195 protein-coding genes, 4 tRNA genes, 5 pseudogenes and 1 riboswitch (1 of these 205 cut by a window edge) are annotated in these 225,100 nt (G+C 71.8%); of the genes and pseudogenes, 74 read left to right on the forward strand and 130 right to left on the reverse strand.

All coding sequences use genetic code 11. The annotated features are described in order from the left end of the window. The 18 genes from IE318_RS08745 to IE318_RS08830 form a co-directional block, all read right to left on the reverse strand. On the reverse strand, positions 1-89 hold the 5' portion of the coding sequence (locus IE318_RS08745) for a response regulator (protein WP_189898304.1). It extends 586 nt beyond the left edge of the window; 89 of the gene's 675 nt are visible here — the first part of the coding sequence; it begins with the start codon at positions 87-89; its stop codon lies off the left edge, out of view. Next, entirely contained in the window at positions 86-1,576 is a 1,491-nt protein-coding gene (locus IE318_RS08750) for a sensor histidine kinase (protein WP_189898637.1), read from the reverse strand. Before IE318_RS08750 ends, IE318_RS08745 begins: the two co-directional genes overlap by 4 nt. Then, positions 1,576-2,781 carry an acyltransferase family protein gene (locus IE318_RS08755; protein ID WP_229903407.1) on the reverse strand — a complete coding sequence of 402 codons (1,206 nt, stop codon included), beginning with the start codon at positions 2,779-2,781 and terminating at the stop codon, positions 1,576-1,578. Before IE318_RS08755 ends, IE318_RS08750 begins: the two co-directional genes overlap by 1 nt. Further along, positions 2,774-3,901: an alpha/beta hydrolase gene (locus IE318_RS08760; RefSeq protein ID WP_229903408.1), complete on the reverse strand. Its 1,128-nt coding sequence runs from the start codon at positions 3,899-3,901 to the stop codon at positions 2,774-2,776. The genes IE318_RS08755 and IE318_RS08760 overlap by 8 nt, the downstream gene beginning before the upstream one ends. A gap of 149 nt (positions 3,902-4,050) precedes the next feature. Then, positions 4,051-4,932, reverse strand: a complete 882-nt coding sequence (locus IE318_RS08765; protein WP_189898307.1) for an alpha/beta hydrolase — start codon at positions 4,930-4,932, stop codon at positions 4,051-4,053. A gap of 174 nt (positions 4,933-5,106) precedes the next feature. Then, positions 5,107-6,297 (reverse strand): kynureninase, encoded by a 1,191-nt coding sequence (gene kynU, locus IE318_RS08770; RefSeq protein WP_030182534.1) that lies wholly within the window; start codon positions 6,295-6,297, stop codon positions 5,107-5,109. Then, positions 6,290-7,147, reverse strand: a complete 858-nt coding sequence (locus IE318_RS08775; protein WP_189898309.1) for a tryptophan 2,3-dioxygenase family protein — start codon at positions 7,145-7,147, stop codon at positions 6,290-6,292. Before IE318_RS08775 ends, kynU begins: the two co-directional genes overlap by 8 nt. A gap of 254 nt (positions 7,148-7,401) precedes the next feature. Then, entirely contained in the window at positions 7,402-7,815 is a 414-nt protein-coding gene (locus IE318_RS08780; protein ID WP_030182530.1) for a DUF3151 domain-containing protein, read from the reverse strand. Between the two features lie 57 nt (positions 7,816-7,872). Then, positions 7,873-9,375 carry an MFS transporter gene (locus tag IE318_RS08785; RefSeq protein WP_189898311.1) on the reverse strand — a complete coding sequence of 501 codons (1,503 nt, stop codon included), beginning with the start codon at positions 9,373-9,375 and terminating at the stop codon, positions 7,873-7,875. 137 nt (positions 9,376-9,512) lie between these two features. Continuing rightward, entirely contained in the window at positions 9,513-10,544 is a 1,032-nt protein-coding gene (gene fbaA, locus IE318_RS08790) for a class II fructose-bisphosphate aldolase (protein WP_189898313.1), read from the reverse strand. Between the two features lie 184 nt (positions 10,545-10,728). Beyond that, entirely contained in the window at positions 10,729-11,277 is a 549-nt protein-coding gene (gene pyrE, locus IE318_RS08795; RefSeq protein ID WP_189898315.1) for an orotate phosphoribosyltransferase, read from the reverse strand. 10 nt (positions 11,278-11,287) lie between these two features. Next, positions 11,288-12,085: an aldose epimerase family protein gene (locus IE318_RS08800; RefSeq protein WP_189898318.1), complete on the reverse strand. Its 798-nt coding sequence runs from the start codon at positions 12,083-12,085 to the stop codon at positions 11,288-11,290. Between the two features lie 74 nt (positions 12,086-12,159). Next, positions 12,160-13,218: an SRPBCC domain-containing protein gene (locus IE318_RS08805; protein ID WP_189898320.1), complete on the reverse strand. Its 1,059-nt coding sequence runs from the start codon at positions 13,216-13,218 to the stop codon at positions 12,160-12,162. Between the two features lie 131 nt (positions 13,219-13,349). Continuing rightward, entirely contained in the window at positions 13,350-14,027 is a 678-nt protein-coding gene (locus tag IE318_RS08810) for a response regulator (RefSeq protein ID WP_189898322.1), read from the reverse strand. Continuing rightward, complete coding sequence (locus IE318_RS08815) at positions 14,024-15,220, reverse strand: sensor histidine kinase (protein WP_189898325.1); 1,197 nt, start codon at positions 15,218-15,220, stop codon at positions 14,024-14,026. Before IE318_RS08815 ends, IE318_RS08810 begins: the two co-directional genes overlap by 4 nt. A gap of 360 nt (positions 15,221-15,580) precedes the next feature. After that, entirely contained in the window at positions 15,581-17,236 is a 1,656-nt protein-coding gene (locus IE318_RS08820; protein ID WP_189898327.1) for a polyamine aminopropyltransferase, read from the reverse strand. A 238-nt stretch (positions 17,237-17,474) separates the two neighbouring features. Then, positions 17,475-18,002, reverse strand: coding sequence for a DUF2617 family protein (locus tag IE318_RS08825; RefSeq protein WP_030182518.1), 528 nt, complete (start codon positions 18,000-18,002; stop codon positions 17,475-17,477). A gap of 926 nt (positions 18,003-18,928) precedes the next feature. Next, entirely contained in the window at positions 18,929-19,492 is a 564-nt protein-coding gene (locus tag IE318_RS08830) for an SMI1/KNR4 family protein (RefSeq protein WP_189898330.1), read from the reverse strand. A 369-nt stretch (positions 19,493-19,861) separates the two neighbouring features. Here IE318_RS08830 and IE318_RS08835 point away from each other — a divergent pair, with 369 nt between their 5' ends. Together IE318_RS08835 and IE318_RS08840 are read left to right on the forward strand one after the other, a co-directional pair. Continuing rightward, positions 19,862-21,064, forward strand: coding sequence for a pyridoxal phosphate-dependent aminotransferase (locus IE318_RS08835; RefSeq protein ID WP_189898332.1), 1,203 nt, complete (start codon positions 19,862-19,864; stop codon positions 21,062-21,064). 70 nt (positions 21,065-21,134) lie between these two features. Next, complete coding sequence (locus tag IE318_RS08840; RefSeq protein ID WP_373311108.1) at positions 21,135-22,355, forward strand: putative hexosyltransferase; 1,221 nt, start codon at positions 21,135-21,137, stop codon at positions 22,353-22,355. Positions 22,356-22,371: 16 nt separating this feature from the next. On the opposite strand, the gene IE318_RS08845 is transcribed toward IE318_RS08840, so the two are convergent. Further along, complete coding sequence (locus IE318_RS08845; protein ID WP_030173905.1) at positions 22,372-22,902, reverse strand: YbjN domain-containing protein; 531 nt, start codon at positions 22,900-22,902, stop codon at positions 22,372-22,374. Between the two features lie 138 nt (positions 22,903-23,040). Between IE318_RS08845 and IE318_RS08850 the strand changes: the two genes are divergently transcribed. Continuing rightward, complete coding sequence (locus tag IE318_RS08850; RefSeq protein ID WP_189898334.1) at positions 23,041-23,565, forward strand: hypothetical protein; 525 nt, start codon at positions 23,041-23,043, stop codon at positions 23,563-23,565. Positions 23,566-23,628: 63 nt separating this feature from the next. On the opposite strand, the gene clpB is transcribed toward IE318_RS08850, so the two are convergent. Next, a complete protein-coding gene (gene clpB, locus IE318_RS08855) occupies positions 23,629-26,226 on the reverse strand; it encodes an ATP-dependent chaperone ClpB (RefSeq protein WP_189898336.1) in 2,598 nt (865 codons plus the stop codon). 190 nt (positions 26,227-26,416) lie between these two features. Here clpB and IE318_RS08860 point away from each other — a divergent pair, with 190 nt between their 5' ends. Continuing rightward, positions 26,417-26,836, forward strand: a complete 420-nt coding sequence (locus IE318_RS08860; protein WP_189898339.1) for a pyridoxamine 5'-phosphate oxidase family protein — start codon at positions 26,417-26,419, stop codon at positions 26,834-26,836. 194 nt (positions 26,837-27,030) lie between these two features. Here the strand turns inward: IE318_RS08860 and IE318_RS08865 are convergent, their stop codons facing one another. Further along, positions 27,031-27,366: a Rieske (2Fe-2S) protein gene (locus IE318_RS08865; protein WP_030173891.1), complete on the reverse strand. Its 336-nt coding sequence runs from the start codon at positions 27,364-27,366 to the stop codon at positions 27,031-27,033. Between the two features lie 297 nt (positions 27,367-27,663). Here IE318_RS08865 and IE318_RS08870 point away from each other — a divergent pair, with 297 nt between their 5' ends. Continuing rightward, positions 27,664-28,677 (forward strand): helix-turn-helix domain-containing protein, encoded by a 1,014-nt coding sequence (locus tag IE318_RS08870; RefSeq protein WP_078917172.1) that lies wholly within the window; start codon positions 27,664-27,666, stop codon positions 28,675-28,677. A 92-nt stretch (positions 28,678-28,769) separates the two neighbouring features. Next, positions 28,770-29,720, forward strand: a complete 951-nt coding sequence (locus tag IE318_RS08875) for a helix-turn-helix transcriptional regulator (protein ID WP_189898645.1) — start codon at positions 28,770-28,772, stop codon at positions 29,718-29,720. On the opposite strand, the gene IE318_RS08880 is transcribed toward IE318_RS08875, so the two are convergent. The 7 genes from IE318_RS08880 to IE318_RS08910 form a co-directional block, all read right to left on the reverse strand. After that, positions 29,683-30,726 (reverse strand): helix-turn-helix transcriptional regulator, encoded by a 1,044-nt coding sequence (locus IE318_RS08880; protein WP_189898341.1) that lies wholly within the window; start codon positions 30,724-30,726, stop codon positions 29,683-29,685. The genes IE318_RS08875 and IE318_RS08880 overlap by 38 nt on opposite strands. A 183-nt stretch (positions 30,727-30,909) precedes the next feature. Then, positions 30,910-32,016: a sugar ABC transporter substrate-binding protein gene (locus IE318_RS08885; RefSeq protein WP_189898648.1), complete on the reverse strand. Its 1,107-nt coding sequence runs from the start codon at positions 32,014-32,016 to the stop codon at positions 30,910-30,912. A 439-nt stretch (positions 32,017-32,455) separates the two neighbouring features. Further along, positions 32,456-32,905, reverse strand: coding sequence for a heat shock protein transcriptional repressor HspR (locus IE318_RS08890; RefSeq protein ID WP_030173883.1), 450 nt, complete (start codon positions 32,903-32,905; stop codon positions 32,456-32,458). 5 nt (positions 32,906-32,910) lie between these two features. Continuing rightward, complete coding sequence (gene dnaJ / locus IE318_RS08895) at positions 32,911-34,083, reverse strand: molecular chaperone DnaJ (protein ID WP_030173881.1); 1,173 nt, start codon at positions 34,081-34,083, stop codon at positions 32,911-32,913. A gap of 93 nt (positions 34,084-34,176) precedes the next feature. Next, positions 34,177-34,869, reverse strand: coding sequence for a nucleotide exchange factor GrpE (gene grpE / locus IE318_RS08900; protein WP_030173879.1), 693 nt, complete (start codon positions 34,867-34,869; stop codon positions 34,177-34,179). Next, positions 34,866-36,713, reverse strand: coding sequence for a molecular chaperone DnaK (gene dnaK / locus IE318_RS08905; RefSeq protein WP_189898348.1), 1,848 nt, complete (start codon positions 36,711-36,713; stop codon positions 34,866-34,868). Before dnaK ends, grpE begins: the two co-directional genes overlap by 4 nt. Positions 36,714-36,807: 94 nt before the next feature. Continuing rightward, entirely contained in the window at positions 36,808-38,292 is a 1,485-nt protein-coding gene (locus IE318_RS08910; RefSeq protein WP_189898350.1) for an MraY family glycosyltransferase, read from the reverse strand. 205 nt (positions 38,293-38,497) lie between these two features. Between IE318_RS08910 and IE318_RS08915 the strand changes: the two genes are divergently transcribed. After that, a complete protein-coding gene (locus IE318_RS08915; protein WP_189898352.1) occupies positions 38,498-40,780 on the forward strand; it encodes a (Fe-S)-binding protein in 2,283 nt (760 codons plus the stop codon). A 102-nt stretch (positions 40,781-40,882) separates the two neighbouring features. Here IE318_RS08915 and IE318_RS08920 read toward each other — a convergent pair whose 3' ends face one another. Next, on the reverse strand, positions 40,883-41,212 hold the full coding sequence (locus tag IE318_RS08920) for an antibiotic biosynthesis monooxygenase family protein (RefSeq protein ID WP_189898353.1): 330 nt from the start codon (positions 41,210-41,212) through the stop codon (positions 40,883-40,885). A gap of 157 nt (positions 41,213-41,369) precedes the next feature. Between IE318_RS08920 and IE318_RS08925 the strand changes: the two genes are divergently transcribed. Together IE318_RS08925 and IE318_RS08930 are read left to right on the forward strand one after the other, a co-directional pair. Beyond that, a complete protein-coding gene (locus IE318_RS08925) occupies positions 41,370-42,374 on the forward strand; it encodes a Yip1 family protein (RefSeq protein WP_189898355.1) in 1,005 nt (334 codons plus the stop codon). A 227-nt stretch (positions 42,375-42,601) separates the two neighbouring features. Further along, positions 42,602-44,035 (forward strand): recombinase family protein, encoded by a 1,434-nt coding sequence (locus IE318_RS08930; RefSeq protein WP_189898357.1) that lies wholly within the window; start codon positions 42,602-42,604, stop codon positions 44,033-44,035. Between the two features lie 142 nt (positions 44,036-44,177). On the opposite strand, the gene repSA is transcribed toward IE318_RS08930, so the two are convergent. From repSA to IE318_RS08980, 10 genes are all read right to left on the reverse strand, one after another. Next, positions 44,178-45,566, reverse strand: coding sequence for a replication initiator protein RepSA (gene repSA / locus IE318_RS08935; RefSeq protein ID WP_189898359.1), 1,389 nt, complete (start codon positions 45,564-45,566; stop codon positions 44,178-44,180). Continuing rightward, complete coding sequence (locus tag IE318_RS08940) at positions 45,563-46,228, reverse strand: class I SAM-dependent methyltransferase (protein WP_189898361.1); 666 nt, start codon at positions 46,226-46,228, stop codon at positions 45,563-45,565. Before IE318_RS08940 ends, repSA begins: the two co-directional genes overlap by 4 nt. Beyond that, positions 46,225-46,404: a hypothetical protein gene (locus tag IE318_RS08945; protein ID WP_189898668.1), complete on the reverse strand. Its 180-nt coding sequence runs from the start codon at positions 46,402-46,404 to the stop codon at positions 46,225-46,227. Before IE318_RS08945 ends, IE318_RS08940 begins: the two co-directional genes overlap by 4 nt. After that, positions 46,401-46,583: a hypothetical protein gene (locus IE318_RS08950; protein WP_189898363.1), complete on the reverse strand. Its 183-nt coding sequence runs from the start codon at positions 46,581-46,583 to the stop codon at positions 46,401-46,403. The genes IE318_RS08945 and IE318_RS08950 overlap by 4 nt, the downstream gene beginning before the upstream one ends. Positions 46,584-46,674: 91 nt before the next feature. Then, complete coding sequence (locus tag IE318_RS08955; RefSeq protein ID WP_189898366.1) at positions 46,675-46,980, reverse strand: SpdD protein; 306 nt, start codon at positions 46,978-46,980, stop codon at positions 46,675-46,677. Positions 46,981-46,996: 16 nt separating this feature from the next. Then, the gene (locus IE318_RS08960; protein WP_189898368.1) at positions 46,997-47,182 is read right to left on the reverse strand and encodes a mobile element transfer protein; all 186 of its coding nucleotides are present in this window, start codon (positions 47,180-47,182) and stop codon (positions 46,997-46,999) included. Between the two features lie 20 nt (positions 47,183-47,202). Continuing rightward, complete coding sequence (locus IE318_RS08965) at positions 47,203-47,865, reverse strand: DUF2637 domain-containing protein (protein ID WP_189898370.1); 663 nt, start codon at positions 47,863-47,865, stop codon at positions 47,203-47,205. A 5-nt stretch (positions 47,866-47,870) separates the two neighbouring features. Then, the gene (locus tag IE318_RS08970; RefSeq protein ID WP_189898372.1) at positions 47,871-48,044 is read right to left on the reverse strand and encodes a hypothetical protein; all 174 of its coding nucleotides are present in this window, start codon (positions 48,042-48,044) and stop codon (positions 47,871-47,873) included. Positions 48,045-48,058: 14 nt separating this feature from the next. Next, positions 48,059-49,399 carry an FtsK/SpoIIIE domain-containing protein gene (locus tag IE318_RS08975; RefSeq protein ID WP_189898374.1) on the reverse strand — a complete coding sequence of 447 codons (1,341 nt, stop codon included), beginning with the start codon at positions 49,397-49,399 and terminating at the stop codon, positions 48,059-48,061. Between the two features lie 2 nt (positions 49,400-49,401). Further along, positions 49,402-49,731 carry an SCO3933 family regulatory protein gene (locus tag IE318_RS08980; protein ID WP_189898376.1) on the reverse strand — a complete coding sequence of 110 codons (330 nt, stop codon included), beginning with the start codon at positions 49,729-49,731 and terminating at the stop codon, positions 49,402-49,404. Between the two features lie 192 nt (positions 49,732-49,923). On the opposite strand from IE318_RS08980, the gene IE318_RS08985 reads away from it, so the two are divergent. The 3 genes from IE318_RS08985 to IE318_RS08995 all read left to right on the forward strand — a co-directional run bounded on the left by IE318_RS08985 (position 49,924) and on the right by IE318_RS08995 (position 53,206). Further along, positions 49,924-50,244 (forward strand): putative quinol monooxygenase, encoded by a 321-nt coding sequence (locus IE318_RS08985; protein WP_189898378.1) that lies wholly within the window; start codon positions 49,924-49,926, stop codon positions 50,242-50,244. After that, positions 50,241-51,476 (forward strand): helix-turn-helix domain-containing protein, encoded by a 1,236-nt coding sequence (locus tag IE318_RS08990; RefSeq protein ID WP_229903409.1) that lies wholly within the window; start codon positions 50,241-50,243, stop codon positions 51,474-51,476. The genes IE318_RS08985 and IE318_RS08990 overlap by 4 nt, the downstream gene beginning before the upstream one ends. A 917-nt stretch (positions 51,477-52,393) precedes the next feature. Continuing rightward, a complete protein-coding gene (locus IE318_RS08995; protein ID WP_229903417.1) occupies positions 52,394-53,206 on the forward strand; it encodes a phage antirepressor KilAC domain-containing protein in 813 nt (270 codons plus the stop codon). Between the two features lie 100 nt (positions 53,207-53,306). Here IE318_RS08995 and IE318_RS09000 read toward each other — a convergent pair whose 3' ends face one another. Continuing rightward, complete coding sequence (locus IE318_RS09000) at positions 53,307-53,543, reverse strand: hypothetical protein (RefSeq protein WP_189898382.1); 237 nt, start codon at positions 53,541-53,543, stop codon at positions 53,307-53,309. A gap of 456 nt (positions 53,544-53,999) precedes the next feature. On the opposite strand from IE318_RS09000, the gene IE318_RS09005 reads away from it, so the two are divergent. Further along, positions 54,000-54,371 carry a hypothetical protein gene (locus IE318_RS09005; RefSeq protein WP_189898384.1) on the forward strand — a complete coding sequence of 124 codons (372 nt, stop codon included), beginning with the start codon at positions 54,000-54,002 and terminating at the stop codon, positions 54,369-54,371. A gap of 792 nt (positions 54,372-55,163) precedes the next feature. Here IE318_RS09005 and IE318_RS09010 read toward each other — a convergent pair. Next, entirely contained in the window at positions 55,164-55,673 is a 510-nt protein-coding gene (locus IE318_RS09010) for a phosphoribosyltransferase (RefSeq protein ID WP_189898386.1), read from the reverse strand. A gap of 17 nt (positions 55,674-55,690) precedes the next feature. Continuing rightward, positions 55,691-56,266, reverse strand: coding sequence for a dCTP deaminase (gene dcd / locus IE318_RS09015; protein ID WP_189898388.1), 576 nt, complete (start codon positions 56,264-56,266; stop codon positions 55,691-55,693). Between the two features lie 519 nt (positions 56,267-56,785). On the opposite strand from dcd, the gene IE318_RS09020 reads away from it, so the two are divergent. Then, a tRNA-Gly gene (locus tag IE318_RS09020) sits at positions 56,786-56,859 on the forward strand. Positions 56,860-57,049: 190 nt separating this feature from the next. On the opposite strand, the gene IE318_RS09025 is transcribed toward IE318_RS09020, so the two are convergent. The 4 genes from IE318_RS09025 to IE318_RS09040 form a co-directional block, all read right to left on the reverse strand. Continuing rightward, the gene (locus tag IE318_RS09025) at positions 57,050-57,643 is read right to left on the reverse strand and encodes an SRPBCC family protein (RefSeq protein WP_189898393.1); all 594 of its coding nucleotides are present in this window, start codon (positions 57,641-57,643) and stop codon (positions 57,050-57,052) included. Positions 57,644-57,767: 124 nt separating this feature from the next. After that, on the reverse strand, positions 57,768-57,938 hold the full coding sequence (locus IE318_RS09030) for an SRPBCC family protein (protein WP_189898394.1): 171 nt from the start codon (positions 57,936-57,938) through the stop codon (positions 57,768-57,770). Positions 57,939-57,967: 29 nt separating this feature from the next. Next, positions 57,968-58,141 carry a hypothetical protein gene (locus IE318_RS09035; protein ID WP_189898397.1) on the reverse strand — a complete coding sequence of 58 codons (174 nt, stop codon included), beginning with the start codon at positions 58,139-58,141 and terminating at the stop codon, positions 57,968-57,970. 219 nt (positions 58,142-58,360) lie between these two features. Then, a complete protein-coding gene (locus IE318_RS09040; protein ID WP_189898399.1) occupies positions 58,361-59,392 on the reverse strand; it encodes a medium chain dehydrogenase/reductase family protein in 1,032 nt (343 codons plus the stop codon). A 177-nt stretch (positions 59,393-59,569) separates the two neighbouring features. Between IE318_RS09040 and IE318_RS09045 the strand changes: the two genes are divergently transcribed. Continuing rightward, the gene (locus IE318_RS09045; protein WP_189898401.1) at positions 59,570-60,223 is read left to right on the forward strand and encodes a TetR/AcrR family transcriptional regulator; all 654 of its coding nucleotides are present in this window, start codon (positions 59,570-59,572) and stop codon (positions 60,221-60,223) included. 308 nt (positions 60,224-60,531) lie between these two features. Here the strand turns inward: IE318_RS09045 and IE318_RS09050 are convergent, their stop codons facing one another. From IE318_RS09050 to IE318_RS09070, 5 genes are all read right to left on the reverse strand, one after another. After that, positions 60,532-61,905, reverse strand: a complete 1,374-nt coding sequence (locus IE318_RS09050; protein ID WP_189898403.1) for a cryptochrome/photolyase family protein — start codon at positions 61,903-61,905, stop codon at positions 60,532-60,534. 16 nt (positions 61,906-61,921) lie between these two features. Continuing rightward, positions 61,922-63,433, reverse strand: a complete 1,512-nt coding sequence (locus tag IE318_RS09055) for an SDR family oxidoreductase (RefSeq protein ID WP_189898406.1) — start codon at positions 63,431-63,433, stop codon at positions 61,922-61,924. A 359-nt stretch (positions 63,434-63,792) separates the two neighbouring features. Further along, positions 63,793-64,710 carry a LysR family transcriptional regulator gene (locus IE318_RS09060; protein ID WP_189898408.1) on the reverse strand — a complete coding sequence of 306 codons (918 nt, stop codon included), beginning with the start codon at positions 64,708-64,710 and terminating at the stop codon, positions 63,793-63,795. A gap of 306 nt (positions 64,711-65,016) precedes the next feature. Then, the gene (locus IE318_RS09065) at positions 65,017-65,214 is read right to left on the reverse strand and encodes a tautomerase family protein (protein ID WP_189898410.1); all 198 of its coding nucleotides are present in this window, start codon (positions 65,212-65,214) and stop codon (positions 65,017-65,019) included. Positions 65,215-65,557: 343 nt separating this feature from the next. Next, positions 65,558-66,097, reverse strand: coding sequence for a hypothetical protein (locus tag IE318_RS09070; RefSeq protein WP_189898412.1), 540 nt, complete (start codon positions 66,095-66,097; stop codon positions 65,558-65,560). 266 nt (positions 66,098-66,363) lie between these two features. On the opposite strand from IE318_RS09070, the gene IE318_RS09075 reads away from it, so the two are divergent. Beyond that, the gene (locus IE318_RS09075) at positions 66,364-68,085 is read left to right on the forward strand and encodes an FG-GAP repeat domain-containing protein (RefSeq protein WP_189898414.1); all 1,722 of its coding nucleotides are present in this window, start codon (positions 66,364-66,366) and stop codon (positions 68,083-68,085) included. Positions 68,086-68,520: 435 nt separating this feature from the next. Beyond that, positions 68,521-71,751 carry an FG-GAP-like repeat-containing protein gene (locus IE318_RS09080; RefSeq protein ID WP_229903410.1) on the forward strand — a complete coding sequence of 1,077 codons (3,231 nt, stop codon included), beginning with the start codon at positions 68,521-68,523 and terminating at the stop codon, positions 71,749-71,751. A gap of 214 nt (positions 71,752-71,965) precedes the next feature. Here the strand turns inward: IE318_RS09080 and IE318_RS09085 are convergent, their stop codons facing one another. The 7 genes from IE318_RS09085 to IE318_RS09115 form a co-directional block, all read right to left on the reverse strand. Further along, a complete protein-coding gene (locus tag IE318_RS09085) occupies positions 71,966-73,318 on the reverse strand; it encodes a hypothetical protein (RefSeq protein WP_189898416.1) in 1,353 nt (450 codons plus the stop codon). Positions 73,319-73,493: 175 nt separating this feature from the next. After that, complete coding sequence (locus IE318_RS09090) at positions 73,494-77,216, reverse strand: trypsin-like peptidase domain-containing protein (protein ID WP_189898418.1); 3,723 nt, start codon at positions 77,214-77,216, stop codon at positions 73,494-73,496. Positions 77,217-77,229: 13 nt separating this feature from the next. Beyond that, on the reverse strand, positions 77,230-77,553 hold the full coding sequence (locus tag IE318_RS09095; RefSeq protein ID WP_030173762.1) for a trypco2 family protein: 324 nt from the start codon (positions 77,551-77,553) through the stop codon (positions 77,230-77,232). A gap of 389 nt (positions 77,554-77,942) precedes the next feature. Continuing rightward, entirely contained in the window at positions 77,943-79,169 is a 1,227-nt protein-coding gene (locus tag IE318_RS09100) for an NAD(P)/FAD-dependent oxidoreductase (RefSeq protein WP_189898421.1), read from the reverse strand. A 90-nt stretch (positions 79,170-79,259) separates the two neighbouring features. Beyond that, the gene (locus tag IE318_RS09105; protein ID WP_189898424.1) at positions 79,260-80,207 is read right to left on the reverse strand and encodes an RNA polymerase sigma-70 factor; all 948 of its coding nucleotides are present in this window, start codon (positions 80,205-80,207) and stop codon (positions 79,260-79,262) included. Between the two features lie 90 nt (positions 80,208-80,297). Continuing rightward, on the reverse strand, positions 80,298-80,684 hold the full coding sequence (locus IE318_RS09110) for a DUF2267 domain-containing protein (RefSeq protein WP_189898427.1): 387 nt from the start codon (positions 80,682-80,684) through the stop codon (positions 80,298-80,300). Positions 80,685-80,864: 180 nt separating this feature from the next. Further along, on the reverse strand, positions 80,865-81,242 hold the full coding sequence (locus tag IE318_RS09115; protein ID WP_308438559.1) for a hypothetical protein: 378 nt from the start codon (positions 81,240-81,242) through the stop codon (positions 80,865-80,867). A 310-nt stretch (positions 81,243-81,552) separates the two neighbouring features. Between IE318_RS09115 and IE318_RS09120 the strand changes: the two genes are divergently transcribed. Together IE318_RS09120 and IE318_RS09125 are read left to right on the forward strand one after the other, a co-directional pair. Further along, positions 81,553-82,185: an RNA polymerase sigma factor gene (locus IE318_RS09120; protein ID WP_189898429.1), complete on the forward strand. Its 633-nt coding sequence runs from the start codon at positions 81,553-81,555 to the stop codon at positions 82,183-82,185. A 112-nt stretch (positions 82,186-82,297) separates the two neighbouring features. Continuing rightward, entirely contained in the window at positions 82,298-83,197 is a 900-nt protein-coding gene (locus tag IE318_RS09125) for a hypothetical protein (protein ID WP_189898431.1), read from the forward strand. 7 nt (positions 83,198-83,204) lie between these two features. Here IE318_RS09125 and IE318_RS09130 read toward each other — a convergent pair whose 3' ends face one another. The 4 genes from IE318_RS09130 to IE318_RS09145 form a co-directional block, all read right to left on the reverse strand. After that, a complete protein-coding gene (locus IE318_RS09130; RefSeq protein ID WP_189898433.1) occupies positions 83,205-83,996 on the reverse strand; it encodes an Fpg/Nei family DNA glycosylase in 792 nt (263 codons plus the stop codon). Continuing rightward, the gene (locus IE318_RS09135; RefSeq protein WP_189898435.1) at positions 83,989-84,201 is read right to left on the reverse strand and encodes a hypothetical protein; all 213 of its coding nucleotides are present in this window, start codon (positions 84,199-84,201) and stop codon (positions 83,989-83,991) included. The genes IE318_RS09130 and IE318_RS09135 overlap by 8 nt, the downstream gene beginning before the upstream one ends. 188 nt (positions 84,202-84,389) lie before the next feature. After that, on the reverse strand, positions 84,390-84,878 hold the full coding sequence (locus IE318_RS09140) for a MarR family winged helix-turn-helix transcriptional regulator (RefSeq protein ID WP_229903411.1): 489 nt from the start codon (positions 84,876-84,878) through the stop codon (positions 84,390-84,392). A 77-nt stretch (positions 84,879-84,955) separates the two neighbouring features. Then, positions 84,956-85,468 (reverse strand): PadR family transcriptional regulator, encoded by a 513-nt coding sequence (locus IE318_RS09145; RefSeq protein WP_189898446.1) that lies wholly within the window; start codon positions 85,466-85,468, stop codon positions 84,956-84,958. A gap of 100 nt (positions 85,469-85,568) precedes the next feature. Here IE318_RS09145 and IE318_RS09150 point away from each other — a divergent pair, with 100 nt between their 5' ends. The 3 genes from IE318_RS09150 (at position 85,569) to IE318_RS09160 (ending at position 87,570) form a co-directional block, all read left to right on the forward strand. After that, on the forward strand, positions 85,569-86,129 hold the full coding sequence (locus IE318_RS09150) for a hypothetical protein (protein WP_030173734.1): 561 nt from the start codon (positions 85,569-85,571) through the stop codon (positions 86,127-86,129). Between the two features lie 46 nt (positions 86,130-86,175). After that, a complete protein-coding gene (locus tag IE318_RS09155; RefSeq protein WP_189898449.1) occupies positions 86,176-86,715 on the forward strand; it encodes an SAM-dependent methyltransferase in 540 nt (179 codons plus the stop codon). Between the two features lie 225 nt (positions 86,716-86,940). Continuing rightward, positions 86,941-87,570: a phosphatase PAP2 family protein gene (locus tag IE318_RS09160; protein ID WP_030173728.1), complete on the forward strand. Its 630-nt coding sequence runs from the start codon at positions 86,941-86,943 to the stop codon at positions 87,568-87,570. A 193-nt stretch (positions 87,571-87,763) separates the two neighbouring features. Here IE318_RS09160 and IE318_RS09165 read toward each other — a convergent pair whose 3' ends face one another. From IE318_RS09165 to IE318_RS09190, 6 genes are all read right to left on the reverse strand, one after another. Further along, positions 87,764-92,731: a DNA repair ATPase gene (locus IE318_RS09165; RefSeq protein ID WP_189898451.1), complete on the reverse strand. Its 4,968-nt coding sequence runs from the start codon at positions 92,729-92,731 to the stop codon at positions 87,764-87,766. 78 nt (positions 92,732-92,809) lie between these two features. Beyond that, positions 92,810-94,885, reverse strand: a complete 2,076-nt coding sequence (locus IE318_RS09170) for an SPFH domain-containing protein (protein WP_189898453.1) — start codon at positions 94,883-94,885, stop codon at positions 92,810-92,812. Between the two features lie 470 nt (positions 94,886-95,355). Beyond that, positions 95,356-96,054 carry an Rv1733c family protein gene (locus tag IE318_RS09175; RefSeq protein ID WP_373311111.1) on the reverse strand — a complete coding sequence of 233 codons (699 nt, stop codon included), beginning with the start codon at positions 96,052-96,054 and terminating at the stop codon, positions 95,356-95,358. Then, positions 95,975-96,805, reverse strand: coding sequence for a rod shape-determining protein (locus IE318_RS09180; RefSeq protein WP_030173715.1), 831 nt, complete (start codon positions 96,803-96,805; stop codon positions 95,975-95,977). Before IE318_RS09180 ends, IE318_RS09175 begins: the two co-directional genes overlap by 80 nt. Continuing rightward, positions 96,802-97,191, reverse strand: a complete 390-nt coding sequence (locus IE318_RS09185) for a TraR/DksA family transcriptional regulator (RefSeq protein WP_189898456.1) — start codon at positions 97,189-97,191, stop codon at positions 96,802-96,804. Before IE318_RS09185 ends, IE318_RS09180 begins: the two co-directional genes overlap by 4 nt. 76 nt (positions 97,192-97,267) lie before the next feature. After that, on the reverse strand, positions 97,268-97,594 hold the full coding sequence (locus IE318_RS09190) for a TraR/DksA C4-type zinc finger protein (RefSeq protein WP_189898458.1): 327 nt from the start codon (positions 97,592-97,594) through the stop codon (positions 97,268-97,270). Positions 97,595-97,887: 293 nt separating this feature from the next. On the opposite strand from IE318_RS09190, the gene IE318_RS09195 reads away from it, so the two are divergent. The 10 genes and pseudogenes from IE318_RS09195 (at position 97,888) to IE318_RS09240 (ending at position 105,514) form a co-directional block, all read left to right on the forward strand. Next, positions 97,888-98,913, forward strand: a complete 1,026-nt coding sequence (locus tag IE318_RS09195) for a HAMP domain-containing sensor histidine kinase (RefSeq protein WP_189898460.1) — start codon at positions 97,888-97,890, stop codon at positions 98,911-98,913. A gap of 2 nt (positions 98,914-98,915) precedes the next feature. After that, positions 98,916-99,581 carry a response regulator gene (locus IE318_RS09200; protein WP_189898463.1) on the forward strand — a complete coding sequence of 222 codons (666 nt, stop codon included), beginning with the start codon at positions 98,916-98,918 and terminating at the stop codon, positions 99,579-99,581. 256 nt (positions 99,582-99,837) lie between these two features. Next, positions 99,838-100,278 carry a hypothetical protein gene (locus IE318_RS09205; protein WP_189898465.1) on the forward strand — a complete coding sequence of 147 codons (441 nt, stop codon included), beginning with the start codon at positions 99,838-99,840 and terminating at the stop codon, positions 100,276-100,278. A 37-nt stretch (positions 100,279-100,315) separates the two neighbouring features. After that, positions 100,316-102,640 carry a protein translocase subunit SecD gene (gene secD, locus IE318_RS09210; protein ID WP_189898467.1) on the forward strand — a complete coding sequence of 775 codons (2,325 nt, stop codon included), beginning with the start codon at positions 100,316-100,318 and terminating at the stop codon, positions 102,638-102,640. A gap of 265 nt (positions 102,641-102,905) precedes the next feature. After that, positions 102,906-103,163: pseudogene (locus IE318_RS09215) on the forward strand (hypothetical protein); the annotation flags it as partial. A gap of 5 nt (positions 103,164-103,168) precedes the next feature. Beyond that, a complete protein-coding gene (locus IE318_RS09220; protein WP_189898470.1) occupies positions 103,169-103,471 on the forward strand; it encodes a hypothetical protein in 303 nt (100 codons plus the stop codon). Beyond that, complete coding sequence (narJ, locus tag IE318_RS09225) at positions 103,471-103,989, forward strand: nitrate reductase molybdenum cofactor assembly chaperone (RefSeq protein ID WP_189898472.1); 519 nt, start codon at positions 103,471-103,473, stop codon at positions 103,987-103,989. The genes IE318_RS09220 and narJ overlap by 1 nt, the downstream gene beginning before the upstream one ends. 38 nt (positions 103,990-104,027) lie before the next feature. Continuing rightward, positions 104,028-104,237, forward strand: a pseudogene (locus IE318_RS09230) (respiratory nitrate reductase subunit gamma); the annotation flags it as partial. 153 nt (positions 104,238-104,390) lie between these two features. Then, positions 104,391-105,152, forward strand: coding sequence for a hypothetical protein (locus tag IE318_RS09235; protein ID WP_189898656.1), 762 nt, complete (start codon positions 104,391-104,393; stop codon positions 105,150-105,152). After that, positions 105,149-105,514 carry a hypothetical protein gene (locus IE318_RS09240; RefSeq protein WP_030184574.1) on the forward strand — a complete coding sequence of 122 codons (366 nt, stop codon included), beginning with the start codon at positions 105,149-105,151 and terminating at the stop codon, positions 105,512-105,514. Before IE318_RS09235 ends, IE318_RS09240 begins: the two co-directional genes overlap by 4 nt. Here IE318_RS09240 and IE318_RS09245 read toward each other — a convergent pair. Continuing rightward, the gene (locus IE318_RS09245; protein ID WP_373311114.1) at positions 105,466-106,689 is read right to left on the reverse strand and encodes a hypothetical protein; all 1,224 of its coding nucleotides are present in this window, start codon (positions 106,687-106,689) and stop codon (positions 105,466-105,468) included. The genes IE318_RS09240 and IE318_RS09245 overlap by 49 nt on opposite strands. Before the next feature lie 206 nt (positions 106,690-106,895). Here IE318_RS09245 and IE318_RS09250 point away from each other — a divergent pair, with 206 nt between their 5' ends. After that, positions 106,896-107,924 carry an SCO2400 family protein gene (locus IE318_RS09250; protein ID WP_189898474.1) on the forward strand — a complete coding sequence of 343 codons (1,029 nt, stop codon included), beginning with the start codon at positions 106,896-106,898 and terminating at the stop codon, positions 107,922-107,924. A 10-nt stretch (positions 107,925-107,934) separates the two neighbouring features. Here IE318_RS09250 and IE318_RS09255 read toward each other — a convergent pair. Further along, positions 107,935-108,879 (reverse strand): annotated as a pseudogene (locus tag IE318_RS09255) (NAD(P)-dependent oxidoreductase); the annotation flags it as partial. 57 nt (positions 108,880-108,936) lie between these two features. After that, a complete protein-coding gene (locus tag IE318_RS09260) occupies positions 108,937-109,629 on the reverse strand; it encodes a DUF6445 family protein (protein WP_189898476.1) in 693 nt (230 codons plus the stop codon). A gap of 226 nt (positions 109,630-109,855) precedes the next feature. Here IE318_RS09260 and IE318_RS09265 point away from each other — a divergent pair, with 226 nt between their 5' ends. Together IE318_RS09265 and IE318_RS09270 are read left to right on the forward strand one after the other, a co-directional pair. After that, positions 109,856-111,847 (forward strand): APC family permease, encoded by a 1,992-nt coding sequence (locus IE318_RS09265; RefSeq protein ID WP_189898658.1) that lies wholly within the window; start codon positions 109,856-109,858, stop codon positions 111,845-111,847. A 144-nt stretch (positions 111,848-111,991) separates the two neighbouring features. Further along, on the forward strand, positions 111,992-112,720 hold the full coding sequence (locus tag IE318_RS09270) for a DUF4142 domain-containing protein (protein ID WP_189898660.1): 729 nt from the start codon (positions 111,992-111,994) through the stop codon (positions 112,718-112,720). Positions 112,721-112,726: 6 nt separating this feature from the next. Here the strand turns inward: IE318_RS09270 and IE318_RS09275 are convergent, their stop codons facing one another. Together IE318_RS09275 and IE318_RS09280 are read right to left on the reverse strand one after the other, a co-directional pair. Continuing rightward, positions 112,727-114,424 (reverse strand): glycoside hydrolase family 13 protein, encoded by a 1,698-nt coding sequence (locus tag IE318_RS09275; protein ID WP_189898478.1) that lies wholly within the window; start codon positions 114,422-114,424, stop codon positions 112,727-112,729. A 119-nt stretch (positions 114,425-114,543) separates the two neighbouring features. Beyond that, a complete protein-coding gene (locus IE318_RS09280) occupies positions 114,544-114,903 on the reverse strand; it encodes a metalloregulator ArsR/SmtB family transcription factor (protein ID WP_030184556.1) in 360 nt (119 codons plus the stop codon). Positions 114,904-114,982: 79 nt separating this feature from the next. Continuing rightward, positions 114,983-115,171: riboswitch (cobalamin riboswitch) on the forward strand. A gap of 31 nt (positions 115,172-115,202) precedes the next feature. On the opposite strand from IE318_RS09280, the gene nicT reads away from it, so the two are divergent. Further along, a complete protein-coding gene (gene nicT / locus IE318_RS09285; protein ID WP_051845160.1) occupies positions 115,203-116,309 on the forward strand; it encodes a Nickel transporter NicT in 1,107 nt (368 codons plus the stop codon). Here nicT and IE318_RS09290 read toward each other — a convergent pair. Both IE318_RS09290 and thrS read right to left on the reverse strand, forming a co-directional pair. Next, positions 116,306-117,307, reverse strand: coding sequence for a nucleoside hydrolase (locus IE318_RS09290; RefSeq protein ID WP_189898480.1), 1,002 nt, complete (start codon positions 117,305-117,307; stop codon positions 116,306-116,308). The genes nicT and IE318_RS09290 overlap by 4 nt on opposite strands. Positions 117,308-117,358: 51 nt before the next feature. Continuing rightward, entirely contained in the window at positions 117,359-118,684 is a 1,326-nt protein-coding gene (thrS, locus tag IE318_RS09295; protein WP_373311112.1) for a threonine--tRNA ligase, read from the reverse strand. A 325-nt stretch (positions 118,685-119,009) separates the two neighbouring features. Here thrS and IE318_RS09300 point away from each other — a divergent pair, with 325 nt between their 5' ends. Further along, positions 119,010-119,843, forward strand: a complete 834-nt coding sequence (locus tag IE318_RS09300; protein ID WP_189898485.1) for a hypothetical protein — start codon at positions 119,010-119,012, stop codon at positions 119,841-119,843. Positions 119,844-119,885: 42 nt separating this feature from the next. Here IE318_RS09300 and IE318_RS09305 read toward each other — a convergent pair whose 3' ends face one another. The 6 genes and pseudogenes from IE318_RS09305 to IE318_RS09330 form a co-directional block, all read right to left on the reverse strand. After that, positions 119,886-121,229: a helix-turn-helix domain-containing protein gene (locus IE318_RS09305; protein ID WP_030184547.1), complete on the reverse strand. Its 1,344-nt coding sequence runs from the start codon at positions 121,227-121,229 to the stop codon at positions 119,886-119,888. Positions 121,230-121,703: 474 nt separating this feature from the next. Beyond that, the gene (locus IE318_RS09310) at positions 121,704-123,089 is read right to left on the reverse strand and encodes an extracellular solute-binding protein (RefSeq protein WP_189898492.1); all 1,386 of its coding nucleotides are present in this window, start codon (positions 123,087-123,089) and stop codon (positions 121,704-121,706) included. Positions 123,090-123,133: 44 nt separating this feature from the next. Further along, positions 123,134-124,864 (reverse strand): substrate-binding domain-containing protein, encoded by a 1,731-nt coding sequence (locus IE318_RS09315; protein WP_229903419.1) that lies wholly within the window; start codon positions 124,862-124,864, stop codon positions 123,134-123,136. A gap of 1,248 nt (positions 124,865-126,112) precedes the next feature. Beyond that, positions 126,113-126,754, reverse strand: a pseudogene (locus IE318_RS09320) (caspase family protein); the annotation flags it as partial. A gap of 3 nt (positions 126,755-126,757) precedes the next feature. Beyond that, positions 126,758-127,120: an effector-associated constant component EACC1 gene (locus IE318_RS09325; protein WP_037869065.1), complete on the reverse strand. Its 363-nt coding sequence runs from the start codon at positions 127,118-127,120 to the stop codon at positions 126,758-126,760. Positions 127,121-127,188: 68 nt separating this feature from the next. Beyond that, the gene (locus IE318_RS09330; RefSeq protein ID WP_189898494.1) at positions 127,189-128,283 is read right to left on the reverse strand and encodes a hypothetical protein; all 1,095 of its coding nucleotides are present in this window, start codon (positions 128,281-128,283) and stop codon (positions 127,189-127,191) included. Positions 128,284-128,441: 158 nt separating this feature from the next. Between IE318_RS09330 and IE318_RS09335 the strand changes: the two genes are divergently transcribed. From IE318_RS09335 to IE318_RS09360, 6 genes are all read left to right on the forward strand, one after another. After that, on the forward strand, positions 128,442-128,894 hold the full coding sequence (locus IE318_RS09335) for a hypothetical protein (RefSeq protein ID WP_189898496.1): 453 nt from the start codon (positions 128,442-128,444) through the stop codon (positions 128,892-128,894). A 129-nt stretch (positions 128,895-129,023) separates the two neighbouring features. Continuing rightward, positions 129,024-130,010: a hypothetical protein gene (locus tag IE318_RS09340; RefSeq protein ID WP_189898498.1), complete on the forward strand. Its 987-nt coding sequence runs from the start codon at positions 129,024-129,026 to the stop codon at positions 130,008-130,010. A gap of 42 nt (positions 130,011-130,052) precedes the next feature. Then, a complete protein-coding gene (locus IE318_RS09345) occupies positions 130,053-131,069 on the forward strand; it encodes an endonuclease/exonuclease/phosphatase family protein (RefSeq protein WP_189898500.1) in 1,017 nt (338 codons plus the stop codon). A 116-nt stretch (positions 131,070-131,185) separates the two neighbouring features. Further along, the gene (locus tag IE318_RS09350) at positions 131,186-132,595 is read left to right on the forward strand and encodes a VWA domain-containing protein (RefSeq protein ID WP_189898502.1); all 1,410 of its coding nucleotides are present in this window, start codon (positions 131,186-131,188) and stop codon (positions 132,593-132,595) included. A gap of 106 nt (positions 132,596-132,701) precedes the next feature. After that, positions 132,702-134,318 carry a methionine--tRNA ligase gene (gene metG, locus IE318_RS09355; protein WP_030177534.1) on the forward strand — a complete coding sequence of 539 codons (1,617 nt, stop codon included), beginning with the start codon at positions 132,702-132,704 and terminating at the stop codon, positions 134,316-134,318. A gap of 121 nt (positions 134,319-134,439) precedes the next feature. Continuing rightward, positions 134,440-134,805, forward strand: a complete 366-nt coding sequence (locus IE318_RS09360) for a PH domain-containing protein (RefSeq protein WP_189898505.1) — start codon at positions 134,440-134,442, stop codon at positions 134,803-134,805. Between the two features lie 88 nt (positions 134,806-134,893). Here the strand turns inward: IE318_RS09360 and aspS are convergent, their stop codons facing one another. Further along, on the reverse strand, positions 134,894-136,657 hold the full coding sequence (gene aspS, locus IE318_RS09365) for an aspartate--tRNA ligase (protein WP_189898507.1): 1,764 nt from the start codon (positions 136,655-136,657) through the stop codon (positions 134,894-134,896). Positions 136,658-136,871: 214 nt separating this feature from the next. On the opposite strand from aspS, the gene IE318_RS09370 reads away from it, so the two are divergent. Beyond that, positions 136,872-139,034 carry a SpoIIE family protein phosphatase gene (locus IE318_RS09370; protein ID WP_189898509.1) on the forward strand — a complete coding sequence of 721 codons (2,163 nt, stop codon included), beginning with the start codon at positions 136,872-136,874 and terminating at the stop codon, positions 139,032-139,034. 51 nt (positions 139,035-139,085) lie between these two features. Here IE318_RS09370 and IE318_RS09375 read toward each other — a convergent pair whose 3' ends face one another. From IE318_RS09375 to IE318_RS09385, 3 genes are all read right to left on the reverse strand, one after another. Next, entirely contained in the window at positions 139,086-140,111 is a 1,026-nt protein-coding gene (locus IE318_RS09375; protein WP_189898511.1) for an AI-2E family transporter, read from the reverse strand. Positions 140,112-140,312: 201 nt separating this feature from the next. Continuing rightward, positions 140,313-141,107, reverse strand: coding sequence for a pirin family protein (locus IE318_RS09380; RefSeq protein ID WP_189898514.1), 795 nt, complete (start codon positions 141,105-141,107; stop codon positions 140,313-140,315). Between the two features lie 183 nt (positions 141,108-141,290). Next, positions 141,291-141,773, reverse strand: coding sequence for an SseB family protein (locus IE318_RS09385; RefSeq protein ID WP_030177540.1), 483 nt, complete (start codon positions 141,771-141,773; stop codon positions 141,291-141,293). A gap of 220 nt (positions 141,774-141,993) precedes the next feature. Between IE318_RS09385 and IE318_RS09390 the strand changes: the two genes are divergently transcribed. The 3 genes from IE318_RS09390 (at position 141,994) to IE318_RS09400 (ending at position 145,589) form a co-directional block, all read left to right on the forward strand. Then, positions 141,994-143,820 carry an acyl-CoA dehydrogenase gene (locus IE318_RS09390; protein ID WP_189898516.1) on the forward strand — a complete coding sequence of 609 codons (1,827 nt, stop codon included), beginning with the start codon at positions 141,994-141,996 and terminating at the stop codon, positions 143,818-143,820. 79 nt (positions 143,821-143,899) lie between these two features. After that, on the forward strand, positions 143,900-145,204 hold the full coding sequence (locus tag IE318_RS09395; protein ID WP_189898519.1) for a M18 family aminopeptidase: 1,305 nt from the start codon (positions 143,900-143,902) through the stop codon (positions 145,202-145,204). 133 nt (positions 145,205-145,337) lie between these two features. Continuing rightward, positions 145,338-145,589 carry a DUF6458 family protein gene (locus tag IE318_RS09400; RefSeq protein ID WP_030177544.1) on the forward strand — a complete coding sequence of 84 codons (252 nt, stop codon included), beginning with the start codon at positions 145,338-145,340 and terminating at the stop codon, positions 145,587-145,589. Positions 145,590-145,601: 12 nt separating this feature from the next. Here the strand turns inward: IE318_RS09400 and IE318_RS09405 are convergent, their stop codons facing one another. Further along, the gene (locus IE318_RS09405; protein ID WP_189898521.1) at positions 145,602-147,431 is read right to left on the reverse strand and encodes a thioredoxin-like domain-containing protein; all 1,830 of its coding nucleotides are present in this window, start codon (positions 147,429-147,431) and stop codon (positions 145,602-145,604) included. A gap of 108 nt (positions 147,432-147,539) precedes the next feature. Between IE318_RS09405 and IE318_RS09410 the strand changes: the two genes are divergently transcribed. Further along, positions 147,540-148,052, forward strand: a complete 513-nt coding sequence (locus tag IE318_RS09410; protein ID WP_189898523.1) for an LURP-one-related/scramblase family protein — start codon at positions 147,540-147,542, stop codon at positions 148,050-148,052. Positions 148,053-148,073: 21 nt separating this feature from the next. On the opposite strand, the gene IE318_RS09415 is transcribed toward IE318_RS09410, so the two are convergent. Next, positions 148,074-148,871, reverse strand: coding sequence for a carbon-nitrogen family hydrolase (locus IE318_RS09415; protein WP_189898526.1), 798 nt, complete (start codon positions 148,869-148,871; stop codon positions 148,074-148,076). A 226-nt stretch (positions 148,872-149,097) separates the two neighbouring features. Between IE318_RS09415 and IE318_RS09420 the strand changes: the two genes are divergently transcribed. After that, positions 149,098-149,922 (forward strand): maleylpyruvate isomerase family mycothiol-dependent enzyme, encoded by an 825-nt coding sequence (locus tag IE318_RS09420; protein ID WP_030177549.1) that lies wholly within the window; start codon positions 149,098-149,100, stop codon positions 149,920-149,922. Positions 149,923-150,112: 190 nt separating this feature from the next. Here IE318_RS09420 and IE318_RS09425 read toward each other — a convergent pair whose 3' ends face one another. Further along, positions 150,113-151,453 carry an MFS transporter gene (locus tag IE318_RS09425; RefSeq protein WP_189898528.1) on the reverse strand — a complete coding sequence of 447 codons (1,341 nt, stop codon included), beginning with the start codon at positions 151,451-151,453 and terminating at the stop codon, positions 150,113-150,115. Continuing rightward, positions 151,450-152,100: a GntR family transcriptional regulator gene (locus tag IE318_RS09430; RefSeq protein WP_189898530.1), complete on the reverse strand. Its 651-nt coding sequence runs from the start codon at positions 152,098-152,100 to the stop codon at positions 151,450-151,452. The genes IE318_RS09425 and IE318_RS09430 overlap by 4 nt, the downstream gene beginning before the upstream one ends. A gap of 208 nt (positions 152,101-152,308) precedes the next feature. On the opposite strand from IE318_RS09430, the gene IE318_RS09435 reads away from it, so the two are divergent. Beyond that, complete coding sequence (locus tag IE318_RS09435) at positions 152,309-153,211, forward strand: D-alanyl-D-alanine carboxypeptidase family protein (protein ID WP_189898532.1); 903 nt, start codon at positions 152,309-152,311, stop codon at positions 153,209-153,211. Positions 153,212-153,295: 84 nt separating this feature from the next. Here the strand turns inward: IE318_RS09435 and IE318_RS09440 are convergent, their stop codons facing one another. Genes IE318_RS09440 through pdhA (IE318_RS09450) form a run of 3 tightly spaced genes read right to left on the reverse strand, consistent with a single transcriptional unit; the run spans position 153,296 to position 156,905 of the window. Beyond that, positions 153,296-154,723: a dihydrolipoamide acetyltransferase family protein gene (locus IE318_RS09440; RefSeq protein WP_189898535.1), complete on the reverse strand. Its 1,428-nt coding sequence runs from the start codon at positions 154,721-154,723 to the stop codon at positions 153,296-153,298. An 11-nt stretch (positions 154,724-154,734) separates the two neighbouring features. Beyond that, positions 154,735-155,715 carry an alpha-ketoacid dehydrogenase subunit beta gene (locus IE318_RS09445; RefSeq protein WP_189898537.1) on the reverse strand — a complete coding sequence of 327 codons (981 nt, stop codon included), beginning with the start codon at positions 155,713-155,715 and terminating at the stop codon, positions 154,735-154,737. 2 nt (positions 155,716-155,717) lie between these two features. After that, entirely contained in the window at positions 155,718-156,905 is a 1,188-nt protein-coding gene (pdhA, locus tag IE318_RS09450) for a pyruvate dehydrogenase (acetyl-transferring) E1 component subunit alpha (protein ID WP_189898539.1), read from the reverse strand. 502 nt (positions 156,906-157,407) lie between these two features. Here pdhA (IE318_RS09450) and IE318_RS09455 point away from each other — a divergent pair. After that, positions 157,408-158,451 (forward strand): phosphotransferase, encoded by a 1,044-nt coding sequence (locus IE318_RS09455; RefSeq protein ID WP_030177559.1) that lies wholly within the window; start codon positions 157,408-157,410, stop codon positions 158,449-158,451. Between the two features lie 78 nt (positions 158,452-158,529). Here the strand turns inward: IE318_RS09455 and IE318_RS09460 are convergent, their stop codons facing one another. After that, positions 158,530-160,185 carry a protein kinase domain-containing protein gene (locus IE318_RS09460; RefSeq protein WP_189898541.1) on the reverse strand — a complete coding sequence of 552 codons (1,656 nt, stop codon included), beginning with the start codon at positions 160,183-160,185 and terminating at the stop codon, positions 158,530-158,532. A gap of 416 nt (positions 160,186-160,601) precedes the next feature. Here IE318_RS09460 and IE318_RS09465 point away from each other — a divergent pair, with 416 nt between their 5' ends. Further along, positions 160,602-162,263 (forward strand): Stk1 family PASTA domain-containing Ser/Thr kinase, encoded by a 1,662-nt coding sequence (locus IE318_RS09465; RefSeq protein WP_189898544.1) that lies wholly within the window; start codon positions 160,602-160,604, stop codon positions 162,261-162,263. A 167-nt stretch (positions 162,264-162,430) separates the two neighbouring features. Here IE318_RS09465 and IE318_RS09470 read toward each other — a convergent pair whose 3' ends face one another. Then, a complete protein-coding gene (locus IE318_RS09470) occupies positions 162,431-162,964 on the reverse strand; it encodes a bacterial proteasome activator family protein (protein WP_030177563.1) in 534 nt (177 codons plus the stop codon). A gap of 28 nt (positions 162,965-162,992) precedes the next feature. After that, a complete protein-coding gene (locus IE318_RS09475) occupies positions 162,993-163,607 on the reverse strand; it encodes a PadR family transcriptional regulator (protein WP_189898547.1) in 615 nt (204 codons plus the stop codon). Between the two features lie 761 nt (positions 163,608-164,368). Between IE318_RS09475 and IE318_RS09480 the strand changes: the two genes are divergently transcribed. Next, complete coding sequence (locus IE318_RS09480; RefSeq protein ID WP_189898549.1) at positions 164,369-164,584, forward strand: hypothetical protein; 216 nt, start codon at positions 164,369-164,371, stop codon at positions 164,582-164,584. Positions 164,585-164,614: 30 nt separating this feature from the next. Here IE318_RS09480 and IE318_RS09485 read toward each other — a convergent pair whose 3' ends face one another. From IE318_RS09485 to pdhA (IE318_RS09515), 7 genes are all read right to left on the reverse strand, one after another. Then, complete coding sequence (locus IE318_RS09485) at positions 164,615-165,595, reverse strand: NAD(P)H-quinone oxidoreductase (RefSeq protein ID WP_189898551.1); 981 nt, start codon at positions 165,593-165,595, stop codon at positions 164,615-164,617. 26 nt (positions 165,596-165,621) lie between these two features. After that, positions 165,622-166,719, reverse strand: coding sequence for a potassium channel family protein (locus tag IE318_RS09490; protein WP_189898554.1), 1,098 nt, complete (start codon positions 166,717-166,719; stop codon positions 165,622-165,624). Continuing rightward, positions 166,716-168,161: a molybdopterin molybdotransferase MoeA gene (locus tag IE318_RS09495; RefSeq protein WP_189898556.1), complete on the reverse strand. Its 1,446-nt coding sequence runs from the start codon at positions 168,159-168,161 to the stop codon at positions 166,716-166,718. Before IE318_RS09495 ends, IE318_RS09490 begins: the two co-directional genes overlap by 4 nt. Beyond that, the gene (locus IE318_RS09500) at positions 168,158-169,093 is read right to left on the reverse strand and encodes an NTP transferase domain-containing protein (RefSeq protein ID WP_189898558.1); all 936 of its coding nucleotides are present in this window, start codon (positions 169,091-169,093) and stop codon (positions 168,158-168,160) included. The genes IE318_RS09495 and IE318_RS09500 overlap by 4 nt, the downstream gene beginning before the upstream one ends. 105 nt (positions 169,094-169,198) lie before the next feature. After that, complete coding sequence (locus tag IE318_RS09505; protein ID WP_189898560.1) at positions 169,199-170,596, reverse strand: dihydrolipoamide acetyltransferase family protein; 1,398 nt, start codon at positions 170,594-170,596, stop codon at positions 169,199-169,201. Further along, a complete protein-coding gene (locus IE318_RS09510) occupies positions 170,596-171,600 on the reverse strand; it encodes an alpha-ketoacid dehydrogenase subunit beta (protein ID WP_189898562.1) in 1,005 nt (334 codons plus the stop codon). The genes IE318_RS09505 and IE318_RS09510 overlap by 1 nt, the downstream gene beginning before the upstream one ends. Further along, the gene (pdhA, locus tag IE318_RS09515) at positions 171,597-172,736 is read right to left on the reverse strand and encodes a pyruvate dehydrogenase (acetyl-transferring) E1 component subunit alpha (RefSeq protein ID WP_189898565.1); all 1,140 of its coding nucleotides are present in this window, start codon (positions 172,734-172,736) and stop codon (positions 171,597-171,599) included. The genes IE318_RS09510 and pdhA (IE318_RS09515) overlap by 4 nt, the downstream gene beginning before the upstream one ends. Positions 172,737-172,925: 189 nt before the next feature. Between pdhA (IE318_RS09515) and IE318_RS09520 the strand changes: the two genes are divergently transcribed. Then, a complete protein-coding gene (locus IE318_RS09520) occupies positions 172,926-173,408 on the forward strand; it encodes an Lrp/AsnC family transcriptional regulator (RefSeq protein WP_030177575.1) in 483 nt (160 codons plus the stop codon). Positions 173,409-173,420: 12 nt separating this feature from the next. Here the strand turns inward: IE318_RS09520 and IE318_RS09525 are convergent, their stop codons facing one another. Together IE318_RS09525 and IE318_RS09530 are read right to left on the reverse strand one after the other, a co-directional pair. Then, a complete protein-coding gene (locus IE318_RS09525; RefSeq protein ID WP_189898567.1) occupies positions 173,421-174,011 on the reverse strand; it encodes a TetR/AcrR family transcriptional regulator in 591 nt (196 codons plus the stop codon). Continuing rightward, entirely contained in the window at positions 174,008-175,522 is a 1,515-nt protein-coding gene (locus IE318_RS09530) for a 3-hydroxyacyl-CoA dehydrogenase (RefSeq protein ID WP_189898569.1), read from the reverse strand. Before IE318_RS09530 ends, IE318_RS09525 begins: the two co-directional genes overlap by 4 nt. A 193-nt stretch (positions 175,523-175,715) precedes the next feature. Between IE318_RS09530 and paaN the strand changes: the two genes are divergently transcribed. After that, positions 175,716-177,407 carry a phenylacetic acid degradation protein PaaN gene (gene paaN / locus IE318_RS09535; protein WP_189898571.1) on the forward strand — a complete coding sequence of 564 codons (1,692 nt, stop codon included), beginning with the start codon at positions 175,716-175,718 and terminating at the stop codon, positions 177,405-177,407. A gap of 31 nt (positions 177,408-177,438) precedes the next feature. Here the strand turns inward: paaN and IE318_RS09540 are convergent, their stop codons facing one another. From IE318_RS09540 to IE318_RS09550, 3 genes are read right to left on the reverse strand one after another with little or no spacing between them, the layout of a single operon-like run. Further along, positions 177,439-178,206 (reverse strand): TrmH family RNA methyltransferase, encoded by a 768-nt coding sequence (locus tag IE318_RS09540; RefSeq protein ID WP_189898573.1) that lies wholly within the window; start codon positions 178,204-178,206, stop codon positions 177,439-177,441. Then, entirely contained in the window at positions 178,203-179,417 is a 1,215-nt protein-coding gene (locus IE318_RS09545; protein WP_030177581.1) for an HTTM domain-containing protein, read from the reverse strand. Before IE318_RS09545 ends, IE318_RS09540 begins: the two co-directional genes overlap by 4 nt. Further along, positions 179,414-180,331 carry a DUF5819 family protein gene (locus tag IE318_RS09550; RefSeq protein WP_189898575.1) on the reverse strand — a complete coding sequence of 306 codons (918 nt, stop codon included), beginning with the start codon at positions 180,329-180,331 and terminating at the stop codon, positions 179,414-179,416. Before IE318_RS09550 ends, IE318_RS09545 begins: the two co-directional genes overlap by 4 nt. A gap of 466 nt (positions 180,332-180,797) precedes the next feature. Between IE318_RS09550 and paaA the strand changes: the two genes are divergently transcribed. From paaA to IE318_RS09575, 5 genes are read left to right on the forward strand one after another with little or no spacing between them, the layout of a single operon-like run. Beyond that, positions 180,798-181,886, forward strand: coding sequence for a 1,2-phenylacetyl-CoA epoxidase subunit PaaA (gene paaA / locus IE318_RS09555; RefSeq protein WP_078917313.1), 1,089 nt, complete (start codon positions 180,798-180,800; stop codon positions 181,884-181,886). Beyond that, positions 181,883-182,170, forward strand: coding sequence for a 1,2-phenylacetyl-CoA epoxidase subunit PaaB (gene paaB / locus IE318_RS09560; RefSeq protein ID WP_189898577.1), 288 nt, complete (start codon positions 181,883-181,885; stop codon positions 182,168-182,170). Before paaA ends, paaB begins: the two co-directional genes overlap by 4 nt. Continuing rightward, positions 182,167-182,886, forward strand: a complete 720-nt coding sequence (paaC, locus tag IE318_RS09565) for a 1,2-phenylacetyl-CoA epoxidase subunit PaaC (RefSeq protein WP_189898580.1) — start codon at positions 182,167-182,169, stop codon at positions 182,884-182,886. Before paaB ends, paaC begins: the two co-directional genes overlap by 4 nt. Further along, positions 182,880-183,476: a 1,2-phenylacetyl-CoA epoxidase subunit PaaD gene (gene paaD / locus IE318_RS09570; RefSeq protein ID WP_189898582.1), complete on the forward strand. Its 597-nt coding sequence runs from the start codon at positions 182,880-182,882 to the stop codon at positions 183,474-183,476. Before paaC ends, paaD begins: the two co-directional genes overlap by 7 nt. Further along, on the forward strand, positions 183,476-184,540 hold the full coding sequence (locus tag IE318_RS09575; protein ID WP_189898584.1) for a 2Fe-2S iron-sulfur cluster-binding protein: 1,065 nt from the start codon (positions 183,476-183,478) through the stop codon (positions 184,538-184,540). The genes paaD and IE318_RS09575 overlap by 1 nt, the downstream gene beginning before the upstream one ends. 68 nt (positions 184,541-184,608) lie before the next feature. Here IE318_RS09575 and IE318_RS09580 read toward each other — a convergent pair whose 3' ends face one another. The 3 genes from IE318_RS09580 to IE318_RS09590 form a co-directional block, all read right to left on the reverse strand. Then, positions 184,609-184,956: a rhodanese-like domain-containing protein gene (locus IE318_RS09580; RefSeq protein ID WP_189898587.1), complete on the reverse strand. Its 348-nt coding sequence runs from the start codon at positions 184,954-184,956 to the stop codon at positions 184,609-184,611. 97 nt (positions 184,957-185,053) lie between these two features. Continuing rightward, positions 185,054-185,902 carry a hypothetical protein gene (locus tag IE318_RS09585; RefSeq protein ID WP_030177592.1) on the reverse strand — a complete coding sequence of 283 codons (849 nt, stop codon included), beginning with the start codon at positions 185,900-185,902 and terminating at the stop codon, positions 185,054-185,056. Between the two features lie 145 nt (positions 185,903-186,047). Next, positions 186,048-187,487, reverse strand: coding sequence for a DUF2252 domain-containing protein (locus IE318_RS09590; protein WP_189898589.1), 1,440 nt, complete (start codon positions 187,485-187,487; stop codon positions 186,048-186,050). A gap of 313 nt (positions 187,488-187,800) precedes the next feature. Here IE318_RS09590 and IE318_RS09595 point away from each other — a divergent pair, with 313 nt between their 5' ends. Further along, positions 187,801-188,721 (forward strand): dioxygenase family protein, encoded by a 921-nt coding sequence (locus tag IE318_RS09595; protein ID WP_189898591.1) that lies wholly within the window; start codon positions 187,801-187,803, stop codon positions 188,719-188,721. Positions 188,722-188,864: 143 nt separating this feature from the next. Here IE318_RS09595 and IE318_RS09600 read toward each other — a convergent pair. Continuing rightward, positions 188,865-188,948 (reverse strand) — tRNA-Leu (locus IE318_RS09600). A gap of 583 nt (positions 188,949-189,531) precedes the next feature. On the opposite strand from IE318_RS09600, the gene IE318_RS09605 reads away from it, so the two are divergent. The 6 genes from IE318_RS09605 (at position 189,532) to pknB (ending at position 197,745) form a co-directional block, all read left to right on the forward strand. After that, complete coding sequence (locus IE318_RS09605; protein WP_030181689.1) at positions 189,532-190,389, forward strand: FHA domain-containing protein; 858 nt, start codon at positions 189,532-189,534, stop codon at positions 190,387-190,389. Between the two features lie 10 nt (positions 190,390-190,399). Continuing rightward, on the forward strand, positions 190,400-190,912 hold the full coding sequence (locus tag IE318_RS09610) for an FHA domain-containing protein FhaB/FipA (protein ID WP_030181690.1): 513 nt from the start codon (positions 190,400-190,402) through the stop codon (positions 190,910-190,912). A gap of 140 nt (positions 190,913-191,052) precedes the next feature. Further along, on the forward strand, positions 191,053-192,636 hold the full coding sequence (locus IE318_RS09615; protein ID WP_189898594.1) for a Stp1/IreP family PP2C-type Ser/Thr phosphatase: 1,584 nt from the start codon (positions 191,053-191,055) through the stop codon (positions 192,634-192,636). 27 nt (positions 192,637-192,663) lie between these two features. Beyond that, positions 192,664-194,103: an FtsW/RodA/SpoVE family cell cycle protein gene (locus tag IE318_RS09620; RefSeq protein WP_030181697.1), complete on the forward strand. Its 1,440-nt coding sequence runs from the start codon at positions 192,664-192,666 to the stop codon at positions 194,101-194,103. Next, complete coding sequence (locus IE318_RS09625) at positions 194,100-195,584, forward strand: peptidoglycan D,D-transpeptidase FtsI family protein (protein WP_030181702.1); 1,485 nt, start codon at positions 194,100-194,102, stop codon at positions 195,582-195,584. Before IE318_RS09620 ends, IE318_RS09625 begins: the two co-directional genes overlap by 4 nt. 169 nt (positions 195,585-195,753) lie before the next feature. Next, complete coding sequence (gene pknB, locus IE318_RS09630; protein WP_189898596.1) at positions 195,754-197,745, forward strand: Stk1 family PASTA domain-containing Ser/Thr kinase; 1,992 nt, start codon at positions 195,754-195,756, stop codon at positions 197,743-197,745. A gap of 83 nt (positions 197,746-197,828) precedes the next feature. Here the strand turns inward: pknB and IE318_RS09635 are convergent, their stop codons facing one another. The 5 genes from IE318_RS09635 to IE318_RS09655 all read right to left on the reverse strand — a co-directional run bounded on the left by IE318_RS09635 (position 197,829) and on the right by IE318_RS09655 (position 201,425). Continuing rightward, positions 197,829-198,578, reverse strand: coding sequence for a class E sortase (locus IE318_RS09635; RefSeq protein WP_189898599.1), 750 nt, complete (start codon positions 198,576-198,578; stop codon positions 197,829-197,831). 14 nt (positions 198,579-198,592) lie between these two features. Further along, positions 198,593-199,729 (reverse strand): class E sortase, encoded by a 1,137-nt coding sequence (locus IE318_RS09640; RefSeq protein WP_189898601.1) that lies wholly within the window; start codon positions 199,727-199,729, stop codon positions 198,593-198,595. Next, positions 199,726-200,364, reverse strand: coding sequence for an aminodeoxychorismate/anthranilate synthase component II (locus tag IE318_RS09645; protein WP_030181714.1), 639 nt, complete (start codon positions 200,362-200,364; stop codon positions 199,726-199,728). The genes IE318_RS09640 and IE318_RS09645 overlap by 4 nt, the downstream gene beginning before the upstream one ends. After that, positions 200,361-200,522 carry a hypothetical protein gene (locus IE318_RS09650; protein ID WP_030181717.1) on the reverse strand — a complete coding sequence of 54 codons (162 nt, stop codon included), beginning with the start codon at positions 200,520-200,522 and terminating at the stop codon, positions 200,361-200,363. The genes IE318_RS09645 and IE318_RS09650 overlap by 4 nt, the downstream gene beginning before the upstream one ends. Positions 200,523-200,645: 123 nt before the next feature. Then, a complete protein-coding gene (locus tag IE318_RS09655; protein ID WP_030181719.1) occupies positions 200,646-201,425 on the reverse strand; it encodes a DUF881 domain-containing protein in 780 nt (259 codons plus the stop codon). Between the two features lie 152 nt (positions 201,426-201,577). On the opposite strand from IE318_RS09655, the gene crgA reads away from it, so the two are divergent. After that, the gene (gene crgA, locus IE318_RS09660) at positions 201,578-201,832 is read left to right on the forward strand and encodes a cell division protein CrgA (RefSeq protein WP_030181722.1); all 255 of its coding nucleotides are present in this window, start codon (positions 201,578-201,580) and stop codon (positions 201,830-201,832) included. Between the two features lie 321 nt (positions 201,833-202,153). On the opposite strand, the gene IE318_RS09665 is transcribed toward crgA, so the two are convergent. Together IE318_RS09665 and IE318_RS09670 are read right to left on the reverse strand one after the other, a co-directional pair. Further along, positions 202,154-203,041 (reverse strand): rhomboid family intramembrane serine protease, encoded by an 888-nt coding sequence (locus tag IE318_RS09665; protein WP_189898603.1) that lies wholly within the window; start codon positions 203,039-203,041, stop codon positions 202,154-202,156. A gap of 109 nt (positions 203,042-203,150) precedes the next feature. Beyond that, positions 203,151-203,681 (reverse strand): peptidylprolyl isomerase, encoded by a 531-nt coding sequence (locus tag IE318_RS09670; protein WP_030181730.1) that lies wholly within the window; start codon positions 203,679-203,681, stop codon positions 203,151-203,153. A gap of 332 nt (positions 203,682-204,013) precedes the next feature. On the opposite strand from IE318_RS09670, the gene IE318_RS09675 reads away from it, so the two are divergent. Beyond that, positions 204,014-204,727, forward strand: a complete 714-nt coding sequence (locus IE318_RS09675; RefSeq protein ID WP_189898606.1) for a DUF5324 family protein — start codon at positions 204,014-204,016, stop codon at positions 204,725-204,727. A 130-nt stretch (positions 204,728-204,857) separates the two neighbouring features. Here IE318_RS09675 and IE318_RS09680 read toward each other — a convergent pair whose 3' ends face one another. Then, positions 204,858-207,023: a SpoIIE family protein phosphatase gene (locus tag IE318_RS09680; RefSeq protein ID WP_189898608.1), complete on the reverse strand. Its 2,166-nt coding sequence runs from the start codon at positions 207,021-207,023 to the stop codon at positions 204,858-204,860. Between the two features lie 197 nt (positions 207,024-207,220). Further along, a tRNA-Ala gene (locus IE318_RS09685) sits at positions 207,221-207,293 on the reverse strand. A 182-nt stretch (positions 207,294-207,475) separates the two neighbouring features. On the opposite strand from IE318_RS09685, the gene IE318_RS09690 reads away from it, so the two are divergent. Both IE318_RS09690 and IE318_RS09695 read left to right on the forward strand, forming a co-directional pair. Continuing rightward, complete coding sequence (locus IE318_RS09690) at positions 207,476-208,024, forward strand: helix-turn-helix domain-containing protein (RefSeq protein ID WP_030181740.1); 549 nt, start codon at positions 207,476-207,478, stop codon at positions 208,022-208,024. Between the two features lie 77 nt (positions 208,025-208,101). Further along, positions 208,102-209,427 (forward strand): serine/threonine-protein kinase, encoded by a 1,326-nt coding sequence (locus IE318_RS09695; protein WP_189898611.1) that lies wholly within the window; start codon positions 208,102-208,104, stop codon positions 209,425-209,427. Between the two features lie 21 nt (positions 209,428-209,448). Here the strand turns inward: IE318_RS09695 and IE318_RS09700 are convergent, their stop codons facing one another. Beyond that, a complete protein-coding gene (locus IE318_RS09700; protein WP_229903414.1) occupies positions 209,449-210,729 on the reverse strand; it encodes a hypothetical protein in 1,281 nt (426 codons plus the stop codon). Between the two features lie 287 nt (positions 210,730-211,016). Then, positions 211,017-211,145 (reverse strand): DLW-39 family protein, encoded by a 129-nt coding sequence (locus IE318_RS44790; RefSeq protein ID WP_003999697.1) that lies wholly within the window; start codon positions 211,143-211,145, stop codon positions 211,017-211,019. A gap of 241 nt (positions 211,146-211,386) precedes the next feature. Between IE318_RS44790 and IE318_RS09710 the strand changes: the two genes are divergently transcribed. From IE318_RS09710 to IE318_RS09720, 3 genes are all read left to right on the forward strand, one after another. Continuing rightward, entirely contained in the window at positions 211,387-211,755 is a 369-nt protein-coding gene (locus IE318_RS09710) for a DUF6344 domain-containing protein (RefSeq protein WP_030181750.1), read from the forward strand. A gap of 264 nt (positions 211,756-212,019) precedes the next feature. After that, complete coding sequence (locus tag IE318_RS09715; protein WP_189898614.1) at positions 212,020-212,958, forward strand: ATP-binding cassette domain-containing protein; 939 nt, start codon at positions 212,020-212,022, stop codon at positions 212,956-212,958. Further along, positions 212,955-213,719: an ABC transporter permease gene (locus tag IE318_RS09720; RefSeq protein ID WP_189898616.1), complete on the forward strand. Its 765-nt coding sequence runs from the start codon at positions 212,955-212,957 to the stop codon at positions 213,717-213,719. The genes IE318_RS09715 and IE318_RS09720 overlap by 4 nt, the downstream gene beginning before the upstream one ends. Here IE318_RS09720 and IE318_RS09725 read toward each other — a convergent pair. The 8 genes and pseudogenes from IE318_RS09725 to IE318_RS09760 all read right to left on the reverse strand — a co-directional run. After that, positions 213,703-216,855 (reverse strand): AfsR/SARP family transcriptional regulator, encoded by a 3,153-nt coding sequence (locus IE318_RS09725; RefSeq protein WP_189898618.1) that lies wholly within the window; start codon positions 216,853-216,855, stop codon positions 213,703-213,705. The two genes, IE318_RS09720 and IE318_RS09725, sit on opposite strands and share 17 nt — an antisense overlap. A 98-nt stretch (positions 216,856-216,953) precedes the next feature. Further along, positions 216,954-217,030, reverse strand: a tRNA-Ile gene (locus tag IE318_RS09730). Between the two features lie 110 nt (positions 217,031-217,140). Next, positions 217,141-217,902, reverse strand: a complete 762-nt coding sequence (locus IE318_RS09735; protein ID WP_189898619.1) for a DUF3566 domain-containing protein — start codon at positions 217,900-217,902, stop codon at positions 217,141-217,143. A gap of 19 nt (positions 217,903-217,921) precedes the next feature. After that, positions 217,922-220,516 (reverse strand): DNA gyrase subunit A, encoded by a 2,595-nt coding sequence (gene gyrA / locus IE318_RS09740; RefSeq protein ID WP_189898621.1) that lies wholly within the window; start codon positions 220,514-220,516, stop codon positions 217,922-217,924. A 42-nt stretch (positions 220,517-220,558) separates the two neighbouring features. Next, entirely contained in the window at positions 220,559-222,649 is a 2,091-nt protein-coding gene (gyrB, locus tag IE318_RS09745) for a DNA topoisomerase (ATP-hydrolyzing) subunit B (RefSeq protein WP_308438560.1), read from the reverse strand. A gap of 372 nt (positions 222,650-223,021) precedes the next feature. Continuing rightward, complete coding sequence (locus IE318_RS09750) at positions 223,022-223,624, reverse strand: DciA family protein (RefSeq protein ID WP_030181780.1); 603 nt, start codon at positions 223,622-223,624, stop codon at positions 223,022-223,024. After that, on the reverse strand, positions 223,621-224,742 hold the full coding sequence (gene recF / locus IE318_RS09755) for a DNA replication/repair protein RecF (RefSeq protein ID WP_189898623.1): 1,122 nt from the start codon (positions 224,740-224,742) through the stop codon (positions 223,621-223,623). The genes IE318_RS09750 and recF overlap by 4 nt, the downstream gene beginning before the upstream one ends. A gap of 79 nt (positions 224,743-224,821) precedes the next feature. Continuing rightward, positions 224,822-225,100: pseudogene (locus IE318_RS09760) on the reverse strand (6-phosphogluconate dehydrogenase); the annotation flags it as partial.

Genomic DNA, 225,100 nt, shown 5'->3' on the forward strand with positions numbered 1-225,100 from the left:
TCCGGCTGGGTGTTGAGCAGCACGGTGAAGCCCTGCCGGACCATCTGCTGGTCGTCGGCGATGAGTACGCGGATGCTGCCGCTCGTCATGGGTGGTCTTCTCCTGTCGGATGGGGTGGACCGGGAACGCGCGGGCCGAGGGCCGGCGGGCCCGGCGAATCCTCGGGGGCCCCGGGCACGTCGGGTGGTTCGACGTCGACGACGGGTGCGTTCTCCAGGGCGGTGAAGTCGGTGTGCAGAACGGGCAGTCCGCGCGTGCCGGACCGGGTGGTGGGCGGGGCGGTGCCGTCGCGGGGCAGGAAGGCCGACACCGCGAAACCGCCGTGCAGCGTCCTGGCGGCGGTGACGTGACCGCCCAGCATCGCCGCCCGCTCGCGCATGCCGAGCAGCCCGTGCCCGGCGCCCGGGGAGGGCGGCACGGGGTGCCGCGGACGGGAGTTGACCACGCTCAGGAACAGGCCGTCGGGGACATGGGTGACCTCCACACGGACCGCCGAGCCCGGGGCGTGCCGCAGGGCGTTGCTGAGCGCCTCCTGGACGATGCGGTACGCCGACAGCTCCACGCCGGGCGGATAGGGCTGGACCTCCCGCCGGGTGTCCTCGACGTCCAGGGCGACCGTGAGGCCGGCGGTGCGGGTGTTCTCGACGAGGGCGTCCAGGCGGTCGAGGGTGGGCTGCGGCGCCTGCGGCGCGGCCCGGCCGCCGGACTCGCCGAGGCCGTAGGGGTCCTCGGGGTTCTCCGAGCGCAGCACGCCGAGCACCCGTCTCAGTTCGGCCAGTGCCTCCAGGGCGTTCTGCCGGATGCCGGCGAGGTTCTCCTTCAGCTCCTCGGAGGGGTCCTCCGTCAGGTGCGGGGCCACTTGCGCCTGGATGGAGATGACCGACATGTGGTGGGCGACCACGTCGTGCAGCTCGCGGGCGATGCGGCTGCGTTCCTCCAGCAGCGTGCGGCGGGCCCGTTCCTCGGCGGTGAGCGTGGTCTGCTGCAACAGTTCAGCGCGGGCCACACGGCGGCCGCGCAGGGCGGTGCCCAGCACCACCACGACCGCGGACAGAACCACGGCGAGCACGCCGGTGGACGCGTAGTTCGCCGCGCCCCACAGGCCCTGGAGGACGTAGCTGACCAGCACGGTCAGCCCCAGCGCCTCCGCGGCGACGCGGGTGGGGACCCGCAGGGAGAGCAACAGCAGGACGAACAGGTGGGCGACGATCCCGGCGGCGGTCCACGGCCACTGGAAGTCCTTCGCCCGCCCGGACAACAGCGGGCCGTGGACCGCGATCGCTCCCAGCACCATGGCCGCCATCGACAGCCACCACGCCGGAATGGGCCGCCACAGGGCCAGCACCATCGCGCCGCTCTGGCCGACCGCGACCAGGAATGCGGTCCCGGGGCCCACATGGCCGTTGTCCTGGAGTTGCGCCGCAGCACCGATCAGGACGCCGAGCGCGGCCACGCACACGATCCCGTGCGGCAGCCAGCGCAGCCACACCGAGGGAGGCAGCGGATCGGCCCCTGCGGTCCACAGGTCGTCACGCAACACCCGTAGCCCTCGCCGGACGGCGTTCCCCCTTCGCATCACACGTCCACCCTAGGGCCGGACGTGTGAGCCGTCCCGGGGCGACGGGACCGCACCACAAGGGAACGGCGCCGGCCGCCGGCCTGCTCGAATCCGCGGAACGCCGCCCAGCACACGGCCAGGGCCAGGGCGAACACCGGGAGCCAGGCGAGCCGGGCCGCCACCCAGCCCAGGCCGTCGGGGAGGGTGTGCAGGCCGGGGAGGCGGCCCGCGAGCAGGCCCGTGGCCGTGGTCGCCATCAGCGCCGTCTGGTGCCACAGGAAGATCGTCATGGCGGAGAGGTTGACCAGCGCCACGGCCGCCCAGGCGAGCGGACGCCGCATCGCACGGCCCAGCCGCTCGCGCACCAGCAGTGCCAGGCCGCACTGGGCCAGCCCGAAGGTGACGGCGGCCAGGGTCGGCGGGTCGAGGTTGGAGACCGTGGCGCCCGGGACGCCGACCATCGACGCCGGGTAGCCCGCCCAGGCGACGAGGGCCGCGGTCGCCGCCGCCCCGCCGGTCAGCAGGAGCCAGCCGGCGCGGCGGCGCTGGAGTTCGCCACGGGTCCAGGCCGCGCCGAGGGTGTACGGCACGAGCCAGCCGGCGGGCAGGTTCAGCCAGCCGAGCCAGCCGGGCGCGCCGAGGCCGAAACGGAGGAGGTCCACATGCAGAACGACCACCAGGGGCCACAGCGGGTTGAGCCGGGTCAGCAGCGGGGTCGCCGCCGTCAGCACGGCGAAGACCAGGAGGAACCACATGGGGGACAGGGCCAGCTTGACGAGGGTGCGGACCGTGCCCGGGTCCGCGCCGGTCAGCAGGAGGGCGACCGCGGCGGCCGTCCACAGGGTCAGGACGGCGGCGACCGGTTTGAACAGACGGGACAGACGGGCGCGGAGCCATTGCGGGTAGCCGGTGCCGCGGGCGCGGGCCGAGACGTAGCCCCGTGTCGCCACGTGCCCGCCGACCAGGAAGAACACGGCGAGGGTCTGGAAGACCCAGGAGATGGGGGCCAGCCAGGGCATGTGCTGGAGAGGACTGGCGGTGTGCAGCGCCGGGTGCGTTCCGCCGCCGGTGTCCGCGACCAGCGCGGTGACCAGCCAGTGGCCCAGCACCACGCCGAGGATCGCCAGCGCCCGCAGCGCGTCCACGGCCCGGTCCCGGTGCGGGGGAGTGCCGGCGTCGATGAGCCGGACCGCGGCTCGCACACGGGTCGGCACGTCAGTCACCTGACAGCTCCTTCGTCGCGCCCAGGACGATCCGGGACAGGTTGGTCAGGGACGGGGAGCCGGGGGTGAAGTAGGCGCTGTGACCGCCTCGTCCGGCCGGGAAGGTACGGGCGCCGAAGGCCGGGGCCATGGGGTCGGTGCCGAAGCCGACGGTCGTACCGAAGAGATCCGCCTGCACGTGCGGCACGTGCGCTATCCAGTCGTCGGCGCCGCGGGCCGCCCAGACCCGGGCCCGGGTGTGCAGTGCCCGCACGGAGCCGGCGCCGGTGCCCGGGCTGCCGACGAGGGCGATGTCGTTCACGTCCAGGCCGGCGGCGGCTCGTCCGCACACCACCGAGCCGTAGGAGTGACACACCAGCGTGATGCGTGGCCCCCGGCCCGTCACGCCCCGCAGGTCATGGATGAACTGCCGCAGGTGCGGGGCGGCCTGCTCGGCGCGGCCCGTGGTGAGCACCGTGGTGCTGATCGTGCCCGGCGTCTCGTAGCCGAGCCAGGCGACGACCGCCGTGCGCGTCGCGGCGGGGGCGCCGCGGGTCAGCTCGCGGGAGAGCGCCGACACGCCCGCCCGGAAGCGGTCGTAGGTGTCCAGCGAGGTGTCCGAGCCGGGGACGAGGACCGCCACGCGGTCCGCGTGCGCCAGGTCGCCGATCACCTCCACGGCACGCCCCGAGCCCCGGCCGTCGAAGGAGAGCAGCCGATGCGAGGGGGCCGCCAGCTCCCGGTCCACGGCGGCGCGGTGCGCGTCCCCGTGCGCCGCGGCCATGCGGGCCGCCTGCTCGGCGTTCGCGCGGTTGGCCGTGTAGGCCGCGTCCAGGCCGGCCCGCGTCGGGGCGGCGAGGACGGCCGGGGCCGGGGCGGGGATCCGGGGGCGGGCCGCGGCCGACAACGGCACCACCACGGCGGCGGCGACAAGCGCCGCCAGGAGGGCGCGGAGGGCGCGCAGCCCCCGGCGCCACCGTCGAGCGGAACCCGGGGCACGAGCAGGAGCGCGGTCCGCGGAACCGTCCCCACGCTCCCGCGCTGCCGGCTCCTGATCCCGCTCCCGCTCCTGACCCTGCTCTTCCCCCTGCTCCCGCTCTCGCTCCTGCTCGACGACGCTCGTCCGCCCAGGCCGCCCCATGGCTCGTCTCCCCCTCCGGTCCGCCCGCCCGTCGGGCTCGTCCAGAGGGGAAACTACGGATCCGGCCGCGTCGTCCGCGTCCCGCCCGAGAGCTGTTCCGAGCCGTAGCTCTCAGGTACTACGGGTCTGACACCCAGGGGTTGGACGGCTCACCACGCCAGCTGCGCGATCTCCTCCACCACCACCGCGCACGCGTCCGCCGCCGGGTCGATCAGGGGGAAGTGGCCGACGTCCTCCAGCAGGGTCAGCCCGACCACCTCGCCGGCCTTGGCCGCCGCCTCCGTGTACGACTCCGCCACCGCCTGCGGCACGTCCACGTCCGCACGCCCCTGCACCAGCGTCGTCGCGATACCCGTCGGCAGCAGCAGCGCCGGGTCGGCATACGGCCGCCGTACGTCGAACTCCTCGACCCCGCCCAGCAGTTGCAGTGCCGCACCACCGCACACGTTCAGCTTCCCGGCGACCGCGAAGTCCGCGACCGGGGCGAGGGCCACCACGCCCCGCAGCGGCGCGGGCCGGTCGGTGCGCCAGGGCGCGTCGGCGGGCAGGACGTGCCGGGCCGCCGCCCACAGGGCCAGGTGGCCGCCCGCGGAGTGGCCGGTGATCACCGTGCGCCGCGCGTCGGCCTGCGGCAGCACCTCCCCCACGAGCGCGGGCAGGGCGTCCAGCGCGGCCGCCACGTCGTCGAACGTCTCCGGCCAGCGGCCCGCGACCGCGGCCTCCCCCTCGCCGTCCGGGGCGGCGCCGCCACGCCGGTACTCGACGTTGGCCACGGCGAAGCCCCGGCGGGCGAGGAAGGCCGCGAAGGGGGTGATGTGCCGGCGGTCGTACGGTGCCCGCCAGGCCCCGCCGTGCAGGACGACGACCAGGGGGGACGGGCCGGGTTCCGTGGTGCGCGGGGCGTAGAAGTCGATCACCTGGTCGGGGTGGTCGCCGTACGCGGCGGTGCCGTCGGGGTCCACGGGTGCGTGCGAGAAGGCGGACTCCTCTTCGGCGGCGGCTCTGGCTGCGGCGGCGGCGTCGTCCGGCATGCTCCAACCTCTCAGCGACGTAACAGTGTTCGGCGGACCAGGTGAGATGGCGGTGACGGTATCAGGACGGTGACATGGGTGTTCGGCCGTGGGGGTGCCGCTGCCGCGGCGGCACCCCGCACGCCGTCACGCCTTCACGCCGTCAGCCCTTCGTGCCGTCACGCCGTCACGCCGTCACGCCGGTTCCAGCACCTCCCCCAGCACCCGCGCCGCCCTCTCCGCGTCCGCGAAGCCCACGTACAGCGGGGTGAAGCCGAACCGGAGCACGTCGGGGTGGCGGAAGTCCCCGACCACACCCCGCCGGATCAGCTCCTTCATCACACCCCCGGCGTTCGGGCAGCGCAGCGCCACCTGACTGCCGCGTTCCGCGTGCGCCTGCGGGGTCAGGGACTCGACCAGGCCCTCCGGGACGTACGCCCCGACGCACTCGAGGAAGAAGTCCGTCAGGGCGAGGGACTTGGCGCGGACCGCCGCCACCGTCACGCCCTCCCAGACCTCCAGCGCCGCCTCCAGGGCGAGCATGGAGAGGATGTCCGGGGTGCCGACCCGGCCGCGGAGCGCGCCCGCCGCCGGTTCGTAGGACGGGCGCATCCCGAAGGGCTCCACGTGCGAGTTCCAGCCAGGAAGCGGGGAGTCGAAGCGGTCCTGGAGACCGCGGCGGACGTAGAGGTACGCCGGTGAACCCGGGCCGCCGTTGAGGTACTTGTAGGTGCAGCCCACCGCGAGGTCGACGCCGTGCTCGTCCAGCCCCACCGGCAGCGCGCCCGCCGTATGGCACAGGTCCCAGACCGACACGGCGCCCGCCGCCCGCACCGCCGCCGTGAGCGACGGCAGGTCGTGCAGCCGGCCGGTGCGGTAGTCGGCGTGGTTGAGCAGCACCGCCGCCGTGCGGTCGCTCACCGCGTCCGGCACCTCGGCCGGGGTCACCGGTCGCAGCGCGCACCCCGTCATCCGGGCCGCCGACTCGGCGATGTACCCGTCCGTGGGGAACGTCGTCGCGTCCACCAGGATCTCGTCCCGGCCCTCGCCCGCGAGCCGCACGGCACCCACGAGTGCCTTGAAGACGTTGACACTGGTGGAGTCGCCCACCACGATCTGGCCCGGCGCCGCGCCGACCAGCGGGGCGATCGTGTCGCCGATCCGCTCGGGCGCCGTCCACCAGCCGCTCTCCTCCCAGGAGCGGATGCGCAGCTCGCCCCACTCACGGCGGACCACGTCGGCGACCCGGCCGGGGACGTTCGCGGGCAACGCGCCGAGCGAGTTGCCGTCCAGGTACACCACGTCGTCCAGCACGAACCGCGAGCGCACCGGCGCCAGTTCGTCGGCGGCGTCCAGCTTCTCCGCACGCAGCGCCAGTTCAGACATGGGACCTCGCCGTCCACAGCTCGGGGAACACGTTCTTCTGCGCCCGCTTCTCCAGCCAGGCCACCCCGGCGGAGCCGCCCGTACCCTGCTTGGCGCCCATCGCTCGGCGGGTGGCGACCAGGTGGTCGTTGCGCCAGCGCCACACCAGCTCCGCCACGTCCGTCAACGCCTCACCGAGACGGGCGAGTTCGTCCTGTTCGGCGCCGGAGTAGAGCTGCGTCCAGACGGCCTCCACCTGCTCGGAGGGCTCGTAGCGCAGCGACACGTCACGGTGCAGTACGGCGTCCGGGATCGCGTGCCCGCGCCGGGCCAGCAGCCGCAGCACCTCGTCGTAGAGGCTCGGCTCGTGCAGCGCCTTCTCCAGTTCGGCGTGGGCGCGGGGCGCGCCCCGGTGCGGGACGAGCATCGACGCCGACTTCTCGCCGAGCAGGAACTCCATGCGGCGGTACATCGCCGACTGGAAGCCGGAACCCTCCCCGAGGGCGCCGCGGTAGCTGTTGAACTGGGCCGGGGTGAGCTGTCCGAGCGGCTTCCAGGAGGCGTTCAGCGCCTCCAGTTCGCGTACGGACCGCTTCAGCGCGGCGATCGCCGACGGCACGTCGTCGGCGCGCAGGGCGCCGGCCGCGGTCTCCCATTCGTGGACGATGACGGTGAACCACAGCTCCATGACCTGGGTGGTGACCAGGAAGACCATCTCTCCGGGATCGTCGGAGAGGGTGTGCTGGAGGTGGGTGAGCACGTCCGCCTTGACGTAGTCCTCGTACGGCGTCGTGCCCTCGAAGTCGAGATGCGGGGTCTCGGGCTCAGCGGCCTCGTCGGGCCGAGGGGTCGGGTGAGCCTGGTGGGACATCGCTGTCTCCTGCATGTACTCCGGGTAGCGGTCCGCCCCTGCCGATGCCGGCACGGGGGCCCCGGTCCCCACCCGAATCCTGCGCAACACCCACGGAGATCGCAAGGCCCGCCTGATCACACAGGCGGGCCAGGTCGGACAGGCGGGCCGGGCCACACGGGCCGGTCAGGCCACACGGGTGGGCGGGCCACACAGGCGGGCCGGGCCACGGGCGGCGCGGGCCGCGTACGTCCCCGCGTGTCTCCGCGTACGGCTCAGCCCAGCGTCTGGGCGGCCGTCTCGGAGGAGTCCTTCAGGAACTGCGAGCAGCGCGCGTACTCCTCCTGCTCGCCGATCGCCTGGGCGGCGCGGGCGAGGGCGTGCAGGGCGCGCAGGAAGCCGCGGTTGGGCTCGTGCTCCCAGGGGATCGGGCCGTGGCCCTTCCACCCGTTGCGCCGCAGGGCGTCCAGACCGCGGTGGTAGCCGGTACGGGCGTACGCGTACGACTCCACCGCCGCGCCCCGCTCGAACGCGTCGTCGGCCAGCTGCGCCCAGGCCAGCGAGGACGCCGGGTACCGCGCGGCGACGTCGGCGGGCGAGGTGCCCTGCGCGAGGAGCTCGCGGGGCTCCGGGTCGTCGGGCAGGTGGGTGGGAGGCGGGCCGCCGAGGAGGTTCTCGTGAATACTCATGGGTTCAGTCTGCTGCATCCCTCCCGGCGGAGTGCGCCCACCCGGCAGCGCCTCGGCTCAGGCCCGCTGGTCCGGTTCCAGCGGCGGGGTCGTCACGAGACCGTGGGTGCGGCACTCGGGATGGCGGCACTCGGGGCCGGGGCGGCGCACGGTCGCGAAGGCGATGATCGACCCGGCCACCAGCACCGCCGCGATGATCGGCATGGCCCGCCGGAACGCGGCGTCGAAGGCGTCCGCCGAGCGGTACGCCTCCGGGCCCATCCCGGCCAGCAGCGGCAGCGCGGCCACCGCGATCAGCCCGGCCGCGCGGGCCGCCGCGTTGTTGATGCCGCTGGCCAGGCCCGCCCGGGAGGTGTCGACCGAGGCGAGGACGGTGGCGGTCAGCGGGGCCACCAGGATGACCATGCCGGCGCCCATGACCAGCAGGGCCGGCAGGACGTCGGTGACGTAGTCCGCGTCCTTGCCGACACGCAGCATCAGCAGCATCGCGACCGCGCACAGCAGCGGGCCGACGGTGAGCGGGATGCGTGGGCCGATCCGGTCGGCGAGGGCCCCCGAGCGGGCCGAGAACAGCAGCATGAGGAGGGTCGTGGGCAGCAGGGCGGTGCCCGCCCGCAGCGGTGAGTAGCCGGCCACGACCTGGAGCTGGAGCGTGGTGAGGAAGAAGAAGCCGCCGAAGGCCGCGTAGACGCACAGGGTGACCAGGTTGACCGCGGTGAACTGGCGGGAGGCGAAGATGCCGAGCGGCATCATCGGGTCCGGTACCCGCTTCTCGACGTAGACGAAGGCGACGGCGGCGGCCACTCCGGCGGTCGCGGTCAGGGCGACGGCGAGGGAGCCGCTGCGGGCCTCGATCAGGGCGTACGTCACCAGAGCGAGGGAGACGGCGCCGAGGGCGGCGCCCAGTACGTCGAAGCGGCGGTGAGCGCGGACCTTCCCGGCCGTTCCGCCGGCTCCGCCGGGCTCGGCCAGGGGGACGCCACCGGTCGACTCGGGGACGTGCCGCAGGGCGACGGGGACACAGACCAGGGCGAGCGGGACGTTGAGCAGGAAGACCCAGCGCCAGCCGGGGCCGTTCACCAGCCAGCCGCCGAGGAAGGGGCCGACCGCCGCGCCGATGCCGCCGAACCCGGACCACAGGCCCACGGCCCGGCCCCGGTCGTCGGGGTGGAAGGACGCCTGGATCAGGGCGAGGGAGCCGGGCGTGAGCAGGGCGCCGCCGATGCCCTGGAGGGCGCGGGCGGCGACGAGGACGGTGGAGCCGGGGGCGAGGCCGCACAGCAGGGACGCGGTGGCGAACCAGATCACGCCGATCACGAAGATCCTGCGGCGGCCGTACAGGTCGCCGAGGGAGCCGCCGAGGAGGATCAGGCCCGCCAGGGTGACCATGTACGCGTTGACCGTCCACTGGAGGGTGGCGAGGTCCGCGTTCAGATCGTGGCCGATGCGGGGCAGGGCGACGTTGACGACGGTCGAGTCCAGCATCGCCATGCTGGAGCCGAGCACGGTGGTCAACAGGATCCACTTGCCCTGTGCGGACGACAGCCGGATGTCGGGCATGGGTGGATCATCCCGCGTCCGGCGCCGGCGGGCCAGACGAGCGACGGACCCGGTGCTCGGCGCACCGGGTCCGTCACGGTCAGGCGAAGACGGCTGAGGACAGCCGGAGACAGCTGAAGACAGCCGGAGACAGGCGGTTACTTGATCTTCGTGCCCGTCGAGCGCAGGTTGCCGCAGGCCTCGACGACGCGGGCCGCCATGGACGCCTCGGCCAGCTTGCCCCAGGTGCGCGGGTCGTAGGTCTTCTTGGAGCCGACCTCGCCGTCGACCTTCAGGACGCCGTCGTAGTTCTTGAACATGTGGTCGGCCACCGGACGCGTGAAGGCGTACTGGGTGTCGGTGTCGATGTTCATCTTCACCACGCCGTTCTCCAGCGCGGTGCGGATCTCCTCCTCCGTGGAGCCGGAGCCGCCGTGGAAGACGAAGTCGAACGGCTTGCTGTCGGTCGGGCGGCCGAACTTCGCCGCGACACCCTCGTTGAGCTCCTTCAGCAGGTCGGGGCGGAGCACGACGTTGCCCGGCTTGTACACGCCGTGGACGTTGCCGAAGGACGCGGCCAGCAGGTAGCGGCCCTTGTCGCCCAGGCCCAGGGCCTCGGCGGTGCGGATGGCGTCGTCGACCGTGGTGTACAGCTTGTCGTTGATCTCGTGGGTGACGCCGTCCTCCTCGCCACCGGTCGGGGTGATCTCGACCTCAAGGATGATCTTGGCGGCGGCGGTGCGGACCAGCAGCTCCTGCGCGATGGCGAGGTTGTCGGCGAGGGTCTCCGCCGAGCCGTCCCACATGTGGGACTGGAACAGCGGGTTGCGGCCGGCCTTCACGCGCTCCTCGGAGACCGCGAGCAGCGGACGTACGTACCCGTCGAGCTTGTCCTTCGGGCAGTGGTCCGTGTGCAGCGCGATGTTGACCGGGTACTTCTCGGCGAGCACGTGCGCGTACTCGGCCAGGGCCACGGCACCCGTGACCATGTCCTTGCTGTACTGGCCGCCGAGGAACTCGGCACCACCGGTGGAGATCTGGACGATGCCGTCGCTCTCCGCCTCCGCGAACCCGCGCAGCGCCGCGTTCAGGGTCTGGGAGGACGTCACGTTGATGGCCGGGTAGGCGAACTTGCCTGCCTTCGCCCGGTCGAGCATCTCGTTGTAGACCTCGGGGGTTGCGATGGGCATCTGTCCGCTCCTTGTATGTGCGGGGTGCGTTCTGCGTGTTTACGGCCCTGACCTAGGGAGTGACGTCATCGTCGGCCCCATCTTCGCAGACGATGCCGGATGCTTCGGACACCCTGTCCAGCCTGTGGATGACGGGTCGGGCGGCCCGGACCACCCCGCTCCGGACCGCGCCGCCGTCCCTGCCTCAGTCCAGGCCCAGGTCGTCCTTCGAGTACGCGAACACGTACGGCACGCCCGCCTTCTCGGCGACCGTCTCGGCGGCACCCGTCGCCCGGTCCACGATCGTGGCGACCCCGACGACCTCGGCGCCGGCCTCCCGCAGCGCCTCGACGGCGGTGAGCACCGAACCGCCGGTCGTGGAGGTGTCCTCGACGGCGAGGACCCGGCGCCCCGCGACCTCGGCGCCCTCGATACGACGCTGCAGCCCGTGCGCCTTGCCCGCCTTGCGCACGACGAACGCGTCCAGCGTCCTGCCGCGCGCGGCGGAGGCGTGCAGCATCGCGGTGGCCACCGGGTCGGCGCCCAGGGTGAGGCCGCCGACCGCCTCGTAGTCCAGGTCGGCGGTCAGGTCGAGCATGACCTGACCGACCAGCGGGGCGGCCACGCCGTCGAGGGTGATGCGGCGCAGGTCGACGTAGTAGTCGGCTTCCTTGCCCGACGACAGCGTCACCTTGCCGTGCACCACGGCCTTGTCCTTGATCTGCTGCAGCAGCTCGCCGCGAACGTCACTCATGGCAGCCAGCTTAAGCGCGGCGCCAGCTCCAGGTCGTCGTCGCCTCCAGCGGTTCCAGGGGCGTGACCAGGTGCGGGTGGGTGTTCAGGCCGTCGGGCGGGCCGGTCTGCGGTTCCACGCACACGGCGGCCTCCTGCTCGTCGTAGACGACGACCCACTTCTCGGGGCTGGTCACCCTCAGCTCCAGCTGCCCGGGCCAGGTGAGCGTGACGTCGACGCCGTCGGGCATGCCGAAGCAGTCGTCCCAGGGGCCGGGCTTGGGGTCGACGCGGTGACCGGTGGGCAGGTGGTCGTCGCCTCGTTCCTCCTGCCAGGCCGGGGTGAAGTCCAGCCGCACGTCCTGGGCGCCGGGGCCGCCGAGGTTGCGGTGGAACCACGGATGCCAGCCGATCTGCGCCGGGAAGGAGGACTCGTACGTCTCGACGGACATCGTCAGGGTCAGGGAGTCCTCGGTGAGCGCGACCACCTGGGTCACCCGGCCGCGATAGGGCCAGGGGTCGACCAGGTCGTACGTGATCACCGCCTCGTCCGCCGAGACGCGGGCCGTGTGCCAGGCGCCGTCGCGGGCGGTGCCGTGGATGGCGTGCGGCGGGGAGTTGAGCGGCATCTGGTGGACGGTGGCGCCGTCCCGGAACCGGCCCTCGCGGATCCGGCCGCACCAGGGGACCATCGGGAAGCAGCCGAACCTCTCGCCCTTGCGCAGCAGTTCGAGCCCGCCCACGCGGAGCCCTCCGATGCGGCCGCCGTTGCCCGGCTGCACGGTCGCTTCCGCGTCGCCCGCGGTCAGCGTGATGTCTTCGTTACTCACGGAACGAGGCTACTGGCACGATCAACAGGGCGTTCCGCGCGCCGTCTGCGCACGCCGTGGCGCGTGCCGCTTCGTCACCGGCGGCGTCTGAGAGCCCGGCCCACGACGATCGCCGAGGCCACGACCAGCGCGGCGGCGGGGGCCGCCCAGCGGAGGGTGGGCGTGGCGGAGACGGTGAGCGGGGCGGGGACGGGTGCGTAGCGGCCGCGCGGCGGGGCGTGGTCCACCTCCTCCGCGCTGCGTCCGATCATCGTCCGCCGTGCGTGCGCCGCCTCGGCGGGCGGCTCGGAGGCGTCGTCGAAGCCCTCGGCGAGGGACATGTCCTCGTCCAGGGACATGTCCTCGTCGTCGCGGTCCGGTTGGTCCTCCCCGCCGTCCTCTTCGTCGGCTTCACCTGCTTCGGCCGCGTCGGCCTCGTATCCGTCGTCCTCGGCGAGGGGATCGAGGGAGGACGGCGGGACCTCGGTGTCGAAGACGGAGACGTGCTCGGCGGAGCCCGGTTCGGAGAGGCGGGGTTCGGGGGCCTCCTCCGGGGGCGGTACGGGCGCGTCGTCCGCGTCCGGTGTCGCCTCGAAGTCGCCCGTCGCCAGCGGGGCGAAGTCCTCCGTCGCCAGGGCCTCGGCGGACTCGGCGGGCTCGAGGGGTTCGGCGGACTCGGCGGACTCGGCGGGCACGGTGGGCTCCGTCGGCTCCGCGGGCACCGCAGGTTCCACCGGTTCCGCCGCCAGGTTCTCCGCGAAACGGTTCAGCAGCCGGATCACGGCGGCCCGTACGGCGTCCGGGGCGAGCTCGGTGAGCCGGCCGGCGGCCGAGGCGGTGCCGTCGAAGGCGAGGGCCGAGCCGTCGTCGGTGTCGCGCAGCCGGATGGTGAGCGCGATGTCCACCGAGCCCGTGCCGCGGGACTCCGTGGCGACGCCCTCGACGCCGTACGTCCCGTCGTCGCGGGCGGAGACGCGCAGGGTGCCGCGGTAGGTGACGGAGTGGCTCCCGACGCGTACCTTGAGCCGGCCGGCGACGGGCTCGGCGCCGGAGTCCTGCTGGAGTCCGGGCACCGCCCGGGCGACCCGCGCGGGGTCGGCGAGCGCCGCCCGCAGCCGCCGGGCCGGAACCGGAACGAACACCTCGTGCTCCATGTCAGCCGAGCGTACCCAGTGCGGGCCCGGAATACCCTCTCCTCGCCCGCAACGCCCCCACACCCTGCTCCCCCGTGCCACCATGCCCTGCGGCCCACGCCTCACCTGCACGCACCGCGGGCCGGCGTCGGTCAGGACTCGCCGCCGGGACGTACCAGACCCGACTCGTAGGCCACTACCACCGCCTGGGCCCGGCTGGCCAGGCTGAGTTTTGCCATGGCGCGGTTGAGGTGCGTCTTCACCGTGGCCTCGCTGATGAAGAGACGGTCGGCCGTCTCGGCGTTGGTCAGGCCCCGGGCGACCAGTCGGAGCACCTCCAGCTCGCGGTTCGTCAGCGCGCGCAGGCCGGCCGGCGCCTTCGCGGGCGGCATCGGGGTGTCCGCCCGTTGTGTGAACGCCTCCACCAGCCGCCGGGTGACCACCGGGGCGAACAGGGAGTCCCCGCCGTGCACGGCGGTCACCGCGGCCAGCAGCCGCTCCGGGCCCGCGTCCTTGAGAAGGAAACCGGCCGCGCCGGCCCGCAGGGCGCCGTACACGTACTCGTCGAGGTCGAAGGTGGTGAGGATCAGGACGCGCGGCGCGGGGTCCGCCGCCTCGGCGAGGATCCGGCGGGTCGCCTCGATCCCCGTCATCCCGGGCATGCGGATGTCCATGAGGATCACGTCCGGCCGGGTCTTCGCGGCCAGGGTCACCGACTCCGCCCCGTCGGCGGCCTCCCCGACGACCTCCATGCCGGGGGCGGCGCGCAGCAGCGCGACCAGCCCGCTGCGCACGAGGAACTGGTCGTCGACCACCAGCACTCTGATCATCCCGTGACGGTGTCTCCCCGGCGTGCGGCCTGCTCCGACGTCGGCAGGGTCAGATGCACGCCGAATCCACCCTCGCGCCGCGGGCCGACGACGATCGTCCCTCCGTAGAGCTTGGCGCGCTCGCGCATGCCGATCAACCCGTGGCCGCCAGGTGCGGGCATTCTGTCCGGATCCACCCCCCTTCCCCGTTCCTCGGTGTGCCCGTCGTCGGTGATCGACACCGCCACCTCGCCCGCGCGGTAGGCGAGTTCGACGGCGGCAGCGGCTCCCGGGGCGTGCTTGAGCACGTTCGTCAGAGCCTCCTGGACCACCCGGTAGACGCACAGTTGCACTCCGGGCGGCAGCGGTCTGGGCTCGCCGTGGACCCTGAGATCGACCGGGACGCCGCCCGCGCGGACCCGCTCCACCATCTCCTCCAGCCGGTCGAGGCCGGGCGTCGGCTCGGTGGCGGCGCCGTGTTCTCCCGCGCCGTCCGTGCCGTCCAGGTCGTCCGCACGCAGCAGGCCCAGCATGCGTCTGAGCTCGGCCAGCGCCTCGCCGCCGGCGTCGCCGATGGTGGTGAGCGCCTCGCGCGCGGTGCGGGCGTCGGAGTCGAAGACGAACCGGGCGAGGCCCGCCTGGACGTTGATGACCGCCATGTGGTGGGCGACCACGTCGTGCAGTTCGCGCGCGATCCGCACGCGTTCCTCCGCGACCTCGCGCCGGGCCCGCTCCGCCTGTTCGGCGCGGAGGCGTACGGTCAGCTCGGCGGTCCTGCGGGCGGCGTACCCGAACCGCCACAGCACGAGCGGGTATCCGATCGCCTGGCCCACGACGGACGCCATCGCGTCCGAGTCGCTGATCACTCCCGCGTAGATCCACACACCGCCCATCAGGGCGGCGCACACCGCGGTGACCCGGTTGGACCGGGTGGCGGCCACCGTGTACAGGGCGACCATCGCGGCGGGCGAGTTCACCACCGGCCAGTACCCGAGGGTGACGTAGACGGTCCAGGACAGGTGGACGACGACGAAGACGGTGAGCGGGGCCAGGCCGCGCAGCGCGAGCGGCAGGTTGGTCAGGGCGACCAGCGTCCAGGCGAACGCGTCCAGCGGCGGCCATCCCTGTGTGGCGGCCTCGGCGCCGAGCAGGCACGCGACGGTCGTGGGCGCCAGGGCCGTCAGACCGTCGACCGTGAGGGGGCGGATCCGCATCGCCGCAGGGTAAACCCGTGCGTGGGCGGCGACGTCAGCTTTCCGCGGTACCGCGAAAGTTGCAGGAACCGCGCGGCTACCGCGCAGGGTGGGCAGGAGATCCACCCGGTGACGGATTCCGCCGCCTCGGGGCCGCCCGTACGTTCGTGGGGCGACGGTGGCACGGGGGCCGCCGAGTCGGGGGAAGCACGGGGGACCCACGGGGGGACGCTTGGGGGGAAGGCGGCCCGTTTCCACTCCGGGAGCAGGGGGAACGGGCCGCCCGGGCGACCCCGACACCTGCCCCGGCACCTGCCCCCGGCGCCTGCCCCCGGCACTGCCACCACGAGCCGGCCCCCAGCCCCCTACAGGAACGTTGCCTCAGTCGGCGTAGCGCGGGGCGATGAGGGTCGAGGGCGGGAGTCCGGGCACGCGGGTGGCGGCGGCGGCACGGACGGCTGCGGCGAGGGCGGCCGGGGTGAGCGTGCGCGGGTGCGGGGCGCGGGGATCCAGGGCCAGGACCGGCGGGGTGCGGGAGGCCAGGACGAAACCCCAGTCGCGGGGCGCCCGGGTGGCGCCGGTCGTCCGGTCGGGTCCGGCGGCGAAGGCGGAGTCGCCGCCGCGCACTCGGTAGGCGACCGTCCGCAGGCCGGCCGCCCGGACCGTCGCCTCCACCGTCCAGAACGCGCGCGGGCGCGAGGCCACCGGCCCCGCGTGCACCACGAGCCGCCCGCCGGGCGCCAGGGCGCGCCGGGCCAGGCCGTAGAACTCCTGCGCGTACAGCTTCGTGCTTGCCGTGATGCCCGGGTCCGGCAGGTCCTCGATCACCACGTCGTACGCCCCCGCGGACGCCCCGCGCAGCCAGCCGAAGGCGTCGGCCACGGTCACATGGAGGCGGCGGTCGCCGTACACGTGCCCGTTCAGCCGGGCGAGCCCCGGGTCGGTGCGCGCCAGGCGGACGACGGCCGGGTCGAGTTCGACGATGTCCACCCGGCGCACACCGGGGTGGCGCAGCACCTCTCGGGCGGCGAGGCCGTCACCACCGCCGAGGATCAGCACGCGCGCGTGCGGGCCGGTCATCGCGGGGTGGACGAGCGCCTCGTGGTAGCGGCGCTCGTCCTGGCCGCCGACCCGCAGCCGTCCGTCGAGAAACAGGTCCAGCGGCCGGCCGCGGGTGCCGCCGGTGAGGACGAGCTCCTGGACGCCGGTCTGCTCGGCCACGCGGACGTCGCCGCCGTACACCGCCTGCCGCGCCGCGCGTTCGAAGTCGCCGACCAGGGCGGCGGCCGAGGCGAGCAGGCCGAGCACGGCGAGGTTGGCCACCAGCAGCAGCCAGCGTCCGCGCCGGGTCAGGTCCCGCCGGAACAGGCCGAGCACCAGCGTCCCGCCGGCCACCACGTTGATGGCGCCGGTGAGCAGCGCCCCGGTCAACTGGCCCAGCAGCGGCAGCAGAAGGAACGGGAAGGCGAGACCGCCGACGAGCGCGCCGACGTAGTCGGCGGCGAACAGGTCGGCGACCGCGCCGCCCGCGTCCTGCCGGCGGATGCGCTGGATCAGCTCCATCAGCAACGGGACCTCGGCGCCGATCAGCAGGCCGATGGCGAGCGAGAAGGCGACCAGGAGGCAGCGCGGGCCGTTCGCCCACAGGCCGCCCCAGTCGCCGGTCCAGGCGAAGACGGCGTACAGCGCCATGGCGCTGCATCCGCCGACGAGTGCGAGCGTGGCCTCGATCGCGCCGAAGGCGACGGCGGCGCGCCGGCGCAGCCGCTTCGCTGCGAGCGAGCCGATGCCCATCGCGAACACCATGACGGACAGCACGACGGACGCCTGGGTGACCGAGTCGCCGATCAGGTACGAGGCGAGCGCGACCAGTTCGAGTTCGTACACGAGTCCGCAGGCCGCACAGACGAAGACGCCCGCGAGGACGAGGAACCGGCCGGTTCCCGGCCGGACGGGCAGCCTCGCGGGGCCGCGCCAGGATGACGCCGGGCAGGTCGGGGCCGTGCCGGGCGGGGCCGGGGCGTGCGGTTCGATCACGACTGCGACGTTACGTCACGGGTGTGGGACGCTTCGTCACCCACACGTGTGGAAATTGGGGCTTCTGAGGCATTCCTGGTTTGGGGACACGGAGTTGGCGGGCAACCGCGCGGGGACGCCGGTTGACGAGGGCCCGCGCAGGGGACGCCAGTTCGACGATGACGACTCGTGCGAGGGAGGCCGGTTGACGGACAACCGTGCGGGGGACGTTCGTTGACGAAGGTCCTTTCGTGATCGGTCAGTTGACGGGGACGCGGGTACGTCGGCGCGCGCCCACCCGTGTGCGGGTCGCCACCAACTGGCCGTCCTGCGGGTAGGCGTGCCAGGTCCGCCAGTGCACCTGCCCCTCCTTCTGCTGCGCGAGCAGCGCGGTGAAGGCGTGCGGACTGCCCGGGAACACTCCGGCGAGGCCGTGCGGATGATCGGAGACGAGGGCCAGCAGCTCCTGGGCACGGCCGGCGAACGATCCCGGCGACAGTTCCTCGACGCGCGCCGCGAACTCGTACTCCCAGTCGCCGACGCGTTTGGCGACGCCGAGCGGCAGGGGCGTACTGGAGCCCGCGATGCACGCCACCGTCTCCGAGCAGATGCCCCGCTCTTCCTCGAGGAGCACCTGGTGGGACGCGCCGAGCAGTCTCAACTGCAGTTTCTTCCCCGACAGTTCGAGATCGAGGGTGGCCAGCGCGGGCAGCGGCTCGCGTCCCAGGGCCCAGGCGAGGTCGGCCGCACGCGTGTCGGTGTAGGAGGTGTTGAGGGTCGTGAGCATGGATCGGCTCCGCTAGCACGCAAAGAACGAAGAAAAGGGAGGCTTGGGCCGGCGCACCCCGGTCCACAGGGAGAGAACGGCCCGGTCAGCCCGGTTCAGAAGAGGTGTGAGCAGGACGTCCTGGGGGCTGCGTCGGCGTGGGAGAAGGGAATCATGAACGGCGGCACCGCCACAGCGTTTTTACCCAAGTTCGTAGGCTTTCCATCCCTCAGAGGGCCTACCTGCTCAACTGTTCAACCACGGCGTGCGCCGGGGCGCGCGCGACGGCGCACCACGCGCCCGGCGAGCCCACGCGAGGGCCTCTGCCGGGCCCGCGCCAGGGCCCGGCAGCCCGAGACCCGGCCGCCCGAAGCCCGGCCGCCCGGATCAGCTGCCTCCGCCGCAGCCGCCCCCGCCGCCGCACGACGAACCCCCGCCGCAGGAGGAGGACCCGCCGCACGAGGAGGACCCGCCGCAAGAAGAGTGCCCCCCGCAGGAGTGGTGCCCGCCCGAGTGATGCCCACCCGAGTGGTGGCCGCCGGACGACGAACCGCCGCCGTCCCCCGCCGCCCACCAGCCGCCGCCCCCGCCGCTCGCACTCCCGCCGTACGCCCGTACGCGCCGGCCGCTCTTGGACAGCCGCACGTTCCGCCCGCCACCGGACCTGCCGCGCGCCGCAGAGGCCATCGAGACCACGAACAGCACCGCGATCACCGCCAGAACGATGCCGAAAACCATGGCGTCACGCTCCTTCCGCTCCCCCCGGGAACCACCCCCGGAACGCCCCCCGTGGGCGCCTGAAATCGGTGCGTGATGCGGGGATGCCCGGCCACCGCGCCGGCCAAAGCACACTTGAGGAAGTTCAGAGGGTTCTCTCGGGGAAAGGGCCCCTGACCTGCGCAGAAGGCAGCCTCGGCCGAACACGTCGTGGCTGGGGCGGTCGCCTGTCACGTAGCGTCGAACCAGGGCTTGTTGGCAGCCCAGTGCTCAACCCACCCGGCGAATCCGGGCTCGGCCGTGGTGAACCCGAACTCGGCTCCGAACGGAGTGGCGCCTTCCCCGGTGATCAACCAGACATGTCCACGATGCGGGCCAGTGACGACGAGGTGCCAGTACATGCCGCATCCGTCCGTCCCGAGCACGATTGACCCGTGATCGAAGACCCGGTCCATGAGCAGGTCGGTTTCCTCGGACGGCTCTGAGTCGTCCTCTTCCCACAGCCACTGCGAGGTGAGGGGGAAGGGCTGCCTCAGGTCACGTTCCGGCCGGTCATCCCCCCAGTCGTCGGGCAGCTCCGCCAGGCCCACCAACCCGTAGTCCGGCGGCCCGGAGTACGAGCCATCGGTGATCTCCGCAACGAAGGTCCGATACGGCTCCGGCAGAACTATGCCGTGCTCCGCTTCGAAGGCGCGGACCCCTTCCCAGCCCAGCGCGGACTGACCGCCATCGTCAACAGCGAAGGCCGCACGAAGCACCGCGAGGTCCTCAGGATCTGCCTGCTCAAGATTCATGCGGCCATGGATACCAGTCAGCGGTGACAGCGCTTGGGCCCACCGACGTAGCCGGCAGACGCAATCACTTCGGAGCCGTGCTGGCGGCCCTGGGACACGCGTGGCGGCCTGAGCTTGTCGTATTGGGGGTCGAAGCAGACCAGTCCCATGGACTGCTCCAGGGACGCTGCGAAGGCGGGGGCTTCCTCGGCCATGCACCCGCTCGCCGCCCAGGCTCCGGGCCGTTCTGGGCCGTACGAGGGTGCTCGCCAACGACAGATGACGACAGTCGGCGGCGGCTCCTGCCCTGCTCAGAGACGGTGCTTCGGGTACCTGCGCAGGCGCCTGTCAGTGAAGTAGTGTTGAGGAAGTCCGGAGCTTCGGCGCAGGATGGCCGGCATGACCTCCAGCGCACGCCCCTTCCTCAATCGCCGGCTCGCCGAGTTCGGGACGACGATCTTCGCCGAGATGTCCGCCCTGGCCACGCGGACCGGGTCGATCAACCTGGGGCAGGGCTTCCCCGACACCGACGGGCCCGAGGAGATTCGGGAGGCGGCGGTGCGGGCGCTGCGTGAGGGCCGCGGCAATCAGTACCCGCCGGGTCCGGGCGTCCCCGAGCTGCGCACCGCCGTCGCGGCGCACCAGCTGCGGCGGTACGGGCTGTCGTACGACCCGGACACCGAGGTGCTGGTCACCGCGGGCGCCACCGAGGCCATCGCGGCCTCGCTGCTGGCGCTGCTGGAGCCGGGGGACGAGGTGGTCGCCCTGGAGCCGTACTACGACTCCTACGCGGCCTGCATCGCGATGGCGGGCGGGCGGCGGGTACCGGTGACACTGCGCCCGCACCACGGCGAGGGCGGCCCGTCGTTCCGGCTGGACCTGGACGAGCTGCGCGCCGCGGTGACCGGCCGGACCCGGCTGCTGCTGATCAACACCCCGCACAACCCGACGGGCACGGTGCTCACCCGCGAGGAGCTGACCGCGATCGCCGAGCTGGCCGTGGAACGGGATCTGCTGGTGGTCACGGACGAGGTGTACGAGCACCTGGTCTTCGACGACGCCGAGCACGTCCCGCTCGCCACCCTGCCCGGGATGCGCGAGCGGACGGTGACGATCGGCTCGGCGGGCAAGACGTTCTCGTTCACCGGCTGGAAGGTCGGCTGGGTCACGGCGCCGTCCGCCCTGGTGACGGCGGTGCGATCGGCCAAGCAGTTCCTGACGTATGTGGCCTCGGGGCCGTTCCAGTACGCGGTCGCCGAGGCGCTGGCGTCACCCGAGTCGTACTTCACGGCCTTCCGCGAGGACATGCGGGCCAAGCGGGAGGTGCTGGCGGCGGGGCTCGCCGAGGCGGGCTTCACGGTGTTCCGGCCCGCGGGCACCTACTTCGTCACCACCGACATCCGCCCGCTGGGCGAGACGGACGGCTTCGCCTTCTGCCGGTCGCTGCCCGAGCGGGCCGGTGTGGTCGCCATCCCGAACGCGGTCTTCTACGACCACCGCGAGGAGGGCGCGCCGTTCGTCCGGTTCGCCTTCTGCAAGCAGATCCCGGTGCTGGAGGAGGCGGCCCGGCGGCTGAAGGCCCTGGCGGGCTGACCGGCGGAACCGGCAGGGCACGGGTCACGAAATCAACCTTTATGCCCGATTTATCGCGCAAGATTCCGCTGTGAACAACATCAGCAAGTCCGTGCCCTCCCCCGCGTCCCCTGTGCTTTCCCCTCCCGCACCCTCCCGCTCTCTGCCAGAGCCGGACTCCTCCGGAGCAGTCCGGCTCTGGCACCGACTCCCGGACCCGGCCACCGCGGTCGGTCTGTTCCTGGCGGCCCGGCTCATCGGGGTCGCCGCGGTCACGGTGGCCGCCGTCGCCGCGCACAAGCGGCCGCTCGGCCTGCTCAGCCGCTCCTGGGACTCGGTGTGGTACCTGGGGCTCGCCCACCACGGCTACGGCCACACCTACTACCGGTTCGGCCACGTCCTCAGCGACCTGGCATTCTTCCCGCTCTATCCGGGTCTGATCCGCGCCACCACCGCCGTGTCACCGCTGGAGCCCGGGAAGGCGGCACTCCTGCTCTCGTGGACCGCGGCCGCCGTGGCCGCCTGGGGGATCTACGCGATCGGTGCCCGGCTGCACGGGCGGGCCGTCGCCATCGCCCTGGTCCTGCTGTGGGGGCTGCTGCCGCACTCGGTGGTGCTGTCGATGGCGTACACCGAGCCCGTGTTCACGGCCTTCGCCGCGTGGTCGCTGTACGCGGTGCTGACCCGGCGCTGGCTGTGGGCGGGCTCGCTGGCCCTGCTCGCCGGACTCTCCCGGCCCAGCGGATTCGCGGTGGCGGCGGCAGTCCTCGCAGCCGCGGCGGTGGAGGTCTGGCGGGCCCGCGGCAGGGTTTCCCCCAGGCTGTGGGCCGGTGCCGCGCTCGCACCGCTGGGCTGGACGGCCTACGTGCTGTGGGTGGGGCAGCGCACGGGTGATCTGCTCGGCGGGTACTTCGCGGTGCAGCGAGGGTGGGGGTCCCGCCTGGGCCTCGGCGCGCTGCGCTTCTCCAAGCACCTGCTGCTCCAGCCCGACCAGTTCGTGTTCACCATGTCGCTGGTCCTCACGGGGGCGGGCCTGCTGCTGTACGTGCTCCTGCTCGTCGACCGCGCACCCCTTCCGCTGGTCGCCTTCACGAGCGTCCTGGTTCTCGTGGCCGTCGGCAACTCCGCGTACTTCGAGTGCAAGCCCCGCTTTCTGCTGCCCGCGTTCCCCCTGTTGCTGCCGCTCGCGCAGGCCTTGGTGCGCACGGCGAGAGCCCGGCCCATGCACGCGGCCGTGGTGGCCTGCGCCCTGGCCGGGCTCTCGGTGGTCTACGGGGCGTACCTGGTCGTACTCGCCCGCCTTCCCGTTTAGGGCTCGCGACGGCGGATCACTCCTCGCCGTCCTCGGGTCCGTCGGTCTCGTTGATCTCCTGCTCCAGGCCGAGCTGCTCGACGAGCCACCGGTCGAACTCCAGCGCGGCCCGCACCCAGCTGACCGTCGAGGAGACGAAGTGCTCGAGGCTCACGCCCATGCCGATCAGCATCTGCGCCTCGCCGATGAGGCGGACGGTGCCGTCGTCGTGGGTGTGGGTGTAGACCTTGGGCCACAGGGTGCGCCGGTTCCAGTCGTCGATGGACTCCAGCAGCTGCGGCTTCTCGTCGATCTTGTGCGGCCGGTCGTAGAACGTCCGTACCGAGAAGACCTGCTGGTCGGCCTCGCCTCGGAACATGAAGTACGTGCGGAACTGCTCCCACGGCGCGACGAGGTCACCCTCCTCGTCGACGAGGTGCTTGAGCTCCATCTGGTCCAGGAGCTGCTTCACAAGATCCTGATCCGGGACGACGGGGCCCGCCGGTCCTTGGGGCTGCGGCTCGGGCTGGCCCCCGAAGTTCGGAATCGAGGACGGGTCGATGCTCACCGTGTTTTTCCCTTCGTACGGATCCCGCCATCCTCCCCCATGCGGGGAGGGGCGTGGCAAGCCCGCCGGGCGCTTGTCAGCCCTGGGCTGACATGATCCGGCCGACGGGTGGACGTCGGGCGGGTGGAGGTGGGGGCCATGGCCCGGACACGGACCGGAAGGGCGGAACAGCCCGGCGCCGGCGGAGTGCCGCGGGGCCGGACCAGGTGGTGGCTGGTCGCGGCGGTCGCGGTGCTGCCGGCCATGGCCCTGCTCCCCTTCGTCGTCGCCTTCGTGGGCATGGCCTTCTCCGACTCCGAGTACCCACTCGGCGGAGGGCCCAAGGCGGTCTCCTGCACGCAGGCGCTGGCCTTCGGCGGGGCGGCCCTTCCGGACGGTGCCACTCCGGTCGGGGGGTGCGTGGAGCAGGGCTGGCAGGACGTCTCCTACAGCGCGGACTTCCGGATGCCGCGGGCCGGTGTCCGCGACTGGCTGCACCGCACCTACCCGGACGCCCCAGCGCCGGAGACGGAGTCCTGTCTCACCGACGACGCGGATCTGTGTCTGGAACTGAGCCACATGCAGGGCCTGCCCGAGGGGGTGGGCGCCGACGTCGTACAGGTGAGCGTGACGTACGAGGACTCCGGCACCGCCCTGGTCGGGTTCGCGGCGTTCACGATATGAGCGCGGCGGCCCGCCACCCGACCGGCGGGTGACGGGCCGCGTGGGCGCGGGAGCCCGTGGGCGCTACAGCGTCTTGCCCGTGGCCGGGCCCACCAGGAGGCCCTCGCCGAAGCGGTCGACGCGGACCGTGTCGCCGTCCTTGATCTCGCCGGACAGGATCTCCTTGGCGAGGCGGTCGCCGATGGCGGTCTGCACCAGGCGGCGCAGCGGGCGGGCGCCGTAGGCCGGGTCCATGCCCTCGTCGGCCAGCCACGCCAGGGCCTCCGGTGTGACCTCCAGGGTCAGACGGCGCTCGGTGAGGCGGCGGGCCAGGCGGTCGATCGCCAGCCGGGCGATCCGGCTCAGCTCGTCCTTGGTCAGGGCCGAGAAGACCACCAGGTCGTCCAGGCGGTTGAGGAACTCGGGCTTGAAGGAGGCCCGGACCACCTCCAGGACCTGCTCCTTCTTCTCCTCCTCGCTCGAGATCGGGTCGATCAGGAACTGGCTGCCCAGGTTGGAGGTGAGGATCAGGATCGTGTTGCGGAAGTCGACCGTGCGGCCCTGGCCGTCGGTCAGGCGGCCGTCGTCGAGCACCTGGAGCAGGATGTCGAAGACCTCGGGGTGTGCCTTCTCCACCTCGTCCAGCAGGACCACGCTGTACGGGCGGCGGCGCACCGCCTCCGTGAGCTGGCCGCCCTCCTCGTAGCCGACGTAGCCGGGCGGGGCGCCGACCAGCCGGGCGACGCTGTGCTTCTCGCTGTACTCCGACATGTCGATGCGGACCATCGCCCGCTCGTCGTCGAAGAGGAAGTCCGCGAGCGCCTTGGCCAGCTCGGTCTTGCCGACGCCGGTCGGGCCGAGGAAGAGGAAGGAGCCCGTGGGCCGGTCGGGGTCGGAGATGCCCGCGCGGCTGCGGCGCACGGCGTCGGAGACGGCGCGCACGGCCTCGCCCTGCCCGATCAGCCGCTTGCCGATCTCGTCCTCCATGCGCAGCAGCTTCTGCGTCTCGCCCTCCAGCAGGCGGCCCGCCGGGATGCCGGTCCAGGAGGCGACCACGTCGGCGATGTCGTCCGGGCCGACCTCCTCCTTGACCATCGTGTCCTTGGCGGCCTCCTCCTCGGCCTGCGAGGCGGCCTCCAGCTCCTTCTCCAGGCCCGGGATCTCCCCGTACAGCAGCTTGGAGGCGGTGTCGAAGTCGCCGTCGCGCTGGGCGCGCTCGGCCTGCCCGCGCAGGTCGTCCAGCCGCTCCTTGAGCTCACCGACGCGGTTGAGGGACTGCTTCTCCTTCTCCCAGCGGGCGGTCAGCCCCCGCAGCTCCTCCTCCTTGTCGGCGAGGTCGCGGCGCAGCTTCTCCAGCCGCTCGCGCGAGGCGGCGTCGGTCTCCTTGTCGAGCGCCAGCTCCTCCATGCGCAGCCGGTCGACCACGCGCTGGAGCTCGTCGATCTCCACGGGCGAGGAGTCGATCTCCATGCGCAGCCGAGAGGCGGCCTCGTCGACCAGGTCGATCGCCTTGTCGGGCAGGAAGCGGGAGGTGATGTAGCGGTCGGACAGGGTCGCGGCGGCCACCAGGGCGGAGTCGTTGATCTGCACCTTGTGGTGGGCCTCGTAGCGGCCCTTGAGCCCGCGCAGGATCGCGATGGAGTCCTCCACGCTGGGCTCGGCGACCAGCACCTGCTGGAAGCGCCGCTCCAGCGCCGGGTCCTTCTCGATCCGCTCCCGGTACTCGTCGAGCGTGGTCGCGCCGACCATGCGCAGCTCGCCGCGGGCCAGCATCGGCTTGAGCATGTTGCCGGCGTCCATGGCGGAGTCGCCGCCGGCACCCGTGCCGACGACGGTGTGGAGCTCGTCGATGAAGGTGATGATCTGGCCGTCGGACTCCTTGATCTCGGCCAGGACCGTCTTCAGCCGCTCCTCGAACTCGCCGCGGTACTTCGCGCCCGCGACCATCGCGCCGAGGTCGAGGGCCACCAGCCGCTTGTCCTTCAGCGACTCGGGCACGTCGCCCTTGACGATCCGCTGGGCGAGCCCCTCGACGACGGCGGTCTTGCCGACGCCGGGCTCACCGATGAGGACCGGGTTGTTCTTGGTGCGGCGCGAGAGCACCTGCACGACGCGGCGGATCTCCTGGTCCCGCCCGATGACGGGATCGAGCTTTCCTTCCCGCGCCGCCGCGGTGAAGTCGGTGCCGAACTTCTCCAGGGCCTTGTACTGGCCCTCGGGGTCGGGTGTGGTCACCCGGCGCCCTCCCCTCGCGTTCCGGAACGCCTCTTGCAGTTTCTTCGCACCGGCGCCCTGCCGGGTGAGCACCTCGCCGGCCGCGCCGCCCTTGGCGGCGATGCCGATGAGCAGGTGCTCGGTGGACAGGTACTCGTCGCCCAGTTCCTTCGCCCGGCTCTGCGCGTCCGCGATCACGGCCAGCAGCTCGCGGTTGGGCTGCGGCGGGGCGACGGTCGAGCCGGTCACACTGGGCAGCGACGCGAGCACGCGCTCGGCGCCGGAGCGGACGGACGCCTGGTCGGCGTCGACGGCCGACAGCAGGTCGATGATGTTCTCGTTGTCCTGCCCCTCGAGCAGGGCGAGGAGCAGGTGAGCAGGGGTCAGGTCGGGGTGTCCCCCGGTCACGGCCCGGTTTCCGGCCGCGTTGATCGCGTCCCGGCTCCTGTTGGTCAGCTCGGCGTCCACGGTCGCTTCTCTCCTCCTCGGCGTCAGCGGTCTGCCACGTCTCCCAGTGCTGACTCAATCAACGTGCACAAAGTTGAGTCTATTCCACTCAAGGCAGCACTCAAGAGGGAGGGCGGCACTCAAGGGGCCAGTCGGAGGGGCGGCCCCGTGATTCCCGTTCCCGCTCGGGCGCGGGTTAGGTTCCATGTCCATGGCCACCACCACGTACAGCCTCGACCCGGGCGCTCCCGACCCCGCCTATCTCGGCTTCTGGCAGGAGCGGCACCTGTGCACCCTGACGACACTCCGTCCCGACGGCACCCCGCACGTGGTGCCGGTGGGGGTGACGTACGACCCGGAGGCCCGGCTGGCCCGGGTGATCACCAACAAGGGGAGCGCGAAGGTGGGCCACGTCCTCACGGCCGGGGAGCAGGGGGCACCGGTCGCGGTGTGCCAGGTGGACGGCCGGCGCTGGGCCACGCTGGAGGGGCGCGCCTTCGTCCGCACGGAACCGGAGCGCGTCGCGGAGGCGGTACGGCGCTACGCCGAACGCTACGGCCGCACCCCGGGTCCCAACCCGTCCCGCGTGGTGATCGAGATCGAACTGAGCCGGGCGCTGGGGCGCGGCTGAGGAGGACGGGCCCGGCGCCGGGACGGCGAAAGCCTTGCGACGAGCCCGGCGACCGGCGTTTTCCGGCCACTAGCCGGATCCACCCGTTCCCGGAGATTCCGGGGAAAACTGCAGCGGCGTCACCGTGTTCAGGTCACGGTGACGCCGCTGCGGGGGGAAGCACCTGAGCGATCTGTTGCGACGGGGGAATCGCGTCAGGCACTGCGGGGGGTGGCTGAGGTGGTTCGTAGAGTGGCGGGCTCCGGCGCCACCTGCCGGTGGTCCCGCTGGTCCAGGTTCACAAAGATCATTCCGTAGCGGACGGCACACCGTACGGGCTGTGGCGCCCCGCGGGGCCGCCGCAGGCACCGGAAGGCCCGTACGTCTCCGTCCTCGTCCCGCGTGACGACGACCGGCTCACCGAAGACGGTCACCATCAACGAGTCACCACTGTGGGGGAGGGCGGTGACCAGGTCGATGAAGTGCCAGCCCGAGCGGTAGGCCGTGGCCATTTCTCGGCGGAACGAGCGGTCGTCGGGAGGAGTCGTCACGTCATCCCCTCACGTCGCCATCCGCGGGAGCGATCGGCCAACTCGTGTCACTTGCGGTCGACGCGGCTACTGCCGGCCAGCTGGTGTCCGCCCGAACGTCGCCCTTCTCGCCTGAGAAGCCGGCCCACAGTCCCATGGCCGCAGCGGCGGAGAAGGCGGCAACAAGTACCGAGCGAAGCATTCTCTTGCCCATAGTCGGCTTCGTCCTCACTTGAAGGTCCCCTCTTCCCCCGTCGAGTACGACGATGGCTCATTCGGGCACGTCATGGCCACATAATCGATGCATCATGTTCCTGCATGTTCAGGACCCTGGGGGGTGGAGATTTGGCGACGAATCAGACTAAAAACATACATCCCCATGCGGCCACCGAGATGTGTGAGGAAGGTGCTCGCCTCTACGCGAACGCTCTACGAGCAGGACGCATCGCGCGCACGGAGGCTGAACCCGCCCCCTGCCTCATGGAGTTCGCGCTGCTCCACCCGGACCCGGACGATCCGGACTGGCTGCGCCCGGTTCCGGCGTCCGTGGCGCTGGCCCAGCGACTGACCCCGCTGGAGCGCGAGATCGCCGAACGCAGGCGTCTGTCAATCCAACTGGCCGACGCCTTCGAGCCGTTCATGACGCTCAGCGCCCATATGACGGCGGGCACCGACTCCCTCACGGTGCTGGAGGGCGGCGACCGCATCAACGCCGCCCTGAACCTGGCCACCTCCCAGTGCCAGGCCGAGGTGCTCACGATCCAGCCGAGCGACCGCTACACCGAGCGCAGCCTCCTCAGAGGACTGGAGCGCGACCGGCCCCTGATCGAGCGGGGCGTACGGATCCGCACCCTGTACCAGCACACGGCGAGGTACAACCCGGAGAAGCTGGCGTACGTGGCACAGCTCGCCGACGGCAAGGTGGAGTACCGCACCATCGACGAGCTCGTGGAACGCCTCATCATCTGCGACGAGACGGTGGCCTTCATCCCCACCCGGGACGACCAGCAGGTCGCCCTGGAGCTGCGCCACCCCGGCCTCGTGCGCTATCTGATCAAGGTGTTCGAGTTCATGTGGGACCGTGCCGTGCCCCTGACCGCCGGCGCCCCCTACGAGACGGCCGCCGACGGCATCACCAGCATCCAGCACTCCATCGCCAAACTGCTCGTCGAGGGCCACGTCGACGAGGCCATCGCCCGTCGTCTGGGCATGAACGTACGCACCTGCCGGGCCCACATAGCCAAGCTCGCGGGCGCCCTGGGCAGCGGCAGCCGCGCCCAGCTCGGCTATCTCATCGCCCAGTCCGGGATCCTGAAGCAGGAGGAGCACTGAACGGCGGGGAGGCGGAGGCGACGGACGGGGCGGACGCGGCGGACGCCGCCCGCACAGACGCGGGAAGCCACCATGAGCACCCCCCGGACCTCCTGTGCGCGGCGGGCTCGGCGCTGTACGAACGCGCCCTGCGCGAGGGACGGGTGCCGGCCGAGGACGCGGGCCGTGCGCCGTGCCTGATCGACTTCGGCCTGCTGCACCCCGCCGTCGACGACCTGGGCCGCCTGGAACCGGTCGCCCCCGCCACCGCCCTGCACCGTCTGCTGCGCACCGCCGAGGAGCGCGTCGCCGCCGAGCGGCGGCGGCAGGAGCGGCTGGCCAGGACGTTCGAACCGCTCCTGCGGATCGGGGACCCGCGCGACGGGACGGCCGGCACGCCCGGGCTGAGGATCCTCAGCGGTACCGCGCGGATCAACCTGGCCATCACCGAGACCATGGCCGAGGCGACCCGGGAGATGCTGTGCATCCAGCCCAGCGCCCACTACGGCAGCGGGCGCGGTGAGGCCGCGCAGGCCGTCGCCATGGACCGCGACCAGGCCCTGCTCGACCGCGGCGCCCGCATCCGCACCCTCTACCAGCACACCCAGCGCCACGCGCCGCTCGTCCGCGCCCGCTACGAGCGGCTGCGCGGCGACGCGGAAGCCCGCACCCTGGACGAGCTCACCGACCGCCTCCTCGTCATCGACCGCACGGTCGCCTTCATCCCCGCCAACGAGGACGGCACACTCGCCCTCGAAGTGCGCCACCCCGCGCTGATCTCCTACTTCGTCACCACCTTCGACCGACTGTGGCGGCTGGCCACCCCCATGTACCCGCAGAGCGTCCAGCGGCCGCCGGCCGGCGGCGTCACCCCCCGCCAGCGCGCCATCGCGGGCCTGCTCGTGGAGGGTCACACCGACGCCGTCATCGCCGAGCGGCTGGGCATGAACGTACGCACCGCGCGGGAGCACATCGCCAAGCTCGCCGCCTGGCTGGGCAGCACGAGCAGGGCCCAGCTCGGCTATCTCATCGCGCGATCCGGGATTCTTGATCAGGAACACTGAGCGGGACGGGACCGGAGATGCCCGGCGGGCCGTCCAGGCCGGCCTGGGCGATCCGTACGCCCAGCTGCGTACGGCTGGCCGCGCCCAGCGTCTCCGACAGACGGGCGATGTGCGCACGGCAGGTGCGCACGCTGATGCCCAGCCGCTCGGCGATCACCGCGTCCTGGTGACCCTCCGCCAGCAGCGCGGCGATGGACCGCTCGCGGTGGGAGATGCCCTCGATGCCGGTGTCGGGCAGCGGCGCGGTCAGCGGGATCGCCAGCCGCCACAGCCGTTCGAAGACCGTCACCAGGTACTCCACCAGCGCCGGGTGGCGCAGCTCCAGCGCCATCGTGCGGTCGGCGTTGGCGGGCACGAAGGCGACCGTGCGGTCGAAGAGGATCAGCCGGTCGATCACCTCGTCCAGCGTGCGCGCCTCGACCGCGTCGCCCATCAGCTCCAGGTAGTTCAGCAGCCCTTGGCCGTGCCGGGCCACATGCGTGTACAGGTCGCGCATGCGCACGCCCCGGCCGCGCAGCGCCAGCGCCCGGTGCAGGCCCTCCGACAGCTCGTGCTCGCGGCGGATGCCGCCGGGCTGGACGGTCAGCACCTCCGTCCGGCACGCCTCCGTCGCCTCGTCCATGGCCGCCTGGATGCGGGACAGACCGTCCAGGACGCGGATCGCCGTGCCCTCGGCCGCGGCCTGGGGCTGCTGGACCCGGCTGCCCAGGCCCGCGTACCGCTCGAAGGCCGCCACCGCCGAGCCCACCCGCCGGTGGCTCTCGCTGACCTCCTCGTACATCCCGCGCAGCAGGCGGGTCATGACCTCCTGCGGCGCGGTCGGCACCAGGTAGTCCATGTCGTCGGGGTCCGGGTGCAGCAGGGCCAGTTCGAGCAGACAGGGCACCGGGTCGGCGTCCCGGCGCGGCACCCGTCCGCGCCGTACGGCCCGGGAATACACGCGATCCCCGGCCTCACACAGTCGGTCGGCACCGTGTGGATGCTCCTGAGTCCCGCGCCCGGCCATGCCTCATCACACCCCCGGATTCCGCGTCTTCGCAGCGCAACTATGCGCGGCCCGGACCGGCTGTGCAACACGGCTCCCCGCACCCCGCACACCGGAAACGACCGGTATCACCCGGTGTGTACGGCCCCTGGAAGGGCGTGCCGCGGACAGCCGGTCAAAGGTGCGGCCGGCGCGGACGGTGCCCTACTTCAGATCGGCGGCCGCGCAGGCGGACTTGTACGGAGCGGTGCAGATGTCGGACACCTTGTAGATGCCGTCGGCCAGGACCGTGTCCTTGATGTTGCCCTTGGTCAGGGCGACGACGGGCACCAGCTGCGCGGGAATGCCCTTCCGGGTGGCGTTGTCGACCTTGTCCCGGGTCAGGGCGTCGAACTGGATGTCCTTGCCCTGGACCTTGGCGATGGCCATCTCGGCGGCGTTCTCGGCCTCGGTCGGGAGGGACTTGTAGACGGTCATGTACTGCTCGCCGGTCAGGATCCGCTGCACCGCGTCCAGGTCGGCGTCCTGGCCGGTGATCGGGGGCATCTTGGTGACGCCGGCAGCCTTGAGGGCCTTGATGATGCCACCCGCCATACCGTCGTTGGCGGAGTAGACGCCGGCGATGTTCGCCCTGCCGATCTCGGTGATCGCCTGGGCCATGTTGGCCTCGGCCTTCTTCGGCTTCCAGTCTGCGGTGTCGTACGACTTGGCGATCGTCACCTTGCCGTTCAGCTGGTTGAGGGCGCCCTCCTTGAACTGCTTGGCGTTCGGGTCGGTCGGCGAGCCGTTCATCATGACGATCTTGTCGGAGGTGTCCGCTCCCGAGCCCAGCGCCTCCAGCAGCGAGCGGCCCTGCACCTCGCCGACCAACTCGTTGTCGAAGGAGATGTACGCGTCGATCGGGCCCTCGGCGAGCCGGTCGTAGGCGATGACCGGGATGCCCGCGTCCTTGGCCTTCTTCACCTGGGCGGCGATGGCGTGCGAGTCGACGGCGTCGAGCAGGATGACGTCGACCTTCTCGTCGATCATCCGCTGCATCTGGTCGGCCTGCTTGGAGGCGCTCGCCCCGGCGTTGGCGTAGTCCACCACGCCCTGCTTCTTGGTCAGCTCGGCGACCTTGCTCCTGATCATGGGGGCGTCGAACTTGTCGTAGCGCGCGATATCCGTGTCCGGCAGCAGCAGACCCACCTTCACGGCGTCGCCCTTGGTCGGGCTCGCGTCGGCGCTGCTCCCTGAACCACCGAGCGCCCCGCAGGCGGCCAGCGAGAAGGTCAGCGTGGGCGCGGCCACGGCTATGGCGATACGACGCATCGAGGTGCTCACTTCTGGTGCCTTCCGGACGAGGGCGCAGCATTGCGACCCAGGTGACTGAAAAGCCAACGCGGAGGCGCCCACCGCCGTCAAGCGGAACCACTTAACGAGATGACAACACCACGCTCCGCTTCGTGCGTGAAGAGCTTGCGAACCCTCACCGAACCCTCTCCAAACGCCCTTTACGGACCCTCCATCCAACGAACGTTCATCGACCGGCAAAGATCCGTACAACCGGCCGGGCGTGCGAGCGGACGCACAACCGACCGAACGAACTCGGTCAGGCACCGGCCCCGCACCGGCCCTGTGCGGCCGCCCCCGGGCATGACGAAAGGCCGGAAGGCGGTCACGCCTCCCGGCACGGCGAGGGGCCGGAAGGCTGTCCGCCTCCCGGCCCCTGATTCCACGCGTGTGCGGCCCGCGCAGGCCTGTCGGCCCGTCAGTCCGACTGCTGCCGCTTGGGGCGCCAGACGACCAGGGCGCTGGTCTGCTGGACCTCCTGGTAGGGGACCAGGTCGCGGCGGTAGGAGGCGTGGACGGCGGCCTCGCGCTGGCGCATCGTGGCCGCGGCGCCCTCCAGGGCCGCCTGCAGTTCCGCGATCCGGGACTGCAACGCGGCGACCTGGTTCTCCAGTTCGATGATCCGCTTGATGCCCGCGAGGTTGATGCCCTCGTCCTGCGACAACTGCTGCACCTGACGGAGCAGTTCGATGTCGCGGGCCGAGTAGCGGCGGCCCCGGCCGGCGGTGCGGTCCGGGGACACCAGGCCCAGCCTGTCGTACTGACGGAGGGTCTGCGGGTGCAGTCCGGACAGCTGAGCGGCCACGGAGATGACGTACACCGGTGTGTCTTCCGTCAGTTCGTACGGGTTGCGACGGCGCCCGTCCATCTCCCTCATGCTCCCTTCGCGGCCTCGAACAGCTCCGCCCGCGGATCCTCGCCCGCGGTCGCCTCGCGATACGCCTCCAGCGCGTCACGAGCCTTCCCCGACAGGTCCTTGGGGACACGCACCTCCACGGTGACCAGCAGGTCCCCGCGGCTGCCGTCCTTGCGGACCGCGCCCTTGCCACGGGCCCGCATCGTACGGCCGTTCGGCGTGCCCGGAGGCAGCTTCAGCGTCACCGGCGGTCCGCCCAGCGTGGGCACCCGGACCTCGCCGCCGAGCGCGGCCTCCGGGTACGTGACCGGCACGGTGACCGTGAGGTTGTCGCCCCGGCGCCCGAAGACCGGGTGCTCGCCGACGTGCACCACCACGTACAGGTCGCCCGCCGGTCCGCCGCGCTCGCCCGGGGCGCCCTTGCCGCGCAGCCGGATGCGCTGCCCGTCGTTCACCCCCGCCGGGATGCGGACCTGCATCGTCCGGGACGACTTGGCACGCCCCGAGCCGTTGCAGACCTCGCACGGGTTCTCCGCGATCAGCCCGCGGCCCTTGCAGTCCGGGCACGGGTCGGTCAGCGAGAAGCCGCCGCCCGAGCCGCGCGCCACCTGGCCGGTGCCGACGCAGGTCGGGCACACCCGCGGCGTGCCGTTCTTGTCGCCGGTGCCCGAACAGGCCTTGCACGGCTGCTGGCTGGACATCCGCAGCGGCACCGTGGCGCCCTCGATGGCCTCCGTGAAGCTCAGCGTGACCTCGGACTCGACGTCCTGGCCGCGCCGCGGCTGGGTACGCGTGCCGGCGCCGGCGCCGCCCCGGTTGAACAGGCCCCCGAAGACGTCACCGATCCCGCCGCCGAAGCCGCCCCCGCTCTGGGTGCCGCCTCCGAAGAGGTCGCCCAGGTCGAAGTTGAAGGAGCCGCCGCCCGCCCCCGGCCCGGGGCGGAAGCCGCCGTTGCCGAACAGGGTGCGGGCCTCGTCGTACTCCTTGCGCTTCTTGGGGTCGCCGAGCACGTCGTTCGCCTCGGAGATCTCCTTGAAGCGCTCCTCGGCCTTGGCGTTGCCCTTGTTGGCGTCCGGGTGGAACTCGCGGGCGAGCTTCCGGTACGCCTTCTTGATCTCGGCCTCGGTGGCGTCCTTGGGGACGCCGAGGACCTTGTAGTAGTCCTTCTCGATGAAGTCCTTGGTGCTCATCCCCGACGTCCCTCCTCTCCTGCGTCGTCACTCACGACGCCCCCGGCGGCCATGGCACCCGCGGGTGCCATGGTGCCTATGGCGCCTTCGCCGTCAGCCCTCCTCAGGGCCACTGTCCTTGCCCTCACCGGCGTCGCCGGCCTCACCCTGCGCGTCGCCCTTGGCCTTGCCGGACTCCTCGGCCGGCTTGACCGTCTGGGCGCCCGGCTGGGGCTCGGCCACCGCCACCCGCGCGGGGCGGATGGTGCGCTCGCCGATCCGGTACCCGGGCTGCAGGATCGCCACGCACGTCGTCTCGGTGACGTCCGGCGCGTAGGAGTGCATCAGCGCCTCGTGGACCGTCGGGTCGAAGGGCTCGCCCTCCTTGCCGAACTGCTGCAGTCCCATCTTGGCCGCCACGGTCTCGAGCGACTCGGCGACGGACTTGAAACCGCCCACCAGTTCGCCGTGTTCCCGTGCGCGCCCGATGTCGTCGAGCACGGGCAGGAGCTCGGTCAGGAGGTTCGCGATGGCGATCTCCCTGACCGCGACCCGGTCGCGCTCGACCCGGCGGCGGTAGTTCTGGTACTCGGCCTGCAGCCGCTGGAGGTCCGCCGTGCGCTCGCCGAGCGCCGTACGCACCTGGTCCAGCTGGGCCGTCAGACCGGCCGACTGAGCGGCGTCCCCGGCCGGGGCCGCCCCCTCCTCCTTGGCGGAGGAGGCGGCCTTCGGCTCGGCGTCGTCGGAGGTGGCGCCGGAGGGGACGTCGGGCTGCTGCTCGTCGAAGCCCGGGGTCTCCTCCGTCACGCGGCACCGTCCTTGCGCTCGTCGTCGACGATCTCGGCGTCCACCACGTCGTCGTCGGCCTTCGCCTGGCCGGCACCGGCGTCACCGGCACCGCCCGCGGCCTGCGCGGCCTGGGCGTCGGCGTACATCGCCTGGCCGAGCTTCTGGGAGACGGCGGCGACCTTCTCGGTGGCGGTGCGGATCTCGGCGGTGTCCTCGCCCTTCAGCTTCTCCTTGAGCTCGCTGACGGCGGACTCCACCTCGGTCTTGATCTCGCCCGGGACCTTGTCCTCGTTGTCCTTGAGGAACTTCTCGGTCTGGTAGACGAGCTGCTCGCCCTGGTTGCGGGTCTCGGCGGCCTCGCGGCGCTTGTGGTCCTCCTCCGCGTAGCGCTCGGCCTCCTCGCGCATGCGGTCGACCTCGTCCTTCGGCAGCGAGGAGCCGCCGGTGACGGTCATCTTCTGCTCCTTGCCCGTGCCCAGGTCCTTGGCGGTCACGTGCATGATGCCGTTGGCGTCGATGTCGAAGGAGACCTCGATCTGCGGGACACCGCGCGGGGCCGGCGGCAGACCGGTCAGCTCGAACATGCCGAGCTTCTTGTTGTACGCCGCGATCTCGCGCTCGCCCTGGTAGACCTGGATCTGCACCGACGGCTGGTTGTCCTCGGCCGTGGTGAAGATCTCCGAGCGCTTGGTCGGGATCGTGGTGTTGCGCTCGATCAGCTTGGTCATGATGCCGCCCTTGGTCTCGATGCCGAGGGACAGCGGGGTGACGTCGAGCAGCAGGACGTCCTTGACCTCGCCCTTGAGGACACCGGCCTGGAGCGAGGCGCCGATGGCGACGACCTCGTCCGGGTTCACGCCCTTGTTGGCCTCCTTGCCGCCGGTCAGCTCCTTGACGAGCTCGGCCACGGCGGGCATACGGGTGGAGCCACCGACGAGGACGACGTGGTCGATCTCGTTGATGGAGATGCCGGCGTCCTTGATGACGTTGTGGAACGGCGTCTTGCAGCGCTCCAGAAGGTCCGCGGTCAGCTGCTGGAACTGGGCGCGGGTGAGCTTCTCGTCCAGGTGCAGCGGGCCCTCGGCGGACGCGGTGATGTAGGGCAGGTTGATCGAGGTCTCGGTGGACGAGGACAGCTCGATCTTGGCCTTCTCCGCCGCCTCACGCAGACGCTGGAGGGCCATCTTGTCCTTGGACAGGTCCACGCCGTGGCCGGACTGGAACTGCTTGACCAGGTAGTCGACGACGCGCTGGTCCCAGTCGTCACCACCGAGGTGGTTGTCACCGTTGGTGGCCTTCACCTCGACGACGCCGTCGCCGATCTCCAGCAGCGAGACGTCGAAGGTGCCGCCACCGAGGTCGAAGACCAGGATGGTCTGGTCGTCCTTGTCGAGGCCGTACGCCAGGGCGGCGGCGGTCGGCTCGTTGACGATGCGCAGCACGTTCAGACCGGCGATCTCACCGGCCTCCTTGGTGGCCTGACGCTCGGCGTCGTTGAAGTACGCCGGGACGGTGATGACCGCGTCGGTCACCTTCTCGCCCAGGTAGGCCTCGGCGTCCCGCTTCAGCTTCTGCAGCACGAACGCGCTGATCTGCTGCGGGTTGAAGTCCTTGCCGTCGAGGTTGATCTTCCAGTCGGTGCCCATGTGGCGCTTGACCGACCGGATGGTCCTGTCGACGTTGGTGACGGCCTGACGCTTGGCCACCTCGCCGACCAGCACCTCGCCGTTCTTGGCGAAGGCGACGACGGACGGCGTGGTCCTGGCGCCCTCGGCGTTGGTGATGACGGTGGGCTCGCCGCCCTCCAGAACGCTGACGACGGAGTTAGTCGTGCCCAGGTCGATGCCGACCGCACGTGCCATGGTGAATTCCTCCAGCTGACTTGAGTGGAACGGACTCAAGTGTGCACGACCCATGCATCCGGGTCAACAGACCTGAGTCGGCTCCACTCAACTCTTATCCATCCCTTACACGCAAGGACTCTCTGACCTGCGAAAAAGCGGACCCCCGGAGCGGCGGGGCGGGATATTCAGGTTGACGAGCGGGGCTGGGAGTGAAGATCTGCGAGGCGTACTCCCGCCGGTTCTGCGTCATATGCGTGCTGTGCGGAGCTCCGAGCGCGTGGGGCGCGGGAGGGGGCGTGGGGGCGTGGAGCGCCCGGAGTGCGCCGGGGGTGCGCAGCCCTTCGGAAGGGGATACGACCGCGGGGGTGCGCACCGTTCCCGGATCGGCGGCGGCCCGGGCTCCGGTGCCGTACGGATCGGCGGGGCGCGGGCGGGACCGGGTGGCCGTGCCGTATCCGCCGTACTCCTCGACCGTACGCGACCGGGCGGCCGTGCCGTAGCCGTCGGCCGCCGGGCGTGACCGCGTGCCGGTGCCACGGCCCTCGGCCCCCGCGCGCGACCGGGTGGCCGTGGCGTACGTCCCGGTCGTGCCGGACCTGGTGGCCGTGGCATGGAGTTCGGTGGGGCGGCGCGGGCCGTACACCCGTACGCACAACAGGCCGAGAACGGCCGCCAGGACAGCGCCCGCCAGCCACAGCCCGCCCACCGGTGCCAGCCAGCCCGTGTGGATCAGGACGCCGACCAGGACCGCGGCGAACGTCCCGGCGCCGAGCACGACGGTCGCGCCCGGCGGAGTGAGCCCCAGCCGGCGCAACCGGTGGGCGAGGTGGTCGGGGCCGCGGCGGTGCGCGGGGCGTCCCGCCAGCCGACGGGAGAGGACGACGAGGACGGCGTCGGCGGTCGCCATGGCGGTGAGCGCGAACAGCACGGCCGCGGTGGACCCGGCGTCGTACCCGGTGCGGACCAGCACCGCCGCGGCGGCCAGCACGAACCCGGTGAACAGGGAGCCGCACGCGCCGAAGGCGATCCGCGCCGGATGCCAGTTGTGCATCAGGAAGCCGGTGAGGGCGGCGGCCAGCACGCTCAGCAGCACCGCGAGGTCGTCCATCATCTCTGCCGCCGCGCACACGCCCGCGCCGAACGCGGTGAGCACGCCCACCGTGCCCGCGAGGCCGTCGGCGTGGTCGAGCCCCCGGAAGGCGGCGGCCACACAGGCGATCCAGGCCACCGCGGCGAGACCCGCCGGCAGCCCGGTCTCGTCGTACGGCACCACGAAGGCCGCCGCGACGGCCGTACCGACGAGCAGGAACCGCGCCTTCAGCCGCCAGACGTCCGCGACCAGCCCGAGGACGGCCACCCCGGCGCCCGCCGCCAGCAGCCTTCCCACCTCGTGGCTCAGTGGCGCCGCACCCGTCCAGCCGCCCGCCGCCGCGACCAGGCAGGTGCTGCCCACCACGGCCACCCCGCCGAGCAGCGGCACCGGCCGCACCCTGCGCCGGTCGACCATCCCCAGGCGCAGCGCGGGCACCCGGAGCAGGGCCGAGAGCACGGCGGCGAGGAAGAGAGCGGAGGTGGCGGTCGCGATCCCGTAGAGCACGGCTCTTAAATTAGGGGTATATCGATCGATTGGGTGTGAATAACACGATCAGGACAGAATTGGATCAACAGGAGCCTCTCAGGCAACCCTCAGCGACCCAGATCACCCCGCGTGCGGCTACATTGCGACGGAGGATGGGGGTAGTCTCAAACGGACTGCATAAGTTACCGCTTAGTAATTTCGAGGCCGCCTCACAGGAGCCCCAATGCAACTCGCCGCGATCATCGTGTCGCTGGTCCTGATCGTGGTCGGCGTGGCACTGTTCGGCCGCGCCCTCCTGCAGATCTACAACTTCATGCGGCTGGGTCAGTCGGTACCGGCCGGAACGCGGACCAACGATCCCACACAGCGCACCATCACCGTGGTCAGGGAGTTCCTCGGCCACACCCGGATGAACCGCTGGGGCGTCGTCGGAGTGGCGCACTGGTTCGTGGCGGTGGGCTTCTTCACCCTGCTGCTGACGATCGTCAACGCGATCGGGCAGCTGTTCAAGGCGGACTGGATCCTGCCGGTCATCGGCGAGTGGGCGCCGTACAACGTCTATGTCGAGTTCATCGGCACCATGACGGTCGTCGGCATCCTCGTCCTGATCGCGATCCGCCAGCTGAGCCACCCGCGCACGCCGGGGCGCAAGTCCCGCTTCGCGGGCTCCAACTTCGGCCAGGCGTACTTCGTCGAGGCCGTCATCCTGATCGTCGGCGTCTGCATCTTCATGCTGCACGCCCTCGAAGGCGCCCAGCACCACGTGGACTCCTACGAGGCCTCGTTCTTCATCTCCTACCCGGTCGTGTCGTGGCTGAAGGGCATGGACGTCTCCACGCTCCAGAACCTCACCTACTTCTTCGCCGGCCTGAAGATCGCGACCTCCTTCATCTGGATGATCGTGGTCGGCCTGAAGACCGACATGGGTGTGGCCTGGCACCGCTTCCTGGCGTTCCCGAACATCTACTTCAAGCGCAACGCCACCGGCGAGACCTCCCTCGGCGCGCTGCTCCCGATGACGTCGGGCGGCAAGGCGATCGACTTCACCGACCCCGGCGACGACGACGTCTTCGGCGTCTCCCAGGTCGAGCAGTTCTCCTGGAAGGGCCTGCTGGACTTCTCCACCTGCACCGAGTGCGGCCGCTGCCAGTCGCAGTGCCCGGCCTGGAACACCGGCAAGCCGCTCTCCCCGAAGCTGCTGATCATGTCGCTGCGGGACCACGCCCACGCCAAGGCCCCGTACCTGCTGGCCGGCGGCGGCAAGACGATGGAGGGCGAGGAGAAGGCGAGCGAGGAGCAGCTGGCGGGCGTGCCCGCGTCCGCACTCGCCGAGGCCGAGCGCCCGCTGATCGGCACCGCCGAGGAGAACGGCGTCATCGACCCGGACGTGCTGTGGTCCTGCACCACCTGCGGCGCCTGCGTGGAGCAGTGCCCGGTGGACATCGAGCACGTCGACCACATCGTCGACATGCGCCGCTACCAGGTCATGATCGAGTCCGCGTTCCCGTCCGAGGCGGGCACGATGCTCAAGAACCTGGAGAAGAAGGGCAACCCCTGGGGCCTGGCCAAGAAGCAGCGCCTGGAGTGGACCAAGGAGGTCGACTTCGAGGTCCCGGTCGTCGGCAAGGACATCGAGGACCTGACCGAGGTCGAGTACCTGTACTGGGTCGGCTGCGCCGGCGCCCTGGAGGACCGCGCCAAGAAGACCACCAAGGCCTTCGCGGAGCTGCTGCACATCGCGGGCGTGAAGTTCGCGATCATGGGCGGCGACGAGAAGTGCACCGGTGACTCCGCGCGCCGCCTGGGCAACGAGCCCCTGTTCCAGGAGCTCGGCATGGAGAACGTCATGTCCCTCAACGCCGCCTTCGGCGAGGAGATGGACGAGGACGGCAAGGTCGTGCCCGAGTCGGCCAAGCCCAGGTCGGCGAAGAAGATCGTCGCCACCTGCCCGCACTGCCTGAACACCCTCGGCAACGAGTACCCGCAGCTCGGCGGCGACTACGAGGTCATCCACCACACCCAGCTGCTCCAGCACCTGGTCGACGAGGGCAAGCTGATCCCGGTCACGCCGGTCGAGGGCATCATCACCTACCACGACCCGTGCTACCTGGGCCGCCACAACAAGATCTACACGCCCCCGCGCGAGATCATCGGCAAGGTCCCGGGCCTGCGCAACGAGGAGATGCACCGCCACAAGGAGCGGGGCTTCTGCTGCGGCGCGGGCGGCGCGCGGATGTGGATGGAGGAGCGCATCGGCAAGCGCATCAACAACGAGCGCGTCGACGAGGCCCTGTCGCTGAACCCGGACATCGTCTCCACCGCCTGCCCGTTCTGCCTGGTGATGCTGACCGACTCGGTCAACGGCAAGAAGAACGAGGGAGCGGCGAAGGAGTCCATCCAGGTCGTCGACGTCGCCCAGCTCCTGCTCGACTCCGTCAAGACCCCGGTCGACCCGGCCGGCGACGCGGAGAGCGAGAACGCTCCGGAACCGGAGCCGGTGAAGTAGGAGCCGGTGAGGCAGTCGGCCCGCTGGGTCGACGACCGACGCCCCCATGCCCGTCGTACGCGTACGGACATGGGGGCGTCGCCGTTTGTCGCCCGGCGGGGCCTACGCGCCCTTGGGCGCGGCTTGCTGCACCACCTCGAAGGACCACAGGGTGGAGCCGGAGGCGGCGGGCCTGGGCCGCTCCTGGCCCTCACCCGCACCTCCCTGATGAGCGGCCTTCATCGGCCCCTCCATCCAGGCCTGGAACGACTCCTCGTCCCGCCACCGGGTGTAGACGAGGTAGGTGTCGGTGCCCTCGACGGGACGCAGCAGTTCGAACCACTCGAACCCGTCGGAGTTCTCGACGGCGTGCGCACGCGAGGCGAACCGCTTCTCGAGGGTCTCCCGCTGCTCGGCGGGCACGGTCAGCACGTTGATCTTGACTACGCTCATGGGCCCATCCTGCCCGCTGCGCTGCCGGAGCGGCCCGGGGACACCCCCGGCCACCCACTGCCGAGCGCTCGAAGGCACCGTCCCCGCCTCCCCGACCGGAACCCCGACACCGCCCCGGTACTCAGGTAGGAGAGCCGTCCGGCGGTCCCCTTAGGGGATGTCACAGCTCGGCCGCAAAGCCGGGCCCGGACCCCCGGGCCCGGCACGCGGCCGTGCCGGAGCAGGTACGTTCGACGACGTGGCTGGATTCAGGATCGGACGCGGCGGCCGGGACGGCCGGGCCCCGCAAGCGCGCCCCCAACAACCCCCGTACGGACGGCAGGCGCCCCGCCAGGCGCCGTCGTACGGCTACCCGTCGGCGCCGCAGCCGTACCCGCAGCAGCAACCGCAGTACGGAGGCGGCGGGCCGGGCGCGGGCCCCTGGCCCCAGGCGAACGGCGGCGGCTACGGCGGCCACGGCGAGCCGGAGTACTTCGGTGACGGCGGCACCCATCCGCAGGGCGGCCCCGACCCGTACGCGGCCAACAACCCGGGGCACACGCAGGCGTTCTCGATCGGCGAGGACCCCTACAACCAGGGCGAGACCTACCGCGCGGGCTCGGCCCCGGCCGGCCCGATCGGCCCGCGCCTGCACTGGAAGGACCTCCTGCGGGGCATCGTGCTGTCCCCGCAGCAGACCTTCCTCCAGATGCGCGACTACACGATGTGGGGTCCCGCCCTCATCGTGACGTTCCTCTACGGCCTGCTGGCGGTCTTCGGTTTCGACGGCGCCCGGCAGGACGCGATCAACGCCACGCTCTCCAACGCGGTCCCGATCGTCCTGGTCACGGCCGTGGCCATGGTGATCAGCGCCTTCATCCTGGGCGTGGTCACCCACACCGTGGCCCGCCAGCTCGGCGGCGACGGCGCCTGGCAGCCCACGGTCGGCCTGTCCATGCTGATCATGTCCCTCACGGACGCGCCGCGCCTGCTCGTCGCCCTGTTCCTCGGCGGTGACGCGGGCTTCGTCCAGCTGCTCGGCTGGGCCACCTGGGTGGCCGGCGGCGCCCTGCTGACCCTCATGGTCAGCCGCTCCCACGACCTCCCCTGGCCGAAGGCCCTCGGCGCCTCGGCGATCCAGCTGATCGCGCTGCTGTCGATCGTGAAGCTGGGCACGTTCTGACGGCACGCACGGACTCCGACGGCACATACGAACAGGGAAAGGGCCCCGGCACGAAAGCCGGGGCCCTTTCCCTGTCGTAGTCGTGTTGCGCTCTTCTCCCGGGGGACCCCTAGGCGTCGAGCACCTGCCCCGCCCGCTTCACGACAGGCGGCTCGACCGACCAGGCTGACTTGACTCTATGACGGTAGTAGTCTGACCCCTGCTCCGGAGGCAGGGGAGGCCCGAACGTGGCACGCAGGGTGGGGATCTACACCCGCATCTCGCGGGACGACGAAGGCGAAGCGCTCGGTGTCGCGCGGCAGCAGCAGGACTGCGAACGTCTCGCGGACCTCCGATCCTGGCAGGCCGTGAAGGTCTACGAGGACAACGACGTATCCGCCTTCAAGCGCAACGTCGTGCGCGAAGAGTTCGAGCTGATGCTCAAGGATCTCCGCGCGGGCCTCATTGACGGCATCGTGGCGTACGACCTTGACCGGCTGGCGCGACAGCCGCGGGACCTCGAACGTCTCATCGAGATCTACGACGAACGCCCACGCCTGGAGTTCGCCACGGTCACGAACGACATCAACATCGGAACGCCGGACGGCCGCACGATGGCGCGCATCATGGTCGCGTTCGCCAACAAGTCGTCGCACGATGCCTCACGCCGCATCCAGCGGAAGCACCTGGAGTTGGCCCAGCAGGGCAAGGACAGCGGCGGGCCGGCGCCGTACGGGTGGCAGAAGGACGACCGCACAAAGGTCGACCCGGAAGCAGCAAAGGCCATCCGCGAGGCACAGCGGGAGATCCTGGCCGGCGTCCGCATCGGGACCATCCGAACGAGATGGCAGGAGCAGGGCTTGGGTAACCCTCGGGCGGGGACCAAGCGAATGGCTCACCACCACGTCGAGCACATCCTGACGAACCCGCGATTGGTCGGGTACCGGACGTATCACGGCGAGATCCTTTACGGGGAGGACGGCCAGCCCGTCAGGGGCGAGTGGGAGCCGATCAACACTCTTGATGAGTGGGAAGCGGTGTGCGCGGCGATCGCCGAGCGGAAGCAGAAGCACCCCGGAAAGATGCTCGCGCGGAAGTACCTACTCTCAGGGATCGCCCGCTGCGGACTCTGCAAGACCAAGATTCGAGGTCAGGTCAACCAGAAGTGGCAACCGGGCTCGAAGGCGGCACGGTTCACCTATCAGTGCTCCGTGGTGAACGGCGGTTGCGGCAAGGTCGGACGCGTTGGCGATCCCGTTGACAAGCTGATTGCTCAACTCGTGCTTGAAGAGCAGCGTGCCCGAGCGGCGGTAACAGAGGTCCCTTTCGATCAACGCTGGCCCAAAGACGCCGAGTTGGAGCAAGTCAACGAAGACATCGCCCAGCTCGTCGAGGCCGAGAGGTCCAAGCAGATCACGGTGGCCACGCTCTTGCAGCTCTTGCCCGCTAAGGAACGGGAACGCGACGAGCTGAAGTTGGAACGGGCTCGCTTCTACAAGGAGCAGAAACAAGCAGAGGCCAAGGGCGAGGCCAGGAACATGACCGTCGACGAGTTCTTGGCACTGCCCGTCGAGCGCCAACAGGAGATCGTGCTGCACAGCCTCTCTGCTGTGATCATCCATCCAGCCGGCCGAGGCCGACGCAAGTTCGACCCCAGTCTCATCGAACCAGTCTGGCGCTGATGGTCAGGCCCGCCCCTGCAACACGAGCGCACGGCGGACCCACTCCTCATCCCGCTCAGGAGCCCGGCGGAGATGCATCTGAATCCACTCATCCGTAGTCATGATTTTCTGCTTCACCGCGTCCTTCCGGGACGGTGGCCGCTTAACGTCCTTGCTCATCGGGGGCACCTCCTGCCAGTTCCTCGCGTGCGGTTTCGCGGTTGAGCTGGATGTCCCGGCGGATGTTGGCGGCGAGCCAGGATTCGCCGGGCGTGTGGCCGTGGCCGGCGTAGACCCAGTGGGCAAGGGTGAGCGTGGTTGCTTCCTCGTCGTCCGGGTCGGGCAGGCCGAGGGCTTCGCGTTGCTGGGCGGCGCGGTAGTCGGCGCGGACCTGGCGGAGGGCGCCGAGGGTGGTGGAGTAGCGGCGGGACTTGGTGGAGAAGTGGCCGCGGAAGCCGAGCATGTGAGCCCAGTCCCGTAACTTGCGGTCCGGGTAGAGCGCGTGCAGGTCGAGGCATGCGGCGATGAGACGGGCCGGATGCTCGGGGACGCCGAGCAGGGCCAGCGCTTCCTTGTTGCCGATCCGGCGGTCGACGGTGCCGGTGGTTTCGGCAGCTTTGGTGGCGTACTTGGCCACGTAGGAGGCGACGGCCTGTTCGGTGATCTCTTCGCCGTGGCCGAAGGCGCCGATGGGCTGCACGTCGAGCTGGGCGCCCCAGCGCAGCGTGCGGGCCGGTTCCTCGCCCGCGGGAGGCACGTCGACCTGGACGCGGGCGGCAGCGGCCCGGATGGAGTCGGCGAGGAGATCGAGGGTGGCCCAGGCCGGCGGGGGGCTGTCGGGTCCCTCGGGGCCGTCGAAGCGGATCACGGCGTGGAAGTGGACGGCTCCGCGCTTTTGGTACTCGGCGACTTTGCCGAAGGAGACGCGCGACTGTTCGCGTGCGGCTTTCTGGGTGAGCCCAGCGCGGCGGGCGATCTCGCGACGGAGGTAGATCGTGAAGTAGCGCCACAGTTCAGAGGCATGGTTGTTCCACAGCACCGCGCCCGCGTAGTCGTAGGCGTCCGGGTCGAGCGGGGCGCCCAGCTCGGGGGCGTCTTCGGGATGGTGGGTGCCGCAGCGGCAGGGCCGGTTGCCGGGGCGGTTGTGGACCGGGCCGAACGAGGGCGCGGTGAGGGTAGCGAACACGCGCGGGTGGTCGCGGATCGTCTCCGGGGTGCCCTTGGCGGGGTCACCGACGAGGCCCGCGCGGATGAGGTGGTAGGTGTCGCCGGCGTAGGTCCAGGCGCAGGATGGGCAGCGGGAGGCCCTGCGGTTGCCGCAGGCCACACGCAGGACGCCGCCGGGCTCAGTGGCGGTGGAGTAGGAGTGCAGGACGTGCCCGGTCTCGCGGTCGCGGGTGATGGTGGAGCCTTGCAGGCGGATCGGGTCGGTGCAGCCGCCGGTGCGGCGGATCTGTTCCTGGATGCGGTCGAAGCCGTCGGACCCGGCCAGCCTCAACACGTCGGCGAGAGTGGCCGGGTCCAGGCCCGCCAGGGTGGCGGTGTCGGTCACGCAGCCACCTCCAGCAGGGAGGCGTACAGGCGGGAGCCGATCCATTCGGTGTAGGCGGGCGGGATGCACTCGCGGATGCCGTCGCGGTTCATCCACGGCACGCGCATGTCGTCGCGGGCCTCCTGGACGCCGGAGAAGTTGCCGACGTAGTGGGCGAAGTGCCCGGCGGCGCGGGGGCGGCCCATCTTGGTCAGGGGCGCGTTGTGCGGGCGGTGGCGGGGCGGGGTGAAGGCGAAGCCGCCACCGGTCTCGAACAGCCGATGCCGGTAGGTGCGCATCCCGAAGACGGCAGCGCACAGGGTGACCGGGTCACGGAGTTCGGGTGCAGCTTCTTCCACGTTCTCGATCACCCAGGGCCGGCCGGTGGCTTCCAGCGCGGACCGGATGGGGGCGATCAGGTCGGGGTGGTCGCGGTGCTGGATGCGCTGGGCGAGGGTGTAGCGCTGGCACGGCGGCGAGGCGTGGATGAAGTCGAACTCTGCCCCGTGTTCGCGTACAAAGGTGATGGCGTCGGCCTGGATGAACCGGAAGGGATAGCGGGGCTGCGGGGCGAGGTCGACGCCGGTGACGTCGAAGCCGGCAAGGTGGTAGCCCATGGCGGCGCCGCCCTGGCAGCAGAACAGATCCAGTACCCGCAGGCCGTTGGGGAGCGCGGTGTTCACCGGTTCTCCTCCTTCGGGGTGTGGGTGTCGATCCACTCCTCGGCGCACACCTTGTGGACGGGCTTGCCGCTGTCGGAGCGGAGCGGGGTGGGCTTGGTGCAGATCACGCACGGCTTGTCGCCGGTCGGGTCGAAGTGGTCGGCGGAGCGCCAGTCGAGGAGGGCCACTGCGGTCACCTCCCGGCCCGGGCGAGGTCGGCGGCCGGGGCGGTGTGGCCGGTGCCCTTGCAGGTCGGGCAGGCAACGATGAGGGTTACGCGAGTGCCGTCCGGGTGGCGGGTGCCGGCGGTGATGGCGACGGCGGCGAAGCCGTCGCAGTCACGGCAGACGCGCGTGTTCTGGGCGTGCTGGGGCATGATGAGGCTTCCCTTTCGGGTCCGATGGGTCTGGAAGGGGTGCAGGCGCCGGGGCGGCGGATCTTTGGCGAGAGAGCCGCCCCGGGGCCGTTCAGCGCTTGTGCAGGTCCTTGATGAGCAGGCGCAGGACGACCGCAACCACGGCGACCGAGACGCCGGTGATGGCGACGGCCAGGAGCATGGAGACCAGGACCGTGCCGACGACGAGGACGACGGCGCCGCCGCCGGCCGCCAGGGCGAGCGCGCTGCCCGGGGTGAGCTGAACCGTGGGCCGATTCGACACCGGGGCCGGGGCAACCCGAGCCGGCGGGACGGTGGCCGGGGCGGTGTTGGTCGTGGGCCCCGGGGCCGGGGCTGTGGGGGCGGTGTCCGCGGGCGGGTACTTAGGCGTGAGCATGAGAGCTTTCCTCCTGTCAGGCGGTGCAGCGGTGGGTGCGGGCGGAGAGTTCGGCGGCCGAGCGGTCGCGGTGGTCGGTGGAGAAGCCGCAGCCGGGGGCGGTGCAGGCGGCGGTGTGCCGGGTCTGGCCACGGCCGTTGTTGTAGGTGCCGACCTTGACCGGCCCAATGCGGATCACGTCGTAGAAGCGGTTCGGGCGCACGGGCGAACCTCCCTTCGGCATCAGGCGAGTTGGAGTTGTGCGGCGATCGCTTGGCAGGTCGGGGCAGGCAGGCCGAGCCGGGCGGTCAGCGCTTCGGCGGTGATCTGCTCGCCCGTCGTCTTCCGGTGTGCGTCGACGATCGAGCGGGCGTGGTCGAGCAGGGCCGACGGAACGGCCGGGGTGCCGGCGGGCGGCTTGGCCGGTGCCGGGGCGAGTTCCGCCGTCAGGACCGGAGCCGGGGCAGGCTCGGGGGTGTCTGTGCGGTGCATCTCGACTTCCGGCGCTGCCGGTTCGTCCGGCTCCGGGGCCAGGGCCGTGGTGGCCGGGGCGGGGGCGTGGACGAGGAGGGTTCCGCCGAGGAAGGCGAGGGCGGGCCAGCCGGCGACGAGGATGCGCAGCCAGGCGGGCACGTGGTGCAGGTCGAGCATTCCGGCCGTGGCGACGTTGGCGCCGAGTGAAGCCGCGAGGGCGATGGCGAACCAGGTCCAGGAGGACCGGTCTCGGCCGGCGCGCAGTCGACGCCAGGCAGCGACCAACAGTAGGTCGACCGAGACCGGGTAGGCCCACGCCTTCCATCCGGACTGCCCTGCCGCCGCAGCCAGGTCGTGCAGGTGCGCGAAGGACAGGGCACCGGCGATCACGGCTTGGATGAGGACGGCATCAGGGCGGATCGAACGGTTCACGGCGATCACTCCCCGTCCGTCGGCACTTCGCCGGTTCCCAGGCAGGTCAGGCAGAAGCCGGACTGTTTGCCGACCGCGCGGCGCTTGCGGCCGACGAGGACCGTGGTGGGAACCTCCCCGCTGCCCTTGCAGTCGGGGCAAGGGACCGGCTTGGGCTTGGTGTTCTTGCGCTGAGCCATGACGGATCCCCCTCTCAGTCCGTGACCGGCAGCGGCTTGACCAGCGACGGACCCGGCTTCGGGGCGTCAGCGGGCACGTGCGGCCGGTAGGGGTCCAGGGCGGGGAGATCCGGGACGAGGTGGGCGAACTCCCGGCAGACCGCCATCACCTCATCGCGGGAGGTGTGCGGGGTGCGGATCTTCGCCCAGCCCCCGGAGGAGTCCGCCGCGACCGCCGTTCCGGGACGCTCCGCCGGGATCAGAGAGGCGGCCACAACGGCATCCGGGGCCACGTCCGCCAGGCCCATTTCGGCGGTCTGTTTGTCGTTGACCCGGTGAACGACCCGGCCGGTGAGCTGGGCGCGGAGCATGGTGGCGCCCTTGCCCAGCTCGGAGCCGAAGCGCTGCCCGCAGATCTCCAGATGTATGCCGACCGCGCGGGCCATCTGCGCCAGCCGGATCAACGCGGTGACGATCCGCTCCCGCCGCTCCTCATCCTTCCGGGAGGAGATCAGGAACAGTTCCGCCACCTCGTCGACCAGGACGACGACCGGCACCGGCCGTAACTCCTCGGGCAGCTCCCACACGTCCGAGACGCCGTGCAGGCTCAGCAGGTCGAAGCGGTCTTCCATTTCGGAGACCAGCACGTCCAGCAGTGAGACGGCATCGTCCGGGGTGGTGGCCAGGGCCGACAGCCGGGGCGCGTACGCGGAGTGTTCGACACCGCGCTTGCAGTCGATGCCGACCAGCGCCACCGGCAGCCGAGCCAGGCCCTTGATCAGGTTGCGCTGATAGACGGACTTGCCCGAGTTGTTCGCGCCCAGCGTCAGCGCCATGGGCACCTTGCGGTAGTCGCGGACGAACGCGGTCCCGTCCTCCCGTAGAGCCACCGGCACGGCCAGGCCCTCAGGGCGGGCACCGCGGGGAAGCCGGACCCGGCGCAGCACGTCATAGCCGGTCATGCGCAGCTCGACGTACCCCGGCTTGGTCTCAGCGATGGTCACTGAGTGCACACCCCAGGCGTGACGCAGCCGCTCGGATGCGGCCATCAGGTCGGCAGGTTCCAGGCCGGCGGGAAGCCGCAGGGTCACCCGCAGCCCCGTCGACGTGCCCCGGACCCGGCGCACCTTCGGCGGGACGGGAAGCACGTCACGACGGGCCACGTTCCGCGTGATGAACGCCCGCAGGCGCGACGGCTGGACCGTCAGCCCACACACGTCCATCGTCGAGCGGTAGGAGAGGGTGAACCGGCCCCAGGTGACCGGCAGCCCGACCAGCGACCAGTACACGCGCGGCGCACGGTACTTCGCATAGCCGATGCCGCCGGCCCCCGCGAGGGCTCCCGTGGCCTCCAGCACCATGGACAGGTCGGTCATGGTCAGGCCGCCGGGGTGATCGCGACGGCGCGGAACGAGATGCCGTGCCGCTTCTGGCCGTTGAACTCGTTCTCCCAGTCCCGCGCCTTGAGGCCGACGACCCGCACCGGCATGCCCGGCGCCAGGCCCTCGGGGTAACCGGTCTCCGCGATGGTGACCTGGTAGAGGTTGCCCTCTCCCTCGTCCGAGACCAGCAGCCCCACCGTCGACAGCGGCGCACCGGTCTCCCGGTCCATCGCACGCTCACCCGTCTTGGCGTTGGCCAGCTTCGGCGTCGGGGCGGTCGCCACGAACACCACAGCGGTCGAAAGGTCGATCTTGAACGACGGCATTATGGAGTCTCCCTCTTGGGATAAGCCCCGGGCTGCGTCGTGATCTTGGCGGATGGCACGTAGCCCGGGGCGCCTTGTTCTTGCGACGCCACCGAAGCTACTCGCAGAAAAACTGCGAGTCAACAGAAAAACTGCGACTAGTAGTAGAACTCCGGGTCTGCGAGACTGAGTGCTAAGCCAAGGGAGGAAGATATGAGCAACTACGGGCTCTTTGTCCGCTTCACGCTGCGCGACGGCGCCGGCGAAGCGTTTGACGCCCTGGTCCGACAGACCGCCGCAGGCATCCAGGCGCATGAGCCCGGCACGCTGGTCTATGCGTGCCACGAGGTCGAGGGTGCGCCCAATGAGCGGATCTTCTTCGAGATCTACGCCGATCGAGAGGCCTTCGAGGAGCACGAGCGTCAGCCCCACACGCGCCACTTCCTGACGGAGCGCGACAAGTACGTGCAGAAGACCGAGGTGGACCGGCTCCAGCCGTACGCCGGCAAGTACCCCACCGGAGCCGAGAAGTGACGACTGCCGACACCACGGCCCTGGGTCCGAAGGTCAAGGAGCTGCGCCGCGCCGCGGGCATGTCGCAGAGCGACCTTGCCGCCGCGATGGGGCGGTCAGAGAGCTGGGTGTCACAGGTCGAGAGAGGCGTACAGCCCGTCGAGCGACTGTCTGTCCTGCAAGCCCTGGCCGACGCGCTCAATGTGTCCGTGCGAGAGCTTCGGCCAGACGCACCCCCAACAGAGGAAGCCGAACCAGAAGCCCAGGCGAGGAGCAACGATCTCGACGGCCTACGGGTAGCCCTCACCGGTCACCCCGCACTGGGCAGCCTCTTTCAGCAGCCGCCGACCGAGCCGACCCCGTCGGTTGCCGACTTCCGTCAGCAGGTTGAAGAGGCGTGGACACTCGTACACGCATCGAGCTACGCGGCACTCAGCGATCACCTCGCCAAGCTGCTACCCAGCATCGAAACCGCAGTACGTCAGGCGCCTGCGGGTGACCGCACCGAGCTTCACTCTTTGCGTGCCAAGGCGTACCAGGTGGCCGCAGCCAGCTTTACACGGCAAGACCAAGCGGATGCGGCGTGGATCGCAGCAGACCGGGCATTGCAGGCGGCGGAACTGGCGGGCCAGCCCCTAGAGGTGGTCGCCAGCCTGTTCCGCATGGCGCACGCCTTCATGAGGCAGCAGCACATGGAGCAGGCGGAGCAAGCAGCGAGGTCCGCTGTGGCCGTCATGGAGCCGAGGGCAGAAGCGCCGGCATGCCCACCGGAAGAACTGTCACTGTTGGGCGCCATGAACTTGGTCCTTGCGGTGATCAACGCGCGGGAGGGGAACCGGGCGCAGACCCATGAGCACATCGAGCGGGCACGGGGGATCGCGGCGCGATTGGGAGGGGACCGCAACGACTTCGACACGGAGTTCGGGCCGACGAACGTGGAAGTCCATGCTGTGAGTACAGCGGTGGAATTGGGGGACGCAGGGCTTGCCCTGGAGGTGGCCCAGGACGTGAACACATCGGACCTGTCGCCCGAACGGCAGTCCCGTTTCTTGCTTGACGTGGCGCGAGCACACGCGCAGCGGCGACATGTCGGCGAGGCTACAGCCGCGATCTTGGAGGCCGAGACTTTGGCGCCCGAGCAAATCCAGGACCACCACCTTGCCCGCGAGGTCATCCGCGACTTGATCCAGCTCTCCGGTCCCCGGGTGCCCGAAGCCCTACGCGACTTGGCCGAGCGAAGCGCTGTCCTCTAGACCGCCCTGTTACAGGTTTCTCTACCTCATCAAGGCACCCGGCTGCGCTCCGCTCCGCCGGGCGCGCTTCCCGGCTCCGCTCCGCGCTGCGCTCCTGCCTTCGGCCCGCTCCGCGCGCGCTGCGCCGACGCGCGCCCACATGTGGATAGGGCCGGTGGCCATGAGTCGATCACCGCATAGAGCGGCCCACGGTCAAGACAATGCCTCCGGCGGGGGATCGGCCGGCACCGGGATGACGGGGGCGCCGCCGCCGACTGCGGGTCCATAGGGGCGTGCGCGGGGAGCTTCCATCCCGTCCACCACCGACCCAGGCAGAGCCGAGCAGACGCGGTTCAGGGGCGTCAAGGTCGTTCGTACAGTGGCGCGCTCCACCTTGACGCCCCTGAACCACGCCCGCTCCACGGTGTGTGGGTCGACGGCGGACGGGATGGAAGCTGGGGCTGGTGGTGGGCTGGGGAGATAGCAAGACCAGCAGCCCTTGTTGACCTTCGAATTCAAGGCCATAACCCTGCCCCGCAGCTCCTCGCCAGTGTGTGCCAGGCCTGGAACACGTCGCGCTGCCCACAGTGGGTAATCAGCGTCGCGATCGCGCAAAGCCTCCAGATACGCAGGTGAGACGAGGAGGTTCAGTTGGCCCAGCGAGACATCCGTCACACCACAGTGGTGTCCACCTGAACAAATGGAGCGACTCTGGCACCGGGTGACGGGGCGTCAATCAGCAACGTTCCCATGGAATCGAAGGCTCCGGCTGAGAGCAGCGGCACGCAGTGCCTACCGAAAGCATGACTGTCTGTCAGCGCGGTCCCGTAACCTGATTGTCATAAGACCGCCTTCGAAGTGAAGGCGGTCTCGGCAGCTCGCGTACGGGTGCAGCCGGACGCGAGCCAGGAGTTCAAGGGAGTTCAACCTTGTCCAACGTGGACCTTACCGTGCCACCCGAAAAAGGTAACCCCCAGGGCAGCCTTTTTGATCGACTGATGCTTCTGGACCACAACGGCCAGGAGTGTTGGTCTGCTCGCGACCTTCACGCTCCCATGGGGTACGACAAGTGGGAACGCTTTGAGGTTGCCATCAACCGGGCCATGGCTGCAGCCGAGAACAGCGGACTCGACCCCCGTGATCACTTTCGAGGCGCCTCGAAAGCGATCAACGGCGGACGGTGGGGCAGACAGATGGTGTCGGACTACCGCCTCACCCGCTACGCCTGCTACCTGATCGCCATGAACGGCGATCCGCGCAAGCAGGAGATCGCAGCAGCCCAGACGTACTTCGCCGTGAAGACCCGGGAAGCCGAGGTGAGGCAGCAGCCCACAGACGTCTCCAGCCCGGAGGGCATCCTCGCTCTCGCCGAGAAGTACGTCGAGGCGGCGCGCGAACTGGTCTCGACGAAGAAGGAACTCGCGATCGCCGCACCGAAGGCAGGTAAGTGGGACGCATTCTGCGACTCCGACGGTCTCATCGACATGGCGGCCGCCGCCAAGGCTCTGAACAAGCTCACGGGCGGACTCGGGCGCACGAAGTTCATGGAGATGCTGCGCCGCGACGACATCCGCTTTCTGCAGCGTCAGAACCCCCGCCTGCCGTACGAGTGTCACACCAAGGCCGGCCGGGCCGAGGTGAAGTTCGTGGCGACGCCCAACGGGCAGTGGGTGGAACAGACGTTCTTCACCTCGAAGGGCCTCGACTGGCTCGTCGATCGGTTTGGCGGCTCGATGCTGCCAGCGGCCTGACTAGATCGCAGAGCCTCTGTCTCTTGAGGCACGGGCTCTGCGTGCGGTCGACATGGGTTGACCCGGGCAACGTACGTCACCCGGGCCTGCCTGCTTGTGGTCACACAATGTGAACGCGCTCCAAATTGCCCTGCTCGTCGCGCAGCAGCACTTCCTTGCCATCCTGCATTTGTTCGGCGAGGAAGCCATACACCTGCACAGAGCGGTTGATGACGTCCGTCTTGGACAGGCCGGTGATCCTCATCAACGTGGCGACAGCCTGCGCAGCAGTCGCGATGAGGGTCACGGTGAAGCGCTCGCTCTCGCGCACGGCTTGCACGCCGTTTGAACGAGTCACGCGCACCTTCCTCTCTGTTGTATCCCCCGACTCCTGTTCGCTGGTGGGTCTGTCTTCTGATCACGTCCCTGATCTTCTGTCAAGCGGAGGCCATGGCGCCGACGCCCTCCATCATCGCATGCACAAACCGATATTGCACCAGGTTGGTGCGTGATAGGCACCAAAATTTCGAGCTACAGGTGCGTTACGGGTCACCCCGGGAGTATGCTCATTGCCGAGAGCTCGGAACTCCCGAGCTTCGCTACTGGGGGTAGCAACCACATGACGAAGAACGCATTGCCCGTACTCACCGTCGATCACCAGGGGGATTCGCCCTAGTCAGGGTCGGTCCCGATCGCGTGGTGAGTCCCGCGGCAACCGTGGCCGATCAAGGACAGACGTCCTGCGGTCCGCTGCGTACACCGAGCTCAGGTCCGACGCTCGGTTTGCCCCATGGGACGAAAGGATCCACGAACCGTGTCGGATGTCGTCATCCCGGCAGAGTTGCCGGAGGACGAGGAACAGCCCTCGGGACAGGCCGAGGTTCGCGTCTGGACCAGTCAGGACGACCAGTCGGAGGTGCCCACATCGGGCGCTTCCGTAAGTTTCAAGATCGAGAAGCTGGGCGCGGAGGCTGGGATCGAGGTCCCACCCGAGAACGCCGGGCAGCTCATCGCGATATCCCCGCTGATGCTGGGCATGGTGAGCTCCACAGCCGGACCGATCATCCTGCTGAACACCACTGCGAGCCTGGAGATGCACTGGAGCGCGAAGTTTGCTCTTGCGCTGATCCTGGCGGTCATCCCGATCGTCTACGTACTCCTCGGCAACCGGCGCAACGAGGCCTGATCTCGGAGCGCACCCCCAGCCCCTTCTCAAGTACGTGCGCCACCCAGTGCCGGGTCCTGCGTTATGCGGGACCCGGCACTTTTGGCATCACCGGAGATCACCGGTATACCCCCAAGCAACACGAGGGGCGTCTGGCTAGCACTTCTGCAGCCCCTTCTTCGGGGTGCGGCCAGACTGCCGCGAGTGACCGAAGGGCACGGCGTCGCGGCCTTGGTTCCCGACAGACAGGCCTAAGAGGTTCAAAACCTGTGAGGACCAGATGGGACCCGCGGGGACCGGGAAGCTATAGTCGTGATGGACAAACTGTCCACCAGGTCAAAGCGTGACGATCACAGTCCGTGACACCCCACAGTTTGGCCCCACGCAACACGAGCCCGAATCCTGGCGGCAACCAGGACCGGGCCCGTGCGTGGAGTCGTTAAGCGGGTCCGGCCGACTAACCAACGGCCGGGCTCGCTTTGCTTTGCCCTACCTTCGTCCGGTGCACCACTCAACGTCAGCGCTAGCGCGCCAGCTGCTCCACACAGCCTGCGAGTGCCGTGATCGCCGTGAGGATCGCCATCAGGATCTCTACCCTCGTCGGGCGAGGTCGCTGATCACGGTCCGGCTCTTCCGGCTTTCGCAGTTCTGCCATGTCACACTTCCAGTCTGGTCGTGCTAGCCCCTGGCGTACTGGGGCCTTCGGCTCCTAGGTCCGAAGCTCGGGATGGACCGGAAGTGGACGGCACTAAGCATATCTGTCGGCGCTGACAACCACGGGTGCTCCCTGTGCAGCGCCGGCAGCGAACGGCCTTACAACGCTTCCTTGTTCACCTTGGGCGCCGCACCCGACCTATGTACTGGAGGCAAGACACTCCAGGGGAAGTTGATCCACTCGTCGGTCCGCTTCCACACGTACTCGCACTTCACCAGCGAGTGGGACTTCTCGTAGATCACGGCGCTGCGCACCTCGGCGACGGTGTCCAGGCAGAAGTCACGCACCAGCTTGAGCGTCTTGCCGGTGTCGGCGACGTCGTCCGTGATCAGCACCTTCTTGTCGGAGAAGTCGATCACGTTGGGCACGGGCGCAAGCATGACGGGCATCTCGAGGGTGGTCCCGACACCGGTGTAGAACTCGACGTTCACCAGGTGGATGTTCTTGCAGTCCAGGGCGTAGGCGAGCCCACCGGCGACGAAGACCCCGCCGCGGGCGATGCTGAGCACTATGTCGGGCTCGTAGCCGTCGTCGGCGATGGTCTGCGCGAGTTCGCGGACGGCGTGGCCGAACCGCTCGTAGGTGAGGTTCTCTCGTACGTCGCTCATGTCGGTGGTGGTGCCCCTCAGACCCGGGTCCGGTGGAAATTGAGGTAGGAACGCGAGGCGGTCGGCCCACGCTGTCCCTGGTAACGGGACCCGTAGCGTTCACTGCCGTACGGGGCCTCGGAGGGCGAGCTGAGCCGGAACATGCACAGCTGCCCGATCTTCATCCCGGGCCACAGCTTGATCGGCAAGGTGGCGAGATTCGACAGTTCGAGCGTGACATGCCCGGAGAACCCGGGGTCGATGAACCCGGCGGTGGAATGCGTCACAAGCCCCAGCCGCCCGAGGGAGCTCTTCCCCTCCAGCCGGAAGGCGAGGTCGTCGGGGACCGTGATGACCTCGTACGTACTGGCGAGCACGAACTCCCCGGGGTGCAGGATGAACGGCTCCTCCCCCTCGGGCTCGACGAGCCGGGTGAGGTCCGGCTGCTCCACGGAGGGGTCGATGTGGGGGTAGCGGTGGTTCTCGAACACCCGGAAAAAGCGGTCGAGGCGCACGTCGATGCTCGACGGCTGCACCATGGATTCGTCGAATGGATCGATCCGCACCCGCCCGGCGTCGATCTCGGCCCGGATGTCCTTGTCTGAGAGAAGCACGCCCCGAGGATACGCAAGGCGCGCGGAGCCACCACAATCAGGACGACCCCACGCGCCTGGACAGCGGTGCTGCCACCGCTTCTGCCGCTTCTACCGCTTCTGCAAGGTCACCGGCACCGCACTGCGGAGCCGGGCACACCGCGGACACCTCACGAGCCGGCCGGGACCGAGCCGCTCGGCCTGCTGCATCGGGAACGAAGCGGTGCTGAACACGTGCCCCTCGGCACAACGGACGACGGTGCGCTCCATCAAGCCCTCAAGTCCCTTCCCCAGAACCGCGTCTGGCCTTCTGCCGCCTGACGACAAAAGCCACACTACGGGATCAAAGAGACGACCCTCCAGGCGGCACTCCGGCCCCACGAGCACCCTCCCCCACGTCCCCACCGTACGCCCCAACTCCGTTCACCCGCAGCCCTCCTACCCCCCGAAACAAGCCAGGCCCCACGGCGATCAACGCCGGGGGCCAGGGATGAGGTACAGTGAGCGAGCACCGGACACCGACCGCGGTCGGCGTCTTACGCGGGTGTAGTTTAATGGTAGAACATCAGCTTCCCAAGCTGAGAGCGCGAGTTCGATTCTCGTCACCCGCTCCATGAAGAAGGCCCAGGTCGGAGACCCGGGCCTTTTTGTTGTGCGCTGCGATCACTATCCGCGTGCCGGATTCGTGCCAGATGGCTTGTCGCACCGCGTCTTGCCCAATCTCTGTTTCCGGCTGGGCACGCGAGGACGAGGGCTTGGGAGGGCGCTTCCGGAGCGGCTTGTCCTCCGGAAGCGCGGAAGGGGTTACTTGCCGACCTGGCTTTCTGCTTGATGCTTGAGGTTGTTGACCCAGTTGTGGAGGGAGTTGTCCAGGGCGGTCTGCAGGGTGGCCTCATTGGCGGTGACCGGGTCGCCGGTCCAGGATTCCTCGGTGTGGACGAGGACGCCGTCGGCGGTCGGTGTGAAGGTCCATACGTGGATGGCGGTAATGCCCTGGGCGGGGCCGCCCCAGGCCAGGCGCTTGCCGTAGTCGACCTGCTTGACGGTGGAGGTGATGTTCAGCCCCTCTGTGGTCCAGCGGAAGACGGAGCCGGGACGCAGGCGTCCGGGGGTGTCCTTGACGACGACGTCGACGTCGGGCTGCCAGGTGGGCCAGTTCTCGACGTGGGTCTGGATCTTCCAGATGGTGTGCAGGGGAGCGTGGATGAGGATGTCGTCCCGGGTGATGACCGGGGCGCCGGCGTCGATCTGCACGTCGTCGGTGTGAGCGGCGGCGCCGGCCGCGATGGTGGCGGCGGTGGTGGGCTTGTCGTCGTCGAGGGCGTGGGCGGTGCCGGTGGCGAGGAGGACAGCGCCGGCGGTGGCGGCGGCGAACTTCGTCGCGGTGAGGATGCGCATGGTCGGGGGCCTTTCATCACTGGTGGCGGTGGTTGTCCGCGGGGCAGCGGACCGGGCCGGGCCGGGAAGCGGGGGTACTTGCGGGACGGCGGAGACGGATGGTGGCGGATTGAGGCGGTGGGGGTCAGTCGGCCTGCTCAGCGCGGGTCTTCAGGCAGGAGAGCCAGGCGGTCAGGGACTGTTCCAGGGCCTGGCCGAGCTGCTGGGGGGCGGCGTCGACGGGGGCGCCGCTCCAGGACTCCTCGGTGCGGACGGTGACCTGGCTGCCGGTCTGCAGAGGGGCGGGGCTGTCCAACCCCGTCGCCGGCCCGGTTCGCCGGGGCCTCAGGAATGCCTGATGCCTGCCGACAGCGTCCTGGTCCAGGGGGCGCTCACCTCGTCGGCGCCCATGGAGGCGATGAGGTGGCACACCATGCCCAGCGCGAGGAACTCCTGGACCTGCTGCTCGCTCCCACCGGAGGCGCCGCGGACGTATTCGGCGGGTCCAGTAGTGGTCATGGTGCTATCGGTCGGTGCCGGTAGGGCTGTGGTGTCAGTCGGCGCAGGTGGTACCCGGTGCCGGCGGGGCGCGGGTGGTCAGGTGGCGATTGGTGGCGTCGCGCACGCCTGGTAGATCAGGAACATGCAGTCGTCACCTTCGCGGCTGAGGGACAGCGCGGCGGACGCGCGAACGCTGCGACCGCCGGGGGACGGATGTGTGCCGGCTTCCGCGTGGCGTCAGGCGTGCAGGACGACCTTTCCGGCGACGGTGCCGGACTCGGCCAGCCGCATCGCCTCGGCAGCCCGGGTGAGGGGCAGTTCGGCGGCGATCTGGGCGGTGATCTCACCGCGTCCGAGAGCTTCGAAGACCTCGGTGAGGTCGGCGCGCAGCCTGGCCTGGAAACGACCGCGGTTCAGGGCTCGGCCGGCCCAGACGTTGAAGAAGTAGGCGCGGCGGCGGTTGGGCAGGGCGTTCCACAGCCAAACCCGACCGAGGAGCTTGAGCACGGGCCACTGCTTGGAGCCCTCGTCGTCGCGGGTGGAGGCGGTGCCGTAGGAGACGAGGGTGCCGCCGGGTGCGAGCAGGCGCCAGGAGTCGACGATGCCACGGCCGCCGACGTGATCGAAGACGGCGTCCACGCCGCGCGGGGCGAGCTCGCGGACGCGGGCGGGGATGTCCTCGCTGCGGTAGTCGATCGGGGTCACGCCCTGTTCCCGCAGGGCGGCGTGGTGGCGCGCGGAAGCGGTGCCGATCACCTTCGCCCCGGCGGCTTGTGCGAGTTGAACCAGGACCGAGCCCACTCCCCCGTTGGCGCCGTGCACCAGGACGGTCTGCCCGGCGCGGACGCGGGCCTTGCGGTGCAGCATCTGCCAGGCCGTGATGCCGTTGATCACCACGGTCTCCGCCTGTGCCGCGCCGATCCCGTCCGGGACCGGCACCACGTCGGCGGCGTCGAGGACGACGTGGCTGGCCCAGCCGCCCACCTTCAGCAACGCGGCCACCCGGGTACCGACGAGGCCGGGACCGACTCCGTCCCCGGTCGCCAGCACGGTGCCGACCATGTCGTAGCCGGGGACGAAGGGGAAGGGCGGCTGGTCGTAGTAGCGGCCGCGGCGCATCTGCTGTTCGGCGAAGGAGACACCGGTCGCCTCCATGCGGACGACGACCTGCCCCGGCCCGGCGCTCGGGACGGCACCCCGCCGCACCTGCAGTTCCTCCGGCTCGACCTTGCCCGGCAGCACGACCTCGATCATTTCTGCGGCGTTCATGGCGACCTCCCTCGACTCCGCCAGCTTCGTTAGTGGCTGGCGCCTTCGTTAGAAGTTATAACTCGATCGCAGAGTGACAGTCAAGTGCGTTCGTAATAGGGTCTAACTCAGAGCGTGCGAGTAGTCGCTCACCCGGACCACGGGAGCCGGCGAACACGACAAGGAAGGGATGAGCACATGGCCATCGCGGGCAAGGAGACCCCACGTGAGCGCTACCGCGCCCAGCTACGCGCCGAGATCAAGCAGCACGCCTGGGAACAGATCGCCGCCGCCGGAGCGGCAGGACTGTCCCTGAACGCCATCGCCAAACAGATGGGCATGAGCGGCCCCGCGCTCTACCGGTACTTCGCCGGCCGCGACGAGCTGATCACCGAACTGATCCGCGACGCCTACCGCAGCCTCGCCGACACCATCCGCGCCACCGCCGACTCCGGCGCGGACCTGGCCGGACTGGGACACGCCCTGCGCGCCTGGGCCCTGGACGACCCTCAGCGCTACTTCCTCATCTACGGCACACCCGTCCCCGGCTACCACGCCCCCGACGACATCACCATGATCGCCTCGGAGATCATGGACGCCCTCCTCGACGCCGCCCAGCCTGGCGGCACCCCCGCCGACACCCCGGGCGACTCCCGCTTGGAGGCCCACCTCGCCGAGCACCGCGGGTGGGCAGCCAACCACCCCGCGCCCCCGGCCGCCCTGCGCCGCGCCCTGCTCTTCTGGACCCGCCTGCACGGCATACTCTCTCTGGAACTGGCAGGCCAATTCACCGGCATGGGACTCGACCCGGCCGAGCTGTACACCAGCGAATTGCGCCACCTGACCCGATAGGCACGCCTCCGCTCTCCGGCCCACAACATGCTGTGCGTGCGGTGTGCCTGTCATCCTGCGGACTGCCGGTGCGGCATCCAAGCTGCGGACACGGGTGAAACAGTCGGCATGGTCGGCTCGCATCACGCTGACCGACGTGCGGGCTACGGGTTCCCTTCCCCCCAGAGCCGGCCACCAGTCAAGATGAGGTCCTTCTCACCGAAGTCCATCTGGTCCCACGGGTCCCAACGTGAGCGCGAGTTCGATTCTCGTTCACCCGCGCTTGAAAGAAACCCCAGGTCAGTGGCCTGGGGTTGTTTGTTGTCCGGTCAGTCGGCTCTCCGCCGTTCCCTGAATCGGGCGGCGGCCGCGGCGAGATCCACGATCGGGGCGGGGTAGTCCAGGCCCGCACGGGCGGCTGCGTCGAGGTGGGGGACGCGGTGGACCGCGGTGGCGTCGAGGTGGCGGAGCTCGGGGAGCCAGCGGCGTACGTACTCCCCCTGGGGGTCGTACCGGCGTGCCTGGACGAGTGGGTTGAGGACCCGGTTCGGGCGGGTGTCCGTGCCGGTCCCGGCGACCCACTGCCAGTTGAGCTGGTTGTTCGCCACATCGCCGTCGACCAGGAGGTCCAGGAAGTGGCGGGCTCCCGCCCTCCAGTCCACGTACAACGTCTTGGTGAGAAAGCTTGCCGCGAGCAGGCGGGCCCGGCCCGGCATCCAGCCCTCGTGGCTCAGCTGTCGCATCGCGGCGTCGACGACGGGGTAGCCCGTGCGGCCGTCCTGCCAGGCTTCGAACTCCTTCGCGGCGGGGCACCAGCGGTCGTGTCGGGGGCGGTAGTCGTGGTCGGCCGCGTCGGGGCGAGCCGCCAGGACCTGGTGGTGGAAGTCCCGCCAGGCGAGCTGGCGGAGGAAGGCATGCGCCCCGGGGTTGTCCTGCGCGCGGGCCCGGTGCAGCAGTTCGACGGGTGAGAGACAGCCGAAGTGCAGGTAGGGGGAGAGCCGGGAGGTCGCGTCGGCGGCCAGGTCGTCGTGCCGGTCGCCGTATGCGGACAGCGGGCCCGCCAGCCATGACCGCAGCCTGCGACGGGCCTCGGATTCCCCGCCGGGGGGCAGGCCCGGCGACGTGGAGCCCGACGCGAGGGACTCCGCGCAAGGAAGGCCGGCCGAGCCTACGTCCGGCAGCCGTACGGCGTCCGGTGGCGGCACGACGCCGCGCACGGAGAAGCTCCCCCATCGGCGGAAGTACGGGGTGAAGACGGCGAAGTGGTTCCTGTCCTTGCCCGCGGGTGTCAGGGCCCCCGGCGGTACGACCGTCAACGAGGCTTCGTGGACACGTAGTTCGCGTCTGCCGCTCTCCAGCTCCGCGCGCAGCCGGTCCTCGCGCCGTGCCGCGTAGCGGCTCACCCCGCCCGCGAGGTGCACCACGGCGGCCCCGGTCTCCGCCGCCACCCGGCAGGTCTCCTCGACCACGTCGCCGACGCGCACCACCAGCCGACCGCCCCGAGCCCGCAGGGCCGCGTCCAGGTCGGCCAGACTGTCGGCGAGGAACGCCGCGCGGTTGGGTCCGGCGAAGCCGGTGCGGCGGATGCCGGTGTCGACGACGAAGAGCGGGACCACACGTTCCGAGTCCTTCAGAGCGGCCTGGAGGACCGGATTGTCGTGCACCCGCAGGTCGGCGGTGAACAGGGCGACCGAGACGCGCACGGTTCCTCGAGACCTCTCAGTGAGTACGGGCCGGTTCAGGGGCGGCCGATTCGGCCGCTGCGGCGATGTTGCGAGCCATGCCGCCGAAGACCGCGGCGTGGAAGGGGGCCACGCCCCACCAGTAGGCGTGCCCGGCCAGACCGTGCGGATGGAACAGGGCCCGCTGCCGGTACACCGTGCGCCCCTGCTGATCCCGGTCGACAGCCATCTCCAGCCAGGCCAGACCGGGCAGCCGCATCTCCGCGCGCAACCGCAGCAGCCGGCCCGGCTCGATCTCCTCCACTCGCCAGAAGTCCAGGCTGTCGCCGACCCGCAGCCGGGTCGCGTCTCGGCGGCCCCGGCGCAGACCGACACCGCCCACCAGGGTGTCCAGCCAGCCCCGCAGGGACCAGGCCAGCGGCGAGGAGTACCAGCCGTTCTCGCCGCCGATCGCCTCCACCACCCGCCACAGGGCCTGCGGCGACGCAGCGACCGTGCGCTCGCGGTGATCCGTGTAGAGGCTTCCGCCCGCCCAGTCGGGGTCGGTGGGCAGCGGGTCGCTGGGGGCACGGGGAGTCGAGGCCGAGGACCACCTGGTGGCAACGTCCGCGTCCTGCACGCGCCGCAGAGCCAGCCCGATCGCCCGGTCGAGGGTGACCGGTCCCTCCGGCGGGTCCGGCACGTAACGGACGATGTCCCGCTCGGCGCACACCACCTCGTGCTTCAGCGACTCGACCAGCGGGCGCGCGAGGGCGCCCGGCACCGGGGTGACCAGACCGACCCAGAGACTGGACAGTCGGGGGGTGAGCAGCGGAACGGGGACGATGACGCGTTTCGGCAGCCCGGCGACGACGGCGTACCGCCGCATCATCTCCTCGTACGTGACGATGTCCGGTCCGCCGATGTCGAAGGCGCGATTCACGTCGTACGGCAGCCTCGCACCTCCCACGAGGAAGCGCAGCACGTCGCGGACGGCGATGGGCTGGATGCGGGTGCGCACCCAGCTCGGGGTCACCATCACGGGCAGCCGCTCGGTCAGATACCGCAGCATCTCGAACGAGGCCGAACCCGACCCGATGATCACGGCCGCCCGCAGTACCGCCGTCGGCACGCCCGAGCCCAGGAGGATGCGGCCCACTTCGGCGCGGGACCGCAGATGGGCCGAGAGTGCGTGCTCGGGTACTCCGGAAGGGCTCAGACCGCCGAGGTAGACGATCCGACGGATTCCGGCGGCACGCGCCTGTGCACCGAAGATCGTGGCCGCGCGCCGGTCGGTCTCCTCGAAGTTCCGACCGGTGCCCAGCGCGTGCACCAGGTAGTACGCGACGTCCATGCCCTCCATGGCCGCGCGCACGGCCCCCGCGTCCGTGACGTCCCCGCGCACGGCCTCCGCCTGCCCGGCCCACGGATGGTCCCGCAGCTTGCCGGGCGAGCGGGCCAGGCAGCGTACGGAATGCCCGGCGGCCAGCAACTCCGGCACCAGCCGTCCGCCCAGGTAACCGGTGGCGCCGGTGACCAGACAGCGCAGCGGCCGGTCGTCGCCGGTCACGCCGACCGCACCCGTGCCTGTCGACTGCGCCTTGTCCGGCGACGGCCGGCGGACCGGAGCGCAGGAAACGTCATGGCTCTCATGTCCTCCCGGGACGTGCCTTCTGATGTGCTCTGCCGCTGTTCCCCTCAGCCCATGCTTGGGGCCGAGGACGGGCACCGCAACCTCGCCGCTCCCGGCCGGAGGGTGGTGACAACGGGGTCGGCGCACACCTGGGTGCCGACCGAGGACCCACCGCGGACCCCCGTTTGCGAAGTGATCGCGAGTCGTCGCGCTTTTGACCGGTGGGAATTCTTATTCGGCATCGCACGGCACCCGCACGACTCGCAAAAATCTGTAAGGGGACGGTAGACAATCGGTCATGGCCGCCGGCTTTGGTTCTCTTCGTCGACCATCCGGCGAACCTGCGTACTTGCGGCCGTAAGCAACTCGAGACGCCCCGGGTCGGCATTCTCCCGAAGGGCTAGAAACATGCGCATGGTGATGGGGTCCCCGTTCAGCGGGAGCAGCGCGACCCGGCGGGAGGAGACCATGGGGGCCGCCGTCGGGTACATCAGCGTCCAGCAGGCGGCACCCGCGCCGATCTCGGCGAGCGTTTCCTGGAGCCGGGTGAAGGGCGGCCCGAGGACCGGCTCGAAGCCGGCCTTCCGGCAGGCGGTGACGACGGCATCGAAGAGCACCGGGTTCTCGGTGCGGGCGGCGATGCGCAACGGCAGCTCCGCGAGGTCGGCCAGGTCCAGCGGGTCGCGCCCGGCCAGCGGGTGCGCGGCGGGCAGTGCGACCACCAGGGGGTCGTGCCAGAGGGTGAGAAGCCGCAGGCCGGGGGCGCTTTCGACACCGCGGACGAAGGCCGCGTCCAGCCGCCCGGCACGCACCTCCTCCAGGCGGGTGTGGGCGTCCAGGGTCTGGAACTCGAAGCGGGTGCCGTCGCCACGGCCGGGCAGCGCGTCCAGGAAGTCGTCGAGGCGCTCACCCAGGGCGGAGCTGATGCCGACCCGGAACGTGGCCTCGCTCTGCTCGGCGAGGCGCTCGGCCTTGGCCGCGAAGGAGTCCATGGCCCGCAGCAGTTCGCGCGCCTCGGGCAGCAGGGCCTGGCCGACGGGGGTGAGGGTGACGGTGCGGCCGGAGCGGTCGAAGAGCCGCGTGCGCAGTTCGCGCTCCAGGCGGCGCACCTGCTGGCTGACCGCGGGCTGGCCGATGTGCAACCGCTCGGCCGCCCTGCCGAAATGCAACTCCTCCGCGACGGCGACGAAGTACTGAATCTGACGCAGTTCCACGGAATCCCCCTGTCTCTCCAGGCGACTCCATTCGTTGAATTCGAGATCTTTCAATCTCCGGGATCGCCGCAGGGGAATCCAAGCACACCGAGAGGCGACACCCGCAACCGGGCGGGGTTGCTATCCCGATTCGTGCATTCTTGGTTACTCGACCGCAGTTCTGTGCAATTCCCTGGACCGGTTCCCCGCGCCACGGGTGTCGTCGCCCGCCTCGCAGGCACCGATGACTCGACCCGGACACGGCGACTGAGGGGAGCGGCCGACCGTCGCCGGCCGCGGCTCATGGCGACCTGGCGGCCCGCGGGGTCAGCGCCTGGCGGCGCGGGCCGCCAACGTCTCGCCGGCGATCGACCAGCTGTCCGGGGCGATCTCCTGCACGGTCACCCACACGCTCTCCGGCTTGCTGCCGGTGGCCTTCACATAGGCGTCGGTCAACTCTCGGACCAGTTCGGCCTTCTGCTCGGCGGTCTTGCCGGGGGTCTGCTGCACGTGGATGAGAGGCATCACGTTCTCCGGGGGTGAGGCTGGACTGGTCGCGCACGGTCCGGGGCCACTGGGCCGGGGAGCCGTCCTGGACCAAGTCCAGCACCGGGCCCCAGGCCGTCCAAGACGCAATCCGATCTGGCACCGATCACGAATCGTGATGGGTCACCGGGGTCGGAGACCTGGGACATGGTGACGTCAACGTCCCCGGACGGGGACGTACATCAGCGTCTCTGTCCGGCTGTCCCACCAGTCGACGACCGCAGCCGGAGCAGGCCCGGATCGAACTCCTGAAGCGGTGTCGTAGATCATGCGCGGGGCCGCTGATGAGCTCAGTGGCAGCCTTGCCCCTCAGGCCGTGGCTTCAGATCCCACCCTCTGTCGGCACGCGGAACACCGGGCCTCGGGCACCCAGTCGCCCGGGTACGGTCTGCCACAGGTCCGTGCCGTTCGCCCGCTCCCATTTCGCGGTCGCCCGGGACTGCGCCCACTGGGCGACGGCCACCGGAACCAGCATGAGGGGCGGCATCAGCTGATGCGATGCCAGGCCGATGAGCATCATCCAGCAGACCACTCCGCCCACGAATCCGGCCGTGCGCCGTAGCGACAGCCGCTGCGCCGCGTCCTGGTCGGTGTGCGGTCGTTCTCCGGCGCTGTCGATCCGCACGGCATGCTCGAACGTTCGGCGCAGCCGGGCGGGGAGGCGGAGGCGCAGCGGCAGTAGCACCAGCGACACAAGAGCCACCGCAACTGCTCCCACCAGGAGAGCCTCCAGCCGGTGAGCCGTCCCGATCAAGGCCAGCAGCAACACTTCGGACAGCACTGCGCCCGCGCCCATCATCAGTGCGGACGTCTGCTGGAAGTACACCACCCTTATCAGCCCGGGTCTGGCGTCCTCGGTCATCGTCCCAGCTCTCTGCCCGTACACCCGCACGGGCAGAGACGATCCAACGCCGGGTGGAACGCGGCGTCAACAGGCCACGTGTCAGAACATCGTCAAGACTGTCGGGCCCACCGGCGGATCACGCCGACTCGCCGGAGCCGCGACCTCGGTCAGCACATCCGCACGCCTTCCACACAACCAACACGCCTGTCATACAATCCGATCCTCGCAAGGCAACTGAATCGTTTTTCAGTACGCCGGCACACAACTTGAACAGTGGGGGGCCATTGTCCAGTTCGCGCGCGCACAGCAGATCGCGCCGTTCCCGCCTGCTCGGCTGCACCGCCTTCGCGGTGGCGGCAGGCATGTTCCTCAGCACACCGGCGCTCGCCGCTGACAAGCCGTCGCCGCTGGTGAAGGTGCCGACTCCCAAGTCCGCACTGCCCCAGGCCGACCGGCCGAAGCCGCAGTCGCGGTTCGGGGCGAGCACGGCTGCCGACGCCGCCGGGCCTCAGTTCGACGTGGACGGCGACGGCGTCACCGACAACCTCGTCCGGCTCATGGACGGCAGCACCTACGCCTGGCTCAGCACCACGGGCGACTTCACGCCGTACACGATCAACACGTACGACTACGACGAGACGTCCAAGGACATCCTGACGCCCGGCAACCTCGACGTCACCGGCGGACCGGAGATCCTCACCCTCTCCGCGACCGGCACCCTGGCGCTGTACCAGAGCTGGGGATCGGACGGCACGGGGTACGCCACCTGGAGCGGCCAGGGCTGGCAGATCTACAACAAGGTCTTCGCGCCCGGGGACGTGACCGGCGACGGCAAGCCCGACCTGTTCGCCCGCACCTACGACGGCAGCCTGTACCTCTACACGGGCACGGGCAACGTGAGCAACCCGTTCCGCGCGCGGGTCCTGGTGGGCGGCGGCTGGTCGATGTTCGACCAGCTGGTCGGCGCCGGTGACATGAACGGCGACGGGATCGGCGATGTCGTCGCCCGCACGCCCGCCGGCGACCTGTACTTCTACGCGGGCCGGGGCAACACCACCGCTCCGCTCGCGACCCGGGTCAAGATCGGCAGCGGCTGGAACACCTACAACCAGATCGTCGCCGCCTACGACTGGAACGGCGACGGACTCGGCGACCTGCTCGGCCGCACCGCCTCCGGTGCCCTGTACTACTACAGGGCCAACGGATCGGGGAACTTCCTCGCACGCCAGCAGGTCGGCACCGGCTTCGAGCCCATCAACCTCTTCGCGGGCAGCGGCGCCAACCCGCAGTTCGGCAAGAACTCGCTGATCGGGCGGAACACTTCAGGCACGCTCTACTGGTACGGCGTGCAGAACAACGGCCAGTTCACCGCCCGCCAGCAGGCCAGCGCCGACGGCGGCTTCGCCGGCGCCCGCCTGGCCTACGCCTCCTCCCTCGACAAGGACACCTACGCGGACCTGATCGAGCAGTGGAACGGGTCCGTCTACAACTCCTCCACCGGCGAGCCCATGGCCGGCGGCTGGGGCGGGTACAACCTCTTCCTCGGCCCGGGCGACCTCAACGGTGACGGCAAGGGTGACCTCCTCGCCCGGGACGGCTCCGGCAACCTGTACCTCCTGCGCGGCAAGGGCGACGGCGCATCCCTCGCCTCGCCGCTCAGGATCGGCGCCGGCTGGAACGCCTACAACACCCTGGTGGGCGCGGGCGACTTCACCGGGGACGGTCGTGCCGACATCGTCGCCCGCACGCCGTCCGGCACCCTGTACCTCTACCGCGGTACCGGCAACAGTTCGGCGCCGTTCGCCGCCAAGACGAAGATCGGCACCGGCTGGCAGCAGTACAACAAGCTGGCCTCCCCCGGCGACATCGACGGGGACAACCGCGCCGACCTGGTCGCGGTCAACTCCAAGGGCGAGCTGTACCGCTACTCCTCCTACGGACAGGGGAAGTTCAAGACCAGGGCGAAGCTGGGCACCGGCTGGAGCACCTACAACACCCTGTACTGACACACCCGGTCCGGTGCCGTCGCCCGACAGCCCGGCACCGAAGAACAGGGGCTTCCCCCGGCACCGCTGTGCCGAGGGGAGCCCCTTTCTCCTGGACATCACGATCGGCCTTGCCTTCCGGGTGTCGCCGCCCGGGGTGCTGCTGGGACGCGACGAAGGAGGTCTCGACGCGACTGGGAGACGCGTATCCGACTGTCGCCGAGGACGTCCGCAGCCGCTAGAAGCGCGCAGCGCACCCGTGGCCGAGGATCCGGCAGCACGGTGCCCCGCACGACGCCAGGGGTCCGACGTGGGCCGCGGTCGGACCTTGAGCGGGTTCGAAACCGCATGTCGAGCGGTGATCCCTCCTGCTACTGTCACCCTGCTCGCGCAGGGCTGAGCGGCGGTTCCATGAGCGCCCCCCTTGCGTCGATCGCCCTGGGGAGGGACTTTTTCGTGATTCGTCCGCTGAACAGGCGGGCCAGGCGTCGGCAGCACGCGCTCGGCCGTACCGCTCTCACCGTCACGCTTGCCGTGACCGCCGGAATCGGCACCGCGGCGGGGACGGCCGTCGCCGACGGCCCCGGCACGTCCACCGGTCCCGTCGTCATCAGCCCGGGCGCACGCTTCGTGCCCCGCGCCACCATCGTCCTGAACGCCGGCGAGACCGGCTTCCTCACCGCACAGGAGGGTGACGACCGCCTCCGCTGGATCGACTACGCCACCGGTGCGACGACCGTCCTCGACCACCGGCTGCCCGAGCCGCTCGACTACAACGTCGACGACTTCCGCTTCACCCGGTACCCGGCGGACTTCGGCCACGGCTCCGACACCGTCGCCATCTACTCGCAATCCCCGACCCCGCACGTCACGCTCCAGCAGCGGGCCGGCGGCAGCGGACCGACATCCACGGTCCCGGTCCCGGAGGACCAGACCTATGTCGCGACCTACGGCGACACCGTCATCACCCGGACCGGTACTGAGAACGCCGTCACCAGCCTGCACCTCCTGCACCTGGAGAACGGCGAGGTGCGGGACCGGAAACTGGAGGGCCTGCCGGAGGGGTGGAACCTCTCCGTCGGCGAGGGCGACGCCCGCTCCGTCGCCGTCCGCGGCATCAAGTGGGAGGACACCACGATGTCCCAGGGGTGGTGGGTCGTCGACCTCGCCACCGGGAGCGTGAAGGCGCTCTCCACGCAAGGCGAGAGCGTCTCCTTCGACCGGGACACCGTCTTCCAGTTCGGCGCCCCGTCCAACGAAGCCGCCCTGGTGTACCGCCGTGACGACCTGGACGCGGAGCCGACCACCGTCGACCTGCGGGACGTCGCCTCGTACGACGACGTCGTCCGGCCCTTCGGCGGCGGCTTCGTCACCGTGACCCCGCCCAACCCCGGCAACAACGAGTACCGGGGCAACGAGCTCGTCCTGCACGACGCCGCAGGGAACTCGAAGTCCCTGCTGGCCGTCGCCTCCACCTCGGTGCGCCGCACGCCGGACGGCTCGCTCCTGGTGGCCGGCGCGGAGAAGAAGACCTCTTACGGCGCACTCGACTGGGGCTACTACCTCTTCACCCCGGCCGCGGACGGCACCATCACCCGCAAGCGCCTCGCGGACATCGAGGACCGGGAGGCCAAGCCGGCCGGTATCTCGCTGGGCAGCGGCATCCTCACCACGGCCGACGACTCGCAGTACTACAGCCCCGGCACCTACATCGGCGGCTATCGGAGCACCTGGCTGAAGACCTCCGGCCGTCCGGAGGAACTGAACTCGACCGTCGACGGTCTCGTGTCCGGCCGGGACGACGACGGCTGCAGCCCCACCTACGGCACCTACTGCGTCACCATGTTCGCGAGCGGCGACGGGTACCACGGCCGCAAGGCCGCGACCGAGCAGGACGCCACCATGCTCTACCGGAACGGCGCCGCCACGTGGGGTCCGAGGGTGACCTCCGGACTCTCCAGCCCGCAACTCGTCGACCTTTCCGGCCGGTTCGGCATCGTGAACCAGGCGTCGGGCAGCCGGCAGGCAGTCCTCCAGTTCAAGGACGCCGACACCGGGAGCGTGCTGCTGAACCGGGAGCCGGTCGCGGCCTCCGTGTGGGGCAACACCCTGTGGAGCGCCCTCGGCCGGTGGGACGACACCAGTTCGGGCGTGCCGACCGGAGTGACCGCGAAGAACCTGTCGACGGGCGCCGCCGGTGACTCCTTCGACGCGGGGTGCGTCCCCAGCGACCTCCAGGCCGTCGGCCGTTGGGTGTACTGGCGGTGCAGCGACTACTGGGGCTCCTTCAAGGGCGCCGGTGTCTACGACCGGCAGGCCAAGCGCTCCCTGAAGCTCGGGGCCGACGAGACGCTTCTCGGCGACGGCTACCTGGTGCACCGCTCGGACGCGGCCGGCCTCACCCTCGTCGACCTGCACAACGGCCTCCCGACCAGCGGCAAGGAGGCGGACCTGCCCCAGCGCGTCGTCGCCACCGCCGCCGAGCTCGGCGACCGGACCGGGCGCCGGTCCGGGTGGACCGTCGACCGCTTCGGCGGTCACATCGCCTACACGGGCGGGGACCGCCGGGTGCGGATCGTGCCGTCCGGCGTTCCGGCCTCCCGGATCGCCGTCATCGACTCCGACACGCCTGCCATGGACGCCAAGGCCGGTGCGTGGAAGCCGCGTTGGTGGCTGTCGAAGCCGGCGGCCGCGTGGTCGCTGACGCTGAGGAACAAGGCGACCGGGAAGACCGTGCGGACGCTCTCCGGCGGGGAGGCCCGCGGGCTGATCGCGCCGTCGTGGGACGGCAAGGACACGGCCGGGAAGTACGTCCCGAACGGGGCCTACACCTGGACCCTGACCGCGAAGCCCGCCGACGGCGTTCAGGCGGACCTCTCCGTCTCCGGGACGGTGCCGGTGACCGGCGGGGCCGCCGTATGGCGGGACATGGCCGGTGACGACGGTTTCGGCGACCTGCTGGCGATGGACACGACCGGGGCCATGTCGATGTACCGGGGCACCGGGACCGGTGCGCTGTCGTCACGTGTCGCCGGGTCCGGCGGCACGTTCGCCACCAACTCCGTGCTCGTGCCCGTCGGGGACGTGAACGGGGACCGGTGCGCCGATGTGCTCGTGCGGGTGGGTGACCAGCTGCGGGCGTATCGGCCGGGGTGCGGGAAGATCGTCACCGCCTCCTCGCCGTACACGCTGATCGGAGCCGGCTGGGGCCAGTACGACCAGCTGACGTCGCCGGGTGATGCCAACGGTGACGGCTTCGTCGACCTGATCGCCCGCCAGGCCTCCACCGGTGACATGTACTTCTACGCCGGTACGGCCGATCACCGGCTGAAGGCCCGGCTGCGCATCGGGACGAACTGGAAGCTGTACAAGCGGATCGTCGGCGCCGGGGACCTGAACGGGGACGGGCGGGGCGACCTGCTCGGGGTCGACTCGGCCGGTGTGCTGTGGCGGTACTACGGGACCTCCACCGGTGGCGTGACCCCACGGGTGCGGGTCGGCGGCGGGTGGAACGTCTACTCCGCTCTCGTCGGAACCGGTGACCTGTCCGGTGACGGACGCGCCGATCTCGTGGCACGGGACACCACCGGAAAGCTGTGGCGGTACACCTCCACGGGGGCCGGCACGTACAGCACCCGGGTCCTGATCGGCACCGGCGGCTGGAACGGGTTCAAGGCACTGTTCTGACAGGTGACGGTCCAGCTGTGCGGGAACACCGACGCACCGCAGCGGACGGGCTGAACGCCCGGGGTACGAGGCCCTGGGACTCGTCGGATCGCGCCACTTCCGCGCTCCACTGGCACAGTCGATCGAATGCGGCCGCGGGCGGCCACGGCCCCTGCCCCTGGGGCCGATCCAGACAGAGCGCCTGTAGGGGCGCCGCACCGGTCGCCCCGTCCGGTCAGCGGCCGGTCACCTGGGGAGCCCACTCGCAGGCCTCGATCGCGGCCTCCAGCAGCGCGCGTTCGGTCGGGGTGAGGGGGTAGGGGGCCGCCGGACCGAGGGAGGGGTCCAGGTGGGGGCGGACTCGGTCGGCGTCAGCAGGGGTCAGGCTGAGGAGCGGCTTCACCAGGATGTTGAGGGGATGCTCCAGGTCCTGGACGACGGTGGTGTAGAACGAGTCCGGGCCCCGGGTGGGGGTCGCGAGGCCGCCCTCGTAGACCGCCAGTCGTCCGTAGGGCGCCGAGGCGAATCTGCCGATGGCGCGCGAGCCGCGCAGGTCGTCGTCCTTGTTGTCGGGGCCCGTGGGCACCAGGAACTCCGGGGAGTCGGTGCGCTGGAGGGTGGCCATGTCGTAGTGGTAGTTGACGTTGCCGCCCTCCGCCACCAGCAGGTTCCACGCGGCCACCGGGTTGAGCCGGAAGATCGTGCGCGGCGTGGAGTCCCAGCCCGAGTACAGGCCCCGGAGCCGGCCGCCGATGATCTGCCAGCGGTACAGGCCCTTGTCCCGGCCGGCGGTCACGATGGAGTCGCCGGTGAAGGTGATCGCGTTGAACTCTCCGTGCCGCACGGACTCCGTCACGAGGTCGTACAGCGGCTGCAGCCGGCTGTCGGTGACCAGCAGCCGGGAGTCGTCCGCGAAGGCGATCCGGGTGCCGGTGGCGTCGACGGCGAACAGGTCGGCGCGGCGCAGGCCGTACTCCCGCAGATCGAGCTGCTCCTGCTCGCCGTCCGCGAGGGCGAGGGCGACGCCGAGCAGCTTGGTGCCCACGACCCACCCCGTGGCGGTCGGCTCCACCACCGCGTCCAGCAGCCCGCCTCCCGAGGCGAGGACGGCCTCGCGGCCGGGGGTGTACTCGACGATCTCCGTGTCACCGCGGTAGCCGCCGCTGTCGAACTCCCGGCGGGCGATGACGGTTTCGCTGTCGAGCGCGCACAACGACCAGTGCTGGGCCGGGCCTTCGTACAGCGTGTTCCGTACGCCCGTGCGGTCGGCCGTGACGACACGGGAGGTGTGCGGGTCGCGGCCCGTGGTGTCGAGCGCCACCACGGGATGGCGGACGCAGAAGCCGGCCGGGTTCGCGAAGCCCATCGTGGTGGGCAGCCGCACGGTCGTACGCTGGAACAGGTCCGCGCCGAGCCGGGCCGCCTCCTTGGTGTCGATGCCGGTGAGCACGGCGGCGAGCCGGGCGTCGGCGTCCGACGGCGGGGCCCACTTGCGGAGTTTCAGATGCGCCGCCGCGGCCACCGCCTGCGGCAGCGGCGAGGACAGAATCTGCCACCACAGGCCGCGCCAGTCGCCTCTGCGGGCCATCTTGCGCGCCTGACCGGCCGGATCCGAGCCTCCACTGATGCGTGGGATCACCCTGTGTCGCCTCCCCGTTGGTGTACATCCGCGGCCGGACGCGCGTACGGACTCCGTACGGCGTCGTAGGACGTCCGCTGTACGGCGCCGTACGACGCTCGTACGGACCGGCTTTCCCGCTGTGTCACACCGAGAACCATCCGCCCGGCCTGATGTCCACGCCGAGCTTCCGCAGCGTGGCCTCCTTCAGCTTCGGGTCGAAGTCGCCGATGGCGCCGGCCGCATGGACCCGTACGGAACGCCCCGCCTCCGGGGACTCCGCCAGTTCCCGCAGCAGGCGCAGCCCCTCCTCCCGGTCCACGCCCGCAAGGGCGCGCGCGGCGCTCACCCGGCTCTCCCCGTCCGACTCGGCGACGTGCTCGCGCAGCAGACGCAGCCCGGCCTCCCGGTCGCGGCGGGCCAGCAGCACGGCGGCCCGGAGGCGCGGCCCGGCGTCCCAGCCCGGCTCCCGGGCCAGCCCGGCCAGCAGGGGCTCGCCCTCCGCCGGTGCGTAGTGGGCGAGTTCGGCCGCCGCCCGCAGCCGGTGCTGGGGCTCCTGGCCGGTGGCGCGGGCGATGACGCCGAGAATCCGTACCCCCTCCTCGCGGTCGTGCTGCGGGAGCAGCACCGCGGCGTCGCAGCTGTACCGGCCGGGCAGGGCGCCGCCGGCGAAGTCGCGCAGGAGGGGGACGCCGGCGGGGTCGTAGCGGGCGAGCCGGTGAGCCGCCTCGACGCGGTAGCCGGCGTCGACGCGCTCGTCGCGGGCGATGCGTTCGAGGAGCAGCGTCGCCTCGGCGCGTTCCTGGTCGCCGGGTTCGGCGAACGCGGCCAGCGCGTCGGCCGCGAACACCCGGCAGTCCGCGAAGAAGCGCCCGTCGGCGGCGAACCGGCGCAGCCAGTCGGTTCCGGCGGCCCGGTCGTGGGCGCGCAGCCCGAGGGCCGCCTCGACGCGGGCCAGGTCGGGGCAGTGGGGGTTGGCGACCAGCGCGCGCAGCCGGGTGATGCCCCCGGGCGTGTCGTGCTCGGCGAGCCGGGCGGCGGCCTGGGCGCAGTAGCGGGACGTGGTGTCGTCCGCGAACCGGGTGAGCAGTGCGGTGCCCGCGTCCCGGTCGGCGTGCGCCAGGTGGGCCGCCGCGCCGATCCGCAGGTGCAGGGGGAACGACGTGTCCTCGGCGAAGCCGCGCAGCAGCCCGGTGCCGCGGGGGTCGTGGCCGGCCAGCGCCGCCGCGGCGTTGACCCGGTCGACCGGTACGGAGTCCGGGTCGGTCGCCATGTCGTGCAGGCGGCGCTGCTGCCCGGGCAGGTGGGCGAGTGCCGTATGGGTCTGCTGCCAGTCGTGGACGACGGGGGCCGTGTCCGGCTCCCGCTCGTCGGGGTGCCGCCAGAGGGTCTCGAGGATCCGGTCGCGGGTCTCGTCGTCGCACATGCCCTCCGCGAGCAGCCATGCCGCCTGCTCCACCCGCCGGGGGTCGGCGGCCAGCACACGGACCAGTTCGCGCTGGAGCTCGGCCGGCCGGCGGTCGAAGGCGAACAGCGCGGCGACGCGGGTGTCGGCGTCGGCCAGGGCGTCGCCCCAGGCGTCCGGGTCGGTGCCGAGGCGGGCCCGGTAGTGCTCCGCGGCCAGGTACTCGGCGAACGTCCGGTGCAGGAAGCGGGGATCCGGCCCGTGGACGTCGACGACGAGGCCGGTGGCGTCGAGCAGCGCCGCGACCGTGCGGTGCTCGGCCGGGTCGTCCGTGGCGGGCGTGGGCAGGTCGTGCGCGCGGTGCGTGGCCGGCTCGGCCGTGCCGGGCGCGGCCGGATCGTCGTCGTCCGGCCGGCCGGTCAGCAGCCGTGCGGCGGCCCGGGGCAACGGCGTGCCGTGGTGCAGGTACGCGTCGGCCAGGTCCCCGAGGAAGCCGCGCAGGGCGGTGGTGACGGCGGCGTGGGCCGGCGCGTCGCGGGCGTAGCGCTCGCGCAGCCGGCCGAGGAGCTCCTCGACACGGTCCCGCAGCCAGGGTTCGTACGGGTCCTGCCGCTGCGGGAAGCGGCCGAGGAACTCCGCCACGGCCCGCGCGTACAGGTCGACGCGGCGGCCCCGCAGGTGCGGCTGCCCGCCCGGGTCGAAGTACTGGCCGACCGCAAGCTGCGCGAGCAGGGGCAGCCGCACCAGGTCGAGTACGTTGCCGGCGCGCACGTACGCCAGGAACTCCGCGGCGCGGACGGCGGCCCGCTCGCGGATCACGGGGTCGGCGAGCCGGTCGGCGCCGCCCGTCTGGTGGGCCATGACGAACCGGTGCAACTGTTCGTCGGAGAACGGCTGGAGGCGGAACTCCGTGACGCCGACGCCGGTGAGGCTGCGCCAGGTGCTGTCGTGCAGAGCGCGGGTGGACAGCATCAGGCGGCGCTCCATGCCGGGGCCGCCGGTGCTCTCCCGGGCCGTGGCGAGCAGCAGCTCCACCACCTGCCGCCAGTCCTCGGGCCGGGTCACCTCGTCCAGCGCGTCGACCAGCACCAGCACCCGGGCACCCGGCACGGGCGGGCCGGCCTCCAGCAGCACGCGCGCCCGGGGCCGGACGGCCGCGGCGAGGGAGTCCTTGCCCACCAGTTCCCGCGCGGCGATCCGCAGCGGCAGCAGCGGCCCGAAGGGGGCCTCGCCGGGCCCCTGGCCCCGGGTCGCACCGCGCCACCACCGCCAGGCGGTGACCTCGACGTGCTCCAGCAGGCTGGACTTGCCCACGCCCGGCTGGCCGGTGACGGCGATGTGCCGGACCGTGGGGTCGGCGAGGAGGCGGCCGACGGACATCGGCTGCCCGGTGACCCGGAGGGAATGGTGGCCCTCGCTTCCGGAGGCCGGCCCCGAGGGCGGCGCGGCCGGGCCCTGGGTATCGCGGTCCGTGGTCGTGTCGAGGTACTGCTGGGTGTAGACACGGGCGAGCTCGCCGGGCTCGGTGGCCCGGTAGGTGAGGCCGCCGCGGTCGCGTACGGCGTCGGCCTCGGGCGCGGCATCGAGCAGCTCGGGCGGCAGCAGCGGGCGGTGGCGGCGCTGCCGCCAGGCACGGACCGGGGAGGTCCAGCCCGTTGCCGTACGGCGGGGCGGCGGGGTGTCCGACGATGCGGGCCGACGGCCCGGCTCCGGCTCTTCGATGCGCCCGTGCGCCCATACGCCCGCTCCGCCGGCCCACCGGATCCAGGCCGTCAGGCCCGGGTCGTCCGCGAACGCCGCCGCGGGGACGGCCCGCAGCTCGGCGACCGGTCCGGACCGTCCACCGGCGTCGGCGGTGACGATCCCCACGAGCCGGTCCCCGGCGAACAGCGCCGCACCGGACATCCCCGCCCAGCCGCTGCCCGGTGTCGGCCGGGCCAGCGCGCCGGTCGTGATGACCCACTGCCCGGACCGTACGCCGGACAGCGGATGCACGACCCCGCTGAACTGCCGCGACTCGCGCATCCCGCTCACCACGTCGTGGTCGGGGAAGCCGACGGCGGTGACGTCGACCGGGTCGGCGGAGGTGAGATCGGCCCAGTACGTCGGCGCCCACCCGGCCGGTGACGCGGGCTGCCGGACGTCGGTGACCAGCAGCAGCGCCACATCGCTCTCCGGCCGCCACCAGACGGTCACCGCGTCCCGGAAGGCATGCCCCTTGCGGGCGTCCGCCAGCGCCCGTACCCGGCATCGCGGGCGGTCGCGGGACAGCTCGTCCAGGGTCGCCGGCGACAAGGGGCGACGCGGCGGCGGCTTCCCGGGCGGGGGCTCGCCGTCGTGTGTGGTGCCCTCGGCGGCGTGCCAGACCGTGAGGACGAGCTGCGGCGCGACGAACCATCCCGAACCCACCACGCCGGCCGAGGGATTGAACACCTCGGCGACGCGCTGGGCGCTCAACGCCACGGCCGGGTCCCCCTCAACGCGGCTCGCCGTCGACGTCCGCCGTCACCCGCACCGGCCCGTCGCCACGCGCCGCCACCGGGTTGAGGGTGAGCGACAGCCGGTGCGTCGTCTCCGCCGCCGCCTTTCCGGCCGCGCCGAACGACACCACCCCGAACCGCAGTCCCCCGTTGCCCGATCCCTCACGGGTGATGGCGAGCGCCAGCTCGATGTCCACGGGCCCGAGTTCGAAGCGCAGCGGATGCCCGTCGCCCTGCGCCATCGCCGCGGTCAGCTCGGCCCGCAGTGCCTCGATGGTCTCGGCCAGCCCTCCGGCGACCGCCACGTTCTCACTGCCCATCAACGACCCCTGGGGTAACTCGGCTGACAACTCGGCCCGCGGCTCTGCGTGCGGTTCCATGATGACACCCGTATCCCTGTGCGCAGACGTGGAGTTGGGCCGCGTCGAGCCGCCCCGTAAGTAGCCTGGTGGGACAGAGAGGGAGGGGTGGACATGTCGCGGGCACGGAAGATCGTGGTTGTCACGCTGGCCGCGGGGGCCGTCGGCTGGTGCTGGAGGAACAAGGACTGGTTCCTGGGGATATGGGCCATGCGCCACGCCAACGACTGACCGACACACGACGACAGCGGACGCCCCGCGCCGGGGGCGTCCGCCGGACCGGCGCGCCTGCCGGGCCCGGGCCAAGGCGTCCGCCGGGTGAGGCCGTCCGTTCCTCCCGGCTGCGGGAGTCAGACCGATGCCTCGGCCGTCGCGTCCGTCGTCTTGGCCGTCGCGGTCGTTCGGGGCGCGGTGGCCACGATGCCGCGGCGGCGGGTCGGCAGGAGGGTCGGGTTGGCGACGCCCCAGGCCGCGCCCTTGCAGACCAGCTCCTTGTAGCCGGCGGCGAGCCGTCCGGTCAGGGCCGCTCGGACCGCTCGGTCGTCGGCGGTGACGTACTGGATCAGGCCGTCCTTGCGGCCCAGCGAGATGCACTGGTTGAAGTAGCGCAGCGGGACGTTCGGGAGCTTTCCGCCGGTCAGGCGGGCCGCGATGGCGTCGGCGGCCTGCCATGCGGTGGGCACGCCCGAGGCGCAGGACATCCGCAGCGGCTTGTCGCCGGGGCCCGTCGCCATGGCCGCGTCGCCGATGGCGTACACCTCCGGGTGCGAGAGCGAGCGCATGGTCCGGTCGACCACGATCTGGCCGGTGTCCGTGGTCTCCAGGGTGGTCGCCTTCGCGATCGGGTGGACGGCGAAGCCGGTGGTCCACACGGTGACCGCGGCCGGGACGGTCTTTCCGTCGGCGGTGGTGACGTGGTCGGGCTCGACGGCGGTGACGGCGGTGTGCTCGTGCACGGTGATGCCGAGCCCGTCGAACACCTTCCGCAGGTGGCGGCGGCCCTTGGGCGAGAGCCAGTCGCCGAGGCCGCCGCGGGCGGCGAGGGCCACGCGGAGGTCCGGGCGGGCCTCGGCGATCTCGCTCGCGGCCTCCAGTCCGGTGAGTCCGCCGCCGACGACGACCACCGGCTGTCCGGCGTCCAAGGCGGCCAGGCGCTCGCGCAGCCGGAGCGCTCCGGGGCGGGAGGCGATCTCGTGGGCGTGCTCGGCGGCGCCGGGGACGCCCTGGTCGTTCCAGGCGCTGCCGAGCGCGTACACCAGGGTGTCGTACTGCAGTTCCTCCCCCGGCTCCTCGGCCCCGTCGACGTCGCCGACGGTGACGGTCCTGCGGTCCACGTCCACGCCGGTGACCTTCGCCAGCCGCACGTCGACGCCGGTGCCCGCGAACATCTCGCTGAAGGGGCGGGGCTCGAGTTCCTGGCCGACCGCGAGCTGGTGCATCCGGACGCGCTCGACGAAGTCGGGCTCGGCGTTGACGAGGGTGAGGGCGACGTCCTCGCGGCGCAGCCGCCTGGCGAGGCGGCCCGCGGCGATGGCTCCGGTGTATCCGGCTCCGAGGACGATGATGCGGTGCTGCATGTCCGGCTCCTGTCTTCGGCGGGTTCGCCACCTGAACCGGGCGGCCCGCCGTTTCCTGACAGGAACGCGGTGTGAAGCACCTCACATCGGTCAGAAGGCGGCGTCGAGCAGGGGTTCGCCGTGGTCGGTGGCCGCCCAGTGCCTGGTCGCGCGCTCGAGCTTGTCGGGGTTGGCCTGGCTGCGGAGGGCGGCGATGCCCTCGGGGGTGACCTCCAGGCAGGTGACGCCGATGACCCGGCCGTCGAGGACCGCCACGAGGGCGGGGTCGCCGTTGGCGGTGGTGGCGTAGATCTCGGGGGAGCCGCCGACCAGGGCCTGCTTGGCCTTGCCCGGCTTGAACAGGCCCCGCATGAACGTCGCGACCGCGAGCGCACCCTCGAACGGCCTGGTGCGCGCCGGGACCTTCCCGCCGCCGTCGCCGATCGAGACGGCGTCCTGGGTGAGCAGCCGTACGAGCGGCTCGGTCCGGCCGCTGGTCGCGGCCGCGAGGAACTCCTCGATGATCTGCCGTGCGGCGGCCCGGTCGATCTCGATACGGGCCTTGCCGTCCGCGACGTGCTTCTTGGCGCGGTGGTGGATCTGCTGGCTTGCGGCCTCGGTGATGTCGAGGATCCCGGCGATCTCCCGGTGGGAGTACGCGAAGGCCTCCCGCAGCACGTACACCGCCCGCTCGTTGGGAGACAGCCGCTCCAGTACGGCCATGACCGCGTACGAGACCGACTCGCGCTGCTCCACCGTGTCGGCCGGGCCCAGCATCGGGTCGCCGGCGAGCAGCGGCTCGGGGAGCCATTGGCCCACGTAGGTCTCGCGCCGCGCGCGGGCCGAGGTGAGCTGGTTGAGGCACAGGTTGGTGAGCACTTTCGTCAGCCAGGCCTCGGGGACCTCGATGTGGTCGACGTCGGCGGCCTGCCAGCGCAGGAACGTCTCCTGCACGGCGTCCTCGGCCTCGCTCGCGGAGCCGAGGAGGCGGTAGGCGATGGCCTCCAGGCGGGGCCTGGAGGCCTCGAACCGGTCCACGTCGGTCATGGTCAGGGCCATGCCCGGATCCTAGCCCGCGCGAGGTCCGGGAGCGGTGGCGGAGGCAGGCGGAGCGGTGGCGGAGGCAGGCGGCGGCGTGCCCGGCCCGCGTCAGTCGGGTTCCGCGAACAGCGTGCCGAACTCGTCGGGAAGGGCGCCGCGCAGGTCCGCCGCCAGGCCGATGTCCTCGGCCGTGAGCCGGCAGACCACCGTCCGTGCCAGGAACAGGGCCTGCTCCGGGGTGGCCCCCACGGGCCGGGCCACGTCGGCCAGCAGTTCGTCGAGGCGCGCCGCCGGGCCGGCCGCCGCGGCGCCGCCGCGGTCCAGCGCGCCACGTTCATGGGCCGGTACGGCCTGCCGCAGATGCTCCCGGCGCGGTCCGTCGAGGCGACTGCTCAGCGCCGCGAGGACGAGGTGCACGGCGGCGTCGGCCGCCTCCGTGTCGTCGAGCCGGCTCCGCGACGCCACCTCTTCCACCAGTTGCTGATGGCTGATCATGCTGCCTCCCGCTGGTGAGGACGGGTGCTGCCCCCCTCGGTGCGGTCCGCGCCCCCGAGGCCCGGCGCCGCCCTCTGACGGGTGCCCGTGGGGACCGACACGTACACGGACCCCCCGTACACGGACCCCCGCGTACAGGGGGCTCCACCGGGCGGGTGGGGGACCGCCGAGGCCGCCGCCTCAGTACCACTGCGTGGTTTCGCGCCGAGCCGGAGCCGTAACCGGAACCTGGGCCCGTGCCGGGTCCGCACCCGAAGCGGGAACCGGGGACGGGGCCGGACCCGGGGCCTGCAAGCTGCCGTAGCGCTCCATGCGCTGCCAGCGCAGCCTCGAGCCCGACACGGCGGTGAAGACGGACTGGATCACCACCAGGTACATCAGCTGCCGGTAGACGAACTGCTGAAACGGCAGGCTCCACAGCGGGCCGGGCCGTTCCCCGTCCAGGCGGAACGCGTACAGGCCCATCACGAGCTGCAGCACCAGGAAGGCCAGCCACAGCCCGACGATCCGGCCCTTGTCCCGGGCGACCGCCGCGGTCGTCGCTTGGACAGAGCGCACCGGGCCGGAAGTGTTACACCTCGCGGGTACGGGACGGAGCGGCCGGAACCCCGCGCAGTGGGCGGGGTCCCGGCCGCTCCGTCTCTCTCCGCGCCGCTCACGGGGGGAGTCACGAGCGGCGCGGTACTCACTCAGCGCATGGCCGCCGCGAAACATCACCCGGCCGTGACCGGCGGTGATACATGGGGCGGCCGGTACGCGGTGACACTTCTGTGAGGACGGACGCTGGTCACCATGGGGGGCCGTCGAGGCGACCGGAGCGCGGCGGACGGCATGGACTCGGTATGGACCGGTGCGAACGAGGACAGTCTTGGGCCAGGCACCACAACCCCGGCGCGTACAGGCGTACGACGGGGAACTCGGCGCGGCCGTCGCGCGGGCCCAGGACGGTGACGAACTCGCCTTCGCCGTCGCCTACCGGATCGTGCAGCCGGGCCTGCTCGGCTATCTGCGCGGGCTCGTCGGCGACGACGCGGAGGACGTGGCGTCCGACGCCTGGCTGGAGATCACCCGCGACCTCGGCCGTTTCCAGGGGGACGGGGCCGGGTTCCGCGGCTGGACGGCGACCATCGCCCGGCACCGGGCCCTGGACCATCTGCGGCGCAAGCGCGTGCGGCCCCGGGCGGGAGGGACCGAACAGGACGTACTGGATCTGCCCGCTCCGCACAGCACCCATGACCAGGCCATGGAGTTCCTCTCCACCGAACGGGCGCTGGAACTGGTCCGCGGGCTGCCGCGGGACCAGGCCGAGGCCGTTCTCCTGCGGGTCGTCGTCGGCCTGGACGGCCCCGCCGCGGCGCGCGTCCTCGGCAAGCGCCCGGGAGCGGTGCGCACCGCCACCCACCGCGGCCTGAAACGCCTGGCCCGCCGGCTTGGTCTGGGCGACGGGGCGGACGAGGGTGTGACGGATGGGGCTTCCCGCACGCTGGGGGAGTCGAAATGAACGAGGGCGGCAAGGTCGCCATGAACGACGACGGCAGCAGGGCGCCGGCGGACGGGCGGCAGGGCCCGGCACGCCGGACGGATCGGACCGCCGGACTGGAATGGACACGGACATGGGTGAACGGATGAGCGGCGACGGAGCTCGGGACCGTCGGCGTACGCATCCTGGCGGCGCCGTGTCCGGCGTGCGGGACGTGCGCGACACCTCCGCGCTGGAGACGGCGCTGGCCGCCGCCATCCGCGGCGGCGGACAACTCGACCCCGAGGCCGAGCAGCGGGCCGTGGCCGCCTTCCGGGCCGCCCGGGGCGCGGGCGCGCACCGGGCCCGCACCCGGCGCCGGGACGACTGGCGGCAGCCCGCGCAGCGGCGAGCCGGACGCTCCCTGAAGACGACGTTCGGCGTGGTGTTCGCCAGCCTCACGCTGGGCGGGGTCGCGGTCGCGGCGATCGGTTCGGCCGGCTCGTCCACGCACGGGGCCGGTGACGGCCGGGGCACCGCCCACCCGTCGGCCGCCCGGCCGTCGGCCGTCGCTCCCGACCGGCCGGACGGGCAGACCTCGTCAGCGTCGTCCGGCGGCGCCGGTCCGACGGACGGCCCGGCCCCCGCCAAGGACACCGAGGCCCACTGCCGCGCCTACGAGAACGTCGAGGACCGCGGCAGGGCGCTGGACGCGACGGCCTGGAAGCGGCTCGTCACGGCCGCCGGCGGGAAGGACAAGGTCGCCGCGTACTGCTCCGAGCAGCTGGCACGGACGACGCCCGCGCCGGACAGGCCGGGCGGTGCCGGCAGTGCGGCTGCTGCGGGCGGGACGGGCGGTACCGGCGGCACGGGTACAACCGGCGTCGGCAGCCGTGCGACAGCAGGTGCCGCAGCGTCGGGCAACGGCACCTCCGGCAGCAACTCCGGCGGCACAGGCAGCGGTACCGGCGGCACGGCCGGGAGCGGCCGGACGAGCGGCGGCGGAAGCAGCGGAGACAGCGGAAGCGGCGGAAGCGGCGGCAACCGCAGGTAGCGGGGACTCACGTCCCGCCCGGCTGGCACCGCGGGCACCACACCGTGCCCCTGCCCGCGACCCGGGATCGGCGCAGGTGGGTGCCGCAGCGGGGGCAGATCGGGTCGGGGTCGTCGCGGCGGCCGGTGAGCCAGGAGTCGCGCGGCGGGACGCAGCCGGCGGCGATCGCGGAGCGCAGGGTGCGGCGCATCTGGGTGTACAGGCGCCGGCGGTCGGCCTCGGTGAGGTCGTGGGCCGGGATGTCGGGGCGCAGCCCGGCGCGCCACAGGATCTCGTCGGCGAGCAGGTTGCCGAGGCCTGCGAGGACGGACTGGTCGGTGAGGACGGGCTTGAGTCGGCCGCGGCGGGAGGAGAGCGCCGTCTCGAACTCCTCGCGGCCGACCGCCATCGCGTCGGGACCCTGGCGCTCCAGCCGCCGGGCCACCTCGCCGTCGTCGCGGGCCAGCCACAGGCCCTGGAGTTTGCGCTGGTCCCGGTAGCGCAGCTGACGGCCGCCGCTCACGGTGAACAGCACGCGGTCGTGGGCCTCGGCCGGGTCCTCGGGACGGCAGCAGATCAACCGGCCGGTCATGCCGAAGTGCAGCATGAGGGTGGGGCCGTCGCCGGTGCGCGCCAGCAGCCACTTGCCGTGCCGCTCCGGTTCGGTGAACCGCCTGCCCTCCAGCGCCTCGCGCAGTCGTCGCACGCCGAACCCGTGCAGGACGCCCGTGTCGCGCACCTCGACACGCTGGACGACCCTCCCCTTCGCGCAGGACGCGAGCACCTCCCGGAATCCCTCGACGTCCGGCAGCTCAGGCACGGCGGTCGTCCTTGCGGGCCGGGTGCGGCCCGGCGGGCGGCGGCGCGGCCGCCGCCGTCGTCAGGAGGCGGATGCCCAGTTCGCGTACGGCGGCGCGGTCGTCGGGCCGGGCGATACGGGACTCCGCGTCGGCCAGGACGAGGCGGGCCTGGTCGGTGAACTCCCCGACCGCCGCGGCCTGCGCACCCCGCCGCACCCGCCGCATCTCCGCTCACCTCCCGCCTGCCGTCGACCGACCAGTGCCGACCGACCACCGCCGACCGACCACCGCTTCTGTCGGCAGGCTTCCCCCGCGCGGTGCCCGTCCGCGTGGCCGCGCCCGCACCTCCACCGGACGGACCACACCTGCACCGGCGGACCGGTCGTGCGCTGCCCCGGGGTGGACCGGCCGGTTCAGTCGTCGTCGGCGCCCGCGTGGGCCGCCATGAGCTGCTCGGCCGCCTCCTGGTAGAGCCGGGCGGCGCGGTCGAAGTAGTCGAAGAGGACGTCGAGCTGCTCGGGTGTGCAGCCGTCCAGGATCTGGCCGATCATCTGCCGCGCGGGGGCCGTCACGTGGTCGAGGTCGACGGGTGTGGCGATCGGCTCGACGATGACCTTGCGCCTGTCCCGGCCGTCGGGGACGCGGCGGACGTAGCCCGCCCGTTCCAGCCGGTCGATCAGACGGGTGGTCGGCCCGGTCGTCAGGCCCGCGCGGGCGCCCAGCCCACCCGGGGACAGCGGCCCGGACAGCCGCAGGATGTTCAGCGCATACAGGTCGGTCGAGCCGAGCCCGCAGGCCCTGGCGCTCGCCTGGCCGTGCAGCATCACGGCACTCAGATAGCGGCGGTAGGCCGCCTCGCTCGCGTCGGATCGCTGCGGTGGCGTTGACACTGGCTCGCTCACCCACTCCATGATCTCTTCTCCGGCGCGTCCGGCGAAGAGGCACCTGCTGCCACGACACTTCTTACCCGCGACCGTGCCTAATCGATCAGGTCGGCCGCCCACTGGGCCCATTCGCGGCGCATCGCGTTGAACCTCAGGCCGTACTCCAGGACCATGCGGCCGTAGACCGACAGATTGCCGTCCTCCCAGTCGATGGAGTCCATCAGGCCGCGCAGGTCCTCGCACGCCTGGTCGGACAGGTCGACCAGCTCGGCCAGATAGCCCCGTGCCTGCTCGGGCGACAGGACACCGAGGAAGAACACCCGCAGCATCATGTCGCTGCGCACGGCGCGCTGGGGCCTGGTCTCGGTCAGCCAGTGCCGCAGCTCGGCCATCCCCTCGTCGGTGAGGGCGTACTCCTTGCGACCCCTCGGCCCCTCGGCCGTCACCGCGATCAGTCCGGTGCCCGCCAGCTTGGTCAGCTCCGTGTAGATCTGGCTCTGTGTCGCCGGCCAGACGTTGGCCAGCGACGTCTCGAACAGTTTCAGCAGGTCGTAGCCGCTGGCGGGGCGCTCCGAGAGCAGGCCGAGCAGCGCGTGTCGAAGGCTCATGACCCCACTGTACATTCCAGTATTGACATGTCACTAGGCGACGTTCTACTTTCGACATGTCAGAAAAGAGCCCGGCGAGCAACGCCGAAACGGAGACCTCATGTCGTACCTGCGCACCTTCCTCCCGTGGATCGTCTTCGCCGTGCTGCCCTCCGGAAGCTGGCAGTGGGCCGCGCTGGCCGCCCTGGTGGTCGCGGTGGCGGTGATCGGCCAGCAGGTACGGGCCGGTGTCGGCCTCGACGCGCTGATCATCGAGCTGGGCTCGGCGGTCTTCTTCGCCGCCCTGGCCGTGGTCGCCTTCGCCGACCCCCACTCGGGCGTGCACGACTACTCCGCCGCCCTCTCCTCGGGCACGCTGGCGGTCATAGCCGGGGTCTCGCTGGCCGTCGGGCGGCCGTTCACGCTGGGCATCGCCAAGCGCACCACCCCGCGCGAGGTGTGGGGGCTGAAGCCGTTCATCCGGACCAACGTCGTCATCACCGCCGTGTGGACCGCCGCGTTCGCCCTGACCGCCGTCGTGCTCGCCTTCGTCGCGCACGCCGGGCACGGCCACTCGGTCTCCGCCGTCGTCATCCAGATCGCCGGCTTCGTGGTCCCGATGGTGTTCACCATCCGCTACGTCGCCCACGTCCAGGCCAAGGCCGGTCAGCTCGCCCGGTGACCCGGACGGGATCTCTCTCCACTCGACGCGACGAAAGGCACGACAGATGTCCGAGAACCCCGAGAACACAGCGGATCCCAAGAACACCGAGAACACCGAGAACACCGAGAACGGCTCCCCGGCCGGGGTGGTCTCGTCTCCGGTGGGCCGCGTGGTCGGCGGGCGGGAGGAGGTCCGCGACGACGACTGGGGCGCGGTGGAGGCCGTGATCCGCCTGGACGGGCACCGCTTCGGCCCCGAGGCGCTGGCCGGCCTGGACGGCTTCTCCCACCTGGAGGTCGTCTACCACTTCGACCGGGTCCTGGAGGAGAGGATCGAGACCGGTGCCCGCCATCCGCGCGGCAACACCGACTGGCCGCTGGTCGGCATCTTCGCCCAGCGCGGCAAGAACCGGCCCAACCGCATCGGCGTCTCCCGCTGCCGCCTGCTCAAGGTCGACGGCCTGGACGTGCACGTGCGCGGCCTGGACGCGGTGGACGGCACCCCCGTCCTCGACATCAAGCCCTACATGACGGAGTTCGGCCCCCAGGACGGCCCCACCACCCAGCCCGCCTGGGCCACCGACATCATGCGCCACTACTACTGAGACACCACCGAGGTCCACCGACGCTCCACCGAGGGGCCTGACACCGGGAGCAGGCCCCCTTATCCGAAGCCCCCGAAGCAACCCGATCTCCGGCTGCTAACGTCTACCCATCTGTAGACGTTCACCCATCGGACAATCCGACGTCACGAGGATTCCACCTCTGCGTCGCCGAGCGTTCGTCCGAGCGCTCGTCCGCACGGAGCAACCGGCCCGGAGATCCACCTGATGACGACTTCCTCCCCGACCGCGCTGGCGCTCGACGGCGCGACCATCGACGGCGGCCTCTACACCGACGTCACCGACTTCGCCCGCCACACGCACTGGCTGAACGGGACCGCCGAGGCTTACTCCTCCGTCGGCATGGGAGTGTTCGTGGTCCTGCTGCTCGCCGCCTGGTGGGGCGCCCGGCGGCGGGGCAACTCGGTCATGGCCGCCGTGCTGGCGACGCCGTTCGCCGTCGTCATCGCCTACGTGGTCAACAGCGGCATCAAGGACGTCTTCCAGGAGCCGCGCCCCTGCCGGGCCCTCCCCCACGACTTCCTCATCGAGGCGTGTCCTCCGGTGGACGACTACGCCTTCCCCAGCAACCACACCACGGTCGCCTTCGCGTTCGCGGTCGCGCTGCTGATCGTCAGCCGGTGGCTGGGCTCCGTCGCCCTGCTCGCGGCCGTCGCGATGGGCGCCTCACGGGTGTACGTCGGCGCCCACTACCCGCACGACGTCGCCGTGGGCGCCTTCGTCGGCAGCGTCGTCTCGCTGCTCGTCGTCCTGCTGGCCTTCCGGTTCTGCACACCCCTGGTTCAGCGGCTGCGCGGCGGGGCACTGCGCCCGCTGCTCGCCGCACAGCCGTCCTGACGGACCCCGCCCCGGACCCCGCGGAGTCCCCGGACCCCCGGATCCCCCGGGTCTCCCGAACCCCCCGGACCGCCGGTGTACGCCCGGGCACACCGGCGGTCCCGGCGTATCAGCACACAGGTGCAGACGGCAACGATCAGCGCCGCGGCCGTGAGGGGGACCAGGAAGGGCGTCATCGCCGTCACCGCCGCCGTCACCGTTCCCTCGGGTCGGGCGCGCGCCCCGTCCGGTGGGCGACGGCGGCCGTGAGGGCGGACTCGATGGCCGCCATGCGGTCGGCGAGCAGCGCCAGGGCGGCGGTCGCGCGGGTCAGGGGCTCCTCGGCGGAGCCGCCGAGGTCCCGGGCGCGGACGTGGGCGGCCTTCAGCTCGGCCCAGCGCCGGGACTGTTCGGGGGTGAGGGTGCCGCGCAGCTCGGCCAGTTTCAGGAGGTTGGCCTCGGCTCCGCCGCTCAGGGTCTGGGCCTCCGCGGTGAAGTGGTCGTCGAGCACGGCGGCGAGCTCGGTGTCGTTCATGACCGGCCGGATCCGCTGGGCGATCTTGTTCATGGTGCGGTAGGACCCCTGGAGCCGGAACGGCGGCTCGGGGCGCGTGGCGTCGGACCGGGCGGCGGAGGCGATGTAGGCGGCGTTGACCGCGAGGACCGTCTCGCGCGCGGTGAGCAGATGGCGCAGCACCGAGAGGATCCGGTCCAGCTCGGCGGGGGCGTAGGGATGGGTGAGACGGTCCGCGCGGGCCGTGGGGTCACCGTCCGCCAGGCGGAGCAGCAGGTCCAGGTCGGCGCGGTCCCGCCCGGCGAGCGGCGCGAGGACCGGGTTCGCGGTGAGCGCGTTCTCCAGGAAGCTGAGCGCGAAGACGTCCTCCTTGCCGGTGAGGACGTCACCGAGGTTCCACACGTCGGCGCGGTTGGCCAGCATGTCGGGCACGCGGAAGCGGTCCCCGGACTCGGTGTAGGGGTTGCCGGTCATGCAGACCGCGAAGCGCTTGCCGCGCAGGTCGTAGGTGCGCGGCTCGCCGTCCCACACGCCGTCCACGCGCCGGGTGGCGTCGCACAGCGGGATGAACTTCTGCAGCAGCTCCGGCGAGGTGTGCTGGATGTCGTCCAGGTGCAGAAGGGTGTTGTTGCCCGCCGCCAGCGCGAAGTTGATCTTCTCTACCTCCTGGCGGGCGGTGGCGTTCGGCGCCTCGGCCGGGTCGAGCGAGGTCACGGCGTGGCCCAGGGCCGGGCCGCTGACCCGCACCATCATCAGTCCGAGGCGGCCGGCGACGTACTCCATCAGCGTCGTCTTGCCGTATCCGGGCGGCGAGACGAGCAGCAGCAGGCCGCCGGTGTCGGTGCGCCTGCTCTCTCCCGTCGTGCCGAGCTGGCGGGCCAGGCTGTCGCCGACCAGCGGAAGGTAGACCTCGTCGATCAGCCGGTTGCGGACGAAGGCCGCCAGGGAGCGCGGGCGGTGCTCGTCCAGGCGCAGCCGGGCGCGTTCGGCCGCCACCAGGGCGGTACGGCGCCGCTGGTGGGCGCGGAAGGCGGATACGTCGCGCTCCTCGAACCGCTTCGTCCGGGCCAGGAACTCGTCGACGCGCAGCACCAGGGTGCGGCCGGTGAGGCGCGGGTGGCTGCCCAGCAGCCCCTCGGCCACGGTCCCCACCGGGACGTCCGACTCGTGGCGGGTCAGGCCGGGGCACAGCTCGGCGGCCACCGCCTCGGCCAGGTCGCCCTCGGTGACGTCCGCGCCGGTCGCGTCGGCGTACGCGGTCAGCCACGCCCCGGCCAGCTGCCGGCGCGCGGCGAGCTCGTCGAGCGCGGCCAGGTCCTCCTCGTACGCCGAACCGTCCACCGTACGGCGGAACTTGTCGAGCAGGGTGCGGGCGCCGGCGCTGATGACGAACCCCTCGGGCCCGGTCGTCAGCTCCTCGAAGAGATAGGCCGCCGCGGCTCCCGCGAGCTCCTCGGCTCCGGCCGGTGCGCCGGCCTCCGTCGCCGCCGGCAGGTCGCCGCCCGCGGTGGCCCACCACTGCCCGATCGCCCCCGACAGCTCCGCCTCCAGTTCGGTCACCGCCGTCGCGGCCGCCCGGCCGAAGGTGTCGCGGGCCCGGGCGAGGGAGGCCGCCCGTCGGGTCCAGGTGGCGCGGGCGGCGGGCGTGGTGCCGTGGGACCAGAAGAGCTGGGCGGCGGCGCGTGCGGCGGGCTCGTGGCGGACCACGCCCGCCTGCTCGTACAGGGGCAGCAGGGCGGTGAGAATCACGGTGGCGTCGTGGTCGTGGACCCCGCGCTCGTAGCCCTCGTCGTACGCCTGAGCGGCCGCCTCGCGCACCAGGGCGGGCAGGTCGTCGGCCGCCGCGAGGGCGGCCGGGCCGTGCTCGCGCAGCAGCCGGGCGGCCAGGTGCTCGGCGCGGTAGACCTCGGGGGACTCCGAGGGCAGCTGCCGGTCCCAGTGGGCGCGGGTCGCAAGGAAGTCCGGGTCGGTGACCGGGCGGCGGTAGTCGGTGCCGGTCAGCGCGAAGGCGAGGCCGTCGCCGTCCGGGACCAGGGTGAGGTCCAGGGGCTGGGTGGTGACCGCGAAACGGTGGGCGCCGAGGCGGATGGTCCGCCCGCCGTCGGCGTAGAGGTCGGAGCGGTCGCGCAGGGCGCGGGCCGCCTCCTGCCGGGCGGCCTTCAGCCGGCCGTCCAGCTCCTCCGCCCGTACCGGGTCGCCGAGTTCGCGCAGCTCCTCGGCGGTGCGGCGGACCTTGGCGACCATCGGGTCGGAGGCGAAGTAGGTGCTGACGGCCTCGGCGTCCGCGAGCGTGGCCGCCCGCCGGGCCACCGTCTCGAGGATCCGGGCGGCGGCGCCGGCCAGTTGTTCGGCGCGGCGGGCGCGGGCGTCCAGGAGGGCCTGCTTGCGGGCGGAGAAGGCGTCGTGGACCTCGGTGCGCCGGGCGGCCAGCTCGCCGAGGAAGTCGTCGAACTCCGCGAACCTCGACTCGAGGTTCTCCAGCCTGACCAGCGCGCCCGCGAGCTGCTCGTCGCACGCCTCGGGGGTGTCGGCGGCGGCGAGCGCGCCGGTCACCGCCTGCCCGAGCAGCGCGAACTCCGCGGCGAACTCGGCGCGCCCCTCCCGTTCGCCCAGCTCGCGGCGGCGGGCGTCGAGCAGGGCGCGGGCGCGGTTGACGCCGCCCAGCACCTCGGCGATCCGTTCCAGCACGGAGGTGCGCACGGTGGCGTCGGCGATGTCGAGCCCGGCGACGACCTCGGTGACCGTGCGCAGCGCCCCGGTCAGTTCGTCCAGGCGGGCCGCGACCGGCCCGGCCTCGGCCACGCTCGCGATGGACTCGGCGTCCGCGACGAGCCGTTCGACGTCCCGGTGGTGCTCGGCGAAGGCGTCCTCGCGGGCCAGATGGGCGACGGCCCGCTTGCCGAACGCCGCGAGGTCGGCCTCCGCCCGGGCGGCGAGCTCGTCGATGCGGGCGGTGTCGGCGTACCGCATCTCCTTCAGGGTCAGCAGGTGGCCCTGCGCCTGCCGCAGTTCGGTCAGTCCGCCCACCCAGGCGGCGGCCCCGCGCGGTGCCTCGCCGCGCAGCCGGCGCACCACCGTCGCGAGCCGCTCCGCGGCCTCCTCCAGCGCCTCGGCGGCCCTCCGGGTCAGGTCCTGCACGGTCCTGAACTCGGCGAGCACCTGCTCCGCCGTCGCCCGTACGGCCTCCAGCGGGGTCCGCAGGTCTCCCAGCTCGGCCTCGCCCAGCCAGTGGTGGGTGTCGGCGGCGCGCACGCAGGCGGCGGCCAGCGCCTCGTACACCTCGACCGTCGGCGTCGTCTCGGCGACCGCGCGGCTGATCGACAGACAGTCGGAGATGCCGCGCACCAGGTCGGCGTTGCCGACCCGGGCCAGCGGGCCGGTGCCCGCGCCGGCGGCGGCGTGGGTGTCGGAGACATACGGGGAGGTCCACTGCTGGACCGGGTGGACGCGGGCCGGCTCCCCGGCCGCGCCCGCCGGGTCGGCGCGCAGCGCCAGCAGCGCGCCGTCGTCGAACAGCGCCCAGCCGTGGCAGGTCAGCGGGTTCGCGACCTCCTCGCGGATGGTGTTGTACGACAGCAGCAGGCCGCGTGACCGGGCGCGCGCGCGGAAGGCGTACAGCACGTCCTCACCGTAGGGCGAGCGCACCTCCCGCTCGAACTCCAGGCCGGTGGTGTCGAGTTCGTACGTCTTGTACACCCCGGTGGCCAGGCAGTAGCCGCCCGCGAAGACGATGCCCTGGTCCTCGGGGAGGCGGCGGCAGCCCTGCCCGATGCCGTCGAGGCGGACCACCGCCCTGGTGAGCGTGTTGAACACCAGGTAGCGGTCGGCGTCCTCCTTGTACGGGCGGATCCGCAGCAGGATCAGCGCGCCCACCCGCGCGTGCGCGACGACGGCGTCGGCGAGCGCCTGCAGCGGCTCCTCGACCGGCTCGCTGTGGATGCCCTCGCCGGTCTCGGTGTCGTCCTCCGTCTTGATCGTGAGGGCGCCGCCGACGGTGGAGACGTACAACTCACCGCGCACCCGGACGTGCGGGTGGCGGCCCAGGACGTGGTCCTCCCGGGTGGCCTCGGTCCACGCGAAGTCGTGGGCGGGCGGCGGCACGTGGTCGCGTTCCCCGCGCGCGTCCACGAAGACGGCGGCCCGCCCGTCGTCGGTCAGGTCCCAGCGCAGCGCCCGGATGTCGTCGGCCTTCTCCCCGGTGCGGAAGACGGCCAGCAGCCGTCCCTCGACGCGGTGCAGGCGCAGCAGCCGGGCCTGCCGGTAGTAGCGGTACAGGGCCGCGAACTCCCGTACGAACGCCGGGTCGTCGAGCAGCCCGGGGACGGCGTCCTCGGGCAGCCGGTTCAGATCGCGGTCGTACAGCGCGAGGACGTCGCCGACCTCCGGCTCGGGCCGGCCGCCGGCCGCCGGGCCCGCGCTGTGGCAGCCGAACAGCAGCCGGTCGCCGACGGCGACGACGTCCCCGGGGACGCTCGGGTGCTCGGTGCGCAGCCGGCCGGTGCCGGTGAGGTCGAGCCGGGTGGCGCCGAACTCCTCGGCCCTGCGGGCGTTCAGCGCCTCGGCGCCGCGCGCGAGGTCGGCGGCCTGGGCGGTGAGCCGGTCGCGCAGCACCTCGTACGTGCCGCTGTCCACGGCGTCGTACGAACCCGTCTCCAGGGCGGTTGCCATGGGTCGTGCGTCCCTTCGCGAGAGGTAGGGCCGTCAGCTGCCGTCCCCTGTACGGCAGCTGACGGCCGCCGCGTCCGATCAGGCCCTGGCGGTGCCGTTGCTCGAAGCGAGCGCGGCCAGCGGGGTGTCGGCCAGGCCCAGCTCGCCCGCGTGCTCCAGGAGCTGCTGGAACCGCCCGGCGTTCGCGCCGCCCGACTTCATCAGCTTCATCAGCAGCGCCGAGACCGTCAGGTCGCGCACATCGGCCGTGGAGACCGAGCCGAGGATCCGGCTCAGGTCGTCGGGGAGGCTCGCCGAGCCGTCCAGGTAGGGCCTGGCGAGGGCCTGCGCGGTGCCGGAGTGCTCGACGAACCCGTCGACGCCCTTGCCCAGCGAGATCGCGGACATCAGCCGGTCGAAGAAGACCGACTCGCCGCCGACGATGTCGATGTCGGCGTTCTCCAGCCCGGTCGCCAGGACGGTCGCCTGTGCCTCGGCCACCTGACGCTGCACCTCCAGACCGGCGAGGCGGATCTCCTTCTCGGCCTGAAGCCGCAGCCGGTACTCCTCGTGCCCGCGCGAGGCCTCGTCCAGGGCGGCCATCGCCGTCGCCTTCTCGGTCAGGCCGGCCGCCTCCGCCTTCAGCTTCTCGCCGATGGCGGTGGCCTCGGCGAGCGCCTTGGCCTGGGCACCCTCGGCCTCGGCCCGCATCCGCGCCTCGGTGCCCTGCGCCTCCGCCAGCATCCGGGCCTGGGTCGCCTCGGCCTCCGCCCGGCCGGCCTTCTCGATGACCTCGGCCTCCTTGTCGCGGACCTGCACGGCGGCCAGTCCCTCGGCGGCGGCCTCCGCCTGGACGCCCTCGGCCAGCCGCAGCTTGGCCCGCGCGTCGAGGTCGGCGGTCTTCAACCGGGCCTCGGCGAGGGTGAGTTCCTCGGCGGCGCGGTGGGTGGCCGCCTGCTCGGCGGCCTCGGCGGCCTTGATGTCCTTGACCAGCTTCTCCTGCGCCTCGGCCTCGGCGGCGATGATCACGGCCTGCCGCTCGCGCTCCGCCTGCTCCACGGCGCGCAGCTTCTTGATGGACTCCTCCTGCTCGGCGACCGTACGGTCCACGGCGACCCGCTCGCGCACGACCTCGGCGATCTCCCGCTTCTCCGCCTCCACCTCCTTGTCGGCGGAGATCTTCGTCAGCTGCGTCTCCCGCTCCCGGGCGATGACCTCCAGCAGCCGGTCCTTCTCGATGCGCTCGTTCTCCACCGCGATGACCCGCTCGCGGTTCTTCGCGGCGACGGCGACCTCACGGGCCTGGTTCTCGCGCTGCACCCCGAGCTGCTCCTCGGTGCGCAGGAAGGCGCTCTGCGCGCGCAGCCGCTCCTCCTCCACCACGCGGGCCGTCTCGGCCTCCTCGCGGGCCCGGGAGGTCTCGATCTCCCGCCTCTGCTTGATCTCGGCGTCCGCCTGCCGGCGCTCCAGCTCCAGGATGGCCTCGCGCGCGTCGACGTTCTGCCGGGTGATCTCCTTCTCCTCGTTGCGCTGCGCCTCGTTGGTGCGCACGTGCTCGACCGCCGTCAGCTCGGTGATCTTGCGGATGCCCTGCGCGTCGAGGACGTTGGCCGGGTCGAGCTGGGACAGCGGCGTCTGCTCCAGGTAGTCGATCGCCGCGTCCTCCAGGTGGTAGCCGTTGAGGTCGACGCCGATCAACTCGATGATGTGGAAGCGGAGTTCCTCACGCTTGGTGTACAGGTCGGTGAAGTCCATCTGCTTGCCGACGGTCTTCAGCGCCTCGGAGAACTTCGCGTGGAACAGCGTCTGGAGCGTGTCCTGGTGGCTGGCACGCTCGGTGCCGACGGACTGGGCGACCTTGATGACGTCCTCGACGGTCTTGTTGACCTTCACGAAGAACGAGATGCGGATGTCGGCACGGATGTTGTCCCGGCAGATCAGCCCGTCCCGGCCGGAGCGGCTGATCTCGATGGTCTTCACCGAGATGTCCATCACCTCGGCCTTGTGCAGCACGGGCAGCACGACCTGCCCGGTGAAGGACACGTCGACCTTCCGCGTCCTGGAGACGATCAGCGCCCTGCCCTGGTCCACCTTGCGGTACAGCCGGGAGAAGACGAACAGCGCGAGCAGAACGAGAATCAGGCAGGCAGCGGCGAGCGCGCCGATGACATCCATGGTGTACGTCCTTGACGGTACGGAAGAGAAGGCGGGTTGGCGCGCTGCACCGAGCGCGCCGGCGGCCACGGGGCCGCGATCGTGGTTCCCCCTCTCCCCCGTACGGGCCTCCGGCCCGGCCCGGCTCCTGCCGGGATCCGGCACCGGAAGCCCCCGTAGTGCTCCCCACCGCCATGATGCCCAGCCACGAACGCCCCGCGCATTGCCGGTTCCCGGCAGTCTTCCCCCCACCCTCGATGCCAGCGCCCCGCCAAGAAACCGTCAGCGGGGCGTCGGAATCGCGGCGGCCGGCTTGACGGTCCGGGGCGGTGAACGCGCGGGCGACCGCGTACGGCCACGCCTCCGGGTCCGGGTTCAGGGCTGGGAGGTGGCGACCTTGATGCCGAAACCGATCAGGACGGCGGCCAGGCCGGCCACGGTGAGCACGCCCCAGATGATGGGCTCAGTCTCACCCCCTAGGTGCTCACGCGTCACTTCGGTGTCGTCCAGCGTGGTGCCGTGCCGGACCAGGCCGTGGCCCAGGCGGCGAGGTTGCGGCGGTGCACGACGAGGGTGACGGCCCCGTAGCCGGCGGAGCCCAGGGCGATGACGGACAGGGCGGCGAGGATGGCCCATCCCATGGTGCGGCTGCGGATCTGGTCGGGGGTCAGCGGCGGGCCGTGGATGCCGCCGTGCGCGTCGGCCCAGACGTGGACGGTGCTGCCCGCCCGCAGACCGGGTGGGACGTCCGTCGTCGCGTTGCGGGTCCGTCCGCCGGCGTCCGTGAAGCGGACCTCGGCCGGGTAGCGGGTGTTCTTCTCCTCGGCCGAGCCCGGCTCGGGGTGTCGCGGGGCGGCCTGGACGAGGACGGCGGTGGTGTGCCGCCGGATCTGCGTGTGCCGGTCGGCGGTGTGCGTGTAGTGGCGGTGGGCGGCGTCGGCCGCGAGGTACGCGGCGACAGGCGCGGCGGCCAGGACCGTCGGCAGCAGGACGAGGCCGAGCCAGGCCTGGAACAGGTCGGTGCGGCGGCGCAGCGGGTTGCGCCGCAGTCGCCACGGCGTGATGGCTGTCCTCCCTTCGTCGGTCCGCGGTGTGGGGACGGGGGTGCGGTTACCGGGGGCGCGGGGTGGGTGGGACGGAGGCGGTGAGCGACGGGTGGGTGTGGGCGGCGTGGAGGAGGGCGGCGGCACCGCGGACGGCGGCGGTGTGGGGCGCCGCCACGGCCTTCAGGGGGACGTGCAGCCGGCCGGTGAGGTGGTAGGTGATCTCCGGGCGCAGGGCGCCCCCGCCCGCCAGCAGCGGGCCCCGGTGCAGCGCGTCGAGGGTGAGCGACGTACGGTCCTGCCGCAGCATCGCGGTCACCATGCCGGCCACCGCCTCACTGATCTGCGCCGAGGAGACGGTGTCCAGGTCGGTGGTGCCGAGCGCGGTGCGGCGCGCGTCGACGACGGCGCCGTCCGACAGCAGCACCACCTCCGTGAGGTGCGCGCCGATGTCGACGACGAGCAGCGGCCGGGACAGGTCCGCGCCCGCCCCCAGCGCGACCGCCCGGGCGCCGGGAACGGTCAGCACAGTGCGCGGCCGCAGTACCTCCACGGCCGTACGGGCCTCGGCGCGGTAGGCGACGCCGTCCAGCACGGGGGCGGTCACGACGATCAGCGGGCGGGTGAAGCGGGGCAGGCGGTGGCCGAGCAGACGGTCCAGCATCCGGGCGGTACCCGGGGTGTCCACGATGGCGCCGCGCTGGATCGGGTACACCGCGCCGGCGCCGGGGAAGGTCACCGTGGGGACGTCCAGGACCAGGCCCCGGCCGCTGATCCACGCGCGGGTGCGGGCGCTGCCCATGTCGAGGGCGACACCGCAGCACTGCCGGCACAGCGGCCACGGCCGGTGGCGCACGGCGGAGCCGGCCGTGACGCGGGGACGACGGGTCGTACTCACCGGCCCGCCTCCCTGACCTGCTGGCAGCGGGCGCAGTAGCGGGCCTGCGGCACGATCTCCAGCCGTTCCCGCGCGATCGGCCGCCTGCACAGGTGGCAGTAGCCGTAGCTGCCGTCGTCCATGCGGGTCAGGGCCGCCTCGACGTCGGCGAGGACCATCCGGGCGGAGGCCGCCAGTTTGACGCTGACCTCGACCTGCGAGGCGGCCTGCCGCTGGCGCAGGGCGTCCGTGCGGGCGGGCGCGGCAGCCGTGATCTCCCGCAGCTGCTCCTGCCGGAACAGGCGCTGCTCGTGCAGGTTCTCGCGGAGCCCGGCGAGGTCCTCGGGCGTCAGGTCCACGGGCGTCAGGTGCGGGTCGCGGGCGTCGATGATCTGGTGGTTCACCACTTCACCCCTCGGGCAGGGCGGGAGACGAGTGACGGCAACAGCGGGCGTACGACGGAAGACGTGTGTCGGACGGTGGTCAGGCGGGCCGGCGCAGGCAGCCGACGCAGTGGCTCGTGTACGGGAGGATCTCCAGGCGTTCCGCGGGGACCGGCTTGGCGCAGCCCCGGCAGATCCCGTAGGTGCCGTCCTCGATGCGGGCGAAGGCCTCGTCGATCTCCTTGAGCACCCGCTCGATGGCCTCCCTCTGCGCGGACATGAGATGGTCGTCCACCGTCTGCCCGGTCGCGGTGAGGGCCTGCAACTGGACCAGCCGGGTGCCGCGGGCGTGCTCGAGACGCTGCCGGGCCTCGTGAGCGGTCGGACGCGGCGGGCGGGATTGGGTCCGGGCGGCGTCGAGCGACATGGCGGGGTTCCTTTCGGTGCGGCCTGTGGCCTGTGCCTCCACCCTGGTCGCACGGGCGGTCGAATCCCATCGGGTCCAGACCCCATTTGCGGGAGGTCCGAGGACCCACTCCGTACGGAATGGGTAGGCCGCACCCCGTCGAATGGGCGCCATGACCCATCGACCCCACCGGCGGGAACGGGCAGGCTGGACCGGGAACAGGGCCCGCGACTCGTCCGGCTGCGAGATGCCCGACAGTGGAGGCAGAGGCGCGGGCAGCAGACAGGCCGCGTCACGTGAGGAGGAGCAACCCGGTGTCCCTGTTCTGGCGGATCTTCGGGCTCAACGCCGTGGTGCTGGGTACGGCCACCGCGCTGCTGCTGTGGGCTCCGGTGACCGTCTCCGTACCGGTCGTGCTCACCGAGGCGGTCATCCTCGTGGGCGGCCTGGTCGTGATGCTGGTCGCCAACGCCGCGCTGCTGCGCTGGGGCCTGGCCCCACTGGACCGGCTGACCAGGCTGATGACCACCGTCGACCTGCTGCGCCCCGGCCAGCGGCTCCCGGTGGACGGCGGCGGGGAGGTCACCGAGCTGATCCGCACGTTCAACGCCATGCTCGACCGGCTGGAGCACGAGCGGGCCACCAGCAGCGCCCGCGTGCTGCTCGCCCAGGAGGCCGAGCGGCGCCGTATCGCCCAGGAACTGCACGACGAGGTGGGACAGAGCATGACCGCGGTGCTGCTGGCGCTCAAGCGGGCCGCGGACCAGGCCGAGGCCCCGCTGCGGGACGAACTGCACCAGGTGCAGGAGATCACCCGGGAGAGCCTGGACGAGGTCCGCCGGCTGGTGCGCAGGCTGCGGCCCGGCGTTCTGGACGACCTCGGCCTGGTCAGCGCGCTGACGTCGCTCACCTCCGACTTCGCCACCCACACCGGCCTCAAGGTGGTACGCCGCTTCGACGCCGACCTGCCCGCACTGGACCCGGAGACGGAGCTCGTCCTCTACCGCGTCGCCCAGGAGGGCCTGACCAACGCCGCCCGCCACGCGGACGCCGCACGCGTCGAGGTCGCTCTCACGCACGGCGACGGCGCCGTGGTGCTGGACATCACCGACGACGGCCGGGGCATCAAGGCGGCCTGCGAGGGCGCCGGCATCCGCGGCATGCGCGAACGGGCCCTGCTCATCGGGGGCGACCTGGACATCACCGACGCCCCCGGCACCGGGACCGGCGTCGGCTCCGGCTCCGGTGGCCGCTCTCCCGGCACCCGCGTCCGGCTGACCGCCCCCGTCACCCCCTCCGTCGCCGCGCCCCTGCCCAGCAACCCCAGGAAGCACCTCTGACCATGGCCGACCACGCCCCGACCACGATCCGCATCCTGCTCGCCGACGACCACGCGCTGGTACGCCGCGGAGTGCGGCTCATCCTCGACCAGGAACCGGACCTGGAGGTGGTCGCCGAGGCCGGTGACGGCGCGGAGGCCATCGAGTTGGCCCGCGCCCACGACGTCGACCTCGCCGTCCTGGACATCGCGATGCCGCGCCTGACCGGCCTCCAGGCAGCGCGCGAACTGGCCGCCCTCAAGCCGGACCTGCGGGTGCTGATGCTCACCATGCACGACAACGAGCAGTACTTCTTCCAGGCGCTGAAGGCCGGAGCCTGCGGTTACGTGCTGAAGTCCGTCGCGGACCGCGATCTGGTCGCCGCGTGCCGGGCCGCGATGCGCGACGAGCCGTTCCTCTACCCCGGCGCCGTCACCGCGCTCATCCGCAACTACCTCGACCGCGTCCGCCACGGCGAGGAGACCCCCGACCAGGTGCTGACACCCCGTGAGGAGGAGGTCCTCAAGCTGGTGGCCGAAGGGCACTCCTCCAAGGAGATCGCCGAGATCCTCTTCATCAGCATCAAGACCGTCCAGCGCCACCGCGCCAACCTGCTCCAGAAGCTGGGCCTGCGCGACCGTCTGGAGCTCACCCGGTACGCCATCCGCGCCGGCCTGGTCGAGCCCTGACAACCCCGACCACGACAGCAGCCACGACCGGGCCCACGAGAGGGGGCGGTGCATGCGCCGGGCGTCACGCGCCGCCATCCCTGGGGGGTGTCTCGTCGATCAGGCCGGATCAGGGAGCGGTGGCTGGTGGTGGGGGCACCTCCCACGCCGTTCAGGCAGTGGGGGAACAACGCAAGGCGGAGGAGGGAGCCGATGCGGAGCATCGGCGACCGACGACAACGCCGCGAGGTGCGGTGCCAGGCGCCGCGAACCCGGCATGATCGACGAGACACCCCCCAGGGCGCTCACCCTGCTCACGGCCGTACTGCTCACCCTGCTGGGCCTGCTCACCGGTTTCCACGCCGCCCCGGTCGTGGCCGGACAGCCCGAGGCACCCCCGGTCGGCCACCACGCCCGCACCACGGTCCACGCACACACCGCGCCCCACACCACGCTCCACGCAGACGCCGCGCCTCACGCCCCGCCCCACGCCGGCGACCAGTGCGCCGACGCCTGCACCGCCCAGGCCGGCGTCCGCCACGAACTCCACGGCGAGCGCCCCGCCCCGCCGGGCCACCTCGCCATCACCCCCGACACCACGGCGGCCCCCGCGACCACCCCCGCACGGACACCGCCGTCCCGTGCACCCGACCCCGCCTCTCCGGGCCACCCGGTCCCCGACCGCGGCCGGGCCCCGCCCGCACCCTCCGGCACCTGACCCCCACTCCCCAACCCCCAGGCCGCCGGAGGCCCCGTTGATCCGTTCCAACCGGGTGAGGGCGCTGTTCGCCCTCGCCGTCATCGCCGTATCCGTGTACATCGCCGTGACCGTGCCCGTCCGACTCGGACTTGATCTGCGCGGCGGCACCCAGATCGTTCTGGAGACACGCTCCACCCCGACCACCAAGGCCGACCGCGCGGCCACCGACCGCACCCTGGAGGTGCTGCGCGGCCGCGTCGACGCACTCGGTGTCGCCGAGCCGACCCTCGTCCGCTCCGGCGCCCACCGGATCATCGTCGAACTGCCCGGCGTGCAGGACCCGAAGCAGGCCGCCGACGTGCTGGGCCGCACCGCCCAGCTGTCCTTCCACCCGGTGCTCGGCGCGGCCGGTGCCGGGACACCCGAACCCGCCGAGTCCGGGGAGCGGGTGCTGCCCGACGAGTCCGGGCAGCGGCTGCGCCTGGGGGCGTCCGCCATGACCGGGAAGGACGTCAAGGGCGCCGACGCCCGGTTCGACCAGGAGACCGGCGCCGGCTGGCACGTCACCGTCGACTTCGACCGCACGGGCCGCGACCGCTGGGCCGAACTGACCGCCGACGCCGCCTGCCGTCCGGTCGGCGACCCCACGCGCCGGGTCGCCATCGTGCTGGACGACCGGATCATCTCCGCGCCGCAGGTCGATCCGTCGGTCGCCTGCGGAACGGGCATCGCGGGCGGCTCCACGCAGATCACCGGCTCGTTCAGCGACGCCGAGGCCCGCGAGCTGGCCCTGCTGATCAACGGCGGCGCCCTGCCGGTGCCGGTCGAGACGATCGAACAGCACACCGTCGGCCCCACCCTGGGCGCCCGTGCCATCACGGCCAGCGCCTGGGCCGCGGTCGTCGGCACCGCCCTGACCGCGTTGTTCATCATCGTGGTCTACCGGCTCATGGGCGCCCTCGCGGTCGTGGCGCTGCTCGCCTACGGACTGATCTCCTACGCCGCGCTGGCCGCGCTCGGGGCCACCCTGACCCTGCCGGGGCTGGCCGGTTTCGTGCTGGCGATCGGCATGGCGGTGGACGCCAACGTGCTCGTCTTCGAACGCGCCCGCGAGGAGCACGCCTCGCGTCGGCGGCCCAGCGCACGCTCGGCACTGACCGCCGGTTTCCGCAACGCGTTCAGCGCGATCGCCGACTCCAACATCACCACGCTGATCGCGGCCGGGCTGCTGTTCCTCCTCGCCTCCGGACCGGTGCGCGGCTTCGGCGTCACCCTCGGCATCGGTGTCATCGCCTCCATGATCAGCGCCCTGGTGGTCACCCGGGTGCTCGCCGACTTCGCCGCCTCCCGTCCGTGGGTGCGCCGGCGCCCCCGTGTCACCGGACTCGCCACGGCCGGCCGGGTGCGCGAGGCGCTCGTGCGCCGCGACCCGCGGCTGATGCACCGGCCGCGCCGCTGGCTGGCGGCCTCCGGCGTCGTGCTCGTGCTCGCCACGTCGGGCATCGCGGTGCGCGGCCTGGAGTTCGGGATCGAGTTCACGGGCGGCCGCCTGATCGCGTACGAGACGCCGCACGCCGTGGATCCCGAGCGGGCCCGCGGCGCGCTCGCCGACGCGGGACTCCCGCACACGGTGGTCCAGTCCGCCGGTGACACGGGGCTCACCGTGCGCGCCGGGAAACTGACCGACGCCCAGGTGGACACGGTCACGCGGACCATCGGCACGCTCGGCGGGGACGGCGCGAACGGAGCGAAGAACGGGGACGGCGCGAAGACGGCCAAGGTGCGCGACGAGCTGATCGGCCCGAGCCTGGGCGAGGAGCTGCGCCGCAACGCCCTGATCGCTCTCGTGGTGGCCCTCGGCGCCCAGCTGCTGTATCTCGCCGCCCGCTTCCGCTGGCTGTTCGGCACGGCCGCCGTCGCCGCCCTCGCCCATGACGTGCTGATCCTGGTCGGCGTCTTCGCCTGGCTCGGCAAGCCGCTGGACGAGGTGTTCCTGGCCGCCCTGCTGACCGTGATCGGCTACTCGGTCAACGACTCCGTCGTCGTCTTCGACCGCATCCGCGAACTGCTCCGGCGCGACCGCAAGGCGCCGCTGTCGCAGATCACCGACCGGGCGATCGTGCAGACGCTGCCCCGTACCGTGAACACCGGGATGGGCGCGGTGCTGATCCTGGCCTCGCTGGCGGTGCTGGGCGGGGAGTCGCTGACCGACTTCGCGCTCGCCCTGCTCATCGGCCTGGCGGTCGGCACGTACTCGTCGGTCTTCACCGCCGCCCCGGTCGCCGTCGCGCTCCACGGTCACCGTCACGGACGCCGTCGCACTCCACGGCCACCGACGCGTCGCGCCGCCCCGCCCCGCGTCGCCCAGCGTCGCGGCTGAACGTCTCCGGCCCGCAGGAACCATTCATCTAGGTGCCATCTAGGTGCCATCACCAAATATTGCAAAGGACAAGAAAAGCTCCGTACAGCCACTTTCCAACTCAGCGTAGTTCTGCGAACACAGAGTGCTCCGACAGGTGACGCTGACGGCAAGCGGAAACGCCGGTCGCGCGGGGGTCCAAGCCCCCGGACCGGCGTGCTGTGCCGAGTTCGAAAGGGATGTGAGGCCAGTGGGACGGCGCGGGGCCCGGCGGGAAGCGGAGGGTGTGGCGGCGGTGGCCGCCGACCAGTTGCTGCGGGCCGGGCGGATACTGCGGCGCTCCCCCACGACGCCCGGCCTGCGGGCTGTCCTGCGCACCGACCAGGCCGTCAACGACGCGCCGTACCGGGAGCGCTGGGCGCACGACAAGGTGGTCCGCTCCACGCACGGCGTGAACTGCACCGGCTCCTGCTCGCGGAAGGTGTACGTCGAGGACGGGCTGATCACCTGGGAGACCCAGGAGACCGACGCGTCGTCGGCGGGCGGCTGGTGACCACCGTCTTCGACCTGCTGCTCGCCCAGTACGGCGTCGGCCGCGAGGGGCTGCCGGGCGAGTGGCCCGAGGACTGCGACGACGCCTCCCAGCCGCACACCCCGGCCTGGCAGGAGGCGATCACGTCCAGGATGTACGGCACAGACGTGATGAGCGCCTTCCATGCCCCGCCCGTTCCCACGACCGACGGCACGGGCGGAGCGCACGGCGGGCTGCGCGGCCGCGTCAGCCTGCTGAACCGGAACGACCGCGGCCGGCCGCGAGGGCTGTTCCCCGAGCGGAGGGCCGGGTCGCGGTGATGAACCAGCAACGAGCCGTGCACCGGGCCGCCTCCCTGCTCCTGCAGTACCCCGACCAGCGCTGGCCGGCCCACCGCGCCCTGGTGCTGGAGTCGATCGGCGGGCTGCGCGGCCCGGCGGCGGAGCCCCTGCTGCGGTTCTGCCGCCGCACCGCCGACACCCCGCTGCTCGACCTCGCGGCCCAGTACGCCACCACCTTCGACCGCAGCCGCCGCCGCACCCTGTACCTGACCCACTACACGGACGGCGACACCCGTCGCCGGGGCGCCTCGCTCGCCGCGCTCAAGGCCCGCTACCGGCAGCACGGCTGGGAGCCGTCCGACGGTGAACTGCCCGACCACCTGCCGGCCGTGCTGGAGTTCGCGGCGCGCTGCCCCACCGCCGGCCGTGCCGTGCTCCACGAGCACCGCGGCGCCCTCGCCCTGCTCGCCACCGCCCTCGCGTCCCACGGCAGCCCCTACCTCGACGTGATCCGCGCCGTCCGGGCCACCCTCGACGAAGGAGTCCGCCGCCTATGACGCCTCCGCCCCCTAGCGGCAGCCCCAGCCCCACGTTCGACCCCGACGTCACCGCCACGGCCCACGCCCCGCTCGTCTACCGGCTGCACGCCCTGCTCGCACCGGCCCTGTTCGCGCTCTGGCCGTTCGGCCGCCTCGTGCACGCCTTCGCCGTCCCCCTCGGTCATCCGGCCCGCCCCTGCGTCGTCTACCGCTCCCGACGAGCGGCACCGTCCGGGCGTACTCCACGCAGGTCACCCGCGCGCTGAGACGAACGCCGCCCGGCGCGTGGGAACGTCTCCGGCCGTATTCGGGTCCATACGGTTGTGCGCACGGAGTGGGGAACTGCTTCGAGGAGCCGAGCGGTGGTCCAGGAGTACCGGAAATACCAGAACGGGCGCGGGGTGCCGGCCCGGCTCGCGCTGTTCGTCGTGCGCGCCCTGCGCCGCGAGTGGCACGCCATGGTCGTGGCCCCGCTGCGGCAGCTGGCGCGCCGTGGGCTGTCCGGGCTGGTGCTGGCCTTCGTGGCCGCCTTCGGTGTGATCCTCTTCCACGCGATCGCCCAGCACCCGAGGGGCGAGACGGCGGTGCGGGCCCTCGGCGGCGTCCAGGGCGACCTGCCGCTGTGGCTGGCGCTGCTGCGCACCCCCGTCTCCCTCTACGTCCCGGCTCTCGACCTTCCGGTGTGGGCCGGCATCACCCAGTTGTTCCTCGCGTTCGCCCTGGCCGAGCTCACCCTGGGCCGGGGCCGCACCCTGTTCATCTCCTACGCCACCACCCTGGCCGGCACCCTGACGGTGCGGGTGATGCTCGCGATCGGGCCCGGCCGGTGGGGGCTGGGGCTGCCGCCCGAGATCGGGCACGTCCTCGACACGGGTCCGTCCGCCGCCGTGGTGGGCCTGTTCACCTATCTGTCCGTGGTGCGGCGCGCCCCGGTCGTCTTCTTCCTCACCGGCGGCTCGATGGTGGCCGAGTCGGTGGTCAGGCCCAACCTGGCCGGCCGCGAGCACCTGATCGCGGTGGCCACGGCGGTCGTGCTGGCCCTGGTCCACGAACGCGCCTGGCGCCGACTGCCGCGACCGGTCCGGCGCACGCGCCCTGGCGCCGCACCGACCCCTCCCGTTCCGGTCGCCGTTGCCTATCCTGAACCCATGCGCACAGGGGGAAGGACGGGGGATCGATGAACTGGATCTGGTGGGTACTCATCCTGTTCTGGACCGGCGGCTTCGCATGGCTCGCCGACACCGCGCGCACCGCGCTGCGCAACCGCCACCAGCGGAAACTGGAGTTGATGGAGGCGCAGAAGGCGGAGCGGCTGGCCGTGGAGGCCGCGCACAAGCCGCCGGAGCCGGTGTGCGGCTGCACGCACCACCTGGCCAAGCACGACAAGAACGGCCGGTGCCACGAGCGCGTGGAGGTGCCGACCGCCTGGGACGAGAACAAGAAGCCGCTGCGCTACGAGCCGGGCCAGTGCAACTGCCAGCGGTACGTGGGCCCTCAGCCGCTCTCCCAGGTGTACGCCGAGGAGCTCACCGACCGGGCCTGACCGTCGCCTCCCGCCCCGGGTGAGGCGCCCAGGCCGTTGCGGGGCGGACGCCGGGGCCAGAACAGGACGTACAGCGCGGAACCGGCCGCGAAGGCCAGCCGTATCAGGCCCTGGACGGAGGCGGAGGGCACCAGCAGCGCACTGCCGTACAGGGAGATCAGTGCCGTCCAGCTCACCCACGGCACCAGCCACCGCCGGCCGACGGAGTCCCAGATGAGGGTGCCGAGCAGCACCGAGGCGTTGTAGTACGTGTACACGCTGGGGTCCAGCACGATCCGCGCGTCGGCGGCCAGCAGCACCACGGCGGTCCAGCGGTTCCGGCGGACCGCGAGCACGCCCAGGGCGATGCCGAGGCTCATCTGCGCGGGGCGGTCCCACCAGGGGGTGGCCGGGTCGTTCACGCCGAACCAGCGCAGGGCGGAGGCCGGCTGGTTGGGGATGGTGAAGCGGGCGGCGTGGAACGTGTCCAGGTGGGTGAGGTAGAAGGGCAGCCAGGCGGCGGCCACCAGACCGACGGTCCAGGCGCCCGCGCGCAGCCGCACCGGGCGGGGCAGGGCGAGCAGCAGCGGCAGGAAGCCGACCGCCCACGGTTTGGAGTCCACGGCCAGCGCCAGCAGCACGCCTACGGCGGTGGCGTTGCCGCGCACCAGGGCGCGTACGGCGAGGGTGGTGAAGAACAGTGCCAGCACGTCGTCCAGGTGCGCGAACCGTACGGAGACCTCCACCCACATGGGGATGAAGGCGGCCCCGGCGACCAGGACGCGCTGCTGCAGACGCCGGTGGTTCAGGCCTGTGCCGAGGCCCTGCTCGGCGGCCGTACGGCCGACGAGGACCAGCATGTACAGGCCCAGGCCGGACATGAACGCCTCGGCGAGGTTCTCGCCCACGGCGGCGGGGAACGGCTCGAACAGCGCGGCGACCACGAAACCGACCGGGCCGATCTGCAGTTCCGGATGGTGGGCGTAGAGCGCCAGGCCGCCGCCCGGCACCTGACCGAACAGCAGTTCCTCACCGGTCCTCAGGTAGTGCCAGGAGACGGCTCCGTGGCGCTCGGCCACGAGGAACCAGACGGCCGTCCACACGGTCAGCAGGGCGGTGTGCCATCGCACCACCGGACGACCGCCGATACGCGCGCCGCGCCTGGGAGCGGCCGCTGCCCTCTCGCCGTTGCGCACGTTCCGTCCCTTCTCCGGCATGTCCGCCCAGTCAGATGCGGATCGGAAGGGGACGGTTCAGCTTGACGTCCCGGCCGGGGCGCCCGGCGCGCGGGAGCGGACGGACCGCCGAATCCCCGCAGGAGCGTCACACGGGCTGCACACAGGGAAGCGCCGCCCTTGTTAGCGTGGCTGGCCGCCCGGCTGGCCTACTCAGGAAGATCCGGATGGACTACTGCTCCACGTGCCGACGGCACCTCAACGGTGCCCTGGTGTGTCCCGGCTGCGGGGCCTACGCCCCGGACATAGCCCCGAACGCCACCGCGGACTCCGCGGCCCCCTTCGCTCCGGGGCCCGCCGCGGACCCCGCGTCCGACGACGGCTTCGCCGCCCACCCCGCACCGTCCTTCACCCCGCCCGGCACCGCCACGCCCCCCTTCGCCTGGGAGCCGACGCCCGGACCGGCCGAGGCCGCGCCCGCGGCCGGGGACGCGCGGTTCGCAGGCGCCGGGGACTCCATACCCGGCACCGCCACGGGCGCCATGTCCGCAGGCGCGGCGGACGGCGCAGCCGCCACGGCGGACGCGTCGGACGGGTGGCAGCGGCCGGGGCGGGCCGCGCGGCGGCGGCAGCGGGCCCGCTGGAAGAAGACCCAGCGCCGCGCCCTGGTCGCGACCGCCGTGGCGCTGGTCGGCGGCGGTCTGACCGTCGCCTCGCTGGACCGCCACACCGCCGCCCCCGCCCAGGCGGCACCCGCGCCGGGCGCCCCGCACACGGACTCCCTGGGCCGGCAGCCGGCCGGGCACACCGGCACGGCGACCGGGGACGCCGACCTCGGACCTGCCTCGCCCACCTCCCCCGCACGGCCGTCCACGCGCCACACGCACCAGCCGGCCACCACGGCCGCGGCGCCTCAGGACACCGCCACGGCACAGGGCGTCCACCCCTACTCGGCCGCCCCGCACACCACGGCGGCCGTGCCCGCTCCGGCGGCCGCGCGCCCGTCGGCGCCGGCACCGCGGTCGGGAGGATCGGGGAGTTCCGTCACCTCCTCGGGCTCCTCGAGTGGATCCGGCGACGACCGTTCCCCGGGCACGACCACGCAGCAGACATCGCAGCCCGCCGGCTCCGACGGCTCGGGTTCCGGTTCCGGAACCGCCCAGACCGGCCCGACGACCACGGCGCCGTCGCAGACCTCGCCCTCGTCGACGTCGTCGTCGCAGCAGCTCTGTCTGCTCGTGGTCTGCCTGGGCTGACGAGAGCCGGTCAGGCCCGGTCCGGGCCCTCGGTGGCCTTGTCGTCGAAGCTGGCGAAGTACGCCGCCGCCATGTCCTCGTCGGCGTGGCCCAGGGCGGCGGCGCGGGCGAAGCGTTCGGCGCTCGCGGCGGCCACGTCGAGGCGGACGCCGTGCCGCTCACCGGCCTGGACGATCAGCCGGGCGTCCTTCTCCGCCGTCGCCACGGCGAAACTCGGCGGCAGCAGCCGGTCGTCGAGGATGAGACCGGCCTTGGCGTGCAGATAGCCCATGTCGAGCGGGCCGCCGGAGATGAGGTCGAAGAAGCCCTGCGGGTCCACCCCGAGGGCCTTGGCCAGGGCGAGCGACTCACCGGTCGCCGTGGTGGCCGCGATGACCCAGCTGTTGGCCACCAGCTTCAGCCGGGTCGCGCTCGCCGCCGCCCCGTCCTCGCCGGTCCACACCGTACGGGCGCCGATCGCGTCGAACACCGGCGCCACCGCGTCCCGGCCCTCGGCCGGCCCTGCGGCCAGCACCGTCAGCTGTCCCGCCTCCGCGGGCTGCTTGGTGCCCAGCACCGGGGCGTCGTAGAAGACCAGGCCGTGCTCGCGGGCCAGCGCGGCCAGTTCGCCGACCGACTCGAGACCGGCCGTGGTCGACTGCACCCAGGCGGCGCCCCGGCGCGAGGCGGAGACCGCCTCGCGCATGACCTCCAGCACCGTGCCGCCGTCGTACAGCATGGTCAGGACCACGTCGGCGTCGCGCACCGCCTCGGCGGCCGTGTCGACGACCCGCGCTCCGTCGGCGGCGAGCGGTTCGGCCTTGGCGCGGGTGCGGTTCCAGACCCGGACGGTGTGCCCGGCGCGCACGAGGTTGCGGGCCATCGCCGAGCCCATGATCCCGGCGCCAAGGACGCCCACGGTACGGCTGGTGTCGGTCATGTCGTCCCCTTCGTGATCCATGCGGCGAGTATCGCGCGCCCACCGTGCTCGCCCGGGGAACGACCGGCACCGCCGACACGGACGGACCTTCCGTCAGGCCATCCAGAAGAAGACCGCCGTCATCCGCTTGTCCTCCAGCGTCCGGCCGACGTAGCCGGTCGCGCTGTGCACCAGGTTGGCGTGGTACAGGAGCAGCCGGTTGGCCTTGTGCGGGACGCGCACGTCCTCCTCGAAGGCGTCCGGCGCGACGAACCGGGTGCCGAGGGCCTCCACGAGGTTGGTGTGCGGGGCCTGCACGACGTTGCCGCCGAGCCTGCCGCCGGGCAGCGACTGGCGGTAGAAGCTGGTGCCGCAGTCCTTGGGGACGGCCGGGTTGAGGTAGAGCACGGCCGCGTACCGGCACAGCGCCCGCGAGTCGGTGTGCGGGCGGGGCTCGCTCTCGCCCTCGCCGACGACCTGCACGCAGTTGTGGTTGAGGGTGCCGCCGCCGGGCGCCTGCTGCACCCACAGTTCCTTCGCGCCGGTCGCCTTCTTCACCAGCCGCTCCACCCGGGCCAGTTCCGGCGGCTCCAGGCCGGGCATGGTCCGCAGTCCCGGCCAGGTCTCGGAGGTGTACGGATACCCCTTGACCCAGTCGTCCTTCGCCAGGCACCGCTCCCGCACGGCCTGCGCGTCGGGCAGGACGTCGTCGATCACCCAGTAGTCGCGCCCCTTGGTGGGCTTGCGGTAGGGCAGGACGGGGAGCGCGGCGGGCGCCCGGCGGGGCACGGGAGGCTGTGGGGGCATGCGGCCGAATGTAGGTCGGGCGCTCCCCAGGGCTCTCCCAGGCGCCGGTCAACGTTCCGTCAACCTTGGTGAAAGCAGGGACGGTTGCGCATCGGGGCGGCGGAGCCGGCGCTCACCGACCCGCCGCGCCCGTCCGCGCCTCCCCGGCCGCCCCGTGGCACCGGCATACGCTCGCCGCGTGCTCAACGTGCCCGGATTCCTGAAGCGGCTGGTCATCGGCCGGGCCATGCGCAGCGAGGAGCTGCACGAGACACTGCTGCCCAAACGGCTGGCGCTGCCGATCTTCGCCTCCGACCCGCTGTCCTCGGTGGCGTACGCGACCCAGGAGATCCTGCTCGTGCTCACCCTGGGCGGCCTGGCCTATCTGCGGTTCGCCCCGTGGATCGCGGTGGCCGTGGTGTCGCTGCTCGCGGTGGTGGTGCTGTCGTACCGCCAGGTCGTGCACGCCTATCCGAGCGGCGGCGGCTCCTACGAGGTGGTGTCCACGAACCTCGGCCCCTCGGCGGGCCTGGTCGTCGCCGCCGCCCTCCTCGTCGACTACGTCATGACCGTGGCCGTCTCGGTCGCCTCCGGCGTCGACAACGTCATCTCCGCGCTGCCCTCGGTCGCCGGGCACCGGGTGCTGCTGGCGCTGGGCTTCGTGGCGCTGCTGACCGCCGTGAACCTCAGGGGCGTGCGCGAGTCGGGGCGGGCGTTCGCGGCGCCGACGTACCTGTTCATCGGCGCGGTCCTGATCATGGTGGTCACCGGGCTGATCCGGTGGGCGCTCGGCGCCGCCCCGGTGGCGCGCACCGCCGGGTACGGCATCGAGCCCGCCCCCGGGGAGGCCGGGCTCACGGGGCTCGCGCTGCTGATGCTGGTGCTGCGCGCCTTCTCCTCCGGCTGTACGGCGCTGACCGGTGTGGAGGCCATCTCCAACGGCGTGCCGGCCTTCCGCCGGCCGAAGTCGCGGAACGCCGCGGCCACGCTGGCGGCCATGGGACTCACCGCGATCGCCATGTTCGCCGGGGTGACCGCGCTCGCCCTGCTCGCGCGCGTGCACATCACCGACGACAGCTGCCGGCTGACCGGCCTGCCCGGCGACTGCCGCACCTACCCGCAGCGGACGGTGATCGCCCAGCTCGCGGCGGCCGTCTTCGGCGGCGAGCACAGCGTCGGCTTCTACGTCGTGCAGACGGCCACCGCGCTGGTGCTGATCCTCGCCGCGAACACCGCCTTCAACGGCTTCCCGCTGCTGGCCTCGATCCTCGCCCTGCACCGTTACCTGCCCCGCCAGCTGCACAACCGCGGCGACCGGCTCGCCTTCTCCAACGGCATCCTGGCGCTCGCGATCGTCGCCGGGCTGCTGCTGTGGGGCTACCGGGCGAGCGTGACGAGCCTGATCCACCTCTACATCCTCGGCGTGTTCACCTCCTTCACGCTCTCCCAGCTGGGGATGGTGCGGCACTGGAACCGCGAGCTGCGCGCCGGGTCCGGTACGGGGGCCGGGGCGGGCCCCGAGCTCCGGCGGCGGTACTGCACGGCACGCGCGGTCAACACCCTCGGGGCCTGTGTGACCGGGCTGGTGCTGCTGATCGTGCTGGTCACCAAGTTCACCCAGGGCGCCTGGCTGGCGGTGCTCGCGGCGGCCGTGCTGTGGGTGACCATGCGGGGCATCCGCCGCCACTACGACACCACCTCGGCGGAACTGGCCGTGACCGATCCGCAGGAGCACCTGGTGCCGCCCTCGCGGGTGCTGGCGCTCGTCCTGGTGTCCCGGCTGCACAAACCGACCCTGCGGGCGCTCGGCTACGCCCGCGCCTTCCGCCCCGACCAGCTGGAGGCACTGACGGTCGCCACCGACCGCGCGGCGGCGGCCGCCCTGGCCCGGCAGTGGGAGGACTACGGCATCGACGTGCCGCTGAAGGTCCTGGACTCGCCGTACCGGGAGGTGGCCCGCCCGGTCGTCGAGTACGTGCGCTCGATGCGCCGGGAGAGCCCGCGCGACCTGGTGGCCGTCTTCATCCCCGAGTACGTCGTAGGGCACTGGTGGGAGAACCTGCTGCACAACCAGTCCGCCCTCTGGCTCAAGAGCAGGCTGCTGTTCACCCCGGGCGTGATGGTCACCAGCGTGCCCTGGCAGCTGACCTCCTCCAGCCGCGCCGACCGCCACCCGGCCCGAGCGCCGGGATCCGTACGGCGGGGAGAGCCGGACCGGCCGGACCCGCGGCGCCCCTGAATCCCGGAATCCTTTACCAGGACCAAAGGTTCCGGGGGCTTTCCCGTCCGTACTGCTGTGTGTCCGAACCGCCCCTGGGCGGGCTTCACTTACCGGGCAGGAGGCACGGTGCGCTTTTCGCGGAACACGACGGGAACCCTCTTCGTGGGCGGAGCTCTCGGTCTGACCCTCGTCGCACTGGCCTATCCGAGCATGCTCGGTTTCCAGAAGGTCTCCAGCGACCCCTCCCGGATCGTCTCCCAGACCCAGTGGGGGCCGCTCACGGAGGCGGACCGCGACTTCGTGGTGAAGGTGCGCGCGGCCGGGCTGTGGGAGTACCCCGTCGGGCAGATGGCCGTGAAGAAGGGCACCACCAAGGCGGTCGTCACCGCCGGTCAGCATCTGATCGACGGACACGCGGCGCTGGACGCCAGCTGCCGGAAGATCGCGCCGATGCTCGGAATCGCCCTGCCCAACGTGGCCAGCCCCCAGCAGCAGGGCTTCGTCACCACGCTCAGCGCGGACACCGGCAAGAAGTTCGACAGCGACATGGCCAACATCCTGCGGGTGACGCACGGCTCGATCTTCAACACGATCGCGAAGATCCGCTCCACCACCAAGAACAGCCTGGTCCGCGCGCTCGCCAACCAGGCCAACGCCACCGTCCTGGACCACATCACGGTCATGGAGGACACCGGTCTGGTCGACTACGACCAGGTGCTGTTCCAGGAGACGACCCCGCCGAAGCTGCCCGCCTCGGACCTGACCCCGCCGCCCCCCTCCGGCGGGCAGCCCCAGGTCGTGCTCACCCCGCCGCCGAACGCCACGTCGAGCCCGCTGGACGTCGGCGGCGCGCCGGGCGGCGCGCCGTCGCCCGGCCCGACGGTGGGGTGACAGCCCCTACGCGAGCCACACGGTGGTGTCCGGTCCCAGCCGGTGCCCGGACAGCGGCGCGCTGCTCAGCAGCACCTCCCCGGGCGGCAGCGGCACGTCCGCGTCCGACAGGTTGGTGACGCACCGCCAGCCCTCGGACCGGGCGAAGGCGAGCACCCCGGGCGGGGTGTCCTCCGTCCAGGTGAGCGACTCGCCCGCCGACAGCTTGCGGCGCAGCCGCAGAGCCGTGCGGTACAGCTCCAGCGTCGAGCCCTCCACCCCGTCCTGCGCCTGCACGGCGTACGCCCCGAAGCCGGCCGGCTGCGGCAGCCAGGCCGCGCCCGCCCCGAAGCCGTACGACGGCCCGCCGGTGGTCCACGGCAGCGGCACCCGGCAGCCGTCCCTGCCCTTGCGGACATGGCCCGTCTGCTCCCAGATCGGGTCCCGCAGCACCTCGGTGGGCAGGTCGGCCACCTCGGGCAGGCCGAGTTCCTCGCCCTGGTAGACGTAGGCCGAACCGGGCAGCGCCAGCATCAGCAGCGTCGCCGCGCGGGCCCGGCGCAGCCCCGCCGCCTCGTCCACGGCCGGCGCGCGCCCGCCGGACAGCAGCCAGGCGTTCTCGTCGGTGCCCGGCGGGAGCATCAGCCGTGAGGCGTGCCGGATCACGTCGTGGTTGGACAGCACCCAGGTGGCCGAGGCGCCGGCGGCTTGTGCGCCGGCCAGCGAGGCGGTGACGACCCGGCGCAGCTCGGCCGCGTCCCAGCCGGTCTGCAGGTACTCGAAGTTGAAGGCCTGGCCCAGTTCGTCCGGGCGGGCGTACAGCGCGCGCCGGCTGTCCGGCACCCAGGCCTCGGCGACCGCCGTGCGGGGCGGGAGATAGGCGTCGAAGATCTTGCGCCAGTCGCGGTAGATCTCGTGGACGTCGTCACGGTCCCAGTACGGGTGGCTGCCGGGCGCCACGTGCGGCAGGGCGTCCTCACCGGTGACCCCGATGTTCCCGACGTCGCGGAGCGGTTCGTCGAGGTCCTTGACCAGGGCGTGCGCCACGTCGATGCGGAAGCCGTCCACGCCCCGGTCGGCCCAGAACCGCAGGGTGGTGCGGAAGTCGGCGCGGACCTCCTCGTTCCGCCAGTCGAAGTCCGGCTGCTCGGGTGCGAACAGGTGCAGGTACCACTGCCCGTCCGGCACCCGCCGCCAGGCGCTGCCGCCGAAGACGGACTGCCAGTCGGTGGGCGGGAGTTCGCCGTGCTCGCCGCGCCCGTCGCGGAAGACGTACCGGTCGCGGGCCGGGGAGCCGGGGCCGGCCCGCAGCGCCTCCTGGAACCAGGGGTGCAGGTGCGAGCTGTGGTTGGGGACGATGTCGACGATCACCTTCAGGCCCAGGCGATGGGCCTCGGTGACCATGGCGTCGAAGTCGTCGAGGGTGCCCAGGCGCGGGTCGACGTCCCGGTGGTCGGCGACGTCGTAGCCGCCGTCGGCCAGCTCGGAGGGGTAGAAGGGGCTCAGCCACATCGCGTCCACGCCGAGCGCGGCGAGGTGGGTCAGCCGCTGGGTGACGCCCCGGATGTCGCCGAGCCCGTCACCGTCGGCGTCGGCGAAGCTGCGGGGGTAGACCTGGTAGACGACGGCCTGCCGCCACCAGTCGGGGTTCCTGGGGGAGAGGTCGGGGGGTGCGTCGTGGGGGGACGTGTCCGTCGAGTCGTGCGTGGTGGTGCGGTCGGTCACGCGGTCTCCTCTTCGGTGCGTTGTTGAAGCAACAAAGAGAACTCTGTCCAGATCGCCGGAAATATGAACACCGCCACGAGGAGGCAGGAAGGCAGAGGGGGCGGCGATGGGGGCGTACGTCAGCCGACGTCCGCCGCGCAGTGCTCCAGCAGGCTCCGTACGTCCCGGTCCACCACCCGGTAGCGCACCACGCGCCCCTCCTTCTCCCCCTCCACCACCCCGGCCGCCCGCAGCAGCCGCAGCGCCTGGGAGACGGCCGGGTCGTTCATGCCGGTGGCGATCGCGAGGTCGGAGACGGCCAGCGGGCCGGTGCGGTGCAGGGCGAGCAGCAGCGCGAGCCGCTTGGGGTCGGCGAGCAGCGAGAAGCGGTCCGCCCAGGCGCGGACGTGCGCGGCGTCGCCGATCGCCGCGATGGCGTCACACACCCGGTGACCGTCGATGGTGCGGCGGTCCGCGCGGTCGGCAGGGACGAGATGCATGCCGCCATCCTCGCAGCGGCACTCTGTGATCTTCCATACCTGCGCAGGTATGCAGCTATGCAGGCAACCGCTTCCGCCTCTACGGTGGGCGGGCCGTGGTGTTCGGGAAGTCGATGCAAGGTCGACGCGGCCCTCGCCACTGTGATCGGGGAGTTCCAGGCCCACGTCCCGCACGGGACAGCCACTGGCCGTCGTAAGGCGGCCGGGAAGGCGGGCCGGGCACGCACCACCCGTAAGCCAGGAGACCGGCCACGGCAGCTCACGAAGTGATCCACGAGGTGCTGGAGCGTGATGACCGGATGACCCTGCCCAACCCTGCCCCGACGACGGCCAAGGCCACTTTCACCTGGCGTCGGGAGGACACCCTCAAGACCGCTGGCCTGATGGCCGCCATCGCCGGACTGCACGTCGTCGCCTTCGGAATCCTGTTCCTGCTCGTCGTGCCGGGGCACTACGAGGTCGGTTCCAAGGCGTTCGGCATCGGACTCGGCGTCACCGCCTACACCCTGGGCGTACGGCACGCCTTCGACGCCGACCACATCGCCGCCATCGACAACACCACCCGCAAGCTGATGGCCGACGGCAAGCGGCCCGTGTCGGTGGGCTTCTGGTTCGCGCTGGGTCACTCCAGCGTCGTGATCGTCCTCGCCGTGATGATCGCGGCCGGGACGCAGCTCGCCGACCGGGTCACCGACGAGGGTTCCACCACCCATCAGGTGCTCGGCTTCATGGGCACGACCATCGCCGGCGCCTTCCTCTACCTCATCGCCGCCCTGAACCTCGTCGCCCTGGCCGGCATCCTGAAGGTCTTCCGGTCGATGCGGGCGGGGACCTACGACGAGACCGAGCTCGAACGGCACCTGGACTCCCGGGGGTTCATGAACCGCTTCCTCGGCCGGCTCACGCGTTCCATCTCCCGGCCGGGTCAGATGTACCCGCTCGGCTTCCTCTTCGGCCTCGGCTTCGAGACCGCCACCGAGGTCACGCTGATGGTGATGGCCGGCTCGGGCGCGGCCGCCGGACTGCCCTGGTACGCGATCCTGTGCCTGCCCCTGCTCTTCACGGCGGGCATGTGCCTGTTCGACACCCTCGACGGCACGTTCATGAACTTCGCCTACCAGTGGGCCTTTTCGAACCCCGTCCGCAAGGTGTTCTACAACCTCACCATCACCGGCCTGTCCATCGCCGTCGCCTTCTTCATCGGCACGATCGAACTCGTCGGCGTCCTGCACGACAAGCTCGACCTGAGTGACGACGTCACCGGCTGGATCGCCGGCCTCGACCTGGACAGCGTGGGCTACGTCATCGTCGGCCTGTTCGTCGTGGTGTGGGCGGCGGCGCTGGCGTACTGGAAGGCGGCCCGAGTGGAGCAGCGCTGGGCGGTACGGGCGGCGGACACCGACTAGGTGTCCTGGGCACCGGAGGCCGTGGCGCCTTCCACCGTGGCCAGGTACAGCTTCACGTACCGGTCGGGATCGATGTCCAACGCCACGTCCACCAGGGGCTGTTCACGGGCCTCGCCGTGGAGTTCCGCCTCGCCCGGGCGCGGCCGGCGGTCGACGACCGTCTGGCCGCGCGCCGGGCCCGGCGCGAGGTTCACCTCCACCGGCAGCCGGTGCGTGGTCAGCCCCGCCGGGTCGGCGACCGAGCAGACGGCGCCCGCGTCGCCGAGCCCTCCGGAGGCGTCCTTCTCGGAGGTCACCGGGCCGCGGTGGGCGAGCAGCCGCCCCGCGAGGTTCGCACCCGGCTCGGCGCTCTCGCGCAGCCTGCGCACGTCGTCGGCCGGGACGATCACCCGCCGGAAGACGTCCAGCCCGTACATCGTGATCGGCACCCCGGCGGTGAGCAGGACCGCCGCCGCCTCCGGGTCGTGCCAGACGTTGAACTCGGCGACCGCCGTGGCGTTCCCGGTGGCCACCGCGCCACCCATGAACACGATCCGCTCGATGTTGCGCGTCACCTCCGGGTGGGTGCGCAGCAGCAGCGCGATGTTCGTCAGCGGGGCCGTCGGGATCAGCGTGACCGGGCGGGGCGAGGCGAGGATCTCGCGGCGCAGCAGCGTCACCGCGTCCACGCCGACCGGGCGGCGGCGCGGCGCGGGCAGCCCGAGGTCGCCCATGCCGTCCCGGCCGTGCACGTGGTGCGCGGTGCGCAGGGGCTCGATCAGCGGGCGTTCGGCGCCCCGCGCCACGGGGATCTCCGGGGCGCCCGCCTGTTCCAGGACGGTCAGCGTGTTGCGCACCACCTGGTCCACGTCCGTGTTCCCGGCCACGCAGCCGACCGCGCGCAGCTCCAGGCCCGGGTGGCGCACGGCGAACAGCAGGGCCAGCGCGTCGTCGACACCGGTGTCGCAGTCGATGATCACGGGCGTGGCAGGGGTGGCGGGGGTGGGCTGACCGGTCACGGCGGGCTCCCTGGTGAACGTTCCGTCGGCGGACGTTCCGACACTGCGACCTTATGCGCCGGACGCCTCACCACCCTCACCCCACAGCCCGGTGCCCCGCGCCGCCACCTGCTCCGCGACCCGGTCCAGCAGCTCCCCGACGGGCACGGGCTCCGGCCGGCGGCCGTCCCGCAGCCGCGGCGCGGCCAGTCCGGCCGCGGCCTCCCGCTCCCCGATCACCGCCTGGTACGGCACGAGCCGCGCCGCCCGGATCCTGGCCCCCAGGCTGCCGTGCTCCGGGCCGGCGAGTTCGGCGCGCAGCCCGCGCGCCAGGGCCTGCCGTACGACGTCCTCGGCGCACGCCGCCTGTGCCCCGGCCACCGGCAGCACCACCAGCTGCACGGGCGCCAGCCACACCGGGAAGGCCCCGCCGTGCTGCTCGATCAGGTGCGCGACCGCGCGTTCCACGCTGCCGATGACGCTGCGGTGCACCATCACCGGGCGGTGCTTGGCACCGTCGGCGCCGATGTAGTGCAGGTCGAACCGTTCGGGCTGGTGGAAGTCGATCTGCACGGTGGACAGGGTGGCCTCGCGGCCGGCGCCGTCCACGATCTGCACGTCGATCTTGGGGCCGTAGAACGCCGCCTCGCCCTCGGCCTCCTCGTAGTCGACACCGGCTCCGTCGAGCACCTCCCTCAGCAGCGCGGTGGCCCGCCGCCACAGCTCCGGGTCGGCCACGTACTTGCCGCCCTCGCCGGGCAGGGACAGCCGGTACCGGGCGGCCTCGATGCCGAGGTCGGCGTAGGCGCGGGCGATCAGGTCCAGGGCGGCGCGGGCCTCGTCGACGGCCTGGTCCAGGGTGCAGAAGACATGGGCGTCGTTGAGCTGGATGGCCCGCACCCGGGTCAGGCCGCCGAGGACGCCGGACAGCTCCGAGCGGTACATGCCGCCCAGCTCGGCGATCCGCAGCGGCAGTTCCCGGTAGCTGTGGGACCGCGAACGGTAGATGAGGGCGTGATGCGGGCACAGGCTGGGGCGCATGACGACCTGCTCGGCGCCCAGCTCCATCGGCGGGAACATGTCGTCGCTGTAGTGCGCCCAGTGCCCGGAGATCTCGTACAGCTCGCGCTTGCCGAGGACGGGCGAGTACACGTGCCGGTAGCCGGCCTCGCGCTCGGCCTCGCGGATGTACTCCTCCAGGGTGTGGCGCACCACGGCGCCGTCGGGCAGCCAGTACGGCAGGCCCGCCCCGATCAGCGGGTCGGTGTCGAACAGGGCGAGCTCTCGGCCGAGGCGGCGATGGTCGTGCATGACGGGCTCCTCAAGGGGTGCGAGTGGGGCGGGAGGAGCGAGGAGCCCTGGGGCGGAGAGCGGGAGAACGCCGAAGCCCCGGGGCACTCGCCCCGGGGCTTGTTCGATCAGCTCAGCTGTCAGCGCGCCGGGACACTCTCCGGCGTCGTCGTCACGAAGGACGGCATCAGGGTCGGCACGGCACGCTGCATGGACGGGACGCTAGCAGGGCGCCGCTCGCCCACGCGAGGGATTTCCTCCTCGCGTTCGTCCTCGCGCGCGGTGCGGGCCGGGAACGCTCGACGGCGTCCGCCTCACCCGTACGGCCCGCACCCGCACGGCCCGGCGCGCTGGTGGGCGGGGCCGCCAGGTGGTGCCGTGGAGACGAACGCCCGCTCCGTGTCGCCGCCTGCCCCTCTGGAGGCATCCGCTCATGCACCGTCTCCCGGCCGCCCGTCTCCTGCCCGCCTGCGTCCTGTTCACGGCCGCCCTGCTGACCGCGACCGCCTGCACGCCCGGGTCCGGCGACGCCTCCGCGTCCGCCGCCGCGGCCACCCGCCCGGACGGGTCCGCCTCGACGGGCACCTCCACCACGCTCACCGCCGCGCAGGCGCAGGCCGCGCTGCTCACCGAGGCCGACCTGGGCGCGCCCTGGGTACCGACGCAGGGCGCCGCGACCTGGCGGGACGGGGTGCTCAAGGCCCGGACCACCGTCGCCGGCTGCCAGCGCCTCCTCGACGCCCTCTACAGCGACGAACCGCTCGGCGCCCCGACCGGCACGTACGCGGTGACCGGATTCGACGACGGCAACGACTCCGCCCAACTGCGCTACCAGGTCCTCTCGCAGCGCCCGGCGGACGTCGACCGCGCCCTGGCCTGGCTGCGGACACTGCCGGAGACGTGCTCCCGCTTCACGGCGACGACCACCCGGTCCGGGGAGCAGGACGTGCGGGTCACCGCCCTCGACCTGCCGGACGTCGGCGACGCCCGCCAGGGCCTGCGGATCACCTTCACCTCACAGCAGAACACCAGTGACGACTCGTACGACTCCTACGACTACGACGAGTGGGACGAGGGAGACGGGCGGAACACGGAGCCCACCACCGCCCTCACCCTGGAGCTCGCCGCCGTACGCGTCGGCAGCGAGGCGATCGCCCTCACCGAGGGCGCCCCCGGCACCCTCCCGCCCAACGTCACCGCCCACGCCGTCCAGTCCGGCACCCAACGCCTGACCGACGTCCGCCGCTCGGCCCGCGTCCAGGCCTGACCCGGCCCACGACGGAACGCACGCCGGAAGCCGGCGCGGCTGTCACAGTGGTGGCTGGGCCGGGGCCGGGCCGAGTGTGGTCGTGCCGGGGGCGGTGCGGTGGCCCAGGCCGGTGCGGTAGGCGTCCAGGGCCGCCTCCACCCGGCCGGTGCGGCGCAGCAGATCGCCGAGGAGCCGGCACAGGTCGGCCAGGTCGCCCGCGGCACCGGCGCGTTCCAGCAGGCTCAGCGCGCGGACGTAGTGCTCCTCGGCCGCCTCCGTGTCGCGGCCGTCCTCGGCGATGATGCCGAGCAGGCGGTGGGCGGCGGCCGCGTGCACGGCGCCCCGCTCGGAGTGCAGGTCGCCGAGGACCTGCCGCAGCAGCTCGGCGGCCTCCCCGGACTTGCCGCGCCGGTGCAGCACGTCGGCCAGTTCGACCACGACCTGGCTGGTGTAGAGGGCGGCGCGCCGGGCGGTCAGCATGTCCTGCGCGGCGCGCAACTCCTCCTCCGCCCGCTCCAGTTCGCCGTTCTGGGCACAGACGTAGCCGCGCATCCAGTGGCAGTTGGCGAGTTCGGTGCGCAGCTGGAGGTGCCGGTAGAGCTCGGCCGCCTTGGCGAGCGAGGCGTCCGCCTCCGCGATCCGCCCCTCGGCGAGCAGCGTGCGTGCCACCGACCGGTGCATCCGGGCCACCAGCGCGGGGTCGCCCGCCTGCGGGGCGAGGGCGAGGGCGAACTCGGCCGCCTGCGCGGCCCGCGCGTGCGCGCCCATGTCCATGTACGGGCCGATGACGCTGGCGTAGAGCAGCAGCAGGGCGTCGGGGTCGTGCAGCCCCCCGCGGTTGAGCTCGTCGAGGGTGGACTCCAGCAGGTACACGGCGTACCGCAGCTCGCCCGCCAGGTAGTGGGAGACCGCCCGGCCGCGCAGCGCCGGGACACGGGCGGGCAGCGGCGCCTGTGCCAGGGCCCGCTCGGACCGCTCGAAGTACTCCCGGCCGCCGGCCAGCTCGCCGGTCTCCAGGGCGCACTCGCCGAGCCCCAGCAGGGCCTCGGCCTGCACCTCGGTCAGCTCGTGCTCCTCGGCCTCGGCGAGCAGCCGCGCGTACTGCTCGGCCGCCTGCGCGGTGTCCCCGCCGGTCAGGGTGCGCTGCGCCTCGGTCAGCCGCAGCCGCAGATCGGTGGCGAGATGGGCGGGGCGTCCGGTGGCCAGCTCGTCGAAGGCGACGCCGAGCCGGTCGGCCAGATGCCGGAGCGCCTCGTCGGATGGGCGTACGCGGCCGGCCTCCAGCGTGGAGACATACGCCGGCGTGTAAGCGGGCTCGGCCAGCTGCCGCTGGGTCAACCCGCGTTCGCGCCGCAGCCGCTGCACCCTGCGCCCGATGGTCTCCGGGTCGTCCCGCTTCGCCATGCGGTTAATCATGCCAGTAAGCGCACTTACAGGAAGGCCGTTCACTGACCTGCCGTCAGCACCGGACGTTTTGCCCACCACCGCCCAACTCGCCTTGGTGCCCTTCCGGTTGGACCCCCTCACCCCCTAGTTTGGATAACGCGTTAAACGCAATTAATCCGCCACTGTCGTTCACCGTCGCTGCGAGGTCGGTTGCCGTGCCCGGACACACTGTCGCGCGCCGAGGTCGAATCTCCGCACGCCACGTCAGAGGATTCGGCGCGGCCCTGATAGCCGTGGCCGCCCTGGTCGCCGCGGCGAACGCCGGGCCGGCCGGGACCGTAGACCCCCAGCCCGTCCAGCAGGTGACCGTCCAGGACCGTTAGGCGGCGCGCGAGGGCGTGACGGGGAGTCCGACGGGACGGACCGTCCGTCTCTCCGCCCGTCAGGGCGTCCGGCGTCCGGACGTCCGCGCGGTTCGGCGCCGGTTCCGCCTCAGTTCGGCAGCGCCTTGCGCAGGGCCTCGTCCAGCCGGTTCGCCAGCACCGGGTCGCTCGGCGGGTCGTCGGTGAACAGGTCGCCCAGTTCGGTGGTGAAGGTCTGGGTGAAGGCGCCGTAGAGAGGAGTGCGGGGGCGGGGGACCGCGTCGCGCAGCGCGGGGAGCAGGATGCGGCGGGCGTACTCCGGGCGGCCGGCCGCGTCACGGGGCATCCGGTCGGTGCTCTCGCCGGTGGGCGACGCCGAGGGGCCTGCGCCCGCTCCCTCGGTGGGCGCGGAGGCACAGGTGACGCCGTCGTCCACGTACGCGGACGTCCGGGTCGCGGCGAAGCCCGCGTCCAGCAAACAGCGTTCGCTCTCGGCGCTGGTGAGGAAGGTGATCAGCTCGGCGGCCTTGCGGGCCCGCGGCGAGGACCGGGTCACCGCGAGGTTCTGCCCGCCGAGCACCGCCCGGCCGGGCAGCGGCGCCACGCCCAGCTGCTGCCCGGTGAAGGTCTGGTGGAGCGTGCCGTAGGCGTACGGCCACTGCCGCAGGAAGGCGGTGCGGCCGTCCGCGAAGTCGCTGAGCGAGGCCGCCTCGTCGGAGCCGAAGGCGTCGTCCAGGGTGTACGGCTTCTCGGTGCGCCGGCGCAGCTCCATGATGCCCGCGGTCAGCTCCCGCACGTCGCCGGTGTAGTGGCCGGAGGCGTCGGTGAGGGAGAAGTCCTTCGTGGCCGAGGCGAACGCCTCGACGGCGTTGACCGTACGGCCCTCGTACGCGGCCAGCTGCGTCGTCCAGAGCTTCTCGTAGCCCTTGGGCGGGTGGTCGTCGAGGGCGTTGCCGAGATCGAGCAGGTTCTGCCAGGTCAGGCCGGGACCGAGGGTGGTCCGCTGCACGCCCGCCTCGCGCAGGTAGTCGCGCCGGTAGTACAGCAGCCCCACGTCGCTGTTGAACGGCACCGCGTACACCCGGTCCTTCCAGCGGGCCGTGCCGGCCACCGAGGGGATGACGTCGCCGTCGATCGCGCTGTCGGACAGCGGCCTGATCAGCCCCGCCTCGGCGAACTCCGGCACCCAGGTCACGTCCAGGTTGACCACGTCGTACTCGGCGCTGCCCGACTGCAGCGCGCCCAGCAGCTGGCTGCGCTGCTCGTCGGCGGAGCCGGGGAGTTCGACCAGGCGGGCGCGGTAGCCGGAGTTCTGCTTCTCCTGCTGCCGGTTCCAGGCGTCGATGAGCTGCTGGCGGATGCCGCCCTTGCCGGTCACGTCCCGGCCGCTGGCCACCACGATCTCGCCGGGCACGTCGGCGGCGGGCGTCTGCGCGTCCCGGGGGCCGCCCCCGGTACAGGCGCCGGCCGCGAGCAGCAGGGGCAGCAGGCAGAGCGAGACCAGCCGTCGTCCCATCGGTCCTCCCACCCCCGCTCGGCGTCGCTCCGGCCGCCGTGCCATCAGTCCTCCCCCGTTCCCACGCGTGCGACCTCGTCGTGCAGGCCCGTGCCGAGGTCGTCGCTCGCGTCCAGGCAGCGGCCGTGGCTCGCGTCGGCGATCCGGGCGTCCGGGCGGCCCTTGTCGCAGCCGCCGCTGACCAGGGACACCATGTCCACGGGCACCTTCGCCGTCCCCGCCCGCTCCAGCACCTGGCCCAGGTTCTTCCCGGTCAGCCGGTTGTCGTCCTCGTCGTCGGTGATGAAGACGATCAGCTGCGGCCGCTCGTCGTCGGTGCCGCGCCGGGCCATGTCGTCGAGGGCGGCGAGCAGGGCCGCGTGCGGGTCGGCCTCCGCGTCCCGCACCCGCGCCCTGGTGTCGATGACCCGTTCGGCGTCGCCGCGGCGGTGGGGCCCGAACGACAGCAGCGTCTCGTACCGGTCACCGGTCGTGCCGTGGACCGCCCACACCCCGTACTCGTCCCGGCCGCCCAGCCCGCCCAGCGACTGCTTGAGGATGCCGGGGCCGCCGCTGGGGCCCGGCCACCGCGTGTTCATCGAACCGGAGCTGTCCAGGAGATAGAGCACCCGGCCGGGGCCGTTGGCGCTGCGGTACCTCTCGAGCACGGTGTCCATCGCCGTCTGCCCGGCGGCGCCCGGCAGCGGACCGGGGTCGCGCAGCACACCCGTCCCGGGGTGCTCGGCGTCGAGCAGCGGATGCCCCGGACTGGACGCGGAGCGGAAGCCGGCGCGGGTGAAGGCCGCGAGCCCGTCCTTGCCGGTCAGCCACTGGTGGAAGCGGCTCACGGCGTCCTCCCGGTCCGTCTCGTCCCGGTCCCCGCCCTCCCAGTGGACCCGCACGAAGGTGGGCGTCAGCGCCGGTACGTCGACCGGGTACTCGGCGCTGCGCGGCACCCGCGTCGTCCGCGCACAGCCGACACCGCTCCTGAGCAGGAACTCCGGCACGAGCGCGGCGGTACGGCCGTCCGCGGCGCGGTCGCCCGGCAGCGCGCACAGCAGGTCGGCGGCCGTCGGGGAGGGCGGTCCCGTGGGCCGTACGCTCTGCTCGGCGCCGCGCGGATCGGTGGCCCCGCCGCCGTACAGGCCGATCGTCGCGAGGAGCGCGGAGTCGGTGACCTCCGGGTCGGCGCGCAGGACACCAGCGGTGCGGTCCTGCTGCTTCAGGTTCGTGATCAGCCGGGACAGGGGGAGCCCGATCCGTTCGCCCAGGGCGGCCCCGGCGATGTTCTGCGGGACGGCCAGCACGACGGGGGAGTACACGAACGGCTCGGCGTCCGGCCGGAGTTCGGCGAAGGTGCGGTCGGTCTGGTCGGTGGTGACCCGGGCGACGTCCGTGATCGACGCGGGTATCCAGACGTCCGGTTGCGGCCCGATGTCCCGCTGCGGGTTGGTGTCCTCCTCGCGGGGCTCCTGCCAGGCGTCGGTCTGCTGGCGCAGCGCGGTGACCGCACTGCTCGCGCCCGCGCTGTAGACGGTGATTCCGGTACGGCGGCAGCCGTGCCCGGTGGTGTTGGCGTCCGAGGTGAGGTACGCGTCGGCGGCGGCGCGGACCGTGGACTCCAGGTCGGGGTCGGTCAGCAGGCGCAGCTCGAGCGGCGGCGCGCAGGAGTGGCCGCCGCCGAAGCCCATGAGCCGGTAGCCGACGAGACCGGCCCCGGCGAGCACCAGCACCAGCGCGGCGCTCAGCACGCCCCGCACCCGCCCGCCCAGCCACCACCGCACGACGGCCCGCACCCGCCGCCACCCCGCACGAAGCCGCGCCCGCGGTCCACCGGACGCGACACCCGGAACCGGCCCCGTCCGCTCACCCCCCGGCGGCGCCACCGACGACTGCGCGGAGGGTGTGGGCTCCTCGGACGACTGGGGCGGGGTGGGGTCGGGGGCCGGGCCGGGGGCGGGGGCCGATGCGGGTCCGGTTCCGGACGCGAGTCCGGGATTCGGTCCGGGAGCAGATCCGGGACCCGGTGCGGGCGGGGGTCCAGGGTCCGGTGCGCACGCGGGTGCGGGGTCAGGTGCGGGCCGGGTTCCGGGATCCGGTGCAGGCCCGGTTCCGGGAGCAGATCCGGGATCCGGTGCGGATGCGGGTCCGGGGGCCGGTGCAGGCCGGGTTCCGGAACCCAGTGCAGGCCCGGTTCCGGGAGCAGATCCGGGATTCGGTGCGGGTGCGGGTCCGGGTCCGGCTCCGGGATCCGGTCCGGGCACGACTCCGGGGGCCGATGCGGACGCGGATCCAGAGACCGGTGCGGGCCCGGTTCCGGGGGCCGGTGCGGGCGCGGGTCCTTCTCCGGGGCTGGATTCGGGGTCCGGTCCGGGCGCGGGTCCAGAGACCGGTCCACGTCCGGGATCCGGTCCGGGCGGGGGTGCAGGCACGGGATCCGGCACGGGCGCAGGCCCGGTTCCAGGATCCGGCGTGGGCACCGGGCCGGCCCCAGAACCCGAGGTGGGCGTACCCCTGGCCCCGGAACCCGGCACGGAGAGAGCCCCCTCTCCAGAACCCGGCGCAGCCGCAGACCCTGCTCCGGAGCCCGGCACAGGCACAGACCCGACTCCAGGGCCCGGCGCAGCCCCAGGCCCCCTCCCGGAACCCGAGGAAGGCATAGCCCCGGCCCCGGAACCCGGCGCGGACCTGGCCCCCGAGCCCGGCCCGGGCACAGCCCCCGCCCGAGAGTCCGGCACCGGCACAGGCCCAACCCCAGAACCCGGCGCAGACCCGGACCCCGTCCGGGAACCCGACCCGGGCACAGACCCCGCCCCGGAACCCGGCACAGGCACAGACCCGACTCCGAGGTCGGAACCAGGCCCCGGAGCCGGCCCCGGCCCGGGGCCCGTCTCGTTGTCAGGAGTCGTCGGTCCGGCAGGCAGTGGTCGTCGCCGGCCCGGGGAACGGGCCGTCAGCAGTACGTCCGTGCCCGGTTCGGCGACGAACTGGGGTTCCCACAGGTCCCCGAGGGTCGTCGTGCGGTCCGCCCGGAGCATCCCCTGGCGCGCCCGGGTGAAGAGGTCCAGCGCCGACAGATCCTCGTCCGCGCCGAGCAGCCGCACCAGTTCCCCGGTGAACGGGGTGGGCCCGCTGCCGTCGCCCGAGTCGATGAGGCGGTTGGCCTGCACGCCCATCAGCAGCAGGACCCTGTGGCGGTGCACGAAGTCGTGCCACACCCTCGCGGCGTTGCCCGCGTAGCAGCAGTCCAGGATCACCACGATCCTGCGGGCCCCGCTGCCCGCGAGCACGGTGAGCACCCCGGTGAACGCGTCCGCGCCCGGGAACACCGCCCGCCCGCCCGCGACCACGCGCGCGTTGCGCATCTGCAGGAAGAGCTCGTTGCCCGCGCTCGGCACGGCGCCGTGCCCGGCGAAGTAGCACAGCAGCAGCCCCTCGGCCTCCTGGGCGGCGGTGTGCAGCTCCTCCGTGAAGTCGTCCAGGGACGGCGAGCGGCAGACGACGATCTCCCGCTCGTCGAACACCCCGCCGCGCTGAAGGGCGTGCCGGAGCCGGTTGAGGTTGTGCTTGACCGCGGGAAGATCGCCGGGGACCCCGTCCGGCTCGGCCGGCTGCGTGTGGTCGTACTCCGAGACGCACACCAGCAGCGCCCGGTTCTCCTGCCCGCGCGGGTCGAAGCGGCTCACGGGCTACCCCTGGTCGGGGTTCACCGGATCGACGCGAGCCTCGGGCGAATCGCCGCTCTCGACCCGGCGGCGGTTCTCCAGCCAGGCATCGACCGCCCGCCTGGTCTGGTCCAGCAGTTCCCGGAACACGGCCTCGGCACCCGCGCCGATCACGACCAGGAGGATCTCCATGCCCGCGCCCATGTGCCCGGGCGGCCCGCCGGCCCGGGGCCGTTCGAGGATCTGCAACTGCCCGTCGCGGACCCGGTCGTCCAGCGGTTTCTCGCGTTCCAGCCACGCCTTCAACGCAGCCACGTCGTTGTTGCTCGCGCTTCCGTCCAGCCGGACCCGGATACCTCGGCCGGCCACGCCATCCCCCTCAGCCATGACTCACCATTCTGGCACCAGGAACGGCGCCCGGAAAGGTCCACGCCCGCCTACGAATTGACGTAGCGTCAGCTCTGACCCTGCAATTGCCGCAGCTGCCGCCGCACGTCATCCAGCGCGCCCCGCCGCCGCCCGGGGACGCGCCCGCGCAACTCGGCGAGAACGGGCCCGAGTTCCCGGGCTCGCTCGGGTTCGCGGATCTGCCCCCACTGGTGGTGCGCCCGGTCGACGGCGGCCTCGACCGCGGGCGCGTCGGCGCTCTGCCCCATGGCCAGCCGGGTCGCGGCGACGGTCAGCCAGGCACGGCAGCTGCGGGCCGCGTCCCCCGCGAACATGGCCAGGTCGGCGCGGACCTCCGTCCAGTGCAGCGCGTCCTCGGAGGCCGCCCCGTACGCCCGTACGGCCGCCTGCTCCCAGCGGGCGGCGAGCGCGTCGGCATCGCCGTGCCGTCCGGACTCCACCCAGGCGGCGATGGCGGCGTGCGGGTCGGCCGCCGCGGGCCGCCGCGCGGCGAGCACGATGCCCGGACCGCCCTCCGCGCCGGCCCTCACCGCACCGGCCCCTTCCGCACCGCCGGCCAGCCGTGCCAGCGCCTGCTCGTGCAACTGCTCCAGCGGCGGCCGGTGTCCGCTGCGCAGGATCGTCGCCACCGCCTTCATGTACGCCGGGACCGCCACCGTGCGCCGCGACGGCGGCGGCGCGATACGCCCGTACACGGCGACGGTGCGGCCCGCCTCCAGCGGGCGCTCGCGCAGCTGCCGCCAGCTCTCCTCGTCCGCGTACAGATCGGCCACGAGCGTGGTCGTGCCGTCCGGGCGCAGCCGCAGCTCCTCGCGCAGCCAGTGCCAGGGCAGCGCGGTGTAGCGGACGGTCGCGGGCGTGGTGCGGGCCAGCGCCAGGTGCGGCAGGCGCTGGCGGCGGTCGAGCTGCAACTGCCCGGTGACGAAGACGGTCAGCGGAGCGGGGGACGCCGCGGCGGCGCGCAGCCGGGTGAGGACGGCCTGCGGCTCCACCGGGTCGGCGAGCTCGACGACGCTCGCGGTGTCGGTGCCGGACAGCACGGCCGGCTCGACGGCGGCCAGCACCGGAAGCACGGACGCGGCATCCACCAGACGCCCCCTGCCCACCGGCGAGGCCGCGAGCAGCAGCACGGTTCCAGGCATGGTCCCCCCGCGTCGTCGGTCGCGTACGGACAGCACCGTAACCGCAGTAACCGCTGCGGCTGCAAAGGCGGGTAGGAATGCGCGTCCGCCGACTTGCCAGGGATCCGTCCCAGGTGTGCTCTGGTAGGCGGGGGCGACGAGGAGAGAGGAGCGCTCTCATGGCTCACGCGGCACCCGTTCCCGCCCGCACCACCACCCCGGCCACCCGGCAGCCCCGTACACCCGACTTCTTCAGCCACCGGGCACACAACATCGGACGGTGGGCGGGACCCTTCGCCATCGGTCTCGTCTACGGCTACTGGGCCGCGGCCAACCGGCGCTCCGGCGGACCGATCACGACCGGGAACCTGGTGTTCGGCTTCGTGACCGTGATCGTCTTCACGGTGCTGATGGCGGGCGTGCTGTACCTGGCCCCGCGGCTGCGACGCGAGCTGCACGCCTTCGTGTGGTTCCTCTTCTCCGCCGCGGCCTTCGGGTTCCTGTACAACCAGTCCGGGGAGTCCGTCCTGCTGACCGTCGGCCTGTCGCTGGCGTTCGGCGTTCTCGTGGGCCTGTTCTGCTTCTACTGGTTCTACACGCACGAGGACGCACAGGGTCACCGCGTCCACTGACGCGTGAAGCCTGCTGCATGAGGCCGCCGTGCGCCGGCGCTGACCGTCCGAATCCGCGCACTCACCCCGCGTCACCCGAATGCAGCCTCTCCACTGGCGGATCCGGTGCCGGCGGCTTTCGCTGAAAGGGTGTCCCGACCTCTGCGAAGCGGCCTGTCGGCCGTGCTGATCACCCTGTCGTGCCTGCTCGTGCCGTTCGGCGCGCTAACGGCCTGGGCGGCGTACGGGCTCACGGACACCGGCCGCTACGTCACCACGATGGCCCCGCTCGCCGCCGACCCGGACGTGCGCGAGGCCGTCGCGGACACCGTCGGCGACGGGATCCTGGACGAGATCGGCCGCCAGGTGGACGCCAAGGTGATGCGCGCGACCGTGGCGCCCTTCGTGCACGACGCGCTCCACTCGTTCACGCAGACCGCGGCCTTCCGCACCGCGTGGAACGAGGGCAACCGGGCCGCCCACGACGCCGTCCTGCGCGCCCTGCGCGACGAACCCGGCGGGAGCGACCGCCCGGTCACCGTCGACCTCGCTCCCGTCACCGCCAACGTCAAGGCCCGGCTCGCCCAGGACCACGTGCCGCTCGCGAACCGCATCCCCGTCGAGCACGCCGAGGTCGCCCTGCTCCCGGCCCAGGAGCTGGGCCGCCTGCGGAAGGGGTTCCACGTGCTCGAAGTCGCCGGCTTCTGGCTCCCCGTCGCGGCCGTGGTGTTCGCCGTCGCCGGGATCGCGCTGGCCGCCTGCCGCCGCCGCGCGCTCGTCGCAACAGCGCTCGGCACCGCCGTCGGCGGCGCGCTGCTCGCCCTCGCCCTCGCCGTGGGCCGCCGCCTGACCCTGTCCGACCTGCCCGACGAGGTCTCCCAGCCGGCCGCGGCCGCCGTCTACGACGCCCTGACGGCCACCCTGCGCACCGTCTCGTGGCTGCTGGTGGCCCTCGGGCTGACCGTGGCCGCCCTGACCTGGCTCACCCGCCGCCGCACGGCCGGCAACGACCGGGCCGGCCGAAGCAACCGGCCCCGTCCACGCCCGCGCCTGCGCCTCCTTCTCGGACGCCGCCGCCGCGCCTCCTCCGCCCCCACGCAGACCCAGCCGCCGGAGCCGACACGCGTCGACGCCTGATCTCCTGGCGCGTGCGGGCCGTGCCTCGTAGGCTCCAGGGCCGTGGCCGCGACCCAGTACGAGACCGACCGGACCTCCGGGGAAGGGCTCCGGGGAGGGCGTGCGAGGGCCCGCGCCTGGTGCGCGGGGCTGCTGTTCGCCGGGGTGAGCGTGGTCGTCGGCTGCCGGCTCGCCGACAGCGACGGTGTGACGCCCGTGCCGCAGCTGCTCGCCTTCCTCCCGTGGCTGCTCGTCCCCACCGGCCTGGGGCTGGCGTTCGCCCTGCTCGGCCGCTGGTGGTTCGGGACGGTGTGGGGTGTGGTGGTCCTCGGTCTGCTGGCGTGGTTCATCGAGCCGTACGGCAGGGTGGCGGAGCCGTCGGGCGCCCCCGTCGCCCATGTCCGCGTCCTCACCTCGAACGTGGAGTTCGGCCGAGCCGCGCCGGCCCTCGTCCCGGTGATCCGCCGCGAGCGGCCCGACATCGTGTTCGTGGAGGAGTGCGACTACGCGTGCCAGGACCTGCTGCGGCAGGACGTCGGAGGCGACTACCCCTACCGCCGGGCGGTGGCGGCGGCCGGCTCGAAGGGCTCGATCATCCTCAGCAGGTACGCGCTCAAGGGAACGGACGGCGTCCGCGGCCAGATGGGCATGCCGGGCGCCCTCGCCGACGTACGGGGGCATCCCGTACGGCTCCAGCTGGCGCACCCCAAACCACCGCTGCCCGGCCAGGTCGCGCTCTGGCACCGGGAACTGGGCAGACTGCGGGCCTTCGCGGCGGCCGACCGCACGACGCCCACCGTCCTGGCCGGTGACTTCAACGCCTCCCAGGACCACGCCGGTTTCCGCCGCATCCTCGACACCGGCCTGCGCGACGCGGCCCGTCTCGCCGGCTCCGACCGCACCCCCAGCTGGCCGGCCCGCACCACCCCCACCCTGGGCGCCCAGATCGACCACGTGCTGGTGTCGGACGAGTTCTCCGCGGCCCACGCCCGCTTCCTGCGCCTGGCCGACACCGACCACCGGGCCCTCCTGGTCGACCTCACCCTCCACGTGCGCCAGGCCGCGGCGACCCGGCCTTGACACGGTCCCGCCCCCGACGCTCTCCCCTGCCCAAGATCACCAACGAGGGCCGCTAACCTTACGTGTCCGTCCTGGCCAGGGATCGACGGGAACAACTCACGCGAAGGGTTGCGCACATGGGCATTCTCACTCGCCTGCGGAATGCGTTCGGCCGCTCACGCAAGGGGCGTACGGCCGAAGCAGAGGGTGCGGACCGGGTTCCGACCCAGGAGCCGTCCCCCGCGGTCGCGCAGCACCCGGAGCCGAAGGCCCAGGTCCCGTCCCCGGCCTCGGAACCCACTCCGGACCCCGCGCCCGCGCCCTCGGCCCCGGTCACGGCCCATGTGCCCGACCCCCGCACCTCACCTCGCGAGGAACGCGAGGACGACGAGGAACACGAACTGGTGGCAGCGGCCTTCGACAACGTCACGGTCCCCAAGCCGGCGAAGCCGGTGGAACCGACGAAGGAGACGCCGGCCGCGGCCCAGGAACCCGAGCCGGAGCCCGAGCCGGAGGCAGAGGCACACGCACAGGCAGAGACAGAGGCAGGGGCAGGGGCAGGGGCAGAGGCGGAGAACGAGCCGGAGCCGACCCCGGAACCGGAGGCGAAGCCGGAACCGCAGGCGGAAGCAGCGGACGCCCCGGAGCCGACGTCTGAGACGGCGGAGACGGCAGAGACCTCTGAGACGGCGGAGACGGCGGAGACGGCGGAGACGGCGGAGACGGCGGAGATGGCGGAGCCGAACGCCCCGCAAGCCGCCGACGCGGAGGAAGCCCCGCAGGCGTCACCCGCACCCGACGACGAAAGCGGCACGGACGGTGCGGGCGGGAACGAAACCGCGGCCGAAGGCGAAGCCGAGGCCGAACCGCAGACAGCCACGCCCGCGACCCCCCTCGCCCGCCTGAAGTCCCGCGCCCCCGGCCTGACAACCGCCTACAAGGCCGCCACCGCCGCCCTGAAGAAGAACGACCTGACCGGCGCCCGCGCCAAGGTCTACCTCGTCCTCGACCGCTCGGCCTCCATGCGCCCGTACTACAAGGACGGCTCCGCCCAGGCCCTCGCCGAGCAGACCCTCGCGCTCGCCGCCCACCTCGACCCCGAGGCCACGGTCCACGTGACGTTCTTCTCCACCGAAGTGGACGGCACCGCCGACCTCACCCTCACCGACCACGAGAACAAGATCGACGAGGTCCACGCCTCCCTGGGCCGCATGGGCCGTACGAGCTACCACGCGGCGGTCGAAGAGGTCCTCGCGCACCACGCGAAGTCCACGGACGGCGCGACCGCCCCCGCCCTGGTGATCTTCCAGACGGACGGCGCCCCCGACGCCAAGACCCCCGCCACCCAGTCCCTCACCGAGGCGGCGAAGAACCACCCCGCCGTCTTCTTCTCCTTCGTCGCCTTCGGCGAGCACGACAACAAGGCCTTCGACTACCTCCGCAAACTGAAGACCGAGAACACCTCCTTCTTCCACGCGGGCCCCGCCCCCCGCGAGCTCACCGACAAGGAGCTCTACGAGGGCGTACTGGCCGCCTGGCGCCCGTAGCGTCCCGCCGGACCCCGCCCGTGGGGTGGACGGAGCCGTGCCCGGCCTCGTCCACCCCACGAAACGCATGTGAGTCGATCTTCACGGGGCCAGTAGGATTTCGACCATGGCGGCCACTGGATCCGAGAAGCAGGGTGACAAGGCGTTCTACGTCTCCACCCCCATTTACTACGTCAACGACGCTCCTCACCTGGGCCACGCCTATACGACCGTCGCAGGCGACGTGCTCACGCGCTGGCACCGTCAGCGCGGCGAGAAGGTGTGGTACCTCACCGGCACGGACGAGCACGGTCAGAAGATCATGCGCACGGCCGAAGCGAACGGGGTCACGCCCCAGGAGTGGGCGGACAAGCTCGTCACCGAGTCCTGGCGCCCCCTGTGGGAGCACCTGGAGATCGCGAACGACGACTTCATCCGCACCACGCAGAAGCGGCACACCGACCGCGTCCAGGAATTCGTCCAGGACCTGCACGACAAGGGCGAGATCTACAAGGGCGGCTACGAGGGCCCCTACTGCGTGGGCTGCGAGGAGTACAAGCTCCCCGGCGAGCTGCTCGACGGCGAGGGCGAGTACGCGGGCCAGAAACTCTGCCCGATCCACAAGAAGCCGGTGGAGATCCTCAGCGAGGAGAACTACTTCTTCAAGCTGAGCGCGTACGGCGACAAGCTGCTCGCCCACTACGAGGCGAACCCCGACTTCATCCAGCCCGAGTCGGCCCGCAACGAGGTCCTGAACTTCGTCCGCCAGGGCCTGCAGGACCTGTCGATCTCCCGCTCGACCTTCGACTGGGGCATCCCGATCCCGTGGGACCCCAAGCACGTGATCTACGTGTGGGTCGACGCGCTGCTGAACTACGCCACGGCGGTCGGCTACAACGAGAACCCGGAGAAGTTCGAGTCGACCTTCCCGGCGGATGTCCACCTGGTCGGCAAGGACATCCTCCGCTTCCACGCGGTCATCTGGCCGGCGATGCTGATGGCCCAGGGCCTGCCGCTGCCGCGCAAGGTCGCGGCCAACGGCTGGCTGATGGTCGGCGGCGAGAAGATGTCGAAGTCGAACCTGACCGGCATCAAGCCGCAGGACCTGACCTCGCACTTCGGCGTGGACGCCTACCGCTGGTACTTCCTGCGGGCGATCGCCTTCGGCCAGGACGGCTCGTTCTCCTGGGAGGACTTCTCCGCCCGCTACACCAGCGAGCTGGCCAACGACTACGGCAACCTCGCCTCGCGCGTGGCGGCCATGGTCGGCAAGTACTTCGGCGGCACCCTGCCCGAGGCGACGGCCGACGGCGAGGCCGAGAAGGCGATCCACGACGGACTGGCCAAGGCGGTCGCCGAGGCCGACCGGAAGATCGGCGACGAGCTGGACTTCCAGGGCGGCATCCTGGCCGTCTTCGACTTCGTCAAGCAGGTCAACGGCTACATCACCGAGCAGGAGCCCTGGAAGGTCGCCAAGGACGACTCCGAGGAGGGCCGGGCCCGCCTGGCCACGATCCTCTACACGGCGGCGGAGTCCCTCCGTGCGGTCGCCGTCCTGCTGAACCCGGTCATGCCGGAGACCTCCCAGAAGCTGTGGGACTCCCTGGGAGCCGACGCGTCCCTGGGCGCCCTGGCCGGCCAGCGGGTCCAGGAGGCCGGCACCTGGGGCAGGCTCCCCGCCGGCTCGACGGTCACCAAGGGCGCGGTGCTCTTCCCGCGTCTCGAGGAGAAGCCGACCGCGTAACACGCTCGCTACAGCGCGGGGCCCGGGAGAAGGAAACCCTTCTCCCGGGCCCCGCGCTTTGCGAAGATCATCGTCGTACGACGGCCACCCGGCCGCCGTCACTCGTGTGGGGGGACCATCCATGGGACTGTTCGGCAACGCGCACAGCATCGACCCGGCCCAGGCGCAGCAGGAGTACACGCGTCTGCTGGGCCAGGGCGAGCAGGTGCACGCCGCCTTTCTGCTGATCCGCGACACCATCCTGTTCACCGACCGGCGCCTGATCCTGGTCGACAAGCAGGGCATCACCGGCAAGAAGACGGAGTACCACTCCGTCCCGTACCGGAGCATCACGCACTTCTCCGTCGAGACGGCCGGCCACTTCGACCTCGACGCCGAGCTGAAGATCTGGCTCTCGGGCACCGCGGCCCCGATCGAGAAGACGTTCACCAAGGGCGTGGACATCTACGAGGTCCAGGCGATCCTCACCCAGTTCGTGGCGCGGTAGACCGCGGCGGCACACGACGAAGGGCCCGGCACCGGAGCGTTCTCCGGTGCCGGGCCCTTCGTCGTCCGGCGGTACTCGTCCCGCGGTACTACTTCGGCTGCGGCTTGCGCACCGACAGGTGCAGTTCCTTCAGACGGGACTCGTCCAGCTCCGTCGGGGCGCCCATCATCAGGTCCTGGGCGTTGCCGTTGAGCGGGAAGGCGATGGTCTCGCGGATGTTGGGCTCGTCGGCCAGGAGCATGACGATGCGGTCGACGCCCGGGGCGATGCCGCCGTGCGGGGGGGCGCCGAAGCGGAACGCCCGCAGCATGCCGGCGAACTTCTCCTCGACGGTCTCACGGTCGTAGCCCGCGATCTCGAAGGCCTTGAGCATGATCTCCGGCTCGTGGTTCCGGATCGCGCCGGAGGACAGCTCGACACCGTTGCAGACGATGTCGTACTGCCAGCCCAGGATGTCCAGCGGGTCCTGGGTCTCAAGGGCCTCCAGGCCGCCCTGCGGCATCGAGAAGGGGTTGTGGGAGAAGTCGATCCCGCCGGTCTCCTCGTCCTTCTCGTACATCGGGAAGTCGACGATCCAGCAGAAGCGGAACACGTCCTCCTCGAAGTGGCCGGCCCGGCGCGCGGCCTCCACCCGCACCGCGCCCATGATCTTCGAGACCTCGTCGAACTCGCCCGCGCCGAAGAAGACGGCGTGACCGGCCGACAGGGACAGGCGCTTGGTCAGCTCCGCGACGTTCTCCTCGGTGAGGAACTTCGCGATCGGGCCGGTCAGGGAGCCGTCCTCGCCGACACGGACCCACGCCAGGCCCTTCGCGCCCTGCGCGACCGCGTAGTCCCCCAGCTGGTCGAAGAACTTCCGCGGCTGGTCCTGGACCGCCGGCACCGGCAGCGCGCGCACGTGCTTGCCCGCGAACGCCTTGAACTCCGAGCCCTCGAAGACGTCCGTGATGTCGACGAGCTCCAGCTTGGCGCGCAGGTCCGGCTTGTCGGAGCCGTACTTCAGCATCGCCTCGCGGAACGGGATCCGGGGGAAGGGCGAGGTGACGTGCCGGCCGTTGCCGAACTCCTCGAACAGGTCGGTCATCAGCTTCTCGACCGGCTGGAAGATGTCCTCCTGCTCGACGAAGGACATCTCGATGTCGAGCTGGTAGAACTCGCCCGGCGAGCGGTCCGCGCGGGCGTCCTCGTCGCGGAAGCAGGGCGCGATCTGGAAGTAGCGGTCGAAGCCGGAGATCATCAGCAGCTGCTTGAACTGCTGCGGTGCCTGGGGGAGCGCGTAGAACTTGCCCGGGTGCACACGGGAGGGGACCACGTAGTCGCGGGCGCCCTCGGGGGAGGTGGCGGACAGGATCGGCGTCGCCATCTCGTTGAAGCCCATCGCGGCCATCTTCTGGCGCATGGCCGAGATCACGGCCGTACGCAGCATGATGTTGCGGTGCATGCGCTCGCGGCGCAGGTCCAGGAAGCGGTACTCCAGGCGCCGCTCCTCGTTGACCCCGTCCTCGGTGTTGATCGTGAAGGGCAGCGGGGCCGCGGCGCCGAGCACCTCCACCTCGCCGACCTCGATCTCGACCTCGCCGGTGGGCAGGTCGGGGTTCACGTTCTCGGTTCCACGTGAAACAACCGAGCCGTCGATCCGGACCACGGTCTCCTTGGAGAGCTTGTCCAGCGCCTCGTACGCGGGCGTGCCGGGACGCGCGACCAGCTGCGTGATGCCGTAGTGGTCGCGCAGATCGATGAAGAGGATGCCGCCCAGGTCGCGCCGATTGTGCAGCCAGCCGCTCAGCCGGACGTCGGTGCCGACGTCAGAGGCGCGGAGCTCGCCGCAGGTGTGGGACCTGTACCGATGCATCGTCGTTCATCCAGTCTTCGCGGATCGGGGATCACCGGGGCGCGGACACGGACCGGCCCGGACCTACCAAGGGTACCGGCCGCCCCACGCTCGGCTCTCCCCTATTCACGCGGGGCGTCGGAGCATTCGCGCGAGGCGACCGCGGCGGTGCCCGGGACGCGTGCCCGTGCGCCTTCGGTGGCAGTGTTCGAGAGCCTGTTCTTAGAGTGGGGCAATGCGCACTGGTGAGCCCCCCCTGCCCGCTGTGGGGGACGTTCTCGCCTCCCTGGCGACCGGAGTGTGGCGCTGGGACACCTCCACCGGGCTGGTCGCGGCCGACGCCGAGGCGGCACGGCTGCTCGGGCTGCCCGCCGAGGAGGTCACCCTCACCGAGGCCCAGGTGCGCGCCCGTCTGCACCCGGTCGACTGGAACGAGATCACCGGCGTGGTGCAGCTGGCCGTCGCCGAGGGCACCCTCGCCGAGGTGCGCATCCGGATCATGGACGAGCGGGGCCGCATCATCCGGGTCGTGCGCAGCCGCTCCCGGCCGACGTACGACCGGCGCAAGAAGGCCTACGAACTGATCGGCACCCTCCAGGAGGTCACCGAGCCGACGCCGGGCTCCCCGGCCGGGCGCAGCACGGTCACCGGCGACTGGCGGCGCTCCCGGGAGGCGTTCCTGCTGGACGCCGGACGGGCGCTGGCCGAGGCGCGGTCGACGGCCGAGGTGCTGCGGGTGGCGGCCGGACTGTCGATGCCCGGTTTCTCACCGGACGGTCTCGCCGTGTTCGGGGTGGAGGGCGACCGGCTGACGATCATCGGCCACCACGGGCAGCGGCCCGGCGACGAGGGCCCCTTCGTGCACATGGCGCTGGAGACGGACTACCCGGCCGCCGAAGTGGTGCGCACCGGCCGGGCCGTCTACCTCTCCTCCCCGGAGGAGTACCGGGCCCGCTACCCGCTCACCTGGCCGCTCGCCCAGCGCTTCAACCGCCACTCCTGGGCCTTCCTGCCGCTGACCGCATCGGGCCGCACCATGGGCGCCTGGATGGCCGCCTTCACCCACCGGGTCGCGTTCACGCCCGACGAGCGCTCGGTACTGACGACGGTGGCCCGGATGCTCGCCCAGGCGCTCTCGCGGGCCGGGACCGCGGAGACCGAACGGGAGCTGAGCGAGGGGCTGCAGCGCTCGATGATGCCCACGCTGGGCCCCGAGGTCCCCGGCATGGACCTGGCGGCCCGGTACGTCCCCACCGGCGGCGGCCTCCAGGTCGGCGGCGACTGGTACGACATGATCCCGCTGCCCGGCGGACCCGCCCGCAGCCGCACCAAAAGCGGGGCGGGACGGTTCGCCCTGGTCATGGGCGACGTACAGGGCCATGACGTGCGCGCCGCCGGCCTGATGGGCCAGCTGCGCATCGCCCTGCGCGCCTACGCCTCCGAGGGCCACCGCCCGGACGCGGTCCTCTCCCGCGCCTCCCGGTTCCTGCACGGCATCGTGGGCGCCGACGCCGAGGACGGCGACATCGTCGACCTGCGCTTCGCGACCTGCCTGTACGCCGAGGTCGACCCTCGCACGGGAGTCCTGGAGGTGGCCCGCGCCGGGCACCCGGACCCGGTGATCCGTATGACGGACGGCACGGTCCTGATGCGTCCGACGGCGGGCGGCCTGCCCCTCGGCGTCGACCCGGACGCCGACTACCCGACGACCCGATTCACCCTGGAACCCGGCGAGACCATGATGATCTGCACGGACGGGCTGATCGAGACCGGCGGGCACGACCTGGACACCGGCTGGCAGCGCGTCCGTACGATCCTGGAGCAGCACGAGGGCGACACCGAGGAGCTGGCCGACGCGCTCGTCCAGGGCGTGCACGGGCCCTCCTCGCACTACACCACCGGCCCGCTCGCCGACCGTCGCGAGGACGACATAGCCGTCCTGCTGCTGAACCGGCACCCCGAAGCCCCCGTTGGCGCGGTGGCCGTACGGCCCGAGATCCGGCGCACCCTCCTCACGGTCGCGCAGGCCGAGCCCGAGCGGATCTCGGTGGCCCGGCAGCAGCTGCGGGAACTGCTGCACGACTGGTCGTCCTCGGAGCAGGTGGACTCCGCGGTGCTGCTGCTGTCCGAGATGCTGACCAACGTCCTCGTGCACACCGACACCGACGCGCTGCTGCTCGCCGAGGTGAGCGGCGAGAAGGGCGAGCGGCGGATGCGGGTGGAGGTCACCGACGCCGGCGAGGAGCTGCCGCACAAGCGCCGGCCCGGCGAGCTGGCCTCCTCCGGGCGCGGGCTGCTGCTGATAGAGCTGCTCGCGGACGCCTGGGGCGTCGAGCCGCGGGGGGTGGGCAAGAGCATCTGGTTCGAGCTGTACGAGCCGCCGCGCGACAAGCTGTGACGGCAGGTCCTCACATGACGACCCGTCCCCAGGGGGCCGGCGCTCGCGTCCCTAGGTGTAGCGCTCGCGCAGTTCGTGGGCGATCCCGAACGCCGCCGCCGTCAGCGGCACCGCCAGCAGCATCCCGACGATCCCGGCGACCGATGCCCCCGCCGTGATGGCCAGCAGCACCGCCGCCGGGTGCAGCTGCACGGTCCGGCTCTGGATCATCGGCTGGAGCACATGCCCCTCCAGCACCTGCACGGCGAGCACGACCCCGAGCACCCACAGCGCGACGACGAACCCCCGGTCGGCGAACGCGACCAGCACCGACACCGCACCCGAGATGAACGCGCCCAGGTAGGGGATGTAGGCGCCGACGAAGACCAGCGCGCCCAGTCCGAAGGCCCCCGGCACGCCCAGCACGATCAGGCCGACGGTGATGCAGCCGGCGTCGATGAACGCGATGATCGTGGTGCCGCGCATGAAGCCCTCGACGGCCGCGAAGGCCCGCCGCGCCATCGCCTCCGCCACGTCGGCCGTGTCGCCCGGGGCGAGCGTGCGCAGGGAGCGCAGGGCACGGTCGGCGTCACGCAGGAAGAAGAACACCAGCAGCAGGGCCAGTACGGCCATGGCCAGGTACTCGGCGACCACGCTGACCCCGCTGATCACGTTGGAGACCGCCGTCCCGCCGAACTTCGACAGCAGCTCCCGGCCATGGGAGGCGAGGTCCTTGAGGGAGGTCCCGGCACCCCCGAAGCGGTCGGTCAGCGACTTCGCCGCGCTCTCCAGCGAGGAGGCGATCTGCGGCCCGCTGTCGATCAGCGCGAGGGTCACCACGTAGCCGACGCCGCCGACGACGACCAGCACGGCGGCGCAGGTGATCCCGGCCGCCAGCGACCGATTGACCCTGGCCCGCACCAGCCGCCGGAACAGGGGCCGCAGCAGCGCGGATCCCAGCAGCGCCAGCAGTACGGGCGTCACGGCCGTACGGAACGTCACGCACAGCCGTACCGCGATCCACACCACCCCGGAGACCAGCAGCACGACGGCACACCAGGCGGCGAGACGTCGGACGGGCTCGGGCAGCAGGCGCACCCCACCAGCGGACCACGCGCCGCCCGAACTGTCCTGCACGGACGGCCCGGCCGGGTGAGTGGGGTGACGAGAGGTCAGCCCCGCTCGGCCCGGTCGGTCGCGGCGAGCCCCGGTCGGCCCGCTCAGTCCCGCTCAGTCCCGGGTAGCCGCGGCTGCCCGGGGGCCGGGCTCGGCCCCCGGGGACCCGTCTCCGCCATGGCGTCAGCTCTGCGGACCCGTCTCCGTCATGCCGTGGACCGCCGGGATCGTTCCGAGGCGGCCCTTCTGGAAGTCCTCGAAGGCCTGCATCAGTTCGTCCCGGGTGTTCATGACGAACGGCCCGTAGTGCGCCATGGGCTCACGGATGGGCTGTCCGCCCAGGAGGACGACCTCCAGGTCCGGCGTGTGGGAGTCCTGCTTCTCGTCCGCGCGGACGGTCAGCGAGGAGCCGGCGCCGAAGACGGCGGTCTGGCCGAGGTGGATCGGACGCCGCTCGGCGCCCACAGAACCGCGCCCGGCGAGCACGTACGCCAGCCCGTTGAAGTCCTCCCGCCACGGCAGGGTGACCTCCGCGCCCGGCGCCACCGTCGCGTGGATCATCGTGATCGGTGTGTGCGTGATGCCGGGACCGGCGTGCCCGTCCAGCTCACCGGCGATCACGCGCAGCAGCGCGCCGCCGTCGGGCGTGCTCAGCAGCTGGACGCTGCCGCCGCGGATGTCCTGGTAGCGCGGGGCCATCATCTTGTCCTTGGCGGGGAGGTTCACCCACAGCTGCAGGCCGTGGAAGAGACCGCCGGACATGACGAGGGACTCCGGCGGCGCCTCGATGTGGAGCAGGCCGCTGCCCGCCGTCATCCACTGGGTGTCGCCGTTGGTGATGGTGCCGCCGCCACCGTTGGAGTCCTGGTGGTCGAAGATCCCGTCGATCGAGACGGCGAGCACGGGCCGTGCCACGGCGTCGGCCGGCGCAGCCACTCGGGGCAGCGCAAGCGGGTTCTCGACGGTCACTGCAGGCATGTCGGTACCTCCTTGTACGACCACTCTAGTTGAGCATTCAACTTTTCGCCACCTGCAACAGAGAAGGCCCGGAGGGCATTCCCTCCGGGCCCGATCCGCCCATACAGTCACGCGAACGGCAACACCACCGCCGCCACCGCGACCAGCGCGCCCCACCGCATCCGCGGCGACGGCGAGCGTCGGCTAGCCGTACATCCTGCGCATCGCGAAGTCGACCATCTGCTCCACCGCCTTGGCGTCGAACACCATGCGGTGCTCGCCCTCCATGTCCAGGACGAAGCCGTACCCGGTCGGCAGCAGGTCGATCACCTCCGCGCCGGTGATCACGAAGTACTTGGACTCCTTGCCGGCGTACCGGCGCAGCTCCTTCAGCGAGGTGAACATCGGGATCACCGGCTGCTGGGTGTTGTGCAGCGCCAGGAAGCCCGGGGTGTCGCCGCGCGGGCAGTACACCTTGGACGTGGCGAAGATCTGCTGGAAATCCTCCGCGGACATCTGCCCGGTGGTGAACGCACGGACCGCGTCCGCGAGCGAGGGCGGCGACGGCTCGGGGTACAGCGGCTGCTGCTGCCCGTAGCCCCCCGCCATGCCGCCCGGCATCTGCTCCTGCGGCGGCGCGTACTGCTGCTGCGCTGCACCGTCCATCGGCTGGCCGTATCCGTACATGCGGCAAGCGTACCGACGAGCCGGCCGCCGGACCTACGATGCGTCGACGAGGACCGGAGCCCGTGGCCGGAACCGGGGCTCGCCGCAGACGCGTCACAGACCACACCGTCAGGGGTTGCTTCTTATTACCGACGGGTAGCATCATCGGAGCTACTAGTTGGTAGGTCAACCAGACGCGAGGAGTCAGTGCCTCGCCGAGTCCACAACGGGAGCCGTGGCCATGGGGCACTACAAGTCCAACCTCCGCGACATCGAGTTCAACCTCTTCGAAGTCCTCGGACGCGACAAGCTGTACGGCACCGGACCGTTCGAGGAGATGGACACCGACACCGCCAGGAGCATCCTGGAGGAGCTGACCCGCCTCGCGGAGAACGAGCTGGCGGAGTCCTTCGCCGACGCCGACCGCAACCCGCCGGTCTTCGACCCCGAGACCAACACCGCGCCGATACCGGAGACCTTCAAGAAGAGCTACCGGGCCTTCATGGACTCCGAGTACTGGCGCCTCGGCCTGCCCGAGCAGATCGGCGGCACCACGGCTCCCCCGTCCCTGATCTGGGCGTACGCGGAGCTGATCCTCGGCTCGAACCCGGCGATCTGGATGTACTCCTCCGGCCCGGCGTTCGCCCGCATCCTCTTCGAGGAGGGCACCGAGGAGCAGAAGAAGCTCGCGAAGATCGCGGTCGAGAAGACCTGGGGCTCCACCATGGTGCTCACCGAGCCCGACGCGGGCTCCGACGTGGGCGCCGGCCGCACCAAGGCGGTCCAGCAGGAGGACGGCTCCTGGCACATCGAGGGCGTGAAGCGCTTCATCACCTCCGGTGAGCACGACATGGAGGAGAACATCCTCCACTACGTCCTCGCCCGCCCCGAGGGCGCCGGCCCCGGCACCAAGGGCCTGTCCCTCTTCCTCGTCCCGAAGTACCTGTTCGACTGGGAGACCGGCGAGCTGGGCGAGCGCAACGGCGTCTACGCCACCAACGTCGAGCACAAGATGGGCCTGAAGGCCTCCAACACCTGCGAGATGACCTTCGGCGACCGTCACCCGGCCAAGGGCTGGCTGATCGGCGACAAGCACGACGGCATCCGCCAGATGTTCCGCATCATCGAGTTCGCCCGCATGATGGTCGGCACGAAGGCGATCTCCACGCTGTCCACGGGCTACCTCAACGCGCTGGAGTACGCCAAGGAGCGCGTCCAGGGCCCGGACCTGGCGAACTTCATGGACAAGTCCGCGCCCAAGGTCACCATCACCCACCACCCCGACGTGCGCCGCTCGCTGATGACGCAGAAGGCGTACGCCGAGGGCATGCGCGCCCTCGTCCTCTACACGGCCTCGATCCAGGACGCGATCGCGGTCAAGGAGGCGAACGGCGAGGACGCGAAGACCGAGCACGCGCTCAACGACCTGCTCCTGCCGATCGTCAAGGGCTACGGCTCCGAGAAGGGCTACGAGCAGCTCGCCCAGTCCCTGCAGACCTTCGGCGGCTCCGGCTTCCTGCAGGAGTACCCGATCGAGCAGTACATCCGCGACGCCAAGATCGACACCCTGTACGAGGGCACCACCGCCATCCAGGGCCAGGACTACTTCTTCCGCAAGATCGTCCGCAACCAGGGCGCGGCCCTGAACTCCCTCGCCGAGGACATCAAGAAGTTCCTGGCGCTGGGCGAGGGCGGCGAGGACCTGGCCGCCGCCCGCGAGCACCTCGCCAAGGCGGCCGTCGAGCTGGAGGCCGTCGTCGGCGTGATGCTGACCGACCTCGCGGCCACCGAGCAGAACGTCAAGAACATCTACAAGGTCGGGCTCAACACGACCCGCCTGCTGCTGGCCTCCGGTGACGTGGTCGTCGGCTACCTGCTGCTCAAGGGTGCGGCGATCGCCGCCGAGAAGCTCGAGACGGCCTCCGCCAAGGACCGGGCGTTCTACACCGGCAAGATCGCGGCGGCGAAGTTCTTCGCGGCCAACGTCCTGCCCGGCGTCACCCTGGCCCGCAAGCTGTCGGAGAACGTCGACCTCGACCTGATGGAACTGGACGAGGCGGCGTTCTAGCCCGCACCTCCACATCGTTCTCACGAGGGTCCGCTCCCGGCACCGGGAGCGGACCCTCGTCCGTCGTTAAGGTGAACCCATGAGTACAAGCCAGCGCTTCGACCGCGGCCACACCGACGACCTGATGTCCTTCCTCGCGGCGAGCCCGTCGCCGTACCACGCCGTCGCCAACGCGGCCGAGCGGCTGGAGAAGGCCGGCTTCCGCCAGGTCGCCGAGACCGATGCGTGGGACGGCACACACGGCGGCAAGTACGTGCTGCGCGGCGGGGCGATCATCGCGTGGTACGTCCCCGAGGGCGCGGCGCCGTACACACCCTTCCGTATCGTCGGCGCCCACACCGACTCGCCCAACCTGCGCGTCAAGCCGCTGCCCGACACCGGAGCGCACGGCTGGCGCCAGGTCGCCGTGGAGATCTACGGCGGCCCGCTGATGAACTCCTGGCTCGACCGCGACCTGGGCCTGGCCGGCCGGCTCACTCTCCGGGACGGCTCCAGCCGCCTGGTGAACATCGACCGCCCGCTGCTGCGCGTCCCCCAGCTGGCCATCCACCTGGACCGCTCGGTCTCCACCGAGGGCCTCAAGCTCGACAAGCAGCGGCACCTGCAGCCGGTGTGGGGCCTCGGCGACGACGTCCGCGACGGCGACCTCATCGCCTTCCTGGAGCACGAGACCGGTCTGCCGGCGGGCGAGGTCGCCGGCTGGGACCTGATGGTGCACTCCGTGGAGCCGCCCGCCTACCTGGGCCGCGACCAGGAACTCGTGGCCGCCCCCCGCATGGACAACCTGCTCTCGGTGCACGCCGGTACGGCGGCCCTGGCGGCCGTGGCGACGGGGCCGGGCGCGGGCGAACTGCCGTACATCCCCGTGCTGGCCGCCTTCGACCACGAGGAGAACGGCTCCCAGTCCGACACGGGCGCGGACGGCCCGCTGCTCGGCGGCGTGCTGGAGCGCTCGGTGTTCGCGCGCGGAGGGTCGTACGAGGACCGGGCGCGCGCCTTCGCCGGCACGATCTGCCTGTCCTCCGACACGGGCCACGCCGTGCACCCCAACTACGCCGAGCGGCACGACCCGACGCACCACCCGCGCGCGGGCGGCGGCCCCATCCTCAAGGTCAACGTCAACAACCGCTACGCCACGGACGGTTCGGGCCGGGCGGTGTTCACCGCGGCCTGCGAGAAGGCCGGCGTCCCCTTCCAGTCGTTCGTCTCCAACAACTCCATGCCGTGCGGCACGACCATCGGCCCGATCACCGCGGCGCGGCACGGCATCCGCACGGTCGACATCGGTGTGGCCATCCTGTCCATGCACAGCGCCCGGGAACTGTGCGCCGCCGACGACCCGTTCCTGCTGGCCAACGCGCTGGTGGCGTTCCTGGAAGGCTGACCGCGCCGACCACCCGGCCCATGAGGGGCCGTCTCCGCATGCGCACCCCGGTTGCGGGTACCCGCAGTTGACCGGGAGGGACCGGCACACGCCGGAACCACCGGATGCGACACCGGACTAGGAGGCGACACTCATGGGCCTCGGCGGGTGCATCATCCTCATCGCCGTGGGAGCCATCCTCACATTCGCGACCGACTGGCACATGCAGGGGGTCAACCTGCATGTGGTCGGCATCATCCTGATGATCGTGGGCCTGATCGGGGTCACGACGTTCAGCAGCATCTACCGGCGCCGCCGGGTCATGGTGCCGCCATCCACCACCGTGGTCGAGGAGGAACGGCACCACCACCGCGACGGCTACATCGACGGCGGGTACGGCATGTGACCCCGTGCCGGATCAGGCGTCCATGCCGGCCAGGACCAACGGCAACCGGTCCGCGCCGGCTTCGGTCAGGCGGACCGGCACGCCCCAGTCCTGCTGGTGCACATGGCAGGCGGGGTACTCGTTGGCCGGGTCGTCGTCGCAGGAGGCCGCCATCGCGGAGACGTGCAGCACGCCGTCCCGGACCTCCGGGTTCAGCTCCAGGGTGCGGGACAGGTCCGTGTCCGCGCCCTCTCCGTCCAGCAGCAGCTCCGGCGGGGTGGAGGACACCAGCAGACGGGTGGACGGGCCGTAGCGGGTGTCCAGCTTCTGGCCCGCCGGCGCCTGGAAGATCACGTCCAGCCGCAGTCGCCCGGGGGCGACTTCCGTGGCCGCGCGCCGGGTGCGGTGGGCGACGGCCTCGACCCGTACGGCGTCCTCCGGCAGGCGCAGCCGGGTCAGCCGGTGCCGGGCCGACTCCACCACCACGATGTCGTCGCCGACGAGCACGGCGTCGCTGGGCTCGCGCAGATCGGTGGCGAGCGTGGTGACCTCGCCGGTCGCCGGGTCGTAGCGGCGCAGGGCGTGGTTGTAGGTGTCGCTGACGGCGACCGAACCGTCCGGGAGCGCGGTCACGCCCAGCGGGTGCTGGAACAGCGCCTGGCCGGCGGCGCCGTCCCGGTGACCGAAGTCGAACAGCCCGGTGCCGACCGCGGTGTGGACGTCACCGTCGAGATCGACCCAGCGCAGGGCGGAGGTCTCGGAGTCGGCGAGCCAGAGCCGCTCGGACGTGGCCGCGAGCCCGGAGGGCTGCGCGAACCAGGCCTCGCTGCCCGGGCCGTCGACGAGCCCCTCGTTGGTGGTCCCGGCGGTGACCGAGACGGTGTCCTCGGCCGGGTCGTACGCCCACAGCTGGTGCACGCCCGCCATGGCGATCCACACCTTGCCGTTCCACCAGGCGACGTCCCACGGCGAGGACAGCTTCACCTCCCGGCCGGGACCGGAGGTGGCCTCGCCCTGCATCCACTGGTGCCCGGTGCCGGCGAGAGTCGTGGTCAGCCCCGTCTCCGGGTCGAAGCGGCGCAGGGTGTGGTTGACCGTGTCCGCGACCACGACCGTGCCGTCCGGCAGCAGCGCGAGACCCTGCGGCTCCTGGAAGCGGGCCTGGTCCGCGGGGCCGTCGGTCAGCCCCCGGGTCCCCTGCCCGACCCGGCGTACGACCGTCTCCCCGTCCGCCTCCAGCTCCACCAGCTGGTGCCGGGTGGTGTCGCTGACCAGGAGGTTGCCGGACGGCAGCAGCAGCGCCTTGCCCGGGAAGCGCAGGGTGGAGGGCTCCGGCTCCGGCGGCACGTACGGGCCGTCCCCGCGCCGCAGGGTGCCCTTGGCCTCGTGCTCGGTCTCCAGCTCCTCAACCAGCCGCTCGATGGCGTGCGCATGCCCCTCGCCGGCGTGCTGCGCGACGACGTACCCCTCCGGGTCGATCACGACCAGGGTCGGCCAGGCACGCACCGCGTACTGCTTCCAGGTGGCGAGTTCGGGGTCGTCGAGCACCGGATGCTCCACCCCGTACCGCTCCACGGCGTCGACGACCGCCTGGTGTTCTGCCTCGTGCACGAACTTCGGCGAGTGCACACCGATGACCACCACCGTGTCCCGGTGCTTCTCCTCCAGCTCTCTGAGCTCGTCCAGGACGTGCAGACAGTTGATGCAGCAGAAGGTCCAGAAGTCCAGCACGACGATGCGGCCACGCAGGTCGGCAAGGGTGTACTGCTTGCCTCCCGTGTTCAGCCAGCCGCCCTTGCCGGTCAGCTCGGGGGCGCGGACGCGGGCGCGGCGGGGGGTCGGGGCCGGGGGCGTTTCGCTCATGGATCAAGGGTGCCACTCGCCACCGACAACCGGACCGGCGCCTGCCCCGCTCAGCCCGTCGGGCTATCGGCGGGGTTTCCGGCCGGTCGCCGGGGAAGCGGTGAGGGCATGAGATTCCTCGTACGCGACCGGATCCTCGGCATCGGTGACGACTACTGGATCGAGGACGAGCACGGCACCAAGGTCTTCCTCGTCGACGGCAAGGCCATGCGGCTGCGCGACACCTTCGAGCTGAAGGACACCCGGGGCCGGGTCCTGATCGACATCCACCAGAAGATGTTCTCCCTGCGGGAGACCATGGTGATCGAGCGGGGCGGGGAGGCCCTGGCGAAGATCCGGCGCAAGCGACTGTCGCTGCTGCGCAACCACTACCGGGTGTCCCTCGTGGACGGCACCGAGCTCGACGTCAGCGGCAAGATCCTCGACCGGGAGTTCGCCGTCGAGTACGACGGGGAGCTGCTGGCGGTGATCTCCCGACGCCGGCTGAGCGTCGTGGACACCTACGGCATCGACGTCGTACGGGAGGACGCCGATCCGGCGCTGCTGATCGCGGTGGCGGTGTGCGTGATCCACCTGGCGGAGAAGGAGCGGGAGGAGCGGCACGCCGGGGCCGCCGAGTAGACCCCCTGGGACCGGGCCCGCTCAGCGACGCGGCGGCTCCAGGCCCAGCACCCGGTCTTTCAGCGCCGGGAACTGCTCCCGGGTCGTCGCGACCTTCGCCGGGTCGAAGTCGACCGTGAGGATCTCCTCGCCGTGGCCGGCCTCGGCCAGGACCTCGCCCCAGGGGTCGACCACGATCGAGTGACCCGCCTGGGGAACCCCGGCGTGCGTCCCGGCCGTTCCACAGGCGAGCACGAACGCCTGGTCCTCCACGGCCCGCGCCCGGGCCAGCAGCGTCCAGTGCGCGCGCCGGCGCTCGGGCCAGCCCGCCGGGACCACCAGGGTCTCGGCCCCGGCGTCGACCAGTCCGCGGAAGAGCTCGGGAAAACGGAGGTCGTAACAGGTCGCCAGGCCCAGGGTGGTGTCCGGCAGACGGACCGTCACCAGGTCATGCCCCGCACCCATCAGCACGGCCTCGCCCTTGTCGAAGCCGAAGCGGTGGACCTTGCGGTAGGCGGCGGCCAGGTCGCCGGTCGGGGTGAAGACGAGGGAGGTGTTGTAGAGGGGTCCCTCCGGGTCACGTTCGGGGATCGAGCCCGCGTGCAGCCATACGCCCGCGTCGCTCGCCGCCTTGGCCATCGCCTCGTACGTCGGCCCTTCCAGCGGCTCGGCCTCGCGCCCGAACTCCTCGAAGGCGAAGGCTCCGGTGGTCCACAGCTCGGGCAGCACGACGAGGTCGGCGGCACCGGCCTGGCTCCTCACCAGCGAGGCTGTCCGTTCCCGTCGCGATTCGACCGATTCGCCCTCATCCACGGCGATCTGGATCAGCGAGGCGCGCACACTACCACCGTCCTGGCATTCGAGTTGTCCACACGGGCCTACGATCGTCACACGAAAGCACTGCCGGGGTACCCCACAGCAGCGTAACTTGGGGGTCCCCCCTGCTCGAAGCGGAGCGAGAGTCCGGGGGGCGCAAACCGCCCGACGATCGCCGCCGCCTCCCACCGGCAATGCCGCCACAACGTCACAACCTGCCCGTGTACCGACCGCCGAGGGGTCCCGTTCCGTGAGTCTGCATCCCACCCTCCAGCCCTACGCCGACGCCTGGACCCACTCCGTCGAGGCGATATCCGAGCTGGTGCAGCCCCTCGTGGAGGGCGAGTGGAACCAGCGGACCCCCTGCCCGGGCTGGTCGGTCCGCGACGTGGTCTCGCACGTCATCGGCATGGACTGCGAGGCGCTCGGCGATCCGCGTCCCATCCACTCCCTGCCGCGCGACCTGTTCCACGTCACCAACGAGCACCAGCGCTACACGGAGATGCAGGTCGACGTCCGGCGCCACCACACGGCACCGGAGATGACGTCCGAGCTCGAGTACACGATCATCCGCCGCAACCGCCAGCTGCGGAACGAGTCCCGCGACCCCGGCACCAAGGTGCGCGGCCCGCTCGGCACCGAGCTCACCCTCGAAGAGGCCATGCGCTACCGGGCGTTCGACATCTGGGTGCACGAACAGGACCTGCGCGTGGCCCTCGGCCGCCCCGGCAACCTGGACTCGCCCGGCGCGCTGATCGCCCGGGACTATCTGCTCGACGCCCTCCCGGACGTGGTCGCCCAGAAGGCCGACGCCCCGCGCAGCTCGGCGATCGTCTTCGACGTCCACGGTCCCGTGGAGTTCCTCCGTACGATCCGCGTCGACATCCAGGGCCGCGGCACCCTCGAAACCGCCCCCGCCCTGGGCCCGGCCGCGACCCTCACCCTCGACTGGGAGACGTACGTCCGCCTGTCCTGCGGCCGGGTGACCCCGGAAGCGGTGGCGGACCGCGTCAAAACGGAGGGCGACCCGGACCTGGCGACAGCGATCCTGCGCAACTTCACGGTGACGCAGTAGAACGCAGTTGCGGGCAGTCGCACGCCGACATAGCTGCGGGCAGTACGCCGACATAGCTGCGGGCAGTCGTGCCTCCACCAGTGCTCAACGCCTGGGAGGTACCCCCAGGCGGCACGGGTGGGCGCAGCGGCACCCCCGAGCGGGGCAAGCTCACCCACCCACCCACAGCACACCGCAGCACACCGCAGCGTCACGCGGGGACGTGCACCGCCTCCACCCGACTGGCCACCAACCGCTCCCGCTCCCGCCGAGCCGCCCGCTTCCGCAACCGCAGAATCTGGCTCACCCCCACCGCCTGGAGCACGAACACGGTGGAGAAGGCGACGCCGTAGTCGTCCCCCGTCGCGTCCAACAGCACCCCGATCGCGAACAGCGTTGTCATCGAGGCCACGAAACCACCCATATTGGTGATCCCCGACGCCGTCCCCTGACGCTCCGCCGGATTCGCCGGCCGCGCGAAGTCGAATCCGATCATCGAGGCCGGCCCGCACGCGCCCAGCACCAGGCACAGCACCACCAGCAGCCACATCGGTGCCCGCTCGCCCGGGTACACCAGCGTGGCCGCCCACAGGGTCGCCGTCGCCGCGACCGTGCCGAGCGCCAGCGGGAGCCGCGCCGTGTGATGCCGGGCGACGATCTGGCCGTAGACGAGGCCGATGCCCATGTTCGACAGCACGACGAGGGTGAGCAGTTCCCCGGCCGTCGCCCGTGACAGCCCTTCGGCCTGCACCAGGAACGGCAGCCCCCACAGCAGCAGGAACACCATCGCCGGGAACTGGGTGGTGAAGTGCACCCACATGCCCAGCCGCGTGCCGGGCTCCCGCCAGGCGGCGAGGATCTGCCGGCGCACGTACACGGCGCCCTGGTGCGGCAGCGGCTCGGGCTCGTGGCCCTCGGGGTGGTCCTTGAGGAAGAGGACCAGCAGCACCAGCACCAGCGCACCGGCCAGCGCGCTGCCCGCGAAGGCGGGGGTCCAGCCGAATCCGCGCAGCAGCCGGGTCAGCACCAGTGTGGAGACCAGGTTGCCCGCCATGCCGACCAGTCCGGCGAGCTGGGCGACCAGCGGCCCGCGCCGGACCGGGAACCACCGCGAGCCCAGCCGCAGCACGCTGATGAACGTCATGGCGTCGCCGCAGCCGAGCAGCGCCCGGGAGGCGAGCGCGGTGCCGTACGACGCCGAGAACGCGAACCCCAGCTGGCCCGCCGTGAAGAGCACCACCCCCATGCCCAGCACCTTCTTGGTGCCGAGCCGGTCGACCAGCAGGCCGACGGGTATCTGCATGCCCGCGTAGACGAGCAACTGGAGGATGGAGAAGGTCGACAGCGCGGAGGCGCTCACGTGGAAGCGTTCGGCGGCGTCGAGGCCGGCGACGCCCAGCGACGTACGGAAGATGACGGCGACGAAGTAGACGGCGACGCCGATGCTCCAGACGGCGACGGCGCGCCGCCCGCCGGGCGGGTCACCCGGCAGGCCGACGGCGCCGTGCGAAACCGACGACGAACCGGACGAGGAGCCGCGTCCGGAACTCATCGCACCTCACCCCGCGCCAGGTGGGAGAACCAGCTGACGTGCCGGTGGACGAGCCCGACGGCCGCCTCCGCGTCACCGGAGCGCAGCGCGTTCAGGATCTCCTCGTGCTCGGCGAGCGTCTTGGCGATGCGGTCGGGGTGGGAGTGCATGACGGCGACGCCCATGCGCAGCTGCCGGTCGCGCAGTTGGTCGTAGAGGCGGGAGAGGATCTCGTTCCCGCCGCTGCGGACGATCTCGGCGTGGAAGCAGCGGTCGGTGACGGCGGCGGCGGCGAAGTCCCCTTCGGCGGCCTGCTGCTTCTGCTTCGCCAGCAGCTCCTCCAGGCGCTCGATGAGTCCGGGCGGTGCGGGTACGGCCTTGCGCGCGGCGTGCTCCTCGACCAGCTGCCGGGTCTCGACGACGTCGGCGATCTCCTGTGCGGAGACCGGCAGGACGAGCGCTCCCTTCTTCGGATAGAGCTTGAGCAGCCCCTCGACCTCCAGTCGCAGCAGCGCCTCGCGCACCGGGGTGCGGGAGACGCCTACGGCCTCGGCCAGCTCGCCCTCGGTCAGAAGGGTGCCGCCTTCGTAACGGCGCTCCAGGACGGCTTGCTTGACGTGGGTGTACACACGGTCGGCGGCGGGGGGCTGCTTCACGGCGAGGGTCATGCCCACAGCATAGATACAAGACGTACGCATGATCCGCCTCGTCCACCATGCGGACCGCCCGGGAGCCCTCGAGGGCCACTGAGAAATTCACCCCGCCAACGGCACAACCATCTGTGCCGATCGGGAGTCACACAGGTGCGGCCCCACTCTGTTGGGAACTCAACTCGACCGCACCCTAGGGGCATTCAACGTAATCGGGGTATTTCACTTGAAAACCGGCATTAAGGCCAGCCGCCTCCGCAGAGCCACCGCCGTCGCCTTGACCACCGGCGCCGTGCTCGTCACCGGAGCTCTTGCGGCGGCACCCGCGCAGGCCGTCAGCGCGCCGTCGATCGTCGCCAAGGGCGGCTACGCGATGAACAACGCGAACGGCTCGACGCTGTTCACGAAGAAGGCGGACACACGGCTGTCCACCGGCTCCACCACCAAGATCATGACCGCGAAGGTCGTGCTCGCGCAGCCGAACCTGAACCTCGACGCCAAGGTCACCATCCAGAAGGCGTACAGCGACTACGTCGTGAGGAACAACGCCTCCCAGGCGCACCTGATCGTGGGCGACAAGGTGACCGTCCGTCAGCTGCTGTACGGTCTGATGCTGCCGTCCGGCTGCGACGCCGCGTACGCGCTGGCCGACAAGTTCGGTTCCGGCTCGACGCGGGACGCGCGCGTGAAGAGCTTCATCGGCAAGATGAACTCCGCCGCGAAGAGCCTGAAGCTGACGAACACCCACTTCGACTCCTTCGACGGCATCGGCAAGGGCAACAACTACTCGACGCCGCGCGACCTGACGAAGATCGCGAGCAGTGCGATGAAGAGCTCCACGTTCCGCACGATCGTGAAGACGAAGTCGTACACGGCCAAGACCGTCACCAAGACGGGCAGCACCCGCACGATGGCGACGTGGACGAACACGAACACCCTGCTGGGCAGCTACAAGGGCGCCATCGGCGTGAAGACCGGCTCGGGCCCGGAGGCCAAGTACTGCCTGGTCTTCGCCGCGACCCGGGGCAGCAAGACCGTCATCGGCACGGTCCTCGCCTCGTCCTCGATCAACCAGCGCGCCACCGACGCCACGAAGATCCTCAACTACGGCTTCGCCCGCCTGGGCTGACGCCGGCATCCGGCACGACCGAGCCGTGCACCCCGGACGGGGTGCACGGCTCGTCGTCGTCCGATGCCCGGGTGGTCTCCGGGCTCAGGCCCAGGTGATCAACCGCTTCGGCTGCTCCAGGACGGCGGCGACGTCCGCGAGGACCTTGGAACCGAGTTCGCCGTCGACCAGGCGGTGGTCGAAGCTCAGCGCCAGGGTGGTGACCTGGCGGGGCTTGACCTTGCCCTTGTGGACCCACGGCTGGAGCTTGATCGCGCCGACCGCGAGGATCGCGGACTCGCCGGGGTTGAGGATCGGCGTGCCCGTGTCGACGCCGAAGACGCCGACGTTGGTGATCGTCACCGTGCCGCCCTGCATGGCCGCCGGGGACGTCTTGCCCTCGCGGGCCGTCGACACCAGCTCACCGAGTGCCTCGGCGAGCTGCGGGAGCGTCTTGACGTGGGCGTCCTTGATGTTGGGGACGATCAGGCCGCGCGGGGTGGCCGCGGCGATGCCCAGGTTGACGTAGTGCTTGAGCACGATCTCCTGGCCGGCCTCGTCCCAGGAGGCGTTGATCTCCGGGTTGCGCTTGATGGCGACCAGCAGGGCCTTGGCGATCAGCAGGAGCGGGTTGACCCGCAGCCCCTGCATGTCCTTGTCCTGCTTGAGCTCCTCCACCAGCCTCATCGTGCGGGTCACGTCGACCGTCACGAACTCCGTGACGTGCGGCGCCGTGAACGCGGAGCCGACCATCGCGGCCGCCGTGGCCTTGCGGACGCCCTTCACCGGGACGCGGGTCTCCCGCGTGCCGTCGTAGGTCACCGCGGGGGCGGGAGCCGGGGCGGAGGTCACCGCGGCGGGTGCCGTCACCGGTTCCGGCGCCTGCGGGGCGACCGTGGCCGCCACCGCCGCGTGGACGTCCTCGCGCGTGATGATGCCGTCCGGGCCGGACGGGACCACCGTCGTCAGGTCCACGCCCAGGTCCTTCGCCAGCTTGCGCACCGGCGGCTTCGCCAGCGGGCGGTCCTGCCCGGCGGCAGGGGCGGGGGCCGGGGCGGTCACGGCCGACGCGCTGTGGCCGTTCAGCTCCGACTGGAGTGCCGTCGCGGCCTGGGGCGCCGGGGCCTCCTGGCCCTTGCGCGGGCGGCGCTTGGTGGCCGACGTCGAGACGCCGTAGCCCACCAGGACCGGCTGGCGGCCCTGCGGCTCCGCCGCCTCCTCCTGCGCCGGCTCGGCCGCCGGGGCCTGTGCGGGGACCTCGGCCGGGGCCGCTCCCGCCACCTCCACCGCGATGATGGACGTGCCCACGTCCACGGTGGTGCCCTCGGGGAAGTGCAGTTCGCGCACCACGCCGTCGTAGGGGATCGGCAGTTCGACGGCCGCCTTGGCGGTCTCGACCTCGCAGACCACCTGGCCGTCGGTGACCTTGTCACCGGGCTGGACGTACCACTTGAGGATCTCGGCCTCGGTCAGACCTTCGCCGACATCCGGCATCTTGAACTCACGCACGGACGCTTCGGTCATCGTCGTCACGAACCTCTCCCTCAGTACGCCAGCGAGCGGTCGACGGCGTCGAGCACGCGATCCAGGTCCGGCAGATACGCCTCTTCCAGCCGCGCCGGCGGATACGGCGCGTGGTAGCCGCCGACCCGCAGGACGGGGGCCTCCAGGTGGTAGAAGCAGCGCTCGGTGATCCGGGCGGCGATCTCCGCACCGGAACCGAAGAAGACCGGAGCCTCGTGGACCACCACCAGGCGGCGGGTCTTCTCCACCGAGGCCTGGATGGAGTCGAAGTCGATCGGGGAGACCGAGCGCAGGTCCAGGACCTCCAGCGACCTGCCCTCCTCGGCGGCCGCGGCGGCGACCTCGTGGCAGAGCTTCACCATCGGGCCGTAGGCGGCCAGGGTCAGGTCCGTGCCCTCGCGGACGACCTGCGCCTTGTGCAGCGGGGCGGGGATCGCCTCGGGGTCGACCTCGCCCTTGTCCCAGTAGCGCCGCTTGGGCTCGAAGTAGATCACCGGGTCGTCGCTCTGGATGGCCTGCTGCATCATCCAGTACGCGTCCGACGCGTTGGACGGGCTGACGACCTTCAGGCCGGCGACGTGCGCGAACAGCGCCTCGGGGGACTCCGAGTGGTGCTCCACCGCGCCGATGCCGCCGCCGTAGGGGATGCGGACCACGACCGGGAGCTTGACCTTGCCCAGGGAGCGGGCGTGCATCTTCGCCAGCTGCGTGACGATCTGGTCGTACGCCGGGAAGACGAAGCCGTCGAACTGGATCTCGACCACCGGGCGGTAGCCGCGCAGGGCGAGGCCGATCGCCGTGCCGACGATGCCGGACTCGGCGAGCGGGGTGTCGATGACGCGGCTCTCGCCGAAGTCCTTCTGCAGGCCGTCCGTCACCCGGAACACGCCGCCCAGCTTGCCGACGTCCTCGCCCATGATCAGGACCTTGGGGTCGGCGTCCAGCGCGCGGCGCAGCGACTCGTTGATCGCCTTGGCCAGTGCCATCTTCTCCGCAGCCATGCTCAGACCCCCTCTACGTCCGCGAACGACGCCTGGTAGGCGGCGAACTGGGCGCGCTCCTCGTCGACGAGCGCGTGCCCGTCCGCGTACACGTTCTCGAAGATGGCGAAGTGGTCCGGGTCCGGCATGGCACGGACCGCCTCGCGTACTCGTTTGCCCAACGCCTCGCTCTCGGCCTCGAGTTCCGCGAAGAATCCCTCGTCCGCGTGGTTTGCGGCCTCCAGGAAGCGGCGAAGGCGCAGGATCGGGTCCTTCGCCTCCCAGGCCAGGCGCTCCTCGTCACCCCGGTAGCGGGTGGGGTCGTCGGAGGTGGTGTGGGCGCCCATGCGGTACGTGAACGCCTCGACCAGGGTGGGGCCCTCGCCGGCGCGGGCGCGCTCCAGCGCCCACTTGGTGACCGCGAGGCAGGCCAGTACGTCGTTGCCGTCGACGCGCACGCCCGGGAAGCCGAAGCCCTGCGCGCGCTGGTAGAGCGGCACGCGGGTCTGCTTCTCGGTCGGCTCGGAGATCGCCCACTGGTTGTTCTGGCAGAAGAACACGACCGGGGCGTTGTAGACCGCGGAGAAGGTGAAGGACTCCGCCACGTCGCCCTGGCTGGAGGCGCCGTCGCCGAAGTAGGCGATGACCGCCGAGTCCGCGCCGTCCTTGGCGACGCCCATGGCGTAGCCGGTGGCGTGCAGCGTCTGGGAGCCGATGACGATCGTGTACAGGTGGAAGTTGTTGCTGTTCGGGTCCCAGCCGCCGTTGTTCACGCCGCGGAACATGCCGAGCAGGTTGGTGGGGTCGACCCCGCGGCACCAGGCGACGCCGTGCTCGCGGTAGGTCGGGAAGACGTAGTCGTCGTCGTTCAGCGCCCGGCCCGAGCCGATCTGGGCGGCCTCCTGGCCGAGCAGCGAGGCCCACAGTCCCAGTTCGCCCTGGCGCTGCAGGGCGGTGGCCTCGGCGTCGAAGCGGCGGGTGAGCACCATGTCGCGGTACAGCCCGCGGAGCTCTTCGGAAGTGATGCCGGCGACGTACTTGTCGTACTCGGCGTTCTTGACGCGCTTCCCCTCAGGGGTCAGCAACTGCACGAGTTCGGTGCCGGCGTTCTTCCTCGCGTTCGCGCCGGTGCTCTTTTTGGCGCCGGTGGCGCCGGCCTTGCTTCCGGCGCTGCGTCGCGGTGTGCGCGCGGCAGTGCTCTCCACGGTCACGTGTGCTCCTCCGTCGGTCCGGCCCCCGGGGTTGCCGGTAGGCCAGTGCGGCTCACCTGAAACCGACCACCGAGGCACGGGGTGGGTGCCACTCGGCCGGGAACAGGCGTGACAGGTGCCCCGGCGAGCGCCCTGCAACAGCCACGTTACCCAGTGCTCCACATTTCTGGGAAACCCCACCTGACCTGCGTGTTTCATTGGATTTCCAAGTATTTTCGCTTGGACGTCCAAGTACTGGCGCGGGCATTCGGGGCAGCCGCTGGTCACAGCCGTGCAGGGGGCCGGAACACCGGCACGGTATCCCGGCCACCCCCGCATCGGGAAGGGCTGAAGAGTGGCCGGAACTGCTCTTGATGGATGACCCACGCCGGGGCAGGCGAGCCGGCGGCCGCGTCCCGGAAGCGCTCGACACGGTGACCTCAAGTGACCAAAAGCGACTACTGAAGACTGTCTGTGACAAGCCCCAGCTCACGGCCTCGGCCGTTGCCCTAGCATCTGGCGCGTGCCGCGCCCTTGTGTACCACCCCCTGTACCCCACGCGCCCCCTCTGAGCGCCCTGCTGCGCCAGTACGCCGCCGGTTCCGCCCTCACCTGCGAACCCGTCGACCAGGGCCTGCTGAACCGCGGCTACCGACTGTGCACCACCCGTGGCCGCTACTTCCTCAAACACCACTTCGACCCCGACACCGCCGACCCGGCGGCGATCGCCCGGCAGCACCGCGCCACCCAGCGCCTGGCCGACCTGGGCGTCCCGGTGGCGCCCGCGCTGGCCGGCCGCGACGGACGCACGGTCGCCGTGATCGGCGGTCACGCCTACGCCCTGCACCCCTGGATCGACGGCCGGCACCGGCACGGCGGCCAGCTCACCACCGGCCAGTGCACGCGCCTCGGCGCGCTCCTGGGGGCCGTGCACGCCTGCCTGGAGCGCGTCATGCCGCCCAAGGGGCGCACCCGTCCCGCCACGCACCCGCACCCCGTGGAGAGCGCAGACCCCGACGACACCCTCGCCCTGATCGACGATCTGCTCGCCCACGTCCGCCGCCACCGCCCCGCCGACGCCTTCGACGAACTGGCCCGGCACCGGCTCCTGGAGCGCCGCGCCCTGCTGGAGCGGCACGCCGATCGGCGCCCCCCGCCCGGCGGCCCCGTCGGCTGGGTGCACGGCGACTTCCACCCCTTCAACGTGCTCTACAAGGGACACGCCCCGGCCGCGATCGTCGACTGGGACCGGCTCGGCGTGCAGCCGCGTGCCGAGGAGGCCGTCCGCGCCGCCGCGATCTTCTTCGTCCGGCCGGCCGGCACCCTGGACCTGCCGAAGATCAGGGCGTACGCGCGCGCGTACCGGCGCACCGCCGGCGCCACGCCCTCGGAGCTCGCGGCGGCCGTGCACCGCGTGTGGTGGGAACGCCTGAACGACTTCTGGATGCTGCGCTGGCACTACGAGCGCGGCGACACCCGCGCCGACCCCCAGTTCCCGGCCGCCTCGGCGCTCGCGGTGTGGTGGACCGAGGAGTACGACGCGGTGTGCGGGGCGTTCGCGGAGTGATCGAACCGGGTGAGAAGCGGTGCATACGGCACGCGCGCGTGGAGCCTCGATGGGGCTCCACGCGCGCGTGAAGGACGATCAGGTGCCGGTGACCCCGGTGTTCGCCGCCCCGGCGGCCGTACCGGTGGTGTCGCCGTTGCCGCCGTCCGTGCCCCCGTTGTTGCCGCCGCCGCTGCCGCCGTCCGCACCGCCGTCAGTGACACCGCCGCTGGTGCCCGTAGGACTCGAAGGACCGGACGGCGTGGTCTGGGTGTCCGAGCTCGGCGGGTTCGACGGCTCGTCGCTCGGCTCGTCCGTCGCCGTCTGGGACGGCGTGTGCGACGGCTGCTGCGACGGCGTGAAGTCCCAGCCGGTGCCGCCGTTGGAGCTGTTGCCGCTGTCCGTCGACGTGTCCGACGGACGGCCCTGCGACGACTCGCTCGGAGCGGAGCTGGGCTGGTCGTCCTTGGAGGACTGCGAGCTCGACGGCGAGGTGGTGGTGCCGGTGCCGCCACCGCTGCCGTGGTCACCGGTCTTCTGCATCGCCAGCGCGACGCCCACCGCAATGGCGATCACCGCGAGCACGGCGAGGATCCACAGCTTGCCGCGGCTGCTGCCCTGGTTGCCGTGGCCCTCGAAGCCGCCGTCGTCGCCATTGCCGTATCCCGCGGGCAGGATCGGCTGCGGGATCTGCGTGGTGCTCGAGCCGGTCTCGCCCGGGTGCGGCATCACCGTCGTACCGGCGAAGCCCGCCGCCGGGGTGTGCCGGCCCTCGTGCATCTCCACCGGGCCGGTGTTCCAGGTGCCGGTGTGGCCACCCTGGTCGTACAGCATCTGCAGCGCGTACTGGACCAGCCCGCGCATCTCCTCGGCCGTCTGGAAACGGTCGTCGGGCTCCTTGGCGAGCGAGCGCATGACCAGGCCGTCGAGTTCCGGCGGGCAGCCGGCCTCGGAGACCTGGGACGGCGCCACCGGCGCGTCCTGGACGTGCTGGTAGACCACCGACAGCGGGGTCTCGCCGATGAACGGGGGCCGCAGGGAGAGGAGTTCGTACAGCAGGCAGCCCGTCGCGTACAGGTCGGAGCGGTGGTCGACGGCCTTGCCGAGGGCCTGCTCCGGTGAGAGGTACTGCGGGGTGCCCATCACCATGCCGGTCTGCGTCATCGTCGTGGACGCCCCGTGCAGGGCGCGGGCGATGCCGAAGTCCATCACCTTCACGGCGCCGTTGTCGGTGATGATGACGTTGGCGGGCTTGATGTCGCGGTGCACGATGCCGTGCTGGTGCGAGTAGGCCAGCGCCTCCAGGACTCCGGAGACGATGATCAGCGCCTGCTCGGGGCCCGGCGCCTCGGCGTTGAGCAGCAGGTCGCGGATGGTGCGGCCCTCGACCAGCTCCATCACGATGTACGGCACGGACTGGCCGCCCACCATGTCCTCGCCGGAGTCGTACACGGCGACGATCGCATGGTGGTTGAGGCCGGCCACGGACTGGGCCTCGCGCGTGAAGCGGGCCTTGGAGACGGGGTCCTCGGCGAGGTCGGCGCGCAGCAGCTTGACCGCGACGGTACGGCCCAGGCGCACGTCCTCGGCCGCGAACACCTCGGCCATGCCGCCCCGGCCGAGCCTGCGGGTCAGCCGGTACCGGCCGTCGCCGACCAGGCCGCCGTTGCCCCACATCTCGGGCGCGTCCGACATGCCGCCGCCGCCAGTCGCCTCGGGGTCGGACGGGCCCTGGGCGCGCTGCGTCTGTGCCATCAGTCCTCGCCGTCGTTTCTGCCCGCGGTGTGCGGTGTTGTCACGGGTCTCCGTCCGTCACGCTACAGGTTCGGCGCAAGCCGCCGGTCCAGGTTCGCGGTGAGGACCGGCCCGAGACCGGACCGGCCATCAAACCCCGTGCGGCTGCCGTCGTGCAAATTCCGTGTACCGGTCGCACGTCCGCTGTAACGCTTCCGCGACGCTTCTTTCGCGTACGGTCACGGAACGGGCACCGAGCTTGACGTGTCAGTGCCCTCGGGCAGACTTGGCCGGGAATAACACATTCGATCAACGAGATCCGGACATGAGGTCAGGTCAGGTCCGGTCCCGGGACGGGTCGACGGACAGCCGATCGCGCGAGCACAGCAGCCGCACAGCAGCCGCTGCCCCGCGCGTGCCTATGGGGGACGCAGAAGATGAGCCAGGACGGCGCACAGGGCCGGTTCGCCGGGCGGGCACTGGCAGGCGGCCGGTACCAACTGCGTGACTTGCTCGGCCAGGGCGGCATGGCCTCGGTGCACCTCGCCTACGACTCCGTGCTCGACCGGCAGGTCGCCATCAAGACGCTGCACACCGAGCTCGGCCGGGAAGCGGCCTTCCGCGAGCGGTTCCGCCGCGAGGCCCAGGCAGTGGCGAAGCTCACGCACACGAACATCGTCTCGGTCTTCGACACCGGTGAGGACGACCTGGACGGCATGACGACGCCGTACATCGTCATGGAGTACATCGAGGGCCGGCCGCTGGGCTCGGTCCTCGACCAGGACATCCGGCAGCAGGGCGCGATGCCCGCGGACAAGGCGCTCAAGGTCACCGCGGACGTGCTGGCCGCCCTGGAGATCAGCCACGAGATGGGCCTGGTCCACCGGGACATCAAGCCGGGCAACGTGATGATGACCAAGCGCGGCGTGGTCAAGGTGATGGACTTCGGCATCGCCCGCGCCATGCAGTCCGGTGTCACCTCCATGACCCAGACCGGCATGGTCGTCGGCACCCCGCAGTACCTCTCGCCGGAGCAGGCCCTGGGCCGGGGCGTGGACGCCCGCTCGGACCTGTACTCGGTCGGCATCATGCTGTTCCAGCTGGTCACCGGGCGGCTGCCGTTCGACGCGGACTCGCCGCTGGCCATCGCGTACGCGCATGTGCAGGAGGAGCCGGTGGCTCCTTCGTCGATCAACCGCTCCCTGCCGCCCGCGGTGGACGCGCTGGTCGCCCGCGCGCTGAAGAAGAACCCGAACGAGCGCTTCCCCAGCGCCGTGTCCATGCGCGACGAGTGCCTGCGCGTGGCGGCCTCCTTCCAGGCGGCGGCGCCCAGCATCGTGCCGGGCGCCCAGACGTCGAGCGGTGCGGGCGTGGGCTCCGCGGTCTTCCCGCCGGTCGACACGGCCCCACCGCCCGTGGGCAATGTTCAGACGCCGTACCAGCCCGCTCCGGCCACACCCAACCCGTACGGCACTCCGCCGTCCGCGATGCCGTCACCCGCCTACGGCTATCCGCAGCAGGCCCCTCAACCGGCCGTCGGCTACCAGACGCCCGCCGCCTCCTCGCCGTACGCCGCCCCGCAGCAGGCGTCGACCCCGCCGCCGTACACGATCTCGCCCCAGTCCCCGGGTACGACCCCGGCGGGCGGCGGCAAGGGCAACAAGCCGGTGATCATGGGGTCGGTGGCCGTGGCGGTCATCGCGGTCGTGGGTCTGATCGCCGCGCTGCTCATGAACAACGGTGGCGATGACGACGCCAAGGGCGGCGGCAGCAGCGCCGGCGCGTCGGTGTCGAGCCATCCGTCGGGCTACCGCGGGCCTGACACGTCGAAGACGATCGAGAAGACCGAGTGCACCGAGCCGCAGGAGTCGTACAACGACGAGAAGAAGGTGAAGATGCCCGACTTCACCTTCAAGAACTGGGACTCGGTCCTCGCCTGCCTCCAGGGCGCGGGATGGCACTACAAGAAGCGGGCGGTGGACGAGAACACCTACGGCAAGGACACCGTCATGCGGCAGTCGCCCGAGGCGGGCACGGACTTCGACCCGAACGACCCGCCGGACATCCAGTTCGACATCTCCACCGGCAATCCGGCCTAGGCACGGGATCGCCGATCGGTCTGCCGACCGGTTGGGGGTAGGCGACGGCCGGCCGCGGGTGGGCCGGCCGGTCGCCGGAAGGTGGGCCGGTCGCCGGAAGGTCGAAGGGCGTGGGTCGCGCGTGATGCGCTTCCCACGCCCTTGTGTCGTTCCGCCGTCCGGTCGTCCTACAGGTACGGGCCGCCCGAGCGGGTGCCGGGGTGGCCGTCCTCGCCCTCGCGGCCGACGCCCGGCGGGAGGGCGCGACGCATCTGCTCCAGCTGGGCGCGGGCGGCCATCTGCTGGGCGAACAGCGTCGTCTGGATCCCGTGGAAGAGGCCTTCCAGCCAGCCCACCAACTGGGCCTGGGCGATCCGCAGTTCCGCGTCGCTGGGGGTCCCCTCGTCCGTGAACGGCAGGGAGAGCCGCTCCAGCTCCTCGACGAGCTCCGGAGCCAGGCCGTCCTCGAGCTCCTTCACCGAGCTGGCGTGGATCTCCTTGAGCCGGACCCGGCTGGCCTCGTCGAGAGGAGCGGCACGCACCTCTTCGAGCAGCTGCTTGATCATGCTGCCGATCCGCATGACCTTCGCGGGCTGCTCCACCTGCTCCGTCACCGGGGTCTCGCGGGAGTCTTCGTCACCGCCGCCGAGCGCCATGCCGTCCTGGCCCACGACCAGGATCTGGGGGTTCTCCGGCGACCGTTCGTTCCTCGGCATCTCCATGCCGCCCATTCTCTCGCACCCATATGTCTCACCTCCTTGGTGCCCCCTGCGGAAGGTGATCCACCGTGTGCGCGCCGTCCGCGTTCCGCGCGGGGCGTTCCGGTTCCTGCGGAGGGTGCAGGCGCAGCAGGCGGGCCGCGCAGTGCTCCAGCCAGCGGGATTCGGCCTCCGCGTGGCAGATCAGCTGCTCCAGGACCAGCAGCCGGGCGACCTCTCCGGGACTTTCGAGCCGGCGGGCCAGGAGCTCGGCCCGCTGCCGTACGTAGTCGTGCAGCGCCTCGGAGACATGCCGGCGCTGCACGTCGACGACCTCGCGCACCTCGACCTCGGGCGCCGTGTCCGCCAGGACCAGCTTGAGGGCCAGCTCCTCACGGGGTGGTCCCGCGAGTTCCACGGGCCGTGCGTACCAGGACCGCAGCTCGGCGCGGCCCGCCCTGGTCAGCGCGTACGTGACCCGTCCGGCCCCGTCCACACCCTCCCGGGCGACCAGACCGTCCCGCTCCAGAAGGCCGAGCGTGGTGCAGACCCGGCCGAGGCTCAGCGGCCAGGCGGCCCCTGTGTGCTCCTCGAACGCGGCACGCAACCGGGATCCGTGGCGTGGGCCGGCCTCCAGGAGCGCCAGCAGCCCGTGACGTAGCGACATATCCGGATTGTGCAGTTACTTCGGCGCCTTCGACCTGGTGGGCCACTCCGGAATGCCGGATTGATTGATCGATGTGAGTGTTGTGCCACCGAATCACTGACATCAGGTGAGGGGGTCCCGACGTGACTCCATGGCTGCGCGTCGCGACGATACGCACGACAGGACTGCTCATAGGGCTGGGCGCGACCGTCCTGCCCGGTGGCCACGCCTCGGCGTGCGGCCCGCTGTCCAGACCGTCCACCACCCCCTCCACCTCCGCCTCGGCTTTAGTCCCGGTCTCGGCCTCCGCCTCCGTCTCCGGCCACGGCACCCCTTCGGCGCACTCGGGCACCGCGTCGCCTCCGGACCACGGCGCCTCTTCCCGCCCGGCCGCCGGGCACTCGTCCCGGCCGTCCCGGCCCTCCCGGCCCCCCGATCGGCCATCCGGACCATCCGGACCCTCGAAGTCGTCCCCGATGCCCGTCTCGCCGTCCTCGGCTTCCCCGCCCCCGGCCTCGGCCTCCGCGTCCTCGGTGTCGTTCGTCACACTGCCCGCCGCGTCCGAGTCGTCGGTATCCCCTTCGCCCTCGCCCTCGGACGGGCCGTCGCGGGCCGGTAGCCCGGCGGGTGAGGGCCGGGAACGGCCGGGCCGTCCGCATCGGCATGACACCGAGGTGGAAGGTGACGACACGGACGGGCCGGACACGGACGGGCCGGACACGGACAGGTCGGACACGGACGGGTCGGACACGGACGGCAGCGGGAGCCCGGACGCCGGTGGCATGAGCGGCATACCGACGACGGCCGCCCCGGAGTCGTCCGAGGCGGCCGCTCAGCCGCCGTCCGGGTCCCCGGACGCACCCGCCGCCCCGGCCGTCACGGAGTCCGTGCCCGCGGCCGAGCCCGCACGGCGGCTACTGCCCCTGGGCAGCGGACTGGTGCTCATAGGTCTCGGCCTGGGGACGGCGTTCATCGCCCTCCGCCTGCCCAGGACCTAGGGTGCGGTCCTTCCCGGCCGGATGCCCGGGTCAGGGCGTCACCAGCAGCACCTTGCCGATGTGGCCGCTCTCCTCGACGACCCGGTGCGCCGCCGCGGCGTCGCTCATCGGCATCTCCCGGTCGACGACCGGACGGACATTGCCGTCGGCGAGCAGCGGCCAGACGTGCTCGCGCACGGCCGCGACGACCGCCGCCTTCTCGTCGAGCGGACGGGCGCGCAGCGAGGTCGCGGTGATCGCGGCCCGCTTGCTCATCAGGGCGCCGATGTTCAGCTCTCCCTTGACGCCACCCTGCATGCCGATGATCGCGAGCCGACCGCTGACGGCGAGGGCCCGTACGTTGCGGTCCAGGTACTTGGCTCCCATGTTGTCCAGGATGACGTCGGCGCCCGCCCCGTCCGTGGCCCGCTTGATCTCCTCGACGAAGTCCTGCTCGCGGTAGTTGATCAGGATGTCGGCGCCCAGTTCGGAGCAGTAGTCGAGCTTCTCCTTGGTGCCGGCCGTGACGGCGACCTTCGCCCCGACGGCCTTGGCGAGCTGGATCGCCATGGTGCCGATGCCGCTGGAGCCGCCGTGCACGAGGAAGGTCTCGCCGGGGCGGAGGTGGGCGACCATGAAGACGTTGGACCAGACGGTGCAGGTCACCTCCGGCAGTGCCGCGGCCTGCCTGAGGTCGACGTTCTCGGGCACGGGGAGCAGCTGGCCGGCCGGGACGGCGACCTTCTCGGCGTAGCCGCCGCCCGCGAGCAGCGCGCACACCTGATCGCCGACCGTCCAGCCGGACACGCCCGGCCCGAGCGCGGCGATCCGGCCCGAGCACTCCAGGCCGGGGTAGCGGGAGGCGCCGGGCGGCGGGTCGTAGTGCCCCTGCCGCTGCAGGAGGTCGGCGCGGTTGACGGCGCTGGCCACCACGTCGACCAGCACCTCCCCCTCGCCGGGCACCGGATCCGGCACCTCGTCCCACACCAACGCCTCGGGTCCACCGGGTTCGGGAATCGTGATCGCATGCATGGAGGCGACGCTACTCCGCCCCGGCCTCAGTCCTGGGGCAGCGGCTTGGTGTCCGGGGTGACCCGTGTGCCCGGGGTGGCGCGGACGATGGTGATCAGACGGTCCGTCAACTGCAGAGTTTCGACGGAGGGATCGTCGTAGCCCAGGACACGGTGTCCGCGTACGACGCTCACCACCAGGTCGTCGATCTCCCGCGGACTCCTGCCCGCCTCGGCGCGTATGACGGGCCGTTCGACGATGTCCAGCCCGCTGCCCTGCTGGATGAGGTCCTCCATCACCATGCCGGCGGCCGGGCTGAGCACGGACAGCCCGAGCAGCCTGCCCGCGGCGCTCGCGCTGGTGATCACGGCATCGGCGCCGGACTGCCGGAGCAGCGGTGCGTTCTCCTCCTCCCGGACCGCGGCGACGATCTTCGCCCCCCGGTTGAGCTGCCGGGCCGTCAGCGCCACCAGCACGGCCGTGTCGTCCCGCTGGGTGGCGATGATGATCTGCCGCGCCCGCTGCACCTCCGCCCGCTTCAGCACCTCGCTGCGGGTCGCGTCCCCGACCACTCCCACGTATCCGTCCGCCGTGGCCGCGTCGATCACCTTCGCACTGGGATCGACCACGACGACCTGCTGCTTCTTCAGTCCCGTCGCGCAGACGGTCTGGATCGCGGACCTCCCCTTCGTGCCGAAGCCGACGACGACGGTGTGATCGCGCAAGGCGGACCTCCAGCGGCTCAGGCGCCACTCCTCACGGGTGCGTTCGGTGAGGACTTCGAGCGTGGTGCCGACGAGAATGATCAGGAACAGCACGCGCAGGGGCGTGATGACGAAGATGTTGGTGAGCCGGGCCGCGTCGCTGACCGGGGTGATGTCGCCGTACCCGGTGGTCGAGAGCGTCACCGTGGCGTAGTAGGCCGCGTCGAGGAGGTCGACGGAACCGTCGGCGTTGTCGTGGTAGCCGTCACGGTCGGCGTAGACGATGACGACCGTCACGACCAGCACCAGCAGGGCCATGGCGAGCCGCGTGCCGACCTGACGGATCGGGCGTTCCACCACTTTCTTCGGGAGTTTCACCCGATGGGTCACGAGATGTTCGTCCGCCTGGCGGGCGATCGCGTCATGGCCCGGAAGTTTCACGTGAAACACACCCCGATTCCGGCGGCGGCCCAGGGGAGATCGAGCAGTTCTGTCTCCTGGCCCGCACGGGCGCCACCCGGCGGTACGACGGCCAGGGCGTCGGCCGCCGCGACCCCGCGCAGCATCGCCGGGCCGTTGTAGTGCAGCGGGACCGCGTGGTCGCCGCGCAGCACGACGGGCACGAGCCGGGTGTCGTAGGGGTGCCCGTGCACCGCGTCCTTCAGCGGCAGCGTGTACGGCTCGGGGGCGGGACGCGCGGCCAGCGTGCGCAGCAGCGGCTCGGCGAGGGTGAGCAGGCCGGAGACGGCGGCGAGGGGGTTGCCGGGCAGGCCGACGAGGTGCTGGTTCTCCTTGGTGCGGGCCAGCAGCATCGGATGGCCGGGCCGCACCTTGACGCCGTCCACCAGCAGTTCGGCGCCGAGCCGGCTCAGAGTGGGGTGGACGTGGTCGACGGGGCCGGAGGCGGTTCCACCGGTGGTGACGATCAGGTCGGCCTCGGATCTGTCGATCGCCTTGTGCAGCGCCTTGGCGTCGTCGCCGATGCGGCGCACGGTGGCCGTCTCCGCGCCGAGCGCCCGCAGCCAGGGCGGCAGCATCGGACCGAGCGCGTCCCGGATCAGGCCGTCGTGCGGCAGCCCCGTGGTGAGCAGTTCGTCGCCGAGTACCAGGACGTCGACGCGGGGCCGGGGGACGGCGGTGAGCGTGTCGTATCCGGCGGCCGCGGCGAGGCCCAGCACTGCGGGGGTGACCAGGGTCCCGACGGGCAGCAACTGGTCTCCGCTACGACACTCCTGTGCGCGTCCACGGATGTCCTGGCCGTGGCTGACCTCGCGGATCGAGTGCAGCCTGCCCTTGGCGTCCGTGCGGCCGTGCTCGCTGCGCAGCACGGCGGTGGTGTCCTGCGGGATGCGGGCGCCGGTCGCGATCCGTACGGCCTCGCCGTCGGTCAGCGGCTCGGGTCGTGCGTGTCCGGCCAGGGCGCCTTCTTCGCGCACGTCCCAGGGGCCGGGGCCGGCGACCGCCCAGCCGTCCATGGCGGAGGTGTCGAAGGAGGGCAGGTCGGTGAGGGCGGCCAGGGGCTCGGCCAGGACCAGGCCCAGGGCGGCGTCCAGGGAGACCGAGACGGGGGTGCGGCGGCCCCCGCCGCGGGCGGCGCGGGCCGCGGTCTCGCGGGCCTGGGGCCATGGGGTGGCGTGGTGGTGGGCGTCCGGGGAGTGGCCCGTTCGCGGGGACTCTCCGAGGCCGGGGGAGTGCATGGTGCCGTGGCCGGGCGTGAGCGGCCCGTGGCCGATGCCGTGCCCCTGGGGGGAGGCGGGTCCGGAGGTGGGCAGGCCGCCGTGGGCCGGGCCGATGCCGTTGCCTGGTTCCTTCACGAGAGCGAGGGCCTCCTCGACATCGAGTTCCTCGGCGTCCTCGCCGGCCCGCGTGCCGCGGGCGGTCATCCCGCGTCCGGACGGGTGTCGGGCGTGGCGTCGGGAGCGACGTCGGCCTTGGCCTCGGCGGTGCCCTCGTCCGCCCAGCGCAGGGCGAGGTCGGCGGCCTTGCGGGCGGCCTCCGCGACCGCTTCGGGGCCGCCCTTGCCCTGTGCGGCGGCGTAGCCGACGAGGAAGGTGGTCAGGGGTGCCGCGGGCCGGGCCACGCCGTGGGCGGCGTCGCGGGCGAGATCGAGCAGCACGCCGGTGTCGACGTCCAGGTCGATGCCCAGTTCGTCCTTGACTGCGGAAATCCATTCATCCAACACGTGCCCATGCTCCCTGATGCGTGCCCTGGCGGTGGCGATGTCGTCCCAGGTGTCGCAGTCGAAGGACGCGACATGGTCGGGGATGCGGGTGAGGTCGAGTGCGGCGGTGAGTCGGCGCAGCGGCAGCCCGGTGAGGGCGCCGTGTCCCCGGGTGAGCGCCGCCAGTTCGCGGCGCAGCGCGTGGACGCGGTAGGCCGCCACGAGCGGCTGGTCGCGGCCGTCGGCGTCGGTGAGCAGCACGCCGTCCGCGCGGCCCGCGCGCAGGGCGCCCAGGAGCCGCCGTACGGTGGCCGGTTCGAGGAACGGCAGATCGGCGGAGAGGACGACGACGTGGTCCGCCGTGGTGTGGCGCAGTCCGGCGTCGAGCGCGGCGAGCGGGCCTCCGCCGGGCGGTTCCTCGCGCGTCCAGCGCACGGGCCGTGCGGTGGGTCTGGGGTCGGCGACGACCACGGTCGTGCGCGCCCCGGCGCAGGCGGCGAGGACGCGGTCGAGCAGGGCACGGCCACCGACCCGTACACCGGGCTTGTCCGCGCCGCCCAGCCGCCGGGCGGCGCCTCCGGCGAGCACGACGGCATCGTGGGCGGGGGGCTCGTGAGCGGGAAGCTGCTGGGTGGGGCGCTCGAAGGCGGTCACCCCCTGAGTATGCGTCCCGCCCGTGATCACAGGGAACGCGGGCGGGAGCTCGGGTCCGGCTCGGGGCAGGTTCGGGGCCTGTCCGCCGGACGGGCCCCGGTCTTCTCAGAGCGTGCGCAGCAGCACCGCCGGCTGCTCCACGCAGTCGGCCACGTAGCGCAGGAAGCCACCCGCCGTACCCCCGTCGCACACCCGGTGGTCGAAGGTGAGCGAGAGCTGGACGACCTGCCGCACCGCCAGCTCGCCCTCGTGCACCCAGGGCTTGGGGACGATTCGGCCGACGCCGAGCATCGCGGCCTCGGGGTGGTTGACGATCGGTGTGGAGCCGTCGACGCCGAACACTCCGTAGTTGTTCAACGTGAAGGTGCCACCGGTGAGTTCCCCGGGGGTGAGGGTGCCCGCGCGGGCTGCCTCGGTCAGCCGGGCGAACTCGGCGGTCAGCGACTCGGCGTCCCGCGCGTGCGCGTCCCGTACGACGGGAACGACCAGCCCGCGCTCGGTCTGCGCGGCGAAGCCCAGGTGCACCCGGTCCAGCCGCACGATCTCCCTGGCCTCCATGTCGACCGTGGAGTTGAGCTCGGGGTAGCGGGCGAGGGCGGCGGTGCAGATCCGGGCGAGCAGCGCGAGCAGGGAGACCTTCGGTCCGGCCGCCGCGTTCATGGCCGTCCGGGCGCGCATCAGCTCCGTCGCGTCGGCGTCGACCCAGCAGGTCGCGTCCGGGATCTCGCGGCGGCTCCGGGAGAGCTTGTCGGCGACGGCGCCGCGGACACCCTTGAGCGGGATCCGGGTGCCGGCGGCGGCCGGGCTCTGCGCCGGGGCCGGCGCGGACGCGGACGCGGCGGACGCTGCGAACGCGGCCGTCGGACCTGCCGGGACCGTCGGGGCCGGCGTCTTCGCCGTACGGCCCGGTGCCGTCCCGGCCCTGAACGCGCCCTCGACGTCCGCGCGCAGGATCAGCCCGTCGGGCCCGGAGCCCGACAGCCGACGCAGGTCCACGCCGTACTCCCGGGCGAGCCGGCGCACCAGCGGGGAGATCACGGGGACGGGGCCGTCGGCGGGCCGCTCGGCACGCTCGGCCACCGCCGGCACGATCACGGAGTGCGGGGCCGGGGCCGAGGGGGCCGCTGCCCCGTCCGGCCGCGGCGCGCTCGGGGTGGGCCGTATCCTGCGGCGGCGCGCCGGCGGCGCACCCGTGCCGTAACCGACCAGGACGTTGCCGGAGCCGCCGGACTCGCCCTCGGCGGCCGGTTCGGACGCCTCCCCGACCGCGACCGTCAGCAGCGGGGCACCCACGGGAAGTTCCGTGCCCTCCTCGCCGAAGCGGGCCGTGACCACACCGCCGTAGGGGCAGGGCACCTCGACCATCGCCTTGGCCGTCTCGACCTCGACGACCGGCTGGTCGACGGCCACGACGTCGCCCACCTCGACCAGCCAGCGGACGATCTCCGCCTCGGTGAGCCCCTCCCCGAGGTCGGGGAGCTTGAACTCCAGCACCTGTGCCATCAGCTCTCGGCCTCCCACTGCAGACGCGCCACGGCGTCCAGGATCCGGTCGACGCCGGGCAGGTGGTGCCGCTCCAGCATCGGCGGCGGGTAGGGGACGTCGAACCCGGCCACGCGCAGCACCGGCGCCTCCAGGTAGTGGAAGCAACGCTCCGTGACACGGGCGGCGATCTCCCCGCCCGGGCCGCCGAAGCCACCCGACTCGTGCACGACGACCGCGCGTCCGGTGCGCCGGACCGACGCGCACACCGTCTCGTCGTCGAACGGCACCAGCGAGCGCAGGTCGACGACTTCCAGCTCCCAGCCCTCGCCCAGGGCCGCCTCGGCGGCTTCGAGGCAGACGGGCACGGACGGGCCGTAGGTGATGAGTGTGGCGCTCCTGCCGGTGCGCCGCACCACCGCGCGGCCGATCGGTTCAACGGTCTGCGGGTCGTCCGGGTTCCAGGAGTCCTTCGACCAGTACAGCCGCTTGGGTTCGAGGAAGACGACGGGGTCGTCGGAGGCGATGGCGGCGCGCAGCAGCCCGTAGGCGTCGGCGACGGTCGCAGGCGTGACGACATGCAGCCCCGGAGTCGCCATGTAGTACGCCTCGGAGGCGTCGCTGTGGTGCTCGACGCCGCCGATGCCGCCGCCGTAGGGGATGCGGATGGTCAGGGGCAGAGGCATCTTCCCGCGCGTGCGGTTGCGCATCTTCGCGACATGGCTGACGAGCTGTTCGAACGCCGGGTAGGCGAAGGCGTCGAACTGCATTTCGACGACCGGGCGCAGGCCGTACATCGCCATGCCGACGGCGGTGCCGAGGATGCCGGCCTCGGCCAGCGGGGTGTCGGTGCAGCGGTCCTCGCCGAACTCCTTGGCGAGTCCGTCGGTGACGCGGAAGACGCCGCCGAGGGTGCCGACGTCCTCGCCCATGACGTGCACGGCGGGGTCGGCGGCCATCGCGTCGCGCAACGCGCGCGTGAGGGCCTGGGCCATGGTGGCCGGCTTGAGGGCGACGGTGCTCATCGGGCGGTGCCCTCCTCCGCCTCGGCCGCCAGCTCGGCCCGCAACAGTGCCTGCTGCTCGCGCAGTTGCGGAGTCGGCTCGGCATAGACGTGGGCGAACAGGTCCATCGGGTCGAGCACCGGGTCCTGGTTCATGTGTTCGCGCAGCCGCGCGGCCATCGTCTCGGCCTCCTCGCGGACGGCCGCCATCTTGTCCTCGTCGATCAGCCCGCGGCCGGTCAGCTCGCGCTCCAGCAGCTGGACCGGGTCGTGGCCACGCCAGGCCTCGACCTCGGCCTCGCCCCGGTAGCGGGTGGCGTCGTCGGCGTTGGTGTGGGCGTCGATGCGGTACGTCACGGCCTCGACCAGGGTGGGACCGCCTCCCGCACGCGCGTGCCGTACGGCGTCGGTGAGCACCTCGTGGACGGCGGCGGCGTCGTTGCCGTCCACCAGCCGGCCCGGCATGCCGTACCCGACGGCCTTGTGGGCCAGGGAGGGCGCCGCGGTCTGCTTGGCGAGCGGGACGGAGATGGCGAAGCCGTTGTTCTGCACGAGGAAGACGACCGGGGCCTGCCAGACGGCGGCGAAGTTCAGCGCCTCGTGGAAGTCGCCCTCGCTGGTGCCGCCGTCGCCGACCATCGCCAGCGCCACCACGTCGTCGCCCTTGAGGCGGGCGGCGTGGGCGAGGCCGACGGCGTGCGGCAACTGGGTGGCGAGCGGCGTGGACAGCGGGGCGACACGGTGCTCGTAGGGGTCGTAGCCCGTGTGCCAGTCACCGCGCAGCAGCGTGAGGGCCTCGACGGGGTCCACTCCGCGTGCCACGACGGCGAGCGTGTCGCGGTAGCTGGGGAAGAGCCAGTCGCGCTCCTCGAGCGCGAGCGCGGCGGCGACCTCGCAGGCCTCCTGGCCGGTGCTGGAGGGGTAGACGGCGAGCCGGCCCTGCTTGGTCAGGGCGGTGGCCTGCGCGTTGTAGCGGCGGCCGAGGACCACCTGCGCGTACAGACGGCGCAGCAGCTCCGGATCGGCCTTCCCGGCCGCGTCCGTCCCCAGCACGCGGTAGGGCTCCGCGTCGGGCAGCAGCGGCGCGGGGTCGGTACGGGGCTGCCAGGCGGGCGGCGGTGATGGCCGGTAGGCACCCCGCTGCTCCATGACCGTCATGACGGCACCTCCTCGTGGGAGCGGCTACGGAGGCGCATCGGCTGTGACCCGCCTCACCTACCGATTGTTCGGTCGTCGGCACATTTTGGCTACAGGCGGCCCCAGGCTGTGGACAAACGGTTCTGCACAGCGTGGGATGGACGCAGTACGTCCATGGTAGAGAGGCGGGGGGACATGGCTCCTGAACAAATGGCCGAAAGCCCGGACGGCGCCGCCCCGCCGCCGCCCCGCCCGCTGGACTCCGTGGACCAGGACATCCTGCAGATGCTCCAGTCGGACGGCCGCGCATCGATACGGTCGGTGGCCGAACGTGTCCACGTCTCGCGCGCCAACGCCTACGCCCGCATCAACCGCCTCATCGAGGACGGTGTCATCCGCGGCTTCGGAGCCCGCGTCGACCATGAACGCGCCGGGCACGGCACGTCCGCCTACATCACGCTCAAGATCGTGCAGAACTCCTGGCGCACCGTGCGCGAGCAGCTGCGCCGATTGCCCGGCGCCTCCCACATCGCCCTGGTCGGCGGCGACTTCGACGTCCTGCTGCTGGTGCACACGCCGGACAACCGGGCACTGCGCGAGCTGGTGCTGACCCGGCTCCAGGCCATCCCCGAAGTGCTGAGCACGCGCACGCTGCTGGTGTTCGAGGAGGAGGACCTGGAACCGGAGCGTTGAACGCGTGCCGGATCAGCCCTCCTTGCGCAGACCGCCGAAGACCAACTGCGCCACCGCGTCCGCCACTTCCCGCTCGCTCATGCCCCGGCCGTCCGGCCGGTACCACTCCACGATCGAGTTGATCATCCCGAACACGAGGCGGGTCGCCAGCCGCACCTCCACGTCACCGCGCACGTCACCGTCGGCCGCCGCCGCCTTCAGCAGTTCGGCCACCCGGTGGTCGAACTCGCGCCGCCGCTCCAGCGCCCACCGCTCGGTCACGGTGTTGCCGCGCACCCGCAGCAGCAGCGTCACGTACGGCAGTTCGGCGATGAGCACCTCGACCATCCGGCGCACGACGTACTGCAGGCGCTCGGCGGCGGGCCCCACACGCGCGTGCTCCTCGTCGAGGATCCCGAAGAGCCCGTCCAGCGCCCTGGTGACAGCTCGGCGCAGCAGCTCCTCCTTGCCGGCGACGTGGTGGTAGATCGACGACTTGGAGATGCCGGCGGCCTTGGACAGGTGCTCCATGGAGGTGCCGTCGTAGCCGCGTTCGTTGAAGACCCGCACCGCCACGGACAGCAGCGTCTCGGGCGTGTACGTGTCGCGCCGGGCCGTGGTCATGAGATGCCCTCCCGCTTCTCGGAGGCGTAGGCGTGCCGGTACAGCGCGAGGGACGGGGCGTAGCGTCCGGACGGGTCACGCAGGTGCAGGTCGTCCAGCAGCCCGTAGGCCCAGGTCCGGCCGAGGCGGCGGCTCCACTCGAAGGGGCCGAGGGGGTAGTTGACGCCCAGCCGCATCGCGGTGTCGATGTCCTCCTCGGTGGCCACGCCCTTGGCGACGGCATCGTGCGCCAGGTCGACGATCCGGGCCACCGTCCGGGCGACGATCATTCCGGGGACGTCCCCGATGACGCTGACGTCCTTGCCGAGGGCCTGGAACAGGCCGGTGGACTCCGCGAGGGTCTGCGGTGAGGTGTCCTGGGAGGCGGACAGGGCGATGCGGGTGGCCCTGCGGTAGTCGAGCGCCAGGTCGAAGTAGACGACGTCGCGGAACTCGACCGAGGTCTGCCCGTCGGCGAGGACCAGCTGGCCGCCGCCCGGCAGCACCAGCCGGGTGCCGTTCTCCTCGTCCTCCTCACGGACCGGGATGCCCGCCTCGCGGATCAGCGCCAGCAGCTCCGACGCGGGCCCCAGGTCGCCCTCCGCGACGACGTACGCGGGTGGCTGCGCCCGCTCGGCGGTGTGCGGCTCGGGGCGCTCGGCGCCGTCGCCGTAGTCGTACCACCCGTGGCCGCTCTTGCGGCCGAGTCGGCCGGACTCGACCAGGCGGCGCTGGGCGAGCGAGGGCGTGAAGCGCACGTCCTGGAAGAAGGAGCGCCACACGGAGTGCGTCACGGACTCGTTGACGTCCTGGCCGATGAGGTCGGTCAGCTCGAAGGCGCCCATCTTGAACCCGCCGGACTCGCGCAGGACCGCGTCGATGGTGGCGGGGTCGGCGGCCTGGGACTCCAGGACGGCGAAGGCCTCGGCGTAGAAGGGGCGCGCGATGCGGTTGACGATGAAGCCGGGGGTGTCGGCGCAGGCGACCGGGGTCTTGCCCCAGGCGCGGGCCGTCTCGTACGCGCGCGTGGCCGACGTGACGTCGGTGGCGAACCCGGAGACCACCTCCACCAGCGGCATCAGCGGGGCCGGGTTGAAGAAGTGCAGGCCCACGAAGCGGCCCGGGTTGCGCAGCGCCCCGCCGATGGCGGTCACCGACAGCGACGAGGTGTTGGTGGCGAGCAGGCAGTCGTCGGTGACGACGCCCTCCAGTTCCGTCAGCAGCTCCTGCTTGACGTCCAGCCGCTCCAGGACGGCCTCGACGACCAGGGAGCAGTCCGCGAGCTCGGTCAGGCTCTCGGCGGGCTTCAGCCGGACGCGGGCCGCGTCCCGGTCGGCGCCGGTGAGCCGGTCCTTCTCGACGAGCCGGTCGAGCCGGGCACCGATCGCGGCGGCCGCCTCCTGGGCCCGCCCCGGCACGGCGTCGTACAGGCGTACGGAGTGGCCGGCGACCAGCGCGACCTGGGCTATGCCCTGGCCCATGGTGCCGGTGCCGACGACGGCCACGGGGCTGCTGAGGTCGAGTGCTGTCATGTGCGCGATCCTCCCGCACGGCGTTTTCCACAGATGCGGCGGACCCCCCGGGCCCGACTTTTCCACAGACGCGGCGGACCACTTGCCCCGACCGATCGTTCGGTTACTCTAACTCTGACCGGCTGTCCCTGCCCATGTTTCTGCCAGGTCATGAGCTCGACGAGGAGCTCTTGAGACGAGGAGTTGGTCCCGCATGGCCGCCGAACTGACCACGCACGAGCTGATCGCCCGCCACCGGCCCACTCTCGACCAGGCGCTGGAAGCGATCCGCACGCGCGCGTACTGGTCGCCCCACCCCGAGCACCCCAAGGCCTACGGGGAGCACGGCAGCCTGGACGCGGCCGCCGGCAAGGCCGCCTTCGACGCCCTCCTGGGCACCCGCCTGGACCTCGGCCAGCCCGGCACCGACGACTGGGTCGGCGGCGAGGTCTCGCCGTACGGCATCGAGCTGGGCGTGACCTACCCGCACGCGGACATCGACGTACTGCTGCCGGCCATGAAGGCCGGCCAGGGCGCCTGGCGCGACGCGGGCGCCGAGACCCGCGCGGTGGTCTGCCTGGAGATCCTCAAGCGGATCAGCGACCGGACGCACGAGTTCGCGCACGCGGTCATGCACACCTCCGGCCAGGCCTTCATGATGGCGCTCCAGGCGGGCGGCCCCCACGCCCAGGACCGCGGTCTGGAAGCGGTGGCGTACGCGTACGCGGAGCAGGTCCGCACGCCCGGGACCGCCGAGTGGACCAAGCCGCAGGGCAAGCGCGAACCGCTCGCCCTCACCAAGCAGTTCACGCCGGTCCCGAGGGGTGTCGCACTCGTCATCGGCTGCAACACCTTCCCGACGTGGAACGGCTACCCGGGCCTGTTCGCCTCCCTGGCCACCGGCAACGCGGTCCTGGTCAAGCCCCACCCGCGCGCGGTGCTGCCGCTCGCGCTCACGGTGAAGATCGCCCGCGAGGTGCTGACCGAGGCCGGCTTCGACCCGAACCTGGTGGCCCTCGCCGCCGAGCGCCAGGGGGAGGGCATCGCCAAGACGCTCGCCACCCGCCCGGAGATCAGGATCATCGACTACACGGGCTCCACCGCCTTCGGCGACTGGCTGGAGGCCAACGCCCGCCAGGCACAGGTCTACACCGAGAAGGCCGGCGTCAACACGGTGCTCGTGGAGTCCACCGACGACTACAAGGGGATGCTCTCCAACCTGGCCTTCTCGCTGTCCCTGTACAGCGGCCAGATGTGCACCACCCCGCAGAACCTGCTGATCCCCCGTGCGGGCATCCGCACCGACCAGGGCCCCAAGTCTTTCGACGAGGTGACGGCCGACCTCGCGAAGGCGGTCGACGGCCTGCTCGGCGACGACGCCCGCGCGAACGCCCTGCTGGGCGCGATCGTCAACCCGGACGTCAAGGCCCGCCTGGAGGCCGCGGCGTCCCTCGGGGAGGTCGCCCTCGCCTCCCGCGAGATCACCAACCCCGACTTCCCCGGCGCGGTCGTCCGTACGCCGGTGATCGTGAAGCTGGACGGCGCAAAGCCGGACGACGAGGCCGCCTACATGAGCGAGTGCTTCGGCCCCGTCTCCTTCGCCGTCGCCGTCGACTCGGCCGCCGACGCGGTGGAGCTGCTGCGGCGCACGATCCGCGACAAGGGCGCCATGACGGTGGGCGCCCACACGACCGACGAGGAGGTCGAGCGGGCGGTGCGCGAGGTGTGCCTCGAGGAGGCCGCCCAGCTGTCGCTGAACCTCACCGGCGGGGTGTACGTCAACCAGACGGCCGCCTTCTCCGACTTCCACGGGTCGGGCGGCAACCCGGCGGCCAACGCCGCCCTGTGCGACGGCGCCTTCGTGGCCAACCGCTTCCGGGTCGTGGAGGTCCGCCGCGAGGCGTAGGACGCGCTTGGAGAACAGCGCCGGCCGCTCGTCAGAGTGCGCCCCCGGTCGCACTCCAGTGGTACAGCGTCATCGCGACACTGGTGGCGAGGTTGTAGCTGGAGACCTGGGGGCGCATCGGCAGGGCCACCAGATGGTCGGTCCGCTCCCGGAGCTCGGCGGACAGGCCGCTGCGCTCGGAGCCGAAGGCGAGCACGGCGTCGTCGGGCAGCTTCAGCCCGCGGATGTCCTCGCCCTCCGGGTCGAGCGCGAACAGCGGCCCGGGCGGGAGCTCGTCCACGGCCAGCCGCTCCACGGCCGTCGCGAAGTGCAGCCCCGCCCCGCCGCGCACCACCGTCGGGTGCCAGGGGTCGAGGGTGCCGGTGGTGACCACCCCGGTCGCCCCGAAACCGGCGGCCAGCCGGATCACCGCACCCGCGTTGCCCAGGTTGCGCGGCTGGTCCAGGACGACGACCGGCGCGCCGCGAGGCGTGTGCTCCAGCGCCCGCAGGTTCGCCTCCCGGGAGGGCCGTAGCGCGAGCGCGGCCACGGCGGTGGGATGCGGACGCGGCACCAGAGCGGCGTACGTGTCCCCGGACACCTCGGTGAGCAGGGCGTCCAGGGTGTCCCGGACGTCCGGGGCCAGCTCCTCGGCGAGGGCGAGCGCCGCTCCCCGGTCGGCGGTGACGGCCACCGGCACCTCGGCCCCGAAGCGCACCGCGTGCTTGAGGGCGTGGAAGCCGTCGAGCAGCACGGTGGGCGCGGGGCCGTCGGCGAGCCGGCGCCAGGCGCGCACGGGGTCGGGTACGGGGTCCGTCATGCCGGGAAGCCTACGTGGGCGGGCTCGCTGTCCCCGGAGGAGAGCGGCTCCTCCGGCTCGCGGTGGCCGCCGCGTGACAGCAGCCGTCCACGCGCGCGTGCCGCCCGGTCGCCGAGCCGGTGCAGGAACGACGTCGGCAGGAACACCGCATCCGCCGCGATCATGGCCAGCGAGAAGAACGGCAGCCCCAGGACCACGGCGATCACGGCGTGCTCGGTCATCATGGCCACCAGCAGGACGTTCTTCACCCGGCGGTTGAACAGCGTGAAGGGGAAGGCGACCTGCACGATCACCGTTCCGTAGGTGACGACCACCATGATCGTCCCGCTGGAGGACAGCAGATCGGCCAGACCGGGCCAGGGCGAGAAGTAGTCCAGGTGGAGCGGGTAGTACACGGCGGTGCCGTCCTGCCAGCGCGAGCCCTGGATCTTGTACCAGCCGGCCGTCGCATAGATCAGACACGCCTCGGTCATGATCACCAGCAGGGCGGTGTTGTGCAGGACGTTGGCGATCACGTCGAGCAGGATCCGCGGCTCGGCCGACCTCGCGCGCCGCGCGACCAGCCACCACAGCGCCTGCGCCGCCCACGCCGCCCAGAGCAGCGCGGGCACCAGCCACTCGCCCTGCATCCTGCCCGCCACCGTGACCCCGGCCAGGACCGCTCCCAGCACACCCCACAGCACCGGACCCACCCGGTCGGGCGGCACCCGCTCTCCGCGCGCGCGGGCCGCACGCCCGCGCTCCGCCCGCCGCGCGTCCAGCGACCACACCCGCCCACAGCGGGTGAAGACCAGGTACAGCGACATCAGGTGCAGGACGTTGTCACCGCCGTCGCCCACGAAGACGCTGCGGTTCTGCAGCGAGAACACTCCGAGCATGAACAGCACGGACATCGTGCGGGTGCGCCAGCCCAGCAACAGCAGCAGGCTCGCCAGCACGGCCAGCGCGTAGACGGTCTCGAACCAGAACTGGCCCCTGAACCACATCAGCGCGGTGAACGCGCCGTTCTCCTGCGTCAGACGCCGGCCCAGATCAAAGCTCCACGGACCGTCGGGGCCGTACAGCTCCTGGCGGTGCGGATACTCGCGCAGCAGGAACAGCAGCCACGTCGCGGAGAAGCCGATGCGTATCACGGCCGTCTGGCGGGGGCCGAGGGCGGCCTCGGTGATCCGGCCGATCCCCCGGGAGACGGTGAGGGCGAGCTTGTTCACCGCACACCTCCCCGGGCCTCGGCGGCCGGCACCGTCCACCACGGCAGCACACGGTAGGCGGGCTCGGACGACACCCTCTCACCGCTCCACCTGGGCGGCGGCACCGCGGCGGTGCGGACGCGGACCTGGACGCGCTGGAGCGTGCCGCCGTCGGCCGCGTGGTCGCGGTCCAGTCGCAGCACGACGATGCGGCGCAGGTACTCCTCGGACAGGGTGCCGCGCATGCCCACCGGGCGGTTGTTGTTGTCGTGTGTGCCGGCGTAGTAGTCGAAGGCGCGGCGCAGCTCGTTCTGCTGGGTGTGGCTGGGCAGCGGGTTGCCCTGGATCGCCCGGCCGTCCTCCGCCGACAGGTCGTACCAGCCGGTGGTGGAGGTGCTGCCGTCCGCCCCGTGCGTCTCGGCGCGTACCTGGACGGCGATGTTCTGCTGCAACGGGTTCGGTGCGAACAGTTTCCAGTTCTGCTCGAACTCCGGGTATATCCAGTCGTCGATGGCCTTGCCGTGCTGCTTCGTCACCGTGTTCGAGGGTGCGACATGCAGGAACACCATGCCGAGGTGCACGCAGGCGACCACCGCCACCACCGCGAGCGCCAGCGCGGCGCCCACCTGGTAGCGCGGAGAGAGCGCGGCGACACCGCGACGGGTGCCGACAAGGGGTTCGGCAGGATCCTGGGGCTCGCGGGCTCCGGGCTCCACCTCCGGCCCGGAGAGCTCGGGCGTCACGTGAGGACGGTCTGTCTCCTCCGTGGCCAAAGACCCAGCCGTCTCATCGGTCCCGCCGGCCCTGCGGGGCTCATCGGTCCCGCCGGTCCCGCCGGTCCCGCGGGGCTCGCCGGGATCGGCGGTTCCACTGTCCGGTCCGTGTCGCCCGCCCGGTCCGTGCGGGGCGTTCGAGTCCTCGTCGTGCGTGTCCATTCCGCCGCCCCGTTTCCCGATCCCGGTCTGTGCCCGCTCTGTCTTCCGGCCCTGGGGCCGCACGTCGGCCCGCCGCCCGAACGGACGCGGGGCTCTGTACGTCACCGCGCCCACACGCGCCACTGCCGGGCGCCGCACGGAACGGTACTCAGAGCCGTCCGCCGGGCACAGCCCCGGCCCGTGGGACGGCCGGACCCGCGCGACGTTTGGTACCACTCTGTCGGCCTTCACCCGAATGGCACGGGAGCCGTGCACACAGACCCCACACAGCAGACCCTCACGGTCGGGGAGCCCCGGCGCCCGGCCGCTTCCGAGCGGCGCCAGACGGTTCTTGCTTTGTCCACAGGGCGCTCCCGCGGTTTTCCACAGCGGTTGACACTCCGTGGCGGCGAACCGCACCATGGAATCCACCGGACCGAACGATCGGTCGGGACATGGCAGAGAAGTCGAGGTCAAGGGGGACCGCATGGCGACAGCAGCCGCGCACCTGACGACCGGCACCCCGGCGCACGACGCCCCGGACGGCGCCGAGGGAACGGACGGGAACCAGCGCGCCTTCGACGCCGCGGTGGCCGCCGACGAGCGCATCGAGCCGCGGGACTGGATGCCCGACGCCTACCGCGCGACGCTGGTCCGGCAGATCGCCCAGCACGCACACTCCGAGATCATCGGCATGCAGCCGGAGGCCAACTGGATCACGCGCGCGCCCTCCCTGCGCCGCAAGGCCATCCTCATGGCCAAGGTCCAGGACGAGGCGGGTCACGGCCTGTACCTGTACAGCGCCGCCGAAACGCTGGGCACCAGCCGCGAGGAGCTGCTCGACAAGCTGCACACCGGCCGCCAGAAGTACTCCTCGATCTTCAACTACCCCACGCTGACCTGGGCGGACGTGGGCGCGATCGGCTGGCTGGTGGACGGCGCCGCGATCACCAACCAGGTCCCCCTGTGCCGCTGCTCCTACGGCCCCTACGCGCGCGCCATGGTCCGTATCTGCAAGGAGGAGTCCTTCCACCAGCGCCAGGGGTACGAACTGCTGCTGGCCCTGAGCCGGGGCACGCCCGAGCAGCACGCGATGGCGCAGGACGCGGTGAACCGCTGGTGGTGGCCGTCCCTGATGATGTTCGGCCCGCCGGACGACGCCTCCCAGCACTCCGCGCAGTCGATGGCCTGGAAGATCAAGCGCCATTCGAACGACGAGCTGCGCCAGCGCTTCGTCGACATCTGCGTCCCTCAGGCGGAGTCCCTCGGCCTCACCCTCCCCGACCCGGACCTGAAGTGGAACGAGGAGCGGGGTCACCACGACTTCGGCGCCATCGACTGGACCGAGTTCCAGGCCGTCCTCAAGGGCAACGGCCCGTGCAACGAGCAGCGCCTGACCCAGCGCCGACGGGCGCACGACGAGGGCGCCTGGGTACGGGAGGCGGCCGCGGCCCACGCGGCCAAGCACAGCGGCAGAACAGGCGCGACAGACAGCGCGGGCACAGGCGCGACCGGCACCGCGGGCACGACAGACACCGCGGACGCCGCCGGCAGGACAGGAGCGAAGCAGGCATGACGAACACCGACTGGCCCCTGTGGGAGGTCTTCGTGCGCTCCCGGCGCGGGCTCTCCCACACCCACGCCGGCAGCCTGCACGCCCCGGACGCCGAGATGGCCCTGCGCAACGCCCGCGACCTGTACACGCGACGCGGTGAGGGCGTCTCGATCTGGGTCGTCCCCTCCGCCGCGATCACGGCCTCCTCGCCGGACGAGAAGGACCCGTTCTTCGAGCCGGCCGCCGACAAGCCCTACCGGCACCCGACCTTCTACGAGATCCCGGAAGGGGTGGAGCACCTGTGACGGCCACCGTCGCCACCACCGCCGCCCTCGCCCTGGGCGACGACGCCCTGGTGCTCTCCCACCGGCTGGGGGAGTGGGCGGGTCACGCGCCCGTCCTGGAGGAGGAGGTCGCCCTCGCCAACATCGCCCTCGACCTGCTGGGCCAGGCCCGGGTCCTGCTGTCGATGGTCGGCGACGAGGACGAACTGGCGTATCTGCGCGAGGAGCGCGCCTTCACCAACCTCCAGCTCGTCGAGCAGCCGAACGGCGACTTCGCGCACACCATCGCCCGCCAGCTGTACTTCTCCACCTACCAGCACCTGCTGTACGCGGCGCTGGCCGGCGGTGAGGGCGAGTTCGCCCCGCTCGCCGCCAAGGCGGTCAACGAGGTCGCCTACCACCGCGACCACGCCGAGCAGTGGACGCTGCGGCTCGGCGACGGCACGGACGTCGGCCACGAGCGGATGCGGCGGGCCTGCGAGGCGCTGTGGCGGTTCACCGGCGAGATGTTCCAGCCGGTGGCGGGGCTGGACGTCGACTGGGCCGGCCTGGAGGCCGCCTGGCTGGAGTCCGTGGGTGATGTGCTGGAGCGGGCCACTCTGACGCTGCCGGAAGGTCCCCGGGTCACGGCGTGGTCGGCGGGCGCCGGGCGGCAGGGCGTGCACACCGAGCCGTTCGGGCGGATGCTCGCCGAGATGCAGCACCTGCACCGCAGCCACCCGGGGGCGTCATGGTGACCGCGACGACCACGCTGGAGGCGGAGCTGCTGCGGCTCGCGGGCTCCGTGCCCGACCCCGAGCTGCCCGTGCTCACCCTTCACGAGCTGGGCGTGGTCCGCGCGGTGCATCTGCACGGCGCGGACGCGGTCGAGGTCGAGCTGACCCCGACCTACACCGGCTGCCCGGCCGTCGAGGCGATGTCGCTCGACATAGAGCGGGTGCTGCGCGAGCACGGCATGCGGGAGGTCACCGTCCGAAAGGTGCTCTCGCCGGCCTGGTCGACGGACGACATCACGGCCGAAGGGCGGCGCAAGCTGCGGGAGTTCGGCATAGCGCCGCCGCGCGTACGGACGGCCTCGGGACCCGTCCCCGTGGAGCTCGGTCCCACCCACACCCGCCCCCACACGGACCCCGCGGTCAACGGCTCCCCCGTCGCTCCCACTGCTCCTGCCGCTCCCACTGCTTGCGACCCTGCCGACGCCGTCCGCTGCCCGCACTGCGGATCGGCCGACACCGAGCTGCTCAGCCGGTTCTCCTCCACCGCCTGCAAGGCGCTGCGGCGCTGCCTGGCCTGCCGGGAACCGTTCGACCACTTCAAGGAGGTGTGATGGCCCGGTTCCACCCACTGCGCGTGACGGCCGTCGACCGGCTCACCGACGACTCCGTGGCCCTCACCTTCGCGGTGCCGCCGGAGCTGCGGGCGGAGTACCGGCACGCGCCGGGCCAGCACCTCGCCCTTCGGCGGGTGGCCGACGGGGCCGACATCAGGCGGACGTACTCGATCTGCTCACCGGCACCGGACCCCGACGGAGAGGGGCCGCGCGCGCTGCGGGTCGGGGTGCGGCTGGTGGAGGGCGGGGCGTTCTCCGCGTACGCGCTGAAGGAGATCAACGTCGGGGACGAGCTGGAGGTGATGACCCCGGCGGGCCGCTTCACGCTGCGTCCGGCGCCCGGTCTGTACGCGGCCGTCGTCGGCGGCAGCGGCATCACGCCGGTGCTGTCCATGGCCGCCACCCTGCTGGCCCGCGAACCGTCGGCCCGCTTCTGCCTGATACGCAGCGACCGGACCAGCGCCTCGACGATGTTCCTGGAGGAGGTCGCCGACCTGAAGGACCGCCACCCCGAGCGGCTGCAGCTGGTGACGGTGCTCTCGCGGGAGGAGCAGCAGGCCGGATTGCCGTCCGGGCGGCTCGACGAGGAGCGGCTCACGGGGCTGCTTCCGGCGCTGCTGCCGGTGCCCGAGGTGGCCGGGTGGTTCCTGTGCGGGCCGTACGGGCTGGTCCAGGGGGCCGAGCGGGCCCTGCGGGGACTCGGGGTCACCCGGGACCGGATCCACCAGGAGATCTTCCACGTGGACGCCGGTACGGCGACCCGCCCGGCATCCGCGGCACCGGCGCACAGCACGGTCACCGTCCGGCTCGACGGCCGTGGCGGGACGTGGCCGGTCCAGGACGGGGAGACGCTGCTCGAGACGGTGCTGCGCAACCGTCCCGACGCGCCGTACGCCTGCAAGGGCGGAGTGTGCGGGACGTGCCGCGCCTTCCTGGTGGCGGGCGAGGTCCGCATGGACCGCAACTTCGCGCTGGAACCGGAGGAGACGGAGGCGGGTTACGTGCTGGCGTGCCAGTCGCACCCGGCGACCGAGAAGGTGGAGCTGGACTTCGACCGCTGAGCACAGCCGAGGTCACAGTACGTGGCTCACGGCACGCGGCTCACGGCACGTAGCTCAGCGCGCGTGGCTCACAGCACGTGGCCGGGCTTGCCCTCGTCGGTCACGACGGGGCGGCCCGCTGCGGCCCACACCTGCATGCCGCCGTCGACGTTCACCGCGTCGATGCCCTGCTGGACCAGGTACATCGCGACCTGGGCCGAACGGCCGCCGGAGCGGCAGATCACGTTGATCCGCCCGTCCTGCGGCGCCGCCTGCGTCAGCTCGCCGTAGCGGGCCACGAACTCGCTGATGGGGATGTGCAGGGCCCCCTCGGCATGGCCCGCCTGCCACTCGTCGTCCTCGCGGACGTCCAGCAGGAAGTCGCTGTCCTTGAGGTCCTGGACCTCGACCGTGGGTACACCAGCTCCGAAATGCATGCTCCGACGCTACCCGAAGCGGGACAGCGGGCGGATCGCCACCGGGTGCGGGCCCGTCACCGGGCAGGTCCGGGGCCGGCCGACGCCGGTCAGTGCGTCAGGCCCCGCCCCGCAGCTCCACCAGTTCCGCCTCGCGTTTCGCCACGTCGTCGCGCAGCTGTGCGGCGATCTCGTCGAGGAGGCCGTCGGGATCGTCGGGGGCGAGCCGGAGCATCCCGGCGATCGCGCTGTCCTCCAGCTGCTTGGCGACGAGCGTGAGGATCTCCTTGCGCTCGGCGAGCCACTCCAGGCGGGCGTAGAGCTCCTCGCTGCGGCTGGGGCGCTGCTCGGCGGGCCGGGGACCGGCGGCCCACTCCTCGGCCAGCCCGCGCAGCTCGTCCGCGTCGCCACGGGCGTACGCGGCGTTGACCCGGGTGATGAACTCCTCGCGCCGCTTGCGCTCGCCGTCCTCCTGCGCGAGGTCGGGGTGAGCCTTGCGGACCAGCTCCCGATAGAGGCTGCGGGCCTCCTCGCTCGGGCGGACCCGCTGCGGGGGCCGCACCGGCTGGTCGGTGAGCATCGCGACGGCCTCGGGGAACAGCCCGTCGCCGTCCATCCAGCCGTGCAGCAGCTCCTCGACGCCGGGGATCGGCTGCAGCCGGGCCCGCGCCTCCTGTGCCCGGCGTACGTCCTCGGGGTCACCGGTGCGCGCGGCCCGGGCCTCGGCGATCTGCGCGTCCAGCTCGTCCAGGCGGGCGTAGAGCGGGCCGAGCCGCTGCTCGTGCAGCCGGGAGAAGTTCTCGACCTCCACCCGGAAGGTCTCCACCGCGATCTCGTACTCGATGAGCGCCTGCTCGGCGGCCCGCACGGCCCGCTCCAACCGCTCCTCGGGCCGCGCCGCGGCACCCTGTGACCTCGCCGGATCCGCTCCGGCGACGTCACCCTGCTCAGGTTCCGGGGTCGTCACCCGACCAGCGTAGCGCCGCGCCGACCGGGGCCGGACAGACGGCCGACACCGCCCACGCCGCCGAAGCCACTCACACCACCCACACCGCCGGGAACCGGACCGGTCCTCCGTCGCACCCGGCGGGCTCGTCACGCCCCCGGCGGGCTCACACCCCCGCCTCGGCCGCGATCCGACCCGCCCGCACCGCCGCCACCAGGTCCGCGTGGTCCGCCTCGGTGCGGTCGGCGTAGGCGACGGCGAAGGTGGCCATGGCCTCGTCCAGCTCCTCGTTCTTGCCGCAGTAACCGGCGATCAGCCGGGGGTCGGCGCTGTGGGCGTGGGCGCGGGCCAGGAGCGCGCCGGTCATCCGGGCGTAGTCGTCGATCTGGTCGGCGGGAAGGGCGGCCGGGTCGACGCTGCCTTTGCGGTTGCGGAACTGCCGTACCTGGAACGGCCGTCCAGCCACGGACGTCCAGCCCAGCAGGATGTCGCTGACCACCTGCATCCGCTTCTGCCCGAGCACCACCCGGCGGCCCTCGTGGTCCACCTCCGGCGCCGCGAAACCTGCGGTCACCAGGTGCGGCACCAGCGCCGACGGCCGGGCCTCCTTCACCTGCAGCACCAGCGGCTCACCGCGGTGGTCCAGCAGCAGCACGACGTACGACCGCGTTCCCACGCTGCCCGTGCCGACCACCCGGAACGCGACGTCGTGCACCGCGTGGCGGGCCAGCAGCGGAAGCCGGTCCTCCGAGAGCGTGGTCAGGTAGTGCTCCAGCGACGCCGCCACCTCCATCGCCTCCGCGTCGGTCACCCGCCGCAGCACCGGCGGGGCGTCCACGAAGCGGCGCCCGCCGTCGTCCGTCCGCTCCGTCGACCGGGCGGCGAAGCGGCCGCTGGTGTTGGCCCGCGCCTTCTCCGAGACCCGCTCCAGCGTGCCGAGCAGGTCGTGGGCGTCGGTGTGGGAGACGAGTTCCTCGTCGGCGATGGCGTTCCAGGCGTCCAGGACCGGGAGCCGGGCCAGCAGCCGCATGGTGCGCCGGTAGGCGCCCACCGCGTCCTGGGCGGCCGCCCGGCAGCTGTTCTCGTCGCAGCCGGCCTCCCGGCCCGCGAGCACCAGGGAGGCGGCGAGCCGCTTGAGGTCCCACTCCCAGGGCCCGTGGACGGTCTCGTCGAAGTCGTTCAGGTCGATCACCAGGCCGCCGCGGGCGTCCGCGTACAGGCCGAAGTTGGCCGCGTGCGCGTCACCGCAGATCTGGGCTCCGACGCCGGTGATGGGGGTGCGCGCGAGGTCGTACGCCATCAGGCCCGCCGAGCCGCGCAGGAACGCGAACGGCGTCGCCGCCATCCTGCCGACCCGGATCGGCGTCAGCTCGGGGATACGGCCCTGGTTGGACTCCTCGACGGCCGTGAGCGCGTCCGGCCGGCCGGCGTCCGCCTCGAACGCGGCGTGCGCGGAGCGCGGGACGCTCCCCCGCAGCGCCTTGCCCTCCGCCTTCGGCGAGCCCTCGACGGGCCACCGCGCGAACCCGGACACCACCGGCACCCGCCCCACACGCCCGGCGGTCGCGCCACCAGCCGCATCCGTCCCCACCGTGAGCTCGGTCATCCCGACCGCCCCTCCCCGTCCGGACCTCGTCCGGACCCCGTCCGGTTCACGTCGACGAGCCAGACCGTACAGCCGGGCCCACCGCGGGTGACACCGGGACGGCCTCCTCCTGGGGCGGCCATAACGCCGCGCAGGGGGTCCGGCCGGTATCTCCACGGCCGTCACCAGCGTGATTACAGTCGACCAGGATCACAGCACTCCCCGCGCTCACAGCGCTCACAGCGATCACACCGGGAATCAACGTCACACCGTCATGCACGTCCCGTCCTTCTTCCCCCGTTCTTCCCCCGTTCGAGGAGACCGAGGAACCGCCATGACACCCACTCCACCCGACCACCCCGGTCCCGTCCCCAGCCCAGGCCCCGGGTCCGGGCCCGGCTCCCCCACCGGCCCGGCCCCCGGCCCAGGCCCCGGATCAGTCCCCGGCTCCGGCCGTCCGATCAGCCGCAAGAGCCTGCTCAAGGCGGCCGTCGCCGCCGGCGCCGCCCTTCCGCTGCTCACCGGCACCGTGGCGCTCGCCCGGGACTCCGCAGGCCGGGGACGGTCCCTTCCGCCCACGCCCACCTGCGACGACGGCGACAGCCCCACCCACGACCAGATCAAGGGCCCCTACTTCAAGCCGGACTCCCCGCTGCGCACCGATCTGGTGACGCCGGGCACCACGGGCACCCCGCTCACCGTCAGCGGCTACGTCTTCGGGCGCGACTGCGTCCCGCTGCCGGGGGTGCTCCTCGACTTCTGGCAGGCCGACGACGCCGGCGCCTACGACATGGCCGGGTACACCCTGCGAGGTCACCAGGTCACGGACTCCACCGGGGCGTACTCGCTGAGCACGATCGTGCCGGGCCTCTACCCGGGCCGGACCCGGCACATCCACGTCAAGGCCCAGGCCCCCGGGCAGCCGGTGCTGACCACCCAGCTGTACTTCCCCGGCGAGCCGCGCAACGCCACCGACACCCTCTTCGACGCGACGCTGCTGATGAACGTCCGCGGGGCTGGCGGCGGCAAGGAGGGCACCTTCGACTTCGTCCTGGACGTCGAGGGCACGCCCGGCCCGGGCGACCCGACGGACCCGCCCACCGATCCGCCCGGCGGCACCTGGGCACCCGGCCACGCCTACGGCCCGGGCGACCGGGTGACCTACGGCGGAGTCGCCTACCGATGTGTCCAGGCCCACACGTCCATGACCGGCTGGGAGCCGCCCAGTGTCCCCGCCCTGTGGGCCCGCGAATGACCTTCGCCGCCTGAGACCTTCCTCACAGGTGAAACAGGTGAACAGGCGAACAGGAAGCGTGCCCGGGCAACGCCAAAGCCTGCCCCGCTTGTCCGGGCAACGCGAAAGCCCCGCAGGTCCGAGACCTGCGGGGCTTTCAGCCGTGCGCGAGGGGGGAGTTGAACCCCCACGCCCTTGCGGGCACTGGAACCTGAATCCAGCGCGTCTGCCTATTCCGCCACCCGCGCATTGGGTGTGTCTTCCGGCTCCGTTCCCTTCGTTTCGGGCCCGGCGCCTTCCGACACCCAGAACATTAGCACGTCGTCCGGGGTGGGTTCACATCCCTTTCCCCGGGGCAGGCGCACCCACAAGCGCCAGCACCGACGGCCTCCGGCCGTCCCGCCCGGCCTCTCCCGAAGCCCGCCCGCGACGTCCCCCGATGTCCCCCGAACTCCCCCCGATGTCCTCCGCGACGCCCCCTCCCGGAAGTCCCCGCCCCCCGGATGCCCCCGCTCCGTATCAACCTGTGCCTGTTCACGTATCAACCTCGTACCGGTCCCGCCCGTCTCCCCAGGAGCCGGACAGGCCGCACCCTCGGGTGCGGGACACTGGTCTACGGCCGCCTCTACGATCCTGGGCAGACGTACACAGCGACGTACAAGGAGTGTCGACAACCGTCGACGGGGCCGACAGGGGGAACCAGCCGATTTACCGGCGCGTGGATACGATCAGTAAGCAGTACCAGGTAAGCAGTACGCATCAGCACGACCGCAAGACCCACAAGCACGACGGCAAGACCCGCAGCGACGGCCACGACGGAGGAGGTGCCCCATGGGAGTCCTGAAGAAGTTCGAGCAGCGTCTCGAAGGTCTGGTCAACGGCACCTTCGCCAAGGTCTTCAAGTCCGAGGTCCAGCCCGTGGAGATCGCGGGCGCGCTCCAGCGCGAGTGCGACAACAACGCGACCATCTGGAACCGCGACCGCACGGTCGTCCCCAACGACTTCATCGTGGAGCTCAGCGCGCCCGACTACGAGCGCCTGAGCCCCTACTCCGGCCAGCTCGGCGACGAGCTCGCCGGCATGGTGCGCGACTACGCGAAGCAGCAGCGCTACACCTTCATGGGACCGATCAAGGTCCACCTGGAGAAGGCGGACGACCTGGACACCGGCCTGTACCGGGTGCGCAGCCGTACGCTCGCCTCCTCCAGCAGCCAGCAGGCCCCGCAGAGCCCGCAGGGCCCCTCGCCGGCCGCGCCCGGCCGCCCCGGCGCCCAGGGCGGGTACGGCTACCCGCCCGCCGCCGCGCCCCCCATGCCCGCCGCCCCGCCGCCCGGCGCACGCCCCGGCGGGTACGGCTACCCGCAGCCCGCCGCTCAGCGGCCCCCGCAGGGCCCGTCGGCCGGCGGACGCACCCGCTACTGGATCGAGATCAACGGCAACCGCCACCAGATCTCCCGCCCGACGCTGGTGCTGGGCCGCAGCACCGACGCCGACGTGCGGATCGACGACCCCGGCGTCTCGCGCCGGCACTGCGAGATCCGGACCGGAACGCCCTCGACGATCCAGGATCTCGGGTCCACCAACGGCATCGTGGTGGACGGGCAGCACACCACCCGCGCTACGCTCCGCGACGGCTCGCGGATCGTCGTGGGCAGCACCACCGTTATCTATAGGCAAGCCGAAGGGTGAACCGGGGGCAATGTCAGAGCTGACCCTCACGGTCATGCGGCTGGGTTTCCTGGCCGTACTGTGGCTGTTCGTGATCGTGGCCGTGCAGGTCATCCGCAGCGACCTGTTCGGTACGCGCGTCACCCAGCGGGGGGCCCGCCGGGACGCCGGCCGACCGCAGCAGGCCGCACGACAGGCCGCGCCCCCGCAGCAGCGCGGTCAGCAGGGCGGCGGCCGGCAACGCCGCAACGCCCCCACCAAGCTCGTGGTGACCGAGGGCACCCTCACCGGCACCACCGTCGCGCTGCAGGGCCAGACCATCACGCTGGGCCGCGCGCACGACTCCACGATCGTGCTGGACGACGACTACGCCTCCAGCAGGCATGCCAGGATCTACCCGGACCGCGACGGCCAGTGGATCGTCGAGGACCTCGGATCCACCAACGGCACGTACCTGGACCGGTCCCGGCTGACGACCCCCACGCCGATCCCGCTGGGCGCGCCGATCCGCATCGGCAAGACCGTCATCGAGCTGCGGAAGTAGTGCTACGTCATGAATGAGCGCGAGCGGAGCGAGCACGCCGCGGCGGCCGGCACCCCGGGCCCCGGCGCGCTCCCGACCGGAGGGTGGGCAGTGTGGCTCGACACGATCGGCTGTACCCGGAGCCGACGGGCGAGGTGCGCATGAGTCTGTCACTGCGCTTCGCCGCCGGATCGCACAAAGGCATGATCCGCGAGGGCAACGAGGACTCCGGCTACGCCGGTCCGCGACTGCTCGCGATCGCCGACGGCATGGGCGGCCAGGCCGCCGGCGAGGTCGCCTCCTCCGAGGTGATCTCCACCATCGTCGCCCTCGACGACGACATCCCCGGCTCCGACATCCTCACCTCGCTCGGCGCGGCCGTGCAGCGCGCCAACGACCAGCTGCGTGCCATGGTCGAGGAGGACCCCCAGCTGGAGGGCATGGGGACGACGCTGACCGCACTGCTGTGGACCGGGCAGCGGCTCGGCCTCGTGCACGTCGGCGACTCGCGCGCCTACCTCCTGCGCGACGGCGTCCTGACCCAGATCACCCAGGACCACACCTGGGTGCAGCGCCTGGTCGACGAGGGACGCATCACCGAGGAGGAGGCCACCACCCACCCGCAGCGCGCCCTCCTGATGCGCGCCCTCGGCAGCGGCGAGCACGTCGAGCCGGACCTGTCCATCCGCGAGGTGCGCGCCGGCGACCGCTATCTGATCTGCTCCGACGGCCTGTCCGGCGTGGTCTCCCACCAGACGATGGAGGAGACCCTCGCCAGCTACCAGGGCCCGCAGGAGACCGTGCAGGAGCTGATCCAGCTCGCGCTGCGCGGCGGCGGCCCCGACAACATCACCGTCATCGTCGCCGACGTCCTCGACCTGGACACCGGGGACACCCTCGCCGGGCAGCTGTCCGACACCCCGGTCGTGGTCGGCGCGGTCGCCGAGAACCAGCACCACCTGCACGACAACGGCATCATGCAGACCCCGGCCGGCCGTGCCTCGGGCCTGGGGCGCCAGGTGCCCGGCCAGGGCGGCGGGGGCGGCGAGTTCGGCCCGCCCGGCTCCGGCGACACCACCGGCTTCATCCCCACGGGCGGCTTCGCCGGCTACGGCGACGACGACTTCGTCAAGCCGCGCAGGGGCCGCGGGTGGCTGAAGGGCTCCCTGTACAGCGTGCTCGCGCTCGCCGTCATCGGCGGCGGCCTGTACGGCGGCTACCGCTGGACGCAGACCCAGTACTTCGTCGGCGCCAACGACGAGCACGTCGCCCTCTACCGGGGCATCAGCCAGGACCTGGCCTGGGTGAAGCTGTCCAAGGTGGAGACCGACCACCCCGAGATCGAACTCAAGTACCTGCCGCCGTACCAGCAGAAGCAGGTCAAGGCGACGATCACCGAGGGTGGTCTGCAGGACGCCCAGAAGAAGATCGACGAGCTGTCGGTGCAGGCCTCCGCGTGCCGCAAGGAGTCCGAGCGCCGCGCCGCGGAGTCCCAGAACAACGCCAAGGAGCCCCAGGGCAGGACCGGAAGCACCACCGGCACCTCGGCCACTGGCACCACCAGCACCGGCGGCACCACGGGAACCACCCCCGCCTCCTTCACGTCCAAGGCGACACCGACGCCGAATCCATCGACGTCCAAGTCACCGTCTCCGTCCAAGTCCGCGACCGCGCCCACTTCCAACCCCGGCCCCACTCTCTCGGAGGAAGAGCAGAAGGTCGTCTCGCAGTGCGGTAAGCAGTAGGCAAGCCGTGAGAGGCCCTGTCACACGATGAGCAGTACTACCAACTCGCCGACGCATCACACGTCCACGATCGGCGCCATCGGCGCGCCGAGCCGGCGCAACACCGAGCTCGCCCTGCTGATCTTCGCGGTCGTCATCCCGGTCTTCGCCTACGCCAACGTGGGCCTGGCCATCGACAACCGGGTGCCCTCCGGCCTGCTGAGCTACGGCCTGGGCCTCGGCCTGCTGGCCGGCGTCGCCCATCTCGTCGTACGCAAGTTCGCGCCCTACGCGGACCCGCTGCTGCTCCCGCTGGCCACCCTGCTCAACGGGCTCGGCCTGGTCGTCATCTGGCGGCTGGACCAGTCCAAGCTGCTGCAGGCCATCGGTCAGGCCGGCGACAAGGCGCCCAACCAGCTGATGTACACGGCGATGGGCATCGCGCTGTTCGTCGTGGCGCTGATCTTCCTCAAGGACCACCGCGTCCTTCAGCGCTACACCTACATCTCCATGGTCACCGCGCTGGTCCTGCTGCTGCTCCCGCTCGTCCCCGGCCTCGGCCTGCCCGTCTACGGCGCCAAGATCTGGATCCACGTCGGCAGCTTCTCCATCCAGCCCGGTGAGTTCGCGAAGATCGTCCTCGCGGTCTTCTTCGCCGGCTACCTGATGGTCAAGCGGGACGCGCTCGCCCTGGCCAGCCGCCGCTTCATGGGCCTGTACCTGCCGCGCGGCCGCGACCTCGGCCCGATCCTGGTCGTCTGGGTCATCTCGATCCTCATCCTGGTCTTCGAGACCGACCTCGGCACCTCCCTGCTGTTCTTCGGCATGTTCGTGATCATGCTGTACGTCGCCACCGAACGGACCAGCTGGATCGTCTTCGGTCTGCTGATGTCCGCGGCCGGCGCCGTCGGCGTGGCCAGCTTCGAGCCGCACGTGCACCAGCGCGTCCAGGCCTGGCTGAACCCGATGAACGAGTACAAGCTGAGCCGGTCGGGCGCGCCCGGTGTGCACTCCGAGCAGCTCCAGCAGGCCCTGTGGGCGTTCGGCTCCGGCGGCACCCTCGGCTCCGGCCTCGGCCAGGGCCACTCCGACCTCATCCGGTTCGCCGCCAACTCCGACTTCATCCTCGCCACCTTCGGCGAGGAGCTGGGCCTGGCCGGCCTCATGGCGATCCTGCTGATCTACGGCCTGATCGTGGAGCGCGGCGTGCGCACGGCGCTGGCCGCCCGCGACCCGTTCGGCAAGCTCCTCGCCATCGGCCTGTCCGGCGCCTTCGCCCTCCAGGTCTTCGTGGTCTCCGGCGGTGTGATGGGCCTCATCCCGCTGACCGGTATGACGATGCCGTTCCTGGCGTACGGCGGTTCCTCCGTCATCGCCAACTGGGCTCTCATCGGTGTACTGATCCGGATCAGCGACACCGCCCGCCGGCCGGCGCCCGCCCCCGCCTCCAACCCCGACGCCGAGATGACCCAGGTGGTCCGCCCGTGAACAAGCCCCTGCGCCGGATCGCGATCTTCTGCGGCCTCCTCGTCCTCACGCTGCTCATCCGCGACAACTGGCTCCAGTACGTCAAGGCCGACGGCCTGAAGAACGACGAGAACAACCGCCGCGTCACCATCGCCCGCTACTCCACCCCGCGCGGCGACATCATCGTCGGCGGCTCCCCGATCACCGGGTCGACCGAGACCAAGAGCAACGGGCTCAACGACCTGAAGTACAAGCGCACGTACAAGAACGGCCCCATGTGGGCACCCGTCACCGGCTACGCCTCGCAGTCCTTCGGCGCCACGCAGCTGGAGAGCATCGACGACGGCATCCTCACCGGCAACGACGACCGGCTGTTCTTCCGCAACACCCTGGACATGATCACGGGCAAGCCGAAGCAGGGCGGCAACGTGGTCACCACGCTGAACGCGGCCGCGCAGAAGGCGGCGTACAACGGTCTCAAGGGCCACGGCAAGGGCGCCGTCGTCGCCCTGGAGCCGTCCACCGGCAAGATCCTGGCGCTGGCCTCCTACCCGTCGTACGACCCTTCGTCGTTCGCCGGCACCTCCTCGGCGGACGGCAAGGCCTGGAACAAGCTCCTGAAGAAGAACGACCCCAACGACCCGACGCTGAACCGGGCGCTGCGCGAGACCTACCCGCCCGGCTCCACCTTCAAGGTGGTCACCGCGGCCGCCGCGCTGGAGAACGGGCTGTACACGTCGGCCGACGACAACACCGACTCGCCGGACCCGTGGACCATGCCGGGCACCACCACCCCGCTGCCCAACGAGGGCCACATCCCCTGCAAGAACGCCACCATGCGCGTCGCCCTGCGGTACTCCTGCAACACCGTCTTCGGCAAGATCGGCGCCACCCTCGGCAACGACAAGATGCTCGACGAGGCGGAGAAGTTCGGCTTCAACAAGGAGCAGTTCACCCCGGTCCGTTCCAACGCCTCGGTGTTCTCCGACGACATGAACCCCTCGCAGACCGCGCTGTCCTCGATCGGCCAGTACAACACCGCCGCGACCCCTCTCCAGATGGCCATGGTCGCCTCCGCGGTCGCCAACGACGGCAAGCTGATGAAGCCGTACATGGTCGACAAGCTCCAGTCGCCGACCCTCGACACCCTGGAGCAGACCCAGCCGGAGGAGCTGAGCCGGCCGCTGTCCTCGAAGAACGCCCAGATCCTGCAGTCGATGATGGAGACGGTCGTCAAGGAGGGCACGGGCCAGAACGCCCAGCTCGGCAACGGCGTCACCGTGGGCGGCAAGACCGGTACGGCCCAGCACGGCATCAACAACGCCGGCAAGCCGTACGCCTGGTTCATCTCCTACGCCAAGACCAGCGACGGCAGCTCGCCGGTGGCCGTGGCCGTGGTGGTCGAGGACGACAGCGCCAACCGCGACGACATCTCCGGTGGCGGCCTCGCGGCGCCCATCGCGAAGAGCGTGATGGAGGCGGTCATCAACTCCAAGAAGTGACCCTGCTCACGCCCCCTTCACATCGGTGCACGTTGACATACCGGTCCTGTATCGGGTTGCGGGCTTGGCCAGGTCACACAGAGCGAGCCGGGTACGGTAGGCCCGGACGGCAGCTCCGGCGGCACACGTGGTGCCGGTCGGGACCGACGGAGAGGGCTGGTAGGTAGCTATGGAAGAGCCGCGTCGCCTCGGCGGCCGGTACGAGCTGGGCCAGGTGCTCGGCCGTGGTGGCATGGCGGAGGTGTACCTCGCGCATGACACCCGCCTGGGCCGCACCGTGGCGGTGAAGACGCTGCGCGCCGACCTGGCGCGCGACCCTTCCTTCCAGGCCCGGTTCCGCCGGGAGGCCCAGTCGGCCGCCTCGCTCAACCATCCCGCGATCGTCGCGGTCTACGACACGGGCGAGGACTACATCGACGGGGTCTCGATCCCGTACATCGTCATGGAGTACGTCGACGGCTCCACGCTCCGTGAGCTCCTTCACAGCGGCCGCAAGCTGCTGCCCGAGCGGGCCATGGAAATGACCGTCGGCATCCTCCAGGGCCTGGAGTACGCCCACCGCAGCGGCATCGTCCACCGCGACATCAAGCCGGCCAACGTCATGCTGACCCGCAACGGCCAGGTCAAGGTGATGGACTTCGGCATCGCCCGCGCCATGGGCGACTCCGGCATGACCATGACGCAGACGGCCGCGGTCATCGGCACCGCCCAGTACCTCTCCCCGGAGCAGGCCAAGGGCGAGCAGGTGGACGCCCGCTCGGACCTGTACTCGACGGGTTGCCTGCTCTACGAGCTGTTGACGGTGCGCCCGCCGTTCGTGGGCGACTCCCCGGTCGCGGTGGCCTACCAGCACGTCCGCGAGGAGCCGCAGCCGCCGAGCGTCTTCGACCCCGAGATCACGCCCGAGATGGACGCGATCGTGCTGCGCGCCCTGGTCAAGGACCCCGACTACCGCTACCAGTCCGCCGACGAGATGCGCGCCGACATCGAGGCCTGCCTCGACGGTCAGCCGGTCGCGGCCACGGCCGCGATGGGCGCGGTGGGCTACGGCGGCTACCCCGACGACCAGCCGACCACGGCCCTGCGCCCCGACGTCGGCGCCCCCGCCACGACGATGCTGCCGCCGATGAACCCGGACGACGGCGGCTACGGCTACGACGAGCGCCCCGACCGCCGCCGCCAGCAGAAGAAGTCCCACACCTCGACGATCCTCCTGGTCGTCGCCGGCATCCTGGTGCTCCTCGGCGCCATCCTGATCGGCAAGTGGGTCTTCAACGGCAACGGCGGCGCGGGCAACGACAAGGTGGCGGTGCCGAACTTCGTCGACCAGACGAGGGCGGACGCGAAGTCCATGGCGGAGAACGTCGGCCTGAAGGCGACCTTCACCCAGAAGCCCTGCGAGAACGAGCCCAAGGGCAAGGTCTGCGACCAGGACCCCGCCAAGGGCATCGAGGTCGACAAGGGCACCACCGTCACCCTCACGGTGTCGACGGGGGCGCCGAAGGTGCTGGTGCCGGACGTAACGGGCCTCACCTTCGACAAGGCCCAGTCCCAGCTGACGGAAAAGGGATTCAAGGTCGAGCAGAAGACCGAAGTCTCCGACCGGCCCGAGGGCGTCGTCATCTCCCAGGACCCCACGGGGGACAAGGAGGTCGAGAAGGGCTCGACGATCACCCTCACCGTCGCCAAGGCCGCCGAAAAGGCCACCGTCCCCCAGGTCACCGGCCAGTCCTGTGAGGACGCCAAGAAGCAGATGGAGGCGAACAACCTCACCGGCGAGTGCACCGATGTGCCCAACACCGACCCCAACCAGGCCGGCAAGGTCATCACGACCGTCCCGGGCCAGGGTCAGCAGGTCGACAAGGGCTCCAAGGTGACGATCCAGATCGGCCAGCAGGTCCAGCAGCAGAAGACCCCGGTGCCGGACGTGCGCGGCAAGACGGTGGCGCAGGCCACACAGATCCTGAACGGGGCCGGTTTCACGAACATCCAGACCAAGGGCAGCACCGACCCCAACGCCCTCGTCTTCGACCAGGACCCCAAGCCCAACCAGCAGGTCGACAACCCGGCCGCCACGCCGATCACCCTGACCGCCTTCGGCGGCGGCAACAACCAGGGAGGCAACAACGGCGGCAACAACAACGGCGGCATCTTCGGCTGACCGTCCCGCCGACGGGGCCCCGGCCCTGACCTGACCGACGAAGCCCCGGCGCTCTCCCTCGAGAGCGCCGGGGCTTCGGTCGTCTAGCGCAGTTCCTTCGGCGGCGTCCGCTTGCTGTCCACCTGCTGCACACGGACCAGTTCGCCCCAGACCACGTACCGGTACCGGCTCGTGTACACCGGCGTACAGGTCGTCAGGGTGATGTAGTGGCCGGGCTTGGTCACGCCCGACTCCTTCGGGACCTGGGTGAGGACCTTGACGTTGAACTTCGAGGTCTCGGGCAGGATGTCGTAGACCTTGTAGACGTACCACTTGTCCCGGGTCTCGAAGACGATCGGGTCGCCCTTCTCGATCTTGTCGATGTTGTGGAACTTCGCGCCGTGGCCGTCCCGGTGGGCGGCGAGGGTGAAGTTGCCCGCCTTGCCGGTCATCGGCAGGGTCGCCTTGACCGGGTCGATGTAGTAGCCGGCCACGCCGTCGTTCAGGACGTCCGTCGACGTGCCCTTCTTCACCAGGACCTCGCCGTTGTTCATGGCCGGCACGTGCAGGAAGCCGATGCCGTCCTTGGTGTCCAGCGCGCCGGGGCCGCCGGGCGCGGAGTGCGCCCACTCGTCGCGGATCCTGTGGCCCTGCCGGTCGGCCTTGCGGTCCGCTATCACATTGGTCCACCACAGGGAGTAGACGACGAACAGGCCGAGCACCAGGCCGGCCGTGATGAGGAGTTCACCGAAGACGCTGACGGCCAGGGCCAGTCGGCCACCGCCCCGCCGGCGCGAGCGCGGCGCGGGGCCGTCGTCGGTGTGCTCTGCCGTGTCGTCCGTGGTCGCTGCCACTGTTCATCCGCCCTTTAACTGACGAGCGCATCCGGCTTGCCCTTGCTGCGCGGCCGTTCCTCGACCATCTTGCCCCAGACGATCAACCGGTACTTGCTGGTGAACTCCGGTGTGCAGGTGGTGAGTGTGATGTAGCGGCCGGGTCCGGTGAACCCCGACCCCTTGGGAACGGGGTCCAGGACACTGGTGTTCGCCGGTGACGTCACCGGCAGCATCGACGTCGTCTTGTAGACGAAGTAGGTGTCCTGCGTCTCCACGACGATCGGATCGCCCGGCTTGAGCCTGTTGATGTACCGGAACGGCTCGCCATGGGTGTTGCGGTGGCCGGCGAGCCCGAAGTTGCCCGTCTTCGCCTCGGGCATCGCCGTGTTGAGGTCGCCCTGGCCGTAGTGCCCGACCATGCCCTTGTCCAGCACCTTGGTCTTGCTGGTGCCCTCGGCGATCGGCACCACCACGTCCAGCTTCGGGATGTGCAGGATGGCGAAGCCCTGCCCCGGCTCGAAGACCCCCGGGCTGCGCCTGCCGCTCGCCCAGTCGTTCTGCAGCTGGTGCGCCTCGTTGCCCGCCTGCGCGTGGGCCCGGACGTTCGTCCACCACAGCTGGTAGGTGACGAACAGCAGCATCAGCACACCGGTGGTGATGAACACCTCGCCGATGATCCGGCTGGCCACCACACCCGGGCTCGGTCTGCTCGCCCGCGCGAGCCGGCGCGCCTCCACCCGGGTCAGGGGTGCGGCCGGCTGCTCCTCGGTCGTCCCGTCCCCTCCCGGCGAGGAACGTCCGGCGGCGTGCGCACCGGCCCCGTGGCGCCCTGCGCGCGCTTGACGTCCGTGGCGGCCCCTGGCGGCCTTTCTGCGGGCCGCTCGGCCGCCCTGGGGGCCTTCGGGCGTCCCGGGCGGGTTTCCGGTCGTTCCTCCGGCCGTCACGGCCGTTCCGGCGGCTGTGGTGCCCTGTGGGCCTCCCGAGGCCCTGGGGGGCGGCCCGGGGACCCGCAGCCCCATCGTCTCCTCGGTGAGGGAGCCCGCGTACGGCGCCGCCGAGTCACGCGTGTCGTACGGCAGCGAGGCGTACGGATCCGCGGGGGCGTCGTAGCCCTCGGAGGATCCGTACCACTCGGCACCGGACTCGCGCTCGGGGCGCAGCGCGGTCACGCCGTGGCCCTGCCCACCACCGGGGCGAGCCCCGCAGACCTCGCCACGGCACCCTGGTCGCCGCACTCCACCAGCCAGTTGGCCAGCATCCGGTGCCCGTGCTCGGTGAGCACGGACTCGGGATGGAACTGCACGCCTTCCACGGGCAGTTCCCGGTGGCGCAGGCCCATGATGATGCCGTCGTGGGTGCGGGCGGTGACCTCCAGCTCGTCGGGCACGGTCGGCGGCATCGCGGCCAGGGAGTGGTAGCGGGTCGCCGTGAACGGGGAGGGCAGCCCGGCGAAGACGCCCTTGCCCTCGTGTTCCACCAGGGAGGTCTTGCCGTGCAGCAGCTCGGGCGCCCGGTCCACCACGCCGCCGTACGCCACCTGCATGGACTGCATGCCCAGGCACACGCCGAAGACGGGGACACCGGTCGCGGCGCAGTGGCGCACCATGTCCACGCACACGCCGGCCTGCTCGGGCGTGCCCGGTCCCGGCGAGAGCAGCACACCGTCGAAGCCGTCCTGGGCGTGCGCCGTGGACACCTCGTCGTTGCGCAGCACCTCGCACTCGGCGCCGAGCTGGTACAGGTACTGGACGAGGTTGAAGACGAAGCTGTCGTAGTTGTCGACGACGAGGATCCGCGCAGTCACTGGTTGTTCACCGTCACATCGTTGAAGGGCAGCAGCGGTTCGGCCCACGGGAAGACGTACTGGAACAGGACGTAGACCACGGCCAGGACCAGGACCAGTGAGATCAGCGCCCTCACCCAGGCGTTCCCCGGCAGATGCCGCCAGATCCAGCCGTACATGCCGTCCCTTCCGTCTCACCACGGCACCAGACTCACGCCGTACGCCACCACTCACGCCGTACGCCAACAGACTAACGGCGCGACGCCCTCGGTTTCCCGGCCTCGGGGAACAGGGCCGGGCGGCTACTTCACGGGCTGGGCGTAGTGCAGGTCCACGGTGCCCGAGTAGCCGGGCAGGGTCGCCGTCCCGTCCTCGGTGACCTTCCAGCCGAGGCCGTAGACGTTGACGTACACCATGTAGTTCTGGATCGCCGGGGAGTCCGCGAGCGCCCGCTGCAGCTTCTCCGGGTCGCCCACCGCCGTGATCTTGTACGGCGGGGAGTAGACGCGGCCCTGGAGGATCAGGGTGTTGCCCACGCAGCGCACCGCGCTGGTGGAGATCAGCCGCTGGTCCATGACCTTGATGCCCTGGGCGCCGCCGTGCCACAACGCGTTGACCACGGCCTGGAGGTCCTGCTGGTGGATGACCAGGTAGTCGGGCTGCGGCTCGGGGTAGCCGGGGAGCTTGGCGGTGGCGTTCGGCGGGGCGTCGTCGAGCGTGACCGTGACGGCCTTCCCCTTGACCGGCCGCGTCCCCGCGCTGTTCTCCAGACCGGCCAGCTTCTCGTCCTGCGCCTTGGTGCTGCCGTCGTCGCTCTCGGCGAGGGACTCGACGTCGTGGCGCAGGGCCGCGTTGGACTCGTCCAGCTCCTTGTTCTTGCGGCTGCGCTCCTGGACGAGGTCCGACAGCTTCAGCAGTGAGGCGTCCGTCCGGATATTGGTGCCCTTGGCCGTGTTGAAACTGGTGAAGAAAATCAGCCCGGCGAGGGCGAAAACGGCCACGGTGAGGATCCGCACGGGCCGGAAACGGGGCGTGCGGGCCGGACTGGATCCGGTCCCCGGAGAGTCGGCAGAATTGCTCAACGTACCCTTATCTCCTTCGGCGCCACGGAAGCACTACGCTAACGGACGCCCGGGGGAGCACGGGGTTTCCCCCAGCAGTCCCCCTTGTACGCCCCCGGAGCCAGCCCAGTTCCCCTGCGCGGCCACGCAGCGCATCGACAGGAGAGACCCTCGTGCCGAAGTCACGTATCCGCAAGAAGGCCGACTACACGCCGCCGCCCGCGAAGCAGGCGACGGCCCTGAAGCTGGAGAGCCGCGGCTGGGTGGCCCCCGTGATGCTGGCCATGTTCGTCATCGGCCTGGCCTGGATCGTCGTCTTCTACGTGACCGACGGCTCGCTGCCCATCGACGCGCTCGACAACTGGAACATCGTGGTCGGCTTCGGCTTCATCGCGGCCGGATTCGGTGTCTCCACGCAGTGGAAGTAGGAGTGGCCGCCGGGTGAACCGCGGGCTGAATCCAGCTCTGCCCACGGCTATCCGCTGAGTTATCCACAGCCTGCGTGAATTTCCACACGCCCCTGGGGAAAAGCCGACGATCTGTGGATAACCAGTCCCCCGTTGACACCGGTACGACTGTCACACCACCCCGTCACCACCCACTGGCCCCCTGCCTGACCTGCACAAATACAGGTGAGCGGCAGGGGGCACAGTTGTTCCCGCACACTATGCACAAGATTCGGCACACACTGTGGACAACAGTGGACAACGAAGCGGAGACAGGCGGAGACGGCCCGTCCTCGCCCGTCCTCAGGCGAGCTGGGCGGTTCTGACGAGAGTCATGACGACGATCACCGCCAACACCAGCGCGCACGTCCCGTACTGCACCAGCGCCCGCCGCTCCCGTGGGGCGTGGACCATCGCGTAGCCGACGATCACACCGGCGACCAGGCCGCCGATGTGCGCCTGCCAGGCGATGCTGGCCCAGCCGAAGGTGATGATCAGGTTGACCACCAGCAGGGCGATGACGGGGCGCATGTCGTAGTTGAGCCGGCGCATCAGGACGGCGGTGGCGCCGAAGAGGCCGAAGATGGCGCCGGAGGCGCCGAGGGAGGCCTCGGCCGGGGAGGCCAGCAGGTACGTCAGCGCGCCGCCGGCCAGACCCGAGATGAAGTACAGCGTCAGATAGCGGCTCCGGCCGAGGGCCGCTTCCAATGGGCCGCCGATCCACCACAGGCTGAGCATGTTGAAGCCGATGTGCCAGTACTCCTGGTGCGTGAACATCGACGTCACCAGGCGGTACCACTCGCCGCCGGCGACGCCCGAGGTGGGCATGGCCGGCTTCGGCGGCCATGCGCCGTACAGGACCAGGTGTTCCAGCAGGGACTTGTCGGCCTGGACGGCGATGAACACCGCGATGTTGATCCCGATGAGGATCTTGGTCAACAGCCGCGGGTCGGCCGTCACCGTGCCCCCCGCTACCGTGCGCGGCCGGGACGCCTGAGGTGCGTGGCCCGTGCCGGACGCTGCGCGGACGCAGTCCGGGCACTGGAAGCCCACGGAGGCGTCGACCATGCACTCCGGGCAGATCGGCCGCTCGCAGCGGGTACAGCGGACGCCGGTCTCGCGGTCCGGGTGCCGGTAGCAGGTGGGCACGCTGCCGCGCGCCTCCGACCGGCCGCCTGGCGCCTGTTCCATGGGGTCCCCTCAAGTTCGCTGTGGACGGTGCACGACTCGCCGTGGCAACGCACCGCCCCGCTCATCCTTACGGACGAGCGGGGCGATTGGTTCCCTGCGAGCCGTCGGTTCAGGCCCCGCGGGACTCGATGACGACCGACTCGATGACCACGTCGCTGAGCGGGCGGTCGTTGCGGTTGGTCTTCGTGGTCGCGATGGCGTCGACGACCTTCTGGCTGGCCGGGTCGGTGACCTCGCCGAAGATGGTGTGCTTGCGGGTCAGCCAGGCCGTCGGGGCGACGGTGATGAAGAACTGCGAGCCGTTGGTGCCGGGGCCCGCGTTGGCCATCGCCAGCAGGTAGGGCTTGTTGAAGGCGAGGTCCGGGTGGAACTCGTCCTCGAACGTGTAGCCGGGGCCGCCGGTGCCGTTGCCCAGCGGGTCACCGCCCTGGATCATGAAACCGCTGATCACCCGGTGGAAGACCGTGCCGTCGTACAGCTTCGCCGTGGACTTCTCGCCGGTGGCGGGGTGCGTCCACTCGCGCTCGCCCTTGGCGAGCTCCACGAAGTTGCGGACCGTCTTGGGGGCATGGTCCGGCAGGAGCCGGATCTCGATGTCGCCGTGGTTGGTCTTCAGGGTGGCGTAGAGCTGCTCAGCCACGATCTGCCTTCCGTTGTCTCTTCTTGACCCTCCGATCCTCGCACGGCATGCGCCACGCGTCGCCCGGCACCCGCCTCCGGGCGGACATCCGCCGGAATCGGTTGCGGAATTCGGGGTCAGTCCTCTCGGGTCGGGAGCGCCGCGCGGCGATCCGTGGCATTGTCGTCGACAAGCTCCCGTTGCTCCGTATTCATCCGCTATCACCCTTCCACCGTCTCCCCGTGACCGTGACCCGGATGCCCGTGCGCACATGCTCACGGGCTCGTCGGCAGGCATGATCCGTAAATGGGTGGAAAGTCGAATTACCGTACGCCACCGAGGAGGAGGAACCCGTGACCCGCATCGACAGCGTGCGCGCCGCGACCGGCTCGGCGAAGGACAGCGTGCTGCACGCCGCGGAAGTGGTGGCGCCCTACGCCGACACGGCCAGGGAAAGGGCCGCGCACTACGCGCACGAGGCACGCGTACGGCTGGCGCCGAAGGTCTCCCTGGCCGCCGACCAGGCCCGTGTGCAGTACGGCGCCCATGTCGCACCCCGGCTGGAGCAGGCCCGCACGCAGGCCATGACGTATGTGCCGCCGAAGCTCGACCAGGCCGCCCAGGAGGCCGCCTGCCGCACGCGCAAGGCCGCCCGGCAGGCCGCCGAGTACTCCAGGCCGCGCATCGAACAGGCGATGGCCGCGGCCGGGCCGGTCGCGGACGAGGCCACCGCGCGAGGTGCCGCCGCACTGGTCGCGCTGCGCGGCCAGGTCCCGGCGCAGAAGATCCAGAAGCTCGCCCGCAGGCGGAGCCGGCGGGCCCGGGCCGGTCGCATCGCCAAGGTGGTCGCGCTGGTGGGCGTGCTCGCGGGCGGTGCCTTCGCCGCCTGGAAGTGGTGGGACAAGCAGGCCAACCCCGACTGGCTGGTGGAGCCGCCGGCCGCGACCGAGGTCCCCGAGTCCGGCCGGCTGTCCTCCGTGGACGGCACCGGCCAGTCGGTCCTGGACCCCGAGGTCGAGGCGAAGGAGGCCGAGGAAGAGGCGGCGGACCGCGACGATCAGGGCTGACCGCGCCCGCCGCGCGCTGTCCGGGGTCGCCCGCGTACGTCCGGTACGCGGGCGGCCCTCCGTTGTCACGGGGCGGCCCGCCGTTGTCACGGGGCGGCCCGCCGTTGTCACGGGGGCGGCCCTTCGTCGTTCAGCCCTGGCTCAGCGGCTGCTCGGCCCAGATCGTCTTGCCGCTGTCGCCGTAGCGGGTGCCCCAGCGCTGGGTGAGGCTCGCGACGAGCAGCAGTCCGCGGCCTCCCTCGTCGTAGGTACGGGCCCGGCGCAGATGCGGGGCGGTGCTGCTGCCGTCGGAGACCTCGCAGATCAGCGACGAGGTGTCCCGGATCAGCCGCAGCACGACGGGGTCTGCGCCGTAGCGGATGGCGTTGGTGACCAGCTCGCTGGTGATCAGCTCGGTGGTGAAGGCGACGTCCTCCCCGAGCCCCCACTCCCGCAGCCGGCCGGCCGCGCGTTCCCGGGTGGTCGCGACGACCTCCGGGTCGCGGGGCAGCTCCCATGAGGCCAGCCGGTCCGCGCCGAGGCGGTGGGTGCGGGCGAGAAGAAGGGCCACGTCCTCGGCGGGCCGGGCCGGCACCAGGTGCGTGATCACACGGTCGCACACCGCCTGGAGCGACTCCGCGGGGCGGGCGAGCAGCGCGTGCAGTTCGGCCCGCGCCGCCTCGGGGCCCTTGCCGGAGGCGTGCAGGAGCCCGTCGGTGTAGAGCGCGAGACGGCTCCCCGCCGGGAGATCGAACTCGGTCGCCTCGAACTTGATGCCGCCCTGTCCCAGCGGGGGACCGGACGGCACCGCGAGTTGCTCGACATGGCCGTCGGGGTGGACCAGGACCGGCTCGGGATGGCCCGCGGAGGCGATGGCGCAGCGCCCGGAGACCGGGTCGTAGGCGGCGTACAGGCAGGTGGCGCCCGCCACCGGAGCGCCGCCCGCGTGGGCCGCCTCCTCCTGGTCCAGTGTGATCACGATGTCGTCGAGATGGGTGAGCAGTTCGTCGGGGGCCAGTTCCACGGCGGCCAGCGTGCGTACGGCCGTACGCATCCTGCCCATGGTCGCGGTGGCGCGGATGCCGGTCCCGACGACATCGCCGACGGCCAGGGCGACCCGGGCTCCGGAGAGCGGCACGACGTCGAACCAGTCGCCGCCGATGCCCGTGGCGCTCGTGCTCTGCAGATAGCAGGAGGCGATGTCCACGGCCTGGTGCTCGTCGGCGTGGTCGGGCAACAGGCTGCGTTGCAGGGCGAGCGCGGCCTGCCGCTCCCGGCTGTAGCGCAGGCAGTTGTCCAGGCAGACGGCGGTGCGGGCGGCCAGGTCGCGGGCCAGGTGGACATCGGCCTTGTCGAAGGCGGGGTGGGGGCGGCGCCGGGCGAAGGTCACCAGGCCCAGGGTGGTGCCGCGGGCCACCATGGGGACGAGGAGTGCGGCACGGTCCGTGGGCGGCCCGCCCGTCCCGTTCGGCGTCGCTGTCCCTGTTCCGTTCGGCGGTGACCGGTCCTCGACCCGGGCGTAGGGCGCCGGGGCGATGTCTCCGCGGGGCTCGCCGTCCTCCAGGACGCGCCCGGTCAGCGAGTCGCGCGCGACGGAGTGCACGCCGCAGGTCGCCGCGCCGGGATCCGCCGGGCAGTCGGGAGCCGAACCCGACGCGACACGACGGAACTCGATGGCGCCGCCGCCCGGTTCGGGTGCCCCGCCGCCGGGCCCGGTCCCGCTCCCCTCGGTGTTCCACACCTCCGCGAGAAGGTCCACGGTCACCCGCTCGGCGAAGCTCTCGGTGGCCAGTTCCACCAGCTCCCGCGCGGTGTGCGAGACGTCCAGGGTGCTGCCGATCCGTGCGCTGGCCTGGCTGAGCACCGCCATCCGGCGGCGTGCCCAGAACTGCTCGGTGGTGTCGAGGGTGGCCGCGGACACCCCGAGGAGTTCGCCCTCAGGACTCCGCACCGGGGAGAGCGTGACCCGCCATGTGTGCTTCGCGCCATCCAGTGTAAGAGTGCTCTGCCACGACTCGGGCTCGCCGGTCCGCATCACCCGGCCGACGGCCTCGCTGAACTCGTGGCCGCCCTCGATGGGGATCCCGGGCTCGATCTCCCCGGCGGGCAGCCCCAGCAGGGCCTCCGGCGGCCGGTTCGCGACCAGGGCGGCGGCGTGGTTCAGCCATGCCAGCCGGCGGTCCCTGTCGAAGAAGGCGACAGGGACGGGCAACTGGTCGAGCAGGTGCCGCTCGCGCGCGACGGCCAGGGCCAGGCCGTCGTCACCGGCGCATCGGATTCCGCACGGATCGCCTCCGCTCGCACCGTGCCCGTCCATGCGCCGCACACCTGCTCCGTTCCCGCCGACCGTCCTGGATGCACCGTTGCTACGCCTTCGAGTCAAGAATGCCCCTTCGGGGCGTTCCGTGCGAGGTTGATCGGGACGGGGATCCGGCGGCGGCCGCCGCGCGCGCCGACCGCACGAAAAAGCCCACCCGGCCAGCGTTTCCGCAGGTCAGGTGGGCTTTGGTGCGGTGGAGCCTAGGGGAGTCGAACCCCTGACATCTGCCATGCAAAGACAGCGCTCTACCAACTGAGCTAAGGCCCCGAAGAGGAGCATCCGCCCGGACGAACCGTCCGCCGGTCGGGTGCCGCAGACCAGAGTACCGGGTCACCCCCCGGATCTCGCAAAAAGATTGGGGGTCCCCGTCGCCGACCACTCTCCGTAAGATGCTCCGCGTGGTTCGCTACAGCGAACCACGGTACTCGGGGAAGCGATGGGGAGACGCAATGGACGCCGCACAGCAGGAAGCCACCGCGAGAGCGCGGGAACTGCAGCGGAACTGGTACGGGGAGCCGTTGGGGGCGCTGTTCCGTAAGCTCATAGACGACCTGGGGCTCAACCAGGCGCGTCTGGCGGGGGTCCTGGGGCTGTCGGCGCCGATGCTGTCACAGCTGATGAGCGGCCAGCGCGCGAAGATCGGCAATCCGGCGGTCGTCCAGCGGGTGCAACTGCTGCAGGAACTCGCGGGCCAGGTGGCGGACGGCAGCGTCAGTGCGGCCGAGGCGACCGAGCGCATGGATGAGATCAAGAGGTCACAGGGGGGCTCGGTGCTCAGCAACGTCACGCAGACGACCAACAGTTCGGGAGCGCCGACGGTCAAGCGCGTGGTCCGCGAGATCCAGTCGCTGCTCCGCTCCGTCGCCGCCGCCGGCGACATCATCGAGGCGGCGGACAGCCTCGCTCCCACCCACCCCGAACTGGCGGAGTTCCTGCGGGTCTACGGCGCCGGCCGCACCTCGGACGCGGTCGCCCACTACCAGACCCACCAGAACTGACGCCGCGAAAGGCGTCGCGGCGCGTCCCGCGGGGGAGGCAAGGGGGGTGACCGCAGGGGGAGGAGCGACGCACAGCCATGGGTGAGGTCTTCGCCGGCCGGTACGAGCTGGCCGACCCGATCGGCCGAGGCGGGGCCGGCGCGGTCTGGCGCGCCTGGGACCACCGGCGCCGGCGGTACGTCGCCGCCAAGGTGCTGCAGCAGCGCGACGCGCACTCCCTGCTGCGCTTCGTACGGGAGCAGGCGCTGCGGATCGACCACCCTCATGTGCTCGCACCGGCCAGCTGGGCCGCCGACGACGACAAGGTCCTGTTCACCATGGATCTGGTGGCCGGCGGCTCGCTGGTCCACCTGGTCGGCGACTACGGCCCACTGCCCGCGCCGTTCGTCTGCACCCTCCTCGACCAGTTGCTGTCGGGACTCGCCGCGGTGCACGCGGAAGGGGTCGTGCACCGCGACATCAAGCCCGCCAACGTGCTCCTGGAGGCCACCGGCACGGGTCGCCCCAGACTGCGGCTGTCCGACTTCGGCATCGCCATGCGGCTGGGCGAACCCCGGCTGACCGAGGCCGATCTCGTGGTGGGAACGCCCGGTTACCTCGCCCCGGAGCAGATGATGGGCGCGGAACCGGACTTCCCCGCCGACCTGTTCGCCACCGGCCTGGTCGCCCTCTATCTGCTGCAGGGTGCCAAGCCGGACGCCAAGGCACTCGTGGAGTACTTCGCGGAACAGGGAACTCCGAGTGCCCCCAAGGACGTTCCCGAGCCGTTGTGGCAGGTCCTGGCGGCACTGCTGCAACCGGACCCGCAGGCCCGGTTCCGTACGGCCACGGGGGCGCGCAAGGCGCTCGCCGCGGCCGCCGAGCTGCTGCCGGAGCCGGGGCCGGACGAGGAGCAGATCGAGGTCTTCGACCAACTCGGCCCCCTGCCACCGGGCTTCGGACCGGACGGCCCCGAGCGGACCCTCGGCGCCGACGGATCCGACGGCGCCGAGGAGTCCGGGACAGGCGGCAGACCCACCCGTGCGCTGCCGTCCGACGAGGACACCGGCAGTTTCCGCCTGCCTCCACCGGTACGTCCCCAGGAGCCCGCCTCTGCGGCCTCCGGCGCCTCCACTGGCTCTTTAAACCCTACTGCCCCTACGGCCTCGTACACCGCCGAGGACCCGCGCGTCCCTCCGTCGGCGGTTCCCGTTCCGGCGGTTCCCCTTCCGGCGGTTCCCCTTCCGGCTGTTCCCCTTCCGGCGGCTCACCCCTCGGCGGCTCCCCCTCCGGCACCGGCGATCTCACCGCACCGCGCCGTACGTCCCCGTCGCCCCGGTCCGCCCGCCAAGGTGGCGATCCCGCTCCTGCTCGTCGCGCTGGTCTGCTACGCCGTGGGGTTCTGGGCACTGGCCCGGCTCTGAGGCCGACGCCCGATCGTGGCCCTACCAGGCCCCCGCCCGCCGCCGGGCGGCCACCGTCCACACCCCGAGGACGAGCAGCAGGACGGTCCCGGCACCGATGCCGCCCACGGCGAGCGCGCGCAGCGCGGCGGAGCCTTCGCCGGCACCGGCCTCGGTCGCCGCCTGCCGGTCCCCGGCCGTGACCTCGAACAGGTTCCGCGGCTCGGAGCGGCCCGCGTACCCCGGCCCAGACCGTGCCGTACCGCCCACCCGCACCCGCAGCGTCAGGCCGTAGGGGCCCTCGCCGAAGGTGTCGGCGGTCTGGGCGGCGAGGTGCACGACCAGGTAGTAGGAGCCCGCGAACCGCATGGCCTTCACCTGGTCGGCGAATCCGTAGCGGTTGGCGTAGGCGACCGGAGGCAGGGGCGCGAGCGCGGCGGAGGCGGGCCGGCCGCTGTAACCGGCGTACGCGTCCTCGACGTAGCCCCGGACCGGGTTGTAGAGAGACAGCGTGAGCGCGCCGTCGGCGTAACCGCTGCCACCACCGGCACCGCCCAGCTCGGCGAGGGCGTTCAGTTGCTGCCCCCAGTCCACCGGCACCCGGTAGAAGAGCGTCTGACCGGGCCGGATCCGGTCCTGCCAGACCCCTTGGCCGACCGTCGCGGCCCGGGCGAAACCGGCGCCGCCCGCCCGGTCCACCGCGTGGCCGCCGACCGGCTCCGGCGAGGCCGAGTCCCATGTCTCCGGCGCCCTCGTCGCACCGGACCGCTCCAGGGCCGGCTCCGTCACGGCGGCCAGCTCCAGGGGCCAGGCGTCCGACGAGGAGCCCGTGGCGGCGATGCGCTCGACGAGGACGTAGTAGGCACCGGCTCCCCGGCACAGCGCATGGCCGGGGGAGGCATCGCGCGCGCCCCACGCGGCGATCGGGTGCGCGCTGCGGCTCGTGCCGAAGCGGGTGGCCTGGTAGGAGCAGGCGTTGCCCTGGGCGTCCCGCACGGAGACGCGCAGGCCGTCCGTGGCGGAGACCGTGGTGCCCGTGCCGGGGACGGCGGTGGCGGAGACGTAGGCGGTGGAGGTGGCGTCGAGGTCGAGGCGGTAGTAGAGCCTGCCGTTCGCCGGCAGGGAGCTCCTGTAGACGCGGCCGGGCTCCAGGCTCTTCGCGACCGAGGTCGTCGTCGCCCCCGCGACGGACCGTGCATCGTCGGTGAAGCCGTACCCGCCCGGCGCGCCGTCCGCGACCGCGCTCGTCGCCGGTACCGCGGCCACCACCAGGCCCAGCACCGCCACGACGACGGCGAGGCGTACGACGCCGGTCCGCCCCACAGAAACCGGCCACCCCACCGAAACCGGCAGCCTCGCCCAGACCCGCCGCTTCGCCATGGGCCCCCGTCCAGCCGTGGGCCGTCTCATCCCGCGCCCCCCTCGCGTTCGCCGCCGCTTCGGACGTCGCCCATCCTGCCCCGCACGGCGTTGCGCCATCCGCGCGTTGCGTACGAGCGTCCGAAACACCCGCCTCACGAGGCGACCGCTACCTCAGGATCCGCAACCTCGCAACACAAAGCCCCGACCGCAACGGCGGTCGGGGCCTGCTCAGTATCGGATGTCGGTGCTCACGAACCCGTGGGCACGGAGTCAGTCGCCTCCGTCCACAGATCCTGCTCGGCGCGATCCGCCTGGATCTGGCGGTACACGAGGAGCCCGCCGATGGCGGCCAGTGCGACCAGGAGAAGCTTCTTCACCGCGCGACCTCGTCTTTCCTTGACGTAGGGGACCTCTGGCGCCCGACTATACACACCGGCCGATACCGATCGGTGACCTGCGTGGGCCGTCAACTCTCTGCACTTTCTCGCCCTTCATGCGTCCATCCGAGTGGTGTTCATCCGAAGAACGACGCGCCACGAGCGTCGGTCCACCACTTCGCGGGGCTCATACACATCATGAGCAAAGTACGCAAATCGCCCAACCCGAAAGTGAGGGGCCATGGACCAGCACAAGGTCGTCAAGCTGTGGACCGCCATCGTCACCGCCTTCCTCGCGCTCTGCACGGCGCTCGGACTCATCACCACCACGGCCGGGGCGGCCAGCGCCGCGTCGCAGTCGGACAAGGCATCCAAGAGCACCAGCACCCGACTCCGGGCGCTACCGGAACAGGCGACGTCCTCTCCATGGTCCAGGACCCATCTTCGGTCCCTGCCCCCCACGATGAAGCAGCGGATCCGGGCCGAGGCCCACGGAAAGTCCCCCAGCTGCCGGCACCGCCCGCTGGGCGACTCCCCCTCGCTGGCCACCGATCCGCAGTGCGCCCCCGCCGAACCACCGGCCCGCCCCACCATTCCCCTCCAGCGCTGACAGCGCCGGCCCGGCACCGCCGGGCCCCCACCAACCCGCACCCATTGACGTAACGGCGAACTGCGTACAGCATCTCCGGAACCGAAACCCACGAAGATCCCCGGTCATCCCCGACCGGGGATCTTCGCGTTTCCCCGCGGTCGCGGCCCCGCACCGCCGCGTCCGTCACCCCACATCGCCACGTCGGTACCCCGCACCGCCGTGTCAGTGGCCGTGTCAGCGGCGTGACAGTCGGGTGTCAGGGCCGGCGAGGACGGTGGGGACATGAAAAGTTCCGCGATCGCAGTCTCAGGGCTGCGCAAGGCATACGGCGACAAGGCCGTGCTCGACGGCATCGACTTCGAGGTCGCCGCGGGAACCGTCTTCTCCCTGCTCGGCCCCAACGGGGCGGGCAAGACGACGACGGTGAACGTTCTGGCGACCCTGCTGAGGGCCGACGCCGGGACGGTCCTCGTCGCCGGCCACGACGTGGCGACCGCGACCAGGCAGGTGCGCGCGGCCATCGGCGTGACCGGCCAGTTCGCCGCGGTGGACGATCTGCTGACCGGCAGGGAGAACCTGCGGCTGATGGCGGACCTGAAGCGCGTGCCCTCCGGTGACCGCGTGGTCACGGGGCTGCTCGAACGGTTCGACCTGGTGGAGTCGGCGGACAGGACGGTCTCGGCCTACTCCGGCGGTATGCGCCGGAAGCTGGACCTGGCGATGACCCTGGTCGGCAGGCCGCGGATCATCTTCCTGGACGAGCCGACGACGGGCCTCGACCCGCGCAGCAGGCGCACGATGTGGGGGATCGTCCGCGAACTGGTGGCCGAAGGCACCACCGTCTTCCTCACCACCCAGTACCTCGAGGAAGCCGACCAGCTCGCCGACCGGATCGCGGTGCTCGACCAGGGCCGTCTCGTCGCCCAGGGCACCCCCGACGAGCTCAAGCGCCGGATCCCCGGCACCCACGTCCGGCTCCGGTTCGCCGACCTCGACGAACTCGACACGGCGGCGCGGATCCTGACCGGGGCCACCCGCGACGACCAGGAGCTGATCCTGCGGGTGCCCAGCGACGGTGAGTCGAGGTCGCTGCGGGCCCTGCTTGACCGGCTCGACGAACACATGATCAACGCCCAGGAGTTCTCCGTGCACACACCGGACCTCGACGACGTCTTCCTCGCCCTGACCGGGCGCACGAGCGCGGAGGTGATCGCACAGTGAGCACCGTCTCGACAGCGTTCTGCGACTCGGCGATCATGCTGCGCCGCAACTTCAAGCACACGGTCCGCAACCCGGTCACGGTATTCAACGCGATCCTGTTCCCGGTCGTGATGATGCTCATGTTCGTCTACGTGTTCGGCGGCGCCTTCAAGGTCCAGGGCAGGTACGTGGACTACGCGGTGCCGGGCCTGCTCGTGATGGCCATCAGTTACGGGCTGGGAGCGACCGCGACGGCCGTGAACGACGACATGACGAAGGGCGTCATCAACCGGTTCAAGGCCATGGACGTCTCCCGCGGCGCCGTGCTGACCGGTCATGTCGTCGCCACGACGGTGCGCGGACTGATCGCCGACGCGGTCATCCTCGGTGTCGGCTTCGCGATGGGCTTCCGTTCGGATGCGAGCCTCCTCGACTGGCTCGCCGCGATCGGCGTCATGCTGCTGCTCGGGTTCGGGGCGAGCTGGCTCACGGTCGCCATGGGACTGGCCGCCAAGACCGTGGAGTCGGCGGGCATGGCCACCGTTCCACTGATCATGCTGCCGTTCCTGAGCAGCGCGTTCGTCCCCGCGGACACGATGGGGACCGGAGTGCGGCAGTTCGCGGAGTACCAGCCCTTCACCCCGGTCATCGAGACGCTGCGCGGGCTGCTTTCGGGCCACCACGCGTCGGCCGGCGACATGTTCGCGGCCCTCGCCTGGTGCGTCGGGTTCGCGGTCGTCGGATACGTCTGGGCGGTCTCGACGTTCAAGAAGCGAGCGTGACATCGACCAGCTCGGACCAGCTGGTCCGCGCGCCCTCCCGGGCCGCCTCGGCGAACCGCGCGTCGCCGAGGCGGCGCCGTGCGGTCTGCTCGATCCGGGCCACGTCCGGGTGGGAGCGGTCCTGCAGCCCGCGTATGCCCGCGCTCGCCGCGAGCAGCCGCGCGGCCTGCGCGTGCTCGCCGCGGCGCAGGGCCAGGTCCGCCACCCCGACGAGCACGTACGCGATCAGCGGCGCGTTCCCCGCCTCACGGGCCGCCTCGCAGGCCGCCGCACGGTGCGCCCGGACCTCGCCGAGGTCGTCGGCGAGGTAGCCGAGCAGATCGTGCCTGGCCGCGCGGATGTACGCCTGCTCCGCCTCGTCGCCCAACACGGCCGTGGCGACGCCGAGTTGCCTGTGCGCCTCCTCCGCGTCGCCGCCCAGCCGGGCGAGTCCCGCCCTGGTGAGGGCCAGCTCGGCCAGCGCGTCCGGCCAGGCGACCCGCTCCGCGTACCGCTGCGCCTCGGCGACGGCGGCCGCTCCGGCGTCCTCGTCGCCCAGCAGCCAGTACAGCTGGGCCTGCCGCGACCGCATCCGGATGACGTCCTCGGTGGCGCCGACCTCGGTGACGACCGCGATCGCCTGCTCGTAGTGCTCGCACGCACCGGCGAAGTCGCCGCGCGCGGCGATCCGGTCCGCCAGCTCGGTCCGGGCGAACGAGATCCCGAACCGCTCGCCCAGTGCCAGGAACTCGGCGAGCGCCGTCTCCAGGTACGCGTCCGCGTCCGGCCCGCCCTGGCCGAGCATGATCCGCATCTTGCCCAGGTGCAGCCGGGCCAGCGCCCGCACCCAGGGGTCCTCGTTGCCGAGCAGCGGTTCCCACGCGGGCACGAACGCGGTGGGCTCCCGCAACAGGCGTTCCAGCGCGGCGACCGGCCCCAGCAGCGGAGAGCGGCTCCGGCTGCGCCGGCCGAGCCGGTGCGCCTCGCGGATCCACTCCGCCGCCTGGCGCTCGTCGCCCCGCCCGGAGCTCGCGAACAGCACGATCAGCGCGTACACCAACGCGCGGACCTCGTCGGTCGCCTCGCCGGGCGTCCTGGCCGCCGCGGTGAGCAGTTCGAGGCCCTCGGTCCGGTGCCCGCCGAGCCACCAGTACCAGCCCGCGCCGGCCGCGAGCCGCATCGCCGCCTGCGCCTCGCCCGCGGCGAGCGCGCCGCGCATCGCCGCGCCAATGTTGTCGTGCTCGGCCTCGAGCCCGGCGAGCCACTCCAGTTGCTCGGCGCGGCGCAGATGCGGCTCCGCGGTCTCGGCGAGCTCGGTGAAGAAGGCCAGGTGCGCGCGGCGCGCCCGGTCCGGTTCCCCCGCCTCCGCGAGCCGGTGCCGTGCGTACTCCTTGATCGTGCCGGTCATGCGGTAGCGAGGGGCGCCGCCGCCCTCGGCGAGGAGCAGCGACTTCTCGGTCAGCGCGGTCAGCAGCTCGAGCACCTGTCCCTGCTCCACCGCGTCGCCCGCGCAGACCCGTTCGGCCGCCTCCAGGCTCGCCCCGCCGGAGAACACCGCCAGCCTGCGCAGGACCACCCGCTCGGCGTGGGTGAGCAGCTCCCAGCTCCAGTCGACGGCCGCACGCAGCGTCCTGTGCCGCGGCAGCGCGGTGCGGCTGCCGCCGGTCAGCAGGCGGAACCGGTCGTCGAGCCGGCCCGCGAGCTGCTCGATGGACATGGAGCGCAACCGGGCCGCGGCCAGTTCGATCGCCAGCGGCACCCCGTCCAGTGCACGGCAGACGCGCGCCATCGTCGCCAGCGTGCGGGCGTCGGCCGCGAGATCCGGGCGGACCGCGCCGGCCCGGTCCCGCAGCAGTCGTACGGCGGACGACGACTCGATCTCACCCGGGTCCGCGTCAGCCTCCGGCAGGGCCAGCGGCTCGACCGGCCACAACGCCTCCCCGGTGATGCCGAGCGGTTCCCGGCTCGTCGCCAGGATCCGCAGCCGCCGGCACTCGCCGAGCACCCGGTGGGCGAAGACCGCCGCCGCCTCGATCACATGCTCGCAGTTGTCCAGGACCAGCAGCGCCTCCCGTTCGCGGATCGCGGCGACGATCCGGTCCGTCGGCTCCGCGTTCGGGGTCCCGCCGAGCAGAGCGTCCCGCAGGCCCAGCCCGGCGAGCGTCGACTGCGCCACGTCGGCCACGCCGCCGCCGGCGCGGACGGCGGCGAGCTCCACCAGCCAGGCCCCGTCCGGCAGATCGCCGAGCAGGGTGCGCGCGGTCTCCGTGGCCAGCCTGGTCTTGCCCGAACCGCCCGGCCCGATCAGCGTGGTGAGCCGGTGTTCGGCGATGAGGCCGCGCACCGCGGTGACATCGGCGCCCCTGCCGACGAAGGAGGTCAGCTCGGCGCGCAGGTTCGTCCTGCGGCTCTCCTCCCGCCGTCCCAGCTCGCCCCGCAACAGCGCGACGTGCAGCGCGGCCAGCTCCGGCGAGGGGTCGGCGCCCAGCGCGTCGGCCAGAGCCTCCCTCGCGCGCTGGTACACCAGCAGTGCCTCGTTGTCGCGTCCGGCCGCGGCGAGGGCGCGCATCAGCGCGGCGGCGAGCCGCTCGCGCACCGGGTGCGCGGCCACCAGGTCGGTCAGCTCCGCGACCATCTCCGCACCGCGCCCGAGGGCGACCTCGGCGTCGGCCCGCTCCTCCGTGGCGGTCAGGCGCAGTTCCTCGAACCGGACGACCGCGGCGTCGAACGCGGCGCTGTCCTGGAGACCGACGTCCTGCAGGACCGCACCGCGCCACAGCCCGAGGGCCTCCCGCAGCAGCCGTGCCCGCCGGGAGCCGTCCTCGGTGCGGGCCAGACCGGCGGCGACGAGGCGTTCGAACCGTACGGCGTCGACGTCGTCGGGCTCCACCGCCAGCCGGTAGCCGTCCGTCTGCCCCTCGAGCACCCCGTCCGGCAGCAGCTTCCGCAGCCGGGAGACCAGGCGCTGCAAGGCGTTCGTGGCGTCGGCGGGAGGGTGCTCCCCCCAGATCCAGTCGACGAGCGACGCCCTCGGGACCACCTGCCCCGGCCTCAGCGCGAGGGCGACCAGCAGTCCGCGCAGCCGCGCGCCCGGCACGTCGGCCAGGCCGCCGTCGCCCGTGCGAACCTCCAGTGGACCCAGCACCCCGATCTGCACCCGCTGATTTTGCCACCCGCGTGGCGCAGCCGGACCAGCACGGCCAGGCACGTGAATGCGAAAGACCCCCGGCCCATTCGGACCGGGGGTCTTCTCGCTGGTGGGGCTAACAGGATTTGAACCTGTGGCCTCATCCTTATCAGGGATGCGCTCTAACCAACTGAGCTATAGCCCCGCCGCGCTCTGCGGTGTGTCCCGCGCGCTGACTCCTGAAGATTAGCGCACGAGGCGGGCAGTCCCAAAATCGATTGTCGGGGGACCGTCAGCGGACACGTGGAGCGCTTGTCACTCGTCCTCGGCCAGCGTCAGCTCGATGCCGCCGACGAAGCCCGCGGAGAGGTTGTAGATGAACGCTCCGAGGGTCGCCAGGGCCGTCGCCAGGACGACGTCGATGACCGCGATGATCGCCGTGAAGGTCAGGACGTGCGGCAGCGACAGGAAGGACTGCAGGTCGAAGCCGTTCGACTCGTTCGAGCCGGTCGCCTCCGAGATGGTCCCGCCGACCGTCGAGAAGACACCCATGGCGTTCATGACCATCCACAGCACGGCGGCCGCCACGATCGTGCAGATGCCCAGCGCGATGGAGAGCAGGAAGCTGACCTTCATCACCGACCACGGGTCGGCCTTGGCCACGCGCAGCCGCGCCTTGCGGGTGCGCGGCGTCGTCCGGGCGCCCGTGCGCGGGCGGCGCACCGAGCCGGACTGGGCCGCGCCGGGCGCGGCACCCGCGGCCGTGGGGTAGGCCTGCGGCGGGTGGTACGGCCCCGCCGGCTGCTGCGGCTGCCGCTCGCCCGGCAGCGGGGAGGCCGCGCCGTGGCTCTGCCCGCCGGCCTGGGCCTGCGGGCTCTGCGGGCCTCGGGTGTCCGTCACCGTTCCCCCCTGGGATCCATGAGTGTGGGGTGCGTGCGCGTCGGCCGCGGACGGCTTGATCGCCTTCAGGTTGGTCGTGTGCGAATCCGTCGCACGCGCGGCGGAGCCACGGCCGCCGCCGTCCGTCTCCGTACCAGTGGAGGTACCGGCCGATCCGGCGCCCGTGGCTCCGCTCACGATGACTCACTCCTCGTGCCTACTCGGCCGAGGGCGCCTCACCCTCGTCCGTGCCGGTGGTCGCGGCACCCTCGGCGGTCTCGTCCACGGCCACGTCGCCGTCGACCTCCTCCGCCTCGCGTCCCGCCTCGGCGTTGCGTGCGATACCGACCACGGCATCGCGCTTGCCCAGGTTGATCAGTTGGACGCCCATGGTGTCACGGCCCGTCTCCCTGACCTCGTTGACCCGCGTACGGATCACACCGCCCGAGAGCGTGATGGCGAGGATCTCGTCGGTCTCCTCGACCACCAGCGCACCGACCAGCGAACCACGGTCCTCCACGATCTTGGCGGCCTTGATACCGAGGCCACCGCGACCCTGGACGCGGTACTCGTCGACGGCGGTCCGCTTCGCGTACCCGCCGTCCGTGGCAGTGAACACGAACGTACCGGGTCGAACAACATTCATCGAGAGCAGCTCGTCGCCCTCGCGGAAGCTCATGCCCTTCACACCCGAGGTGGCGCGGCCCATGGGACGCAGGGTGTCGTCCGATGCGGTGAACCTGATCGACTGGGCCTTCTTGCTGATCAGCAGCAGATCGTCGTCGGCCGAGACGAGTTCGGCGCCGATCAGTTCGTCATCGATTCCGTTCTCCTGCTCGCGCAGGTTGATCGCGATGACACCACCGGAACGCGGTGAATCGTAATCCTTCAGAGGCGTCTTCTTGACCAGCCCGGCCTTGGTGGCCAGCACCAGGTACGGGGCCGCCTCGTAGTCGCGGATCGCGAGGATCTCGGCGATCGCCTCGTCCGGCTGGAAGGCCAGCAGGTTCGCCACGTGCTGGCCGCGCGCGTCCCGGCCGGCGTCGGGCAGCTCGTAGGCCTTCGCCCGGTACACCCGGCCCTTGTTGGTGAAGAACAGCAGCCAGTGGTGCGTGGTGGAGACGAAGAAGTGGTCGACGATGTCGTCTTCCTTCAGCTTCGTACCGCGTACGCCCTTGCCGCCGCGCTTCTGGGCGCGGTAGTCGTCGGCCTTGGTCCGCTTGATGTAGCCGCCGCGCGTGACCGTGACGACGATGTCCTCCTCGGCGATCAGGTCCTCGATGGACATGTCGCCCTCGTACGGGATCAGCTTGGTCTGGCGGTCGTCGCCGTACTTCTCGACGATCGCGGCCAGCTCCTCGCTGACGATCCCGCGCTGGCGGACCGGGGAGGCCAGGATCTCGTTGTACTCGTTGATCTTCGCCTGGAGCTCGTCGTGCTCCTGGACGATCTTCTGCCGCTCCAGGGCGGCCAGGCGCCGCAGCTGCATCTCGAGGATGGCGTTGGCCTGGATCTCGTCGATCTCCAGGAGCTCCATCAGGCCGCCACGCGCGATCTCGACGGTCTCGCTGCGCCGGATCAGCGCGATGACCTCGTCGATGGCGTCCAGGGCCTTGAGCAGACCGCGCAGGATGTGCGCCCGCTCCTCCGCCTTGCGCAGCCGGAAGCGCGTACGGCGGACGACGACCTCGATCTGGTGCGTCACCCAGTGGCGGATGAACGCGTCCAGGGAGAGGGTGCGCGGCACGCCGTCGACGAGCGCCAGCATGTTGGCGCCGAAGTTCGTCTGCAGGTCGGTGTGCTTGTAGAGGTTGTTCAGGACGACCTTGGCGACCGCGTCCCGCTTCAGCACGATGACCAGGCGCTGACCGGTACGCGACGACGTCTCGTCGCGGACGTCCGCGATGCCGCCGACCTTGCCGTCCTTCACCAGGTCGGCGATCTTCTGGGCGAGATTGTCCGGGTTGACCTGGTACGGCAGCTCGGTGACCACCAGGCACTGGCGGTTCTGGATCTCCTCGACCTCGACGACCGCACGCATGGTGATGGAGCCGCGGCCGGTGCGGTACGCCTCCTCGATGCCCTTGCGGCCGACGACGAGCGCGCCGGTCGGGAAGTCGGGGCCCTTGATGCGCTCCATGAGCGCGTCCAGCAGCTCCTCGTGGGAGACCTCGGGGTTCTCCAGGTACCACTGGGCGCCGGCCGCGACCTCGCGCAGGTTGTGCGGCGGGATGTTGGTCGCCATGCCGACCGCGATACCGGCCGAGCCGTTGATCAGCAGGTTCGGGAAGCGGGCCGGCAGGACGGTGGGCTCCTGGGAGCGGCCGTCGTAGTTGTCCGTGAAGTCGACGGTCTCCTCGTCGATGTCACGGACCATCTCCATCGACAGCGGCGCCATCTTGCACTCGGTGTAGCGCATGGCCGCCGCCGGGTCGTTGCCCGGAGAGCCGAAGTTGCCGTTGGAGTCGACCAACGGCATCCGCATGGACCACGGCTGGGCGAGACGGACCAGCGCGTCGTAGATCGAACTGTCGCCGTGCGGGTGGTAGTTGCCCATGACGTCGCCGACGACGCGAGCGCACTTGTAGAAGCCGCGCTCGGGGCGGTAGCCGCCGTCGTACATGGCGTACAGCACGCGGCGGTGGACGGGCTTGAGGCCGTCGCGGACGTCCGGCAGCGCTCGCGAGACGATGACGGACATCGCGTAGTCGAGGTACGAGCGCTGCATCTCCGTCTCGAGCCCGACGGGCTCGACACGCATCGCGAGTTCGCCGCCCTCTTCAGGGGTGACGGGGGTGTTCTCGTCGGCCATTGCTGGTGAAGGTCCTTCCTGGTGCGGTCAGCTAAGACCGACTCAGATGTCGAGGAAGCGGACGTCCTTGGCGTTGCGCTGGATGAACTGGCGGCGGGCTTCCACGTCCTCACCCATCAGGACCGAGAACAGGTCGTCGGCCTGCGCGGCGTCGTCCAGGGTCACCTGGCCGAGGACCCGGTGTTCCTGGTCCATCGTGGTCACGCGCAGCTCCTCGGCGTTCATCTCGCCGAGACCCTTGAAGCGCTGGATCGAGTCCTCGCGCACGCGCTTGCCGCGCTGGCGGCCCATCTCGATCAGCGCATCGCGCTCGCGGTCCGAGTAGGCGTACTCCACGTCGTCACGGCCCCACTTGATCTTGTACAGCGGGGGACGCGACAGGTACACGTGGCCCGCCTCGACCAGCGGCCGCATGAAGCGGAACAGGAAGGTCAGCAGCAGCGTGCTGATGTGCTGGCCGTCGACGTCGGCGTCCGCCATCAGGATGATCTTGTGATAGCGGAGCTTCTCGATGTCGAAGTCCTCGTGCACACCCGTGCCGAACGCGGAGATCAGCGCCTGGATCTCCTGGTTCTGCAGGATCTTGTCGATGCGCGCCTTCTCGACGTTGAGGATCTTGCCTCGGATCGGGAGGATCGCCTGGTACTCCGGGTTCCGGCCGGACTTGGCCGAGCCGCCGGCGGAGTCACCCTCGACGATGAAGATCTCGCACTTGGTCGGGTCGTTCGACTGGCAGTCGGAGAGCTTGCCCGGCAGGGACGCGGACTCCAGCAGACCCTTGCGGCGGGTCAGGTCACGGGCCTTGCGGGCCGCCACGCGCGCGGTGGCCGCCTGGATGGCCTTGCGGACGATGTCCGCCGCCTCGTTCGGGTTGCGGTCCAGCCAGTCGGTGAGGTGCTCGTAGACCGCCCGCTGCACGAAGGTCTTCGCCTCCGTGTTGCCCAGCTTGGTCTTGGTCTGGCCCTCGAACTGCGGCTCGCTCAGCTTCACCGAGATGATCGCCGTCAGACCCTCGCGGATGTCGTCGCCCGTGAGGTTGTCGTCCTTCTCCCGCAGCAGCTTCTTGTCGCGCGCGTACTTGTTGATCAGGGAGGTCAGCGCGGCGCGGAAGCCCTCCTCGTGCGTACCGCCCTCGTGCGTGTGGATGATGTTGGCGAAGGAGTACACGCCCTCGCTGTAACCGTTGTTCCACTGCATCGCGACCTCGAGGGACAGGCTCTTGTCCTTGTCCTCGGCCTCGAGATCGATGACGGAGGGGTGCACCGGCTCTCCCTTGCGGGAGTTGAGGTACTTCACGAAGTCGACGATGCCGCCCTCGTAGTGGTACGTGACCGACTTGACCTCGGCCTTCTGGTCCGCGCCCGCCTCGTCCGCGCCGGAGGTGGCCTTCGCCGACTCGCGCTCGTCGGTCAGCCTGATCGTCAGGCCCTTGTTCAGGAACGCCATCTCCTGGAAACGCCGCGAGAGCGTCTCGAAGGAGTACTCGGTGGTCTCGAAGATGTCCGGGTCGGCCCAGAACGTCACCGCGGTTCCGGTCTCGTCCGTCGCCTCGTGCTGGGCGAGCGGAGCGGTCGGAACGCCCAGCTTGTAGTCCTGCGTCCAGCGGTGGCCGTCGGTCTTGATGTCGACCGAGACCTTGGTCGACAGGGCGTTGACCACGGAGACGCCGACACCGTGCAGACCACCGGAGACCGCGTAGCCACCGCCGCCGAACTTGCCGCCCGCGTGCAGCACGGTCAGCACGACCTCGACGGCCGGCTTGCCCTCCGAGGGCACGATGCCGACCGGGATGCCACGGCCGTTGTCCACGACGCGCACGCCGCCGTCGGCCAGGATCGTCACATCGATGGTGTCCGCGTGACCGGCCAGCGCCTCGTCGACGGAGTTGTCGACCACCTCGTACACGAGGTGGTGCAGGCCGCGCTCACCGGTCGAACCGATGTACATGCCGGGTCGCTTGCGGACCGCGTCCAGGCCCTCGAGGACGGTGATGGCGCTGGCGTCGTACGAGGCCGTCACCTCACCGTTCGATGAGGTCGAAGAGGCGGCCGGGACAGCGCCGGCGTCGGTGGACGGGATGTTCTCGTTGGGGTTGCCGGAATCGGCCACGAAGCGCCCTTTCTGGCACAGCACGAGCCGGGCTCCTGGGGGTGCCGGAGCGGCTGCGGCATGTTGCGTTGGTAAGCCTTGATCAGCGTTGCTCAGCTTTTCCCGGACGGTCCCCACGTTCGGGGGCGGGATTGGCTTCCAGTCTACCGGTAGCGCCGACAGTGATGGGGGTTTGCCGGTACCTGAGTCCGCATGTGGCGCCCTGAACCGGTCTCCGCCGGGTCCCGATATGCGGAAGGGGGCTCCAAGAGGCTCACAGCGGCACTCAGCGCTTCCGGCCGTCAACCCTTCGCTACTCCAGGGTCAGGTGGCTATTCGCAAGAGCGTGCGGTTGCATGCCGGCCCGTGGCCAGGCGCCCGCCGACCGGCCTCTACGACGGATTTTTGTGAGGTCCGTCACCCGTAGGTGTCGCGGGGCCCGACGCTGCCGGGCGCGCGCAGCGGACCGTACCGACGGGCTCCGCCGCCGGGACCGTTCACCTTGATCAGCCGGACCGCGCCATGGCCCAGGTCCTCGTTGAGACGGGCGACCAGCGTCGGGGCGAGCAGGCGCAGATTGGTCGCCCACGCGGTCGAGTCGCAGCGCACGCTCAGCACCCGCTCGTCCTCGTCGTACTTCTCCGGCTCACAGTGCTTGGCCACGTCCGCGCCGACGATCTGCGGCCAGCGCCCCATCACACCGCCCACCGCGGCCGGGGTCTCCCAGCCGCGCTCGGTGATCAGCCGGTTGATCGCCGAACCCAGCGCCATCGGATCGCGGCCGTCGGCGCGCGCACCCGAGCGCAGCCCGCCGCGCCGTCCCTGCCGCTTCTGCTGCGCCGCGTCCCCCCGCGCGCGTGCCGCCTCCTTCGCCGCGCGCAGCGCCACCCGGGCCAGATCGACACCGGAGGGCTCGGCCGTCTTCGGGGCGTCCTCCTGGGACGGCTTCCGGGGCGAGTCCTCCGGGAACGCCTTCCGGGGCGCCGGGTCGTGCTCGCCGCTCGTACGCGCTCCGCTCATACCCGCTCCACCTCCCCTTCCGACACGGAGAACCGCGTACCCGCCAGCACATGCGGCACGTCGTCGTCCACCGCGGCGGTCACCAGGACCTGCTCACCGGGCGCGACCAGTTCGGCCAGGCGTTCGCGGCGACGGGTGTCCAGCTCGGCGAAGACGTCGTCGAGGATCAGCACCGGCTCGTTGCCCTCGGCGCGCAGCAGGTCGTACGACGCCAGGCGCAGCGCCAGCGCGTAGGACCACGACTCGCCGTGGGAGGCGTATCCCTTCGCGGGCAGCTGCCCCAGCTTGAGCACCAGGTCGTCCCGGTGGGGTCCCACCAGGGTGACGCCCCGCTCGATCTCCTGCTTGCGGGCGTCCGCGAGCGCGGCCATGAGCTGCTCGAACAGGGCCTCGCGCGTGTGTGCCTCGCCGGGCGCGGACGGCTTGTACTCCAGCGCGACCGGGCCGCCCCCGGGCGCCAGCTGCTCGTAGGCCTTGTCGGCCAGCGGCTGCAGCGCGGCGATCAGATCGAGGCGCTGGGCGAGCAGCTCCGCGCCCGCGCGCGCGAGGTGCTGGTCCCACACGTCCAGCGTGGACAGGTCCATGGAACGGCCGCCGTGCCGACGGGCCAGCGCGGCCGACTTCAAAAGCGTGTTGCGCTGCTTGAGGACCCGCTCGTAGTCGGAGCGCACGCCCGCCATGCGCGGGGAACGGGCCGTGATCAGCTCGTCCAGGAAGCGGCGCCGCTCACCGGGGTCGCCCTTGACCAGGGCGAGGTCCTCCGGCGCGAACAGCACGGTCCGTACGATGCCCAGCACGTCACGCGGCCTGACCTGGGACGACCTGTTGATGCGGGCGCGGTTGGCCTTGCCGGGGTTCAGCTCCAGCTCGATCAGCTGCTGCCGCTCACCCTGTCTGACCTGGGCGCGGATCACCGCCCGCTCGACGCCCATGCGCACCAGGGGGGCGTCGGAGGCGACCCGGTGGCTGCCCAGGGTGGCCAGGTAGCCGATCGCCTCGACCAGATTGGTCTTGCCCTGGCCGTTGGGACCGACGAAGGCGGTGACGCCCGGGTCGAGCGGGACCTCGGCCCGGGCGTACGAGCGGAAGTCGGCCAGCGACAGATGCGTGACGTGCATGGTCGTTCGCCGGCCTCCCCCAGCGTTGCGGACCCCCGGACGGTGCCGGGCGGTCCTGGGGCCTGTGGACCCCTGTGGACTACTTCTTCTCTACGGCATGGCCGCCGAACTGGTTGCGCAGCGCGGCGATCATCTTCATCTGCGGCGAGTCCTCCTGGCGGGAGGCGAACCGCGCGAACAGCGAGGCCGTGATCGCGGGCAGCGGCACGGCGTTGTCGATGGCGGCCTCCACGGTCCACCGGCCCTCGCCGGAGTCCTGTGCGTAGCCGCGCAGCTCGCCGAGGTGCTCGTCCTCGTCGAGGGCGTTGACGGCGAGGTCCAGCAGCCAGGAGCGGATGACGGTGCCCTCCTGCCAGGA

Origin of the sequence: Streptomyces spiralis (genome assembly GCF_014654675.1) — a bacterium.
Classification (GTDB): Bacteria; Actinomycetota; Actinomycetes; order Streptomycetales; family Streptomycetaceae; genus Streptomyces; species Streptomyces spiralis.

Coding starts and splice junctions, on each gene's coding strand:
- IE318_RS09710 (WP_030181750.1), top strand. CDS start 211,387: ATGGACCAGCACAAGGTCGTCAAGCTGTGGACCGCCATCGTCACCGCC.
- IE318_RS09460 (WP_189898541.1), bottom strand. CDS start 160,185: ATGGCACAGACGCAGCGCGCCCAGGGCCCGTCCGACCCCGAGGCGACT.
- pknB (WP_189898596.1), top strand. CDS start 195,754: ATGGAAGAGCCGCGTCGCCTCGGCGGCCGGTACGAGCTGGGCCAGGTG.
- IE318_RS08870 (WP_078917172.1), top strand. CDS start 27,664: ATGTTCAGGACCCTGGGGGGTGGAGATTTGGCGACGAATCAGACTAAA.
- IE318_RS09040 (WP_189898399.1), bottom strand. CDS start 59,392: ATGAACGCCGCAGAAATGATCGAGGTCGTGCTGCCGGGCAAGGTCGAG.
- IE318_RS08785 (WP_189898311.1), bottom strand. CDS start 9,375: ATGCCCGACATCCGGCTGTCGTCCGCACAGGGCAAGTGGATCCTGTTG.
- IE318_RS09680 (WP_189898608.1), bottom strand. CDS start 207,023: ATGGACGGGCACGGTGCGAGCGGAGGCGATCCGTGCGGAATCCGATGC.
- IE318_RS09045 (WP_189898401.1), top strand. CDS start 59,570: ATGGCCATCGCGGGCAAGGAGACCCCACGTGAGCGCTACCGCGCCCAG.
- IE318_RS09300 (WP_189898485.1), top strand. CDS start 119,010: ATGCACCGTCTCCCGGCCGCCCGTCTCCTGCCCGCCTGCGTCCTGTTC.
- IE318_RS08815 (WP_189898325.1), bottom strand. CDS start 15,220: ATGCGGATCCGCCCCCTCACGGTCGACGGTCTGACGGCCCTGGCGCCC.
- IE318_RS09395 (WP_189898519.1), top strand. CDS start 143,900: ATGAGTACAAGCCAGCGCTTCGACCGCGGCCACACCGACGACCTGATG.
- IE318_RS09540 (WP_189898573.1), bottom strand. CDS start 178,206: ATGACGGACCCCGTACCCGACCCCGTGCGCGCCTGGCGCCGGCTCGCC.
- IE318_RS09715 (WP_189898614.1), top strand. CDS start 212,020: ATGAAAAGTTCCGCGATCGCAGTCTCAGGGCTGCGCAAGGCATACGGC.
- IE318_RS09445 (WP_189898537.1), bottom strand. CDS start 155,715: ATGGCTGCGGAGAAGATGGCACTGGCCAAGGCGATCAACGAGTCGCTG.
- IE318_RS09065 (WP_189898410.1), bottom strand. CDS start 65,214: ATGCCTCTCATCCACGTGCAGCAGACCCCCGGCAAGACCGCCGAGCAG.
- IE318_RS09125 (WP_189898431.1), top strand. CDS start 82,298: ATGGGTGAACGGATGAGCGGCGACGGAGCTCGGGACCGTCGGCGTACG.
- IE318_RS09610 (WP_030181690.1), top strand. CDS start 190,400: ATGTCAGAGCTGACCCTCACGGTCATGCGGCTGGGTTTCCTGGCCGTA.
- gyrA (WP_189898621.1), bottom strand. CDS start 220,516: ATGGCCGACGAGAACACCCCCGTCACCCCTGAAGAGGGCGGCGAACTC.
- IE318_RS09750 (WP_030181780.1), bottom strand. CDS start 223,624: ATGAGCGGAGCGCGTACGAGCGGCGAGCACGACCCGGCGCCCCGGAAG.
- IE318_RS09385 (WP_030177540.1), bottom strand. CDS start 141,773: ATGTACGGATACGGCCAGCCGATGGACGGTGCAGCGCAGCAGCAGTAC.
- IE318_RS09095 (WP_030173762.1), bottom strand. CDS start 77,553: ATGGGCAGTGAGAACGTGGCGGTCGCCGGAGGGCTGGCCGAGACCATC.
- IE318_RS08860 (WP_189898339.1), top strand. CDS start 26,417: ATGGCCACCACCACGTACAGCCTCGACCCGGGCGCTCCCGACCCCGCC.
- IE318_RS09035 (WP_189898397.1), bottom strand. CDS start 58,141: ATGACCACTACTGGACCCGCCGAATACGTCCGCGGCGCCTCCGGTGGG.
- IE318_RS08805 (WP_189898320.1), bottom strand. CDS start 13,218: ATGGAGCACGAGGTGTTCGTTCCGGTTCCGGCCCGGCGGCTGCGGGCG.
- IE318_RS09200 (WP_189898463.1), top strand. CDS start 98,916: ATGGCCGACCACGCCCCGACCACGATCCGCATCCTGCTCGCCGACGAC.
- nicT (WP_051845160.1), top strand. CDS start 115,203: ATGACCCTGCCCAACCCTGCCCCGACGACGGCCAAGGCCACTTTCACC.
- IE318_RS09190 (WP_189898458.1), bottom strand. CDS start 97,594: ATGTCGCTCGACGCCGCCCGGACCCAATCCCGCCCGCCGCGTCCGACC.
- IE318_RS09165 (WP_189898451.1), bottom strand. CDS start 92,731: ATGGCAACCGCCCTGGAGACGGGTTCGTACGACGCCGTGGACAGCGGC.
- IE318_RS09105 (WP_189898424.1), bottom strand. CDS start 80,207: ATGGCCCTGACCATGACCGACGTGGACCGGTTCGAGGCCTCCAGGCCC.
- narJ (WP_189898472.1), top strand. CDS start 103,471: ATGAACCAGCAACGAGCCGTGCACCGGGCCGCCTCCCTGCTCCTGCAG.
- IE318_RS09155 (WP_189898449.1), top strand. CDS start 86,176: ATGTCCGAGAACCCCGAGAACACAGCGGATCCCAAGAACACCGAGAAC.
- IE318_RS09430 (WP_189898530.1), bottom strand. CDS start 152,100: ATGACCCTCGCCGTGAAGCAGCCCCCCGCCGCCGACCGTGTGTACACC.
- paaA (WP_078917313.1), top strand. CDS start 180,798: ATGGCGACAGCAGCCGCGCACCTGACGACCGGCACCCCGGCGCACGAC.
- IE318_RS09405 (WP_189898521.1), bottom strand. CDS start 147,431: ATGAGCGAAACGCCCCCGGCCCCGACCCCCCGCCGCGCCCGCGTCCGC.
- IE318_RS08925 (WP_189898355.1), top strand. CDS start 41,370: ATGTCACAGCTCGGCCGCAAAGCCGGGCCCGGACCCCCGGGCCCGGCA.
- IE318_RS09330 (WP_189898494.1), bottom strand. CDS start 128,283: ATGCCTGGAACCGTGCTGCTGCTCGCGGCCTCGCCGGTGGGCAGGGGG.
- IE318_RS09590 (WP_189898589.1), bottom strand. CDS start 187,487: ATGACCGAGCTCACGGTGGGGACGGATGCGGCTGGTGGCGCGACCGCC.
- dnaJ (WP_030173881.1), bottom strand. CDS start 34,083: ATGAGCACCAAGGACTTCATCGAGAAGGACTACTACAAGGTCCTCGGC.
- IE318_RS08915 (WP_189898352.1), top strand. CDS start 38,498: ATGCAACTCGCCGCGATCATCGTGTCGCTGGTCCTGATCGTGGTCGGC.
- IE318_RS09620 (WP_030181697.1), top strand. CDS start 192,664: ATGAGCAGTACTACCAACTCGCCGACGCATCACACGTCCACGATCGGC.
- IE318_RS09360 (WP_189898505.1), top strand. CDS start 134,440: ATGGGACTGTTCGGCAACGCGCACAGCATCGACCCGGCCCAGGCGCAG.
- IE318_RS09595 (WP_189898591.1), top strand. CDS start 187,801: ATGACACCCACTCCACCCGACCACCCCGGTCCCGTCCCCAGCCCAGGC.
- IE318_RS09085 (WP_189898416.1), bottom strand. CDS start 73,318: ATGGCCCGCAGAGGCGACTGGCGCGGCCTGTGGTGGCAGATTCTGTCC.
- pdhA (WP_189898565.1), bottom strand. CDS start 172,736: ATGACGGTCATGGAGCAGCGGGGTGCCTACCGGCCATCACCGCCGCCC.
- pyrE (WP_189898315.1), bottom strand. CDS start 11,277: ATGAGTGACGTTCGCGGCGAGCTGCTGCAGCAGATCAAGGACAAGGCC.
- metG (WP_030177534.1), top strand. CDS start 132,702: ATGGCGGCCACTGGATCCGAGAAGCAGGGTGACAAGGCGTTCTACGTC.
- IE318_RS08955 (WP_189898366.1), bottom strand. CDS start 46,980: ATGCTCACGCCTAAGTACCCGCCCGCGGACACCGCCCCCACAGCCCCG.
- IE318_RS09665 (WP_189898603.1), bottom strand. CDS start 203,041: ATGGAACAGGCGCCAGGCGGCCGGTCGGAGGCGCGCGGCAGCGTGCCC.
- IE318_RS08760 (WP_229903408.1), bottom strand. CDS start 3,901: ATGGGGCGGCCTGGGCGGACGAGCGTCGTCGAGCAGGAGCGAGAGCGG.
- IE318_RS08890 (WP_030173883.1), bottom strand. CDS start 32,905: ATGGACGGGCGCCGTCGCAACCCGTACGAACTGACGGAAGACACACCG.
- recF (WP_189898623.1), bottom strand. CDS start 224,742: ATGCACGTCACGCATCTGTCGCTGGCCGACTTCCGCTCGTACGCCCGG.
- IE318_RS09575 (WP_189898584.1), top strand. CDS start 183,476: ATGGCCCGGTTCCACCCACTGCGCGTGACGGCCGTCGACCGGCTCACC.
- IE318_RS09615 (WP_189898594.1), top strand. CDS start 191,053: ATGAGTCTGTCACTGCGCTTCGCCGCCGGATCGCACAAAGGCATGATC.
- IE318_RS08970 (WP_189898372.1), bottom strand. CDS start 48,044: ATGGCTCAGCGCAAGAACACCAAGCCCAAGCCGGTCCCTTGCCCCGAC.
- kynU (WP_030182534.1), bottom strand. CDS start 6,297: ATGTCTGAACTGGCGCTGCGTGCGGAGAAGCTGGACGCCGCCGACGAA.
- paaD (WP_189898582.1), top strand. CDS start 182,880: ATGGTGACCGCGACGACCACGCTGGAGGCGGAGCTGCTGCGGCTCGCG.
- IE318_RS09470 (WP_030177563.1), bottom strand. CDS start 162,964: ATGGAGATGCCGAGGAACGAACGGTCGCCGGAGAACCCCCAGATCCTG.
- IE318_RS09070 (WP_189898412.1), bottom strand. CDS start 66,097: ATGACCGAGGACGCCAGACCCGGGCTGATAAGGGTGGTGTACTTCCAG.
- IE318_RS08825 (WP_030182518.1), bottom strand. CDS start 18,002: ATGCTCACGACCCTCAACACCTCCTACACCGACACGCGTGCGGCCGAC.
- IE318_RS08830 (WP_189898330.1), bottom strand. CDS start 19,492: ATGAATCTTGAGCAGGCAGATCCTGAGGACCTCGCGGTGCTTCGTGCG.
- IE318_RS09325 (WP_037869065.1), bottom strand. CDS start 127,120: ATGGCTGAGGGGGATGGCGTGGCCGGCCGAGGTATCCGGGTCCGGCTG.
- IE318_RS09650 (WP_030181717.1), bottom strand. CDS start 200,522: ATGTACGGCTGGATCTGGCGGCATCTGCCGGGGAACGCCTGGGTGAGG.
- IE318_RS09550 (WP_189898575.1), bottom strand. CDS start 180,331: ATGGACACGCACGACGAGGACTCGAACGCCCCGCACGGACCGGGCGGG.
- IE318_RS08950 (WP_189898363.1), bottom strand. CDS start 46,583: ATGCCCCAGCACGCCCAGAACACGCGCGTCTGCCGTGACTGCGACGGC.
- IE318_RS09510 (WP_189898562.1), bottom strand. CDS start 171,600: ATGAGCACCGTCGCCCTCAAGCCGGCCACCATGGCCCAGGCCCTCACG.
- IE318_RS08920 (WP_189898353.1), bottom strand. CDS start 41,212: ATGAGCGTAGTCAAGATCAACGTGCTGACCGTGCCCGCCGAGCAGCGG.
- IE318_RS09350 (WP_189898502.1), top strand. CDS start 131,186: ATGGGCATTCTCACTCGCCTGCGGAATGCGTTCGGCCGCTCACGCAAG.
- IE318_RS09145 (WP_189898446.1), bottom strand. CDS start 85,468: ATGAGCCTTCGACACGCGCTGCTCGGCCTGCTCTCGGAGCGCCCCGCC.
- IE318_RS09150 (WP_030173734.1), top strand. CDS start 85,569: ATGTCGTACCTGCGCACCTTCCTCCCGTGGATCGTCTTCGCCGTGCTG.
- IE318_RS09525 (WP_189898567.1), bottom strand. CDS start 174,011: ATGACCACGGCCCGGCGCGACACGTACACGCCCGAGACGCTGCTGTCC.
- IE318_RS09495 (WP_189898556.1), bottom strand. CDS start 168,161: ATGACCGCCCGCGGCACGCGGGCCGGCGAGGACGCCGAGGAACTCGAT.
- IE318_RS09370 (WP_189898509.1), top strand. CDS start 136,872: ATGCGCACTGGTGAGCCCCCCCTGCCCGCTGTGGGGGACGTTCTCGCC.
- IE318_RS08980 (WP_189898376.1), bottom strand. CDS start 49,731: ATGCCGTCGTTCAAGATCGACCTTTCGACCGCTGTGGTGTTCGTGGCG.
- IE318_RS08775 (WP_189898309.1), bottom strand. CDS start 7,147: ATGTCCCACCAGGCTCACCCGACCCCTCGGCCCGACGAGGCCGCTGAG.
- IE318_RS09380 (WP_189898514.1), bottom strand. CDS start 141,107: ATGCCTGCAGTGACCGTCGAGAACCCGCTTGCGCTGCCCCGAGTGGCT.
- IE318_RS08780 (WP_030182530.1), bottom strand. CDS start 7,815: ATGAGTATTCACGAGAACCTCCTCGGCGGCCCGCCTCCCACCCACCTG.
- paaN (WP_189898571.1), top strand. CDS start 175,716: ATGGCCGCCGAACTGACCACGCACGAGCTGATCGCCCGCCACCGGCCC.
- IE318_RS09135 (WP_189898435.1), bottom strand. CDS start 84,201: ATGCGGCGGGTGCGGCGGGGTGCGCAGGCCGCGGCGGTCGGGGAGTTC.
- IE318_RS09250 (WP_189898474.1), top strand. CDS start 106,896: ATGGACTACTGCTCCACGTGCCGACGGCACCTCAACGGTGCCCTGGTG.
- paaB (WP_189898577.1), top strand. CDS start 181,883: ATGACGAACACCGACTGGCCCCTGTGGGAGGTCTTCGTGCGCTCCCGG.
- IE318_RS09400 (WP_030177544.1), top strand. CDS start 145,338: ATGGGCCTCGGCGGGTGCATCATCCTCATCGCCGTGGGAGCCATCCTC.
- IE318_RS08850 (WP_189898334.1), top strand. CDS start 23,041: ATGGCCCGGACACGGACCGGAAGGGCGGAACAGCCCGGCGCCGGCGGA.
- aspS (WP_189898507.1), bottom strand. CDS start 136,657: ATGCATCGGTACAGGTCCCACACCTGCGGCGAGCTCCGCGCCTCTGAC.
- IE318_RS09475 (WP_189898547.1), bottom strand. CDS start 163,607: ATGTCGCTACGTCACGGGCTGCTGGCGCTCCTGGAGGCCGGCCCACGC.
- IE318_RS09695 (WP_189898611.1), top strand. CDS start 208,102: ATGGGTGAGGTCTTCGCCGGCCGGTACGAGCTGGCCGACCCGATCGGC.
- IE318_RS09485 (WP_189898551.1), bottom strand. CDS start 165,595: ATGCATGCGATCACGATTCCCGAACCCGGTGGACCCGAGGCGTTGGTG.
- IE318_RS09480 (WP_189898549.1), top strand. CDS start 164,369: ATGAGCGGCATACCGACGACGGCCGCCCCGGAGTCGTCCGAGGCGGCC.
- IE318_RS09690 (WP_030181740.1), top strand. CDS start 207,476: ATGGACGCCGCACAGCAGGAAGCCACCGCGAGAGCGCGGGAACTGCAG.
- IE318_RS09205 (WP_189898465.1), top strand. CDS start 99,838: ATGATCGACGAGACACCCCCCAGGGCGCTCACCCTGCTCACGGCCGTA.
- IE318_RS09520 (WP_030177575.1), top strand. CDS start 172,926: ATGGCCGAAAGCCCGGACGGCGCCGCCCCGCCGCCGCCCCGCCCGCTG.
- IE318_RS09010 (WP_189898386.1), bottom strand. CDS start 55,673: ATGAGCGACGTACGAGAGAACCTCACCTACGAGCGGTTCGGCCACGCC.
- IE318_RS08835 (WP_189898332.1), top strand. CDS start 19,862: ATGGCCGGCATGACCTCCAGCGCACGCCCCTTCCTCAATCGCCGGCTC.
- fbaA (WP_189898313.1), bottom strand. CDS start 10,544: ATGCCCATCGCAACCCCCGAGGTCTACAACGAGATGCTCGACCGGGCG.
- IE318_RS08975 (WP_189898374.1), bottom strand. CDS start 49,399: ATGACCGACCTGTCCATGGTGCTGGAGGCCACGGGAGCCCTCGCGGGG.
- IE318_RS08750 (WP_189898637.1), bottom strand. CDS start 1,576: ATGCGAAGGGGGAACGCCGTCCGGCGAGGGCTACGGGTGTTGCGTGAC.
- IE318_RS09240 (WP_030184574.1), top strand. CDS start 105,149: ATGAACTGGATCTGGTGGGTACTCATCCTGTTCTGGACCGGCGGCTTC.
- IE318_RS09160 (WP_030173728.1), top strand. CDS start 86,941: ATGACGACTTCCTCCCCGACCGCGCTGGCGCTCGACGGCGCGACCATC.
- IE318_RS09100 (WP_189898421.1), bottom strand. CDS start 79,169: ATGCAGCACCGCATCATCGTCCTCGGAGCCGGATACACCGGAGCCATC.
- IE318_RS08810 (WP_189898322.1), bottom strand. CDS start 14,027: ATGATCAGAGTGCTGGTGGTCGACGACCAGTTCCTCGTGCGCAGCGGG.
- IE318_RS09170 (WP_189898453.1), bottom strand. CDS start 94,885: ATGGATGTCATCGGCGCGCTCGCCGCTGCCTGCCTGATTCTCGTTCTG.
- IE318_RS09110 (WP_189898427.1), bottom strand. CDS start 80,684: ATGATCAGCCATCAGCAACTGGTGGAAGAGGTGGCGTCGCGGAGCCGG.
- IE318_RS09390 (WP_189898516.1), top strand. CDS start 141,994: ATGGGGCACTACAAGTCCAACCTCCGCGACATCGAGTTCAACCTCTTC.
- IE318_RS09280 (WP_030184556.1), bottom strand. CDS start 114,903: ATGCATCTCGTCCCTGCCGACCGCGCGGACCGCCGCACCATCGACGGT.
- IE318_RS09265 (WP_189898658.1), top strand. CDS start 109,856: ATGCGCAGCGAGGAGCTGCACGAGACACTGCTGCCCAAACGGCTGGCG.
- IE318_RS08885 (WP_189898648.1), bottom strand. CDS start 32,016: ATGCGTCGTATCGCCATAGCCGTGGCCGCGCCCACGCTGACCTTCTCG.
- IE318_RS09605 (WP_030181689.1), top strand. CDS start 189,532: ATGGGAGTCCTGAAGAAGTTCGAGCAGCGTCTCGAAGGTCTGGTCAAC.
- dnaK (WP_189898348.1), bottom strand. CDS start 36,713: ATGGCACGTGCGGTCGGCATCGACCTGGGCACGACTAACTCCGTCGTC.
- IE318_RS09580 (WP_189898587.1), bottom strand. CDS start 184,956: ATGCATTTCGGAGCTGGTGTACCCACGGTCGAGGTCCAGGACCTCAAG.
- IE318_RS08880 (WP_189898341.1), bottom strand. CDS start 30,726: ATGGCCGGGCGCGGGACTCAGGAGCATCCACACGGTGCCGACCGACTG.
- IE318_RS09025 (WP_189898393.1), bottom strand. CDS start 57,643: ATGCGCATCCTCACCGCGACGAAGTTCGCCGCCGCCACCGCCGGCGCT.
- IE318_RS09260 (WP_189898476.1), bottom strand. CDS start 109,629: ATGCCCCCACAGCCTCCCGTGCCCCGCCGGGCGCCCGCCGCGCTCCCC.
- IE318_RS09505 (WP_189898560.1), bottom strand. CDS start 170,596: ATGGCACAGGTGCTGGAGTTCAAGCTCCCCGACCTCGGGGAGGGGCTC.
- IE318_RS09410 (WP_189898523.1), top strand. CDS start 147,540: ATGAGATTCCTCGTACGCGACCGGATCCTCGGCATCGGTGACGACTAC.
- IE318_RS09310 (WP_189898492.1), bottom strand. CDS start 123,089: ATGGGACGACGGCTGGTCTCGCTCTGCCTGCTGCCCCTGCTGCTCGCG.
- IE318_RS09465 (WP_189898544.1), top strand. CDS start 160,602: ATGAGCCAGGACGGCGCACAGGGCCGGTTCGCCGGGCGGGCACTGGCA.
- IE318_RS08765 (WP_189898307.1), bottom strand. CDS start 4,932: ATGCCGGACGACGCCGCCGCCGCAGCCAGAGCCGCCGCCGAAGAGGAG.
- IE318_RS08985 (WP_189898378.1), top strand. CDS start 49,924: ATGAGCAACTACGGGCTCTTTGTCCGCTTCACGCTGCGCGACGGCGCC.
- IE318_RS09425 (WP_189898528.1), bottom strand. CDS start 151,453: ATGAGTTCCGGACGCGGCTCCTCGTCCGGTTCGTCGTCGGTTTCGCAC.
- IE318_RS09530 (WP_189898569.1), bottom strand. CDS start 175,522: ATGACAGCACTCGACCTCAGCAGCCCCGTGGCCGTCGTCGGCACCGGC.
- IE318_RS09335 (WP_189898496.1), top strand. CDS start 128,442: ATGGCTCACGCGGCACCCGTTCCCGCCCGCACCACCACCCCGGCCACC.
- IE318_RS09305 (WP_030184547.1), bottom strand. CDS start 121,229: ATGGCGAAGCGGGACGACCCGGAGACCATCGGGCGCAGGGTGCAGCGG.